Source organism: Trichormus sp. NMC-1, from assembly GCF_001858025.1.
Lineage (GTDB): Bacteria > Cyanobacteriota > Cyanobacteriia > Cyanobacteriales > Nostocaceae > Anabaena.
Map to the genome: position 1 here is coordinate 113,826 of NZ_LZQD01000001.1, position 197,388 is coordinate 311,213.

Annotated in this window: 172 protein-coding genes, 1 tRNA gene and 8 pseudogenes; 64 read left to right on the forward strand and 117 right to left on the reverse strand. The window is 39.2% G+C overall.

Annotated features, from left to right (window positions below; all coding sequences use genetic code 11):
* Positions 1-598 precede the first annotated feature (598 nt).
* From A9Y75_RS00560 to A9Y75_RS00610, 11 genes are all read right to left on the reverse strand, one after another.
* A complete protein-coding gene (locus A9Y75_RS00560) occupies positions 599-1,336 on the reverse strand; it encodes a biotin/lipoate A/B protein ligase family protein (RefSeq protein ID WP_071188774.1) in 738 nt (245 codons plus the stop codon).
* 47 nt (positions 1,337-1,383) lie between these two features.
* Positions 1,384-1,863 (reverse strand): YbjN domain-containing protein, encoded by a 480-nt coding sequence (locus A9Y75_RS00565; protein ID WP_071187238.1) that lies wholly within the window; start codon positions 1,861-1,863, stop codon positions 1,384-1,386.
* 105 nt (positions 1,864-1,968) lie between these two features.
* Positions 1,969-2,526 (reverse strand): recombination mediator RecR, encoded by a 558-nt coding sequence (gene recR / locus A9Y75_RS00570; protein ID WP_236721347.1) that lies wholly within the window; start codon positions 2,524-2,526, stop codon positions 1,969-1,971.
* Between the two features lie 252 nt (positions 2,527-2,778).
* The gene (locus A9Y75_RS00575) at positions 2,779-3,576 is read right to left on the reverse strand and encodes a hypothetical protein (protein ID WP_071187242.1); all 798 of its coding nucleotides are present in this window, start codon (positions 3,574-3,576) and stop codon (positions 2,779-2,781) included.
* 875 nt (positions 3,577-4,451) lie between these two features.
* Entirely contained in the window at positions 4,452-5,660 is a 1,209-nt protein-coding gene (locus tag A9Y75_RS00580) for a 4-hydroxy-3-methylbut-2-enyl diphosphate reductase (RefSeq protein WP_071187244.1), read from the reverse strand.
* A gap of 121 nt (positions 5,661-5,781) precedes the next feature.
* Positions 5,782-6,651, reverse strand: coding sequence for an SGNH/GDSL hydrolase family protein (locus A9Y75_RS00585; protein WP_083389458.1), 870 nt, complete (start codon positions 6,649-6,651; stop codon positions 5,782-5,784).
* 467 nt (positions 6,652-7,118) lie between these two features.
* Complete coding sequence (locus A9Y75_RS00590; protein ID WP_071187248.1) at positions 7,119-8,501, reverse strand: ammonium transporter; 1,383 nt, start codon at positions 8,499-8,501, stop codon at positions 7,119-7,121.
* A 310-nt stretch (positions 8,502-8,811) separates the two neighbouring features.
* Positions 8,812-11,067, reverse strand: a complete 2,256-nt coding sequence (locus A9Y75_RS00595; RefSeq protein WP_071188775.1) for a CHASE2 domain-containing serine/threonine-protein kinase — start codon at positions 11,065-11,067, stop codon at positions 8,812-8,814.
* A 316-nt stretch (positions 11,068-11,383) separates the two neighbouring features.
* Positions 11,384-11,674 (reverse strand): hypothetical protein, encoded by a 291-nt coding sequence (locus A9Y75_RS00600; RefSeq protein WP_071187249.1) that lies wholly within the window; start codon positions 11,672-11,674, stop codon positions 11,384-11,386.
* Between the two features lie 93 nt (positions 11,675-11,767).
* Positions 11,768-14,419 carry an EAL domain-containing protein gene (locus A9Y75_RS00605; protein ID WP_071187251.1) on the reverse strand — a complete coding sequence of 884 codons (2,652 nt, stop codon included), beginning with the start codon at positions 14,417-14,419 and terminating at the stop codon, positions 11,768-11,770.
* A gap of 1,265 nt (positions 14,420-15,684) precedes the next feature.
* Positions 15,685-16,200: a fatty acid hydroxylase gene (locus tag A9Y75_RS00610; protein ID WP_071187253.1), complete on the reverse strand. Its 516-nt coding sequence runs from the start codon at positions 16,198-16,200 to the stop codon at positions 15,685-15,687.
* A gap of 645 nt (positions 16,201-16,845) precedes the next feature.
* On the opposite strand from A9Y75_RS00610, the gene A9Y75_RS00615 reads away from it, so the two are divergent.
* Positions 16,846-17,238, forward strand: a complete 393-nt coding sequence (locus A9Y75_RS00615) for a 6-carboxytetrahydropterin synthase (RefSeq protein ID WP_071187255.1) — start codon at positions 16,846-16,848, stop codon at positions 17,236-17,238.
* 87 nt (positions 17,239-17,325) lie between these two features.
* The gene (locus A9Y75_RS00620; protein ID WP_071187257.1) at positions 17,326-18,522 is read left to right on the forward strand and encodes an MFS transporter; all 1,197 of its coding nucleotides are present in this window, start codon (positions 17,326-17,328) and stop codon (positions 18,520-18,522) included.
* A 207-nt stretch (positions 18,523-18,729) separates the two neighbouring features.
* On the opposite strand, the gene A9Y75_RS00625 is transcribed toward A9Y75_RS00620, so the two are convergent.
* Positions 18,730-19,857 carry an ATP-binding protein gene (locus A9Y75_RS00625; protein WP_071187259.1) on the reverse strand — a complete coding sequence of 376 codons (1,128 nt, stop codon included), beginning with the start codon at positions 19,855-19,857 and terminating at the stop codon, positions 18,730-18,732.
* 184 nt (positions 19,858-20,041) lie between these two features.
* Between A9Y75_RS00625 and A9Y75_RS00630 the strand changes: the two genes are divergently transcribed.
* The 7 genes from A9Y75_RS00630 to A9Y75_RS00660 are packed head-to-tail and all read left to right on the forward strand — an operon-like array spanning position 20,042 to position 23,941.
* Complete coding sequence (locus tag A9Y75_RS00630) at positions 20,042-20,377, forward strand: cation:proton antiporter subunit C (protein ID WP_071187261.1); 336 nt, start codon at positions 20,042-20,044, stop codon at positions 20,375-20,377.
* A complete protein-coding gene (locus tag A9Y75_RS00635; protein ID WP_071187263.1) occupies positions 20,374-21,807 on the forward strand; it encodes a cation:proton antiporter in 1,434 nt (477 codons plus the stop codon). Before A9Y75_RS00630 ends, A9Y75_RS00635 begins: the two co-directional genes overlap by 4 nt.
* Complete coding sequence (locus tag A9Y75_RS00640; RefSeq protein ID WP_071187265.1) at positions 21,804-22,184, forward strand: Na+/H+ antiporter subunit E; 381 nt, start codon at positions 21,804-21,806, stop codon at positions 22,182-22,184. The genes A9Y75_RS00635 and A9Y75_RS00640 overlap by 4 nt, the downstream gene beginning before the upstream one ends.
* A gap of 6 nt (positions 22,185-22,190) precedes the next feature.
* Positions 22,191-22,448, forward strand: coding sequence for a hypothetical protein (locus tag A9Y75_RS00645; protein WP_071187267.1), 258 nt, complete (start codon positions 22,191-22,193; stop codon positions 22,446-22,448).
* The gene (locus A9Y75_RS00650) at positions 22,445-22,723 is read left to right on the forward strand and encodes a monovalent cation/H(+) antiporter subunit G (protein ID WP_071187269.1); all 279 of its coding nucleotides are present in this window, start codon (positions 22,445-22,447) and stop codon (positions 22,721-22,723) included. The genes A9Y75_RS00645 and A9Y75_RS00650 overlap by 4 nt, the downstream gene beginning before the upstream one ends.
* Positions 22,716-23,282 (forward strand): DUF4040 domain-containing protein, encoded by a 567-nt coding sequence (locus A9Y75_RS00655; protein ID WP_071187271.1) that lies wholly within the window; start codon positions 22,716-22,718, stop codon positions 23,280-23,282. Before A9Y75_RS00650 ends, A9Y75_RS00655 begins: the two co-directional genes overlap by 8 nt.
* Positions 23,279-23,941, forward strand: a complete 663-nt coding sequence (locus A9Y75_RS00660; protein WP_071187273.1) for a Na(+)/H(+) antiporter subunit B — start codon at positions 23,279-23,281, stop codon at positions 23,939-23,941. The genes A9Y75_RS00655 and A9Y75_RS00660 overlap by 4 nt, the downstream gene beginning before the upstream one ends.
* Before the next feature lie 60 nt (positions 23,942-24,001).
* Here A9Y75_RS00660 and A9Y75_RS00665 read toward each other — a convergent pair whose 3' ends face one another.
* The 12 genes from A9Y75_RS00665 to A9Y75_RS00710 form a co-directional block, all read right to left on the reverse strand.
* A complete protein-coding gene (locus tag A9Y75_RS00665; RefSeq protein WP_071187275.1) occupies positions 24,002-24,274 on the reverse strand; it encodes a hypothetical protein in 273 nt (90 codons plus the stop codon).
* Between the two features lie 90 nt (positions 24,275-24,364).
* Positions 24,365-25,123 (reverse strand): SAM-dependent methyltransferase, encoded by a 759-nt coding sequence (locus A9Y75_RS00670; protein WP_083389459.1) that lies wholly within the window; start codon positions 25,121-25,123, stop codon positions 24,365-24,367.
* 14 nt (positions 25,124-25,137) lie between these two features.
* Positions 25,138-25,875 carry a DUF3891 family protein gene (locus tag A9Y75_RS00675; RefSeq protein ID WP_071187278.1) on the reverse strand — a complete coding sequence of 246 codons (738 nt, stop codon included), beginning with the start codon at positions 25,873-25,875 and terminating at the stop codon, positions 25,138-25,140.
* Positions 25,876-25,889: 14 nt separating this feature from the next.
* On the reverse strand, positions 25,890-26,972 hold the full coding sequence (locus A9Y75_RS00680) for an iron-containing redox enzyme family protein (protein WP_071187281.1): 1,083 nt from the start codon (positions 26,970-26,972) through the stop codon (positions 25,890-25,892).
* Positions 26,962-27,108: a hypothetical protein gene (locus A9Y75_RS28070; RefSeq protein ID WP_177176063.1), complete on the reverse strand. Its 147-nt coding sequence runs from the start codon at positions 27,106-27,108 to the stop codon at positions 26,962-26,964. The genes A9Y75_RS00680 and A9Y75_RS28070 overlap by 11 nt, the downstream gene beginning before the upstream one ends.
* A 98-nt stretch (positions 27,109-27,206) precedes the next feature.
* Positions 27,207-27,362: a lmo0937 family membrane protein gene (locus A9Y75_RS27080; protein WP_127053860.1), complete on the reverse strand. Its 156-nt coding sequence runs from the start codon at positions 27,360-27,362 to the stop codon at positions 27,207-27,209.
* A gap of 343 nt (positions 27,363-27,705) precedes the next feature.
* Entirely contained in the window at positions 27,706-28,797 is a 1,092-nt protein-coding gene (gene ychF, locus A9Y75_RS00685; RefSeq protein WP_071187283.1) for a redox-regulated ATPase YchF, read from the reverse strand.
* Positions 28,798-28,835: 38 nt separating this feature from the next.
* Positions 28,836-29,039: a hypothetical protein gene (locus tag A9Y75_RS00690; RefSeq protein WP_071187286.1), complete on the reverse strand. Its 204-nt coding sequence runs from the start codon at positions 29,037-29,039 to the stop codon at positions 28,836-28,838.
* Positions 29,040-29,292: 253 nt separating this feature from the next.
* Positions 29,293-32,442: an MFS transporter gene (locus A9Y75_RS00695; protein ID WP_236721288.1), complete on the reverse strand. Its 3,150-nt coding sequence runs from the start codon at positions 32,440-32,442 to the stop codon at positions 29,293-29,295.
* Positions 32,443-33,054: 612 nt separating this feature from the next.
* Positions 33,055-33,363, reverse strand: coding sequence for a hypothetical protein (locus A9Y75_RS00700; RefSeq protein ID WP_071187290.1), 309 nt, complete (start codon positions 33,361-33,363; stop codon positions 33,055-33,057).
* A gap of 38 nt (positions 33,364-33,401) precedes the next feature.
* The gene (locus tag A9Y75_RS00705) at positions 33,402-34,040 is read right to left on the reverse strand and encodes a HEPN domain-containing protein (protein WP_071187291.1); all 639 of its coding nucleotides are present in this window, start codon (positions 34,038-34,040) and stop codon (positions 33,402-33,404) included.
* Between the two features lie 14 nt (positions 34,041-34,054).
* Positions 34,055-35,278 (reverse strand): DUF262 domain-containing protein, encoded by a 1,224-nt coding sequence (locus tag A9Y75_RS00710; protein WP_236721289.1) that lies wholly within the window; start codon positions 35,276-35,278, stop codon positions 34,055-34,057.
* 114 nt (positions 35,279-35,392) lie between these two features.
* On the opposite strand from A9Y75_RS00710, the gene A9Y75_RS00715 reads away from it, so the two are divergent.
* Positions 35,393-36,853, forward strand: a complete 1,461-nt coding sequence (locus A9Y75_RS00715; protein WP_071187297.1) for an aminotransferase class I/II-fold pyridoxal phosphate-dependent enzyme — start codon at positions 35,393-35,395, stop codon at positions 36,851-36,853.
* A gap of 78 nt (positions 36,854-36,931) precedes the next feature.
* A complete protein-coding gene (locus A9Y75_RS00720; protein WP_071187299.1) occupies positions 36,932-37,390 on the forward strand; it encodes a DUF3598 family protein in 459 nt (152 codons plus the stop codon).
* A gap of 84 nt (positions 37,391-37,474) precedes the next feature.
* Here the strand turns inward: A9Y75_RS00720 and trpC are convergent, their stop codons facing one another.
* Both trpC and A9Y75_RS00730 read right to left on the reverse strand, forming a co-directional pair.
* Positions 37,475-38,350, reverse strand: a complete 876-nt coding sequence (gene trpC, locus A9Y75_RS00725) for an indole-3-glycerol phosphate synthase TrpC (RefSeq protein ID WP_071187301.1) — start codon at positions 38,348-38,350, stop codon at positions 37,475-37,477.
* Positions 38,351-38,463: 113 nt separating this feature from the next.
* Positions 38,464-38,742 (reverse strand): HetP family heterocyst commitment protein, encoded by a 279-nt coding sequence (locus A9Y75_RS00730; RefSeq protein ID WP_071187303.1) that lies wholly within the window; start codon positions 38,740-38,742, stop codon positions 38,464-38,466.
* A 1,571-nt stretch (positions 38,743-40,313) separates the two neighbouring features.
* On the opposite strand from A9Y75_RS00730, the gene A9Y75_RS00735 reads away from it, so the two are divergent.
* Positions 40,314-41,906, forward strand: a complete 1,593-nt coding sequence (locus A9Y75_RS00735) for a PAS domain-containing sensor histidine kinase (RefSeq protein ID WP_071187305.1) — start codon at positions 40,314-40,316, stop codon at positions 41,904-41,906.
* Positions 41,907-42,054: 148 nt separating this feature from the next.
* Positions 42,055-42,924 (forward strand): response regulator, encoded by an 870-nt coding sequence (locus A9Y75_RS00740; RefSeq protein WP_071187307.1) that lies wholly within the window; start codon positions 42,055-42,057, stop codon positions 42,922-42,924.
* Between the two features lie 204 nt (positions 42,925-43,128).
* On the opposite strand, the gene A9Y75_RS00745 is transcribed toward A9Y75_RS00740, so the two are convergent.
* Together A9Y75_RS00745 and ispE are read right to left on the reverse strand one after the other, a co-directional pair.
* Positions 43,129-43,452 carry a DUF3082 domain-containing protein gene (locus A9Y75_RS00745; protein ID WP_071187309.1) on the reverse strand — a complete coding sequence of 108 codons (324 nt, stop codon included), beginning with the start codon at positions 43,450-43,452 and terminating at the stop codon, positions 43,129-43,131.
* Entirely contained in the window at positions 43,449-44,396 is a 948-nt protein-coding gene (gene ispE, locus A9Y75_RS00750) for a 4-(cytidine 5'-diphospho)-2-C-methyl-D-erythritol kinase (RefSeq protein ID WP_071187312.1), read from the reverse strand. Before ispE ends, A9Y75_RS00745 begins: the two co-directional genes overlap by 4 nt.
* A 30-nt stretch (positions 44,397-44,426) precedes the next feature.
* On the opposite strand from ispE, the gene A9Y75_RS28075 reads away from it, so the two are divergent.
* The gene (locus A9Y75_RS28075) at positions 44,427-44,810 is read left to right on the forward strand and encodes a hypothetical protein (protein WP_071187315.1); all 384 of its coding nucleotides are present in this window, start codon (positions 44,427-44,429) and stop codon (positions 44,808-44,810) included.
* On the opposite strand, the gene rsmA is transcribed toward A9Y75_RS28075, so the two are convergent.
* The gene (rsmA, locus tag A9Y75_RS00760; protein ID WP_071187317.1) at positions 44,770-45,600 is read right to left on the reverse strand and encodes a 16S rRNA (adenine(1518)-N(6)/adenine(1519)-N(6))-dimethyltransferase RsmA; all 831 of its coding nucleotides are present in this window, start codon (positions 45,598-45,600) and stop codon (positions 44,770-44,772) included. The genes A9Y75_RS28075 and rsmA overlap by 41 nt on opposite strands.
* A gap of 235 nt (positions 45,601-45,835) precedes the next feature.
* Here rsmA and A9Y75_RS00765 point away from each other — a divergent pair, with 235 nt between their 5' ends.
* Complete coding sequence (locus A9Y75_RS00765; protein ID WP_071187319.1) at positions 45,836-46,018, forward strand: hypothetical protein; 183 nt, start codon at positions 45,836-45,838, stop codon at positions 46,016-46,018.
* 154 nt (positions 46,019-46,172) lie between these two features.
* Here A9Y75_RS00765 and A9Y75_RS00770 read toward each other — a convergent pair whose 3' ends face one another.
* From A9Y75_RS00770 to A9Y75_RS00780, 3 genes are all read right to left on the reverse strand, one after another.
* Positions 46,173-47,261 carry a hypothetical protein gene (locus A9Y75_RS00770; protein ID WP_071187321.1) on the reverse strand — a complete coding sequence of 363 codons (1,089 nt, stop codon included), beginning with the start codon at positions 47,259-47,261 and terminating at the stop codon, positions 46,173-46,175.
* A gap of 162 nt (positions 47,262-47,423) precedes the next feature.
* Positions 47,424-50,849, reverse strand: a complete 3,426-nt coding sequence (locus A9Y75_RS00775) for a virulence factor SrfB (protein WP_071187323.1) — start codon at positions 50,847-50,849, stop codon at positions 47,424-47,426.
* Between the two features lie 55 nt (positions 50,850-50,904).
* Positions 50,905-53,463 carry a dynamin family protein gene (locus A9Y75_RS00780; RefSeq protein WP_071187325.1) on the reverse strand — a complete coding sequence of 853 codons (2,559 nt, stop codon included), beginning with the start codon at positions 53,461-53,463 and terminating at the stop codon, positions 50,905-50,907.
* A gap of 131 nt (positions 53,464-53,594) precedes the next feature.
* Between A9Y75_RS00780 and A9Y75_RS29205 the strand changes: the two genes are divergently transcribed.
* Positions 53,595-53,879 (forward strand): hypothetical protein, encoded by a 285-nt coding sequence (locus tag A9Y75_RS29205; protein WP_143046335.1) that lies wholly within the window; start codon positions 53,595-53,597, stop codon positions 53,877-53,879.
* On the opposite strand, the gene A9Y75_RS00785 is transcribed toward A9Y75_RS29205, so the two are convergent.
* Complete coding sequence (locus A9Y75_RS00785) at positions 53,829-54,773, reverse strand: putative 2-dehydropantoate 2-reductase (protein ID WP_071187327.1); 945 nt, start codon at positions 54,771-54,773, stop codon at positions 53,829-53,831. The genes A9Y75_RS29205 and A9Y75_RS00785 overlap by 51 nt on opposite strands.
* Before the next feature lie 120 nt (positions 54,774-54,893).
* Between A9Y75_RS00785 and A9Y75_RS00790 the strand changes: the two genes are divergently transcribed.
* Together A9Y75_RS00790 and A9Y75_RS00795 are read left to right on the forward strand one after the other, a co-directional pair.
* Positions 54,894-55,295 (forward strand): fasciclin domain-containing protein, encoded by a 402-nt coding sequence (locus A9Y75_RS00790; RefSeq protein ID WP_071187329.1) that lies wholly within the window; start codon positions 54,894-54,896, stop codon positions 55,293-55,295.
* Between the two features lie 205 nt (positions 55,296-55,500).
* Complete coding sequence (locus A9Y75_RS00795) at positions 55,501-55,830, forward strand: hypothetical protein (RefSeq protein WP_071187331.1); 330 nt, start codon at positions 55,501-55,503, stop codon at positions 55,828-55,830.
* A 268-nt stretch (positions 55,831-56,098) separates the two neighbouring features.
* On the opposite strand, the gene A9Y75_RS00800 is transcribed toward A9Y75_RS00795, so the two are convergent.
* The 5 genes from A9Y75_RS00800 to A9Y75_RS00820 form a co-directional block, all read right to left on the reverse strand.
* Positions 56,099-56,305, reverse strand: coding sequence for a hypothetical protein (locus tag A9Y75_RS00800; protein WP_071187333.1), 207 nt, complete (start codon positions 56,303-56,305; stop codon positions 56,099-56,101).
* Positions 56,306-56,756: 451 nt separating this feature from the next.
* A complete protein-coding gene (locus A9Y75_RS00805) occupies positions 56,757-57,434 on the reverse strand; it encodes an HAD family hydrolase (RefSeq protein ID WP_071187335.1) in 678 nt (225 codons plus the stop codon).
* Between the two features lie 61 nt (positions 57,435-57,495).
* Complete coding sequence (gene hppD / locus A9Y75_RS00810; RefSeq protein WP_071187337.1) at positions 57,496-58,599, reverse strand: 4-hydroxyphenylpyruvate dioxygenase; 1,104 nt, start codon at positions 58,597-58,599, stop codon at positions 57,496-57,498.
* 92 nt (positions 58,600-58,691) lie between these two features.
* Positions 58,692-59,396 carry an SDR family oxidoreductase gene (locus A9Y75_RS00815; RefSeq protein WP_071187339.1) on the reverse strand — a complete coding sequence of 235 codons (705 nt, stop codon included), beginning with the start codon at positions 59,394-59,396 and terminating at the stop codon, positions 58,692-58,694.
* A 256-nt stretch (positions 59,397-59,652) separates the two neighbouring features.
* Positions 59,653-61,293: an NYN domain-containing protein gene (locus tag A9Y75_RS00820; protein ID WP_071187341.1), complete on the reverse strand. Its 1,641-nt coding sequence runs from the start codon at positions 61,291-61,293 to the stop codon at positions 59,653-59,655.
* A gap of 491 nt (positions 61,294-61,784) precedes the next feature.
* Here A9Y75_RS00820 and A9Y75_RS00825 point away from each other — a divergent pair, with 491 nt between their 5' ends.
* From A9Y75_RS00825 to A9Y75_RS00840, 4 genes are all read left to right on the forward strand, one after another.
* Positions 61,785-62,186: a DUF2809 domain-containing protein gene (locus tag A9Y75_RS00825; protein WP_071187343.1), complete on the forward strand. Its 402-nt coding sequence runs from the start codon at positions 61,785-61,787 to the stop codon at positions 62,184-62,186.
* 388 nt (positions 62,187-62,574) lie between these two features.
* A complete protein-coding gene (locus A9Y75_RS00830) occupies positions 62,575-62,790 on the forward strand; it encodes a DUF2997 domain-containing protein (protein ID WP_071187345.1) in 216 nt (71 codons plus the stop codon).
* Between the two features lie 39 nt (positions 62,791-62,829).
* A complete protein-coding gene (locus A9Y75_RS00835; protein WP_016949366.1) occupies positions 62,830-63,213 on the forward strand; it encodes a DUF1257 domain-containing protein in 384 nt (127 codons plus the stop codon).
* Between the two features lie 2 nt (positions 63,214-63,215).
* Positions 63,216-63,668 (forward strand): ferredoxin, encoded by a 453-nt coding sequence (locus A9Y75_RS00840; protein ID WP_071187347.1) that lies wholly within the window; start codon positions 63,216-63,218, stop codon positions 63,666-63,668.
* A gap of 241 nt (positions 63,669-63,909) precedes the next feature.
* Here A9Y75_RS00840 and A9Y75_RS00845 read toward each other — a convergent pair whose 3' ends face one another.
* The 5 genes from A9Y75_RS00845 to A9Y75_RS00860 form a co-directional block, all read right to left on the reverse strand.
* Positions 63,910-66,942: a pentapeptide repeat-containing protein gene (locus tag A9Y75_RS00845; protein ID WP_071187348.1), complete on the reverse strand. Its 3,033-nt coding sequence runs from the start codon at positions 66,940-66,942 to the stop codon at positions 63,910-63,912.
* A gap of 369 nt (positions 66,943-67,311) precedes the next feature.
* Positions 67,312-67,593, reverse strand: coding sequence for a YiaA/YiaB family inner membrane protein (locus A9Y75_RS00850; protein ID WP_071187350.1), 282 nt, complete (start codon positions 67,591-67,593; stop codon positions 67,312-67,314).
* Between the two features lie 118 nt (positions 67,594-67,711).
* Positions 67,712-68,218: a hypothetical protein gene (locus A9Y75_RS29210; protein ID WP_177176059.1), complete on the reverse strand. Its 507-nt coding sequence runs from the start codon at positions 68,216-68,218 to the stop codon at positions 67,712-67,714.
* A complete protein-coding gene (locus A9Y75_RS00855) occupies positions 68,215-69,816 on the reverse strand; it encodes a DUF4335 domain-containing protein (protein WP_071187352.1) in 1,602 nt (533 codons plus the stop codon). Before A9Y75_RS00855 ends, A9Y75_RS29210 begins: the two co-directional genes overlap by 4 nt.
* Positions 69,817-69,889: 73 nt before the next feature.
* Entirely contained in the window at positions 69,890-70,498 is a 609-nt protein-coding gene (locus A9Y75_RS00860) for a DUF3038 domain-containing protein (RefSeq protein ID WP_071187354.1), read from the reverse strand.
* Positions 70,499-70,659: 161 nt separating this feature from the next.
* On the opposite strand from A9Y75_RS00860, the gene A9Y75_RS28090 reads away from it, so the two are divergent.
* On the forward strand, positions 70,660-70,830 hold the full coding sequence (locus A9Y75_RS28090) for a hypothetical protein (protein WP_177176065.1): 171 nt from the start codon (positions 70,660-70,662) through the stop codon (positions 70,828-70,830).
* On the opposite strand, the gene A9Y75_RS00865 is transcribed toward A9Y75_RS28090, so the two are convergent.
* Positions 70,818-73,394 carry an endonuclease MutS2 gene (locus A9Y75_RS00865; RefSeq protein ID WP_071187356.1) on the reverse strand — a complete coding sequence of 859 codons (2,577 nt, stop codon included), beginning with the start codon at positions 73,392-73,394 and terminating at the stop codon, positions 70,818-70,820. The genes A9Y75_RS28090 and A9Y75_RS00865 overlap by 13 nt on opposite strands.
* A 291-nt stretch (positions 73,395-73,685) precedes the next feature.
* Between A9Y75_RS00865 and A9Y75_RS00870 the strand changes: the two genes are divergently transcribed.
* Positions 73,686-74,453 (forward strand): hypothetical protein, encoded by a 768-nt coding sequence (locus A9Y75_RS00870; protein WP_071187358.1) that lies wholly within the window; start codon positions 73,686-73,688, stop codon positions 74,451-74,453.
* A 302-nt stretch (positions 74,454-74,755) separates the two neighbouring features.
* On the opposite strand, the gene A9Y75_RS00875 is transcribed toward A9Y75_RS00870, so the two are convergent.
* The 10 genes from A9Y75_RS00875 to A9Y75_RS27105 form a co-directional block, all read right to left on the reverse strand.
* The gene (locus A9Y75_RS00875; protein ID WP_071187359.1) at positions 74,756-75,739 is read right to left on the reverse strand and encodes a PRC-barrel domain-containing protein; all 984 of its coding nucleotides are present in this window, start codon (positions 75,737-75,739) and stop codon (positions 74,756-74,758) included.
* A gap of 58 nt (positions 75,740-75,797) precedes the next feature.
* Positions 75,798-76,049, reverse strand: coding sequence for a hypothetical protein (locus A9Y75_RS00880; protein WP_343232365.1), 252 nt, complete (start codon positions 76,047-76,049; stop codon positions 75,798-75,800).
* 346 nt (positions 76,050-76,395) lie between these two features.
* Positions 76,396-76,749 carry a MarR family transcriptional regulator gene (locus A9Y75_RS00885; protein ID WP_071187363.1) on the reverse strand — a complete coding sequence of 118 codons (354 nt, stop codon included), beginning with the start codon at positions 76,747-76,749 and terminating at the stop codon, positions 76,396-76,398.
* The gene (locus A9Y75_RS29215) at positions 76,746-77,030 is read right to left on the reverse strand and encodes a DUF6516 family protein (protein ID WP_236721290.1); all 285 of its coding nucleotides are present in this window, start codon (positions 77,028-77,030) and stop codon (positions 76,746-76,748) included. Before A9Y75_RS29215 ends, A9Y75_RS00885 begins: the two co-directional genes overlap by 4 nt.
* A 364-nt stretch (positions 77,031-77,394) precedes the next feature.
* A complete protein-coding gene (locus A9Y75_RS00895; protein WP_071187370.1) occupies positions 77,395-78,612 on the reverse strand; it encodes an ISAs1 family transposase in 1,218 nt (405 codons plus the stop codon).
* Positions 78,613-78,724: 112 nt separating this feature from the next.
* Positions 78,725-78,946: a DUF5615 family PIN-like protein gene (locus A9Y75_RS00900; protein WP_083389460.1), complete on the reverse strand. Its 222-nt coding sequence runs from the start codon at positions 78,944-78,946 to the stop codon at positions 78,725-78,727.
* Positions 78,943-79,179, reverse strand: coding sequence for a DUF433 domain-containing protein (locus A9Y75_RS00905; RefSeq protein WP_015080100.1), 237 nt, complete (start codon positions 79,177-79,179; stop codon positions 78,943-78,945). The genes A9Y75_RS00900 and A9Y75_RS00905 overlap by 4 nt, the downstream gene beginning before the upstream one ends.
* Positions 79,180-79,342: 163 nt before the next feature.
* Positions 79,343-79,483, reverse strand: coding sequence for a hypothetical protein (locus A9Y75_RS29220; protein ID WP_177176066.1), 141 nt, complete (start codon positions 79,481-79,483; stop codon positions 79,343-79,345).
* Positions 79,484-79,545: 62 nt separating this feature from the next.
* Positions 79,546-80,307 (reverse strand): hypothetical protein, encoded by a 762-nt coding sequence (locus A9Y75_RS00910; protein ID WP_071187372.1) that lies wholly within the window; start codon positions 80,305-80,307, stop codon positions 79,546-79,548.
* Positions 80,304-80,504: a hypothetical protein gene (locus tag A9Y75_RS27105; protein WP_143046336.1), complete on the reverse strand. Its 201-nt coding sequence runs from the start codon at positions 80,502-80,504 to the stop codon at positions 80,304-80,306. The genes A9Y75_RS00910 and A9Y75_RS27105 overlap by 4 nt, the downstream gene beginning before the upstream one ends.
* Positions 80,505-81,006: 502 nt before the next feature.
* Here A9Y75_RS27105 and A9Y75_RS29985 point away from each other — a divergent pair.
* A pseudogene (locus tag A9Y75_RS29985) lies at positions 81,007-81,786 on the forward strand (Uma2 family endonuclease); the annotation flags it as partial.
* 307 nt (positions 81,787-82,093) lie between these two features.
* A pseudogene (locus A9Y75_RS29990) lies at positions 82,094-82,396 on the forward strand (hypothetical protein); the annotation flags it as partial.
* A gap of 14 nt (positions 82,397-82,410) precedes the next feature.
* On the opposite strand, the gene smc reads toward A9Y75_RS29990, so the two are convergent.
* Positions 82,411-86,082: a chromosome segregation protein SMC gene (gene smc / locus A9Y75_RS00925; RefSeq protein WP_071187374.1), complete on the reverse strand. Its 3,672-nt coding sequence runs from the start codon at positions 86,080-86,082 to the stop codon at positions 82,411-82,413.
* A 441-nt stretch (positions 86,083-86,523) separates the two neighbouring features.
* Between smc and A9Y75_RS00930 the strand changes: the two genes are divergently transcribed.
* Entirely contained in the window at positions 86,524-87,264 is a 741-nt protein-coding gene (locus A9Y75_RS00930) for an amino acid ABC transporter ATP-binding protein (RefSeq protein ID WP_071187376.1), read from the forward strand.
* 31 nt (positions 87,265-87,295) lie between these two features.
* On the opposite strand, the gene A9Y75_RS00935 is transcribed toward A9Y75_RS00930, so the two are convergent.
* The 5 genes from A9Y75_RS00935 to A9Y75_RS00955 all read right to left on the reverse strand — a co-directional run bounded on the left by A9Y75_RS00935 (position 87,296) and on the right by A9Y75_RS00955 (position 94,733).
* Positions 87,296-88,075 carry a sulfite exporter TauE/SafE family protein gene (locus A9Y75_RS00935; protein ID WP_071187378.1) on the reverse strand — a complete coding sequence of 260 codons (780 nt, stop codon included), beginning with the start codon at positions 88,073-88,075 and terminating at the stop codon, positions 87,296-87,298.
* A gap of 111 nt (positions 88,076-88,186) precedes the next feature.
* Positions 88,187-89,392 carry a serine/threonine-protein kinase gene (locus A9Y75_RS00940; RefSeq protein WP_071187380.1) on the reverse strand — a complete coding sequence of 402 codons (1,206 nt, stop codon included), beginning with the start codon at positions 89,390-89,392 and terminating at the stop codon, positions 88,187-88,189.
* Positions 89,393-89,876: 484 nt separating this feature from the next.
* Positions 89,877-92,621 carry a PAS domain S-box protein gene (locus A9Y75_RS00945; RefSeq protein WP_071187381.1) on the reverse strand — a complete coding sequence of 915 codons (2,745 nt, stop codon included), beginning with the start codon at positions 92,619-92,621 and terminating at the stop codon, positions 89,877-89,879.
* Between the two features lie 435 nt (positions 92,622-93,056).
* A complete protein-coding gene (locus A9Y75_RS25960; RefSeq protein ID WP_083389461.1) occupies positions 93,057-93,386 on the reverse strand; it encodes a hypothetical protein in 330 nt (109 codons plus the stop codon).
* 45 nt (positions 93,387-93,431) lie between these two features.
* Complete coding sequence (locus A9Y75_RS00955; RefSeq protein ID WP_071187383.1) at positions 93,432-94,733, reverse strand: adenylate/guanylate cyclase domain-containing protein; 1,302 nt, start codon at positions 94,731-94,733, stop codon at positions 93,432-93,434.
* A 53-nt stretch (positions 94,734-94,786) separates the two neighbouring features.
* Between A9Y75_RS00955 and A9Y75_RS00960 the strand changes: the two genes are divergently transcribed.
* From A9Y75_RS00960 to A9Y75_RS00970, 3 genes are all read left to right on the forward strand, one after another.
* On the forward strand, positions 94,787-96,484 hold the full coding sequence (locus A9Y75_RS00960; protein WP_071187385.1) for a DEAD/DEAH box helicase family protein: 1,698 nt from the start codon (positions 94,787-94,789) through the stop codon (positions 96,482-96,484).
* Complete coding sequence (locus tag A9Y75_RS00965; protein ID WP_071187387.1) at positions 96,414-97,634, forward strand: DUF790 family protein; 1,221 nt, start codon at positions 96,414-96,416, stop codon at positions 97,632-97,634. The genes A9Y75_RS00960 and A9Y75_RS00965 overlap by 71 nt, the downstream gene beginning before the upstream one ends.
* 392 nt (positions 97,635-98,026) lie before the next feature.
* Positions 98,027-98,386, forward strand: coding sequence for a hypothetical protein (locus A9Y75_RS00970; RefSeq protein ID WP_071187390.1), 360 nt, complete (start codon positions 98,027-98,029; stop codon positions 98,384-98,386).
* 28 nt (positions 98,387-98,414) lie between these two features.
* On the opposite strand, the gene A9Y75_RS29995 is transcribed toward A9Y75_RS00970, so the two are convergent.
* Complete coding sequence (locus A9Y75_RS29995; protein ID WP_269086254.1) at positions 98,415-98,549, reverse strand: hypothetical protein; 135 nt, start codon at positions 98,547-98,549, stop codon at positions 98,415-98,417.
* Between the two features lie 431 nt (positions 98,550-98,980).
* On the opposite strand from A9Y75_RS29995, the gene A9Y75_RS00975 reads away from it, so the two are divergent.
* The 3 genes and pseudogenes from A9Y75_RS00975 to A9Y75_RS00985 all read left to right on the forward strand — a co-directional run.
* Positions 98,981-100,324 (forward strand): histidine phosphatase family protein, encoded by a 1,344-nt coding sequence (locus tag A9Y75_RS00975; protein ID WP_071187391.1) that lies wholly within the window; start codon positions 98,981-98,983, stop codon positions 100,322-100,324.
* 231 nt (positions 100,325-100,555) lie between these two features.
* Positions 100,556-101,845 (forward strand): dihydroorotase, encoded by a 1,290-nt coding sequence (locus tag A9Y75_RS00980; protein WP_071187393.1) that lies wholly within the window; start codon positions 100,556-100,558, stop codon positions 101,843-101,845.
* Between the two features lie 126 nt (positions 101,846-101,971).
* Positions 101,972-102,958, forward strand: a pseudogene (locus A9Y75_RS00985) (histidine phosphatase family protein); the annotation flags it as partial.
* Positions 102,959-102,969: 11 nt separating this feature from the next.
* Here A9Y75_RS00985 and A9Y75_RS00990 read toward each other — a convergent pair.
* From A9Y75_RS00990 to A9Y75_RS01040, 12 genes are all read right to left on the reverse strand, one after another.
* Complete coding sequence (locus A9Y75_RS00990) at positions 102,970-103,593, reverse strand: 4Fe-4S single cluster domain-containing protein (RefSeq protein WP_071187395.1); 624 nt, start codon at positions 103,591-103,593, stop codon at positions 102,970-102,972.
* 141 nt (positions 103,594-103,734) lie between these two features.
* The gene (locus tag A9Y75_RS00995) at positions 103,735-104,550 is read right to left on the reverse strand and encodes a radical SAM protein (RefSeq protein ID WP_071188777.1); all 816 of its coding nucleotides are present in this window, start codon (positions 104,548-104,550) and stop codon (positions 103,735-103,737) included.
* Between the two features lie 468 nt (positions 104,551-105,018).
* Positions 105,019-105,219: a hypothetical protein gene (locus A9Y75_RS27110; protein WP_143046337.1), complete on the reverse strand. Its 201-nt coding sequence runs from the start codon at positions 105,217-105,219 to the stop codon at positions 105,019-105,021.
* An 84-nt stretch (positions 105,220-105,303) separates the two neighbouring features.
* Positions 105,304-106,116 (reverse strand): formylglycine-generating enzyme family protein, encoded by an 813-nt coding sequence (locus tag A9Y75_RS01000; RefSeq protein ID WP_071187398.1) that lies wholly within the window; start codon positions 106,114-106,116, stop codon positions 105,304-105,306.
* A 310-nt stretch (positions 106,117-106,426) separates the two neighbouring features.
* Positions 106,427-108,358, reverse strand: a complete 1,932-nt coding sequence (locus A9Y75_RS01005) for a formylglycine-generating enzyme family protein (RefSeq protein ID WP_071187400.1) — start codon at positions 108,356-108,358, stop codon at positions 106,427-106,429.
* A gap of 8 nt (positions 108,359-108,366) precedes the next feature.
* Positions 108,367-109,461: a VWA domain-containing protein gene (locus A9Y75_RS01010; RefSeq protein WP_071187402.1), complete on the reverse strand. Its 1,095-nt coding sequence runs from the start codon at positions 109,459-109,461 to the stop codon at positions 108,367-108,369.
* A complete protein-coding gene (locus tag A9Y75_RS01015; protein ID WP_071187404.1) occupies positions 109,458-110,405 on the reverse strand; it encodes a MoxR family ATPase in 948 nt (315 codons plus the stop codon). The genes A9Y75_RS01010 and A9Y75_RS01015 overlap by 4 nt, the downstream gene beginning before the upstream one ends.
* Complete coding sequence (locus A9Y75_RS01020; RefSeq protein ID WP_143046338.1) at positions 110,392-111,405, reverse strand: hypothetical protein; 1,014 nt, start codon at positions 111,403-111,405, stop codon at positions 110,392-110,394. Before A9Y75_RS01020 ends, A9Y75_RS01015 begins: the two co-directional genes overlap by 14 nt.
* Before the next feature lie 64 nt (positions 111,406-111,469).
* On the reverse strand, positions 111,470-112,408 hold the full coding sequence (locus A9Y75_RS01025; protein ID WP_071187408.1) for a trypsin-like peptidase domain-containing protein: 939 nt from the start codon (positions 112,406-112,408) through the stop codon (positions 111,470-111,472).
* 7 nt (positions 112,409-112,415) lie between these two features.
* The gene (locus A9Y75_RS01030) at positions 112,416-112,766 is read right to left on the reverse strand and encodes a CU044_2847 family protein (RefSeq protein WP_071187410.1); all 351 of its coding nucleotides are present in this window, start codon (positions 112,764-112,766) and stop codon (positions 112,416-112,418) included.
* Between the two features lie 222 nt (positions 112,767-112,988).
* A tRNA-Cys gene (locus A9Y75_RS01035) sits at positions 112,989-113,059 on the reverse strand.
* Between the two features lie 96 nt (positions 113,060-113,155).
* The gene (locus tag A9Y75_RS01040; RefSeq protein WP_071187412.1) at positions 113,156-113,758 is read right to left on the reverse strand and encodes a chromophore lyase CpcT/CpeT; all 603 of its coding nucleotides are present in this window, start codon (positions 113,756-113,758) and stop codon (positions 113,156-113,158) included.
* A gap of 427 nt (positions 113,759-114,185) precedes the next feature.
* Between A9Y75_RS01040 and A9Y75_RS01045 the strand changes: the two genes are divergently transcribed.
* On the forward strand, positions 114,186-115,199 hold the full coding sequence (locus A9Y75_RS01045) for a PstS family phosphate ABC transporter substrate-binding protein (protein ID WP_071187414.1): 1,014 nt from the start codon (positions 114,186-114,188) through the stop codon (positions 115,197-115,199).
* A gap of 124 nt (positions 115,200-115,323) precedes the next feature.
* Positions 115,324-116,238: a phosphate ABC transporter permease subunit PstC gene (gene pstC, locus A9Y75_RS01050; protein WP_071187415.1), complete on the forward strand. Its 915-nt coding sequence runs from the start codon at positions 115,324-115,326 to the stop codon at positions 116,236-116,238.
* 31 nt (positions 116,239-116,269) lie between these two features.
* On the opposite strand, the pseudogene A9Y75_RS01055 reads toward pstC, so the two are convergent.
* Positions 116,270-116,533 (reverse strand): annotated as a pseudogene (locus A9Y75_RS01055) (chromophore lyase CpcT/CpeT); the annotation flags it as partial.
* 303 nt (positions 116,534-116,836) lie between these two features.
* Here A9Y75_RS01055 and pstA point away from each other — a divergent pair.
* The 3 genes from pstA (at position 116,837) to A9Y75_RS01070 (ending at position 120,512) form a co-directional block, all read left to right on the forward strand.
* Positions 116,837-117,760, forward strand: a complete 924-nt coding sequence (gene pstA / locus A9Y75_RS01060; RefSeq protein WP_071187417.1) for a phosphate ABC transporter permease PstA — start codon at positions 116,837-116,839, stop codon at positions 117,758-117,760.
* Positions 117,754-118,548, forward strand: a complete 795-nt coding sequence (pstB, locus tag A9Y75_RS01065; protein WP_071187419.1) for a phosphate ABC transporter ATP-binding protein PstB — start codon at positions 117,754-117,756, stop codon at positions 118,546-118,548. Before pstA ends, pstB begins: the two co-directional genes overlap by 7 nt.
* A gap of 164 nt (positions 118,549-118,712) precedes the next feature.
* A complete protein-coding gene (locus A9Y75_RS01070; RefSeq protein ID WP_071187421.1) occupies positions 118,713-120,512 on the forward strand; it encodes an aspartate kinase in 1,800 nt (599 codons plus the stop codon).
* Positions 120,513-120,670: 158 nt separating this feature from the next.
* On the opposite strand, the gene msrA is transcribed toward A9Y75_RS01070, so the two are convergent.
* From msrA to A9Y75_RS01085, 3 genes and pseudogenes are all read right to left on the reverse strand, one after another.
* A complete protein-coding gene (gene msrA / locus A9Y75_RS01075; protein ID WP_071187423.1) occupies positions 120,671-121,336 on the reverse strand; it encodes a peptide-methionine (S)-S-oxide reductase MsrA in 666 nt (221 codons plus the stop codon).
* A gap of 132 nt (positions 121,337-121,468) precedes the next feature.
* Positions 121,469-122,144 (reverse strand): annotated as a pseudogene (locus A9Y75_RS01080) (ABC transporter permease); the annotation flags it as partial.
* Positions 122,145-122,209: 65 nt separating this feature from the next.
* Complete coding sequence (locus A9Y75_RS01085; protein ID WP_071187425.1) at positions 122,210-123,259, reverse strand: ABC transporter permease; 1,050 nt, start codon at positions 123,257-123,259, stop codon at positions 122,210-122,212.
* A gap of 106 nt (positions 123,260-123,365) precedes the next feature.
* Between A9Y75_RS01085 and A9Y75_RS01090 the strand changes: the two genes are divergently transcribed.
* Together A9Y75_RS01090 and A9Y75_RS01095 are read left to right on the forward strand one after the other, a co-directional pair.
* Positions 123,366-123,740 carry a hypothetical protein gene (locus A9Y75_RS01090; protein ID WP_236721293.1) on the forward strand — a complete coding sequence of 125 codons (375 nt, stop codon included), beginning with the start codon at positions 123,366-123,368 and terminating at the stop codon, positions 123,738-123,740.
* On the forward strand, positions 123,740-124,036 hold the full coding sequence (locus tag A9Y75_RS01095; RefSeq protein ID WP_071187429.1) for a hypothetical protein: 297 nt from the start codon (positions 123,740-123,742) through the stop codon (positions 124,034-124,036). Before A9Y75_RS01090 ends, A9Y75_RS01095 begins: the two co-directional genes overlap by 1 nt.
* Before the next feature lie 37 nt (positions 124,037-124,073).
* Here the strand turns inward: A9Y75_RS01095 and A9Y75_RS01100 are convergent.
* Both A9Y75_RS01100 and A9Y75_RS01105 read right to left on the reverse strand, forming a co-directional pair.
* Positions 124,074-125,123, reverse strand: a pseudogene (locus A9Y75_RS01100) (ATP-binding cassette domain-containing protein); the annotation flags it as partial.
* 256 nt (positions 125,124-125,379) lie between these two features.
* Positions 125,380-127,545, reverse strand: a complete 2,166-nt coding sequence (locus tag A9Y75_RS01105; RefSeq protein WP_071187431.1) for a hypothetical protein — start codon at positions 127,543-127,545, stop codon at positions 125,380-125,382.
* An 87-nt stretch (positions 127,546-127,632) separates the two neighbouring features.
* On the opposite strand from A9Y75_RS01105, the gene A9Y75_RS01110 reads away from it, so the two are divergent.
* Together A9Y75_RS01110 and A9Y75_RS01115 are read left to right on the forward strand one after the other, a co-directional pair.
* The gene (locus A9Y75_RS01110; protein WP_071187433.1) at positions 127,633-128,946 is read left to right on the forward strand and encodes a proton extrusion protein PcxA; all 1,314 of its coding nucleotides are present in this window, start codon (positions 127,633-127,635) and stop codon (positions 128,944-128,946) included.
* A 228-nt stretch (positions 128,947-129,174) separates the two neighbouring features.
* Complete coding sequence (locus A9Y75_RS01115; protein ID WP_071187435.1) at positions 129,175-129,519, forward strand: hypothetical protein; 345 nt, start codon at positions 129,175-129,177, stop codon at positions 129,517-129,519.
* A gap of 428 nt (positions 129,520-129,947) precedes the next feature.
* Here the strand turns inward: A9Y75_RS01115 and metH are convergent, their stop codons facing one another.
* Entirely contained in the window at positions 129,948-133,478 is a 3,531-nt protein-coding gene (gene metH / locus A9Y75_RS01120) for a methionine synthase (protein ID WP_071187437.1), read from the reverse strand.
* A 473-nt stretch (positions 133,479-133,951) separates the two neighbouring features.
* On the opposite strand from metH, the gene A9Y75_RS01125 reads away from it, so the two are divergent.
* From A9Y75_RS01125 to A9Y75_RS01135, 3 genes are all read left to right on the forward strand, one after another.
* Positions 133,952-134,827 carry a peptidoglycan recognition family protein gene (locus A9Y75_RS01125; RefSeq protein ID WP_071187439.1) on the forward strand — a complete coding sequence of 292 codons (876 nt, stop codon included), beginning with the start codon at positions 133,952-133,954 and terminating at the stop codon, positions 134,825-134,827.
* A 54-nt stretch (positions 134,828-134,881) separates the two neighbouring features.
* Positions 134,882-135,466, forward strand: coding sequence for a Uma2 family endonuclease (locus tag A9Y75_RS01130; RefSeq protein WP_071187441.1), 585 nt, complete (start codon positions 134,882-134,884; stop codon positions 135,464-135,466).
* Between the two features lie 264 nt (positions 135,467-135,730).
* Positions 135,731-135,874 carry an element excision factor XisI family protein gene (locus A9Y75_RS01135; RefSeq protein WP_236721294.1) on the forward strand — a complete coding sequence of 48 codons (144 nt, stop codon included), beginning with the start codon at positions 135,731-135,733 and terminating at the stop codon, positions 135,872-135,874.
* Here A9Y75_RS01135 and A9Y75_RS28100 read toward each other — a convergent pair.
* Together A9Y75_RS28100 and A9Y75_RS01140 are read right to left on the reverse strand one after the other, a co-directional pair.
* Positions 135,861-136,016: a hypothetical protein gene (locus A9Y75_RS28100; RefSeq protein ID WP_177176067.1), complete on the reverse strand. Its 156-nt coding sequence runs from the start codon at positions 136,014-136,016 to the stop codon at positions 135,861-135,863. The genes A9Y75_RS01135 and A9Y75_RS28100 overlap by 14 nt on opposite strands.
* A gap of 118 nt (positions 136,017-136,134) precedes the next feature.
* A complete protein-coding gene (locus A9Y75_RS01140) occupies positions 136,135-136,314 on the reverse strand; it encodes a hypothetical protein (RefSeq protein WP_071187443.1) in 180 nt (59 codons plus the stop codon).
* A gap of 206 nt (positions 136,315-136,520) precedes the next feature.
* On the opposite strand from A9Y75_RS01140, the gene eno reads away from it, so the two are divergent.
* Positions 136,521-137,810, forward strand: coding sequence for a phosphopyruvate hydratase (gene eno / locus A9Y75_RS01145; RefSeq protein ID WP_071187445.1), 1,290 nt, complete (start codon positions 136,521-136,523; stop codon positions 137,808-137,810).
* Here eno and A9Y75_RS30000 read toward each other — a convergent pair.
* Positions 137,803-137,934, reverse strand: a complete 132-nt coding sequence (locus A9Y75_RS30000; protein WP_269086255.1) for a hypothetical protein — start codon at positions 137,932-137,934, stop codon at positions 137,803-137,805. The two genes, eno and A9Y75_RS30000, sit on opposite strands and share 8 nt — an antisense overlap.
* Positions 137,918-138,976 carry an N-acetyl-gamma-glutamyl-phosphate reductase gene (gene argC, locus A9Y75_RS01150; protein ID WP_071187447.1) on the reverse strand — a complete coding sequence of 353 codons (1,059 nt, stop codon included), beginning with the start codon at positions 138,974-138,976 and terminating at the stop codon, positions 137,918-137,920. The genes A9Y75_RS30000 and argC overlap by 17 nt, the downstream gene beginning before the upstream one ends.
* A gap of 271 nt (positions 138,977-139,247) precedes the next feature.
* On the opposite strand from argC, the gene ribBA reads away from it, so the two are divergent.
* Positions 139,248-140,921, forward strand: coding sequence for a bifunctional 3,4-dihydroxy-2-butanone-4-phosphate synthase/GTP cyclohydrolase II (gene ribBA / locus A9Y75_RS01155; RefSeq protein ID WP_071187449.1), 1,674 nt, complete (start codon positions 139,248-139,250; stop codon positions 140,919-140,921).
* A gap of 422 nt (positions 140,922-141,343) precedes the next feature.
* Positions 141,344-142,537 carry a site-2 protease family protein gene (locus tag A9Y75_RS01160; protein ID WP_071187451.1) on the forward strand — a complete coding sequence of 398 codons (1,194 nt, stop codon included), beginning with the start codon at positions 141,344-141,346 and terminating at the stop codon, positions 142,535-142,537.
* Positions 142,538-143,065: 528 nt separating this feature from the next.
* On the opposite strand, the pseudogene A9Y75_RS27115 reads toward A9Y75_RS01160, so the two are convergent.
* The 6 genes and pseudogenes from A9Y75_RS27115 to A9Y75_RS01180 all read right to left on the reverse strand — a co-directional run.
* Positions 143,066-143,179, reverse strand: a pseudogene (locus A9Y75_RS27115) (DUF3891 family protein); the annotation flags it as partial.
* A 99-nt stretch (positions 143,180-143,278) separates the two neighbouring features.
* Positions 143,279-143,971, reverse strand: a complete 693-nt coding sequence (locus A9Y75_RS01165) for a manganese catalase family protein (protein WP_071187452.1) — start codon at positions 143,969-143,971, stop codon at positions 143,279-143,281.
* A 68-nt stretch (positions 143,972-144,039) separates the two neighbouring features.
* Positions 144,040-144,312: a GlsB/YeaQ/YmgE family stress response membrane protein gene (locus A9Y75_RS01170; RefSeq protein WP_071187454.1), complete on the reverse strand. Its 273-nt coding sequence runs from the start codon at positions 144,310-144,312 to the stop codon at positions 144,040-144,042.
* A 346-nt stretch (positions 144,313-144,658) separates the two neighbouring features.
* A complete protein-coding gene (locus tag A9Y75_RS30005; protein ID WP_269086256.1) occupies positions 144,659-144,790 on the reverse strand; it encodes a hypothetical protein in 132 nt (43 codons plus the stop codon).
* A 56-nt stretch (positions 144,791-144,846) separates the two neighbouring features.
* Complete coding sequence (hemN, locus tag A9Y75_RS01175) at positions 144,847-146,229, reverse strand: oxygen-independent coproporphyrinogen III oxidase (protein WP_071187456.1); 1,383 nt, start codon at positions 146,227-146,229, stop codon at positions 144,847-144,849.
* A 363-nt stretch (positions 146,230-146,592) separates the two neighbouring features.
* Positions 146,593-147,267 (reverse strand): heme oxygenase (biliverdin-producing), encoded by a 675-nt coding sequence (locus A9Y75_RS01180; RefSeq protein ID WP_071187458.1) that lies wholly within the window; start codon positions 147,265-147,267, stop codon positions 146,593-146,595.
* Between the two features lie 466 nt (positions 147,268-147,733).
* Between A9Y75_RS01180 and acsF the strand changes: the two genes are divergently transcribed.
* The 4 genes from acsF to A9Y75_RS01200 all read left to right on the forward strand — a co-directional run bounded on the left by acsF (position 147,734) and on the right by A9Y75_RS01200 (position 152,529).
* On the forward strand, positions 147,734-148,810 hold the full coding sequence (acsF, locus tag A9Y75_RS01185) for a magnesium-protoporphyrin IX monomethyl ester (oxidative) cyclase (RefSeq protein ID WP_071187462.1): 1,077 nt from the start codon (positions 147,734-147,736) through the stop codon (positions 148,808-148,810).
* Positions 148,811-149,028: 218 nt separating this feature from the next.
* Complete coding sequence (locus A9Y75_RS01190) at positions 149,029-149,463, forward strand: DUF29 domain-containing protein (RefSeq protein WP_071187464.1); 435 nt, start codon at positions 149,029-149,031, stop codon at positions 149,461-149,463.
* A 191-nt stretch (positions 149,464-149,654) separates the two neighbouring features.
* Positions 149,655-151,376 carry a DNA repair protein RecN gene (gene recN, locus A9Y75_RS01195; RefSeq protein WP_071187466.1) on the forward strand — a complete coding sequence of 574 codons (1,722 nt, stop codon included), beginning with the start codon at positions 149,655-149,657 and terminating at the stop codon, positions 151,374-151,376.
* Positions 151,377-151,716: 340 nt separating this feature from the next.
* Positions 151,717-152,529, forward strand: coding sequence for a hypothetical protein (locus tag A9Y75_RS01200; RefSeq protein ID WP_071187468.1), 813 nt, complete (start codon positions 151,717-151,719; stop codon positions 152,527-152,529).
* 107 nt (positions 152,530-152,636) lie between these two features.
* On the opposite strand, the gene A9Y75_RS01205 is transcribed toward A9Y75_RS01200, so the two are convergent.
* A complete protein-coding gene (locus tag A9Y75_RS01205; RefSeq protein ID WP_071187470.1) occupies positions 152,637-153,998 on the reverse strand; it encodes a cysteine desulfurase-like protein in 1,362 nt (453 codons plus the stop codon).
* Positions 153,999-154,184: 186 nt separating this feature from the next.
* Positions 154,185-155,066 carry a phosphorylase gene (locus A9Y75_RS01210; RefSeq protein WP_071187472.1) on the reverse strand — a complete coding sequence of 294 codons (882 nt, stop codon included), beginning with the start codon at positions 155,064-155,066 and terminating at the stop codon, positions 154,185-154,187.
* Between the two features lie 484 nt (positions 155,067-155,550).
* On the opposite strand from A9Y75_RS01210, the gene urtA reads away from it, so the two are divergent.
* The 4 genes from urtA to A9Y75_RS01230 all read left to right on the forward strand — a co-directional run bounded on the left by urtA (position 155,551) and on the right by A9Y75_RS01230 (position 160,159).
* Positions 155,551-156,849, forward strand: a complete 1,299-nt coding sequence (gene urtA, locus A9Y75_RS01215; protein ID WP_071187474.1) for an urea ABC transporter substrate-binding protein — start codon at positions 155,551-155,553, stop codon at positions 156,847-156,849.
* Between the two features lie 19 nt (positions 156,850-156,868).
* Complete coding sequence (locus A9Y75_RS01220) at positions 156,869-158,956, forward strand: ATP-binding protein (protein WP_071187476.1); 2,088 nt, start codon at positions 156,869-156,871, stop codon at positions 158,954-158,956.
* A gap of 289 nt (positions 158,957-159,245) precedes the next feature.
* Complete coding sequence (locus tag A9Y75_RS01225; protein WP_071187478.1) at positions 159,246-159,602, forward strand: Rieske (2Fe-2S) protein; 357 nt, start codon at positions 159,246-159,248, stop codon at positions 159,600-159,602.
* Positions 159,603-159,808: 206 nt separating this feature from the next.
* The gene (locus A9Y75_RS01230) at positions 159,809-160,159 is read left to right on the forward strand and encodes a hypothetical protein (RefSeq protein ID WP_071187481.1); all 351 of its coding nucleotides are present in this window, start codon (positions 159,809-159,811) and stop codon (positions 160,157-160,159) included.
* Between the two features lie 335 nt (positions 160,160-160,494).
* Here the strand turns inward: A9Y75_RS01230 and A9Y75_RS01235 are convergent, their stop codons facing one another.
* The 11 genes from A9Y75_RS01235 to sufB all read right to left on the reverse strand — a co-directional run bounded on the left by A9Y75_RS01235 (position 160,495) and on the right by sufB (position 174,400).
* Complete coding sequence (locus A9Y75_RS01235) at positions 160,495-160,995, reverse strand: FHA domain-containing protein (RefSeq protein ID WP_071187483.1); 501 nt, start codon at positions 160,993-160,995, stop codon at positions 160,495-160,497.
* 541 nt (positions 160,996-161,536) lie between these two features.
* Entirely contained in the window at positions 161,537-163,942 is a 2,406-nt protein-coding gene (locus A9Y75_RS01240; protein ID WP_071187485.1) for a heavy metal translocating P-type ATPase, read from the reverse strand.
* Between the two features lie 353 nt (positions 163,943-164,295).
* Positions 164,296-164,571: a hypothetical protein gene (locus tag A9Y75_RS01245; RefSeq protein ID WP_071187487.1), complete on the reverse strand. Its 276-nt coding sequence runs from the start codon at positions 164,569-164,571 to the stop codon at positions 164,296-164,298.
* Positions 164,572-165,910: 1,339 nt separating this feature from the next.
* Positions 165,911-167,470: a CPBP family glutamic-type intramembrane protease gene (locus A9Y75_RS01250; RefSeq protein WP_071187489.1), complete on the reverse strand. Its 1,560-nt coding sequence runs from the start codon at positions 167,468-167,470 to the stop codon at positions 165,911-165,913.
* Positions 167,471-167,721: 251 nt separating this feature from the next.
* Entirely contained in the window at positions 167,722-167,919 is a 198-nt protein-coding gene (locus A9Y75_RS01255) for a hypothetical protein (protein ID WP_071187491.1), read from the reverse strand.
* Positions 167,920-167,926: 7 nt separating this feature from the next.
* Complete coding sequence (locus A9Y75_RS01260; RefSeq protein WP_071187493.1) at positions 167,927-168,436, reverse strand: hypothetical protein; 510 nt, start codon at positions 168,434-168,436, stop codon at positions 167,927-167,929.
* A 30-nt stretch (positions 168,437-168,466) separates the two neighbouring features.
* Positions 168,467-169,099, reverse strand: a complete 633-nt coding sequence (locus tag A9Y75_RS01265; RefSeq protein ID WP_071187494.1) for a Uma2 family endonuclease — start codon at positions 169,097-169,099, stop codon at positions 168,467-168,469.
* Positions 169,100-169,233: 134 nt separating this feature from the next.
* Complete coding sequence (locus A9Y75_RS01270) at positions 169,234-170,499, reverse strand: cysteine desulfurase (RefSeq protein ID WP_071188778.1); 1,266 nt, start codon at positions 170,497-170,499, stop codon at positions 169,234-169,236.
* Between the two features lie 286 nt (positions 170,500-170,785).
* Entirely contained in the window at positions 170,786-172,111 is a 1,326-nt protein-coding gene (gene sufD / locus A9Y75_RS01275; RefSeq protein ID WP_071187496.1) for a Fe-S cluster assembly protein SufD, read from the reverse strand.
* Entirely contained in the window at positions 172,111-172,896 is a 786-nt protein-coding gene (sufC, locus tag A9Y75_RS01280) for a Fe-S cluster assembly ATPase SufC (RefSeq protein WP_071187498.1), read from the reverse strand. Before sufC ends, sufD begins: the two co-directional genes overlap by 1 nt.
* A gap of 64 nt (positions 172,897-172,960) precedes the next feature.
* Entirely contained in the window at positions 172,961-174,400 is a 1,440-nt protein-coding gene (gene sufB / locus A9Y75_RS01285; RefSeq protein WP_071187500.1) for a Fe-S cluster assembly protein SufB, read from the reverse strand.
* Positions 174,401-174,637: 237 nt separating this feature from the next.
* Between sufB and sufR the strand changes: the two genes are divergently transcribed.
* The gene (gene sufR / locus A9Y75_RS01290) at positions 174,638-175,327 is read left to right on the forward strand and encodes an iron-sulfur cluster biosynthesis transcriptional regulator SufR (protein ID WP_071187502.1); all 690 of its coding nucleotides are present in this window, start codon (positions 174,638-174,640) and stop codon (positions 175,325-175,327) included.
* Between the two features lie 32 nt (positions 175,328-175,359).
* A complete protein-coding gene (locus A9Y75_RS01295) occupies positions 175,360-175,620 on the forward strand; it encodes a hypothetical protein (protein WP_071187504.1) in 261 nt (86 codons plus the stop codon).
* A 347-nt stretch (positions 175,621-175,967) separates the two neighbouring features.
* On the opposite strand, the gene A9Y75_RS01300 is transcribed toward A9Y75_RS01295, so the two are convergent.
* On the reverse strand, positions 175,968-176,603 hold the full coding sequence (locus A9Y75_RS01300) for a hypothetical protein (protein WP_071187506.1): 636 nt from the start codon (positions 176,601-176,603) through the stop codon (positions 175,968-175,970).
* A gap of 445 nt (positions 176,604-177,048) precedes the next feature.
* The gene (locus A9Y75_RS01305; protein WP_071187508.1) at positions 177,049-177,375 is read right to left on the reverse strand and encodes a YbjQ family protein; all 327 of its coding nucleotides are present in this window, start codon (positions 177,373-177,375) and stop codon (positions 177,049-177,051) included.
* A gap of 56 nt (positions 177,376-177,431) precedes the next feature.
* On the opposite strand from A9Y75_RS01305, the gene A9Y75_RS01310 reads away from it, so the two are divergent.
* Both A9Y75_RS01310 and A9Y75_RS01315 read left to right on the forward strand, forming a co-directional pair.
* Positions 177,432-177,620: a hypothetical protein gene (locus tag A9Y75_RS01310; RefSeq protein ID WP_071187511.1), complete on the forward strand. Its 189-nt coding sequence runs from the start codon at positions 177,432-177,434 to the stop codon at positions 177,618-177,620.
* 222 nt (positions 177,621-177,842) lie between these two features.
* Positions 177,843-178,523, forward strand: a complete 681-nt coding sequence (locus A9Y75_RS01315; RefSeq protein ID WP_071188779.1) for a tetratricopeptide repeat protein — start codon at positions 177,843-177,845, stop codon at positions 178,521-178,523.
* Positions 178,524-178,626: 103 nt separating this feature from the next.
* Here A9Y75_RS01315 and A9Y75_RS01320 read toward each other — a convergent pair whose 3' ends face one another.
* From A9Y75_RS01320 to A9Y75_RS01345, 6 genes and pseudogenes are all read right to left on the reverse strand, one after another.
* Positions 178,627-179,535, reverse strand: coding sequence for a peptidoglycan-binding domain-containing protein (locus tag A9Y75_RS01320; RefSeq protein WP_071187517.1), 909 nt, complete (start codon positions 179,533-179,535; stop codon positions 178,627-178,629).
* Between the two features lie 204 nt (positions 179,536-179,739).
* Complete coding sequence (locus tag A9Y75_RS01325; RefSeq protein ID WP_236721296.1) at positions 179,740-181,722, reverse strand: NAD+ synthase; 1,983 nt, start codon at positions 181,720-181,722, stop codon at positions 179,740-179,742.
* A complete protein-coding gene (locus tag A9Y75_RS29235; protein ID WP_236721297.1) occupies positions 181,697-181,891 on the reverse strand; it encodes a four helix bundle protein in 195 nt (64 codons plus the stop codon). Before A9Y75_RS29235 ends, A9Y75_RS01325 begins: the two co-directional genes overlap by 26 nt.
* A 62-nt stretch (positions 181,892-181,953) precedes the next feature.
* Positions 181,954-182,700, reverse strand: a complete 747-nt coding sequence (locus tag A9Y75_RS01335; protein ID WP_071187519.1) for an NUDIX domain-containing protein — start codon at positions 182,698-182,700, stop codon at positions 181,954-181,956.
* Positions 182,625-183,267 (reverse strand): annotated as a pseudogene (locus A9Y75_RS01340) (nicotinate-nucleotide adenylyltransferase). Before A9Y75_RS01340 ends, A9Y75_RS01335 begins: the two are co-directional and overlap by 76 nt.
* Before the next feature lie 18 nt (positions 183,268-183,285).
* Positions 183,286-184,668, reverse strand: a complete 1,383-nt coding sequence (locus tag A9Y75_RS01345; protein WP_071188781.1) for a nicotinate phosphoribosyltransferase — start codon at positions 184,666-184,668, stop codon at positions 183,286-183,288.
* Between the two features lie 521 nt (positions 184,669-185,189).
* Between A9Y75_RS01345 and A9Y75_RS01350 the strand changes: the two genes are divergently transcribed.
* A complete protein-coding gene (locus A9Y75_RS01350; RefSeq protein WP_071187521.1) occupies positions 185,190-185,342 on the forward strand; it encodes a nicotinate phosphoribosyltransferase in 153 nt (50 codons plus the stop codon).
* Positions 185,343-185,473: 131 nt separating this feature from the next.
* Here the strand turns inward: A9Y75_RS01350 and A9Y75_RS01355 are convergent, their stop codons facing one another.
* Positions 185,474-186,889 carry an LCP family protein gene (locus A9Y75_RS01355; protein ID WP_071187523.1) on the reverse strand — a complete coding sequence of 472 codons (1,416 nt, stop codon included), beginning with the start codon at positions 186,887-186,889 and terminating at the stop codon, positions 185,474-185,476.
* A 287-nt stretch (positions 186,890-187,176) separates the two neighbouring features.
* Positions 187,177-187,563, reverse strand: coding sequence for a hypothetical protein (locus tag A9Y75_RS01360; protein ID WP_071187525.1), 387 nt, complete (start codon positions 187,561-187,563; stop codon positions 187,177-187,179).
* A 256-nt stretch (positions 187,564-187,819) separates the two neighbouring features.
* Between A9Y75_RS01360 and A9Y75_RS01365 the strand changes: the two genes are divergently transcribed.
* Positions 187,820-188,995, forward strand: coding sequence for an AI-2E family transporter (locus A9Y75_RS01365; RefSeq protein WP_071187527.1), 1,176 nt, complete (start codon positions 187,820-187,822; stop codon positions 188,993-188,995).
* Positions 188,996-189,029: 34 nt separating this feature from the next.
* Here A9Y75_RS01365 and A9Y75_RS01370 read toward each other — a convergent pair whose 3' ends face one another.
* On the reverse strand, positions 189,030-189,242 hold the full coding sequence (locus A9Y75_RS01370; protein WP_071187529.1) for a hypothetical protein: 213 nt from the start codon (positions 189,240-189,242) through the stop codon (positions 189,030-189,032).
* Between the two features lie 218 nt (positions 189,243-189,460).
* On the opposite strand from A9Y75_RS01370, the gene A9Y75_RS30010 reads away from it, so the two are divergent.
* Positions 189,461-189,583, forward strand: a complete 123-nt coding sequence (locus A9Y75_RS30010) for a hypothetical protein (RefSeq protein WP_269086257.1) — start codon at positions 189,461-189,463, stop codon at positions 189,581-189,583.
* 34 nt (positions 189,584-189,617) lie between these two features.
* Here A9Y75_RS30010 and A9Y75_RS01375 read toward each other — a convergent pair whose 3' ends face one another.
* The 3 genes from A9Y75_RS01375 to A9Y75_RS01385 form a co-directional block, all read right to left on the reverse strand.
* Positions 189,618-189,830: a hypothetical protein gene (locus A9Y75_RS01375; protein ID WP_071187529.1), complete on the reverse strand. Its 213-nt coding sequence runs from the start codon at positions 189,828-189,830 to the stop codon at positions 189,618-189,620.
* A 455-nt stretch (positions 189,831-190,285) separates the two neighbouring features.
* A complete protein-coding gene (locus tag A9Y75_RS01380; RefSeq protein WP_071187530.1) occupies positions 190,286-194,074 on the reverse strand; it encodes a DUF4347 domain-containing protein in 3,789 nt (1,262 codons plus the stop codon).
* 633 nt (positions 194,075-194,707) lie between these two features.
* Positions 194,708-196,306 carry a S8 family serine peptidase gene (locus A9Y75_RS01385; protein ID WP_071187533.1) on the reverse strand — a complete coding sequence of 533 codons (1,599 nt, stop codon included), beginning with the start codon at positions 196,304-196,306 and terminating at the stop codon, positions 194,708-194,710.
* Positions 196,307-196,419: 113 nt separating this feature from the next.
* On the opposite strand from A9Y75_RS01385, the gene rpe reads away from it, so the two are divergent.
* Positions 196,420-197,127, forward strand: coding sequence for a ribulose-phosphate 3-epimerase (gene rpe / locus A9Y75_RS01390; protein ID WP_071187535.1), 708 nt, complete (start codon positions 196,420-196,422; stop codon positions 197,125-197,127).
* Positions 197,128-197,388: the final 261 nt, after the last annotated feature.

The following is a 197,388-nucleotide window of genomic DNA, read 5'->3' on the forward strand; positions in this document are numbered from 1 at the left end:
GAGAAAGAGACGCGGTGACACCGGGAAGAAGAGATATGAGTCGAGGTCTTATATCAAGTCACTTAATTAAATCCACAAATGAATCTCCACCTCTCCACTTCACCGCGTCTCCCCCTCACCGCGTCCCCGTGTCTCTTCTTCCTCTCTTCACCGCGTCTCCCCCTCACCGTGTCCCCGTGTCTCTTCTTCCTCTCTTCACCGCGTCTCCTCCTCACCGCGTCCCCGCGTCCCAATCTCCCCGCGTCTGCTTTTTGTATTGTATGACAGACTAGTGCAGTTGTGAAAGTGGCACTTAAGATACTTATTCTTTAATTGAAAAGTGATAATTTGACCCTTGTGTGAGGAGTAAGTTGAAACGAAAAACGCTTGGGGTGGAAACACGGCAACACTCCCAGGCGTTTTTTATTTTCCCCATAAACGACATATTAAAATTACTAATATAAAAATGTTGATTAAAATACTTGCGGTTTTATTTAACTAGTGATATAGTCTATTTGTGTGAGGAGCAATGTTGAATATAAAAAGCGCTTGGGGTGGAAACACGGTAACACTCCCAGGCGCTTTTTATTTTGGCTAATTTTTATTTTGGCTAATAAATTCAATTCATCAAATTAGATTGTGCAGAAATTGCTTCCCACTCAGTTTCAGAAAGTGGTTGTATTTCTATTTGCATATTAAAACAATCACAGGCGGCGATAATTAAAGCTTCTATAATTGCTTTTCTATTGAGATTTTGGGGAAGTTGACTAGGGGTAAAAAACTCTTGAGAAAATACTTGACCAAATAAATCTAAATCTGGATTTAAGCAAATTGAACCATGTTGTAAAATTGCTTCACCTCGTCGGAGTTGGGCGCTACCAATGAGTTTAGAACCATCGGCTAAAACTAAATCTGCACCAGTTGCAGTGCCAAAACAGTTAGGATTGTGGATATAACCGCGCCCAGCTTGACCATAGTTTAACTCTACACCGAGCGATAGCCATCCTTGAATCAAAAACTCACAAATTTTTGTATAAGCTTGAAGACGACTGCCCATAATTCCAGATGTCACCACAGCATAGGTTAAATCGCCTTGGTGCAGCACTGCCCTTCCACCACTAGGACGGCGTACCAAATCAAGTTTTTCACCTTGCCAGATTAAATTTTGCCAAGATTCAGGATATTTTTTTTGATGATAGCCCAGGGAAATTGCAGGTGGCGACCAAGTATAAAACCGCAGCGTTGGAGGATGCTTTCCTGACTGGTGCTGTTCTAGTAACCAGTAATCAATTGCCATTTGCACATTACCAGCAGTTTCTAGTAACGGAATTAGTCGCCAAACCTGCTTATTTTGCAATGCTGTAGATTTCAATCTAAAATCCAAAATCCAAAATCTAAATTTGCCTAGGCTGCACCAAACTCAGCAACCAAAGCTTCATCATTATCATCAGCTATGGTGGCAACAATGGTAATTATGCGGGAAACTTCAGTAGGTGACAACTCTGCTAAAGTGCGTGTTGAGATGACAACTATCTGATTTTCAATAATGCCAAAACGAGCTTCAAAGGTACTTGTGCAATTCAACTCTAATAGATGGCGCATTAATTTGGGTTCATCTTTGGCGGGTAACTTCAGCACCGCAGACCACACTGTGATAGTATCTTCATCGGTTGAACCTGTGAGTTGTACGAATACTTCGACGCTGCCATATTTAAATTTCCACAGATAAGCACCGTTTTCGCTGTGGCTAACCATTGCACTGTTATCTTGTTCGAGAGTGCTAATGACGCTTTCAATTACTTCGACATGGGTGATATTAGTAGTTTCAGCAATGAGTTCATCAATTGATTCATCAGAAGTTAAGGTTTCTTGGTAAGTTGCCATACAGACTTATTCCTCAATATAGTTACTGCTTTAATCTACATCTACTTTATCTTTTGTAGGCAAGGTTAGTTTGAGTCACTATTCCCTATTCCCTATTCTCTATATCTAATCTAATTCTCGTCGTCCTTCCATTGCTCTAGCCAGAGTCACCTCATCAGCATATTCTAAATCACCACCCACAGGTAAACCAAAAGCAATACGTGTGACTTTAGTAAATGGTTTTAGTAGTTGTCCTATATATAATGTGGTTGTTTCCCCTTCTATACTGGGACTAATGGCCATAATCACTTCTTTGGGCTGTTGCTGACTGACGCGCCGTACTAAAGATTGGACTGTCAATTGTTCTGGGCCAATACCGTCCATTGGGGAAATTACCCCACCTAAAACATGATATTTACCTTTATACTCGCGGGTTTTTTCCAGCGCAATGACATCACGGGAATCTGCAACTACACAGATAGTTGTCTGATCTCGGTTGGGGTTGCGGCAGATTTCACATACAGGTTCAGCCGAGAGGTGATAGCAAACTTGACACAAGCCGATTTGTTTTTTTGCATCAATCAGGGCTTGTGCTAAGGCTTCTACTTCTGCTTCTGGGCGCTTCAAAATATGCAAAGCTAGACGCTGGGCGGATTTGGGACCGACTCCTGGTAGGCGTTGCAGTTGTTCAATTAACCGGGCTAAAGGGCGTGCGTAAACCGTAGTTTTGTCTCCTAGATGTTTTCACCTTTACTATGATGACATTTTTGGGAGGGTTTGGAGTATTTGTGGTGCGATAGCGCAAGCGCTGACTTGTCAGTTCGCAATGACAGTAGACATCGACCGAAGTTAAATATGCGTTTTCCAGAACCCTTGTAGAGACGTTGCATGCAACGTCTCTACATCCTTTTTCGGAAATATCTAATACATTGATGATTATTCAATTTCTTCACATCTAACTAACAACCGTTCCATATCCTCAGCTAAGGAAATCAAATCTTTCCAAGAGGAACCACTAACTAAACTTTGAGCGTGCGCTAAACGGTTTCGCAAGTGTTCAGATGATTTGAGGAACCTTTCCCCAAACCGCTTTGATTTCAGTTCTAGTTGCTGAAAAAGTTCTGGTTGATTCAATACCAATTCTCGTTTATCGCAAAATTGCAAATAATCTAATAAATCTGTAGCTTCATTTCTTTCCTGACTTTCACGCCATAATTTTTGAGCGGCTTCTAAACGGTCAGGTTTGAGGACTTTTTGCCAAGAATCTTGGGGATAATAAAGCCTTACCAGTCGTAATAAATTCATTTCTAGCAGCGTCACCAAGCCAAATAGTAACATTCTCACTGGTGCTTTTTGCAAGTCACCACAAGTAATAATACCAGTTACTTTATTACAGTCTAATACAAATAATCTTGGCGTTTGTTGCAGAATAGGAAACAACTTCATCAGTGGAGTGGAAATGGCGACTAGTTCTTGAGGATGAAACACCCGTTGATAGTCGCGGCATTTTCCAGATTTGCTTTGTAGTAATGTAGTAATTTCTACATAACCGCTGATAGTATTTCCTGTTTTTACCCCCACCACATCAAAATCCTGTAACTGCATCCAATCTAGTACTTCTGTTACATCTGCGTCAGCCGTTACAGCTTTTAATGGTTCGGCTACATATTCTATGGTGATACTGTTCTCAAATAAGCTTCGTAAATCTTGAGAACGAGACTTTAGCTGTTTCATCTGTCGTTAGCAATAAGACATCAGCAGGACTAGTATTTCATGAAAGTCTACATTTTTACTGTCCTCTAGATGTCATAAGCTGTCGGAAAGGGGTAGGCATCCTCATTTATCCCAAAGACAAATATTTACGTCGGACTACTTACACCCACAAAGATAGATTGTATGAATTTTTTTTAATCAAATGATATCCAAAACTTTATGCCAGGTCAGAATAAATATAAAAAAGGTTTGGTTAGCCACCAAACCTTCATACTAAATCCAGTGCATAACAACATCCCAAACTAATGTAACCTGTCTTGTTTTGCTGAAGCATCTTCCTATAGGATGTGTACAAATATCCTCAAAACTGATATGGTACTATGCTTTGATAGTTAAAAATATACCTGCGGTGAATCTAAAATCTAAAATCATTTGACACTTTTATTGGTGGCTATTTGGCATTTTGGCAGTTATCTATGACTGTAGGTTGATATATTCCAGAAATTACCAAGATGTTTTTAAGTTTTATACCACAGACGGACCTTATTCCGTCTTTTTTGTTTGGTTTTTTGGAATTTGGCACTTTGGCAGAAAATGGTAAAATATCTGTGTTACCTTCATAAAAAGAGTAAGGATTAATAATGGAAATAAACAATTAGTACGATCTAAATTGACGTTCTTGTTGTTGATTTCATTTGTGATCCTGACAACCTATTAAATTTTATGTGTGTTATTTTTGTTCCGTATTTACAAGGTGTATTACCACTTTCAAGCTATTAGTGTGGACGGGATAAATACCCGTCCTTTATTTTTGACAAATGTAGGGAATAAACAAATTGACTTCGCTATTATTGAACTAACTTTAGTTTAGAACAGAGCGAATTAAGAAACTAAAGTTAAACTAAACTGACTGTACCTTTCAGGGCAAAAATTTTCTCAATGATATCTTCTACGACTTTATCGGGTGTAGAAGCACCAGAAGTTATTCCCACAACTATTTCTCCTTTTGGTAACCAGTTTTCTGTGATCACCAACTCTCCGGTTAATTGACGATGTTCGATGGAATCAATTGATTTAATTCGCTCAACACTATCAATGTGATAGGAAGGAATATTCCAGTCAAAAGCAATTTGTTGCAATTGAGTAGTATTGGATGAATTAAACCCACCAATTACTACCATTAAATCGAGATTTTGTTCTACTAATTCCAACATGGCATCTTGACGTTCTTGCGTTGCGTCACAGATAGTATTGAAACTTTGAAAATGCTGATTTAATTCGGTGGGACTATATTTCTGCATCATAGTCCGCTCAAACAGTTTACCAATTTTTTCGGTGTCACCTTTGAGCATGGTAGTTTGGTTAGCAATACCCACTCGTTCTAAATCTTGATCAGGATCAAATCCAGCGGAACAAGCTTTAGCAAATTTCGCTAAAAATTCCTCACGGTTGCCACCATTAAGAATATAGTTAGTCACATATTCTGCTTCTTGCAAATTCAGCACAATCAGATATTTTCCTGCAAAGGAACTCGTGGCGACGGTTTCCTCATGCTTATATTTACCGTGAATAATGGAAGTGTATTCGCCTTTTTTGTGCTTTTCAACTGTATTCCAAACTTTGGAAACCCAAGGACAAGTAGTATCAACAATTTTGCAGCCTTTCTCATGCAAAATCTGCATTTCTTGAACGCTGGCACCAAAGGCGGGTAAAATGACCACATCACCTATATCAACAACAGAAAAATCCTTTATATTGGCTTCTACAGGGATAAATTGTACTTCCATTTCCTGCATTCGCTGATTCACAGAAGGATTATGAATAATTTCATTGGTAATCCAAATGCGTTCTGTGGGGAAGTGCTGACGAGTTTCATAGGCCATAGCAACAGCACGTTCTACACCCCAGCAAAAGCCAAAAGCTTGTGCTAGTCGGATAGTGACATCACCTCTTTGGAGAGTGTAGTTGCGATCGCGTATTTGCTGAATCAAGTTGCTTTGAAACTCAGACTGCAACTGGGTGGCGACTTCTGCTTGATGACCAAACCCTTTGCGATTGTAATTTTCTGAATGTTGGAGGCTACGTTTAAAAGCTTTGGTATCCATTTAGGTTTTGCCACTAAAATCACTTTTTCTTATTTTCTCGCGCGAAGGGGCGATTTAGATGGGTAAGTTCTAATCTATTACAAAAAACTCCCCATCTCCCCGTGTCTCCGCGTCTTCCCCATTAAATCCTCTCTCGAGCATTTCCTGACTGACTTTCTTGGGGCTGGGGTGCTAATGGCTTGTTGTTATAAATCTGCAATGCAGTCCGCCAGACTAGATAGCCTTGAGGATTGAGATGTAAGCCATCGGTAGTCAATTGCGGATTGAGATTACCTTGCTTATTGGTGAATAAGGGATGTAAATCCAGATATTTGATATCTTGTCTAGTTGCTATTTTTTGTAGTTCTTCATTCAACTGGCGGATGCGACTATTGGGAATAGCCAGCAATTTCTCCTTTCTTTCCCAAGTTGCTTCTTCTCCCCCATGAGGTAAAATCGACTGCACAAAGATTTGTGCTTGGGGATGTGTGTTTCGCAGATAACGGATAATTTGCCGCTGATTGGCTAAAATTTCTTCATCGCCTACTCCTCGAATCAGGTCATTAATACCAATCATGACTAAAATTGTTTCTGGCTGAGTGCGGTCAAATAAATCTAATCTTTTCAATAGTCCATCGCTAGTTTCACCGGATATGCCCTGATTTAGCCAAGTTCTGTCTTCAGGTAATAACTCAGGTGGAAACCACAAACTCAGAGAATCCCCAGCTAGTATGGTTAAATGCTGAGGAGGTTTGGATGCAGCTACCTTTGCTTCTTGTTTGAGGATATCTAACCATTGCCGATAACTGAGTTTATGGCGGGGGCCTAACTCTGGTGCTACCGATGGAGTTGTACTGTTGAGGTTGATTGGTGCTGCGGAAGTTGTGGTTGCAAAAGCAGTGGTCAATTTCTGCTGTCGCCAAATCAGCAGGATGACGGACAACATCAGGATGCCATTGGTTATCAGTAAGAAAAATCCCCAGACAGGAAATGTTTTTACAGGAGTGGACACGACTAAAAAATTAAAAATTAGAAATTCAAAGTAATTTCTGTGGTCAGTCTGATGGCGAGTAAGTTAAATGTACATCAGGCTTACAAACTTTAGCAATTTTGATTTATGGCAGATGCAATATAGCGGTTCTTGGTTGAGTGAGATACAAACACCCCACCCCCAACCCCCTCCCCCTTCGGGTGATGCCTCCGGCACACCTTCGGTGAACACCAGTCGCCTACGGTGGGAAACCCGCCTACAGCGCTGGTTCACCGCAAGCGATGAGGGGACTATGATGTATCTCATTCAAGTGCATACCGCTATAAGAGTTCCCTGCTATAGATTTTAGATCCCTAGACCTCAAAAATCTCAAGATTTATATAAAAAAGCAGCGGGAGTGAAAGCTGTCCCACTGCTGCTGGAGTTATCGCCCCGTCTTGAGCGTCTCTTTCTTATCCTTTACCTAACTCTGGCAAAAGGTCTAATGACTAAGAAACATTAATGCGATCGCCAAACTCGGAGTTGTAACCTTCTTCTCCATGTTCGTTGATATCTAGTCCTTGATTTTCAACTTCCCCTTTGACACGCAAACCGATGGTAGCATCAATAACTTTCAGAATTACCCAAGTACCAACCGCAGCAATTATATAAGCTATAGCGATCGCTCCTAGTTCTACGAATAATTCTCCAAAATTACCGCGCAATACTCCATCTTTACCGCCGGAGTTGACTTCGGTAGTGGCAAAAAAGGCGGTTAAAATTGCCCCTATTGTTCCACCTACACCATGTACAGGATAGGTATCTAAGGCATCGTCAACTTGTAATTTGTGTTTGAAACTCACAGCATAGAAGCAAACGACGGAGGTGATGAAACCTATTAAAATTGCTGCCACGGGTGTGACAAATCCGGCGGCTGGGGTGATACCCACTAAACCTGCTACCGCACCTGTAGCCGCTCCTACAGCGGTTGGTTTGCCGCGTAAACTGGCTTCTAAAATCAGCCACATTAAAGCACCAGCAGCGGCTGAAGTATTGGTAGCAACAAAGGCTACTGTGGCCACTTCACCAGCAGATAAGGCGCTACCAGCATTAAAGCCGAACCAGCCAAACCAAAGTAAGCCAGCACCCAGCAAAATAAAGGGGACGTTGTGGGGGGGACTCAAACGATCTGGGTGGTTTTTCCTGGGTCCGAGGACAAACGCTGCTACCAGTGCAGAAACCCCGGAACTAATATGCACGACTGTACCCCCAGCAAAGTCAAGAGCGCCTATACCACCGTATAAACCTAAAAATCCACCTTTTGCCCAAACCATGTGCGCTAGAGGTGTGTAAATGAAGGTTGACCATAACAGCACAAATAGGCAATAGGCGCGGAAACTCATCCGTTCTGCGATCGCTCCAGAAATTAAAGCTGGGGTGATAATTGCAAACATGGCTTGATAGATCATGAAGGCTTGATGAGGTATTGTCCCCGCATAGGAAACAACTTCCTCAGGAGTTGAACCTTCCAGATAACCGCTGGTTTCTAAACCGACACCGTTTAACCCTAACCACTCTAATCCACCAATGAACGGTAACCCAGGAGCAAAGGACAGACTATAACCCCAGAGAATCCAGGTTACTCCCACAATCGCCATCAACACAAAACTCATCATTAATGTGTTGAGGATATTGCGCGATCGCACAAACCCACCATAAAAGAAAGCCAATCCCGGTGTCATCAGCAATACTAGTGCAGACGAAATCAGCATAAATGCTGTATCTCCACCATCAGGAGCGGGGGCAGATTCTTGAGCAAAAGCATTGCCAGTTAGCACCCCGAACATGAGAACTAGGGTCAAAACCCCAACCATGAAAAATTTCTTCAGCACTTGTTTTTGTTCCTATGCACCAATTACTTGACATCACTTCAATAGCTTCCGTAATCTTGTTTACAACTTTTGTCTTAAAAGTTACTCAAGTTCAATTTTCGGTAAACCTTAACAAAAAAATAATCCTGATCATAGGTGTTAATGGAACAACTAATTATTGAGTTATGTATTAGTTACATATCTTAATCACGTAAATTACATCGCAGGAGACTGGGGACGCGGTGATGGGGTGATGGGGTGATGGGGAGAAATAATTACCTCCTGCTCCCTGCCTTCTATCACCTGTCACCTGTCACCTGTCACCTGTTCCCTATTCCCTGTTCCCTGTTCCCTGTTTACGAATTATCAATGATTTCAAATCTTGAAGAACAGCAGTAGCAGATTGATAGCGATCGCTAAAATGATAACAAACCATCTGATCTAAAATTGTCGCTAGTTCAGTACTGACTGTCACTGTTGACTGCCACATAATATTACCAGTGTCTGGATTTGGCTGAAGTTGCTGCGGTGGTATCCCAGTCAGAGCTTGAATTCCAATCATTCCTAAAGCATAAATATCACTACATAAACGAGGATGTCCTGCAAACTGTTCTGGGGGAGAATAACCCCGCGTCCCAATCGCTACCGTGGCTAATTCTGTTTCCTCGGCTTGACGTGGTTGAATCAATTTGACTGCACCAAAGTCTATTAATACCAGTCGATTATCTTCAGTACATCTAATAATATTAGTTGGTTTAATATCTCGATGAATTACACGGCGTTGATGTATAAATACTAAAATTTCTAAAATTTCTTTGAGCATCGCAATCACAAATGCTTCACTCTTTGCCCCTTGTTCTGGTGGTAATTCTGCATTTAAAGTATGACCAGGAATATATTCTTGCACCAAGTAAAATTCTTGATTATCTTCAAAGTAAGCAAATAGTTCAGGAATTTGACGATGTTTGCCCAAAACTTCTAAAATTTCTGCTTCAGTATTAAATAATCTCCGAGCAACTTGCAAAAATTTTGTATCATTACGGGCTGGCATTAACTGTTTAACTACACAGATAGGATTACCAGGTCGTTGAGTATCTTCTGCTAAATAAGTGCGACCAAATCCACCAGCACCAAGAGTTTTAGAAATTTTGTACCGTCCACCTAAAAGAAACCCACCAGTATTAACTGTGGAGATTTCAGATAACCAATTTAGTTGAGAGCCTAGGGATGGAACAAACGTTGTTTGATCAAATAGTAAGCTTAATTGTGCGATCGCTTCTTGTTGTTTTTCAACTTGCAGAATAATCGCTTGATTGTCTTGCTGAGTTTTGTAAGTAATGTAACCCATGACAGCAAAAACATTTATTACTAAAGCCAAGGAAGGTGAAAACAGTGGTATCCATATCGCTTGCAGATAAAAACCAGCAGCGATTCCCACCAAACCCAATAAGACAAAACCTGCCACTAATAGTAACAGCAAAGGATGTCGCCATTGCCATGCTAAAGCACCACCTACCAACGAACAACCCCAAATCCACAAAAATTCAGCCCAGTCAGGCCAATAGGAAATTAGAGGTCTTCCATCTAAAACTGTACTCAGAATTTGACTCGCTATTTGTGCATGAATAAAAACACGAGGCATTCTTGCAGACTGGTCAGATAAAGCACTATAGGGTGTATAGAAACCAGAATGTACAGAACTGGCTGTAGTACCAATTATGACCAGACGATCCTTAATCCAATTAGGGTTTACTTGACCTCTGAGAACCTGCGTCAAGGTGACTTGTTGGGCGAGGTGATGTGGGTGACGGTAATTTAATAGAATTTGATAACCATAGGCATCTGTATGCTGATAACTGCCCGCATTCGGGTCTAGACGGGGAAATAAAGTTTGACCTATTTTCAATTCTCCATCTTCAGTAAAATCATATTCGATACCTTGTTTGTGCAAATAAGTAAGAGCTAATAAAGCGGCAAAAGAAAATCGCGTTTGACATTTATTATCTGTATTTGTAACATCAGTAAATAATAAACTCCGGCGCAGAATTTGATCAGTGAAATTGTCAGTAACCACATCATCAAACCCGATATTATCCATAGGGAAATTGCTGGGTGGTGTAACTTCTAATCTACCAGTATTGCTTAACAAGCAAGTAAGAATGATGTTATCTCGATGTTGTCGATTAGTTGCTAAGTTGTTTTGATTTGGTAGGTAAATATTTAAACCAATAACACTGGGTTGATAAGATTCTAGTTTTTCTAATAATTTGTTGATAGTTTGATCTGACAATGGCCATTTCTCGTGTATCAGATCATCCTGAGTAATCGTAACTAATAAAATTCGTCGATCAGATTGTTCTTCAGGACGGGATTTCTGGGAGACAGTACGCGATCGCAACATTTGGTCATAAATGCTTAACTCTCCAGCTTGTAACCATTTCAGTTCACGCACTCCCCAGACTAAAGCAGTCACTCCCACACTACTGAGTAGAATGATTGACAACCAATTATGGATGGTAAAAGTTAGACGAGAACCTTGATCTTTGATGATAACTGCACGGAATTTTGCTAAAAGTCCATTAATCACGGTAATGCTGCGGTAGCCTGATGTGGTAGATGTGGCAGAACTGAAATCTACAGCGATTTGCAAATAAATAGACTTTTATCCTACTGACTTTCTCCTTATTAGAGAAGGAGATGAGGTTTCGTTTTTGCAGTCTATAGGAATCATAAATGATATTTGATAGCTTGCGTGGCGTAGCCATAAAATTTTAAGCATTCTGACTCCTGTAGGGGCGTATTGCAATACGCCCCTACTCCTGAATTCTTACTTTATTCACGTAGGGGCAATTCATGAATTACCCCCACAGCCTTGTAGTTTTGCGTAAGTTATATGTGGCAATTTATTCTGGTTGAGATTTTTGAACCTCTACAACAGGAGTGAGCATGGACAAGTCTATTGGAGTTAATTGGGTGGATGCCTCTAACTTAAGTAGTTCAGGGGGTAGTTCGGGTGATATTTCGCCCTTGACACTTCCTAGCTGAGAACCAACAATTTTATCGTAATTGGAAGCAACAGCTAAAAATGCTCCTCCTAAAATGTAGATAGGTAAGGGCAAAGACAATGCTGTCACCCAGTCCAAGAATTCCGCCAAAGCGAATAACACAAAAAAACAAGCAAGCCAAACCCTCATCTTTTCATCCCCTGTATGGAAATAACTATATTTATTTATAGGTTAAACAGCTGGCATGATAGTGGATGTACGCCACAATCACAAATTTTTAGCTCAAGCCTTGTGAGATGTTCCATTTACTGTCATCAGTTCTGTAGCTTGTTGAACAGAGAGCGGTCGATAGAAAAAATATCCTTGCACATCATCGCAGTTAATTGACTTTAAAAATTCCAGTTCCTCTGATTTTTCTACTCCCTCAGCAATTAGTCTTAAACCCAAACTGCGTCCCAAGGCAACTATCGCTGTGATGATATGGGCTACTTTGTTATTTGTGTTATCTGTGGTTAATTCTTTGATGAATGATCTATCAATTTTCAGATTGTGAAGTGGTAGCGCCTGTAAGCGAGAAAGGGCAGAATGACCTGTACCAAAATCATCAATAGACAAGAGTAAGCCCATTTGCTCCAAATCTCTCAGTACAGTTTTGGCAAAGTTGAGATCCTCAATAGCAGTTGTTTCTGTAATCTCTAATTCTAAAAATCGCGCTTCCAGTCCCGTGGCTTCTAAAATCCCGGCTACTGTTTCTACTAGCTTAGGTTGGCGGAATTGCTTGGGAGAAAGATTAACTGCAATAGTTACGGGTGAGAAGCCCGCTTCTTGCCAAACTTTATTTTGACTACAAGCTTTCCGGAGTACCCATTCGCCTAAAGGGATAATTAATCCACTGGCTTCAGCTAGGGGAATAAAGACGCTAGGGGCGACGATTCCCATGTCAGGATGATCCCAGCGCAACAGAGCCTCCATGCCAGTAATTTCTCCGGAAATGATGTTAACTCGCGGCTGGTAGTACAAGAGAAATTCTTCTCGTTCTAAAGCATGACGCAGACTCTTTTCTAAATTCAGAAGTTCAGGAGCTTTCGTATTCAAAGATACTTGGTAAAATTGGTAATTATTCCGGCCTTTGTCTTTGGCGTAATATAAAGCAGTATCTGCGTGCTGGATCAAAGTTTCAGGATCTGGACTGTGTTCATTTAGCAATGCAATGCCGATGCTGGAACTGATATAAAGTTCATGTTCTTGCAGATAAAAAGCATTTTCTAAGGCTTGTAAAATTCTTAATGCTATCTGAGTAACTTCCTCTACATCGCTGATTTGGGGCAGCAGGATAGTAAATTCATCACCTCCCCAACGGGCAATGGTGTCTCCTGGGCTGAGGGAATCTTTTAATCTTTGAGCTACGCTTTGTAATAATTCGTCTCCGAGTGTGTGTCCCAAAGTATCATTGATCATCTTGAAGCGATCTAAATCCAAGAACATGACAGCTAAACTGTCTGGGGTCTGAACTGCTGTTTGTATAGCTCTGGTCAGTAGATCGTTAAACTGTAAACGATTGGGCAAGCCAGTGAGCAGATCATGAAGGGCTTGATAGCGAATCTTATTTTCCACTTGCTGACGCTGACGAGCGCCACTAATAATAGCGGCCATAGTCAAAAGGCTAGATTCTTCATGTCTTGACCAATGCCGTGCGGAGCTACAGTCTACTAACCCAAGGTAGCCCCAAAAATCTTCCTCTAATCGCAAGGGTACAAGTAGGAGAGACTTAATGTTGTCTCGACTCAGGAGTTCTTTTTCTGTGGTGGGAAATTCTTGGGTGAGTCCATTAATGGGCTGTCCCCTGGAGAGAGTATTGTACCAGCGTTCCAACCCAGAAGTTTGATAAGACTGATTTTGCCAATGATGGTGAGATGCTTCCACACCAGATCGTATCCATTCAAATTGCAGACTTACGGCTATTTCTTCAGTAACTGGATGGGAATGGTTCTGGAAGAGGTAAACGCGATCGCCATTGACGGCTTCCCCAAAAGTAGCGAGTGCTTTTTCTATAGCTATTTCATAGTTCATTTCTGCCAATAAGTAATTGGCGGCTTCAGCCACGGCTTGAAGCAAGCGATCGCGTTGCCTTAGTTCTGCTTCGGCTTGCTTTTGTTCAGTAATTTCTCTAATAATAAAAGTTCTAATTAAATCACTTTCTGGTAAATAATGAACGGATTGTTCAAAAATCTCTCCGCTCACTTCTACCTCTCGCACAAAAGAATTTCCGGTTTGATTTTGAACTGCACTGAGCAAGTTTGCCAAAATCGGGTGGTTCTGGCCAATTTCCCTGATTCTAGGAAATTTATTAGCCGCAGCTGGATTGAAATATGTCACCTTTCCCGTAAAATCCATTTCGATAATAGGATTAGGAATCAGTTCTGGAAAAGAGGCAAGACGAGTTAAGGCAGCGTCACTAGCTCCTTCAACGCTAGGATCAGAGACAATTGTTTCAAAAGGATTAACGGGATTTCCCTGACCAGACAGAAAAATAGACAGGTCTGATGCTGTATAAGATTCTATAAATGCTGCTTCTGATAGATTGGAAATAGCATAGTATTGTGCTTGAGCTTGCGGATTACCAAAAGCAATCAAGTCTCCATTTTGGAGGTTATGAGAAAAACATTTAGTGCCATTAATAAATAAACCGTTAGTACTTCTTTTGCCTTTAAAGTTACCATCAACTATCCGAAAACCATATTGTTCAGTGTCAGGAATAATGACCCGTAATAAAATTGCGTGCTGCCTTGATACAGACTGAGAACGGAGAACAATAGCGTTTCTGGAATCCCGTCCCAAAGAGTAGGTAGTCTCGAGCAGGGGGATTGTTCGCTGTCCTTCCATGTCTTGGACGACCAATAAGTGGCGTATTTTTTCCCTGTCATTTCCTGGCATACCTCTTCCTTAAATTCTCATGTCTGTTGATCTGTCCTGCTAAAATACGGATCTTACTTATAAGTCCTGATTTTTAGAGGATGTTATCTCGAAAAGCTGATTCATGAACTTTTTCGCTATGTGTATGTATAAGATTTGAACCTAGATATATCGCAATCCTATTTTAGTAGTGATAGCTGGCGTGACGTAGTTATACTCACTCGTGGAAGCTCTTAACAGGTTTTCCATAAATGGTTTAGGATTGCTATATGTTTCCAGAAATTGACATTCTGGAATGAGTCGCCCTTAGCTTGAGTCTGGGTTGCGGTGGAAATTTCTAAATTGTTTTAATTCAGGAGCAGTTTTAACAAAATTAACAAAATGTATTTATTTAGTAACTTTAACCTAGTTTTCCCGGACTAAACACTGAGAATAAAATTAAACACCTAAGAAAAAATTATGATGTATTTACGCAATACCTTGTCCAAATTGGAAAAAGCCTTGATTTGTAGGTTGGGTTGTTCGCGTTAGGGTTGCGGAGCAATCAGCATGAAACCCAACAAATCCGTTGGGTTGCGCTGTCGCTTAACCCAATCTACAGAAAATGGACAAGGTATTGATTTACGGTTTTATGGAACAGAATTAATAGCCTATTCCTAGTCCCAACCTGATTGTATACAAGTTAAACCTCTATATGTATTTTTTGATATTTATTCCTCACCACTCATTTGCTCGGAAATTATCTACTTCAGAAACAACTGTATTGTAAATAAAAATATAATCTATTTTATTGTTATATTCTTTTATATGAGTCAAGATACAGCAGCAGTCAGCTAGATCCTCTCCGCTTCAAAACTTATAATTAGGGCTGATACGGATAAAGAATACGCTTTTACGCGGATATTTTTTTGATAAGTAATTAAGCGAACATGATATGAAGGGAAATTCTCAACTTTTCGCCCTGCCCTTTTTCCCGACTTCTACAATAAGTATTAATTATACGGAAAGTTTCGACGCATCTTTTGGCAAAATCACAAAAATGCGTCGAATCCTCAGTTATTTCTGAATCTGTGCCAAAAGTTTAAAACCTTACCCCTGCTGTCTTGATGATAAGAGTTTAAGCAGACACCTGATTATGTCTGTCCGATTGAATACTTTTCTTTTACAGTCTCAATTTACTAGTACATAACGGCGTAAATTAACCAACCATTAAAAATTCTCAAAAAGCTTGTGTCGTCTGCTTTTTTAATTTTTAATTATTAATTTTTAATTCCGAGAAAGCGGTACTAGCCAGAAACGCGAGTCACCGAAGATTCACGCACATGAAGTCTGAGTAAACGTAACCAACGCATCCAAATTTTAGCTGGTTGCTCAAAGAATGTGAAAATATCGCCGAAACCTAAGTTAGTTTTTTGATGATGTAGCCAGTGTTGTTCAGGAGTGGTGATAAATAGCAACTGACATACAAAAGTTACAGGTTTTGAAGTTTTCCATCCCAAAGATGTGATATGTCTCCACCATACATGAAACTGACCAAACAGCAAACCACAGATAACGCCAATGGGAGAAAAAGACCACAGAAAGACAGCTACAAGCAGGTACGGTAGAGCGCCTAAGATTCCATCTAAAAGCACTTGGGGATTAAATGTTAGAATAGCGTAGTGGCGGAAGTCCTTTTTCCAGGAGTGGTGTGTTGTCAGGTGGAGGCTACCAAAAACGTGTTCAGGGACATGGTAAAAAAAAGTCGAAAGGAAATCGCCAAAAAACAGTAATAACCAAGTAACAGCGATAGCCTTTAGCATTTGTACTCCTTAAGTTTGATGGAAAAATTTCACAAAAATTTCACAGAGAAAAAAATTCAAAATTCATGCTCAACAAGGTAATGGTGTAGTTAAGAATTTCTGAATTACTACACCCAAGTGGCTTTAATTGTTTCTGTTCAAAATCTATTTCGGTAGAGAAGTTGCAGTTTGGTGAATTTATATTTTTTCATTACACTGAAAACCAACTGTTGATGGACTACCATGTTGTCTTGGATAATAATGATGGGAAGGAAATTATACATCTACAACCCTATATATCTATTGTCTTTGATTCTTCTCCGGTCACAATCTTCTTACTAAGACATACAGCATGAGCAAAGATTGAGTTAACATTGGTACAAATTTAGGTTAAGCTTTTCCTACTCTTAGGTTGCCAAAACTATGGCTTTTCTGATAAAAGAGTTTCTCAAAGTTAAATCTTATGTTAGGTAAGTAGGTGGGCGTTAAAAATTGTCGTTGGGGCAAGGGAACAGGGAACTATTAACAGGGAACAGGAAGAGAGCTTTGGGCGATTTTACTTTTCTTCACATACCTTTAAATTTTTCTGTTAACCTACTTTAGCTGCTCTTTTATGATTAATAACTTTTGGTTAAAAAATTTGATTTGCTATGAGGTGATATCAAGATGCCCCAATGGAAACTATTAACAGAATTCACGTTTGATAGCGCCCACTACATAAAAGACTATAAAGGTCCTTGTGGGAGAATGCACGGACATACTTATAAAGTAAAAATAGAAGCAAAATCATCACAGTTGCATTCTTCAGAATACTGTCCGCACCCAGTTATGGTTGCTGATTTCCGAAGCTTACGTTGGGCTAAAAAAGATGTGACTCAGGGAGGATTAGATCATTGTATTCTAAATGAAGTTTTACCCCCTGAATATGAAACAACTGCTGAAATGATTGCTAAATATATTTATGATGAAACCAAAAAGCGATTACCAGCAGATGTAAAACTCAAGGTTGCAGTATCAGAAACGGCTAATTCTTGGGTAGAGTATGAGGATGATGAATAATTCGTACCTGAGAAAGCTCAAAGCTAACCATTTGCTGGTGGTATCCCGTGTTTTAATTGCTGAGGTAGTAATTAAAAGATAGGGGTTATGTCACAAAAAGCTGCTGCTTTAAAGTTTGTGATTTTGCTTGGCTTTGTTAGCCTTTGTGCCGATGCCACTTATGAAGGGGCGCGTAGTATTACAGGGGCTTATTTAGAGGTTTTGGGCGCTAACGGCACTGTAGTAGGTTTAGTAGCTGGCTTTGGAGAACTAATTGGTCATGGCTTCCGCTTAGTTATTGGTTATCTTAGTGACAAAACAGGTAAATACTGGAGAATCACAACTTTAGGTTACATTTTGAATACCGCAGTTGTGCCATTTTTAGCTTTAGCAGGGAGATGGGAAGTAGCCGCAGGTTTGATGATGGCTGAACGCACGGGGAAAGCGGTGCGTACTCCCCCACGAGATGCCCTACTTTCTCATGGTGTGAGTCAAATTGGCAGCGGTTTTGGCTTTGGTTTACATGAAGCAATGGATCAAACAGGTGCAGTTATGGGGCCTTTGGCTGTAGCGGCAATGGTTTATTTCCAGGGAGAATATCGTAATGCATTTACAGTTTTAATTGTGCCTGCGGTATTGGGATTAATTGTATTGTTAGTTTTACAATTTCTGTATCCAAATCCTAGTGATTTTGAAGTAGAAACTGTGGTAAATGAAGGAGAAAAATTACCGCGTATTTTTTGGATTTATTTAGGTGCTGTGGCCATTATTGCGGCTGGATATGCGGACTTTCCACTAATTGCTTTTCATTTTCAAAAAGGACATATTGCTTCTGGACAAACAATTCCTTTATTTTATGCTTGGGCAATGGGAGTAGATGCTGTAGCAGCACTAATATTTGGATATTTCTTTGATAAAATTGGTATTTATATTCTGATAATTGCGGCTTTTATTTCATCGTTGTTTGCGCCATTGGTATTTTTTGGAGATGCTCGTTTTGCTCTTTTAGGAATGGCATTTTGGGGCATTGGTATGGGGGCGCAAGAATCAATTCTCAAAGCGGCAATAGCTGGAATGGTTCCTAAAAACAAACGGGCTACAGCTTACGGTATTTTCAGCACAGGCTATGGCTTATCTTGGTTTTTGGGTAGTGCTTTAATGGGGATTTTATATGATCACTCTATTACTTTTTTAGTTGCTTTTTCTTCACTAACTCAACTGTTGGCAATTCCTTTCTTTGTTTGGGTGAAATTCCAGGCTGATAAATCTATCATCTCCTCACCAGATATTCAAGTAAGTGAATAAATTTTAATTTTTAAGCTTTTACCAACGTCAATCATCTAAAGTAAAAACATCGGTACGTTTGTATCCTGATTTAGACATCTTTCATCATCTGAATCAGGATTTATTTTTATATTCACCTTCACATCCTGAAAATTCTCAAATCCTAAAAATCACAAATTAAACAAACATCCTAAAAATCCTAAAATCCTCATAATCCTGATTCAGATATTAACTCAATCGTTGCCTTAACCACAAAGCCAATAAAGGCAAAGCTAACCGATAACCTTGTTCAGCACTATAAATTAAACCTTTATTTTGTAAACCTGTTAACGCACCTTGCAGACTTCCACCTCTTGAAAGTCCATGTTTTTGGATATATTCTTTACTCTGCGGTTTATCTGTTGGATCAACTGCTAAAGATTCTAAAAGATGAACTTGATTAGGTGGAAGTAACATCAATAAAGATTCATAAGTCATCGATAAATCTTTAAGCATTCCTTCAATTACTTGTTCTACTTCTTGTTCAGTAATTAATCCTTGAAAATGCTGCAAAGTTAACAAACGGGAAATTAATGCCATCGCATCCCCAATGTTTCCTTGAACCGCATCTAAGAATATTTGTAAGGCTCTAGAACGAGAATCAAATTTAAGATTTTCTTTATGTAAAATCTCTCTTGCCCACAATGCTAAAACATCTTTAGCTAAAGGAGTTAACTGGATTGTTTCTAAAATATAATTTTTATCATCTGGATGGTGACTTGTCTCGGCAATAGTAGCCAGCAAAACGTAACTAACATGAGGATGGGCTTTAACTTCTTGCCTAAATGTTGATTCCCATAAACTATGACGATCCCAAGAGCGAATATGGGGGAAACTCTGTAAAATGAAAACTACTCGCTGATCTATATCAGCAGCCATAATTTGTAACAAGTCTAGCAAGATTGTAAATGCTTGCCATAGCTGTTTTTGATTCAAAGAACGCAATAATTTGAGTCTGCTTTCTGTATTAAAAATAAAAAACTCACTTGCAGTTTGATTAACCCACTTTTCGATTTTTTTGGCTTCCCAGTTTTGGCTAATTGCTTCTGCTAGTAATTGCAAAAACCTCTCCCCATCTGTAGCACGAATGCAGTCTATTTCCAAGACAACAGCACCAACTTCCTGCGCTGCAACCCTGACTAAAGTCCGTCTTCCACTTCCCGGTACTCCAGTAATCAGCAAATCACCATCCTGGGCAAGTATATCTACAATGCGCTGAAATTCTAAGGAGCGTCCAATTAATTGTAAAGAAGTAGATAAATCGAAATTCACGGGTGTCTCGTCTTTGGTTGTAGTTGGCACTGTTAGGGACAACATAAATCATTAACTTTACTTATGATTATGATTAGATAAATTTAGTGCTTGTTTGATATTAGCACTAAAGATTCGTGCTAATAATAATTTAACACTTTAAATAAGTACAAAAAATTAATCCCCAGCCCCCGGCTGCTTAAACAAGTCCGGTATATATCCTATATCCCTTATTTAATAGGCAATTCCCGTGTTAGAAGCTTGCGTACTGGCAACTATATTGTGCGGATTTTTCGGCATCATTCTGAAAAAAAACCTGGTAATGAAGATCGTCTCAATGGATGTGATGAGTACGGGAGTAATTGCCTTTTATGTACTAATTGCATCACGAGAAGGCTTATTTACTCCCATTATATCCAAGGTAAAAAATATTGCTTATGCCGATCCCGTTCCCCAAGCGGTGATTTTAACAGCGATAGTCATCGGTTTTTCAATTCAGGCTTTGATGCTTGTTGGTGTCATGAAATTGGCAAAGGATAATCCCACATTAGAAAGCAACGAAATTGAGAAAAATAATACACCATGAATACTATTACCATCGCTTGGGTTGCTATCCCATTTTTTCTAGGGTTCGTCATTTTTTTAGTTCCCAAACTGAACCGACATTTGACACTTTGGGGGGCTGTTGCTTCTGCTGCTTATGCAGTGCAACTATTTCTAGAACCATCACCTCTAAACCTGAATTTACTTGATAGTTTTGGGGTGACTTTAGTAGCTGATCAATTAAGCGCCTACTTTATTTTAACTAATGCCTTAGTTACGGCTGCGGTAATTATCTATTGTTGGAATAGTGATAAAACAGCGTTTTTCTATGCCCAAACTATTATTGTGCATGGTAGTTTAAATGCTGCTTTTATCTGTGCAGATTTCATTAGTTTATACGTAGCTTTAGAAGTCAGCGGTATTGCAGCTTTTTTGTTGATTGCTTATCCTCGTAGCGATCGCTCGATTTGGGTAGGTTTACGCTATCTATTTATTAGCAACACTGCCATGTTGTTTTACCTGGTTGGTGCAGTGTTAGTTTATCAAACACATCATTCTTTTAGTTTTGCAGCGTTAAAGGGTTCACCACCAGAAGCATTAGCATTAATTTTTCTCGGACTATTAATTAAAGCGGGAATTTTTGTATCTGGTTTATGGCTACCTTTAACTCATTCAGAGTCAGAAACTCCGGTTTCTGCCTTGCTTTCAGGTATTGTTGTCAAAGCCAGTGTTTTACCTTTGTTACGTTGTGCTGCCATTTCTGAGGAAATTGACACTATAGTTAGAATTTTTGGGTTAGGAACAGTTTTCATGGGTGTATCCTACGCCATTTTTGAAAAAGATACCAAGCGTCTGTTAGCATTTAGCACTATTTCCCAGTTAGGTTGGATACTTGCTGCGCCAGCGGTAGGTGGTTTTTATGCCCTAACTCATGGACTGGCAAAATCATCTTTATTTTTGACTGCTGGTTCTTTACCCAGTCGCAATTTTAAAGAACTGGAAAATAAACCTATTAATACTAACATTTGGATTGTCTTAGTTATCGCTAGTTTATCAATTTCTGGTTTTCCTTTATTGTCAGGTTTTGAAGCTAAGGCGTTAACCATGAAAAATTTAGCATCTTGGCAGTTTATAGCCATGAATGTGGCAGCAGTTGGAACAGCAATAGCCTTTTCTAAATTCATCTTTATTCCTCATAAAAAAACAGCGGAACAGGAAATAAAACCAGGTTTTTGGCCAGTAGTAATATTTTTGATTACTGGTTTAGTTTTGGCAAATGTTGTCTATTTACAGGCTTATAACGTTGCTGATATTATCAAAGCGATCGCAATTATCGGCGTTGGTTGGTTAGCATATCATTTCATTTTCAAACGGTTAGCAATATATCTACCCCGCGTATTTGAAGAATTTGAGCATTTGGTTGGTGTCATGAGTCTAACTTTAATACTGATTTTTTGGATGGCATTATCATGATTGGACATCTGATATTAAGATTAACACTTTGGTTTTTATTGACCGCTGATTTTAGTACAACCAATATTATTATTGGGTTAATAATTGCTTTTGTTTTACCACGAGGTTACACATCACGGGCAAAATTTACAGAATGGGTAAAGGTTTTAGGTCAAGTATTGGTTGCCATTGTTGTAGCTTTTAAGGAAGCATTTGAAATTATTTTATATCCCCATCATCGGGAAGAAATAATCAGAGAAGAAGTTAAACACAAACATTCTTCGCTGTTGGTTTTCATGGATATATTTCTGATTACATTTACACCGAAAACCATAGTTGTCAATCACAATGAAGAAGGATTTTATGAAGTTCATAAAATTAGTCCAGAAGGTAAATAATTAATTATGAATTTAGAAATTGTTTTACTAGCTATGATTGCGGCTTTGTTAATTCCCATTTATGAAGCCTGGAAAACGGATAATACTTGGCAGTTAATGTTAGCATTAGGGAGTATTGCCAGCAAAGTATCTATCATAATTTTAGTCATTTCTGTAGTGCGAGAGGATTGGATGATTGGTGTAGTAGGAGCGATTATGTTGAGTGTGGGAAATGCGGGATTTATGTTATTAGCTCATATTTTGAGAAGGTTAAATGAAGCATGATTAATATTATTAGTTATACCTGTATAGGTATAGGGATATTTTTCTGGTTTTGGGGTACTTCTCATTTAGTTAGCAACAAATCAGTATTATTCAAATTACACGGTCTTTCTGTTGCTGATACTCTGGGTTCAATGATTATTATTTTAGGAATTTTAATGAAAATACCCAGCAAATGGCCATTACTAATTTTAGGCATTATTTCCTTAGCTATTTGGAATACTATGCTGGGTTATGTAATTGCATATTGTTCAACTCAAGAGGCGAAAAATGAATGATTCTTATCTCTATATAATTATTGCTTTGTTACCCTTAACTGCGGGTTTATTAGTAACTCAAGTTAACCCCTATCATGCGTTAATTCTGCGTGGGGTTTTGGGTGCAATAGCAGCAATGGTAGATGCTGTTTTGGGTGCAGCAGATGTGGCTTTAACAGAAGCATTAATGGGGACAGTTTTATCTATAGTTCTTTATGCGGTAGCGGTACGTTCATCTTTAGTTTTGCGTCTTGGTGTGATTGATGATCAATTAATAGAAAAAAATCAAGATAGCAATTTTCAAGAACTTATCAATGACTTTCGCAGTGTTTTTAGTAAACATTATATGCGTTTAGAACTCGTCCCTTACAACAGTAATCAATCTTTGCAAAAGGCGTTAATTGAAAAAGAAGTTCATGCTACTTGTGCGCCACTATTAGAGACTGAACAAGCACAAGAGACCTACAAAACTGCGATTCGAGTACAACGCATCTATAACATCATTGAAAGTGAACTTTCATCACCAAACACAACTTTAACTTATATCAATGTTTTAGATTCAGGAGATAAGCATTCATGAAATGGGTTTACATTTTAGCAGGCATAGCTTTGTTTGTGAAAATGCTGGTTATGCCTGATTCAGCACCTAACTTAGCAGATATTTCTATTGCGGAAACAGTGGTTAAGGAAAGTGGTGTTATCAATGCGGTATCAGGGATTATTTTCAGAAATCGTCTATATGATACTATCTTTGAAGTAATTGTATTTACAATTGCTATTCTCGGTTCTAATTATTTACTCGCTAATGAAAGTCCATCTTGTACAATTTATCAATTCAAAGATCAACCATCTATCATTTTAGCTCGTTTGGGGGCGACAATTGCGGCTTTAGTAGGGATTGAATTAGCAATTAGAGGACATTTAAGTCCTGGGGGTGGTTTTGCTGCGGGTGTAGCTGGTGGAACAGCAATAGGTTTAATAGCAATTACTTCATCATATCAATGGATGCAGGATATTTACCAACGTAATCATGCAGCTATGTGGGAGAAGGTGTCAGTATTGGTTTTTATTATTTTAGCGGTGATAACTTTGTCGGGAATCGAGTTACCTCATGGGGAGTTAGGAACGCTGTTTAGTGGGGGAATTTTGCCGATATTAAATATCTTAGTTGCTGTTAAGGTGGCGTTGGGTTCTTGGGCGGTGGTTTTGATTTTTATTCGTTATCGAGGTTTGTTGTAGTTTTGAGTGATTTTTCAGGTAAGGTCATCGTCGATAGAATTTATTTATCCTTACCTGCTTTTATTGAATTTTCCACGCAATCAGACCAACAAGTACAAGCAAACCTAATGCTCTGCGAAAGTAATTAACACCTTGAAATAATTCTTCCCAAGCCCAAGTAAACAAAGATCCAAAAGCTAATAGATCCAATCCTAGATTAATTTTACCTGTTGTAAAAAGTATCTTTAATAAACTAGCTACAATCCAGACAATGAGTGGTAGATTGGGCATCTGAGCTATAACAATTTGTCCTTCGTTGTCTCGGAACACTTGATCAAATAATGTATTTTGCATTGAATTACTCTCTTTTTCGGCGTTTATACAAGCACGGAGATGACGAGCAAACTCACCCCAGTGAAGAAAATGTGAATTTTAAAACTCGCTTTATAATGCGGTCATTGTCTTAATCAATTCTTTAGATAAATCTGCTTTCAATCTGTGGCGCTTTTTAAAGAGAATACCTGCAAGAATATAAATATTGCAGGAATAGAAAGCTTTGCGATACTTTCTTAATTCGGCTATTCTCTGTTTTACCTTGGGTTCGGAACTATAGTATCCAAAATTCATGGGTGAAATAATAAAGTCATCAACTTGATAACCTTGAGCGGTCGCATACTCAATTGTTCCCACTGGGTCAGAATAGGCGGAAATCATTAACATTGCGCTTTGGCAATTCATGGATAGGAGTCGCTTAGTTATAGATGATCCATCTATTCCACCATGCAAAGAAGGCATATACAAATCATTACTAATCGCTGGCAAATAAGGAGGGTTAGCGATTAAAAAGTTTGCCTGGGGTTGCCAATTTCTATTAAAAAAGCAAGAGTTATGGACAATGTATTTATGCCTAAGATCATAGCTTTCAATTCGTGAATTTGCAATTTCGCAAGCGTGAGAATTTAACTCATAGCCATTAATTAAGCCATTAAATTGACTCTTTAATAAGCTATTGATAACCGGACTACCATCCCCGGCTCCAAATTCCATAATAGAACTGAAATCGTCACAGCCGTTCAAAACCATTCTCTCTAGACATTGAGAATAAAACAGTGATTCTTCAGGACAAACAAATATTTTTTTGGGTATAAAATCTGCTGGATAGGTGTTAACTACTTGTTGAGAATGTAATAAAGACTTATTCATCTAAACCTCGTTTATTACTGTTTAGTAAATGTCCATTCCAGAATTGTGATCGGGGCTTGCTTGAGGGCAGTAGTTAGAGCATCATTGCTATCATATTTTAGTTCTGATAAGTGGCAAGACTCTACATTAACCGTAAATTCATCGTTCTCAAAAGGCCAAGGCTCTACGGTTAAATTTCCATTTTCCAAACGACGCAGATCGTAACGCTGCTGATCAATACCGTGGGTAATCTCCAAGGCTCGACCATCATCTGGTATTTGCTGTTGTGCTAAAATTAACGACAGGCGATCGCACCACTGCATAAACTGATAACTTCGCTCTGCGTCCTCTTTGGCTATTCCCAACTCTTTTGTCCATTGTTCCTGGTTATGCACTTGGGTTTCTAGAAAACTCCGCCAATCTTCCGATATTTCTCTTTGGTCTTGATTCAGAAAACAAACGTGCATAGAAGTTAATAATGTTACCCATCGACCACGATAAAGTGAATCTTCTAGGTGTTTTTTAAAGGTTTCTAAAGAGGCTTCTGGCGACCCTTCTCCTAGTGTAAAATCCATGGGAGCGCCACTTGAAGTTAAGTGATTGCCCTTCCACTCTCTTTCTAAATCATCATGATGGGAGATGGCGGCGATAGTTTCGTAAAGGCGAACAGGAGAATTATTCCGTTGCCATTGACCGCCTAATTGAGCGGCTAATAGTGCATGGGCGCGATGATAAATTACATCCCACCCGTCTTTAGTTAGATTGACAATCATAGATTACTTTATGTTTAAATTTGGATTGATTTGGCATTTTGAATTAAAACCATGACCGCAGATGCAGCGCGATCGCTAATCAGTTTCTCTTGGTCATAACCAAGTATTAATTCCCAAGCATCATGGGGATACTTGTCTGCTAAAGGTAGAGCAACATCAGTTAACATCCACTGGCCATGTCGTTCATCTTCACGAATGTGTAACTCCCAATAACCCATAGCTGCATCGGAAAGTTGCAATCGTTTCGCTGCTTGCATATAATCTGTATAAATTGCGGGTCCAGCTATTTCAAAATAGGTCAGACCGCCGTTATAGCGGAGAAAATGTCGTTTCCTTTCTGTCAGCAAAAAGTTGTGATTGATACTTGCTAAAACTTGCCAAGGTACAAGATTGAAATAAGCTTCTGGTTCAGTCTTTAGTCCTAATTCAGCCATCATTTGGGCAAAAAAAGTAGAGTGTTTTCGTGATAGACGACCATTGCCATATTCTTCTAAAAGTACCCGAATTAAGGTTGCCTGAATTTCGTTACTTGCACCTCCCAAAATACGGGAAAGACGACTAGCTTCTACTAATCCATCCAAGGAGGCGATCGCTAATAATAACCGATAGCCCTCTAAGTTCATGTCTTGTTGTAGATAATGTTTTGCTGCTGATAAGGGAGGATTTAAGTCTACATTTGCTCGTTCTTGTAAAGCTCGTTTAACGTTTAAGGATTGTATTTTTTCAACATCTAATTGGGTTAATTCCCATGTTTGCCAGACTGACTCGATGCGATCGCGCACCTTTTCCACATAACTAGATCGCTCATTTGTATACGACTGCAAATCATCATACCAAAATAATTTGAGGCGATTGATTTGATAAAGTAAGCGTTGTAAAAACCCATTTGCTAATTCGGCTTTCGAGTTTTCTGTGTATGCCTCTGTTAATGCTAAAGAGAAAAATTCTTCAAAGTTTTGAATTAGATCAGGTTGTCTTTTCACCTGTTCGTCTAAATTTTCCAGCATTAGAAGCCGATGAAAATGTTGCTCTGCCTCTTTATAACTACATATTTTGATTACGGGCGATAGCATATCTACTCTGGTCTTAATTAGCATTTTTGATGATCTCCAAGTCCTTGCCATCGCCTGCGATCACGACATCCACCGAAACACTATTTTTAAGGGACAGATAGGTTGTTGCCAGGGTGGAGTCAATCCGAAAGGAGACAGGTTTTATAGATAAATTTGTCATCGTGTTTGTTATTTGGTGTTTTGTATATTGCGATCGCTCTGACTGGTTTGCGAGTCAGAGTGTTTTAGCTTAGTTTGTCAGCCAACCTAAAACAGTTATTAAACAATACGTCTCCCTATAAATAAGTTGTAGACAATGCCAATCAGTGCCAAAATCAAAAGCAGGTGAATTAAGCTGCCACCAATGTGAATTGAGACTCCTAACAACCAGAGAATGAAAAGTACAACAACAGCAGTCCAGATAAGATTCAACATATTTTCCTTTTTTATGCAGATAAAATTAGTAAAAATTCAGTCAGAGTCGATATTTTTGGTCTTTGTTTTATCTATATCTATGAGCATTGTTATGTTTTGTAATTTTATTTTATAATTAAAATATTTAAATATCATCTATAGCGAGAAACAGTTTTGATGATAATGTTGTCTATAATTAGACACATATAGCAATCTTAAATTAGAGCAAGGGTGCGTTATGCTGTGGCTAACGCACCTGAACTACTAGACATATCCGAAAAATAAATAATGTAGAGACGTTCCATGGAACGTCTCTACAAGGGTTCTAGGATACGCATATTTCATTTCTGGAGATGTCTACTTGCTACACATTAAAACGGAATAACATCACATCACCTTCTTGGACAATATACTCTTTACCTTCACTTCTGACTAAGCCTTTTTCTTTGGCTGCATTCATCGAACCATGTGTTACTAAATCATTATAAGCAACAGTTTCAGCGCGAATAAATCCCCGTTCAAAATCAGAATGAATTACTCCTGCGGCTTGAGGTGCAGACATCCCGGCATTAATTGTCCAAGCGCGGGTTTCTTTAGGACCACAGGTAAAATATGTCCGCAAACCTAAAAGAGTGTAAGTTGCACGAATCAAAGATTTTAAACCACCTTCTTTTACACCCAAAGATTCCAGAAAGTCAGCTTTATCTGCTTCTGGTAATTCCACTAATTCTGCTTCTACTTGTGCGGAAACAATCACAACTTGAGCATTTTCTTGAGCAGCAACTTCTCGCACTCTTTCCACAAAATCATTACCAGTTGCTAAGTCATCTTCAGAAACATTAGCAGCGTAAATAATCGGTTTATTGGTAAGTAATCCTAAGCCTTTAATAATTTCAGCTTCTTCTGCATTCAAACTTACTTGACGGACAGATTTACCTTCATTTAAAGCAGCGGCTAATTTTTCCAGAATTGTAACTTCAAATTGTGCATCTTTGCTGGTGCGTGCTAGTTTGCGAGTTCTATCAATACGGCGTTCAATTTGGAATAAGTCTGATAAACCAAGTTCTAAATTAATGATTTCAATATCTCGCGCTGGGTCAACTGAACCGGCAACGTGAATGATATCATCATTTTCAAAACAACGGACGACATGAACGATCGCATCAACTTCCCGAATGTGGGATAAAAATTGATTACCCAGTCCTTCTCCTTGACTTGCACCTTTCACTAAACCGGCGATATCGACAAATTCGACACGGGCGGGTACGATTTGTACTGAAGTAGCAATTTTTGCCAAAACGTTTAACCGGTCGTCTGGTACTGAGACAATGCCAACATTCGGTTCGATGGTGCAAAATGGGAAATTAGCGGCTTCGGCTTTAGCGTTAGCCACTACAGCGTTAAATAAGGTTGATTTTCCGACGTTGGGAAGTCCGACAATTCCGGCTCTTAGCATTGTAAATTTTAGATTTGGGTTTCAATTATAAGGATAATTCAAACAGGTTGAGGAATGGTTTGGGGAATTGGCCCTGGTACGGTTTGGGGAATTGGTGCGGGGACTGTTTCTGGTACTGGTTCGGGGAAAGGTGGGGGAATGGTTGGCTCTTGTGGTGTAGGCTGAGGACGTGGTGGTAGGGGGTTAATTTCAGGAGTGGGAATTTGGGGTTCGGGGATGGAGATAGCAGCGGGATTAATCATGGTTAGTCTAAGTTGATAATGATGTAAAAAACTTTGTAGAGACGTTACATGGAACATCTCTACATTTAAAAAGATGACTCTTCTCACATCTTGCACCTGGCGACTGGAAGTCCCGGCTAGACAGACAAAACCCGCCTACGCGGGTTTGAAACCACTGATTTTCCGTGAGTCCGCGCAGGCGGACTTAGTTTGTGTAGCCACGAATTCTATTCGTTAGGGCTTGGTGCAAGATATGTGTCTTGGGGAATCGCCTTTAAACAAATAGATTGGGAGTAATTACGGCTAAAACTCCACCTATTGTTGATGCGACTAGGGAGACAAAAGCGGCGTTAAATAGCCACCAAGCCGCATCTGCGAGGGCTTTTTTACTATCAATTGCTTGTTGTTTGGCTTGCTCTCTAATAGCTTGTAGTCTTTTTTGGGTTTCTTGCTGGATGCGTTCGGCTCGGTGTAATACGCTATCCCGCGCTGATTCAACACGATTGATAATCTGATTAGCTTGCTCTGGAGAGATATCTGAACGAGAACTGAGGAGAGCAACTAGGGTATCATGGTCGAATTGAGAAAAGCGATCGCGCAATGCTTCAAATCCAGCTTGCGGATCATCGAAGATTTTAGCAACATCGTGCTGAATGCCTTCATAACTGAGTTCGGGACGGTCTAAGGCGTTGAGATAGTCGCGAACTCTGCCAAAAACACTGTCAACTAGCGATCGCATTCTTTGCTGAATTTGCTCGAATTGTTGAACTATCGAATCACGCACAGATTCAATTTGGTCTACAATTCGGTTTGCTTCTTCTTCAGAAATATCCTCACGTTGAGAAAGCAAAGCTACCAATGTAGAACGGTCAAATTTAGAAACACGCTCACCTAAACTACCAATACCTGCACCTGGTGAAGACAACAATAATTGCAAATCGCGTTTGATTCCTTCAGGACTCAATTCTTCTTTGTGGGTGTTACGGAGGTAATTTTCCAGATTGGCTTCAAAGTCTACCACCTGTTTAGTCGTGCGTTGCGCCAAACGTTGGGGTGCTTTAATAATATTAGCGATCGCTTGTTGTACAGAGTCGATGATTTGATTAACTTGCTCTTCATTCAAATCTTCGCGTCCAGCCAACAATTTAACTAATGTTTCCTGGTCAAATTGCGACAAGCGATTACGTAATGCTACAGCACCTTCTCTGGGGTCATTCAACAACTGTTGCAAATCTCGCTGAATACCTTCTGGATTAAGTTCTTCCAAGTTGGTATTTCGCAGATATTCTCTTATCGCTGTAGTCGTTTGTTCATACTGTTCTTGCGCTTTTTCGCCAACTTTCTGTGGTGCTTGCAGAATATTATCTTTTACTTTTTCCAAAGAGTCCAGAGTTTGGTTAATTTCTGACTCACTCAAATCTTGACGCTGACTCAATAATTGCACCAGCGTATCTCTATCGAATTGCGATAAGCGAGAACTTAAAAGACTTATTCCTGCTTGTGGGTCTTCTAACAAAACTTGAAAATCACGCTTAATCCCTTCTGGATTCAGTTCTTCTTTGTTAGTATTCCGCAGATAATCTTCTACCCTTTGACGCAATTCATCAGCTTTATTTCTGGCTTGTTCTTGCGATTCTCTAGCTTGATCAATGATATGATCACGGGTGCTTTCGAGTTGACCAATAATATTATTAGCTTCTTCTTCGCTAATATCATGACGTTGCTGGAGTAATGGGAAGAATGTATCCCGATTAAATTTGCTCAACCGTTCCTGTAAATCTTCAAAACCAGCTTCTGGATCTCCCAGTATCACTCCAAAGTTACGCTCAATTCCTTCTAGATTCAATTCTTCTTGATTCTCATTTCGCAAATAATCTTCTATCTGACTGCGAAGATTTTGTGATTTCTCTTGTTTTTCCGCCTGTTGAACAATTGGTAAAACTTCTTGCCGAATACTTTCTAATTGTTCAGAAATTTCTCGCATCCTATCTTCATTGATGTCACCACGTTGTTGCAGCAAATTAGAAAAGTAATCTTGATTGATTTCTTCTAAATTATGGCGGACAGTGCTGGGGTTGGCATTGGGGTCATAAATCACTTCTCTAAATTCATCTTGAATCGTCAGGTGATTAAAATGCCAAGGGAAAGAATTAAGGATATATTCTTCTACATCAGCCTTGATAGTATTTTGAGGTTGTGTGGATAATTTTCCACCTAATTGAGTACCTATTTTACTTGCTTGTTCACTGGTTTTGTTAATAACCTGTTTTAGTTGCTCAATAATTTTATTGATATCAACATCTTGAGCTTTACTGCCAATTTTTTTCAGTTCAGTTGTGATTTCTTGAACATTGATATCAGAAATGTTAGCTCTCTCTAACACTGCTGTTCCTGCTGCACCTAAGCCATATTGAATAGCTTGATTGAGAAAACCATTAGTTTGTTTACCGTTTCCACCACCAACAGTGATCAGTTGTTGCAGTCTTTCACCTAATTTTTCTGATTTTAATTCTTCTGGACTAGCAGACTTCAGTAAATCCAGCACTTTCTCTGTGGGATTTTGGCGATTTAAAACTTGCTTCCAAGCATCCTCTAGTTGGTCAGCAATTTTATTCACATCTTCTTGAGAAAAGTCTGTCCGACTGCTGATTAAATCAACAAAAGTTTGACGGTTGATATTTTTGAGAAATTCTCTATCGCCAATATCTCGCAAATCTACATCTTTTAACAACTGGTCAAATTGACTTCTAATTTCTTTGATATCTAGGCTTGGTAACTGTAGAGAACTCAAAGAAGTTTGCAAAGTATTTTTAATACTATCAGCATCAAAACCAGAAGTTAATTCTCGACGCACTGCGGCGGTTATTTCTTCAGCCGTAGAAACCATTTGTTTTTGAGCAACATTAGCACCAATAGCAGAAGTCGCTGTACCCAACAAACCTTGAATACCATTCGTTACAGTGCTAACAAAAGAACCAATTACAGAACCTACAGCATTAGAACCCAGCCACATGATGACTGTGAAGTAGGTTGACCAAATAACGACACCGATTATTGCACCCAAAAATGCACTTTGAATTAAGCTCAGTTTAACCGCTAAAAAACAAGCGATAAATAATGCCAGACTGGAAGAAAAAATTGCCCAAGTCCCAATCTTGGCTTCAACTTTGCGAATACTTCCACCTACTGTTTGTGTATCATCAACATCAGAATATGCACCAGTTCCTAAAGCTGAAATTCCCGCAGCTACAGAGAGATTAGTAAATAATAATTGAAAAGCAAATGCCATGACTACACCACATAGCAAAGCCAACAAAAATTTAGGACTAGAAAAAATCAATGGTGTTTGTACGGGAGTTAACACTTTAGCCGTTGCTTTTATCGGTGCTAATCCTAAATGTAAATAGCACGACTCAAAAGTCATGATCAAATTTGAAAAAATCATTCTTTTCTCCTTAAATCTGAAGTAAAAACTACATAAGTTTCGTTAGAATAGCACCTCCAAACTACTCAAATTTTAATAATCCTACTGTGGAAATAATTCTGCTCATTGTCAGTATCAAAAGACTAATTATTACCCATCTAAAAAGTCAATCTAGTTGTAGTAGAGGTTTGACTCTCTCTTCTGACAGATGAAATGAGCAAACAAGTTTTTAGTGCTTATAAAGTGGCTAAAATCTGGTTTTAGTTTAAGGGGAGCAAATGTTGTGATTGTATACAGCGATTTCCACATTCATGAGGTACAGCAAGAAAGAATTAACTGCATAGAGAAGAGGATGGACGCAGATAAGTTGCTACTTCAGTAGACTAGAAAACCCTATATACAGATTAGCTTCGTCTTGTCTCTAAAATCTTCTACCATTCGACACATAGGGTTCTATGCTGCAAGAGCGATATATTTAGCTAAGAACTCTGGTTGACTAAGAAAACTACAGAAATTACGCAGAAATGAAGTAAAAGTCTTGATTTTTTGTAGGGGTAATTTATTATATAATATATATGAAGGCTTCCCGTAAGTGCTACGGGCAAGCTATGTTTAGTTATCATTTTTGTTAAACAATTCTAATAACCCAATTGTACCGACAAAAAATGTATATGTTCCATATTTGATTGGTGTCTGATTTTGAGCGGGTGCATAATAAGCCGCAATTATTCCTTCTAGAAAATGAGCCGATAATGCAACATGAGCAATTATCAAAGCGGGAGTTAAGATACTTGGTATTTGACTGTTAGTTATTGATGTTTGGATATTCCATAATTCTAAGCCTATTGCACTGGTGATAAGTGTGATGGATATGACTTTGATGATTGGGAATAGTTTGAATTTGATATCTTTTAAGTTCATGTTGCTTGATTATTTAGGTAATAATAGGTTACATTTTATTACATCAAATTATTGATTAACTCATCTATTTTTAAAAGTTCCTCAGTAATTTGCTTAACCGTATTTAATTCAGTTGCAGGATCTGGAGGTTGAAAAGTTCTGTATGATGTAGCTGATTTATGAGCTACCTTACCACGGTTTTCGCCAAATGTATTCATGGTAGCAAGCCAAGCAGGATCTAAATCATCACTATCTATCCCTATTGGTAATAGTAATGCCAAAATATGATCTTCTTTGACTCCATGATTTTGACTAATAACCCTTTTAAAACTTTCCAAAGCTAAGTCTATTTTCTTAGATATCTTGATTTTTTCCTCTTTAACTGTTTTACTTCCCTTTTTTGGTGTAAGTGTATCTGGTGGTTCATCCATAGTTAAACCAGAGAACCCAAGTAGACATATTAAAGTGCGAGTAGTCTTACCTGTTGTATCCCAAAGACTCTTGGCATTTTGAACAATTTCCCAAGCTCTCTCTTCAAGATAATACTCAATTTCAGCATGAGCAAAAACTCTGTATGCAGCAGTTTTGGATAACTGACTCTCAGAATATGAACCTGTCGGGCTAATCTCAGGAATAAATTCCTCCTTTAACCTATTTAGCTCCCTGTTTAAAGTAAGAAATGTAGAAGATTCTGACATATTTCGATAACAACCTACCTCAAACCATTGAAAATAATCCGATTATCAACGAGTTCAGGTAGGTTAAACTCTACGTCTAAAACTTCTAATAGACTTTCACCCCACAATCTCAAACGATTGTAAGTTTCACGAATGTTCTTGGTTGTTCCTTCAACACCTTCTCTAAATTTGTTGTTTGATGAACATAATTTTTTTAAAGCTTCTTGAACTTTGTCTTTATGTCTTTCAGCAGATTGTCTTATGATTTCGTCTGAAAAATAAAAAACCATTACATCTAAAATTGCTCTATTAAAGCGTCTTCTATAGATTTTATCGTTGTTTAACCACATACGAGAAAAGTTTCTTTCTCCAAATATATTAATGGTTGTCTGTACTGCTTCTTCAAATTGGTTAACTACATTTTCAACATCATCATGTATGTTATCCCAATCTTTATTAAGTTCTTGACAAGTCATATCAAGAAATGCTTTCAGATTTCCCCGATATTCAGATAGGAAATAATGGAATCCTACATAACGTAATAGTAATTCGACATCTCGCATCCGAAAATCAGGATTTGGTGATTTGAATATTTTTTTAAGAGCCTGACTTTTAATTGATTGATCATCTAAGAAATTAATAAACAAACCAGGATGCAATGCTTGCCGAAGTTCTTGTGCAGATAAAGGTGTACTTTGTACATTCAAACGTAGAAAAATTTTATAAAGGAAATTTTCGCTATTTATATTCCGCAGAACTATAGTACGAATAGTTTGGTTATCAATATCATCAACCTCTCTACTCAAAAATAAATGACTTGTTAAATCCTCATATTTATACCCATTCATATCAGTCCTAAATTCTAAATTTTTTAATGCAAAGTTATTGTTTGTCGTTTCACTTCTACCATAAAATTGAAGAATAGTTAACAATCGTTGTTTACCATCAAGAACGATGAATTTACCTTTCTCCTGACGATTAACAGCTAATACTATTTGTGGTACTGGAAATCCAAGTATAAGTGATTCAATAAACCTACTTTTACGAGTTATATCCCAGGCATCTCTTCTTTGAAATCTTGGATTTAGCAATATATTCTCACGAATAAGTTGATCAAGTATTGTTGCTGTTGTCCAATCACTTCCCGAAACAACAATTTTTGATATTTCCTTTAGCTCGGATTTCAGGTTGATATTAGACTGAGACTCAATTTCTTGATCTTCATCTTCTTCAAAAAACTCTACTTCTTCGTTAGGCATAGTTTTAGTCTGCATAAAAATTTGAACTTGGATAGAATATACCTTATTAGTTAATTATATTCTATACTTGTTCAGTTTTACCTAAAGTCCTAAACGCTTCCTTTCCTCCCAAAAATGCTCAATCAAAACCTAACCCCCCTCATAGATGCCTTAAAAGCCTGTACAAGCCGTCCTCACGCACCCTTTTACACCCCAGGACATAAACGCGGTGCGGGCATTTCCCCAGTTTTAACTGATTTATTAGGTAAAGATGTTTTCCGTGCTGACTTAACAGAATTAGCAGAATTAGATAATTTATTCAAACCAGAAAATGCAATTCTCGCAGCCCAAGAACTCGCGGCGGAGGCTTTTGGTGCTGAAAAAACATGGTTTTTAGTTAATGGTTCTACCTGTGGAATTGAAGCTGCAATTCTCGCTACTTGCAGAATGGGAGAAAAAATAATTCTGCCACGAAATGTTCATTCTTCGGTTATTTCTGGTTTAATTCTTTCTGGTGCAATTCCTATTTTTATTCAACCTGAATATGATAAAGATTTAGATATTGCTCATAGCATTACACCGGAAGCAGTAAAAGCAGCATTAGCAAAACATCCAGATGCAAAAGCAGTGCTGACAGTTTATCCTACATATTACGGAGTTTGTGGAGATTTGCAAGCGATCGCACAACTCACCCACCAATACAATATTCCCCTTCTCGTAGACGAAGCACATGGCGCACATTTCCATTTTCACCCAGAATTACCGACTTCAGCATTAGCCGCAGGTGCAGATTTAACAGTGCAGTCTATTCATAAAACCCTCGGTGCAATGACACAGGCATCAATGTTACATATTCAAGGAAATAGAATTGATATTGATAGAGTCAATAAAGCTTTGCAATTAGTGCAATCTACAAGTCCTAGTTTTATACTCCTAGCTTCTCTAGATGCCGCACGTCAACAAATGGCTATTAATGGAGAAAAGTTGATGTTTGAGACTTTGCAATTAGCAGAAATAGCCAGAAGTCAAATTAATCAAATTCCCAGTTTATCTACTCCTCTTGCTGAGAAAGAAAAATCACCTGGATTTATAGATTTAGATAAAACACGATTAACAGTTAATGTTTCTAAATTAGATTTAACAGGTTTTGCGGCTGAAGAAATTCTTAATCAAATGGGTGTTACCCCAGAATTTTCCTCTCTTCAAAATCTGATATTTATCATTAGCTTGGGAAACACAAAGGAGGATATTAACGCCTTAGTTCAAGGAGTAAAAAGTCTAACTCGGATACCACACTTGACAGGTCAGTACAATATATGTAAATATAGGAACGATGATAAACTTGACTATATCTCTTGCCTTTCTCCTCGTGAGGCTTTTTTTGCTAATAGTGAAATCTTACCTTGGGAGAAAACAGAAGGAAGAATTTGTGCAGAAATTGTTTGTCCATATCCTCCAGGAATTCCTTTGTTAATGCCTGGAGAACTAATAACAAAAGCGAGTTTAGACGAGATCCAAAAAATTGCCGAATTGGGTGGTTTGATCACAGGTTGCGCGGATGAAACATTGAAAACTTTAAAAGTTGTCGCTGTTTGACGCTCCCTAACCTATAGATGGACTATTACGGCGTTTTATATAAAAATATGGATACAAACTTTGTTTCTAAATAGTAATATGTCAAAACAATTGAGTGATTTTCAGGTTTTCCCTAAACATATTGGCACTTGGTCAGGTTACTGGATCAGAATGGATGCTAATGCTCAAGAAACAGATCGTTTTGAAGCAGAAGTTACACAAAATATAGTTGATAATCAATGGTTGCAAACCAATACTTACCATTATGCTGATGGTAGAACTGTCACTAACAGTTTTGTTGGTAAGGTAATTAGTAATGATGAAATAGAAATAGAAGCCGTAGATGTTCCCACCTGGGCAAATTTTACCACTATCGCACGGGAACATGGAGATAGCATTATCATTTTTAATGTCTGGAATAAAGCTACTGGTAAATTATTTGCAACGGAAATGATTAATCTGGTGAATAACGATAATAAATATCGCACTAGCCAAAGCTTTACAGAAGATGGTCAATTGAAAGGCTTGATGTTGATAGTTGAAAAGCGTATTTCTTGAAAAGTTGATAGGTAAACAGTCAATAATACCGAGATACCCGAATTCTCAAAAAAAAAATCGGGTATCTATCTCATTTGATAACTGTTAAATTCCCTTTTTTACTAAGTCTTTATAGACAGGGGAATTGGGCTTAAGTAGATTCCGCACACTTTCTTCTAAATCCCCTTGTTGCAATAAAGAATCTCCCATCAAGACGGCATTAACACCAGCATCAGCAATCAGGGATAAATCAGCCGAAGTTTCGATTCCCGATTCGCTGATCACGATAATACCTAACTTTTGTAATTGCGATCGCCTCGCTGCCATTAATTGCTGAGTGGTGCTAACATTGACAGTAAAATCTTCCAAACTGCGGTTGTTAATTCCTACTATGCGTACGTCGTCTAACTTGAGTACCCGATCCAATTCAGTTAAGTTATGGACTTCCACTACAGCATTCATTCCCAAGTAGTGAATCACACGCAAAAAGTTATGTATCTCTCGATCTGAAAGAATAGCCGCAATCAATAATATCGCATCAGCACCCGCAGCCCTTGCTAAGTAAATTTGGCAGGGATCGAGGATAAAATCTTTGCACAGTAAAGGTAATGCTATTCGATGACGGATAGCACGCAGATACTCAAAACCTCCCTGAAAAAACTTTTGGTCAGTAACGACAGATAGACAAGTTGCTCCACCACGCTCATATGCCTTAGCGATCGCTACTGGATTAAACTCTGCTTTAATCAGACCTTGAGTAGGTAATACTGGTTTTACCTCTGCAATTAAACTAGGTTTATCAAGACTTTGCTGCACAGCTGTAAAAAAATCTCGTACAGTCGGAGCAGCTGTTAATTGACGTTGTAAAGAAGCTAAAGACATTTCTTGCTGCATTTGTGCGACTTCTAGCTTTTTTTGCCACACAATTTCTCTGAGGATAGGTTGCAGCCGACTATTAGAGATACTAACTGGGTAAATCATGGTGAGAATGAATTATGAATTATGAATTATGAATTATGCAATTTCATTATTCAATTTTTATCGTGAGGTGTGAGGAGAAATCTATCTAGGCATAACCTCAATTTTTAACATTCTCAGAAATGAATCCAATTTGACTTGAGATTAAACATTTCCACATCTTTTTTGGCAGGTTTATTTTGCTGGGAACCACCAAGTAGGCAATTATTTTTGAGCAATCTGATATAAGTGCGGTAAGGTATATATTCTATAGGGTTGTATCCTGAATAACGTAAAAGTAAAACACAAGCCCAGGAATATTTGCCAGATATAATGGCTTTGACTATTTGTTCAATTTGTTCGGTATTAATTTTCTTATTGATCTGTTTATTATAATCAGCAATATTTTGGCTCATAGTCATGCACTCCTTGATGTGTAAATAATGCCAGTCGATCAATTTGGGATTTTCCCTCTCAAGTCAGCAGCTTGAGGATTTAAATTGTAGATTGACAATTTGTGCCATCATTAAAACCATTGGCGCTGAAATCGTTTATCTTTAATCTAAAATCCCAAATCTAAAATCCCAAATCTAAAATCATATTGTCAATAGCTGCTCGGTTTTTTCCCATGTTTCAAATATTGCGGCGAAAATTACCCACCCTACATAGATGCTCTTGGTGGGTTTAGGAATCCCCGCAATCTGATTAGATAATAGTGGGAAAATTTTGCAAATTTATGGAGGGTTTGAGAAGTAATTACTGATTTTTTTGATTGAAAACCCAGTCTTTATTCTCCTCCACAATTTTCAGAACAAGTTAAATAAGACTAAACATGGCTGAGAGAAGCATCTGCTTACACAAAGACACATTTTAGAATCATCCAAAGTTGATGTTTGTTGAAAGTAGGAGCAGGTTTAACCAGCTAGTACAGCATTTTTGTTTGCCGAATAGATATTTAGCTAAACCCGCCCATACAGATTAACCGTATTGCAGAAGCTGCTTCTTTCTTAAGCCTACTCAAAGTTCAGCAATGGATACATGAACTATTTTTTGGTAAACCAGTCTATTTTTTCGCTCTTGAAATATTTTTGATTATTTTTAAGTCTGAGATTTAACTATCCTTCTCTCTGGTCATAGAGCAGAGCCTATCAGAAAACATAGTAGATTAAGTTTCTGTATTGGTAAACACATCCAGATTTAACAATTTCTATGCCTTTTGGTAGATATAAAGTCATCCAAAGGGAAGAAATCGAGAAAAATCTATTCCTTTTGATGGATGTATAAGCATAGTTGTATATAGTTGAATGCTGTAGAGGTAAAAATTAGACAAATTTTAGCTGAATAAGCCAAATTTCCTATCCACAGAGATTTTCGGGTATTCAGGTAAATGAACCACATTTTATATCTGCTGATTAGTTATTTTGGAAAACCAAAAATTGAGACATGAAATCATTCGATAAACATACTGGTATTTACAAAATGCTTACCTTCAGGCACTACTAAAAAGAGGATGTATTAGAAGTGTATCAAAATGTTAATATTTTTCCTATGAAACGGCAATTTACATAGTAGAATATCGGTTATGGATATCTGATTTCATGATTAACAGAATTTACGTAACTGGCATATTAGCAGGGTGTATCAGATGTCGAAAATATGTTGATAATACCAATTTATAGAGTTAGACGTACCCTCAAAGAGAAATTGAGTAGGATACTTGCGTCAGTCCTAATTAAGTTTTAATTTTCTCCAATAGAAAATGTATTTATCCTGAGTTTTTAGGGGTCTATAATAAAACAAGTAAATAATGGTAGTAATAAATTTTTACTATGCAACCAAAGCAATATATTTAGATTTTTATTGCTAAGATAGAAACCACTCTATTTTTTTTAATCACAACAGCATCATAATTTCTAAAGGTGGTGATTTTTAACCTAATTTAGGAAAAATCGATAATACCAATTAATTATCAGGAGCAAATACAGATATGAATTCAGGCGATTTGAGCTTAATTCAATCCAATTATCCATTAGCATCACAGTCAGAAGCAAAGTTGATATTTGCTGATTCTCTGCTCAATCAATCTGTAGATTGTGCATTTTGTTTAGGAGAAAACGCACAATTTCTTTATATCAATGATACACTCTGCCAACAGACAGATTATTCCCGCGAGGAATTACTGTCAATGTCACTGAGCGATTTAGATGTAGATTTTTCATTACATGATTGGTCAAAACAATGGCAATGGTTGAAAAGTCTAAAACGAATTTCCTTTAAATTTCGCTATCGCACCAAAAGAGGGCAAATATCTTCGACAGAAATCCATCTTACCTATATCAAAACTCCAGATAAAGAATTTAGCTGTGCTTTTCTGCGGGAAAATAATCATGACTTAGTAGAATTGAGTATCCAACAGTTTCTCGCCTCAGGTAAGCAAAGACAAGATTATCTCCAACCAAAAATAGCTAAATTTGAATCTAAACAGATTCATGAAGTATGGCGAGGGAAAAAGACTAGATTTGGTAATTTAATAGACGCTATTAAAGCTAGTATTTTTCTAATAAAAGGTACAAAAATTTGCTATGTTAATTCGGCAGTAGAGTTACTCACTGGCTATACAAAAAAGGAACTGTTAACGGATTTTGATCTGAGCCAATTGCTCAAAAGTAAAACATTAAAGCAATGTCAAAAAACCAATTGTGAATATCAGGAGATGAATATCCTGACAAAGAACGGTAAGCAGAAATGGATAGCTTGTGCTGTGACTCAGTTAGATGAGAAAATAGATGTTGATGGTAAACAACTTGAAGTGATTATAGGTATCGAGATCACCGATTACAAATATGCAGATTCAGAGTTACATCAGGCTTTAGAAAAAGCAAAACAACTCAGCGAATTAAGAGCGCATTTTGTTTCTATTATCTGCCACCAATTCCGTACACCACTAAACGTTGTCTACTTTTCTAATAGCTTAATCCAGCGACATATCCATCAATGGACAGGAGAAAAAATACAACCATTTCTAGAACACATTCAAATAGCAGTCGAACAAATAAACCAAATTCTGGACGATATTCTATCCTTAGCTAAAACAGAATCAGCAAAAATAAACTTGGAGCAGAAACCAATTGATTTACTTCAGTTCTGCGATGAGTTGCTGGCAAAAAGACTGCTGAGAAATAGCCATAACTCTATTAATTTTCACCGTCGAGGTAATTGCTCAAAAGCATGGATTGATAAAACATTACTCGATCTGATTTTGACTAATTTGCTTGATAATGCGATTAAATATTCTCCAATTGACAGCACAGTAGATTTAATGCTAAATTGTGAGGAGGGAAAAGTGGTTTTTCAGATTCAAGATCAAGGAATTGGCATTCCTGAAGAAGATCAAAAAAGGCTATTTGAGCCATTTTTTCGAGGTAGTAATATTGATAATATTCGCGGTACAGGACTAGGCTTATCGATTGTTAAAACTCTTGTTGACTTGTATAAAGGAGAAGTCACGTTTGCGACTAAGGTGGGGATAGGAACGACATTTACTGTGATGCTGCCTTCAATTCCCTATTTTGATGTTTGATTTTTAATTTACAACTGTGTTCTCTGTTCTCTATATGTTTCCGAAAACGACTGCTATATTTTCAAATCAACCTTAATTGTGTCTCGGCTTAATCATCAGCGAAGAGTTTAGTAATCATTCCCTTTGAAAATTTTATATTGGTTACAAAATGATACGCGAATCGTCGAAAAAAATTCTTGTGATTGAAGATGATGCATCTACCCGTAATATCTTCTTAATCGGTCTTGAGGCTGATGGTTTTGTGGCGATAGGAGCAGAAAATGGTCTGGTTGGTATCCAACAAGCACAAGAGCATTTACCAGATTTGGTGATTTGCGATCTGATGATGTCAGATATAGATGGTTACACCGTTGTTACTAAGCTGCGTCAAGATCATGTCACAGCTGTTATTCCGGTCATTTTTCTCACTGCTAGTAATACGATGGCATCTATGAGAAAAGCGATGGATTTGGGAGCAGATGACTATCTTACCAAGCCTTTGACAGTTAATCATTTGCTAAGAGCGATCGCAATCAGGCTAGAAAAGCTATCACTCCTTAGATACTCTTACGCTGCTAACTTTCATCAAGTCCCAGAATTGGCAGATAGTTCATTAAATTCTGAGTTCATCTTTCCGCCTGTTACCCACCTCAAAGAAGTTTTCGACTATATCGAAGCTAACTATGACAAAGGAATCACTTTGTCTGATGTGGCACAAGCTGTTGGTTATTCCTCGGCTTACTTAACTACCCAAGTAGGTAAAGAAACGGGAGAGACTGTGAATGTCTGGATTGTTAAGCGCCGCATGGCAGCTGCTTGTACCTTACTGAAAAATACTAATCAGACTATTGAAGAAATTGCTGCAAAACTCGGCTATCAAAATGCTTGTCATTTCTCCCGCCAGTTTCGTCAATATCACAAGTCATCTCCGACAATTTGGAGAAAACAAAATCAATTTGTGCAAATTCCCAAAACTGCAAAGCTACAAGTCATCAAAAACCGCTCGCCATTGGTGAATGATCTACCGTTAAGTAGTTGATCATATAATTAGGTGACAGGTGACAGGTGACAGGTGCTAGAAGCCTCTCATTGTCTAAGTTTTAGCATTCATTGATGTCCTAACCGCCTTGTTCATTGCTATATCAAAAAAACTCTCCGTGTGTCTGTGTCTCCGTGTGTCTGTGTCTCCGTGTGTCTGTGTCTCCCCATCTCCGCGTCAGCCTTAATAATCACGCCTACTTAATTAACTGTTTCTAGGCTTTGTTAATTGCTGTAATAATAGTTGTACCGCCAAGGCTAATAAACCAAGCGCCACGATTCCAAATATCCCAGTTCCTAAAGCGACTACACCCACAACTAAGGTACGGACAGCAGAACCAATATTTACTACCATCGGGTTATCGGAATGGATGGGTTTGCTCGCAAAAGTTGTAGCGATCGCTATCATCAAGGAATACATGGCAAATCCAAATCCGCCTGACATAGCCGCACCCATTATACAGCGTAGAGGAGTCGGTGGTACTTCGGCGTTAGTATCTGCGGAAGGGGTAACATTTGGTTCATTCATGGTGCGATTTTAATTCCATGTGTAATTGTCCGAGTGACAAATAATTCTAAATCTTGATCAGGAATTGCTTCTCGGATTTTTAATTTGACAATTTCTGCTTGTTCTGCCGATTCTACAATAGCAAATACTGAAGGGCCAGAACCAGACATCATTGTGCCTAAAACTCCTGGTTGAGTGGCAAATAATTCTCGCAGATGCAAAACTTGAGGATAAGCTGGCAATACTACCTTTTCTAAATCATTGTGCAGTTTTTGGGCGATTTCTACGGTATTTTTATTCACAATAGCTTTGACTATTTCTCCCGAATGGACTGCATTAGCACGATCTGCTAAATTTGCAGTATCTCTAATGTAAGTACCACCAAATTCTTGACGATAGGTGTTGTATGCCCAGGGAGTAGAAACTTCTAAACTCCGGTATTTGGCCAAGACTATGTGGATGTGATCTAAACTTGATAAAGGAGAGAGTTGTTCACCTCTGCCTGTAGCGATCGCAGTTCCCCCAGAAATACAAAATGGCACATCAGAACCCAGGGTAGCGCCTAATTCTTCTAATTCAGCAAAAGTTAGTCCCAGGTTCCAGAGTAAATTTATCCCCACCAACACCGCTGCTGCATTTGTGGAACCACCAGCCAAACCCGCTGCTACAGGAATTCGCTTTTTGATAGTAATGTCAATACCGCCAAAATTTCTAAATGCGTCGGCAAATTTTGTTGCCATTAGCGCGGCGGCTCGGTATGCTAAATTACTACTATCAGTCGGTACTTGTGGGTGGTTGCAGTGAACGCGAATCGTATCTGTGCTGGCAGCTTGGATATCAATTTGGTCTGCTAGGTCGATGCTTTGGAGTATCATTGCTAACTCATGATATCCATCAGAGCGATCGCCGATGATTTCCAAATATAAGTTGATTTTGGCAGGTGCAATTAAACTATAAGAACGCATATTAGTTAGGGTTTGCGGAAAAAGTTTTTCGTGAGGGATAGGAGTCAGGAGTCAGGAGTCAGGAGTCAGGAGTCAGGAGTCAGGAGTCAGGAGTCAGGAGTCAGGAGTCAGGAGTCAGGAGTCAGGAGTCAGGAGTCAGGAGTCAGGAGTCAGGAGTCAGGAGTCAGGAGTCAGGAGTCAGGAGTCAGGAGTCAGGAGTCAGGAGTCAGGAGTCAGGAGTCAGGAGTCAGGAGTCAGGAGTCAGGAGTCAGGAGTCAGGAGTCAGGAGTCAGGAGTCAGGAGTCAGGAGTCAGGAGTCAGGAGTCAGGAGTCAGGAGTCAGGAGTCAGGAGTCAGGAGTCAGGAGTCAGGAGTCAGGAGTCAGGAGTCAGGAGTCAGGAGTCAGAAGGAAGAGGGAAGAAGAACTGATTTGTGAGTGACACCCATTGTTCAACGCTGAGGTCTTCGGCGCGTACTTGGGGATTTATTCCTAATTGTTCCAGTAATTGAGTCAAGCGATCGCGGTCAATTACCGATTGCAAATTATTTCTTAACATTTTTCGCTTTGCCCCAAACCCCAATTTCAGCAGATTTTCCAACTTTTTAGGGTCATGGGCGGGAATTTCAATTTGACGAGGACGCAATCGCACCACTGCGGAATCGACTTTTGGTGGTGGTTCAAATGCAGCAGCGGGGACTGTGCAAATTAACTCACAACTAGCCAAATACTGCACCCTGACTGACAAAGCCCCAAAAGTCCTTGAGCCAGGTTTAGCATATAATCTTTCTGCGACTTCTTTTTGTACCAGTAGTACAATAGAATCAAAAGGTTCTGGGTTCGGGTGAGATATAGTACCGAGTAACTTTTCAATAATTGGCCCTGTAATATTGTAGGGAATATTGGCAACAACCTGATTCTGCTTTTGGAAATTGGGAAAAGCAGACAGTTGGGATGATAAATCTAGAGTCAGAAAATCCCCTTGCAACAGTAAAAAATTTTCCCTCTGACCTAGTTGTTTTACAAGTAATTTGCACAAATCGCGGTCAATTTCCACAGCCACTAGGGATTTAACTAGGGGTAACAACCGCCGAGTCAGAATCCCAGTACCGGGACCAATTTCCAAAATGCGATCGCTATTTTTACACTCTGCTGCCTTGACAATTGCGTCGAGTGCCTTTTCACTTTTTAACCAATGTTGAGCAAATTGCTTGCGCGGTTGAATCATCTATATTTTTTTCTCCTTCTGCCATTTGCTTTTTACCATTTTCTATCAACTCCGTATTTTTATCTTGACATTAATTAATTAATTAATTACATCTCACTTAAACATCAACTTTAGACATTTTTGTAAATGCATTTTTCTACTTATAGAAACATAAGTAAGCCTAACTATAGCGAGATAGCTAGGTTTTGAGTATGTATCAAAATAGAGTAACATAAGTCTTGAAAGGGATAAAAATATGAAATCCTTCACACAGTTGGCTATAGTTGCATTTTTGGGGACTGCTACCTTGGCCGCAATACCTCAAGATTCTCAAGCTATGAATAAACCACAAGCTCTATTTGCCTCGCCAACCCCCTCACCTTCTCCTTCACCGATTCCAACTCGTTCACCTAGTCCTACTCCTCCTCGTATGCAGTAAAGCAGGGGGCAGGGTGCAGGTAATTCTTACACCGGATTCCTTTGTTATAAGGTATATCATAGCCCCCTCATCGCTTGCGGGGAGGGGGTTGGGGGTGGGGTTCTTGTATCTCATGACACTGGGAAGTGCTGTAATTTTCCCCGCGTCTTCCTTTTTACCGTAAAGACCGAAATAGCACCCGCCCCGGATTTTCTTCCTGATTAATGCGTGCATACACTCGCAGACAAGTTAAAACTTCTCCTGGTGTACCTCCACAGTCTAATTGGATGTCATCTTTGGAAAAAGTACAATTATCAGCATACAGTCCTGATAATTGTTTAATGCGGATATCATGACCTGCTTTAATGGCTTTATCCGCAACTTTTTTGAGGATGCGTCGTGATTCTTGTTGTAACTTTCCCCACCAGGAATAACGCTCGGCTGGGGGAATAAATACTAAGGAATGGATAGCTTCATCCATGTCAATCCAAGCACGTAGATTGAAGATAGGGTCAGTATTTTCCTCAGTTTTTTCGGTACGTTGCAAGCGATCGCTCAATGCTTCAAGATAGAGATGGCGCTGTTCTGGGTTGGTGTGTAAAGAAACGACATCAAAACTAAACACGCTCTTTAAAGCATGATGTAAATTTGGTTCTATCTCAATACATTTAATATATAGAAGTAGAAACCCAGCTAATAACTGTAAATCACCAGTTGAATAAATCTGGGTTATCTCTGTTTTCAAAAGTGCTTTTTTAGATAAACATAGCCCTTTAGCTTGGACAGTTCCACTCAATCCAGGGTAAATTAACTCATCACGAATAAAGGGCAATTCATCAAGATTTTGATTGTCTTCAACCGCGCCAACTTCTTGCGCCATTACCCCAGCCAACTGTCTCCAATGTGTAGCTAAATCTTCAGGAACTCGCAGTAAACAGCGTTGAATTTCATTCCACAAATCAGCATCTGTTTGACTTTGTAAAGGAGAATTTCCTAGATAAGAATTTAGTTTTGAGTCAGCATTGAAAGCTTTTTGCAAATGAATTAATTTTAATTCACTACTATCCTCAACCTGTGCAAATGGTATCGGTCGTAAAAGTTCATAAAGTTCTTGCAAAACCTGATCACATAACTCAATTCCTGGGTCTTGTGGATATTCCTCCCGCACCTGATTTAGTGCCGCTTCTAGTCCGTATAAACCAAATCGTAGCACTTGGGCTAATTCTGAATTTTCTATTTCTATTAATTGACGTAAATGCTGCATAATGAAGCTGAGAAATAGTGAATTTGCAACGCATGAGTAGGAGAGACGCGGGGACACGGGGACGCAGGGACGCGGAGATTCATTTGTAGCTTTAATTAAGTGAATTGATATGACAGGGAACAGGTGACAGAGAACTCTTCTAATTACGAATTACGAATTACTTTAATGTATTCCACAAAAAGGATCGCGTTCTTTATCAACTTCATTGGGTTGTAATTCCAGTTCTGCACGATAAACACATCCTTCTTGTTGGAGACATTCTTGATGGTGTGATGTCCAGTAGGGAACTTCACCAGCGTGCATTCGCAATATACCTTTGTTGTCGAGAGTAATATGATATTGACAGGGATAATCTGTAGTAATATCTGGCTTACTCAGTGAACCAATGCGTATCCATTTTTTTGTATTAGTTTCGCTATCCGTTTGGTAAACATAGAAAGTGTGTTGTCCACTTTGGGGGAAAGGTGGTAAAGCATTACTAATTAAACCTTTTCCCGCTTCCGTTACACCATCTTGTAAATAATGAAATGTTTCTAGTCGTTTATTTTCATTATTATCAACTGCAAATACTAAATGATAGGCATTTGGTAGATCAACTGTTGCTGACTCTAAAACATTGATAGCAATATCACCATCATTTAAGTCTTTATAGTAACCTTCAACGGCAATATTCCACTTTAATTTACCATCAGCGAATAAATCTGATGATTCTAAATCTTCTGATATAGCGTAATTGACATCAATACCAGCAACATCTATTAAATAATGTGGATTTCCTTGACATAGCAAAACGCTAAATTGTAGAGTTTGATCAATTTCAAATTGAACTTTAATTTGTTTGAGAAACTGTGCTTCTTCCATTCCTAGTTTCTCCATTAAAGTTTTCCCATCAAAGCTACCCCAGAGACGTAAATCTCCATCTTCATAGTCTTGACGATAGATAATATTTGTTAATTGTATACCTTGCCAATGAGTACGAACTTTAGCGACGCTTTCCCCTGCTGCAAGTTGATAAAGTTCTTGTCCAGCGTTAAATATTCCTAAGAGTTCGTTACTTTGGGTTTTACGTTTGAAGTTACAAGGTAAATAATAAAATAGGTTTTTAACATCTATCTCTAGTTGGTTTGCACCTTTACGCAGTAGACTTTTTGATTCTTCAGGATCAAATCTTAATCGGCGTAACTTTTCGGCATAACAAGCACCCGCAGAAGTAGCAAGTTTGGTAAATTCTAAAACAAAAGTAATTCGTTCTGGGTTCCAAACAAAAAAGGGAGATTTGCTAAATTCTTGGTAAATTTGATTTTGTACCAAGTCAAGATTGCAAGTTTTGCCAGAGAGAATTAACCAATCTACTTTTTGACTATCTCCAGAATCTAAGCGACTTTCCATTAGTCCTTTTGCAATTCCAATTGCTTCTTTAATTGGTGAAACTGCACTGCGTTCAAATTGCTGACTATCTATTGTCAGAGAAATAGCATCAGGAATGATAACTTGAAATTTAATTCCACTTTGGGCGAGTAGTTCACTAATTTGTTGTTCAGAAAGAGTAAACACAAATAAAGAACCGTCACTGAGTGGTTTTTGTCCTAATTTGAGTTTAGCAGCTTCGGCATGATCCCAAAGTGTGTAAAATGTTTGTAAGCGTTGGGGTGCTTGTTGCCAGCGGGTTGGTAATACTTTTTCGGCTGTATCTAAAGCATCTTTGAAAGCAACGTCACCTTCGGGATTTTCTTTATCTACACATTTCAATAAACTGCCAGTTTTAAAGTTACCTTCTTCTAAAAAGCGTTCATTTAATTCAGAGTTAATTAAATCATCTAATTTATCGCTTTCGATGTCTCCATTAGTTAATGCTGTTAAAAGAAAATCAGCCAGGGCAATTTTTAAAAGCCGGAAAATTCGTAAAGTGATTAATTCACCACCTAATTGTAAATGCCCAGAAGAACCTAATAATTTAGGAGTGAGTTTATAGTAACGTCCGCCTAAACCTCGGTCTTCATTATCAGCAAAAAATGGAGTTTTATCTTCTAATGTTAGTTCAATTAAAGCTAAATCTGTAGTCCCACCGCCGATATCCAAAACTAAAACATTTTGTGACCATTTATTCCCATTTTGGCGACAGCGAGTTTTAAAAGATTCGATCCCAATATTTAAATTTCCCCCAAATTCTCGCCATAAAAAGAATATGGCCACAGATACAGCTTCATCATAGGCTGTTTGCACATCATCAATTCCCAATTGTTCCACCAGTTGTTTAACTTCTTTGCGAACTACTGGAGGTGCTACTGTCGGGTATGTGACAACTGCTGTTAATAAATCTCCTTCAGAAAATCTGCGTCTAGCGCGTTGGCGATAATCTTCAGTTAATTCGATTAAATGCGCCCAAGCTGCTTGAATTAGTTGATTAACTTGAATATTTTCTTCTTCCCCATCTATGATTACCGGAAAAGTGCGATTTTGACCAAAGTAGCGTTTGGGGGAGTGGTGAAATCGGCTAATAATTTCTTTAACAGAAGTAGTTGTACCTTGCGGGTTTGTCTTTGACGCACCGTATGCGATCGCTTTTTTTCGATTATCTCTTGCTTCTCTACCCATTCCCAACTTTAATGGCGCTAGTTGCAATACTTCCATTTCACTGGGAATTTCTGTATCTCGTCTGTCAATATCTAAAACTATAGGAATTAAATTCTGTGATTCTAAAGTCGGGACACGAAAGACTTCATGATAGATTTGATAAAGTTTTTTGCTGACAGCACGACGAAATCTGTCACTGTTTCCTAAACATAATTCGATTTGGCGAATAGCTTCTAAAAATTGCTCTTTGTTATCACTTTCAAAAACTTCACTTAACTGTTCTGGTTCAATTTCTAAATTTTTGCTAATATTAGCAATAAACTTTTCCCATTCACCCACACTTACATCAGGTAAAGCAGAAATGACAGGAGAATTTAACCATTCTGCTAAACGTTGACGTAATCGGAGTTCTTGTTCTCGTGGTAAAATTTCCGCAATTGGAACTTCAATAGGATCGAAAAGTGTAACTGTAGAGTTAGAAGTCCCAAAATCTAAAGCAAACCAACCTGGAAATCTTTTTTTAGATTTTTCGTTCAATTTTTCACTCAATTGCTGACTTAATTTATTCAGATAAGTATCTAATTCAAAAGGGTTCATGGGCGTATCCATTGCTATTGTTTGAAAATCTGGTGAAAACCAAAGATTACAGGAAACACTAAGATGCTTGCGGATAGATAAAATTGGATTTCCGGTAGCATTAGAATCAAAATACTCAACAATTACCTGTAAAGTACAGTTTACTACTTCTGTTATAGGTTCCTCTAACTGATAAGGATATTGACCTAGTTGACATAAGTTAGAGATTTTTTTAGGTGTAGACGAGTTAAAGTGTTTATATTTTTGTTGAATTTCTGCGGCTAGTTTCGTTGGTGTCCCTCTGACGGTGCAGATAATGCGAGAAATATGCGGAATATTGCTATTAGCTGCCACAATTTGAATAGCAGGTAAATCCAAACTTTGATTGTCTTTAACACGCAGTTGATAACGAGGTGGAAGGCTAATTTCCACAGGCATTATGTAGGTTCCTTATTAGTCATTGGGAAAATTATCTCTGGTGTAATTTTGTCTATTAAAGATACTCATAGGTATCACTTTCCTTAATTTCAGCAATACCTGAAAGAATCTGTAACCAAGTGGGAATTGCTAACTCAGGAGGCGCGTCTCCTGCTGCAATATATCGGAGTAATTCTTCTTTTTTAGATAGATTTTGTAAACTGGGAATAATTTGATCCAAAATCCCTTCTAATTCGGCATTAACTTGCTGATTTACTTCGCTGACATATTGGACAAGATGAAGACTGGCGCTGGCTGTGATTTCATCTCGCAGACGTAAAACAAACATTTGATGATTAGCAGCACGAGGTGAATTTTGGTTTTTATCTGGCGACCAATCAAAAATTTGCCCAATGTTGTGTTTCTCATCTCGTCGCGCTAGGGGAAACATCATCTCTGGTGAAATCGCTTTATCTTGGCTGTTGATTTCTAAGATAATTGCTTCTTTCCATTGATTAGGATCGCATCCTAAGAGGAGTTTATAAAATAAGTCTGCTGCTTCTACTCCAAACCTTTCTTCAATAAATTGTTCGATTTCTGGCTTGAGAATGTTCTGTAAATTTTCCCGTTCTAAAACTACTTGACTGGCTAATTTACCTAACAAGTCTACCACTGCCTGACGAATGCGATCGCGGGCAAAATCTTCCAGTTCTTTAATGGTCTTTTCAAACTCTGGATAAAAGTCATCACTTTTTGTAGGTAAGGAATTATTAATCCTATTTCCTCGGTCAAATAATTTCCCCGCCGCGCCTTTAGATTCTGCTAAAGCAATTGTCCCATTTTGGGATTTATTAAATAGTAAAGTCCACTGACTCCAATTGAGAATTCGATAAGTCAATTCGTCTTTAATTACATCACTGACAACAACTCCCCGCCGATCTTTGAGTGGTTCTTTACCCAAATCTTTTTGAAAGTTTCTATAAGCTTTATCTAAACTTTCAATTCCTAACCGCAATTCAACTAAAGCCGGATTATCAACTGTGGGGATACCTTGTTCGTGAATTTCTTCAATGATATCTTTTAGCTGTTCCTGTTGCTGACGGACTACATCAGCCGCCCTCCGAGTATCTTCATATAATTGCTTTAAACCATGTGTAGCTACATGATTTTGAATCAATTCTCGCAGTTTACTAATACCGCCATCTTGGGCAAAATAACCTAACTGTCTACCTAGAGTATTCCGCGTCTCAGTTATTAACAACCTTTCGCTTAATTTACCCCATTTTTGTTGTATTCGCTTCGACCGTTCTAGATAATCAGGATAATCTAAGTTAGCAATAAATTCTTCCGAACCAGCTTTAACTGTTGTCGAACGTTTTGCTAGTTCAGCTAATCCTAACAATGGGGATAATAAAACGATGCGGTCTTTTTGGCTAGTAAAAGCTTCCGCCCCATCAATAATAGTTTGTAAAACTTTCAATTTTTGGAAAACTATATCTGTCTGCAAAGGTTGAGAATTGAGATGATCTTCAATTAGAAAATCCAGTATTCTTTCGCCACCTTCACTATCTAGCGGTAATTGGTCAAAACGTCCCACACCAACAAGAATTAAATCTTTTAAATCTTGTCCTGGGCGTTGCTGCTGCATCATCGTGAAGATTTTATTAGCGCGATCGCTCCCCGGTGATTTACCATTGAGCAACACTAGAATCGTCTGTACCTGCGCCAATTCCCGCAGTGACAAAAAGGTATCCCTTGCACCGGAATTCGCCGCCCCCAAGCCGGGAAAATCTAACAGCACAAATTCTTCAGCACCATTTACATCCCAAATTTCCTGTGATATTTTCACCTCAATATCAACACGGCGAATCAGGAGAAAGCTATTTTGTAATAATTGCGTTTGTAGTCTTTGGGGCGCACTTGGTAACCGGATATGGGCTGGAGGTAAATCCTCAAATTTGAGAGTTTGGATAGCCATGGGCATTTCCGTTAGTTGTAATCCCTCATGGGCTGTAGCGGCATCAATGTGATAATGACTACTACATAGAGCCTCACCATAAGCTTGATAAGCCCGCAAAAATAACACCAACTCTCGCAGCAAATAGCGTAACTCTAGATTACTTGAGCTTTTCCAGGCTTCCTCACACCAGATAGAAATATCTTTGCCAGTTTTGATTTTGGAGACTTGTAACAGTGGAAGTCCGGCGGCAGTAGCGCGGCGGTTTGCTTCCCCCAACATGAAGTGTAAACACTCATTCACCCCTTCATGAGATAAATACTCCACCGTGTAATTATCTATTTTGGTGGTAACAAAGCCATCTTGGGGCTTAATATGAATAGCAGTAACGTTCCCAGTTGTGGGATTTTCGCTGACGGGTAAAGCATCTGCATAGCCAATCAGACTACCCAGCAGCAAACTTTTACCGCTACTGAATTCACCCATAACGCCGATTTTAACGGGTGAGGTAGCCAGTTCTATAGTTTTCTGTGCAGCCTCCCGCAGGCGCATTAAACAATCATCGAGGCTAGTAGGAACCCAATCTTCTTGTTGGGAAGGACGTTGGGGTACTGAGTCAATTTTCCTGAGGATAAATTCACCGTACTCTTTAAACCGGGCCAGCTTGTCTGGTTCCATAGAGTAGTCGTCTGCCTTAGTTCATTTTCTGTGAGGGTTATAACACAAAAAATGTAAATCTCCACTCTTCTTGCAACCAGATGAACTCATTTACCGGAAAAAAAGCAGGATTTACAGGAATTTTAATGTGAATGAACTACATTTTTTTCTCACGCAGAGGCGGGGAGATGGAGACACGGAGAGATGGAGAGATGGAGACACGGAGACGCGGGGAGATGGAGACACGGAGAGATGGAGACACGGAGACGCGGGGAGATGGAGAGATGGAGAGATGGAGAGATGGAGAGATGGAGAGATGGAGAGATGGAGACGCGGAGACGCGGGGAAAATTAAGAATTACCTGTTCCCTGTTCCCTGTTCCCTGTTTACGAATTACGAATTATTCTCGTATCCAAAAACTTCAACTGCTGATATAAAGAGCGAATTTGCGGTAAATTTACACCAGCAGTTTCGGCTTTTCGTAATGGGTTGCCAAAAATTGCTTCTACTTCTAAAGGACGACTTTCATCAAAATCAATTTTCATGCTGGTGCGGTAGGGTTTCATCTTGATAGTGTAAGAAAGCATTGTTTGAATAAAGCTTTCAGGAATTGAACGCCCTGTACTTTTCGCCCCTAATGCTACTTCATACATCAACTGTTCAACTAACTGACGAGTGTGAATATCTGCCATTAATTCATCGGTTCTGGCATTAAGAATTACAGATAATCCGTTGTAGGGAATATTCCAAACTAGTTTTTTCCAACGTCCTAACAGCAAATCTTCTGCTAGTTCTATTGATATGCCCGCATTTTGAAAATCCTCAGCAATTTGCTGCATTTTTTCTGTAATTCCTGTGGGATTATAGTTAGATGTATATTCACCCAAGGTAATTTGTCCGTAGTCTAAATGCCGAATATGTCCTGGGGCAACTTTGTTGGAACAAAGAAAACATAAACCACCAATAATTCTAACATTTCCGACAATTTGAGAAATTTCTTCTTCTATGCCCAGTCCATTCTGCAATACCAACACCACTCCATCATCCTTGATCACTGGTGGTAATATGTGCGGTAGGCAGTAGTTTTGTGTCGTTTTTAGCGCTACTATTACTACATCACAGCGAGGCATTTTTTCTACGTCACTGTAGGCGAAAACTTGGGGGAGGGTAAAGTCACCGTCTTTAGACTCTATGACTAAACCATGTTGACTCACCTCTAAGTAATCACTTTTGAGCAAAAAGTGGACTTCATTACCTGCTTTTTGCAGTTTAGCGCCATAAAAACCGCCTAATGCACCAGTTCCCAAAACGGCGTATGTACGATTACCCATTTCATCTATAAACAAATCTTAAGAAAATCATCAGAGGATATTGTACCAGGATTTTTTTTAATAAAAGTTAAACATGATTTACTATTCTTTAGAACCTTTGGCAGATACGAGGTGACATCAATGGCGGATATTGTTGATATTGCAGTTAGTAATGATTCGTTTAAAACTTTGGTGGCAGCTGTCCAAGCTGCTGGTTTAGTGGAAACATTAAAAAGTCCTGGTCCATTCACTGTGTTTGCACCAACTGATGATGCTTTTGCTAAGTTACCCCCTGGCACAATTACAACTTTATTACAAAATATTCCTCAGTTAGCACGGATTTTAACCTATCATGTTGTTCCCGGAAAGCTGACCAAGGCTGATTTAGCAAAATTGGGTACGGTTACTTCTGTGGAAGGTTCCCCGATTAAAATTAATTGTGATGATGGTTTTGAAGTGAAAAATGCCACAGTTTTAGCAGCCGATATTGCCGCTGATAATGGTGTAATTCACGTTATCGATACTGTAATTTTGATGGGTTAATTCAGCTATGGTGGGTGCTGCCCACCAGATATGTTACAAATTTTAGTCAGGTGAATTCTTATGAATTCTTTAAATTATGTAAAAAAATCATGTGATTAATCACTTTGCATGATACTCTAAGTATAGTTAAATAAATAAAATTTAGAATTAAATTTTAAATTAAATTTTAAATTAATAATAAGCTAATCTTACCTACCACAAATTAATGCTTGATTTCCAAACTTTAGCTGAATTCTCTCGTACAAACTGTGCAGGTATTTGTGCATTCCTTGTTCCTGCGAACGTACTCGCCACATTGTTAACACTTATCCTCACATTCATCAACCGCCCAATAGTTCAAGTATGGCAAGCTGTAGGATTTGCCAGTATATTTGCTTTCATCATGATTATGCACGTTTATACTTGGTTTATTATTGGTGTGGTGATGTTACCAACTTATATTTTACTGGGTCTGGCAGTTACTTGTTTGTTGACTAATGTAGCTGCAATTCTGTGGCGGATAAATTCTCAACAATTAATTTATCGCTGGAAGTAGGAATTTTACGAACAGACTTCCCAAAGTGCTTCGTAGAGAAGAACGACAAAAATACAATTTATTGAGTACAGGACTTACGCAAAACAGAACGGAAGTATGGGTAATTCATGAATTACCCCTACGCAATAATCAGGTTTTGAGTTCAATCTTGCGTAAGTCCTATAGTAAGTAGGACATAGAAAAAACTGGAAGAGTAATCAAAAATTACTCTCCCTATTGATATGATTAGCTGTTAACTAACGGCTATTCTTTGTAATTGATGAATTACTTACCACCAAGATTGAGATTTATAGTTGCTGTGGTTGTTGTATGAGTCATGGCGGGATTTGCGTTTGTGGTGATTATGGCAAGAATGATGACCACCTCCAACAACAGATTGCAATTCCTGAGTAGCTAGTTCATCCAAAAAGCCGGCAGCATCATTAAATAATTCATAACCAGCAGGAAGCAGTTTAGAAATTTGGATATTAGCCATGAGAATTCCTCCTTATATTTCTATGTGAGTTTTTTGCAACTCATTAGTAAGATTCGACTTGATTTCAAGTAATCTTATTTATCATGATTCCAAATAAAATCTCGTAAATCAAGACTTTGATATCAATCACATAGACATAATTAATAGAGTTTTTTCTAGAAATTATTCCTAATATTCAACCTAGTACAGCGTTCTGGGAATTAACAATTAATAATTAAAAAGCATATTTCACAAGCTTTTGAGTTGAATCTCTCTGGTTAGTTATTTTTGCCATGCTGCACTAGCAATTTATTTGATCAGCAATAAGTACAAAAGTGCAAATAATTTACAGACGGAACTGCTAGAATTCCGTCTAATATCATGTTCGGCTAAGTAAGACAGTGTACCGGGGACGCAAGCTACGCGTAGCGCGTCCTAGAATAAGGGCTAAAGCCCTTACTACAAGCTCATACTAAGAGAGAATTAAATCTACAGTGGCGCTCAAATTCTCAACGATTAAGTCTGGTTGGTAAAGTTCTAATTGGTTGCGATCGCGGATTCCACTTTCTACGCCCATTACTTTAATACCATGTCTTTTCGCAGCGGTGATGTCGGCTTCTGTATCCCCCACCATCCAAGTATCAGCAGCAGGGGGAAGTTCCGCTAATGCTTTGGCCATCAATAGGGGTTTATCTTCAATGTCACGGGTTTTTACATAGTCGTTACTGAGACAATAACGGCGATTGTCTGGAAAAAATCTACCTAAATTATATTTATTGAAAGCGTAGTCCAGTTCCCGCACGCGACGCATCGTCATCACTACCAAATCAATCCCAGCTTCTTGAACTTTGGTGAGGGCTGCTTCGGCTCCAGGAACAAGGGTATCATACTCAAAGTAAGGTTCTGTATGTACTGTTTGCTTGCGGAGAAGAGAAAATTGTTGTGCCTGTTCTGCATCTAAACCTGATTGTAAGGCAATTTGCTTTTCGGGGGTGTGCGATCGCTTGAGTTGCCAAAATTCCGGTTTAGAAAGTTCTGTCACTACTTGATCAGCATATCGGGTTTTGTCCAAGCACAATTGATAAACACGATAGTACCGCTCAGAAACATCCATAATCGGTCCGTCGAAATCAGTAATTAGTCTCAGCATTAGTAAATAATGGGAATTTTTATGAACATTATCTCAGTCATTGGTTGATACAAATTTGATATCAGGTATTTTTTGAAATCCTATGACTGACAAATCCGCGTTTAATTTGTTCGCTTTCAATGGCTTCAAATAAAGCGCGAAAGTTTCCTTCCCCAAAACCTTGGGCTTGGGAACGACGTTCAATGAACTCAAAGAAAAAAGTCGGCTCACAAAAAATCGGCTGGGTGAAAATTTGCAATAGTAAAGCCCCTAAAGGAGCATCTTTTTGACAATCTACCAAAATTTCCTGTTGTGCGATCGCTTGCAGTTCAGAAGGTGACAGAGGAACCTCTAAACGCTCTTGTAGCTGAGAGTAATAGGTTTGGGGGACAGAGAGAAAAGATAAACCAGCAGCCCGAAAACGAGCGATCGCACTCACAATATTAGGCGTGCGTAAAGCAATATGTTGAATTCCCGCCCCCCTGTTCACATCTAGAAACTCCTGAATTTGCGAATTAGGTGAAGCCGGCTCATTAATCGGTAACTGTACGCCACCATTGGCAGAAATCATCACCTGACTGGACAAAGCCGAGCGATTGGTTTGAATTTTAAAACTTTGTTGGGGTTGAAAATCGAGAATATTTTCATACCAACTCACAGCAGCTTGTAAATCACCGACTTTCACATTGAGAACCACATGATCTATACCCGAAAAAGTCTTGTGTAATTGAGAATTGGGGATTGGTGAAAGATTTTTCTCCCCATCCTTTGCTTTTACTTCCTGTCTTTCCATCAAAGTATGAGTCAACCCACCCCAAGCCGCAATTTTGGCGAATTTGATGGATATCTCATCTTGAACAGGTTGCAAGACTTTAGCACCGTTTGCAGAAGCTCTTGCTGTCACCGTTTCTACATCTGTCACCAGAAAAGCCACATCTGCCACACCTGGGGGGTGATGACGCAAAAACTCAGCTACCGGACTGGTGGGTAACAATGGTGAAGATAGTAAAAAATAGACATTGCCATTTTTGACAACTTCCGTGCAAGTATGAAACGATTTCCCCCGATCAACAAGAGTAGGGAAAATTGAACTCACTACCGATTGAAACCCCAGATACTTGACAAACCAATCTCGCCACCATTGGGCATCTTCTACATAAAAGTGAACGTGATCAATTTGGAGCATAATCTCTGAAAATCCAGCGCAACAGCTTATATACAGTCAATTGTGCCTTTTATACTAGATTTTCATCTATTCCCTCAGCAATAATCATGAACTTAGAAAAATAGGTGACTATCCGGTTGAATATTAATTTCCATTGGTACAGCTTGAGGTTCGGCAGATAACGCATAAAAAATGGCATTAGCAGCAGTTTCGCAACTGAGCATTTTTTTTCGGTCTACCTTTAAACTCACATTGTCCCAGAAAGAAGAATCTATGCCCCCAAAGTAGAACAGGGTGAACTTGACTCCAAAACGCTTAAGTTCTTCCGCCATACACTTGCTAAAACCAACAACGCCAAACTTAGAAGCAGAATAAGCCGCAGCCATTGACATCGAATGCTTTCCTAGAATTCCCACCACATTACAGATATGACCAGATTTACGTTTTTGCATCTCTTCAGCCGCAGCTTGAGTGGTGTAAAAACTGCCTTTTAAATTTAGATCCAGCATCCTATCTAAATCGCCTGGTTCTATACTGTTGTAAGGTTTAAGGACACCTGCACCAGCCGCATTTACCAAAACATCGATTTGACCAAACTGGTCCATAGTTGCTTGTATTAATGCCTTTACCTGTTGGGGTTGAGTAATGTCTGTGGGAACTGTCAACACTTCCCCTGATAACTCATCCGCCAATGTTGCGAAATTTACTGCGTCTCTAGCTGCTAGTACCAACTTAGCTCCTGTGGGCGCAAGTTTCCGAGTTAAGGCTGAACCAATACCGCCCGTAGCACCGACAATGACAACGACTTTATCCTGCATCACAATATTTACATTTCTTTACAAACCATTTTTAGTATAGCAACCGCCAAGGTACTTAGGATATTAACTGTAGTGCTAACGCACGGCGTAAGCCATTAATCAAACCTAGACACAACAAGACTTTCGATTCTGTCACCTGCTGTATATAAGCTAATAATCAAATCATTCAAGTTGCATCCCCGTGTCCCCGCGTCCCCGCGTCTCTCCTTCTCCGCGTCCCCGTGTCTCCATTTCTCCGCGTCTCCGCGTCTGGGATTTAACGTATAGCTACTTCCCATTTTCTGTCTGTTTGCTTTAGCTGCAAAGAACTGCAAGACTGTAAAAACTTCATATAAGTAGTATTGATTTTTAATTCTTTGATTTGCTCAGTGATGGTTTTACCATGTTCCTGATTAAATTTAGTGCCTAAAATGCTAATATCAATGTATTTCTGAGGATGGTTTTTTGTTAACTCTTCCAGTATTTTTTTAATTGCTGACTCCAAATCTGCTGAAGTATTTATACTAGATAAAAATCCCTGACTATTACTCCTCTTAGATGTACTTATTTCCCATTTTGCTCCTTTTTGCCTGAGTTGGAAACCACTGCAAAACTGCAAAAATTGTATATAACTACCACTAATCTGTAATTCTTTTAGTTGCTTAGTAATGGCTTTACCATATTCCTGATTAAATTTACTACCTAAAATGCTCACATCAACGTATTCATTAACAGATTGCTTAATTAATGTTTCTAGAATTCCATGAAGCGCTTTTTCTAAATCAGCTTGGGAATCAATACTCGTGATTATATCGTTGTGATTATTTAATGTATTGTCGGCTTCATCATCCCCAACCTCAATTAGATTTTTATCAAAAACTGTCACATAAAAATCAGATGAATCATCAACTTTATGAATTACAAAATCAGCAGGATAACGAGTAAAAATATCTTTGGGTTTTTTCCCAGGTAAATGAGTAGCAATCACTTGACTCATATTAATTTTGTGTTTGGTATTCAGTAACTGAAATACCTTAGAAACCTTCACCCATTGATTTCCAGTCGATTCTTTTTCATCGTTAATTAAGACTTTGAGGATCTGAAGTAACGAAGGTATTTCTGGTAAAGGTTTAACGCAATGGGTTTTAGTTTCTCCTGTAAAGCTATTGAATAAATTGATATTTTCTCCATGCTGACTAACTTGATATACTATTAATCCATGTTGCTGTAAATTGTTGCATAAATTAGTCATCACCTTATCTGATGAGCAAACCAAAACTTCTTTCGCATTGGGATAGCGTTCATGAATTGAGGAGCCAAAAGCAATCATTTTCCCATCTGCATTGTCTCTACCAGCAGGAACATGAATCAAATCATAACCGCGTTCATGTAATTCTACATCTAGCTTGCCGCGATTACTCCAATTAGCAAAGGCAATTTTTACTTGAATTGGACAATTACAAATTGTTGTGAAAAACTTTTCTGTATTGCTATTAATTTGTAAATTTTCGGCATCTAAAAGTAAAACGGCTATTCCTACTTGCTGTAAAGATGGGACAAATGTAGGATGTAATGACCCGTTGAATGCAGATGTTACAGGATTGAGTTGCCGAATCTTGGTGATTAGTTCTAATAAGATTGGTGAATGAAAAGCTTCAGTAACAACAATGGCTTTTAGGTATAATTGCAGCTTGTGCAACAACTCTTCCCAACCTTGAGTTTGGCTGAGTAATGCGGTAAACTTTGCGCTCAAAGCCGATTGATTAGAATTACTTTGCCATTGAACTTTTCTATACTTTTCCAATAATAATTCTGGCTGCTGTTGTTGAATAGCAATGATTGCTTGGCAGACATGAGCGGCAATTTGGGTTAACAAGGCAGAATTATAGGTAGTCAGCGATCGCTCATTATTTGGCATGGCTCATACATTAGAGTAAGGCATCCTGGCGGAAATCACTATTAAAGCTGGTAATTTATATCGTGTCGGCTTGAATACTTATACTATCGATCAAACTGGTAATAGGTGATGGGCAACTGATCATGGAAATATAATTATTACCAATTACATATTACCAATTACCCATAAATATGTTATGAGTGATTGACCAGACAAGATATTACTCATTTTAGATCGAGTGCAGAAACTAACTGAAGATCAGTAAAATTCCTTAACCAATACTTAACTGTGCATATTTTCGCCCCAGATAACTTTTACCACAATAAAGGTATCTAATTCACCAAATTCGGGAATATAGGATTGGATGAAAATTAAAGTAAACTTATTTGGTTGTATTAAATACAGGAGACTGAGGCATAGCACAGAGGAAGCAGAGGACAAGACGGAAATATCCCCAATTACCAAGACCTAGAACTTAGAACTTTAATGTTCGCTAGTACCCACCAGAAATAATGCCACTACTTACAAATATTCGCAGGCGTTCTATTCTTTCTCTGGCTATTATTCTCCCCATTGGACTTTTATACAGCCACTATCGCTATTCTATTTGGTGGTTGAACCAAGAGGTAGGAGGGATTTTCTATGAGATATTTTGGTGCTTGTTCGCCTTTGTGTTTATTCCCACTCGCCGAGCAGTTTGGCAAATCCCTATATGGGTATTTATAATTACTTGCTCGTTGGAGTTTATACAATTGTGGCATCCACCATTTTTAAATTGGGTACGTTCATTTTGGTGGGGAAAAATGTTAATCGGTACTGCTTTCACTTGGGCAGATTTTCCCTATTATTTTATTGGTAGTGGGTTAGGATGGCTGTGGTTGCGGCTGATAGTTCGGGGAGCAAAGCTAAAATAAGTCGTTTTACCGATAACTTTGCTTCTTAGCGATAGTTTTAGTCCAATGGTAATGATAAATTATTTCAATAAGCTTTACTATTTTTTTTATATTCTCCTTTATCTCTCTATAGGCTGCAATCCTGATTTTTAAGAGTTTTTACAGATAGTTCTCTTCAGCGATATTGACCTTGACTAATTCATCAGGTTAAGGGAAACTTACTAATAACAGACGTACCTGCTTATAAAAATAATAATTTTTGTAAAGATTCTGAAATATATATTGCGAAAGATGGAACATTAGTTAACAAATGGCAAGTTTGTATCTGATTTGTTCCTGCGGCTAGATTTTCAGCAACTCTACTAAAGCAGTAAAGTTCAAGAGTACTATCGAGGTTGGCTTTCAGAGCATGGAGACATTAGAATTCATAATTTATCCAGACGGTCGGGTACAAGAGAAAGTCACGGGTATTATAGGGACTTCTTGTGCTGAAGTAACGGCAGCCATAGAGGCGCAGCTGGGACAAGTACTGAATCAGGAGCCAACCTCAGAATTTTTCGCCACCAATAATAATGTGCAGGAATCTGGTGTAGCGAATACGCAAACCGCGTTTAGCGAATGGTAAGTTTTCCAACTAGTTTATTGTCATTCATTCACAACCACCATGTCACACTTTAGCCAAATCAAAACTCAAATCCGTAACCTTGAATCCTTGAAAGACGCGCTCACTGACTTGGGTATAGACTGGAAGCCAGGCCCACAAGAAGTACGCGGTTATCGTGGCCAAACCCATCCTGCTGAAGTTTCCATTGAGCAGGAAAATGGTTATGATATCGGTTTTAGATGGAATGGCAAAGAATACGAATTGGTAGCTGATTTGCAATATTGGCAGCAAAATTTGTCTGTAGATGGATTTTTGCGCCAAGTAACCCAACGTTATGCTTACCAAGCAGTGGTGAAAGAAACTGCGCGGGTCGGTTTTCAAGTGACCGAACAACAAAAAAATGAAGATGGTTCGATTCGTCTAGTTGTACAGCGCTGGAGTTAATCATGTCTGATTTGCCGCAGTCACCAGAAGCAGAAAATAATCGTTCCGGTTTAGAGCCAGAATTAGGGGGTTTTTTACGAGACGAGCTTGAACGTTCTGGTTTAGAGCCGGAACTAGGGGGTGTGCTGCGGCAAAAGGGCGTTTATGTAGATGAAATTACCTGCATTGGTTGTAAGCATTGCGCCCATGTTGCCCGTAATACCTTTTATATTGAACCAGATTATGGGCGATCGCGCGTAGTTCGCCAAGATGGAGATGTAGAAGAGGTAGTTCAAGAGGCGATAGATACCTGTCCAGTTGATTGTATTCACTGGGTTGATTACACGGAACTGAAAAATCTAGAAGAAGACCGCAAGTTTCAAGTCATTCCTGTAGTTGGTTATCCAGTGGAACACGCTGTAGCTGCTACTGAAAAACGCCGGAAGAAGCAAAAGTTAAAAAAGAAACAATCTTAAAATTAAAATATCAAGCAATTAACATTTTATCGGGCTGGTGTTGTTACCAGCCTTTTTTTTCTCGTTCCCTCTGTATGGGAATGAATTCCAGGAAGACTCAGGCTTCCGTTTTAGTCGAGTCAGAGACTCTATCAAAGCATTCCCAGTCTGGAGACTGGGAACGAGATAAACAATCTTAAAATTTAAATATCAAGCAATTAACATTTTATGGGGCTGGTGATATTACCAGCCTTTTTTGCATTTAGTCAACTGAAGTTAAACCCAACTGAACACGAAAATCATCATCATAATTTGCTTCTTCCCAGTTTTTAGCTAATTTCACTTGGTCTGGAAGTAGATTTCTTGTACCACTGAGGTTTGCGCCACTGAGGTTTGCGCGTGAATGAAAAGCTTCAGTAACAACAATGGCTTTTAGGTATAATTGCAGCTTGTGCAACAACTCTTCCCAACCTTGAGTTTGGCTGAGTAATGCGGTACTGAGGTTTGCGCCTCTGAGGTCTGCGCTAAAGAGGTCTGTGCCTCTGAGGTCTGCGCCACTGAGGTCTGCGTCACTGAGATTTGCGCGATTGAGGTTTGCGTTCAAGAGCTTTGTGCGACTGAGGTCTGCGCCACTGAGGTTTGTGCCTCTGAGGTCTGCGCTAAAGAGTTCTGCGTGACTGAGGTCTGCGTGACTGAGGTTTGCGTCACTGAGGTTTGCGCTAGAGAGGTATGCGCGACTAAGGTCTGCCTTACTGAGATATGCGCGAATGAGGTATGCGCAAATGAGGTTTGCGCCACTGAGGTTTGCGCTACTGAGGTCTGCGCTACTGAGGTGTTTACCTACTATGTTGACGAAATCACCAATCTTACTTGTGTTGCTATAACTAATGATGCGATAAAATAAATGCTTGTCAAATTCATTTAAATTCTGACAGGGATGAAATGAGATTTCGTCTTTTAACTCATCTTTGTCGCGAGCATAATCATGTAATTTAAACAGGAGAATTAAAACATTTAGCCCAGTATAAATATCAACTTCTCGTAGTCCTATTGTTACACCATATTTGTGTAACTGCATCATTTTATTTTGGGGCAAATTTTCTTGATATTCTTCATCAATTAAGTTATTTCTGTAAGCATTGATGAATTTACCAGCACACCAGTCATAATAAAAATCTTGCAACCTAGTAAATAATCGTTGCAACTCCTCTGATGTCAATTGCTCACCGCTATCAGGCAGAATTAACCCTATTAAATACTGGACAATTTCCCCTGTCAGTCCACCATAACCTAATAAGTCATAAATTTCTTCTTCTAGTTGTTTTTTAGCAAGCTTAAACCGCCAGCGTTGATTTTTTTCTTCTCCTGCAATCCATTGTTTACAACTATTTCGTAAACGTTGAGCAAATAAAAATTCACTAAAACTTTTATGAACAAATTCTACTGCTCCTTCTTTAACTCCATTAGCAGAAGCTGACTTTAAATAAAATGCTGCGAGAGCATTTCTTAGTGGGTTATCACCTAATTTTATTTGTGCATCTTCGAGGATTTCTTTTGCATCTTCATCACTTCTTAGCCTTTCCTCAATATGTTTAATTAAAGTATATTCTCCCCCAGTTTGAGTTACACATAACCCAACTTCAGCTAAAATCCTTTTTAAAGCTTCTGTTTCTAAAGCAGTAATGTCTCGATTCAATACTTCAGAACGCTGTGTTGTTAATACCCAATCTACAGTCTTTTGATAAATCGTTATTTTTGCTTGATTACTACTAACTCCAGCAAACATGGAATCTGTTATTTCTCCATCTCGGTGCATTGCTGCTAACAGATACAGTAATAAGGGTTCTTGTGCTAAGGTTTTTACCTGTTCGGGACAGTTATTGGATTTCAGAAAATTCCTAAAAGCTAGAGATTTATCTTCACCAAATTTATTTCCCCACTTCTTTAACCATTCTTCTTGATCGTCTTCTTTCATCAAACATATTTCTACCCTAGCTAAATTATGGGGAATAAATCTTTCAATTCCTTGTAAAGCTGATTCTCTCCCCGTAATTAAAAACCGATGTCCCATTTGGGAATTACTATCACAACTTTCTTGTAAACCACCGATTTGTTTGAGAAATTCTTCTATACCTTTGGTAGAACTTCTCTGCATTCTTAACTCATCAAACCCATCCAACAAAAATAAAAATCTAGTATTAGCATCTGTTAACCAACTATCATCACCCTGAGCAAAATCTGCATTCACTGCTGTGCGGAGAGTCTGTTTAATATCGTTTTCAAAAGTGCTGATATCTCGTAATCTAATTAAAATCGGTGTCCAAACAGGATGTAAGTTTTGGTGTACCCATTCTGCAAACACCCGACAAAATACACTTTTACCTCTACCTGGACCCCCTTGGATAAACATCACCTGCTTTTGTTGCTGAGAATCAGGATTAATTAATAAATCTCTAACCCATTTTTCTAAAATCACTGGACTTTGTTTAGGATTGGCATTTTCTATCACTTTCCCGTTACTATCTAGCAGTTTAGCTTGCAGAGGTACATAGAGATCGGGAATAGTCAAGTCTTTTTCACCTAAGATTTGCCAACGTTTTTTAATTTTATCATTGCTAGACTCAGGTGAAATTTGATCCTGGAGATAAGAGTTAATTTTACTATATTTAGTATTTTTGATTTTTTCTTGTGCTGCAATAAGATTCTGGTTTAAAATCTCAGACAAACTTGATTTACTTTTGATTTCTTGGCTGATTAGTTCTGCGATACATTCTAGAGTTCCCCAACCCACCCAACCTGTAATAATTTCTGCTGTGTATTTATCAATTCCAGCTTTTTCTAAATAAATAGATAACTGCCGTTTTAAAATTAAGCCTAAATGTGATTCGGTAAAATCAGTTAATGCCTGTTTTGCTAATTCTGCATCTAATTGTAGTTTTCCTAATTCAGTAATTTCTTGTTGTATCTCTACACCTGATGCAGCATTATTAAATCTTTTCTCTAACCAATAATTCTCTCTCACTAAATTATCAAAACTGCTAATATAAGCAATAGGAACAGCAAGATCTACCCATTCTTCTAACTTGCTCTTTCTATTATTTGATATTGACTGTAACCATTTTCCTGCTAGTACAATAAATGGTAGACCAGCGGTTGCTGCTGGTACAAAAGGAACAGTAGAAAACAAACCAAATGCTGTGGCTAAACCCGCAACGGCTCCAGTAATTTCTCCACCTAATTCAATTTTCTCTCCAGTTAGTTTTTGCCAAGTCTGCTTAATGTTAAGAACTTCCATTTAGTTATACAAATTTGCTGTAGTAAAAATATTTAGTAATTAATTTTACTACTAATTCGCTGCACCAAATTATAAAAATAAGTTTAAAAAACTAAGCAAATTTTTAGGGTGCGTTACGTTGTCGTTAACACACCCTAATATACTCGAATCTAAGAGGATGTTTAAAAAGTTTTGGGCGAATATAATATTGCTCCGCAACGCCAAGGGCGAACGCTACTACACAGGCAAAGTTCACCTCCGTGGACTAATGAAAAAATGGGATTTTTAACCCGCGCAGGCGGGTTTAGTTTGTATAGCCGCGACTTCTAGTCGCCAGGGCTGTAATAATTTAGACTTTTCAAACAACCTCTAAAATTAGTATTTTTTGATTTATTTGAGTAAGGTATCATGCTGTGAAAGTAACTTCTCAACTTTAGCCTCATCAATTCTAGAAGTTAGCCTTCTGGATTCGTGTAAGTCTCTAGTGGTTTTTGCCAAGGTGAAAGTTGAACCTACAGAAAAAGCTAAACCCATACCCATAAAGCCTTTTACCCAATTATCTACAGGTAAATTGACAATGCCAAAACCTGTCATAGAAATAGACATAATAAAAGCTGCCCAGGTTTGAATAATCCAAGCATTACTATCTTTTTGTGGGCCAATTGTTTGCATAACTCACCCCTAACTAAGTACTATAAGCACAATTTTATGAAGTGGTCGAAACAAGTGGCAATAGTAACTGACCAGTTCCGCAACTGTACTTAATAACTGGAGTTAAAAATTCATCAAATTAAGCAAATGCTGCTGAAAATTTTGTACCAGTTCGGCAAGTGGCATAAAAATTATGAATTCGTAATTCGTAATTCGTAATTCGTAATTCGTAATTCGTAATTCGTAATTCGTAATTCGTAATTCGTAATTCGTAATTCGTAATTCGTAATTCGTAATTCGTAATTCGTAATTCGTAATTCGTAATTCGTAATTCGTAATTCGTAATTCGTAATTCGTAATTCGTAATTCGTAATTCGTAATTCGTAATTCGTAATTCGTAATTCGTAATTCGTAATTCGTAATTCGTAATTCGTAATTCGTAATTCGTAATTCGTAATTCGTAATTCGTAATTCGTAATTCGTAATTCGTAATTCGTAATTCGTAATTCGTAAACAGGGAATAAATAGGCAGGGGGCAGGTGCAGGGTGCAGGGAACAGGGAATTCTTAATTTTCCCCGCGTCTCCGCGTCTCCGCGTCCCACTGTCTCCGCGTCTTCCCCTCCCCGCGTCCCCGCGTCTCCTCATGGTGTTTCTGGAAAAGTTTGCACCTTACCATCGGGACTGAGAACTACTCGCAGTCTGATATTTTGCCCTGATTTATTAGTAGAAACAAAAGCTTTACCAATTTCTGGAATACCTGTGGTGTTTACGTATTCTCTCGCGGCTCGATTTAATGGCAGAATGCGTTCAACAGAGCCGTCAACACCCAACATCAAACTATACTCTAGTGTTTGCGAAAATCCATTAGGTGGCTGCCAAGTCTTTTGTAGAAATTCCCTGGCTTCTGCCACTTGAGGGATATCAAACAATGTGGTGTTGGAAGTTCCTTGTGTAGGTAAAGGAGTTTTGGTTGCATTTCGCAATTTGGCGACCACATTAGCCTCACTGGTGACAGCAGGATTGGTCTCAGGGGAATTAATGCCGCTATTTACCTGCGGTGTGTCTAGTGGAGAAGATATTTGGGGAGAAGTTTGACTCTGAGAGTCATTGGGTATGGAAGTCAGAGACTGAGGAATTGTGGAGATACTATTGCTATTACTAGAAGGCAAAATTTCACGGGTGGGGAGAGTAATTCCACTTTGGTTAATCACCCCTGTAGCGTTTGGTTGAAAATTGGGTGTTGTTGGTAATGGAATCTGGAGATTGGAAGAAAGGGCTGGTGTTGTAGTTTGCTCTCTTGTGAGTGCATTTTTCGGTAATGTTTTAGCTGTGGACTGAACAGTTGAATTGGGGAAAGAGAGAGGCGGTGGGTCTACAGTGGAATTAGGAAGTGGCGGGATAGAATCTAAACTGGGTATTTGTGACGAAGCACTAGTAGGAAGAGGAGAAGGCAAATTACCAGGAGGAGTTAGTGCTGGTTGGGAAAAGGTTGAGTTCAGAGTGGGTGAAGGTTCAATAGCTACTTTTTCAGATGCTGAAGTTGTTGTTTTCGCGGTTTGCTGTTGCTGTTGCCTATTGCTGTTGGCATATTGCCAAGTTAAAGGAGTTAAACCCACAGCTAGTACCATCATTGCCGCCACAGGTGTCCAAGTGGGTAAAACCAAACTGGGAACAGAACTCTCACTATTAAGATTTGGTAGTGCTATGACATCAGCTGAGTATTCATCTAAAGCTGTTGCCAAATCAAATAGTTGCAATAGAGAGAGTTGAATTACAGGGCCTGATGTTGAGTTAGCAAGGGAACCGAGAAATAGTTTATGAGTTAAATTGCCACTAGATTCTAGGTAAATTGTTGCTTCTAGAATCCCCATACTAGATGAGTTTACGGTCTTGGGTGACGATGATGAAGTGGGGGGAACATCGTCTAATTGGGGCTGGTCAGATGTGGTGTTAGAGTTTTGCGGTTCTAAGAAAGTCAGACAAAAGCTATCTGCTGATTTTTGCAGGAGTTGTTGAACGTAGGTTGTGACTACATTACACAAAACTTCTAGTTGATCGCGATCGCCCTGAATTGGCACTTTGAGTTCTTCTGGTAGTCCTGGATCATCAAAGTGGAGTTCAAAACGTATTTGTTTGAGAACAGTTTGACCCATCCAACGAGATAAAGGTGAGCTTTGCGCCCAGATTTCTAATGTGCAAGTAGGGGGCGTGTAGCGACGAATTACAGAATTTGAGCGAGGCATAGCAAAAATTGCAATGGGGACAAAGGGGAATTTTGGATTTTGGATTAGTATTTGAAAATCTAAAATCTAAAATCTAAAATTGTTTTGTGGAACGGTCTATGAGTGATAACCACAGGCGGCGGTGTCCATTAGGAGCGCTATAAAAAAGTAAATCTACGAGCAGTTTTAATGCTAAGTGGGTCAGCGAATCGGTAGAGATTTTTTCATCTTCTTCCATGCGTTCTTGATAGGTGTTGCAGAAAGTATCAATATAATCGCCCAGTAAAGCAATCTGATGAGGTTTCTGGTTTTTTGCGGCTATTTGTTCTAATAGACCCACACCACGACGAATTAATTCCTGGTGCTGTTTGGCGAGGTAACAGCTAATCAAAACTAGCGATCGCGCTTCTTCTACATCTAGATTTTTTCGACCTCCTTGACCTTTGCGTAAGGGATTCGACTGACGCAATCGCCATAAAGCTACGCGATCTGGAACTTTTGACTCTAAATTGAGATTAATTGCCGCCGAAAGCATAGCCTCAGAACCAATGCCAGTTAAAGTTTCTAGAGATAACAGCACCAAGTCTAACTGGGTTTTGATATTGTCCCATTGAACTGAGTTGGCGGCTGGAAAGTGGTTTAGATCTTCCCAGTGGGAGTTTGGTGTGGCTGATTTGGCGGCCAAGTGCATAACTTTTAGCATAGGTGATCAGGCGAATAGAGGCTGTTGCTGTTACCCTTTTGGAAACAGACCCTTCAGCATAAAAGTTGGTTTCCCATAGTTAGCTTTGAATCAGTTTGGTAAACAGCAGTTTTCTTTGTTTTACTCTAAATGAAAATTTCTTTTCTCAATATGAGAAGTTAATGAGGATTGGTCATTGGTCATTGGTCATTGGTCATTGGTCATTGGTCATTGGTCAGGGAATACATAATTCTTCTTTTTCCCCGCGTCTCCGCGTCTCCGCGTCTCCGCGTCTTCCCATCTCCCTGTTCCCTGTTACCCGTTCCCTATTCCCTGTTCCCTATTTGACATGAGCAATAGTGACACCACTGCCCCCATCAGCTTGTTCGGCTGGTTCATAGTGGCTAACTCTGGGATGCTGTTGTAGAAAAGCGTGAACGCCTTGCTTGAGCTTACCAGTACCGTGTCCGTGAATAATCCAGAGAGGTCCATCAGCTTCAGAAATGGCTTTGTCTAAAATATATTCGCTATCAGCTACCCGTTTTCCGCGCAAATCTACGGTATTTTTGGAAGTGCGAATGGCTGGGACTGGTGCTGGTGGTGGAGTGACTACGGCTGGGGCTGGTTTGGCTTTAATGATGGGTTCTGGTTTTTGCCCATCTAGAGATTCTACGTCTGGTAATTGCACCGTCATTTTCATGATTCCAAAGCGGACAGTTAACTCACCATCTGTATTAGGGGCGGTGATTACTTCGGCGGTTTGTCCTAATTTGGGAATACGGATGCGATCGCCTATTTTAGGCATAAACCCAGGTTTGGGTTTGGGTGGTGGTGCTGGTTGATATTTTTCGGTGATTTGATTTAACGCACTGGTTGCTTGCTGGGCATCTTGGGCTGTGGGTGTGCCTTTTTGCAAACGGCGAATTACTTGGGCAATTTCTCCTTTAGCTTGGGTAATTGCTTGTTGTACTGCTACTTCCTGAGAAGCACGCAAATCTTTTTCTCTCTCTTCTAAAGCTGTGGCTTTTTGAGAAACTTCTTTATATAACTTTTCTGCTTGGCGTAACAATTCTTGGGCTTCAGCGGCTTTGGTTTCTTGACGACGGCGTTGGGCTTCTAAACCGGCAATCACCTGATTCACTTCATCGCTGGCTTCTCCCACTTGGGTTTTAGCCTCTGCGACTACTTCCGGTTTTAGCCCTAAGCGTAAGGCAATAGTTAAAGCGTTAGAGCGTCCAGGAATGCCCCACAACAGCCGATAAGTTGGCGAGAGAGTACTTTCGTCAAATTCTACGGAAGCGTTCTCAAATCGCTCATCTTCGTATTTCAGGGCTTTGAGTTCACCGAAGTGGGTGGTGGCAATTGTGAGTTGGGCATGATTGGCGAGATATTGCAAGAGAGCGATCGCTAATGCACTACCTTCTGCCGGATCTGTACCTGCCCCAACTTCATCCAGTAAAACGAGGGATTGGTAATTGGTGATTGGTGATTGGTGATTGGTAATTGGTGTTGGCGGTAGCCTGCCGTTAGGCATATGGTAATTGGTGATTGGTAGTTTTATTCCTTCTTCTTCCTCTTCCTCCTGACTCCTGACTCCTGACTCCTGTACGGGCGAAGCATTCGGGCGATCAATTATCGGTTTTTGGCAAAGGCTATTTTCCGAATGCTTCGCCCCTACCTCTAATGCTTCTAAAATCCGACTAATGCGGCGAATATGTCCTGAGAATGTGGATAAACTTTGTTGTAAAGATTGTTCATCACCAATATCAGCTAAGACTTTGTCAAACCAAGGCATTTCTACTGGTTCGCGGGCGGGGACAAATAAACCCACTTTCGCCATCAAAGCCGCTAATCCCAAGGTTTTTAACGTTACTGTTTTCCCGCCAGTATTGGGGCCTGTAATTGTCACTACCCGAATATTGGGACTGATGAGTAAATCGACGGGAACGACTGGGTTTCCTTGTTCATGCTGCTGTTGCCAAACTAACAACGGGTGACGCAGTTGCCGCAAGGTGATAATTTCTTGTTCTTCCCGATTAATGAAGCGAGGAGGATTAGCACCTATCCAGAAACTATAACGAGATTTAGCTGTTGCCAAATCTAAGGTGGTGACAATGGCTAATAACCTTTCTAAATCTGGTTTAACTGCGGCGACTTGTTCGGTTAAGGCGCGGCGAATTGATTCTGCTTCTGTTTGTTCTTTTCTGATGGTTTGGCGCAGTTGGTTCCCTATAGGGACGACGCTGTGAGGTTCAATATATAAAGTCGCGCCACTGGTGGAAGTGTCGTGAACAATACCGGGAATTGCGTCTTTTTGCGGTGCTTTGACTGGGATCACAAAGCGATCGCCCCTTTGAGTAATCAGTTGTTCCTGAACTGCACCTGATTTGGCTTGAATGATGTTTTGCAGTTTTTGGGTAATTTGGCTGCGTATGCGCCGTAAATCAATGCGAATTTCCCCCATTTTTTGACTGGCGCGATCAGTGACTTGAGCGCGTTCATCAATACAGCGGTGAATTTCCTGTTCTAGTTCTGGGTAAGTCCGTAATTCGGAAACTAACTCAGTCAGGATTGGTAAATTGTCCTGGTTATCAATTACACGCCGTAAATTTCTCGTACCCGCGAGGGTAGTTGCGATCGCTAACAGTTCCTCACCTGATAAAATTCCTTGCAGTTCGGCTCGTTCTAGGGAATCGCCAATATCTTGAATTCCCTCAAAAGACAAACCTGGGGAAAGGTGACTTTCCAGTTGGTAGACTTCTTTTGTTTGAGCCAACAACTTTTGGCTTTCTGTCTGGGTTTCCGGGATTGGCAAGTTACGCGCAACTATTGCCCCTAACTTGGTTGCCGCAAAGGTGGAAAGGTGCTGGCAGAGGCGTTGCCATTCTAGTAGTTCTAAGGTTTCAGATTGGATCAAGGTTTCAACGTCTAATCTGAAGATATGGTAACAATTCTCGCCCCCAGAAAGCGAAATTTTCAGGAATAAATCAGCAATAAATTTTTTGCGTGTGTCTGTGAAGCAAAAAGTTATCAGTATAGGTAAGAAACAGGCGTTTTTGTAGGGTGTGCCGTATGGAATTGGCTTAAAAGCGGGAAAGCAGGCTGATTTGCTAAAAATGGCAAACCCAGTAATTACACTCTAGTTAAAAAAGCAATTTGTATACAAAATAGGAGTTGCCACATACATAATGACGGTGATTGTAATCCGATGAATAACTCAATGATTTCTAGCCGCCAAGTCAGAAAGTATCTGCAATTTCCAGCCTTATCAGTAATATTGGCTGCTAATTTAGGAATCACTGCCATAGATGCACCAGCTTTAGCCCAAACTACCACAGTTTCATCTGTCAAAAACAGTGTAACCTTTACTTGCAACGACTCTGAAGCGAAAATCAAAGCTAAAAATGGAGCGAGGGTAACCGTTGGCACATCAACAATCTACATTGGTTATCAGCAAGTATCATCTCTTAACAAAGACCCCCGCATCATCCGTTTTGATAAAGGTGTGAAAAAATGGTGTCGCAGCGACTACGAAACCACTGGTGATGATGGTAGTGGCTATGGACTGATTTGGAATGGAGGAAGTGTTTTATACGGTGTTTTCTCCTCCACTGGTAGCCAAACTGGTAATGATTTCCGGCGCTTTGCTACTGGCCGTTGGCTACCCAGCTATGGTAGTGGTGGCGGTGCAAAAGTAGCAGTTATAGCCCGGATTGACCCCGGCAATGGAAAGGTAAATTATGCCACATTTCTCAGTGCCAGAAAGCCTAGTGATGGAAAAAGTAACTCTTTAATTGTTAAGGGACTGTCATGGAATGGCACCACTTTGACTGTACAGTCAGATTCTTGGTGGAGTCCCCGTCGTGCGAATAAAAGTTCCATGACTTGTTCTGGTTCGTCACCTTTTTCATATAGAACAGTATTCTCTGGTGACTTAAAAACAGTTAATTCAGCTTCAGCAACTGGATGTAAGTAGGTTAGCGAAGCTAAAAACCGAACTCAGGTTAATATCATGTCCGCCTAATCACTTATCAAAAAAATTCTCCGCGTCAGTTTATAGCAACGAACAAGGCTGTTAGGACATCATCCAATGCTAAAACTTAGACACCAAAAGACTTTTAGCTCTGTCACCTGTCACCTGTCACCTGTTACCTGCTATAAATGATAAGTATTCAACCGGACATGATATAACCCCTCCTCGGTGTTTGGGAGAAGGGGTTGGTAAGTCAGTTAATTGTGGGGCTTTGCCTCGTTGTCGTAACAGGCGTATTAGGGTTGTTAATATCCGCCTTCTTCTTCGTACTCCGGTTGTCTTTCCTTCACCTTCTTGGGAATATTCACTGGTTTGGGTGCATCATCCCAAGCATCACCTTCGACATCATCATAATCGTCATAATCGTCGGTGTATGGCTTTTTGTAGGGTTGAGCTTTGAGCGGTTCTTGATATTTATCTTGACCACTCGCTTCACTCCAATTATCTTCTTCGTCTTCTTCGTATTGAATTGATTCGTACTGCCGCGCTTGCATTACTCGCCGCTGCGGTCTTTCTTCTTCTATATAGTCTTCAGTCCATTCTTCTTCTTCCCGCGCTATAGGTTCAGGAGTGCGGACTTTTGGTCTAGGTGGCTGTAATGGTACTCCACTAGGCAGTTGATTGGCTGGTGAAACTGTACGTGGCGCAGAATAGCCATATTCTTCTTCTGCATCTCTCTCCCAAGGTGCCTTACCAATTCCCAGCCGTTCTAGGATACCGACTGTCAATTGGTTAACTCGTTCTTCAGCACCTTCAAAGACAATCAAGCGACTGGGGCCAGTACTAACAATTTCGTCTATTGATATTTCGTAGGTACTCAAAAATTGGTCAGGTATTTGGGGAACTCCCAAAGAAGCGATGACTATTGAGTAAATTTTACCAGTTTCTCCATTAAACTTAAAGCCTCGCACCTTACCCAGGACTTCGCCTGTTTCGGTAATGACTTCCCAGTTCATCAAGTTGCTGAGGGCTTCAACTTCAATATCTTCGATGACATCTTCGTTATCAACGAGGATGACATCACCGATTTGGTTGATACTGTTGAGATACATTTGACGAGGCAGTCCAGAGATAGAGATCAGGCTGTCTCGTAAACCAAGCGCCACAACCTCTCTTTGATCAATGTCAACCCAGACTTGACTCACGATACCCAGCCGTTTGCCGTTGTCGCGGGTGATTACCTGGGTGTTTAATATATCGGAACGTCTAATAACTTGTTCAGAGGTCATTCTATACCGAGTCCTGATCTCGAATCCGGTTTGTGTATACACTATTTTTAACAGAAACTCAAGGGGATGTATGGGAAGATTGTAATTTAATACCCAAAATACCCAAAACTTGAGTATTTGCTCCCCTGGCTTGAGTTACGCCAATTGTGCGTTCGGCTGATTCTATCATCGGACGACGCAAACTTACAACAATAAATTGGGCTTGTTCTGCCTGTTGTTTAATCATTCTAGCTAATCGTTCGACATTTGCCTCATCTAAAAACATATCTACTTCATCAAAAGGCGTACAATCTAGTAAAATTTTATTCAGCCCTAGCGATTCCTAGGTCGCGCTTTCCTGCGGAACACTACGTGAACGCTATCGCACTTTGGTCAATCTAACCTACAAGCGATTCCTGCGGAGCGCTACGCTATCGCACTTTATTAATCCAACCTACGAGCGATTCCTAGGTCGCGCTAGTTCCCTCCGGGACGCTTTGCGAACGCTATCGCACTTTATTAATCCAACCTACGAGCGATTCCTAGGTCGCGCTAGTTCCCTCCGGGACGCTTTGCGAACGCTATCGCACTTTATTAATCCAACCTACGAGCGATTCCTAGGTCGCGCTAGTTCCCTCCGGGACGCTTTGCGAACGCTATCGCACTTTATCAATTTCTCACACTGCTTTCGCTAGTGGCATGAATATTTCAACGGCTTCAAACGGTACAGATATTTTGTCTTCTTCTGTCCGTTCAATTAATCCCAGTTCTTCCAGGCGATTTACGTCTGTGTGTACGTTTGAATAGTTTCTTCCGGCTGTTTTTGCCAGCGCGTAAATACTGCATGGCTCTATTTTGCTTAAAGTATCAAGCAAATCAAGTCGAGCAGGCGTTAGCTCGCTAAAAAGTGATTTTGCAGATTCAAATGAAAGTCTAAAATTTACTGGCTTTCCAATTTCGGAGTCTTTAATTTGTTGACGAGCGGCTCGGATTGCAGAACCACCTTTGGCTACTTCAACAATTGCTTTCATGATTCACTCCAGGTTTCAATGTCTTTTTCAAAATCGTCAAGCAATTTATCAATGCTTGTGAATTTGTAATCTATTTCGTGCGAATTTATATGTTTATGATCTCCTTTTCCGCGTTCGTTGTCATATCGAATTCTACATTTTCCATTCTGCCCGTAAAATAATCTGTATTTGTATTTATGTGTGCTTGGTGGTGTTGGTTCTGGTAATTCCCATATAACAACCTCGACGATTGATCCGTCGTCATGAACTTCTTTTGCTTTGGCGATTAGAGTGGCCTTCATATATTGCATTGTAGCAATATATTTAACTTCTGTCGAGTAGCAATATTATGATCCGAACGGCACAGTTGAGCGATAGCGTTCGCAAAGCGTCCCGGAGGGAACTAGCGCGACCTAGGAATCGCGCAAGCGCTGACTTGTCAGTTCGCCGATTACACTTAACACCAATAGGTGAACTCGCACTAATGAATAATCAAACTATCTCTGGTCATTTCTAAAAAATCATACGTCAAAAACAATTCGATTATTTGAGTAATATTTTGTAGAAAAAGTTGTTCAATTTGTTTGTTACTAATATTACCTGTCGTTATTAGTAGTAGTTTATAAGGCCAGGGTTAGCGCGTCTCAAATCCTGTTGACAGGGGAATTACAGTAGAGGAGAATAGTTTGCTATGGATGCTGCTAACACAGAAACCATGTATTGATCATTCATAGCAGCTCGCCGTGATTTTTGTCGAATACTACGACGAAAAGTTGGTTCTCGGTCTAAGGCATTGAGAGCAATGCGACGTAATAAAGCAAAGTTTTGTGGACTGTGCATGGAATGAATCCGACATTCATCTTCATGGAAAGTGACATCTAATGTCCAATGAACAGAGTTTTCAATCCCCCAATGCTGTCGAATCGCACTACCAATTTTGTTAGCATCACTATCAAGACTAGTAAGATAAAATTGCACTTCATGGGTAGTTTTATTCCAATGCTGAACCTTGCGAACTACCATGACTACTGTTGTTAATCCTGCCCATTGGTTTTGTTCATGAAGTGCGGGTAGTTGTGATACGGGAACAGTATAACAGGTGCGATTTTCGATGCGGTGATGTCCTTTTTCGACCCGTTGACTAATACTGACATCAACACCTTTAAAGTCTAGAGATTGTGCTATTTCAAACCAATTTTTCACTTGTTGATGTAGCGTCGGATGATTATCTTTTAGGCTGAAAATATAATCAGCATTTCCAGCTATGATTTGTTCGGCAATTGATTTTTGCGTACCCATTGCATCAATAGTGATAATACAGCCAGACAAGTCCAGAGTCTCTAACAGTGCTGGAATCGCGGTGATTTCATTTGATTTACAATTGACCTTTGTTTGTCCTAGAATCAACCTATTCTCACAAGCCCATGCACTCACTGTATGTAAAGCTTTTAGTTTCGATTCTCGGTCATATGACCCGCGATGAGTTTTACCATCTATAGCAACTACTTCTACACCCAATTTCTCCACTAATGATTGCACCCAATTCCGAAAACATTGCTCAAATTCTTTGGGGTTTATCCTCTCAAATACTCTTCTAAATGTATCTGGACTGGGTATTCCTGCTGGTAATTCTAAAAATGTTTCTAGCCACTCTTTTTTACTTAGTCCATATTCTTCAATATCTTCCCAACCCTCTGCACCTGCTATTACTGCTAACAAGGAAATAGTGATAATATCGGTGAGTAAATGCCATCGGGTCCTTTTCGCTCTAGGGTCTTTTATTCCCGTAAAGTGTTGCAGAAAGTTACTTGTAATCTCTTTACTGTCTACACTGGGTGTAACAGATTTTCTGGTTTTGCACTTCTTCTTAAATCCTGTTGACATTACTTAGATACAGCAGCTAGATGGGTTATCTATTAACTTACCTTGAGTTGTGCCACTTGATCATCCTCCCACATATCAACTAGATTCCCTTGTCAATAGGATTTGAGATGCGCTAACCCTGTTTATAAGGCTCTTGTTTGATTAAAAAAGAATCTAAAAAATCTTTATCTTTGGTAATAACAATTCTCTGTTCTAGGATTGATAGTTTGTTGATTTCCGAATCTGAAGTTGCATTTTTTAAAGGAAGATTTTTGGTATGTATAACATCACAACCTAAGTTCTCTAATAAACTGGCAATTCGCATTGGTAATTGAGCATCAATCAAGAATTTCATGAAACTAATTGGAGGATACTCTTAACTTGAGTGAGTCGAGTAGCAAAGCTGAGAACTGCTAAAATATCTTCGTATTCTAAATCATCATAATCTTCTAAAATATCATCAATATTCATGCCTGAACTCAAAAGTTCTAAGATCATTTCCACCGGATAGCGCAATCCACGAATACATGGTTTACCATGACAAATATCATGGTTAATTGTTATTCTATTTAATAGAAGGTTATTCATGATATTAGATGTTATGTTGGCACTAAATTAATTGTACTTGATTTTTCGAGTTCTATGACAATAGAGAAAAGCGAACTGAAAATCAGCGTTGCGCGATTCCTACGGAGCGCAACGCTATCGCACTTTATCAATCTAACCTACGAGCTATCATACTTTGGTCAACTCAACCTACGAGCGATCGCACTGATTGGGGCATAACGAAAGTCCCCACAATTCCAGAGAATATTGGCGATGAGTAATCTTTTTCGTAGGATGTGTTAGCGCAGCGTAACGCATCATCTTTATAAGTAAGTATCATATTCATAAATATAAAAGGTGCGTTAAGTAACACACCCTACAAGATATGTTATTTCTTCAAAGAAACTATTAAGATGGACCGACTGCCTCCTCTGATAATTTGTTTAGGTAATCCAAACTATATTCCCTGAACCCACCATCTTTAGAATCACACTCAAACTCATAAAAAACATCTTGGCTTTGTAGAACCAACCCAGGTATTCGATGCGGGTCTCTTTCAGAAAGTTCAATTACAGCACTCTGTGGTGATTTACATTTTTCTTGGATCTTTTTCTCTAAATGATCTAATTCCTCCTTCTGTTGTACAAACTGCCAAGTCAGTTCCTTCTCAAATTCTTCAATTTTATATCCGTCGCTCACCTTAACAATATCCATCTCAATCAGTAATTTCTTATTAGATGTCCTATCAGTTAGGAGAACTTCATAAGACTTATCTTCTTTTTCTTGTTGTACTCCACTTATACACAGACCTAATCGAATTACATAACCTTCAGCCAAAAACTTTGCTTCTGCAGGTAGTGTAGAGAAATCAACAGGAACAAGCCCAGATTGAGATTTTAGGAGCTGTTGATCCGGACAATAAATGTGACTTTCTACTTCAGTTTTGAAATATTGCAGTTTTTTAGATTCAGGTATAATATATTCCTTTACTACTACTGGTGTTAAAAAAAAATTAAAACAAAGACTTATTGCAGAAATAATTAACGTACCTTTGGGATGAGATTTGACCTTGTTGACTAGGGAGTTAAGAACGTGGTTAAGAGCAGCGCGTAACTCTTTACTTTCTTCAGAAGATGGATCTCTTTCTGGAGGAGTATTATTACCAGTCATAAAAACATCCTTCCTAAATTGTCTCCATAACCCAAAGATTCTCCGGCTCGAAACACAGCGATACTAAGATCCCCAAATGTGGTAACATTAGCCAGATTATAACTATCGTTCAAAGACAAATATAGAGCTTTTTGTATGCTCTCCTGATTACTTACTCCCATCGATAGTTCTCCAAAATGTGTTGTAACTAACTTCACAGATTATAACTAGGATTCCTGAAATAGAAGAGGGAAATTTTACTTCTATAGTACCCAGATTTTATGGTGGTTATATTTAAATAATTCAGGTAGTGAGAGAATTACAACCTATTCAAAATGCAATCACTCTCTTAGGTTATTTTCAATTACTCAGATGATTTCAATTTAATACCCAAAACTTGAGTATAAGCGCCTCTGGCTTGAGTTACGCCGATTGTGCGCTGTGCTGACTCTATCATCGGGCGACGCAAGCTCACAACTATAAACTGTGCCTGTTATCTCATGATTTTAGTGCAAGATGTGAGCTTTGGTCACGTCTATGTTAAGCTAGGTGCTTATAATAAGTTTAAATGCACAAACTGTGGACATTTTATTCTTAGAGATAGAAACGGCACACTACATCTGAGCATATCCACATATATTCAAGTTTCACGTATCTGAAGATAATTCTTAAATTACAATATCTTCAATCAGCGACGCTAAGGCAAGGAGCTAATCAATCATGTATCAAATAGATCCACCATTATCTCCTCAAGAAGTATTGCCAACTATGTATGATTTACCTAGTGAAAATCAGGAGGAACCAGGATTGCCAGATGAATTTCACCTATTACAACCAGAATTACTACGCAGTACATTTCGTCCGCCCAACTATACTGAAGATAATGTATTTACAGGTAGTGATTTAAACTTATATTATGATTCCCGCCATACCCAATGGTATAAACGCCCAGATTGGTTTGCAGTATTGGGGGTATCTCGATTTTATCAAGAAACAGAACTCCGATTAAGTTACGTTACTTGGCAGGAGGGAGTAAATCCTTTTGTCGCTATAGAATTGGTATCACCAGGTACAGAAGCGGAAGATTTAGGGAGAAGTTTAAGGGAAGTTAATCAACCTCCTAATAAATGGTCTGTTTATGAACAAATCCTGAGAATCCCTTATTATTTTGTTTATAACCGTTATAGAGATGAGTTTAATTGTTTCGGGTTGGTAATGAGTCGTTATCAACCTTTGCCCATCAATGGACTAGGAGTATGGTTAGAAGAAGCAGAATTGGGTTTAGGATTATGGCATGGAGAATATCAAGGATTAACCAGATTGTGGCTACGTTGGTATGATCGAGATAATAACTGGTTGCCTACACCAGTAGAACAAGAAAAACAACTTGCAGAACAAGAAAAACACCGCGCAGAACAGGAAAAACACCGCGCAGAACAGGAAAAACACCGCGCAGAACAGGAAAAACACCGCGCAGAACAGGAAAAACACCGCGCAGAACAGGAAAAACACCGCGCAGAACAGGAAAAACACCGCGCAGAACAGGAAAAACACCGCGCAGAACAGGAAAAACACCGCGCAGAACAGGAAAAACACCGCGCAGAACAGGAAAAACACCGCGCAGAACAGGAAAAACACCGCGCAGAACAGGAAAAACACCGCGCAGAACAGGAAAAACACCGCGCAGAACAGGAAAAACACCGCGCAGAACAGGAAAAACACCGCGCAGAACAGGAAAAACACCGCGCAGAACAGGAAAAACACCGCGCAGAACAGGAAAAACACCGCGCAGAACAGGAAAAACACCAATTGTTTCGGGTTGGTAATGAGTCGTTATCAACCTTTGCCCATCAATGGACTAGGAGTATGGTTAGAAGAAGCAGAATTGGGTTTAGGATTATGGCATGGAGAATATCAAGGATTAACCAGATTGTGGCTACGTTGGTATGATCGAGATAATAACTGGTTGCCTACACCAGTAGAACAAGAAAAACAACTTGCAGAACAAGAAAAACACCGCGCAGAACAGGAAAAACACCGTGCAGATTTAGCAGAAGCAGAATTAGCTAAATTAAGACAGTTACTAGCAGAAAAAGGGGTTAATTTATAGCATTTTTAGCCATATCATCTGTCACTTAACTTAATCCCCAAAACTTGAGTATATGCGCCTCTAGCTTGAGTTACACCGATTGTGCGTTGCGCTGATTCTATCATCGGACGGCGCAAACTCACAACAATGAATTGGGCTTGTTCCGCCTGTTGTTTAATCATTCTTGCTAATCGTTCCACATTTGCACCATCTAAAAACATATCAACTTCGTCAAAGGCGTAAAATGGGGATGGACGATAACGTTGCAGGGAAAAGATAAAACTTAATGCAGTTAAGGATTTCTCTCCCCCTGACATGGAAGCAAGACGTTGTACAGGTTTACCTTTGGGGTGTGCGACTAAGTTCAAACCACTGTTAAAAGGATCTTCTGTATTATCAAGTTGTAGATAGCCGTCACCGTCGGAAAGGGTGGCAAAAATAGTTTGAAAGTTTTCGTTTACTGCGTCGAAAGCTTCTTTAAAAGCCATTTGTCGCAAGGTAGTAAAGTTTTCAATTCTTAAAAGCAATTCTGTCCGTTCTGCTTCTAATGTCGTTAATTTATCGGTAAGTTCTTGGAGACGACTTTGGACTTTATCATGGTCTTCTAACGCTAACATATTCACAGGTTCCATTGCCTGTAAGCGCTTGCCTAGACTCCGCAATTCTTTCTGCAATTCATCCAAATCGACTTGATTAGGAACTTCTGGGAGGGGATTTGGTAATTCTGCACCTAATTCTCGCAATTGGGTTTGCAAAGCTGCTAATTCTTCCCGTCGCTTTTGCTGGATTTCTTGCAGTTTTTCAATTTCCCATTGTAATTGTTGTTGACGCAATAAGAGCGATCGCACTTCTGTTTCTGTGCTATCCCGTTTGCGCTTCTCTTCCCCTAAATTCTCCTCCATTTTCCGCAAGGAAGCCTGAGTTGCAGTAATTTGGTTATTCAGTTCTACTAGTTGATTGTTGACTGTTGCCTGTTCCCTGTTCCCCGTTCCCTGTTCTTGTTGATATTGTAAAACCCGCGTTTGCGCTTCTTGGATTTTTTCTTGTAAACGCTGTTGTTGATTTTCGAGATTTTTCAATCTTTGTTCGGCTTCTCTTAAATCATTTTCTTTTTGTCGTAATTGTTGCTCTTGAGTTTTAATGATTGCTTGGATTTGTTGCCATTCACTAGGCGTTTGCGAAGCTTCCAACTCTGATAAAGTATGTCTTAATTGTTGCAGTTGAGCTTCTTGTCCTGGTAATTCCCGATCTAAAACTTCCAGACGAGATTGTGCAGTGGTGAATTTTTCGGTATTTTGGGAAAGTTGAGTGCTGGTAGTTGTCAATTGCGCTGTTAAACTCTTAATATCTTTTTGCAACTGTTCCAACTGTAACTGCTGTTCCCGTCGTCCTTGTCGCGCTTCCGTCAGTTCTTGAGTTAGAGTTTTGGTGCGAATTGCTAAAGTAGAAATTGCTTCTGCACAACGTTCTAAAACACGTTCAATATCTACTAAGCGAGTTCTTAAATTTGTAACTTCGTCAGATTCGGCTGCTTCCCCGGTTCCAAAGCGTAACGCTGAACGCTGAGTATTACTGCCACCAGTCATTGCTCCGCTAGTTTCTAATAATTCCCCTTGTAAAGTGACAATACGATAAAGTCCTATATTTTTTCGCGCTTGTGCAAGACTAGCAAAAACTACAGTATTCCCAAAAACATAGTTAAACACATCTCGATAACGGCGATCGCACTCCACCAAATTAGAGGCATAATTCACAAAACCATCCGCAAAACGCAAAGTTGCATCTTGGACAGATTTAGGTGCTTGAATCTTATTCAAAGGTAAAAAAGTTGCTCTGCCGGCGCGTTTTTGTTTCAGCAGTTCGATTCCCGCCGAGGCAATACTATCATCTTCTACCACAATATGTCCCAAACGTCCACCAGCAGAGATTTCTAACGCCAACTGATAACGGGGATCTACTGTTCCCAACTGCACTACCAAACCACATAAACCCGGCATTCCCGACTGTAAAATTACTTTACTGGCTTGTGTTCCTTGTACTTCTTGCTGTGCTTGAGTTTGTGCTTCTAATTTATCTAACTGACGTTGCTTTTCTCGCTGTTCTTGCAAAAGACGCTTTTGGGTTTCTTGTTGGATTTGCAATTCTTGTTCAGTTGCAGCAAAATTTTCAGCTAAATTTTGGATAGGTTGACTAGAAGCATTAAATTCCGTTTCTACCCGTAAACCTTCAGCTTGCTTTGCTGTTAATTCAGGTTCTAAAGTGGCAATTAGCTGAGATTGTTCAGAAAGCAGTTGCTGTAATTGAGTATTTCGTTCTTGTAATTGCGCTTGTTCAGTGCGTTGGGGTTCCAGAGTTTGCAGCAAAACTTCAATTTGGCGATTTAAAGCCGTTTGTTGCTGAACCCAAGCCTCCGAAGCAGTTGCAATTTCCGCTGCTGCTGCACGAGAAGACTCTAAAGCTTGTTGTGCTAAATTTCTTTCTTCCTGTAGAGACGTTCCATGGAACGTCTCTACACGATATTTTTCTATGGCTTCTTCTAAAGAAAGCTGATATTGTTGAATATCTTGATGAGATTGATGTAAACGCCTTGCAGATTCTTGTATCGATGTTTCCAAATCCTTTTGCTGACGTTGGAGTTGCTTGCGTTCAGCTTCTTGAGTAGCCAGAGAAGCTTGTACCGCCAAAAGTTCCTCCTCACCCAAAGCTTTAACACGGAGATTGAGTTCCTCAAGTTCAGCAGTTTTTTGAGTAATTTCTGCATTAACCGTTGTCAGTTGGGTAGTGAAATCGGTAAAATTGCGATCGCCCGTTTGAATTTGCGCCGTTAACTTTTCCTGCTGTGCTTGGAGAGAACGCCAAGATAGAACCGCTTCCCAAGACTGCTTATGTAGAAATTCCGTTTTTAGCTTTTGATATCTTTCAGCCTTAGCTTTATCTTGTGCCAAGCGATCGCGCTGTACAGTTAATTCAGTCTCAATAATCCGACAACTGTCTTCCTTTTCCTTCACCTCATCCAAAGTAGCCTTAGCTTGACGAATCTTCCTATCAAAAGTTGCCACCCCAGCCAACTCATCAATAATTTCCCGACGTTCCCGCGCATTCATCGAAATAATGCTAGTCACATCACCCTGCAACACCACATTATACCCCTCAGGATAAACCCGCAGGTCACTCAGTTGCTCATGTAACTCCGTTAAAGTACAAGCAACACCATTAATATAATAATTCGACGTATAAGTTCCTTGATGAGTAACCCGTAACCGACGAGTCACACTCCACTCAGACGATTTTGGATTTCGGATTTCGGATTTCGGATTTTCTTCCCCTGCTTCCTCTACTTCCCCTACTCCCCCTGCTTCCCCTGCTTCCCCTACTTCCCCTACTCCCCCTGCTTCCCCTACTTCCTCCCTCTGCGCCTCTGCGCCTCTGCGTGAGACATCAGAAATATCAAAAGTCACAGTCACACTAGCTTCCAGCGCCGAACGTCCCTTATGCTTTTGAGCATTATTTACCAAATCCGGTAAACGTTCAGCCCGCATACCCTTAGAACTAGCGAGTCCCAAACAAAACAGCAAAGCATCGAGAATATTAGATTTACCCGAACCATTAGGTCCAGATATGACAGTACACCCCGGCAGCAAAGGGACAGAAGTAGTACCGCCGAAGGATTTGAAATTCGTAAGTTCAACGCGCTTGACGTGGACCATAGGCGCTGGTTAACCGATGCTCAAAGAACAAGTGTATCAATTATTTTAATAATCGCAACTATGAATCACAAAGAATTTTATTTCTGGAGTCAGGAGTCAGGAGGAGATAAGACTGGGTAAATATAGGAAAGGCTCCCTTCTTCCGCTTTTATAATCTGGGCAACCTTAAATATGCCGTATCTAATTGATCAGGACTTACGCAACTGGCACATTGGTAAGGTGTGGTTCGGCAAGCTCACCAACCACGTCAGATATTAAAAATCTGTTTATTTACTAGATTTATGAAGTCTGACGCACCCTACAATAGATTTTTGGTGTGACACTTGCGTAAGTCCTATGATGTAAAAAGATATCCAAAGCAAATTTTTTAATTATCTAAAATCTGATACATTTAAATAAATAATTCCCGCCCTGACATTAATGATTAGGTAGAACAACAATATGTTAGAAGAAGTACCAATAATTATTGCTGAAGATGTTCATAAATGGTATGGTAAATTTCACGTTCTCCAGGGTGCGAGTTTAACTGTCAATCGTGGCGAAGTTGTTGTTTTAATGGGACCATCAGGTTCCGGCAAATCTACTTTTATTCGCACTTTTAACGCTTTAGAAGTATATCAACAAGGGAAAATTACTATTGATGGAATTACCATCAGCAAGGATTTAAAAAATATTGATACCATTCGCCAAGAAGTAGGCATGGTATTTCAACAATTCAATTTATTTCCTCATTTAACAGTTCTACAAAATATTACTTTAGCACCGATTTGGGTACGTCGTTTGTCGAAGTCAAAAGCTGAAGAATTGGCAATGCAACTATTAGAAAGAGTTGGCATTTTAGAACAAGCACAAAAATATCCAGGACAGTTATCTGGTGGACAACAACAACGAGTAGCCATAGCCCGTGCTTTAGCTATGCAACCCAAAATTATGCTATTTGATGAACCTACTTCAGCTTTAGATCCAGAAATGGTCAGAGAAGTATTAGATGTGATGCGAAATCTTGCCGGTGAAGGGATGACAATGGTAGTCGTTACCCATGAAGTCGGATTTGCTCGTGAAGTCGCAGATCGAGTTATTCTCATGGATAGCGGTTCTCTTGTTGAATCAGCTGCTCCGGAAACCTTTTTTACCAATCCTCAAGAAGAAAGAACACGCAAGTTTTTATCACAGATTCTTTAATAAATATTCTAAATATTCGGCGAAGAATTCATTAATTCTGATGAAGAAAAAAGTAGGTAGTCATGCTAAAAGCTACTACCATCACAAATTTTCGCACTAAGCCAGGATCTAGTCTTCGGGAATAATGAGCGCATAAGTAACCACCCAGGGAACCTCCAACTGCCATTAAAATAGCTTGATGCCAAACAATCAAACCCGCAACCATAAAGGGAATAATGGCGATACCATTGATGCAACTGCCGAGAAAGGATTTAAAGGCATTCATGGCGTGAATATTTTTGATACCTAAAAAGGTGAGGGTGGCCAACATTAAGATTCCTAAACCGGCACCAAAGAAACCGCCATAAATTGCGATCGCTAGTTGAGCAAGTGCGAGAATCAACAAAGGTGGAGATTCTGATGATGAATTTTTGCTCTGAAGTTGAAGCCATTTCTTCAGTGGTTCGCTAAATGTAAATATCAGCGTTGCTGACAGTAACAAGTATGGAATCAACTTTTTAAACACATCTGGTGATGTATATAACAAAGCCACAGAACCAATCACCCCACCTACTAAACTTATAGCCGCTAGTACCAACAATTCTCGCTTTTCGATGTTCAAATCCCGACGATAGGCTCCCGCACTGGCTACAGCTGCTATCCAAAGAGCAGTATTATTTGTGGCATTGGCGGTAATTGGTGCCATACCTGTAAATATCAAGGTAGGAAATGTAATAAAACTTCCACCTCCTGCTACAGCATTGAGTCCACCTGCAATAAATGCAGTACTGAAGAGAAGCAAGCTATGGATAATTGTTAAATTATGCGGCATTTTTTCTAAGTAAAAACAGCAGATTGCAAGCTTTCACTGTAGATACGTTCTGGCGGAATGTCTCTACTAGCTCCTGAATTTTGCTGTATGATTTGTGAAGTAAGATTGAACTCAAAATCTAATCATTGATTTGATAACAGTGTAAGCAAGTCCCCAAAACATAATACTTAACGGTACACCAATCATCATCCCAGCGATAGCCCAGCCTCTCTGATGATCTTTAAATTGTTGAATACTTCGCCAGTGCCTACTTTTCCAAGCCCATTCATTACCTTTTGCGCCTAAAGCAATTGTCATTATCCACCCAATTTGTGGTATGAAACACACCAATCCATATAGCCATACATAATTAGGCCAAATCCATAACCAAGGCATCAAAAATGCGCCCCAATTCCAACCCAGAATTTCTTCTGGAACCTTCTCGGAGCTATTAAAAATACCACAGCCAGAATTATTGATAAATTCTTTTGTGCTTAAAGATTGATTTTCTTTAGCTGCTTTTTTAACAAGTTGACCAGATTTGAGAACATCCAGGGCTTGACGGGCGCTAGAGAAACGCTGTTCTGGTGCAGGTTCTGTCAATTTTTCCAGCCAATTTACAAAATACTGGCTGAGGCTAACTTGGTCTGAAAATTGCAACCGTAAATCTTTCTGGGGTAAATCTGCTGGAGCAAGACCTGTTAACAAATGAATTAAAGATGCTCCTAAAGCATATAAATCTGATGATGGAACTGCCCGACCACCAAATTGTTCTATAGGTGCATAACCATAAGTACCCACAACGGTAAAAGTCACACCTTCTTTAGCAGCTTTATCTTGAACTGCGCCAAAATCGACTAAATAAATTTGATTATCTTCACCCCAAATTAAATTACTCGGTTTAATATCCCGGTGCAAAACACCCGGATTTAATTCATGTAGATAGATGAGAATTTTTAACACCTGAACTGCAATTTTCCGAGTTTGGTTTTCAGTAAATCTTCCTCCAGCAACTAGTTTTTCCTTAAGTGATTCACCAGGAATATATTCTTGGACTAAGCCAAACCAGAGACTGCGGTCATCCATGCAAAAATAGTCAATATACTGGGGAATGCGGGGATGATTTAGCTGTTTGAGAATCTGGGCTTCTCGTTCAAAGAGTTTCAGGTCATCCCACTGGACAGCACCACCAAAAGCCAAGAGTTTAACTACAACCAACGCATTTTCTTTGTCAGCGGCTTGTAAATCCTTAGCTAACCAAGTTTGGCGAATTCCATTATTACCAAGTTGGCGTTCGATTTGATAACGTTCTTGTAAAATTTGTTCTGTTTGCAGCATCTAGCACCTGCTGGCAATTTACATTCAGAGTATTCCGATACTATTCCAGGATAGTCAAAAAATATGAAAAGAGGCAGGGGGCAGATGGGGAGATGGGGAGACACGGAGATGGGGTGATGGGGAGACACGGGGACGCGGAGATGGGGAGACACGGGGATGCGGAGACGCGGAGATTCATTTGTAGCTTTAATTAAGTGAATTGATATCAGGACTCATTACTCATTACTCATTACTCATTACTCATTACTCATTACTCATTACTCATTACTCATTACTCATTACTCATTACTCATTACTCATTACTCATTACTCATTACTCATTACTCATTACTCATTACTCATTACTCATTACTCATTACTCATTACTCATTACTCATTACTCATTACTCATTACTCATTACTCATTACTCATTACTCATTACTCATTACTCATTACTCATTACTCATTACTCGGTACTCGGTACTCGTTACTCAGTACTCAAATTTAGGTTCTTCCGGCTAAATTAGCAACTACAACTGCTAACTCAGCTGGATTTATAGGCTTGGGAATATGTAACTGAAACCCAGCTAATAAAGCTTGAGTGCGATCTTCTGTCCTCGCGTAGGCTGTCAGCGCTACTGCGGGTATCCGTCCTCCTTGTTCAATGGAAAGGGTTCTAATTTTACGAATTAGTGTATAGCCGTCTTCTTCGGGCATCCCAATATCACTGACTAATATATCTGGATGGAATTTTCGTAACGCACTCATGGCTTCCATAGCAGAAGCAACTGCCATAACTTGAGCGCCATATTCTCCCAAAATAGTTGTGAGCAAGTGACGAGCGTCTGCTTCATCATCGACTAGCAGCACCCGTAAACCTTCCAGTATAGACAATTGCTGATTCGCATAGGTATCCGGAACAATCGATGGCTCTGGCTGTGGTGTATCGTAGTTGATGGCGACGACTTTCATGGGTAGATTAACAATAAATGTCGCCCCTTGTTGAATGCCTTTGCTGATCACGGAAACTGTGCCACCGTGCAGTTCTACCAAGTGACGGACGATCGCTAAACCTAATCCTAATCCACCATAGGATCGCGTAGTTGAGCTATCTGCTTGACGAAAACGCTCAAATACATGAGGCAGAAACTCAGGATCAATGCCGTTGCCAGTATCACTAACTCGAATTTGCACGCGGGAATTAATGCGCTCTAGTTGTATCTCCACTCTGCCTCTTTTGGGTGTGAACTTGACAGCGTTGGAGAGCAAATTCCATACTATTTGTTGCAAGCGGTTGGCATCGCCTATGACTATCCCTACGGCTGAGTCGGATTGAAAATCGAGGCTAATTTCTTTTGCGTCCGCAGCTGGACGCACGGTGTCAATAGCGGCTTCCACCAAGGGTACAAGCTCCACGGGACGGAGATTGAGCCGGAGTTTGCCACGAATAATTCGTGAGACATCCAAAACATCTTCTATTAACTGTGCTAGGGTGCGGCTATTGCGATCGATGGTTTCCAATGCCCTAACCGTTGTACTCTCGTCAAATGTGCGGCTCCTGAGTAGCTGAGTCCAGCCCAGCATGGCATTAAGAGGGGTGCGGAGTTCATGGGAAAGTGTGGCTAAAAACTCATCTTTGATTCGGTTTACGGCTTCGGCTTCAGCCCTTGCTGCTTGTTCTCGTTCTAGTAATTTTTCCCGTTCTTGCTCTGCCAGCTTGCGCTCAGTAATATCAATCATGAATCCATGCAGTAGCTGAGGTCTGTTTTCATCCCGCAAAACATTAACAATGTCATATAACCACACTATTCTGCCATCAGCAGCAAACATTCTATATTCAAATTCGTAATTATCCAGTGTCAGCGAAGAGTTCCGGCAATATTGGACTGCCCACTCCTGATCTTCTGGGTGGATGTGTTCTGGCCAAAAGTTGTTTTGATACCAATCAGATAAAGGATAGCCGAGAATCTCTTCTGTTTGGGGGCCAACATAGGTAAAATTCCCCGTATTTGGATCTGCTTCCCAAGGAATTACACGCGCTTTTTCGGTGAGTTGGCGAAACCGTTCTTCGCTTTGCTTGATAGCTACTTCTGCTTGCTTTTCTTGTGTAATGTCTCTAATGAGGGCGACAAATCCTTCTACGTCACCCTGCTGATTGAATTGAGGCACGTAAGTAACGCTTGTATGATATTTCCTACCATCTTTTTTGTGTAGTTGAGTTTCGTAGGTTACTTGCTCTCCTGACAATACTGTTTCTATATAAGGATAGATGGATTGATACATAGACTCACCTAGGATTTCTTTGAGGTGCTTGCCATACATTTGCGTGGTGGAAATATCAAACCATTCTTCATATCTTTTATTATTAAAGCGATAACGCTGTTGAGCATCAACGTAAGAAATTTGCACGGGTAAAGCATTTGTAATCAGGCGTAGTTGTTCTTCCCGTTGGCGCAGAGACTCTTCTATTTGTTTGCGTTCGCTTAAATCTACAACAAAACCAATTACTTGTTCTGAATTATTTCCTAATGCAGCTAAACCTAATAAAATGCTAACGCGACTACCATTTTTGCGGATATATTGTTTCTCAAAAGGCTGACATACCCCTGTGGTCTTGATTTGTAGCGCCATGCGATCGCTTTGTTCCCAATATTCTGGAGGTGTCATTTCTTTCCACAGTAATTTTCCTGTTAGTAAATCCTCTTGTGTATAACCCACTATATTTAAAAAGGCTTCATTTGCTTCTAAAATCCTGCCGTTCATATCGGCTAAAATTACCCCAATGATGTTAGAAGTTTTCAAGCGTCTGAACTTAGACTCACTCTCTGCTAACTGTTTTACAGTTATTTCTAGACGCTTTTTAGCCTGAAGTAGCTCAGAGTTTATCCAGGAGATAGATATTGCTACTGAAATAAATAAAATTAAGCGAATTCTGCTGTCCGTATCATTAATATAGAGGGAAAATACTGGAGTCAAAAAAAAGTAGCTAACAGCTAAACTAGACAAAGTAGTAGTCAATAACCCTGAGTTGATTCCCCCATACCAGCTACTAAATGCTACGGCAGCAAAAAATAGCATAAAAATAGTTGGCGTTAACAATGGCTGTAGCATGAGTGTTAGTACAGAAGCAATAACAACAGATGCCAATGGCACAGCATAGTTTGATAAAAGGAAAGATATTCCTTTCAATGTCTCTTCTCCTTTGGTGCAGAAAGCTACTGAGATTTTTCTCCAAAGTTGGCTAGTCATCGTCATAGCTCAAACCCTATTATGCAACCGATAAATACAAGAACAACATTTGCTGACTATGAATCTATCTAAAGTAGTAAAACCTTGTGCAAGAGTCTGTTCTAAAATATATAAGAATATATCCTTCAAGAGTTGGTAGCAAAGCCAATGAGGCTTCGCCTTGGGTCATAATACTGATCAGAACTAGAATCTATGAAAATACTGAGCGAGGGTTTGTGCCTTAAAATTGTAACTTGCTTTGGGAAAAGTTTAAAGGCTAAATGTTAAAGGTTGTTTCTTTCTCTTTCTCCCTTACCCCTGAAGAGCAAAATCCGACAAGTATTGGCATCTATTGAGAATAGGAATTAGTAATTATTCCGTCATCTACCTGAATTATGCTGTAATAAGTAGGTGGACGGGGAAAAACAGAAATATGTAACGAAAAGTAAAATTGGCTCAAAACCTCTTCCCTGTTCCCTGTTCCCTGTTCCCTGTTCCCTGTTCCCTGTTCCCTGTTCCCTGTTCCCTGTTCCCTGTTCCCTGTTCCCTGTTCCCTGTTCCCTGTTCCCTGTTCCCTGTTCCCTGTTCCCTGTTCCCTGTTCCCTGTTCCCTGTTCCCTGTTCCCTGTTCCCTGTTCCCTGTTCCCTGTTCCCTGTTCCCTGTTCCCTGTTCCCTGTTCCCTGTTCCCTGTTCCCTGTTCCCTGTTCCCTGTTCCCTGTTCCCTGTTCCCTGTTCCCTGTTCCCTGTTCCCTGTTCCCTGTTCCCTGTTCCCTGTTCCCTTGTCATAACGACAATTTTTAACGCCAACCTACTTATGTTGCATACATATTATTAATTTTCAACTTTTATTCCTTTTAGTAAATAAGTAATCATTTCCCCTTTCCCTTTAACTTTAATTAAACCGCGTTTTTCCAATACATACTGTTCTTTTAAGAGATGATAAGTAGCTTCACAAACCTGGATAGTACCTGCTATACCATGTGATTCCATTCTACTTGCAGTATTGACAGTATCTCCCCAGAGGTCATAAGCAAATTTCTTTAAACCAATCACCCCTGCTACTACTGGCCCTGTACTAATTCCTATGCGAATCCGAAATGATTGATTTTGTTCTTGGTTAAATTGAGTTACGGACTTTTGCATATCTAGCGCCATATTAGCTATGGCTATGGCATGATCGCTACGATGATTTGGTAAACCCGCAACTGCCATATAAGCATCACCAATTGTCTTGATTTTTTCTACTCCATGCAGTTCTGCTAACTCATCAAATAAACAGAATATTGTGTTTAATAATTCAACTAATTGTGGCGGTGGGGTGTGACTGGAAAGCTCGGTAAATCCCACAATATCAGCAAATAAAACCGTCACTTCCAGAAAACTATCAGCAATAGTAGTATGTTCCTGTTTTAATTGTTCCGCAATCACCCGTGGTAAGATATTTAAAATTAGTTTTTCTGACTGTTGTTGCGCTATTTCTAGTTCTTGCCTAGCTCGAAATTCTTTTTTGCGGAGATTTTCATATAAATAAACAGAAAATACACAAATTAACCCTGTCCAAAATAAATATAATCCCTGCTCAATATAAAAATTTAAAGGTTGCTTGAATTGAGGATGGTAAAAAAAATATAATGTCAAATAGCAGATAGTTGTGCCGATTTGGGAAATTAAATGTATCCTCCACATCACGGGAACTATAGTCGCTTGGGTGAGAAACATCAGATTCCAAATATTGGTGAACGGCTCTACATAATTCAATAATAAAGCCGTATCAATTTGTATGGCGCAAGTTACAGACCAGCATAAACTCAAAAGAATTAAGTGTGGGTAACGACGACCCAGAGATGTTCGGCATAAAAACCAACAAATCAAAATAAAAAATTCAGTTAATAACCCAATTTTCAAAGCCAGTATTTTCTCTCCTGGTTGGTTATTTACCCAGAAAAAATATGCCATTAGGGTTAAGCCGACAATTAACATGATTTTTGTTTGCAATTGCAGGCGTTTGATCATGAAGCGCTGTCGCTGTTCTCTGTAAGATTCAACAAAGCTTACATCTATCCGCCAGTCGGATATCTCTGGGGTAAAGAGTGCGTCTAGGTGGGTTTTGCCAAAATCTCTTTTGGGAATCATGCGCTTTTTGGGTTATTAGTAGTTAAATGTCAACGAGTAGGGAGAAAACCTAAATGGGTCGCAACCCCACTTTAACTTTTGATCGTGGCACGTTAATTTTACACCCACCGCCACGCAGCAAAGCTTGGATAGATTATGCTACATGGGATGATAGAATTGAAAAATTTCGCATTCCGGCAATCAGATATCGCTGTGTAGTCGAAGCGTTGCAAGCGGATGAAACCAACTTTATCGATGAAGCTAAGGGATTTTATCCCCTAGAGTTGGTTCCCAGTTTAGAAATGACACCCTATCCCCATCAGAGTGAGGCTTTAGCCGCTTGGAAACTAGCGGGAAGACAGGGAGTGGTGGTACTGCCCACGGCGGCAGGTAAGACTTATTTAGCACAAATGGCGATGCAAGCAACACCGCGCACGACGTTGATTGTGGTGCCGACTTTGGATTTGATGCATCAGTGGTATGCACATCTAACGGCGGCCTTTCCTGATGCTGAATTGGGTTTGCTGGGAGGTGGTTCACGGGATAAAACACCGATTTTGGTTGCTACTTATGATAGTGCTGCTATTCATGCGGAAAGTTTGGGTAATAAATATGCTTTGATTATTTTTGATGAATGTCACCATTTACCAACAGATTTTAATCGGGTAATTGCTGAATATGCGATCGCACCTTATCGGCTAGGACTTTCTGCGACACCAGAACGCACCGATGGCAAACACGCTGATTTAAACATTCTCATTGGCAAAGAAGTTTATCGTAAACGCGCTGAAGAATTGGCGGGTAAGGCTTTAGCAGAACATCAAATTGTGCAAATTAAGGTGAAGTTATCTCAACTAGAGCGGGAAAGATATAATCAATTAATTCAAACCCGCAATGATTTTTTGAAACAATCGCGGATTTCTTTGGGAAGTTTGCAAGGTTGGCAGACTTTTGTCCAAATGAGTGCGCGATCGCAAATCGGCCGCAGGGCGATGTTAGCACATCGTCAAGCAAAAGAAATCGCTCTGGGGACTGATGGTAAATTAAGAATTCTGTCTGATTTATTAGCTGAACATTTCCCCGCCCGCATTTTGATTTTTACTGCTGATAATGCTACGGTTTATCGCATTTCTCAAGATTTGTTAATTCCGGCTATTACTCATCAAACTCCTGTTAAAGAAAGGCATGAAATTTTAACTAAGTTTAAGCAGGGTGAATACAATACTTTGGTGGCTTCTCATGTGTTAAATGAAGGGGTTGATGTTCCGGCGGCTTCGATAGCAATTATTTTGTCGGGAACCGGTTCTGCTAGGGAATATATTCAGCGTTTGGGCAGGGTTTTACGTAAGGGAAATATTGAAAATAAGCAGGCGATTTTATATGAAGTCGTGGCTGAAGATACTAGTGAGGAGGGAACTTCTGCGAGAAGGCGAGGGGAAAGAGGTAATGAACCGCGTTCGCGTAGCGTCCCGCAGGGAAGACGCGAAGAGCGCGAAGAGAAGAATGAGAAGGAAGAAATGAAGGGACGCGGGGACACGAGGACGCGGGGACGCGGAGAGGAAAAAATGAAGAAAGATAAGAAAGAGAAGGAAGATAAGAAGGAGAGGAAAGGGAATTTAAAGGTTGTTTATGGTGGTGGGATGGAAAGGGATTTAAAGGCGGCTGAACAGTTAGAAATTAATTATTCAACACAGAAGAAAGATGTTACCAACGGAGTTATTGATTCATCGTCAAAACGGGGAGGAAATTATCCCGAAAAGACTGAAACTTGATCACAAGCATTTGCAGTTGGGGAATGATTTAATTAATTTTTTTCAGGAGGCTGTTGGGAAAACTCAAGGGTTGCTTGAGCGTCAATTGACGGATTTTGAAGGTGATACTACTGATTATCGAATTAAGCGTGGTTTGGCTTATATTCTCAAAAGCAGTTTTTGCACTTTTGAAGTTGTTAGTCCTCTGGAACCACCTATGTTAAGGGAACGGGTTTTTTCTTTGGCTGCAAAATCTTTTCCTAGTCGAGAAGCAACGGAAGTTACTTTGAGTAAAGTTGCTGATGAATTAAGTCAGGAATTACAGCAAGAAGTTTTACCTATTCAGATAAGTGATGGACTTTATGCTGATTTGTCTGAAAATAAAATCTTAACTGCTTTTGATGCGCCAAAACCAGAGGATATATTACATAGATATAATTTATCTCAGGTGCAAGGTGTTTTTTATAAAGCCAGTCAGTTGATATTAAATGCTCATCGCAATGTCCCAGGTGAATATAAGTTGTTATTTCGTTATTTGAAGTTGTTTCAATTAATGGCTTATATTGAAGGTGATGCTGATCATGGGTTTACAATTAGCATTGATGGTCCAACAAGTTTATTTACTCCTAGTACTCGTTATGGTTTATCAATAGCTAAAATGATTCCGGCTTTACTTCATGTGACTAAATGGAGTTTAGCTGCAACTTTACAAACACGAGATTTTTATACAAATGAATGGAAAATCGGCAGGTTTACTCTCAATTCTGAATGCGGTTTAGTCTCTCACTATCCACCTGGTAAGCCTTATGATAGTATGTTGGAACAGTCTTTTGCTGATAAATGGGATGGGTTAAAAAGTGGTTGGATTTTAGAGCGAGAAGTTGATTTAATTCCCATTCCTGGAAGTGTGATGATTCCCGATTTCCGTCTAGTACATCCTGATGGTCGTAGCTTTTTATTAGAAATTGTCGGTTATTGGCGACCAGAATATTTACAAAAAAAGTTTTCTCAGGTGCGACGGGCAAATTGTGATAATTTGATTTTGGCAATTTCCGAAAGATTAAATTTAGAAAAAGTCGGTGTTAAATTAGATGATGTACCTGCGAAAATTATTTGGTTTAAAGAAAAGTTATTACCAAAATCTGTATTAGCTGTGATTAATGAAGAATAAATTACAGATGGGAATAGGGAATAGAGTTGAAACTCTTTTTTTATATGGCCTTGTTCTTGAATTTTGTACTTCACTTAAGTAGGTTGGCGTTGAAAATTGTCGTTATAACAAGGGAACAGGGAACAGGGAACAGGGAAGAGGTTTTGAGCCAATTTTACTTTTCGTTACATATTTCTGTTTTTCCCCGTCCACCTACTTACCTGAAATCTGCTGTATGTAAATGAAAATAGGAATAGTATTTCTTAATAAAATTAATAATAGTTAATAATTCTCTGTGTATGTAAATACAAATCTATCTAGAGTATGATTTATAATCATCAGCAGTAAGAATATCTTTCTAATCAGAGAAATTTACATAATCTTAAACATAATTGGATAATTGGATAAAATATATGCCAGCAAAAATTACTATTACATTAGGAATTATATCGGCTCTTTTGAGCATAGATAATGCGGTATATGCACAGTCAAATGTAGCACAACCTCAACAGGGAAGTTTTACTTTACGTGGTGAGTCTCTAGTTAATATTGATTATCGCAACGCTCAAAATGACTTTGGTAGATTTTTTAACCAACAAAATCCAGGAAATACATCTAAAAATCCCAGTCGGCAAAATCTCATTTACGAAGAATTACCGCTGAGTGAGTCAATATCAATACCTAATAATGCGATTTTTTTGCAACCAGCAAATCAAACTATTAACGGTAATGATGGTTTACAAGTGCATTTAGATTTGGGTAGTGATCAATAATTTCCAAGATTGGGTGCATATCAACTAATCATCTAGTTATTAGCTTACCCTGGTTATTAGCTGCTGCGATCGCTCTAGGATTAGCAGTAAATACCTGAATATCTGGTACTGTCACAAAATCACCATCATCTGTAATGATTTTATTAATTGATTCCTGACGCATAGACTCAAGAATAAACAAGTCATAGCCATCTAAACACTGATTACTAAACAGGGTGAAAGCAGCATTTACAGTTGCTTGATCTAAGAGGATGTTTTAAAAGTATTTTTGGTAACATCAAAAGTCTCAGAACCTAACCCCCAACCCCTTCCCTACCAGGGAAGGGGAGTAAGAATCAAAGCCTCTCTCCCTGTGGGGGAGAGGTTTGGAGAGGGGTTTAGAGTATAATTTGCAACTTTTCAAACATCCTCTAACATTAAGTTAATCATGAGCTTCACGCTGCTTTGCAATCTGGTCTATACTAAAACCTTCATAAAAATCAGAGTGTCAACACAACGACATGATTCTTAAATCCAAAGCTCAATTCATTTAAATGATTATTCTGCGAACATTATGGAGTAAGATTAGTCCTTTAGATAGAGGAGGGGAAAAAGATGACTCGTGTCATCATTGTGCGTCATGGTCAGAGTACCTACAATACTGAGAAACGCATCCAAGGACGAACTGATGCGTCACGACTAACCGAAAAAGGTCGTAACGACGCTAATCAAGCGGGTAAAGCCCTCAGTAAGATTTCATTTCAGGCGATTTATTGCAGTCCCCTCAACCGCGCCAAAACTACAGCAGAGATTATTCGCAGTGAATTGGTTGAACAGTCTGCTCAAATCCAAGTTTCTGAAGAACTACTAGAAGTAGATTTGCCTTTGTGGGCAGAAATGCTGAGTAGTGATGTTAAAGAAAAGTTTCCTGAAGATTATAGCATTTGGAAAAAACGCCCCCACGAACTGCGGATGATGATCCATGACGCACAGGGGAGTAGAGAACATTTTCCCGTTCTGGCTTTGTACGAGCAAGCACAGCAGTTTTGGCAAGAAATTTTATCTCGTCATCAAGGGAAAAATATTCTCATTGTTGGACATAATGGTATTAATCGCGCGCTGATTAGTACCGCTTTGGGAATTCCCCCCAGTTGCTATCATGGAATACAGCAATCTAACTGCGGCATTAGTGTCTTGAATTTTAGTGGCGGTTTGGGTGAACCAGTGCAACTAGAATCAATGAATCAGACGCAGCATTTGGGAGATACTCTACCCACTTTGCGACCGAATCATCAAGGATTCCGATTATTATTAGTACGTCATGGCGAAACTGAATGGAATCGTCAAGGCCAGTTTCAAGGTCAAATTGATGTTCCGCTCAACGATAATGGGAGACAACAAGCTGCAAAAGCTGGGGAATTTCTCAAAGATGTAAAAATTGATTTTGCTTTTAGCAGCACAATGGCGCGTCCAAAAGAAACAGCTGAAATAATTCTTAAGCAGCATCCTGGTATAAATTTGGAACTACTTGAAGGTTTGAGGGAAATTAGTCACGGACTCTGGGAAGGAAAATTTGAAAAAGAAATAGAGCAAGAGTTTCCCGGAGAGTTAGAACGCTGGCGCACATTACCAGCAGAGGTACAAATGCCAGAAGGAGAAAATTTACAACAGGTACGGGAACGTAGTGTTGCTGCTTGGCAGTTAATATTAGCAGCTGCTGAGGTAAATCAACTCAAAATCGGTTTAGTAGTGGCTCATGATGCGACTAATAAAACCCTGCTTTGTCATATTCTGGGTTTATCACCAGAAAATTTCTGGAATTTCCGCCAGGGAAATGGCGCAGTTAGCGTGATTGACTACCCCGAAGGAGCAAATGGTTTACCAGTTTTGGAAGCCATGAATATCACCAGTCACTTAAGTGGCGGTGTGCTGGATAAAACGGCGGCTGGAGCATTGTAGGGATTCATTGTAGGGCTTACGCTACGCTAAGTCGGCTGTCGTTTATTGAATTTTAGATTTTAGATTTTTTCCATTAATCCGAAATCTAAAAACTGTCTGAAATGGCTTACGCCTCCCGTCAGGGATACAGGATTTCCAGGATTTAAGGATGAACAGGATGAAGTCGGGGATTTTATCACCAATTATCAATTACCAATTACCAATTACCAATTACCAGCCTCAACTTAGCACATGACAACTGAACTGTTGCAACAAGTAAGGGTAATCGACCCAGTTTCGGAAACTGACCAAATAGCTGATGTTTTGATTGTTGATGGTTATATTCAAGCAATAGCACCGCAAATTTCTGATATCAGTTCCGATACTTCTATTAGAGATTGTCGGGGCTTAGTTCTGGGTACTGGTTTAGTAGATTTATATAGCCATTCCGGTGAACCAGGGTTTGAAGAGAGAGAAACTCTAGTTTCTTTTTTGCAAGCAGCATCTGTTGGTGGTTTTACTAGAGTGAGTGTTTTACCGGATACATCTCCAGCTATTGATAACCCGGCTCTCGTTGCACAGTTGCAGCAAAAGAGAAATGAGGAAATTAGGGAAAAGGGAAAAATAGATTCTGCTTCTCCTCTCCCCCATCTTCATGTCTGGGGTGCAATAACTCTCGATTTAGCTGGTAAGCAATTGACGGAATTTGCTGATTTAGCTACTGCGGGTGTTGTGGGTTTTACGGATAGTAAAGCTTGGGAAAATTTGGGACTGGTGCGGAGAGTGTTGGAATATCTCCAACCTTTTGGTAAACCTGTGGCGTTTTGGCCATGCGATCGCTATCTATCCGCAAATGGAATGATGCGGGAAGGTGCAGAGGCTTTCCGTGTGGGTTTACCTCCTATTCCAGCCAGTGCGGAAACAACTGCGATCGCAGCTTTGTTAGAGTTAGTCGCCGCTATTCGCACACCTGTACACATTATGCGGGTTTCCACAGCCCGGAGTGTGGAACTGATTGCTACTGCAAAATTTCAAGGTCTACCTGTGACAGCCAGCACCACTTGGATGCACCTGTTACTTGATACTAGAGATGTTAAGAGTTATCACACATCCTTGCATTTAGATCCACCTTTAGGAAATCCCAGTGATGTAGCAGCGTTGCGTGGGGGAGTGCGTGGAGGAGTAATAGATGCGATCGCAATTGATCATGCAGCTTACACCTATGAAGAAAAAGTCCAAGCCTTTGCGGAATCACCACCAGGGGCAATTGGTTTAGAATTAGCATTGCCTTTACTGTGGCAAAATCTCGTTGAAACTGGGGAATTTACAGCTTTAGAATTATGGCGGGTTTTGAGTAACAAGCCAGCGGCCTGTTTACAGCAAGAACTTAAAGCTATTAAATCTGGTGAAAAAGCCGAATTAACATTATTCGACCCTCAACAAACCTGGAAAGTCAACAGAGAAAATCTGCATACACTTTCTCAAAATACACCTTGGTTTGGGGAAGAAATCAAAGGCCGCGTTTTACAGACTTGGTGCTGAGGTAATTCGTAATTCGTAAACAGGGAACAGGGAACAGGGAACAGGGAAAAGCTCAATTCATTTAAATGATTATTCTGCGAACATTATGGAGTAAGATTAGTCCTTTAGATAGAGGAGGGGAAAAAGATGACTCGTGTCATCATTGTGCGTCATGGTCAGAGTACCTACAATACTGAGAAACGCATCCAAGGACGAACTGATGCGTCACGACTAACCGAAAAAGGTCGTAACGACGCTAATCAAGCGGGTAAAGCCCTCAGTAAGATTTCATTTCAGGCGATTTATTGCAGTCCCCTCAACCGCGCCAAAACTACAGCAGAGATTATTCGCAGTGAATTGGTTGAACAGTCTGCTCAAATCCAAGTTTCTGAAGAACTACTAGAAGTAGATTTGCCTTTGTGGGCAGAAATGCTGAGTAGTGATGTTAAAGAAAAGTTTCCTGAAGATTATAGCATTTGGAAAAAACGCCCCCACGAACTGCGGATGATGATCCATGACGCACAGGGGAGTAGAGAACATTTTCCCGTTCTGGCTTTGTACGAGCAAGCACAGCAGTTTTGGCAAGAAATTTTATCTCGTCATCAAGGGAAAAATATTCTCATTGTTGGACATAATGGTATTAATCGCGCGCTGATTAGTACCGCTTTGGGAATTCCCCCCAGTTGCTATCATGGAATACAGCAATCTAACTGCGGCATTAGTGTCTTGAATTTTAGTGGCGGTTTGGGTGAACCAGTGCAACTAGAATCAATGAATCAGACGCAGCATTTGGGAGATACTCTACCCACTTTGCGACCGAATCATCAAGGATTCCGATTATTATTAGTACGTCATGGCGAAACTGAATGGAATCGTCAAGGCCAGTTTCAAGGTCAAATTGATGTTCCGCTCAACGATAATGGGAGACAACAAGCTGCAAAAGCTGGGGAATTTCTCAAAGATGTAAAAATTGATTTTGCTTTTAGCAGCACAATGGCGCGTCCAAAAGAAACAGCTGAAATAATTCTTAAGCAGCATCCTGGTATAAATTTGGAACTACTTGAAGGTTTGAGGGAAATTAGTCACGGACTCTGGGAAGGAAAATTTGAAAAAGAAATAGAGCAAGAGTTTCCCCAATCACCAGTTTAAGTCAGTTCTAACCAACCTTGATAACCGGTGACAATGCGATCGCCATCTTTGAGGACGTGAACTTCTATTTGGTCACTGGCCCAGCTAATTTGGTCTTTGAATTCAGGGTTAAATACATGAACCTGTTGATTTCTAGAAGAAACAGGGGACGTGGGAGAATTAATTGCTTGAGATTGGATAAAAGGCCCGTCAATTAAAATATCTAATTCTGCTAACAATTCTTGGGAACCGGGAGGTGCAGATTCAGATTGTAGTTGCTTGAGGGTAAACCCAGTAAAAGACATCACATTTAATCCAGCGGCTTTCACCTGACGCGCTAAATTAGCTAATGCAGATGCTTGCCAAAATGGTTCACCACCGGAAAAAGTTACACCTGTGTTATGGGGATTTGTGATAATATCTGCTGCCAGGGTATCAATAGCAACTAATTGATTAATCTCAAATGTCCAAGAGTCGGGATTAAAGCAACCATCACATTCACGAGGACAACCTTGCACCCAAACCACAGCCCGACAACCAGGGCCGTTGACTTCTGATTTATCAACATAACCCATAATGTTGAGATAGCCAGCGGGAATTTCATTGAGTGCTAATAATGGTTCGGTTGACTTTGTTTCCATATCTTTAGCTCCTTAATTGCAAAATATTAAGTAGTACAACGTGACGAAAATATAGCAAAGAACAGGTGACAGGATGCAGGGAAGACGCGGAGAGGGGAAGACGCGGAGATGTGAGGAAAATTACGAATTATGAATTACGAATTACGCAATTGGGGCATAACGCACAGGCTTTTTAGTAACATTATAAATTTTTTGAGCCATAGCACTGAGTTCTTCAGCGCTGATAGATTGGAGATTTTGACAGCTATAACAGCGAGATTCGACAATCTCATCATCTCTGGATTCTAACTGATCAACTAAGACGCGGAAACGGGAAGGAATGTCAAGTTTAATTTCATCAGGTTGGAGAGACTTGATCAAGTGTATGTAATGTGCTTGCATTTCTGCTGTCCAAGAAGACAAAACCATGGTTTGTATGACCATACATCCCTGATATTCCTGTCTAAACTGTTCAATTCCTCTGAGGATATCTGGTAAATCAATTGTCTCTGATGGCTGATTAATCTGCCGTAGTTGATTTGACGAAACAGCATCCAATTTAACGGCGACTATATCTGCTAGTGCTAAAGCGTCCCGAACTGATTGATCACCTAGCAAACTGCTATTGGTTAATACTAGTTTTGGTTGTTTGATAATTTCTTTTGTCGCTGCCAGAATTTCCCCTAAATTCAGCGCTAGGGTAGGTTCACCACTTCCACTAATAGTGACTACATCTATTGGTACTTCCCGGCGTACAAACCTTTGCAAATCAGAGATAATTTGGCTAGTAGGGACAAAAATTTGCCGTTGAGTTGTCTTTTGCTGAATATTCCCTAATTGACAATAGACACAGTTAAAAGAACAGGTAGATATTATCCCAATCGGATCGATACCGAGCGATCGCCCAAATCGCCAAGAATTTACCAGCCCATATACTGAAGAATATTGTAGTTTTTCCGGTGTTGGCGATGAACTCATAACTACCTCATAACTTAAGCCTAGTCTGCAATCTTTCGGGATCGGTCCAATAGCTGAATCCATATAAAATTTAGAGCTAGTTTGTGAGGAAGTCGTGAGGTAGGGAACTTGCATATAAAACAAAATTTGGGGATTTCTCCCGTCAAAACTGCATAAGCCACGCAAGCTATCGGCTGACGCTCACGGCGAAGCCTCATTGATCTGCAATCTGCTGTATTATATTTACTACTCAAATTAGATCATTTTTTGTCTGAATCAGGATTTCCAGGATTAAAGGATTAACAGGATAATTTACTTTATGTTTACTCCTTAACACATATCTTGCACCAAGCCCTAACGAATAGAATTCGTGGCTACACAAACTAAGTCCGCCTGCGCGGACTCACGGAAAATCAGTGGTTTCAAACCCGCGTAGGCGGGTTTTGTCTGTCTAGCCGGGACTTCCAGTCGCCAGGTGCAAGATGTGAGTTAAATTACACTCATCAAGCCAATCATTATTACGGCGTTGCTGATTTGATGTATGAAAATGATTTTTGATGATATCCAAACTCTTGTAGAGACGTTCCGCCGGAACGTCTCTACGCCTAAATTCATACCTGGTTTCAGCAACGCCAAAATTACCAAACCATCCTGTAAATCCTTAAATCCTGGACATCCTGATTCAGACAAAAAAATTTAGCTCGCTCCGTTTCACTACGCTTGCAAGGGTAAAGGAAAGAAGGGAAAAGGGCAAAAGAGCAAGAGTATAAAGGGCTACTGAGTCCACGCAGCAACACACACAACACGAAAACCGCGGTTGTCGTCGTCGAAGCCCGCATCGAAATTGCTGCGATAAGCCGAACGGCAATTCTCAGGATTACTGAGCCAAGAACCGCCACGCAGCATCTTGTCACTACTCTCTTTATTACTTATCCATGCACTACCATCTGTAGGCGCACCTTCATAGCTGTCATGCCAATCGTCTTGACACCATTCCCAGACATTCCCGTGCATATCATACAATCCAAATTCATTCGCTATTTTAAAACTTCCTACTTCTGTTGTTTCTCCTCTATCAATTCCTTTAACTCCATCTCCATAAGTATAGTTACCATCATAATTAGCTAAATCTGTGGTAATTGTCTCGCCAAAATGAAATGGTGTAGTAGTTCCGGCACGACAAGCATATTCCCATTCTGCTTCACTGGGCAGCCTATAGGGTCTTTGACTATAATTTGATAGTCTGGCACAAAACTCCACCGCATCATGCCAAGAAACCGATTCTACAGGGCGATTTGCTCCTTTAAACCTAGATGGGTCTAATTTTAGTTCTTGGTTCACCTGAGGTAAAGCGGCTACTGCTTGCCATTGTGCTTGGGTTACTGGATATTTACCAAAGCAAAAGGGTTTAATGGTAACTTCATGTTGAGGTTTTTCATCGTTTTCACTTTCTAGTTCCTCTTTCGGTGAACCCATGATAAAACTACCACCAGAAATTAGCACCATTTCTAATTCAATGCCATTTCCTAAATCTTCGGTAAAGTATTGAGCCGTTTTTTTATAACGATTAATAATAGTTTTTGGCATAATTTTTTGTCTGAATCAGGATTTATAAGATTAAAGGATTAACAGGATATTTCATTTTATATTTACTACTCAAATTACATCATTTTTTGTCTGAATCAGGATTTACAAGATTAAAGGATTAACAGGATATTTCATTTTATATTTTTAGTCATAGCTCAATAAAACAATCAATGACAATCAGTATCAGAAAACCTATAAACACAACGACCAAACCATCCTGTAAATCCCTAAATCCTGGATATCCTGATTCAGACAATCGCAAGGGTAAAGGAAAGAAGGGAAAAGGGCAAAAGGGTAAGAGTATAAAGGGCTACAGAGTCCACGCAGCAACACACACAACACGAAAACCGTAGCTGTTGTAGACGAAGCCCGCATCGACATTGAAGCGATAAGCCGAACGGCAATTTTCAGGAAGATAGAGCCAAGAACCGCCACGCAGCATTTTGCCACTTTTAGTTTCATTGCTTATCCATGCGCTTCCATCCGTAGGTGCATCTTTATAATTACTATGCCAATCATCTTGACACCACTCCCACACATTGCCGTGCATATCATATAATCCAAATTCATTCGCTATTTTAAAACTTCCTACTTCTGTTGTTTCTCCTCTATCAATTCCTTTAACTCCATCTCCATAAGTATAGTTACCATCATAATTAGCTAAATCTGTGGTAATTGTCTCGCCAAAATGAAATGGTGTAGTAGTTCCGGCACGACAAGCATATTCCCATTCTGCTTCACTGGGCAGTCTATAGGGTCTTTGGGTAGATTTTGATAGTCTGGCACAAAACTCAACAGCATCATGCCAAGAAACCGATTCTACAGGGCGATTTGCTCCTTTAAACCTAGATGGGTCTAATTTTAGTTCTTGGTTCACCTGAGGTAAAGCGGCTACTGCTTGCCATTGTGCTTGGGTTACTGGATATTTACCCAATAAAAACGGTTGCACTGTGACTTGATGCTGGGGACTCTCATTTTCTCTGCGTTTTGGTTCGTTCTCTGGTGAACCCATCATAAAACTGCCACCAGAAATTGCTACCATTTCTAATTGAACACCATTAACTAAGTCTTCTATAAACTGCTGTGTTTGGCGAGAATGACGGTTAATAATTAGTTGAGAACCATCAATCCATTGATTAATTGCGGTTTTGAAATTTGTTTTTGTAACTTTTTTACCAAATACTTCTGTTAACAATTTCCATAATTTTGAAGCAATCCACTTTATAGTTCCCTCATTATGATTACCTAAAGCAGCAATGTCTTTATAATTTAGATTTTCTAATGTTCCTTCTAAGATGATTTTCTGAATTTCATCCAAGTGATTTCCAGTTTTATTAAATACTGCTTCATCAACTTCAATCAGATTATTACTATTTAATTGATTAGATTGATTAATTTCTATAAGTGCAACTTCAAAATTAAAAGGTTTTAGGTTAATAGATGTCTCACCTTCATCTGCAATCGTGATAGTAGCAAATTCAAATTCAAAGGTTTTTATTTCTGGTAAACCATTAATTTCAAGAGGTTTAGAAGGTTTAATAGCCGATTCTAATTTCTGCCTAATATCATATAATTCTTTTAAACCTCCACTTCTGGAATTTCTTATATATTCCTGTACATACTTGGCATAATTTAATAAATCTGTTTCCTTTTCTAACTGGGGTGATAATTCCTCCGTTAATCTTGCTAACCTTGCTAATTCTACTCTCACACCTGAATTACCAGAAATTTGACTATTTAAACCACTGCTAGTTTCTAAAAATCTTTGGATAATTTCCCTTGCTGCTTGTTTACATTCTTTGTCACCCAAATACACCATTGCTGCCCAGCGTTGTGCCTCTAATTCCTGTTGTCTTCTCCCAGGATTCAGCCTACTTAAATAATTGACATAATTAATTAAAACTTGTGCGACTTGCTGCATTTGCTTATCGCTCTTATCACCATAATGTTGCTTCATTTCCTCCAGCAAATATGCTCTAACATGAGTATCCATTGCATAAAGTTCATAACCCACTTGACTGCACAAATCAGATAATAATAAATCAACCTCTGCTACCCAAGGAACTTGTTCACTGCGTAAAAATTGATTGCGTAAATAATTGACTAATTCAGGAGTCAATACCAAAGGTAAAGCCGCATGATAAGCTAATAACCTATAAGATTCATCAAACCGCCAAACAAACCTATCTACAGCTTGTTTTGCCTGTTCTCGTAATTGTTGTTTTTCAAATTCATCTGTCATGAGCAAGTTTAATGGAGGTGTTGTAAGGTTTTTCCACGCACAATATCAATAGCATTGCTTAAACCATTATTATCCATCTGATACATAGGAATCAAATTAGCAATTATTTCGGCTGAACTGCCAAACCAGCGTTTTTCAGGCATAGGATTTAACCAAGCTATTAAAGAAGTGTGTCGCTGTAACTTAAATAAAAAACTGCTAGTTGCTCTAATTCGGTTTAATGTCCGATAACCTCTCGCTGCACCAGCATCACTGACAATTAAAATGCTAGTTTTATTATCGCAGGTTGCTAATACTTTATTTAAAGCAATTGGTTCTGTTAAATAAATATCTTTGTAAACACTATTAACTGGTACATTCTGAAAGTAAAATACATTGACATTTTCCGGTTGTAAAGAACTTTCATAAAGTGCTGTTTCTACAAAATCACGACTGAAGCGATGAAAAGGTGTCATTGAGCCATTTTGATCAACCAGCAGCAATAAATGGGCATGATTCCGTTCTCGTCGTCGGTAAACTGGTGCTAAATAAAATCCCTGGTGTGTGGCTTTTTCAATAGTCGCTTTGATATCTAAAACATCTAATTGTCCGTCAGCAACAGGAAGCCGGAGATATCGCCAACCATAAATCATTGAACGCCGAGAAAGGGGATAATATGCCTGTAATGTCCCATTATCCTCCATTTCTGTGAGTGTAAAAGGAGCGCGAATTGGTAGAAATTCTAGTTCTGTTTCAGGCTTTAACTCAGCAACAATTTCTTCCGGTGGTAGCGATGAAATTTCTGGGATTTCTTCTACCCGTTGAAAATGAGATTTATATTTTGGTTCTTTGTTTAGAGGCTTTTTTTCATCCTGTTTCGGTTTTGAAATCACCTCTAGAGAATCCCAGATAGAATCAAATAAGTTTTGTTGAGATAGAGAATGACACCATAAAATTTGCAATGTCTCTGCTAATGCTTCTGGATTTTCACAAAATCCCCCCTCAACAGCTTTTCTTGCTGCTAAAAATTCGCCTACACCAAGCTGGTAAATATTTTTATAATCATTTTGGCGTAAACGAATAAAAGCGCGAATTATCACTTCTTGGGGGTTAAAATCACTCATGATACTTGAGTTTTTTTAGTATATTTTTTCCAGTCCTGTTGTAGTTTGAATAATAATTCTGGATAGGGAAGTAAATCATCGTCCTTGAGTTTGGTTGCATTGTAAGGTTCAGACTCAAAGGTATGGAGTGCTTTTAACCAATCAAGAAATTCACTAGTTCCTGGTTTTTTAAAGAGTCCACCTTCATTCCACACTTGTAAAAACCTTTCAATGGCATTATCTACTAAATTCTTAGCTGTAGATTTTCCCTCAACAATTTGATCACTGTGCTTTTCAACAATTTGCTGTAACAGTTTAGAATCATTAGGAAATTCTACATAATGATATAAACAACGGCGCAGAAATGGTGCAGGTAAATTACCTTTTTCTTTATTACTGGTAATAATCACAATTGGTTTATGGGTAGCTGTAATTGTTTCCCCTGTTTCTTTAATTTTAAATTGCCAAGGTTCATCTAAAACCGTCAGTAAATCATTTGGAAAGTCTAAATCAGCTTTATCAATTTCATCAATTAAAACCACTGCTGGACATTCTTTCAGGTCAAAGGCTTTGCCTAATGCTCCAAATGTCCGATAATCTTTAGCATTAGCAGGATTACGTTTATCATTTATTAATTCATTAAATTTCTCTGTTTGCACATCATGAAGTCGTAAAATTGCATCATATTCATAAAGTCCATCTTGCGCTTTTGTGGTAGAACGAATATCCCACCGGTAAAGAGGTAATTCTAACTCATAAGCAACAGCGGAAGCGAGACGAGTTTTACCACAGCCAGCATCTCCTTCTAATAGTAATGGTCGTTTGAGATAGAGGGCTAAATTAACAGCTTTTTTTAAAGGTTCAGAAACTACATAAGGTTCTCGGTTTTTTGGTGAATCTTCGTGGGGATTTTGAGGGCGAAGTTCGGGGTTGTTGGTGAATGTAAGACGGTTAGTTTTTTCCATAAAAATATTCCTGTAATTTTGAACAAACGCTTTCTGGAGTTCCTTCACTTTCTTCATGAATATTCTTGGCTTCTTTGTGAATTTCATCACAATCTTGAATATTGGCAAAGCGAGGAAATAATTTATGATGCGATATTAACCAATTACTAATATCTTCAACAGTCCAATCAAGTAAAGGAATTTCAATCATTTTATCATGATTTAAAGTCACTTCTTGACAAAAGTTAGATGAATTTATAGGAAATGGACTTTCTGCAATCAGAGCAAATATCAACCTATTTCTTTTTTGGTTGAATAAAGACTTATTTTTGTTGATCAAAGGTTGCCAAAATATTTTTATAAACCAATCAATAAACTCCTCTTTGTCTTCTAATCTATTAATACTTTTAATTTCAAAAAATATAGTATCTCCTAGTGATAAAGATGAAACTATTTTTTCATGAATTTCATTTATTATACTAAATAATCTATTTTCATCATCTTCTAAACAAGAGGATATTTCAATACCCAAATAACCTGAAATTGCGTTGATAAAACCATATTTATTAGATTTATAAGTATTAGATTCAAAATTTATTGTCCGTCGTGGACAAGTTTCTATTTGATTACTGATAATTACATCTATAAATTCTTCAATACAGTATTTACCTAACTGTTTTTTGCTTTTCTGAAGAAACAAAAGAATAGCTCCACCTTCTGTTTCATACTGCTTTTTGAGTGATTCAGCAATTTCTCTCGATTTGGAAAAGTCTATTTTTTGAAAGCTCTTTTCTAAATTTAAATGGCGTGTATCTGGATTAGAACTATTTTTATCTAATTCTGATAGTTTACCATATAGTTCTTGAATTTCTTTCAAAAGCCTTTCTGCCTTTCTAGAAAGTTTTAATTCAACATCTCCAGTCATGACTTCATCTAAATCAGCCTCTACCTTGGCAAGTTCTTCTCCCTTGGATGCTATACGTCTATTTAAAAAAATTCTATTATTCTCCTCCATTGTCATAATCATTTCTTTTTGTTGGTAAATCTTATTAAATAAATAATAGTAGAATTGATATAATTCATTCTCAATTCAGCTTGGCTTTTAGATCCTGAATTTCTTTCAAAAGTCTTTCTGCTTTTCTAGAAAGTTTTAATTCAATATCTTGAGGAACAACTTCATCTAAATCAGCCTGTACTTTAGCAAGTTCTTCTTCCTTTGCAGCTATACGTTTTTTATAAAACTCACTGCTTGAATTTGAAGATGGTTCTTCTTGAGAGGTTTCTGGAGAATTATTGATTTTTGTTGATTTCTCTTGAACAGCTTGATTTAAAAAACTCCAAGTCTCAACTAAGACTTTTGCAGGAATCATGTACGCAACCTTAAGATCCTTTCGCAATTCATCAGAAGGTTTTCCGACTGTATTATCTGAGTATTTAGAAAGTTCTGAAGAAACAACTATTCCTACAAAACTAGCTAATTCTTCATCCCAAACAGGCGTACCACTAAAACCTGGTTCAATATAGAATGAAGACTGCTTTTCTACTTCCATCTGTACCAATCCCAATCTATCACCGACTGCACCTAACAGTTTTCCTTTTGTAATTACACCCTGATCACGTCCTTCAGGAAATCCTAAAACAGAAAATTGATGATTATTAGTATCTGCCAAACTTAGTTGGAAAGTTATATTGTTTGTTGGTAATTTCTCCAAAAATTCCAGAACAGCAATATCTTCCCCATAGGAATAATTAGGATTAGATTGAGGTTTCCAGCACTTGACATTTGCTTCAAACTTTTTCTTGTTGTCTCCAGCACAAAAAGGGAAATCTAACTTGATTAAACTTTGAGGTTTTTCTTGAGTAGTATGATTAATTCCTAAAGCATCTGCAACTACATGAGCGCAAGTGACAATGTATTGATCAGATATCAGAAAACCACCACCTACTACATTGATTACATTCTCATCAGCAGAAGTGTAAATTCTAGCAATTCTGGTTTTATAGGATTCATTTGTATATGTCATAAATTAACTATGCTGTTGTTTTATTCTCTGTTTCCTTATTCCATTTGACTGTGATTTCAAAAGTTAACTCGCTTCCCAGAGAACTAAACACAATTCCAGCATTAGCAGTAAGTTTGATACCAAACTTTATCTCTGTTTCATCAGGAGTAATATCCTTCAACTTAGAAACAACAGTAGCAATAACAGGTTTAATCTCATTGAGTGCGTCGTCAAACGTTTTTGTTACGGTACTTACATCAACCCCACTAACCCGCGATACAGGTAGTTGTTCACCAGATTTTACTGGTTGTCTATCTACTTCTACTAAAAAGTTTGTTCCATCTGCTAAGGTAAACGCTACTAATTGCTTATCTGCCATATTGTTTAAATTAGTGTTAATTAGGCTATGCAACGTCAAATATACAACATTACCTGCATATTTTAAAAGTAAAAAACCGCACTAGAAATAATTTGTAAATTGGTGTATTTTCCGTATTTTTACCCCAAAATTGCACCAAACAATAAGGGACGAGTATCACACCCGTCCCTGTACTCATTGCTAAAAGCCTTGAATTTCTCGGCTTTAGATGCTTTTTCCTAAAGGCGACACCCGGATTTGAACCGGGGGTGAAGGTTTTGCAGACCCTTGCCTTACCACTTGGCTATGTCGCCAGACTCGCCACTATTGATAGTATCACTATTTTTGCCCAATTGCATCATCTGGCGGAAAAATTTTCTGGACAGGCCAGAAGCCTGTCCTACAGTGATTCAAAAATCAGAACTTAATTTCACTTCATCAGCAAAGTTGCCCCAGCGGACAAAGTAAAATGGCCCAGCGACAGAACCCCAAACGTGTTCATCTGTATCGGGATTTCGTCCTCTATCGCGGCTGATGAACTTTTCACCATCAATTTCAAAATCACTATCCAAATAGGTTCTTTGCCCGTCACGCATGACAATACAACCCTTTCCGGGTTCGACTGTGCCTTTGAAGTGGCTACCAGTCCAGTCTACAATCATATTGCAACCAGAAAGCCTTTCCAAGCGATCGCTCGTTAAAGTCTGCAACCTTGGTAAATCACGGGAAGCACCATAAAAGTCTTTTTCTTCTTTGACAGTATAGTTTTCAATATGGATTTTATCCCCTACTGTCTGCAAATTTAACACCCGCACCCGATAGGGTTTATTCAGCATATAGTCATAAGCTTGTTCCACAAACAAACTCACCCCTGACAATACCCCAAAATCAAGCGGACGCATACATACACGAATATGGGCAAAAAAAGCCGGATTCTCAAAAACTTGGGCTTGATTGCTAAAATCAGCCGCCATCCAACGGGCTAAAGTGGCTATATCTGTAGAATGAGTCATATCAATTTTAAATTTTGGATTTTGGATTTTAGGACACAGGCTGAAAACCGCCTGTTATACATTGGCTAATTTTAAACCTTGGCGTGTCACTAGAACAGTGCTGAGTCCTTCCCCTATTCCCTATTCCCTAATAAATCAGGACTTACGCAAAACCTGACTCTTGCGTAAGTTCTATAAATGTAGAGAGTAGAGACGTTCCATGGAACGTCTCTACATTCTTTTTCGGAGATGTCTAATAGACTTTGCAGAATATTCACTAAAAATTAACCTCTGTCTAACCAAAAGTTAATTGCTAGATTACCTTGCCGTGCAATTTTATACTGTGTACGTATTATTTTCACAAGTTTTTAACTGAATACAACCATTGCTCTTTTAGAGCAATTGAGCGGAAATATTACGTCCAATAAACTAGGAGAGGAGTATTTTTGTGAACAAAGTTAATATTAAGCTTAACAGCTTGAAAGCATTAGGTGTAATTTCATTGATGACCGCCACCTTGGGCGTATCAATGTCTGCGGTTTTCTCCCAAAGTGTCAGAACAATCAAGATAGATGGTTCCAGCACTGTTTTCCCCGTGACTGAAGCAGTAGCAGAAGAATTCCAAAAATCTCAAAGAGGTAAAATTAGAGTTACCGTTGGTGTGTCTGGTACTGGTGGTGGCTTCAAAAAATTCTGTCGCGGTGAAACAGATATCTCCAATGCTTCCCGTCCCATTCTCCAAAAAGAAATTGATGAATGTAAAAAAGCTGGTACTCGCTACATTGAATTACCTGTAGCTTATGATGCTTTAACAGTAGTGGTTAATCCCGGCAACACTTGGGCTAAAAACCTGACAGTTGCTGAACTCAAGAAAATTTGGGAACCAGGAGCGCAAGGTAAGATTAATAACTGGAATCAAGTCCGTGCTGGATTTCCTAATGCACCTTTGAAGTTGTTTGGTGCTGGTACTAACTCTGGTACTTTTGACTATTTCACTGAAGCAATTGTTGGTAAATCTAAATCTAGCCGTGGTGATTTTACCGCTAGTGAAGACGACAATGTACTTGTACAAGGTGTTTCCCGCGATAAAAACGCCATTGGCTACTTTGGTTTTGCTTATTACGCAGAAAACAAAAATAAATTAAAGTCAGTGGCTGTTAATGGTGTAGCACCGTCGGAAACAACGGTAAAAAATGGTACTTATAATCCCTTGTCTCGCCCCATATTTATCTATGTCAGTGAGAAGGCTGCTAATAAGCCAGAGGTAAAACAGTTTATCCAATTTTACCTGCGGAATGCACCTAAGTTAGTGAAAGAAGTTAAATATGTACCTTTACCCGGTTCAGCTTACACCATTGCTCAAAGCCACTTCAACAAAAAGAGATTTGGTAGCATCTTTGGTGGTAAAGAAGCTGTTGGACTGAAGATTGACGAATTAATGCGTCGTGACGCTAAAGAATAAGCCTAGTATCGAATAAGACCCGTAGAGACGTTCCATGGAATGTCTCTACAGCTAAGGATAAAGCACTGATGTTGCGCCTATTTTCATCCATTTAACGTCATTATAAAGCGATCCCATCTCTAGCATGAACAATGCCAAACAAAATCAGTTTTCACCCAAGCTAACGCGAGATTTACAAGAACGGGCAATTGAGTCTATCTTGTTTCTAGCTGCACTTTCCTCAGTCGCAACTACAGTAGCAATTATCGGTATCTTACTTTACGAATCCATACTATTTTTCCAGAAAGTATCTTTATGGGAATTTCTAACAGATACTCAGTGGACACCATTATTTGATGACAAACATTATGGTATTTGGCCACTAGTTTCAGGAACTTTTGTCACTACAGTAGTAGCCTTATTCGTCGCCATACCACTGGGTACAATTATTGCTATTTATCTTAGTGAATTTGCTCCCCCCATAGTCCGAGAAATCGTGAAACCAGCCTTAGAACTACTAGCGGGGATTCCTACAGTAGTTTATGGTTATTTTGCTTTGTTATTCGTCACACCATTGTTGCAAAAAATTCTGCCAAATCTGCCTGGTTTTAGTATGTTGAGTGCAGGTTTAGTCATCGGTGTGATGATCATTCCTTACGTTAGTTCCCTGAGTGAAGATGCCATGCGGGCAGTACCCACACATCTGCGTGAGGGTTCTTATGCTACTGGGGCTACCCGCTTACAGACCGCATTAAGAGTAGTGTTACCAGCAGCGATTTCTGGAATAATAGCAGCTTACATTTTGGGGATATCTCGTGCAGCTGGTGAAACTATGGTAGTAGCGATCGCAGCAGGTGGACAACCTAACCTCACCCTCAACCCATTAGAACCAGCCGCGACAATGACAGCCTATATTGTCTCCGTCAGTCTTGGTGACTTACCTCATGGCAGCCTAGAATACGAAACTATCTTTGCAGTCGGACTCACTCTAGTACTGATGACTTTGTGTTTCAACGTCATTGGTCATTTTCTCACCAAGCGTTACCGAGAAATTTATTAAATTAGGTGACAGGTGACAGGTGACAGGTGACTTCTTTGACAGTATAGTTTTCAATATGGATTTTATCCCCTACTGTCTGCAAATTTAACACCCGCACCCGATAGGGTTTATTCAGCATATAGTCATAAGCTTGTTCCACAAACAAACTCACCCCTGACAATACCCCAAAATCAAGCGGACGCATACATACACGAATATGGGCAAAAAAAGCCGGATTCTCAAAAACTTGGGCTTGATTGCTAAAATCAGCCGCCATCCAACGGGCTAAAGTGGCTATATCTGTAGAATGAGTCATATCAATTTTAAATTTTGGATTTTGGATTTTAGGACACAGGCTGAAAACCGCCTGTTATACATTGGCTAATTTTAAACCTTGGCGTGTCACTAGAACAGTGCTGAGTCCTTCCCCTATTCCCTATTCCCTAATAAATCAGGACTTACGCAAAACCTGACTCTTGCGTAAGTTCTATAAATGTAGAGAGTAGAGACGTTCCATGGAACGTCTCTACATTCTTTTTCGGAGATGTCTAATAGACTTTGCAGAAGGCAGGAGGCAGGGGGAGAAGATTTTACGAATTACGAATTACGAATTATCAACATGACAACTCTGAATATTCAACAAGTCCGCAAGACTATTGCCCGTAATAAGCGGTCAGAATATATTTTCAACATCATTGGCTTTTTGTCAATGCTGGTTGGTATTGCCACACTAGTTGCGCTGTTATTTGACTTGGCTAGTGATGGCTTACCGCGTCTTTCCTGGCAATTTTTGACTTCCTTTCCTAGTCGCAAGTCGGAAGAGGCAGGTATTCTCTCTGCTTGGGTAGGAACATTATTAGTAATGTCAGTAACAGCATTCATAGCGATTCCCATAGGTATAGCATCGGGGATTTACTTAGAAGAATACGCCCGAAAAAACTGGATTTCTGATTTAATTGAAATTAACGTCACCAACCTAGCCGGAGTTCCCTCAATTATTTACGGACTTCTAGCTTTGGGAGTATTTGTCTACGGATTAAATCTTGGTCAAAGTGTTATTACTGCTGGGTTAACCTTGGCATTATTAGTTTTACCCGTAGTAATTGTTTCCACCCGTGAGGCTTTGCGGGCTATCCCCAATAGTATCCGCGAAGCTGCTTATGCAGCAGGTGCTTCCAAGTGGCAAATGATTTGGGATCATATTCTCCCTTACTCAACAGGTACAATTATTACTGGGATTATTGTGGCTATGGCGCGGGCTATTGGTGAAACTGCACCTCTAATTACCATTGGGGCGCTGACATTCATTGCTTTTTTACCAGAACCGCCATTTACAGGGCAGTTTCCTTATATTTCCTTTTCTTGGTTACTTGCCCCATTCACAGTCATGCCCATACAGATGTTCGATTGGATATCTCGCCCCCAGGCTGACTTTCAAGTAAATGCAGCTACCGCAGGTGTTGTCCTGATTGTCATTACTTTGGCTATGAACTCTGTAGCTATGTATATCCGTTATCGTTTACGCAAAACAATCAAATGGTAGAAACTAAATCTTCAACTGTAAACAGACCTATCAAAGCTTCTGTTAATTACCTGAATTTCTACTACGGTGGCACTGTTCATGCTCTGAAAGACATTAATATGTCCGTAGGTGAGAAACAAGTAACAGCGATGATTGGCCCTTCTGGATGTGGCAAAACCACTTTGTTACGTTGTTTCAATCGAATGCACGATCTTTATCCGGGAAATCGCTATCAAGGGGAAATTGCTTTAGAACCAGATGGGATTAATTTGCTCGGTAAGAAAATTGACCCCATTGAGGTACGGATGCGGATTAGTATGGTATTTCAAAGACCTAATCCTTTTCCGAAGTCTATTTATGAAAATGTGGCTTATGGTTTGCGGGTAAGAGGTGAATCTAGACGTGCAGTTATTGATGAGAAGGTAGAGAAAGCTTTACGTAGTGCGGCTTTGTGGAATGAAGTAAAAGATCGCTTGCATGATTTAGCTTTTAATCTTTCTGGGGGTCAACAACAGCGGTTGTGTATTGCTCGTGCTTTGGCTACTGACCCGGAAATTATTCTATTTGATGAGCCAACATCTGCCCTAGACCCCATAGCTACCGCTAGTATTGAAGAATTGATTGCTGAACTCAAACAAACAGTAACGATTTTGATTGTTACTCACAATATGCAACAGGCAAGTCGTGTGTCTGACTATACGGCTTTTATGTATTTAGGGGAATTGGTAGAGTTTAATAGAACTGAGATCATTTTTAATCAACCAGTGCAGCAAAAGACCGCTGACTACGTAAATGGTCGTTTTGGTTGAGATGTGGATTAATTACAAAGTAATCAGGAAATTTAAATTTTCTGGTTTGTGCGATCGCTGTTTCTGTTAATTTAATCTAAATATCTGGTCATACTTCAAGGCTTCCCGACGGGAGTGTTGATTATAGCCAGCACAATTGATTGAATATTAAAAGATTTACAGTTATGGCGCTCATAGTTCAGAAATACGGTGGTTCATCTGTTGGTTCAGTCGAACGCATTCAAGCTGTTGCACAGCGAGTTAACAAAACTGTAAAAGCAGGAAACTCGGTGGTGGTAGTTGTTTCAGCAATGGGGAAAACCACCGATGGACTTGTGAAACTTGCTAACGAAATCTCTAAAAGTCCTAACCGTCGGGAAATGGATATGCTGCTTTCCACTGGGGAGCAAGTTACCATTGCTTTACTAAGTATGGCTTTGCAGGAAATTGGACAAGCTGCAATTTCTATGACTGGCGCTCAGGTAGGAATTGTTACTGAAGCTGAACATACTCGCGCTCGGATTTTACATATTGAAACTGAACGCTTGATGCGGCAAATCAAGGCAGGTAAGGTTGTTGTCGTGGCTGGATTTCAAGGTATCAGCAGCACAGAAGAATTAGAAATTACCACTTTGGGACGTGGTGGTTCTGACACTTCCGCAGTGGCTTTGGCAGCAGCAATCGGAGCGGATTTTTGTGAAATTTATACCGATGTCCCAGGGATTTTAACTACAGATCCGCGTCTTGTCCCAGAAGCTCAGTTGATGACCGAAATCACCTGTGATGAAATGCTGGAATTGGCAAGTTTAGGCGCAAAAGTGCTGCATCCCCGCGCTGTGGAAATTGCTCGGAATTATGGTGTGCCTTTGGTGGTACGCTCAAGTTGGACGGAGCAGCCAGGGACTTGGGTAACAACGCCTCATAGTCCAGAGCGATCCCTTGTCAATTTAGAATTAGCTCGTCCTGTTGATGCTGTAGAATTTGATAGCGACCAAGCAAAAGTATCTTTGTTGCGTGTTCCCGATAAGCCAGGTGTAGCATCGCGGTTATTTGGAGAAATTTCTCGGCAAAATGTAGACGTTGACTTGATTATTCAGTCAATTCATGAAGGTAATAGTAATGACATTGCTTTTACTGTAAATACACCAATATTAAAAAGAGCAGAAGCCGTAGCCGCCGCCATAGCACCAGCATTAAGAAATCAACCGAACTCTGATGAAGCTGAGGTAATAATAGAAAAAGATACGGCAAAAGTGAGTATTGCTGGTGCAGGAATGATTGGTCGTCCTGGGGTTGCCGCTAAGATGTTTGCTACCTTAGCTGAAGCGGGGGTGAATATTCAGATGATTTCTACCAGTGAAGTGAAAGTTAGTTGTTTGGTAGATGCAGTTGATTGCGATCGCGCAATTGTAGCACTTTGTAGAGGCTTTGAAATCACCGCTTCCTCTACTTCCCTGACTCCCCCTGCTGTCAATTCTCCCGCAGTGCGTGGTGTGGCTTTAGACATGAATCAAGCTCGTTTGGCTATTCGTCAATTACCAGATATTCCCGGCATGGCAGGGCGGTTATTTGGGCTACTGGCAGAGTATAACATCAGCATTGATATGATTATTCAATCCCAGCGTTGTCGGGTGGTTGATGGCATTCCTCGGCGGGATATAGCCTTTACCGTGGCGAGGATGGATGCAGAAAACGCCCAAGCTAAATTACAACAAGTTGCGGCACAGATCGGATGGGGTGAAGTAGTCTTAGATAGTGCGATCGCTAAAGTTAGTATCGTCGGTTCTGGTATGGTAGGACAACCAGGTATTGCAGCCAAAATGTTTGAGGCTTTAGCAGAACACCAAATCAACATTCAAATGATTGCCACATCGGAGATTAAAATTAGCTGTGTTGTGGCACAAGAAGAAGGGGTGAAAGCTTTGCAAGTCATTCACGCTGCTTTTGATTTAGCTGGCAGCGAGAAATTTGTAGTTCCAGTTTAAACTACAGATACAGACTTGCGGTACTAGTCTGTATCCATTTCCTGAAAACTGCTTTTATAGCAACGGACAAGGCGTTTAGGACATCACCCAATGCTAAAACTGAGACAATAAAAGGCTTCTAGCACTGTCACCTGTCACCTGTTCCCTGTCACCTGCTTTTAATTCACAGTCGCTTCAGCAATACCCACTGGACAAGCAACATTAGTACCACCTAAACCACAATAACCACCTGGGTTTTTAGCTAGATACTGTTGATGGTAGTCTTCAGCATAGTAAAATTCAGGTGCATCTAAGATTTCTGTGGTAATCTGTCCATAGCCTGCACCGTTGAGTGCCTTTTGATAAGCGTCCCGCGATGCTTCTGCTAGTTGCTTTTGCGTTTCTGAATAAACATAAATTCCCGAACGGTATTGAGTACCAGAATCATTACCTTGACGCATTCCTTGGGTGGGGTTGTGGCTTTCCCAAAAAACTTTTAGCAGTTGAGTATAACTAATTACTTTGGGGTCAAATACAACTAACACTACTTCATTATGACCAGTCTGCCCGCTGCATACTTCATTATAGCTGGGGTTGGGTGTGTAACCGGCAGCATAACCAACCGCAGTAGTATAAACTCCGTTTTGTTGCCAAAATTTACGTTCTGCACCCCAAAAACAGCCTAATCCAAACATGGCTGTTTCTAAGCCTTCAGGAAAAGGTGCTTTGAGGGGATTTTTGTTAACGTAATGATGTGCAGGTACTCGCATTACTTCTTTGCGTCCGGGTAAAGCTTGCTCAGGTGAAGGCATTCCCGACTTTTTACCAAATCCGAATATTCCCATGATTTTTGATGTGTATGATGAATGATTGCTATTCTTCTTTATTGTAAATATTCTCAGGTCTAAAGACACCCTGGATTCTTTAATCTAAGATATGAGCGAGCGGACAGTGTTATTCTTGAAGGATAGAAGTATTTATTGGCTATCACCTTTAAGATAGGGAATACCTAATGCTTTTGGGGGTGTGGATTTGCCGGCTAATCCTACTAATGCCAAAATAGCGATAATATAGGGCAACATCAGCAAAAATTGATAGGGAATATTCGCACCTAAAGCTTGAATTCGCAGTTGTAAAGCTTCTGTAGCACCAAATAATAAAGAAGCCAAAAGGATGCCATTTACCAAATATTAACGCTGCGATCGCAATAAATCCTTTTCCTGCACTCATCCCTTCGGCAAAAAATCTAATCTGCACTAATGTAAGATAAGCACCCCCCAAACTCGCAAGACAGCCACCAATAATCACAGCACAGTAACGCACTGATGACACAGATAAACCGGCGGTATCTACTGCTGGGGGATATTCACCCACTGCTCGCAAGGTTAAACCAAAGTTAGTATAATACAAAATATATGTAGTTAAGATAATTAGCAATAATAGTAAATAAACAAAAATATCTTGTTGAAATAGTAATTTTCCTATAATCGGAATTTTTGAGAAACCGGGAATTATGCTCGCTTCAATTCCTGGTAATCTTTGGGTACTACCATTAAATATTAATCGGGCTAAAAATGATGTTATTCCCGATGCTACTAAATTAATAGCTAAACCCGACACTAATTGATCAACTCGTAAACTAGCGACTAAATAATCTGAAAAAAAGTTATTCATAATTCCTAATTCATAATTCCTAATTCGTAATTCGTAATTCGTAATTAATTTTTAATTTCTTTTACTCGATATTCTAAAGCTAAAGCGATCGCAATAAATAATATTGTTAAACCTTGAATAGCATAAACTATAGTCGAGGGTACACCGGCGCTGCGTTGCATGACATTTGCACCACTACGCAAAGCAGCAAAAAACAGGGAAGTTAGCACTATACCAAAGATATTACCACGACTTAAAAATGCGATCGCGATCGCGATCGCATCAAATCCATAACCAGGTGATACTTGTTCAAATAGCCGATATTTCAAACCCATCACCTCACAAGCACCTGCTAAACCTGCTAAACCACCAGCTAAACCCATGACTAACATAATAGTTTGTTCTACGGAAATTTTGGCGTAACGGGCGGCTACAGGGTTAAATCCGACGGCATTAATTTGGTATCCTAAAGGCGATTTTGTTAATAAAATCCATAAAATTATCGCCGTAATTAATGCTAATAAAATTCCTGCATGAGCAAGACTTCCGGGTAAAATAATTGGTAATTGGGCAGTTTTGGCAATTAATTCTGAATAAGGACTAGGTGCGGCTGGTGCTTTTAAAGGATTTTGGACTAAATAGCTAATTAAATTTACAGCAATGTAATTTAACAGCAAAGTTGTAATTACTTCATTTACTCCTTTTATCGCTTTGAGATAACCAGGAATTAAACCCCAAAATGCACCAAAAATAAATCCCAAAAATAAGGCTAAAGGAATATGAATAAATGCAGGTATGCCTTGAATATATAAACCGATTAAACTACTTCCTAAAGCCCCTAAATAAATTTGTCCTTCCCCACCAATATTAAATTGACCAGCACGTAAAGCTACTAAAACTCCTAAACTGGTAAATAATAAAGGAGTCATTTTGGTAAGTGTGTTACCAAAACCAAAATAACTAGAAAGGGATTCTTGAAATAATGCGGTATATGCAATAATGGGATTAGCACCAGCAAGTAAGATGAGAATTGCACCAGCAAAAAGAGCAAAACCAATGGCAATTAATGGTGATATTATTAGTAATGTTCGTTTAAGTCTATTAGCTGTAAACATGATATTATTATCAACTAGCTATTAAGAATAACATAGGATTAAACTCCATTAATTAATTACCCTTAAAAAAGTGACAGACGAAACCAGGCAAGAAATAGCTAAAATCTTGGAAAAAGAGCTATCATTAAGAACAGTTATTCCTCCTAGAAGGCCAGGACAAGGTTTTCACTCATTTAGCGAATTTAAAAGAATTATAGGCTCTGCTGGTACTGGATATGCTTGGCATCATATTGTCGGACAAACAACTTCTAATTTACAGAAATTTGGAGCGCAAAGTATCCATAATACAGGTAATCTTGTTAAACTAGAACATGGGAGGGATACCATCCATCAAGAAATTACAAATTTTTACAATTCTATTCAATCTAATTTAACGGGTTTAGATAGTATTACAGTTAGACAATGGGTAGGAAATCAAAGTTTTGAAGAACAACAGGACTTTGGGATTAGGGTTATTAAAGCTTTTGGAGGTACAGTTTAATGTTAACTTTAGATGTGCAATCAATTTTAACCTCAATTACCAATGAAGTAGATTGGGAAAATATCATACAATTTGAAAAGCTAGATGAACGGGTAGAAATAGGTAATATGTTATGTCCTAATCTGATTGGTGTTAATGAAGGTTATATTGAATGGTGTCCTAATTCTGAACCACCTAGTCAGTTAGAAACTTTAACTTGGTGGTGGGTTATTCGTCCAGATTTAGGTGCAGCTATAGCTATTGAAGCCCCTGATGAATTGAAAAAAGTTATTGGCAAATATATTTTAGAAAATTAGGATATTGTGTGTATTAAGTTGCAATTTTTTTATCTGTTTAATTGACATTTTTTCCTCCACCCATCAATAAACCAATTTCCTCAATAGTAGTTTTTTGTGCATCCAAAATATCAATAAACTCACCTTTATACATTACCGCAATGCGATCGCTAATCGCCATCACTTCCTCTAACTCTGTGGAAATATACAAAATAGCCGCCCCTCGTTCCCTTGCTGCTAACAATTTAGTATGTACTACTTCTGTCGCACCCACATCTAAACCCCTAGTAGGCTGCATAGCAATAATTAAACTCGGTTCTCCTGCTAATTCTCGCGCTAAAACTACCTTTTGTTGATTTCCTCCTGATAGTTGACTTACCTGAACATCTTCAGAATTAATTCTAATATCAAACGCTTGCATTGCTAATTCAGCATTATTTTTAATTGCTTGTTTTTGTAATAAAAACCGCCGACAAAATGGTAACTTTTTAAAATTATTTAAAATCAAGTTTTGTCCAATATTAAATTGTAAGATTAATCCCATTTTTTGCCTATCTTCGGGGATATAACCAATTTTTATATCTTTATTAATTTCGGAATTATATTCAATTTTACCTTGTTTAATAGTTCGCAAACCTGCAATTGCATCTGCTAATTCTCGCTGTCCATTTCCATCTACTCCCGCAATTCCTAAAATTTCCCCTTCCCGCAACTGAAATGAGACATTTTTAACAGCATTCACACCTCTATCATCTGTAACTTGTAAATTTTCTGCCGATAACAATAACTTTCCTAAAGATGCTGGAGATTTCTGCAAATTTACAACTACTTCTCGTCCTACCATTAATTCTGCTAATTACTGAGATGTGGTATTTTGAGTATTTATTGTGGCTACAGCTTTTCCTCGACGTAAAACGGTGACATTATCACATAAATTTATCACTTCTTCTAATTTATGACTAATAAAAATAATTGTATTTCCGTTATTAGCAAGTTGGCGTAAAATGGTAATTAATGATAGTATCTGGGAAGGTGTTAAAACTGCTGTAGGTTCATCAAGAATTAATAATTTTGCTCCTCGGTAAAGGACTTTGAGAATTTCTACCCGAATATTTTAACATTGCTATGTAAAAGTGTTGATTTTTTAAAGCCTTAGAGAAATGTATTTATACTCAGCACGTAAGTATTCAGGATAGAGAATACTCCAAGCCAGGAGAATAAAGGCTTTTTTAGTCAACTTTGATGATTTTGATAAAATCTCACTTCTCTCTATTCTTAATTTCATAAGCATTCTGAACCGATAGCGCAGCGTGGCGTAAGCCATAGATCTGCGTAGCGTCTCCTGACTCCTGACTCCTGAATTCTTACCTCAGCACTTTGCTACTACAGGAATGAACTAAAGGTAACAGAGGCCCTAACTGTTCCTGTCCATTTACAGCTAAATCACTGTGACACAAATAAATTTTCTCTGAAACACGAGCTAGTAAATCTGCTATAATTCTTTTTAATCTTTGCTCTTCTGCTAATTGTTCATCTGCTGCTGTCCAAGGTTCTCCCAACCTGTCGCGGAGGAATAAGGTAGCACCAAACAAAGTAGCTGCACCACCTTTAGCCCACAGCGGTGAACCAGCATCTAGCCAAAAATGCCATCTGTGAAATTTTCGACTAGCACGGTATTGAAATATAGTCGCTAAGGTGACGGCTTTTCTCGCACTACCAATGGGACGCACGGGGTAGGGATTGGCTGTGATTGTACCACGCCGCAGCAGTTGGATAAATTCGGTGATGGTGGTGGTGAGGGTTTGTTGAGTATGGAGTGAAAGTAAGATTTTACCGGTTTGTCTTAATCTATTGTCTACTTCCCAGTAGTGTTGAGCAGTTTCTAGTAGTTCTCGTAATGCTGCTAGTGTTTCATAGGGAGGATTGTTATTTTTACACACAAAGTCTTGAATGGCTTTGTAGATCAGAAAAATAGGTGTCAAGGGAAGATGCGGTTGATGTTGCGATCGCTGTTGTTCTATCCACTGTAATATCTGATCATAGGCTTTACTCGCCCCATAGCCGATTCTATCCCAGCGTTCAAAACTCTTAATTGGTAGCAAATGCGGTGTGTCGGGGTGGGGAACAAAGCAAGCGTCTGCTATTAACCCAGCGCGTACAGGATCAATAAATTCTTGTTTCTCTCCATGATCGGTGTTACTTTGACTCAAGACAACCAACATCTCTGCAACTGCATCCCGGTCTACCAGTCTGCCCAAACCAGGATAAACTAAAGTCAGTAAGGTGAGTAATGCTCTGACAACTGGTGAACTAATTAAAGGACGTTGGTCATTAAGGCATTCTACCTGGATATTCTGCTTAGTTAATATTTCTATGAGAGTATAACGTGCGATCGCATCTAACCCTGGTGCAATTATGGCAATTTCTTCTGGTTCGACTTTCCCAGATTTAATCCCATCAATAATTACTTCTGCTGTTTGACGCAATAGTTGAGCGCGAGAAGCGGTTTGAATGGGTTGCACAGATGCACTTAAACTGAACATCGCCATCGGTTCTGTGACTAATTCTACCATCGGTTTCACCAATGTAGCTGCCAAACTATCTGTTGGAGAACCAATTAAATTTTCTACCCGACAACGCTGTGCTAGTCTTTGCAAATATTGAGGATCTGCACCCAATAAATAGCGTATCGCACCATCTGGATTATAGCTAAAAGCGCCAACTGCACCGCCATCTAAAAGTAATTCAAACAGGTTGTGAGCGATCGCTGGATAATCATCTACATCATCTGCTATGATTGCCTGATAGCGATGTCTTAGGCGCTGCTGATAATCGCTATTAGTTAACAAATGCTGGTTGTAAAGTTCCGTTATCAGCCCATAAGTCAGCAATCCTCTTTCTAAACACCGATTACGCCAATTTAGCAGCAAAGCTCCTAACAATTCTGGCTCTAAATTACTAGTATTTTCCTGTAAACCACTTTCTAAAATCTGGGTAATATCTTCACAACCTATACCACTGTAAGCCCCCAATTGCCATAAATCCAAAATCCGTCTCACCAAACGATTCTCATTTAATCCCGCACGTCGCAAAGTTTCTGCGTCTAACTGAGAGCGCCAAAGTTTTGTTGCTAATTCCTGCTCAGTTTCTGGACGCAATCTCACTGGAAATTGTGCTTTAATTTGTAATGATTCAATTAATAACGGCCAAAATAAAATTACTTCATCCTGAAAAAAACCCAAAGTTGTTTTAGCGCGAATTGGATATTTTCCTGAAGTTAACGTAATAATTTTATCAGCTAATTCTCGGCGATTATCATCATTAGCAGCTAAAACTAAAACTCCCGGCTCTGCTTGTCGGAGGGTTGAAGTTTTTTTTGTACTTTTAGCTTTTTTCTCGTTTGGAGTTTTCGTATCAAATGATTCTATATCTTGGTTGTCAATTTGTAGCCAATGACAAAACATCTCGGCTATACGAGTAGTTTTACCGCTGCGACTAGTACCAACAATCCAAACAGATTCAGAAACCACCAATAGACTCCTTATAAATTTGTTATTATACTTCCTGCGTTAACTTAAAGTTACGAATCAGCAAACAATACTAGATGATCATCTACGATGAGAAACTCTGTGTTTAGTCAAAAAATATACTCTTCATTGCTAGTTGCTTACAGATGGTATTTACAGACACCAGAACGTTCTTTAGAGGAAGCGTATCAAACAGCATTAAAGATTAAGGACATCGAAGACAAGCATTTTAATGGTAATAAAATAAGCTCTGACTCTGCTATGTACAGTAGTAGTGTCATGGATTATTTGGAAATAGAGTTAAAAAAATTATTAAAAAATGCGCGAATGCGGCTGACAGAGTTTAAAGCCAGTCGTTGGTTTTCCAACGAATCTAAGCAAAAAGCAGCCTTAAAAGTAGGTATTGAATATCCCAGTTCTACTTCAGTTTTAGAAAAGCTAGAATTCATTGATCTAGTCATTGCCAAGTACACAATCGATTATCTAGAAACAAGCACTCCCAATTTATCATCTTCATCTATAATAGTAGCAGATGATGCAGCTATTAATCAATCAATCAAGCCAAAATCCTCAGTTCCAAATAGCGAACAAAAACCCAAACGCAAAGCTGATACAACAGGGGTTTTACCGCGTTCAATTTTAAGTACCATTACTCGTCTCCAGGTTGAATTAGATCCAAATTCAGAAAGAGACGTAGTTAACAATTTCCGTCAGACGCAAAAAAGAACTATTATTTCGATTCGATTTATATTACTACTAATCATCATACCGCTTTTAACCCACCAATTAACAAAAGCTTTAATAGTTGGACCATTAGTAGATAAATTTAGAACTTCACCAACAGTGCAAGTATTCCTCAATTCAGAAATGGAAGAAGAAGCACTAGAGAAAATCCAAAGATTTGAAGAAAGAATCAAGTTTGAAAATTTAATTAGTAATGCACCACCTATATCTTTGGAAGAGATAGAAAATCAGATGAGAGAGAAAGCCCAAGAGGTAGCAGAGGAATTTAGTACTGAAAGTTCCAATGCAATTAAAAATGTATTTGCCGATATTTTTTCTGTAGGTGCTTTTATCTGGCTGTTAATTATTAGTAAGTCTTCTATTTCCGTCCTCAAAGATTTCTTTGATCATATAGTATATGGATTGAGTGACAGCGCGAAGGCATTTATTATAATTTTGTTTACTGATGTATTTGTCGGATTCCACTCTCCGCACGGTTGGGAAGTACTTCTAGAAGGAATATCACGCCATTGGGGATTACCTGCAAATCGTGATTTTATCTTTTTATTCATTGCTACATTTCCAGTAATTTTAGATACTATTTTCAAATACTGGATTTTCCGTTACTTGAATCGAATCTCACCTTCCGCAGTTGCTACATATCACAATATGAATGAATAAAATTAATTAGGAACTGGTGATTGTCAATTCAATAAATATGTATTAATAAAAAATTGCATTTCATGAAAAAAATCCTGAACACTACTATCAGCTTACCTATTTTTTTTAGGCACTTTTCTGATTCCTCTAGAACCGATTAAATATCAACAACAACAAATTAACCAAATTACAAATCAACAAATCATTTCACCAGAATGTCTGGTCAAAAAGTGGGAATTACCAGATGAGTTGAAAAGCAAAAATGCCAAAAAATTACCAGTACTTATCCCCAGAGTTCCAGTTACCTGTTGTGAAAATGATGGTACTTGTTTAGATGAGAGGATTTATGGTGGAGATAATGAAAAAATAGCAGATAAAAAAGCTTTGTTAACAGCCATTGATCAAAGTTTAAAATATTTGCAAACTCGTGGTGCTGAAGTTGCTTATAAAAAGTATAAAATCCCGGAAATTACCAGAGAACGTGTTGAAAAAAGTTTGCGAAGATTCCGGGAATTGCTATTATCAACTAATTCCCCTCAAGAACTGCACAAAGCTATCAAATTCGTCAGGCGTGAGCATTTTTTTTCCCCCTGAAATTTGAGTTGAAGACGCAACTCACAACATATGTCTTGTTTTTATAGCAGTGGTAGAGTGCTGTCACCCGATTCATTGCTCTCGACACTGGTCTGAGTGCTTCCAGTTCATTGTATTTGTTACTAGCGATTTGAAATCTTAAGAAAGTACATTTTTGGCAAGCTTATGGTGATAATTTTGCTTGGCGGCAATGTTATGGTTCCAATTGTTGAAAAATGACTAAAAGTGTCTAACGGACACATCAGCATTTCAGCCACTGTGGCGGCAATATTATGGTTCCAGGCGTGGCAATCTTATCCTTCCACCGACAAATCTCACCCTACATGGCAATCACAAAATAAACACTTATTAATAGTTTTATTCCCCCAACGAGCTATGTTACTCAAAAAGTAGTAAATTAGCCCTAATTAGGGGAATATAGGGATAGATTAAGCCGTGAAATACTTCGCTACAGGGTGATAAGTAATAATCGCCGTTGTAGACTGTTCAGGATATAATTGCTCACTTTCATCCATGTGCATCTTCATCCTATCAACTCCTAACAACTCCAACTGCTTAAACTGATCTTGGATATTCGGACAAGCCGGATAGCCGAAACTATACCGAGAACCCTGATAACGCTGCGCCAACATATCCCGAATATTATCCGGTTCAGAATCACCAAAACCTAACTCCTGGCGGATTCTGGCGTGTGTCCATTCTGCCAACGCTTCCGCAACCTGTACAGCCATACCATGAAAATACAGATAATCAGTGTATTGATTATCAGCAAATAGCTTTTGTGCAAACTCCGTTGCCACTTCCCCCACAGTCACCGCTTGCATAGGGAAAACATCAATTATTCCCAATTCTTTTGGTGCAAAGAAATCGGCAATACATAACCTATTAGAAGACTTCTGACGGGGAAACTCAAAACTTGCCACCTGTTTTGATTGATTCTCCACATCATATATATGTAAAGTATTCCCCTCAGACTGACAAGGGAAATAGCCATAAATTACTTGAGGATGTAATAAATTCTCCTCAATAATTCTCTGTTTCCAATCTTCTAAAACTGGATAAACCTTATCAGCTAAAAACGCCTGATATTCTTCCTTAGATTGTTCCTTCGGCTTGCGAAATTGCCATTGTCCAGCCACCAAAGCTTGCAAATCTAAATACCAGAATAATTCCTCCAAAGAAATATCATCATGTTGTAAAAATTGCGTTCCCCAAAAAGGTGGTTTTGGACGTTCAATATCTATTGCTACAGCCTCCGAACGTCTGGTATCTATTTCTTTTGGTTCAGCAGGTACTTTATCTTGAACAGCATTATCTACTGTTTCTTTGTGTCCATTTGTTGACTCTTCAGATTCTCCTAATTCATCCAAAAATCCCTGCAAATCATCCCAATTACCCGCAACTTTTGCAGGCATTAACTTATCCATGAAATGCAAATCGGAAAACGCATCTTTGCCATAAACAACTTTACCTTTGTAAGCATTTTGGCAATCTTGATTTACAAACTTAGGCGTTAAAGCTGCACCACCTAAAATTACCGGCACAGTAATTCCCTTTTCATTAAAAGCCTGTAAATTCTCCTTCATAAAAGCAGTAGATTTTACTAACAATCCACTCATGGCAATACAATCAGGTTTATGCTGTTCGTAAGCTTGAATGATGTTTTCCACAGATTGCTTAATGCCCAGGTTAATCACCTTATAACCATTGTTAGATAAGATGATATCTACCAGGTTTTTACCAATATCGTGAACATCACCTTTTACAGTAGCAATTACAAAAGTTCCCTTAGCATTATTACCAGATTCCGACTTTTCCATAAACGGTTCAAGATACGCAACCGCAGCTTTCATGGTTTCGGCTGATTGTAATACAAAAGGTAATTGCATTTGTCCAGAACCGAACAATTCACCCACAACTTTCATCCCATCTAATAAGAAAGTATTGATGATTTCTAAAGGTGGATATTGTTCTAAAGCCTTGGTTAATTGTGTTTCTAAACCAATGCGTTCACCGTCAATAATATGCCGTTTCAAACGTTCGGGAATAGGAAGATTTTCATCAATTCCCGTATTTCGTTTGGTTTTGACTCCCGCAAAAATTGTTGTCAATTCTCCCAAAGGATCATAAACGCAGACATTACCATCAAATTTGCGTTCATCATAAATTAACTGCCGACAAACTTCTTGATGCTGGGGATCAATTTTCGCCAGTGGTAAAATTTTACTCGCGCTGACAATTGCTGCATCCATGCCCGCGTTCATCGCTTCATGTAAAAACATCGAGTTTAACACCATCCGCGATGCTGGATTTAGCCCGAAAGATATATTAGAAACACCAAGAATTACATGACATCCCGGCAATTCTTGCCGAATACGGCGAATTGATTCAATGGTAGCTTTACCATTTTCCCGATCTTCTTCAATCCCAGTAGAAATCGGTAGAGCTAAAGTATCGAAAAATATTTCCGTAGGAGCAATACCATACTCTACCGCTTGACGGTAAGCACGTTGGGCAATTTGAAACTTTTTCTCAGCTGTCCGTGCCATGCCATCTTCATCAATTGTCCCAATAATTACACCAGCCCCGTATTTTTTCGCTAATTCTAGCACTTTCAAAAATCGTGGTTCGCCGTCTTCATAGTTGGTAGAATTGAGTAAACACTTACCACCAGCAACTTTTAAGCCCGCTTCCATTTTTTCCCATTCGGTGGAATCGAGCATTAAAGGTAATGTAACATTATTAACAATTCGGGAAACTAACTCGTGCATATCACGCACGCCGTCACGTCCCACATAATCAACGTTAACATCAAGGATGTGTGCGCCTTCTTTTACCTGACTCCGCGCCATTGATACTAAACCATCCCAGTCTTCGGCGTTCAGTAAATCACGGCATTTTTTAGAACCACTGGCGTTAAGACGTTCACCAACAATCAAGAAAGAATTTTCTTGTTCATAAGGCTGAGTAGAATAAATTGAAGCGGCTGCTGGTTCTAAACTCGGCTGTCTAACTTTCGGTTTTAACTCTTTAGCAATTTCTGCTAATTGTTGAATGTGTTCTGGCCTTGTCCCACAGCAACCCCCAATCACTTGGACACCTAAATCTTCGATAAAGTGCATTAAAGACATCCGTAATTCAACGGGTGTCAGTTTGTAATGCGCTTGACCTCCGACGTTTTCTGGTAAACCCGCATTGGGAATACAGGAAACTACGAACGGCGAATGTTCTGATAAATACTTGATGTGTGGTTTCATCAAGTCTGGACCAGTGGCGCAATTTAAACCGAGAATATCAATGGGATAAGGTTCTAAAATCGTCAGAACAGCATTGATTTCTGTACCTACCAGCATTGTTCCCATGCTTTCCATCGTTACAGACACCATTAAGGGTCTTCTTTCCCCTTTTTTGGCAAAAACTTCCTCAATTCCATTTAATGCGGCTTTAATTTGCAGCACATCTTGGCAAGTTTCTACGAGAAATAAATCAACACCACCATCAAACAGTGCTTCTGCTTGTTCAGCAAAAGAATCTTTCATGGTGTCAAAATCAATATGTCCCAAGGTGGGGAGTTTGGTTGTTGGACCAATAGAACCGGCGACAAAGCGGGGTTTTTCTGGTGTAGAAAATTCCACAGCCACACTTTTGGCGAGTTCGGCGGCGGTTTTGGTGAGGTAGTAAGCCTGGTCTGCTAGGTCATATTCTGCTAAAACTATGGACATAGATCCAAAGGTGTCGGTTTCAATGACATCAGCACCCGCAGTCAGAAAGTCACGGTGAACTTTAATTATGGCTTCTGGTTTACTGTGGACTAGATATTCGTTACAACCTTCATACTGTGCGCCTCCAAAGTCCTCAGCGGTGAGGTTTTGGGTTTGTAGGTTTGTTCCCATTGCGCCGTCAAAGACGATAACGGGGCGTTCTGGACTGTGTAGGTATTCTAGGAAAGGATGGGTCATATTGTCTGAAAAAATAGAGTTTGTTTTGTGATACTAGTGCAGCACGACGGAAGGAAGGTTTTTGCATACTCCCTTCCTACTAAAAGAATACGGATTAAATGAACCGCAAAGACGCGAAGGAAGAAGGAAGAAGGAAGAAAGAAGATAGATAATTTTACTTTGGTCGGGGAGTCGGCTTTTTTAACTGGTATAGTTATTTCTTCAGTGCAGCACTAGATTTAGTTTATTTTTTTCCAAAATTTAGATGTGTTTTGACAGGTTTTAAAGAAAATAAGTATTTTAATTCTATAGTGTACTTATAACCAGCCGTTTTTGAGTGGCTGTGTTTTGTATCTACAATATTGTGAATGCTAAAATGATCCTCAAGACAGGTTGAAAAAGTTATTGGAACTACATTTAGTATACCAGTATCCTTTTTTCCTGAGCAGTAAAATCATAATATCAATGTTAACCATAATACTAGTATTACATATATGAGATTTAGGGATTGGGCGACTAGAGTAATGTTAATCTTTTTCATGTTTGCGGCGCTGATTTTGGCAGTGTTGATCGGTGGTGCAAGACAGATGAAAAATCATAACGCTGCTTCAAATCCAGCAGTTACAACTTGGAGTCAATATCCACAGGCACAACTACAATCAACAATAACTCCTGAAGAAAACAAAGTAAATTTACCTAAATCCCCAGTCAAAACCAATAAAACCAATAAAATTAATAAAATTAATCTTAAATATGCAACTACGGCGGCTTTTGCCAAATATAGACCTAATTTTGCTAAAGCTGAAGTGCATTCTAGCAATTATGGCGATCGCTTTGCTAGAGATGTCAACGGTGTAGTTTTCAACAACCAACCGATTATTGTCATTCACGAAACTAGCAATTCTGCTTCTAGCGCGATTAATTTTTTTCAAACACCCCATGATGATGAAAATGTGCAAGCGAGTTATCACGCTTTAATTACCCTAGATGGAACGGTGGTTTATCTTGTTCCACCGGAAAAACGCGCTTTTGGTGCAGGTAATTCTGTTTTTGAGGGTGTTAATGGTTTGGAAACTGTGCAAACTAACCCGGATTTACCCCCATCTGTGAATAATTTTGCTTATCATGTATCTTTAGAAACCCCTGCCGATGCTTGGGGTCAAAATCAGATAGAAGGTCATAGTGGTTATACGAAGACTCAATATAATTCTTTAGCTTGGTTAATTGCTCAAAGTCAAGTTCCAGATGATAGAATTACCACTCATCGGGCTGTTGACCGTTCTGGACAAAGAGCAGATCCCAAGAGTTTTGATTTTGATAAATTTTTTAATTTACTTCATAGCTATCGTCAGCTAAGAACTGTTAACTAAGTTCAATAACAGCTTGTGTTAAAATTAATTTAATTTCAGATGGAGGAAATAATTATGATTTCATCACCTTTGATATTACATTTTCCCTCATCAATGCCAATGACAGATGATCAATTCTTTGAATTCTGTCAAGAAAACCGTGATTTACGCATTGAGAGAAATAAATTTGGAGATATATCAATCATGTCACCAGCAGGTTCAGAAACAGGAAATCGAGAAGTTAACATCCTTGGACAGTTGTGGGTATGGGCAGAAAAGGATGGTACAGGGATAACATTTTCTTCCAGTACAGGTTTTAAACTCTCCACAGGTGCGGAACGTTCTCCTGATGCTGCTTGGATAAAGTTAGAAAGATGGAATAAACTCACACCAAAACAACAAAAAAAGTTTGCACCTATTTGTCCTGATTTTGTCATTGAATTAAGGTCAGCTTCTGATAATTTGCAGCCTTTAAAAGATAAAATGCAGGAATATATGCAGGAACCAGAAATACAATTAGGTTTATTAATTGACCGCAAAAATCGCCGAGTCTATATTTATCGTCCTGAACAAACAGAGGAATGTTTAGAAAATCCTGATAGTGTTAGTTGTGATCCTGTTTTACCTGGGTTTGTTTTGCAGATGGGTAAAATTTGGTAATTATTGAATTGATAATAATAATTCATCTTTGATTTAGTGTAAGTATTCAGGATAGAGAATACTCCAAGTCAAGAGAATAAAGACTTTTCGAGTCAGATTTAATGATTTTGATAAAATCTTACTTCTCTCTATTCTTCATTTCCTAAGCATTCTGACTCCTGACTCCTGACTCCTACCACTGGCGTTAAGACGTTCACCAACAATCAAGAAAGAATTTTCTTTTTAGTAATGCCACAGTACGATTTATTTCATAATCAAGTTAAAATGGATAAGTTAGAAAAATACAGACAAATTATAGTTAATATTGTCAAAAAACACGCTCAATATAAACCTAGTCATGGAAAAATTGAGGCTTTATGTATTTGTGATCAAGAATCTGATAATTATTTGTTAATTAAAATACTATAGGGATAAGTCTTGATTCCTCTTTACTTCCTAACAGTCCATTTACTGCTTTGTTCTCTCCTGAATGTGGTAATGATATAACAGCAATGAAAATAAAATCTACACCAGAATCATCAACTAATTTAGGTTTATTAGTTTTTGGCACTGTTGGCAGCTTGATAATCAAGAATCGTAAAAAATTATCTGTAGTTAGCTAAAAGTGTAATTGACTTTGTTTCTAAGTAATCATAACTAATTGAATATTGACCTATAGCGATCGCACTCTAGTCTCTAGCCACGTTGACTTCATAAGTGCGATCGCTTTCCTTATTCATATTAGTAGTCTGAATCAGGATTTTGAGGATTTGAGGATTTTCAGGATTGTGTACATAAATATTGAAAATAGCCATTGATGTATTCAAAATAAGTAAAGTATCAATAAATAATCCTGTACATCCTTTCATCCTGGATATCCTGATTCAGACAAATTCAGTGTTTTGTTTCTTACCCAGTAAGGGTTTAGCATTGCTAAACCCCTACACCCACTATTGGAAATCTTCTTTAATGTCAGCCGATTTCGCTCCAGAAACGCCTATGCTAACGATTGGGTTAGGACTAAACTGTAAAGTCTTAAACCTTAAACACCATAGAAACGAAGGACAAAACACGAATGACTAAATTTCTAGATACCGCTATTGAAGCAATTGTCGCCCGCGAAATCCTCGACTCACGGGGAAAACCAACCGTTGAAGCTGAAGTACATTTGGCCAATGGTGTTGTGGGAATAGCACAGGTTCCCAGTGGTGCATCTACTGGCACATTTGAGGCTCATGAACTGCGAGATGACGATAAAAGCCGTTATGGAGGTAAAGGGGTACTCAAGGCGGTAAAAAACGTCAATGAGGTGTTAGCACCAAAATTGTTAGGTTTGGATGCTCTCAACCAAGAAGCCTTAGACAGAACCATGATTGCTTTGGATGGTTCACCTAACAAAGCCAATTTGGGTGCAAATGCGATTTTGGCGGTTTCCTTGGCTGCTGCAAAAGCCAGTGGTGAGTCTTTGGATATTCCCCTCTATCGCTATTTAGGCAGTCCTTTGTCGAATTTGCTACCCGTCCCTTTGATGAATGTGATCAATGGTGGGGCCCACGCTTCCAATAACGTTGATTTTCAAGAGTTTATGATTGTACCTATTGGCGCTCCTTCCTTCAAGGAAGCTTTGCGCTGGGGTGCGGAAGTATTTGCAACTCTCAGCAAGGTATTGGATGAAAAAGGTTTGCTGACTGGTGTAGGAGATGAAGGTGGTTTTGCACCTAATCTGGAATCTAACCAAGTAGCTTTAGAATTGCTGGTAGCGGCGATTAAAAAAGCTGGTTATAAGCCTGGGGAAGAAGTGGCTTTGGCTTTGGATGTGGCTGCAAGTGAGTTTTACAAAAATGGGCAGTATGTCTATGATGGCAAACCTCATGCACCAAGCGAGTTTGTTGATTATTTAGGACAATTGGTGAACGAATATCCGATTGTGTCAATTGAAGACGGTTTGCATGAGGAAGATTGGCAAAATTGGCAATTACTAACTCAGAAGATAGGCTCAAAAGTGCAGTTGGTAGGCGATGATTTATTTGTTACAAATGCTACCCGCTTACAAAAAGGCATTGAGCAAAAAGCCGCTAACTCGATTTTGATTAAGTTGAATCAAATTGGTTCACTGACTGAGACTTTGGAAACTATCGATTTGGCAAATCGCAACGGTTTCCGGTCAGTAATTAGCCATCGTTCTGGTGAAACTGAGGATACCACTATTGCTGATTTGGCTGTGGCTACTCGTGCCGGTCAAATTAAAACCGGTTCTCTCTGTCGTAGTGAACGGGTAGCAAAATACAACCGCTTACTCCGTATTGAGCATGAATTAGGCGATCGCGCTGTTTATGCTGGTACAGTCGGTTTGGGACCTAAATAGCTGACAGGTGATAGGTGACAGGTGACAGGTGACAGGTGACAGGAAAAAGAAGGTAGAAAAACAATAAATATTTCCCCTGTTCCCTGTTCCCTGTTCCCTGTTCCCTCTTACGGATAAAATCCAACTTTTGGCAACCCCAAGGTTTCATCCCAGCCCAGCATCAGGTTCATACACTGGATTGCTTGTCCAGCTTGACCTTTAATTAAGTTATCAATGGCTGACATGACAATCACCCGGCCTGTGCGGGGGTCAACTTCTATGCCAATGTAACAATTGTTGCTACCACAAGCCCATTTTGTTTGGGGGTATGTGCCGCTATTACAGATTTTTATCCAAGGGGAATTACGATAAAAGGCTGTAAAAATTGTGATTAAGTCGTCACGGACTAAACCAGGGTCGCGTAGTGTGGCGTATACAGTTGCCAAAATCCCCCGCACCATAGGGATAAGATGGGGTGTAAATTGGATTGTGACTTCGTGTCCTGCTAAATCGCTGCAAATTTGCTCAATTTCTGGTGTGTGGCGATGTCTGCCGACGTTATAAGCACCGAGGGAGTTATCTGCTTCGGCTAATAAGAGGTTAACTTTAGCTTGTCGTCCACCGCCAGATGTTCCAGATTTAGCATCAATGATGGCTGTTTCTGGAACTATTAAACCCTGTTTTAAAAGTGGGGAAAGTGCCAGTAAGCTGGCTGTGGGATAGCAACCGGGACAACCGATAAGTTGAGATTCGGCGATGCGATCGCGGTACAATTCCGGTAAACCATAAATCGCTGTGGCGGCAACTGTGCGATCGCTTCTTTGTGTACCATACCAATTTGTATAAGTTGTCAAGTCACTGAATCTATAATCTGCACTCAGATCCAGTACTTTGCATCCTTTTTCTAGTAGTTGAGGTGTGATTTGGCAGGCTAGTCCGTTGGGTAAAGAAAGAAACACTACTTCACAACGACTGGCAATAATTTCTGGATCTACAGCCTCAATTGGTAAGTTAACTATATTACCTAAATGTGGGTAAATATCAGCAAAGGATTTACCAGCGCTGCTTTCACCACCTAAATACACCAGTTCAACTTCTGGATGATCCATCAGTAGTCTAACTAGTTGGACTCCGCCATAGCCTGACGCGCCAACAATCCCAACTGGTACGCGTCTTAAATTACCCATGTTATGAAATCCTTATCTACTTTTGTTAATTTGTTCTCAGCTATCCACAATATCAGCGACTAGATGGTAAACACACAAAACAGGTGATTGAGAAAATTATTTGCCCAACTCCCCATAGCCTCAGTCTCCATTTCGTTGCTGCATTTTCAGTAGGAGAAATTTTTGTCATTTTATCGAATGATTGCTAGTCTACTTCTGTATCCGATAAAGAAGCTACAATTTAAAATAAGAAATTGTTAAAAAAATTTACGTTGGTAGCTGGAAATTTTCTGTGTTACAGCCTAAGACTAGCCAAGCCTTTGAATTTGATTCGATAGATGCCGCTTTGGCAGACCTCAAAGCAGGTCGCTCCATTGTGGTAGTGGATGATGAAAATAGAGAAAATGAAGGCGATTTAATTTGTGCCGCCCAATTTGCCACCCCGGATATGATCAATTTTATGGCGGTGGAAGCCAGAGGACTGATTTGTCTGGCGATGACTGGCGATCGCTTGGATGAATTAAATTTACCATTGATGGTTAGTACTCTGACAGATACTAACCAAACTGCCTTCACTGTCAGCATTGACGCAGGACCCCATTTAGGTGTCTCTACGGGCATTTCCGCAGAAGACCGCGCCCGTACTATCCAAGTTACTCTCAACCCAGCCACAAAACCTGAAGAGTTACGCCGTCCTGGTCATATTTTCCCACTTCGGGCTAGGGCTGGAGGTGTACTTAAACGGGCTGGACATACGGAAGCAGCGGTAGATTTAGCTCGATTAGCTGGATTGTACCCAGCTGGGGTCATTTGTGAAATTCAAAACCCTGATGGTTCTATGGCGCGGTTAACGCAGTTAGTACAATATGCTCAAAATCATCAGCTAAAAATTATTAGCATTGCCGATTTAATCAGTTATCGTCTCCAAAATGATCGCTTGGTATATCGAGAAATTGTTACTAGGCTACCCAGCCAATTTGGTCAATTTGATATTTATGGCTATCGTCACACCCTAGATAATACAGAACACGTAGCAATTGTCAAGGGCGATCCCGCAAATTTTCAAGATGAGCCTGTGATGGTGCGAATGCACTCAGAATGTTTAACAGGTGATGCTTTGGGTTCTTTGCGCTGCGACTGTCGAATGCAGTTGGAAGCCGCATTGAAAATGATTGAGTCTGTCGGTCAAGGTGTCGTTGTTTACCTACGGCAAGAAGGTCGGGGTATTGGCTTGATTAATAAACTCAAAGCCTACTCTTTGCAGGATATGGGACTAGATACGGTGGAAGCAAATGAGCGTTTGGGATTCCCCGCTGACTTGCGAGACTACGGTATGGGGGCGCAAATGCTAATGGATTTGGGCATTAAAAAGATTCGCCTTGTTACCAATAATCCCCGGAAAATTGCTGGTGTTAAAGGCTATGGATTGGAAGTAGTTGATCGCGTGCCTTTGTTAATTGAGGCTAATGATTACAATTCCTATTACCTGGAAACAAAGGCGAAAAAGCTAGGGCATATGCTGTTACAAAGTTATCTTGTCACTGTGGCAATTCACTGGCAAGATGACCCGCAATTGGTGACACAACGCTATGAACGCTTAGAAAAATTACGGTATTTAGTCAATAACCATGATTTGTTGTTACAGGAAGAAGCACGTCCGGTAGGAATTGCTCTGTTTGATAAGCCATCTTTAACTGTACATTTGGGTTTTGACCAAGCGAATGTTGCTGAATCTGATTGGTATCGACAAAAAGGTCATCCTTATCTGCAAGCAATCTGTAAAATTCTGGATGAATTAGTAAATTTACCTTATATCCAGAAGTTAGAATTTCTAATTTCTTCAGGCAGTGATCCGCTAAGTAATTTGCAAGTGCAGTTAGATCGACAAGTATTTACTGCCGATGTCCTACCTTCGTCATTAAAAGACAACTTAGAAACACAGCAAATTTACAGTTTTAGTAAGTAACGTTTTTTTTACCAATTTTTAATCTATTTCTAGGGACACGGCAATGCTGTGTCTCTCTTACCAGACGGGGTGATGGGGTGATGGGGTGATGGGGTGACGCGGGGAAAATTAAGAATTCCCTGTTAAGAGTTCCCTAAAACTAGAAAACTTTGTACCTCACGAGCATGGGAACTACTATAAATTATCGTTACTTAATATAGTTTGATTGTAAGTATTCAGGATAGAGAATACTCCAAGTCAAGAGAATAAAGACTTTTCGAGTCAGATTTAATGATTTTGATAAAATCTTACTTCTCTCTATTCTTCATTTCCTAAGCATTCTGACTCCTGACTCCTGACTCCTGACTCCTGACTCCTGAATTCTTACGTTTGATTTATTTTCGCCTACCTACTTAAAAATATCTAAAATCAGGAAAAAAATAATGCAAACTCATTGGAAAATTGGCTCTTTGTTTGGTATTCCTCTATTTTTAGACCCGTTGTGGTTTGTAATCTTGGGGTTAGCAACCTTAAATTTTGGAGTGGCTTATCAACAATGGGGTACTGTCACAGGTTGGAGTGCTGGACTAGTAATGGCACTGCTATTATTTAGTTCTGTGTTATTACATGAATTGGGACACAGCTTAGTAGCACAGTCTCAAGGAATTAAAGTTAATTCAATTACGTTGTTTTTTTTCGGTGGGATTGCCGCAATAGAGGAAGAATCGAAAACTCCAGGGAAAGCATTTCAAGTAGCGATCGCAGGGCCTGCGGTAAGTATAGTCCTGTTTTTGTTGCTACGTCTAGCTTCTAACGTGATTCCTGATACCACACCGCTGAATGTAATGGTGAGAGATTTAGCGAGAATTAACTTAGTTGTCGCTTTATTTAACTTAATTCCCGGTTTACCGTTGGATGGTGGACAGGTGTTAAAAGCAGCGCTATGGAAAATAACAGGCGATCGCTTTCAAGCTGTACATTGGGCAGCCAGGTGCGGACAGATTTTAGGTTATAGTGCGATCGCTTTAGGATTTGCCATAGATTTCTTCAGCAGAGAATTACTCACAGGTTTATGGATTGTACTCTTGGGTTGGTTTGCAATTCGTAACGCTAACAGTTATGACCGTGTAACCATATTACAAGAAACCTTGGTCAAACTAGTAGCTGCTGATGCCATGACCCGTGATTTTCGGGTAGTAGACGCTGACCAAACCTTAAGAGAGTTCGCTGATTTGTACCTTCTAGAAACAGCCTCCTCACAAGTTTATTTTGCTGCTGCTGATGGACGTTACCGGGGTTTGGTGACAGTTGATGATTTGCGGACAACGGAAAGAAGTCAATGGGAAACCGAAACTTTGCAAAGCATTGTTCATCCCCTGACAACAATACCCACCGTTACAGAATCTACTTCTTTAGCCCAAGTAATTAACAAGCTAGAAAATGAACAGCTACCCCGAATCACGGTACTTTCTCCCGCAGGTGCTGTAGCTGGAATCATTGACCGAGGAGATGTAGTCAAGTGTGCCGCACAAAAGTTAAATTTGCCAATCACCGAAGCTGAAATCAAGCGGATTAAAGAAGAAGGTAGTTTTCCACCAGGATTACAATTGGGAATAATAGCAAAGTCAGTAGGTTAAATGTGAAAAGGGCATAAGCTGCCTCTACTCACATCTTGCACCTGGCGACTGGAAGTCGCGGCTAGACAGACAAAACCCGCCTACGCGGGTTTGAAACCACTGATTTTCCGTGAGTCCGCGCAGGCGGACTTAGTTTGTGTAGCCACGAATTCTATTCGTTAGGGCTTGGTGCAAGATATGTATCTACCTGATCCTGGGCTATTCCTAATTCTGACTGCAAACGCTTTTGGTTGTTGATTTGCTCATCTAGAAAGATATCCAGTTCTTTCAGCTAACCACGACTGGGTTCATTTATACGGCTAATATGCTTAGAAATTAATAAAGCTACCCACCTACCTCGGTAAAGAGCATTTTCAGCCAAAGTAACTACTTTTGAGATAAGTAGGTTAACAGAAAAATTTAAAGGTATGTGAAGAAAAGTAAAATCGCCCACAGATCTCTTCCTGTTCCCTGTTAAGAGTTCCCTGTTCCCTTGCCCCAACGACAATTTTTAACGCCCACCTACTTATCTGTATTTTTTGTATTTGTCTTAAGCGTAAAATCTATTGGCGCACCTGCGGCTGTGAGATTGTCTTCCTCCCACTCTTTTTCTAAATCATCATGATGGGAAATTGCCGCTAAAGTTTCATACAATCTGGCGGGATTTGTAATTAATAAATTCAGAGGGTGGACACAAGCCCACCCTAACTAATGCACACCTAACAAATGCACAGTTGCAGCTAAATTCCAATCTGCCAATTATTAAGAGCGAGTTTCTAGGGGATTAGCGATGTAATTAAAGGTTGGTTCAGAATTCCAAGGACCGCGCTCATTCTGATCTTTGCCATTTGTCGATAAGTTGTAGTAAAGAGAAACGGTTTCATCAGGTTGAATATTCCCAAAGAAAGGATCAGTCAACTTACCCAAAGAATCCAAAGCCTTCATAAACATCTGGGTATGAGAAACTTCTCTTGTTAACAGATGCACTAAAGTTTTTTTAGTACCTTCATCTGTTGCCAGGTTAATTAATGCTTCATAGGTTTGACGAGCGCCAGCTTCGGCCGCAATATTAGCACGTAAATCACGCACTACATCGCCACCTTCATTCAAATATTTCGCACTCCAAGCATTACCTTGACTATCAAGAAAATGCGGGCCCACTCCTCGGACAGCAAAAAGAGTACTTTTGTAAGCTTCTGTTTGATCGGTATTTTTGGTATGAGCTTCGATGAGTTTACCCACCATCTCTAAATGCCCAAATTCTTCAATTGCAATATCTTGGAGCATATCGCGGATACCAGAATTTTCTACATGAAAAGATTGTACCCAATATTGCAAAGCTGCTGAAAGTTCCCCAGTTGCTCCTCCAAATTGTTCTAGAAGTAATTGTGCAAAACGAGGATTTGCGTCATCAACATTGACTGCATGAATCGGTTCTTTTTTGTGGAAAAACATACAACTATTTCAAAATTTACATCAATTTACATCAAATTACAATCAACCAAGTCAGAATTGAATCTCGACTAAGCTCTACTACTTCTTTGGAATAATCCCCACAAATAAATGGCAATTATGGCTCCAATTATTGCCACTAAAAGCCCAGGAATACTTAAACTTGCAGATGTTAATTGTAGGGTTCCTGTGCGGAGAAGCGTAAATAAAGTTCCACCGATAAAAGCACCAACAATACCTAAAATCATTGTTGAGAGAATCCCGCCACCTTGATAACCAGGATAAACAGCTTTAGCAAGAGCGCCAGCTAATAGTCCTAAAATTATCCAAGCAATAATATTCATTATTTTTTCCTGAATTGTCTATGTTTGTTTAAGCCGAACCAATATTAAATTTATCAATTTTTAATTAGCTTTATTTCTACCAAATGAGATAAATCTCTAAATCAAAAGATGGACTTATTAAAAATAAACTTGTTGTTTGTATTTTCAATTGGGCTACTACAATACAGCAAATTGCAGGTAAATAAAGTACAATATTTCTTGACAAAGCTATGCAGTAAAAAGGTTTTATTGCTGATCGCTGACTGCTGCTGTATGAATATCTAAACGTCGTAATCTCACTTTTGGACGATGCATAAAAATGCATTTTTTGAAGAAGACACGCGGAAAGGGTGAAAATCTCTCCGCGTCACCGCGTCTCCCCCTCACCGCGTCCTCTTCTAGCGCGTCGCCGCGTCTCCCACTCCTCTGCCTCCTCTTCAATCACATTAGGGACTGGTAACAGGTAAAGATAATACTCAAGTGAAAATTCAGGAGTCAAAACCAATAAATTTCTACTTACTTAATTACCAATTACCCATTACCAATTACCCATACTTAAATGGCGCGGGAGAATTTTGTCTCTCTGGTTCTTGTATGAGTATCGAAAATAACAGCAATATTTCTTACCAATAATCTACCAATATCAGTAATTTGGATTTCATCAGCTAATAAATTGACTAATCCATCAGCTTGTAAGGGTTTTAGCTCTTCTAATTCCGGAGAGAAATATTGATCAAAACTGATGTGGTATTTGGCTTCAATGTCTGACTTATGTAGCTGGAAGTGAGACATGATAGACATAATTACATCCCGTCGGATGATATCATTATGACTTAGTTTGACACCTTTACTGGTTGGGATTATCCCTGCTGTAACCGCTTGGTAATAATCTTTTAATCCTTTGTGATTTTGAGCATAAGCATCTTCTAGCATACTGATAGATGTAGAACCAAAACCAAAAAGTTCCGTTTCCGCGTGGGTGGTATAACCTTGGAAGTTCCGTTTTAGAGTGCCATGACGTTGAGCGATCGCTAATTCGTCATTAGTTTTTGCAAAATGATCCATCCCAATAAACAGATATTCATTATCTGTTAACTCCTCGATAGTCATTTTCAACATATCTAACTTTTCCTGTGCTGCGGGTAATGCATCTTGGGGAATCCTTTTCTGCACAGGTTTCATCCACGGTACATAAGCAAAATTAAACACCACAATTCTATCAGGATCTAAAGCAATAGTTTTGTGTATAGTTTCTCGGAAAGTCTGAAGATTTTGGTAGGGTAAACCATAAATTAAATCCACATTCACACTGTCAAATTTAGCTTCTTTAATCCAACCCATAGCATCAAACAGCATTGCTTCTGGTTGAATACGGTTCACCGCGACTTGCACTTGTGGGTTAAAATCCTGGATACCAAAACTAATGCGATTAAAGCCAATATCTTTCAGAAAATGGATGTACTCTCTAGTCACATAGCGGGGGTTAATTTCAATTGAAACTTCAGCTTGCGAATCAATGTTGAAATAACGATTAATCTTGTTCCACAAAAATTCAACTTGATCAAGTTCCAAATAATTAGGAGTACCACCACCCCAATGAACTTGAAGTACCTTTCTACTTGTGTCAATCAAAGCTGTGGTGTTTTGGATTTCTTGCACCAAATGTTCTAGATATGGTATGGCAATATTCTTATTGTTAGAAATTACCGTATTACAGCCACAAAAATAACAAGCACTCTGACAAAAGGGAATGTGGAAGTACAAAGATAGGGGAGTTTGTCGTTGATTAGAAGCGGTAATTGCAGCTTGAAAATCCTTTGTAGTGAATGTCTCACTTAATTCTGTAGCGGGTGGGTAGCTGGTGTATCTGGGAGCGCGAGTATCATACTTTTTAATCAGATCCAGATCAAATTTTACACCAGGTAATAGAAAGACCATCAAAACCTCCGAGTATCTGTGAGTTTACTGCCTAGTGGTCGTAGCAATTTTTTGGGAATACTCACGGTTAGTTTTCCCAATTTGGTATTGTAAGATTGACAATTTTTTGATTACTAATTGCCAATATATTTGTATGCTTCAGTTGCAAAGACTGAAACGAACTAGGACTTACGTCAAGAAACCCGGTTTTGATCAAAAATACTATAAACCAGTTGTAGTAAATAGAATTCACGACTACACAAACTAGTTTAGTTGTGAATTCTACTATTTTTAATAAACCGTAAAAGACGCAAAATAACAAGAGGTTGAGAGATATTTTGCGTAATTTAATTTATAAACTAACCAATTTGCAGAGTTACCTAATCAAATTAAGTCATTATACGTAGCTCGACCAAGAGCTAGTATTAAAATACTTTCTAACTCCTTAATTATCTGCGTATTCAAGTAAAAAGCATGGTTAGCTTCTGCTACAATTTTCTCAGCATTTGTATCATCAACCAGTACTGTATCTAATGCTTGACGATACTTATTTTTGAATGCTTGCTTATCTGGAATTTGCTCAAAGTTATAAAAGGAAGTTCCTTCATATCCAGACAGTTTTAAAGCTGACTGAGCAATTTTTTGTAGCATTTGTCCCCCAGAAAGATCACCCATATAACGAGTATATGAATGACCTAACAATAATGCAGGATCATGAGCAGATATTTCTTGAATACGAGCAATGTAATTTTGAGCAGCAATTGAAGGTGAGATTCGCTTGTACCATTGACTTCCATAATAAAACTCCATGTCTTTTTCTAGGGAAGCTTGGCGATTTAGTTCAGGAAAATAAACTACACTAATAACAGGATGTTGTTTATGTTTCTCAATTGCTGCTTCTAGTTCACTGTAAACAAAATACAAGTTCCTCAACAACTGAATAAAGCAGTCTCTATCTATAACACCTTGAACAAAACATTTCATGAAGCCGACATTTTCTGCGTCTGTATGAGCTTGTTGAGTACCAGAACGCAGTTTGATTGCTAAATTATTACTCATTATTGCTTCCTTCGTGTTCAAGCGCCAAATTTCCCGAATGTCACCGACTTGTTTATCAGTTCACCGTCGATGTCACAGAGAGAAGATTGTTATTGTAGAGATATGCACTTTCGGCACTAATCTATCCAGCAAATATCACGGCTGAATGTATCCTGGCTATTTTGATCTCTTACAAAATATTTAACTATTAATCTTCTTAATAAATATAAAGATATTCATATTTCTTTAGACTTTACTGAGCAAATTTGCTCTATATGTTGCTTTCATAGGCAAAATTACCTTATATCTGGACAATACCTTTGCCAAAAAAAGCCTTGATTCGTAGGTTGGGTTTCGTACCATAACCCAACGCATTTGTTGGGTTTAGCAAATATTATTCCTATAGTTTCAATAATTTAACTGATGACTACTAATAACTATTTATGCTTAGATAATTTTAAAAGCATAAAATAGCAAAAGGAGTATCATGGTTAAGTCTTTGGAAACTCCCCCGGTTGAGTTATTGAAACCAGGTGTCAAAGCCCCGGTTCAAGAAACATTATTAACTCCCCGTTTTTATACCACAGATTTTGATGCTGTGGCCAAAATGGATATTTCTGCTCATGAGGAGGAAATCAGGGCAATAGTTGAAGAACTCAAGGCTGATTATAACCGCCATCACTTTGTTCGTGATGATGAATTTAAACAGTCTTGGGATCACATTGAGGGAGAGAAAAGACTAGCTTTTATTGACTTTTTAGAACGTTCCTGTACTTCGGAATTTTCCGGGTTTTTACTGTTTAAAGAATTATCTCGTCGCATCAAAGATAGTAACCCTTTGCTATCAGAAGCTTTTGGTTATTTAGCACGAGATGAAGCCCGTCATGCAGGGTTTTTAAATAAGTCAATGGCAGATTTTAATCTTTCCCTGGACTTAAGTTATTTAACTAAAAATCGCACTTATACATTCTTTCCTCCAGAATGGGTAATTTACACAGTTTACCTATCAGAGAAAATTGGCTATTGGCGATATATTTTAGTGTATCGCCACATGGCACAAAATCCCGAATTCCAGTTTTATCCACTGTTTCGGAAGTTTGAAAGCTGGTGTCAAGATGAAAATAGACACGGGGATTTCTTCAAAGCTTTGTTACGTTCTCAACCCCAGTTATGGAATAATTGGAAAGCTCGGTTATGGGTGCGTTTCTTCTTATTAACTGTGTTTGTTACCCACACAATGACTGTATTTGAACGGACTAATTTCTATGAAATTTTAGGAGTTCATCCTCGTAAATACAATAATCAGGTAATTGAAGAAACCAACAAAACCGCAGCGAGAGCATTTCCCCTGATCTTGAATACAAATCACCCTTACTTTTTCTGGTATTTGGAACAATGTGCAATCAATAACCAGAAAATTATCGAACTCAATAACAGTAAGCTTGGGCTAATTGTCAAGTTCTTCAAAAAAATACCGTTGATGAAAAACATCGTTTGGTATATGTTGAAACTTTACCTGATTAAACCTATCAACACCGAAAAGACTCGTCAGGCTGTTTGTTAATTTTGGTTGCATTTTTGGCAGTTTGTATTATTATTAATTTCTAATCTCGCGTAAGTCCTGATTTTTTGTGGTCATTTCTCCGGCTTCTTTAAGAAATCGGATATGAAATTACATATAACAATTAATACGGATATTGACAGCATATGAACTAATGGAATGTTGATTTTATCCTGTTCATGCTTTCATCTTGAAAATCTTGTATCATAAAAATAAACACTATGACTAAATCACCAGTTCAAAATCTTTATCAAACAGACTTTGCACTGTGGGTTCAAAACACAGTCAGTAAATTAAAATCTCAAGATTATAGTCATGTAGACTGGGAAAATTTAATTGAGGAGATAGAAGCGTTGGGAGGTAGAGATAGAAGAGAATTAGAAAGCCGCTTAACTACTTTATTTGAACATTTATTAAAACGTCATTATGTAAATTTACCAGAATGTTATCGCGGTTGGGAAGTAACTATTAGCCGTACCCAACAGGAACTAAAACGGATTTTTAGAGATTCCCCTAGCTTGCATAATTATTATTTAATTGTTAACGATGAATGTTATCAAGATGCAGTGAAAAACATGAGTAAGGAATATGATACTAATTTACCTGAAGATTGTCCTTTCCCAAAAGATATAGATAGTTTATTAACTACTAACTAAACTACTGAGGGAGGAGTTCGACGCATCCTCGTTCCTTCTCCAATCTTAATAAAACCACAACTTGAATAAAGTCGGTCAAGTCTTTTCTGTTCGACAGTGGGTTCTTGTGGAACTGCATCAACATAAATGTTTACAAGGTATTATAAAATTGATAAGTATCCGGCATTTGCCCTCACGGAGATTTTGGCCTGATGTTGCTATGCCTCAGAATTGAGAATTTTGCCCTCATTGACCAACTGGAATTAGAGTTTGGCGTTGGTTTGAACGTGTTAACAGGGGAAACTGGCGCGGGAAAGTCGATTATTTTGGATGCAATCGATGCGGTTTTAGGTGGTAAAGTCTCTAGTCGTGTGATTCGCACGGGGACTAGTCGCGCATTGGTTGAAGGTACTTTCAGTATAAATCCTTTCCTAGCGGCTTGGTTGAGTGAACAGGAAATTGATTTAATTGATGATAACTCTGTAATAATTAGTCGAGAAATTAGCACAACTACAAGTAATATCCGCAGTCGTTCCCGTATAAATGGGGTGTTAGTAAATCGGCAAATAATGAGCAGTTTGCGCGATCGCTTGGTGGAAATTACCGCCCAAGGACAAACTGTACAAGTGGGACAATCTGCCCAAGTCCGAGATTGGTTAGATTTATATGGTGGTGATTCTTTAATACAACAACGCCAAAAAGTTGCTGTTGCTTTTATTGCATATCAACAAGCACACCAAACTTTAGAAAAACGCCGCACTTCCGAACGGGAACGTTTACAACAACTGGATTTACTCACATATCAAGTGCAAGAATTAGGTGCAGCCAATCTCAGTGATGTTCAGGAAATGGAACAATTGGCGCAGGAAAGAGAACGCCTCAATCACGTTGTTGATTTGCAACAAATGAGTTACAAAGTTTATCAGGCTTTGTATCAAAATGAAGATGAAACTCCTACCGCTGCGGATTTATTGGGAGACAGTGAAACGATATTAAATCACATGGTGGAGTTCGATTCTCAATTACAATCTTTGCTGGAATTGGTGCGAGATGCAGTAGCAGCAGTGATGGAAGTGGGAAGACAAATTAGTGCTTATGGGGAAGGATTAGAAGCAGATCCGCAACGGTTAGAAGAGGTGGAAGAAAGGATTCGGGAATTAAAACATATTTGTCGCAAATATGGACCGACTCTCACGGAAGCGATCGCCTATTATGAACGCATTCAAATCGAATTAGCTGAACTCAATAATCATGAACAATCTATAGAAACTTTAGAACAACAAGAACAAGTTTGTTTACAATATCTCAACCAAGTTAGTCAGCAATTAACCCAGCTACGTCTTCAAACTGCGGATCATTTAGAATCTCATTTATTAGCTGAACTCAAACCTTTAGCAATGGAAAAGGTAAAATTTCAAGTGGAAATTGCCCCCAGTTTACCAACATCTATGGGAGCAGATAAAATTACTTTTATGTTTAGTCCTAACCCTGGTGAACCGATTCAACCGTTAACAGAAATTGCTTCTGGTGGAGAAATGAGCAGATTTTTACTAGCTTTAAAAGCTTGTTTTAATCAAGATGATGGTGCGGAAACAATGATTTTTGATGAAATTGATGTCGGTGTTTCTGGTAGAGTTGCTCAATCTATTGCAGAGAAATTACACCAGCTTAGTCAAAATCAACAGGTATTATGTGTGACTCATCAGCCCTTAATTGCAGCTATGGCAGATCGACATTTTCGAGTTGATAAACAAGTAATTAATAAAAATGGTAATGCGGAACAGCGCACTGTTGTGAGAGTTACTAGCTTAGATAATTTAAGTACCAGACGTGAAGAATTAGCACAGTTAGCTGGTGGTAAATCGGGTAATGAGGCGATCGCCTTTGCCGAATCATTATTGCGACAGGCTACAAATCATCGTCAACAAGAATAGTAAACGGCATATCTATACTACTTAGTTGTTTACTATCAGTGTAATGTTCAGCATTTGTGAAATTTATGTGTAGATGATTGACAAAAGAGATAGGACTAATTAATACTTAGTTAGTCTCACTGAGATAACCTAGCAAAATCACTCAAAAAAATCACTAAATCGGTTCATGGTTCATGTTCTCTTCCTTGAAAAATACTTTTGCAACCATGACCTAAAAATCAGGTTTTCTTATGGTGTTTTTCCCGGAATCAAACAAACTCTAGTTAGTTAAAACATTTAAGTGTCTGATTTAGATTAGAGTTCCAGTGCTATACCAAATCCATAAGGATCATAACGAATAATGTACAAGATTAAATCCGCTTTTCAAAAGTTCGCCAATACTGCAATAACGCTGACTGGGGTTGTTACTGCTTCCTGTATTACTCTCTCAGCACAATCTGCCCAAGCACTTGTTTTCTCATTTGCTCCTACAGACTTTAGTATTTCTCCTGGTACAGGTAACACAAATGCTGCTCCTACCATCCTCATTAACACACAAACTGCACCGAACGGTTTTACAATTGGATCTACTACTCCATTCACAACCACGTTTCTACTTCTAGGTGCGTCAGCAGGTCTCAATGGTGATGGTGTAGGTGGTGACTCAAACATACCCAATGATTCACTGAGAAACAACAATACCGCGGCTACGTCAACTACTACTGTTAATCTTGACTCAACTCAAGTTGCTCAACCTATCGCGCTTAACTTTAATTGGGCATTTAATGGCGACTCACTAGGAGGATTTAATGACAAGGATAACTTCAATATCGCGCTTGTGAAAATTGACAATTTAGATGGCGCACAACTTTTTGAAAGAACCGTCGATCCGGCTGACTCCATACCTGGTTATGGTTTGGGAATAAATGAAATAAGTAATATTCCTGCCAACTCTTTATCAGCCGGGGCTTACAGACTAGTTATCTCATTGAATGAAAATGGTAGTAGCAACAGTTCCGCAGCAGGTTTCAACAACATTTCTCTTACCGTCTCTGATCCAGAACCTGTTCCCTTTGGATTTTCCACAAATGCTAGTTTGTTAGTATTTGGTGGTGTGTTTTATGGTTTCAACAAACTCAAAAAAAACATGGCGGTAAAAAAGTCTCAGGCATAAGTAGTATCCTTGACAATAGACATCAAAAACATTTAGATAAGCGGTTTCTACAATCCTTGTAGAGACGTTCCATGGAACTTCTCTACATTTTTTATTACAACGTCACTTCAAGAAACAACCTCAAAGACAACTTGCAAAAGTTGATTAATTTCTTCCCCAGTATTATAGTGTGCTAATCCTATTCTTAATAAACCTCCAGATGTTTCTACGCCTAACTTTTCTGTGAGTTCAATAGCATAGAAATTACCGTGCCAGGTAAAGATTCCCTTTTCTCCTAAAATCTTCGCTACATCTGCCGATTTTTTACCCTCAATTGTGATAGAAACTGTGGGAGTTCTCCAGCTAAATTGACTAGGTTCAGTGATACCATAAACCTTTAAACCGGGAATTGCTAACAACCCAGAAATCAGCTTTTTACTTAATTCTCTTTCATATTGCTGAATGGCTGACATTGCAGCTAACAAAGCCGCACGACGACTGTGATAAGCAGATGTTAACTCATAATTTGGTTGTTCAGGGGAAGTGAGAAACCGGGGACAATGAAAAGTAGTTAAACCTTCTCTATCTGCTTCTATTAAAGAATCAAGTAATTCATTATCTAAAGTCGGGGAAACGTGACAACCTAATTTTGCTAAATAATTAATTGTTGCTACTAACCCCGCTAAACCTTCATGATTTAAAGTTCCGGTTTCCCATTTTGATGGAACTTCATTAGATGCAGGTCTGACTTTATAGGGAGTTAAACGAGTTAAATGCTCTTTTTTTCCATATAAAATCCCAACATGGGGAGCGAAGAATTTGTAAGCTGAACAAACGAGAAAATCACAATCTAAATGATGGACATTGATCGGTGCATGGGGAGCATAATGAACAGCATCGACAAAAACCAAAGCACCCACAGCATGAGCTAATTTGATTATTTTGCCAATATCATTAATTGTTCCCACAGCATTAGAAGCATAAGTCACAGCTACTAATTTTGTTTTTTCATTAATTTTGGTTTCTAAATCATTTAAATCTAGAGTACAATCTTCGACATTAATATCTACAACTTGAATAATTGCACCCTTTTCTTCTAAAGCATACCAAGGGGAAATATTCGCTGCATGATCAAGTTTGGTAACAATAATTTCATCACCTGCTTGTAATTCTCGACCAATAGCGCGACTGACAGCAAAAGTGAGAGTAGTCATATTTGCGCCAAATACGACTTCATCATGATCGCATCCTAAAAAATCTGCGATCGCAGCCCGTGCAGAATTAATCACCGCATCAGTTCGCACACTAGTAGCAAAATAACCGTGAGCATTAGCATTAGAACGTACTAGATAATCACTCATTGCATCCAGCACCGCACCAGGTATCTGAGTTCCACCGGGACCATCAAAGAAAATCGCTGGGTATCCGTTGATAGTTTGTGTTAATGCTGGAAATTGAGAACGAATCCATTTTAAATCAAGAGATTCCATAAATAAATTTCCTTATTTTTTCATAACTACAGAGAGCAAAAATAAATTATATCTCCATCTCAAAAATAACCTCCTCCTTGTCCCTCTGCGCTTAACTCTGAGTTCCTCTGTCTTGAAAAGTTTCCTACGCCGGGAAACCCGGCTTTCCTGCGGAACGCTGACGCGAACGAGGAACTTTTCGCTGCGTTAAAACTCCACTACAGCCACATTTTTTAAAATATTCATTGGACCTATATCTTTAAGCAGTTGCAATTGTTCAGCATTCCGCACCAACAAAGCACCAGCAAACCCCAAAGAATTCACAGAAATTGACTCAAATTCCTCCTGCGATCGCGGTACAATTAACATCCATTCTCGCGTAGCCAAAAGATTATATGCAATAGATTGTATATTATTAATCGGTTCAATACCCACTGCCCGCAGTAAATCGTGATATTTAGCTAAAGTTACCTCAGCACCTGCTTGAATATCTAGAGTTGTGAACGAGTGTAAAAAAGGAAGTCCAGGTATAGTTGCCACAGAATCTTGAAATTTAGCGGCTGTTAAAAGCGGTGTAATAGGAATATCTTTCCCCGAAAAAGGGACAATTTGCAAATGTTTATGTCGCTGACTAGCACCAGCAAGTTTGCCACTATTATAAAACACTAAACCATTGAAATCAGCAATAATTGCCCACATCGCGGCCAAATCTTCTAAAGTTAGTAAGCTTTCTTGTTCTTCAAAAGCACGGGTAATAATCAGCAAGTGATAATCAACGACATTGAATTTATTTAAAATGCAAACGTGACTATCAGAAATATCCGCCACAAATAAATCTTCTTCGTAAGGTAAGAAAGGATTAAACTCTTTATCAGTTGATATGGTTTGTTTTTCTTGTTTTTCCTTAGCTGCTTTTTTGAGGTTGAGGTTAGATAAAATTCTGACTAAAAATTTAATTCCATCTTCTTCAATAAATTCAAACTCTGTGGGGATAGATTTAAGCGCCCCGCATTTTAAAGCTTGTGCTGTGGTTTGTTTGACTTTTGTCCATAATGTGCCTGGTTCGAGTAATATTTTTGCTTGTTTCATCTGTTTTTATTTATATATTAGGAATTTTCCCTAGGTAAATTTTTTTTTAATAATTGCCATCGAAATTAGCGCTACATCCCTGATCTTTAGAATTATCCTACTGTTTGAGAGCGATCGCAACTAATCCCCTAACGGTTAAACCCATATGGGCATACCTCCGTAATAACTAAATATCAGGAGTAACTATACCAGTTTAATAACATAATTACAGTGTAGATATCTTTAATAATACTCTTCATCATGTTAGGGGAAATAGTTAAGATATCTTGAAAGAAAGTGTTGTTAAAGTGTTGTAAATTTCACCTATACTGAGTTCATTCATAGGAAAAACTTTGGATACTAGCTTTTTCAACTTGAGATTAATCAGTAAAACTTATTTGTATGCATTTTCTTAAAATCCTAAAAAATATTATAGTTAGTAACACCTAATTTTTTCTTTTTACTCCTTTTTTTATTCACATTGTCTGGCTGCTTTTTTAAATCTATGTTTCAGAAAAATTCCACATATCAATCCCATTTATTAAAACATAAATATAAAAAAAATATTTTTATAATCCTAGCTTTTATATTGGGAATCACACTATTTTATTTAACTCATTCCCAGATTAAAGCCTCTCACCAACCTATTAAAGTTGGGATTCTTCATTCCCTCAGTGGCACAATGGCAATTAGTGAAAAATCCGTTGTTGATGCTACCTTATTGGCCATTGAAGAAATTAACAAAAAAGATGGGATTCTGGGCAGAAAAATTCAGCCAATTATCGTTGATGGTAAATCAGATGATCATACATTTGCTAAACAAGCTGAAAAACTAATTACTCAAGAAAAAGTCGTTACAGTCTTTGGTTGCTGGACTTCTTCTAGTCGAAAAACCGTTAAGCCGATATTTGAAAAATATAATCATTTACTGATTTATCCAGTCCAGTATGAAGGTTTAGAAGAGTCACCAAATATAGTTTACACAGGTGCTGCACCAAATCAACAAATTATTCCTGCCGTCAAATGGTCTTTTGATAATTTAGGTAAACGGTTTTTTCTAGTGGGTTCAGATTATATTTTTCCCCGCACAGCCAATGCTATTATTAAAGACCAAGTAACCGCATTAAGAGGAGAAATTTTAGGGGAAGACTACATCCTCTTGGGTAGTAATAATGTGGAACTAGCGATAAAAGATATTTTGATAACCAAGCCAGATGTAATTTTAAACACGATTAATGGTGATAGTAATCTGGCATTTTTTAAAGCTTTAAGAAAAGCTGGAATTACCTCCGATAAAATCCCCACTATTTCTTTTAGTATTGCTGAAGAAGAATTGAGTTATTTGCCGAGAGAATATGTAGTTGGTGATTATGCAGTTTGGAATTATTTTCAGAGTATTAATGACAATGTTAATAATAATTTTATCGATAATTTTCAAACAAAATATGGTAAACATAGAGTTACATCTGATCCCATTGAAGCTGGCTATTTTGGAGTTTATTTATGGGCGCAAGCTGTTGCAGATGCAGGGAAAGATGAAGTCAATCTTATTAAAGAAAATATTAAAGACCAAAGTTTTAAAGCACCGGAAGGTATTGTATATATAGATTCAGATAACCAACATACCTGGAAAACGGTCAGAGTTGGTAAAATAAAAGCAGATGGACAATTTGAAATTGTGTGGAACTCAGATAAACCAATTCGTCCTGTACCCTATCCTCTTTCTCGCTCCAAAGCAGACTGGGAAATGTTCCTAAATTCTCTCTATAAGAATTGGAATAACAACTGGGCTAATCCCGGTTGAAAATAATTGAAAAAAGGAGATGCTAAAATTGAAAAAAAACAAAATTGTCAATAAACTCTTATTATGGTTTTTATTAATTGCCTTAGTACCGCTGACAACTGTTACCTTTTTAACATATTATATTGTCGGAAAAGCCCAAGAAAAACAAGTCAATAATAATCTTATTTATATTGCTGAAACCAAGGCAAAAAGATTAGATAATTATATCAATGAACGTAAAAAAAATGCGGCTGCTATTGCCCAAATACCAAATATAGTTGATGCTATAGAACAATATCAAAAAATCTTTAAACAATCAGGAATTAACTCACTAGCATCTTGGCAATTAGATGCAAAATATCGACCGTTTATAGCTAAATATTTAGAAATATTTGATTATTCTGATATTGTGTTGATATCACAATCTGGCGATCATATTTTTTCAGTAAAACGGGGTAAAGAATATGGTCAAAATTATTATAATCTGAATTTAAAAAATTTAGAATTAGCCAAAGTTTTTGATCGAGCTAAAACCTTGATGCAAGTAGAAGTTTCTAATTTTGCATATTATGAAACTATCAATGAACCTACTGCTTTTATTGCTGCTCCAGTCTTTAAAAAAGATTTAATTATTGGTGTGGTAGTCTTGCAATTGAATAATCAAGAATTTAATAAAGTAGTAAACGATTATACGGGTTTAGGTAATACTGGCGAAACAATTCTCGGTTCCGTAGTAGGAGAACAAATAATCTTTACTTCTCCAACCAGACATGATCGCAACGCCGCTTTTCAAAGAACTGTCAAGATTAGTCAACAAAAATTAAACCCATTAGATCAAGCTGCACATGGGATTAAAGGAACAGGGATTACGATTGACTATCGCGGTCAAAAAACTATTGCGGCCTGGAGATATTTACCTTCTTTAAATAGTGGGTTGTTGGTGAAAATGGATACATCAGAAGCCTTTGAAACTTTAACAACTCTCAGAAATATTGTGATATTTTTAGGAATAATTACAGTTTGTTGCGTGATTTGTGCTGCTCTTGTAGTTGCCAAATCAATTTCTAAACCAGTTGTGCAACTCACTAAAATTGTTCACGAATTGGCACAAGGAAATCTAGATAAAAAAGTACCAGTTCTTAGCCATGACGAAATCGGTCAATTAGCGCAATCATTTAACCGCATGACTGAACAGCTAGAAGCATCTTTTAAAACTATTCAAGAACGAGAGCAAGAATTAGCTATTGCTAAGGAAAAACTAGAAGTAGTTTTAGCACAATTACAGCAGGAGGCACAACAACTAGCTTCTCAATTGGTGCAAAGTGAAAAGATGTCTGGTTTAGGGCAGTTAGTGGCAGGTGTAGCACATGAAATTAACAACCCAGTTAACTTTATTTATGGGAATATTAATCCTGCTCATGAATACATTGAAGATTTGCTGAGACTGATACAACTTTATCAAGTCTACTATCCCCAACCAGTCCCGGAAATTAAAGCTGAAATGGAAGCAATTGATTTCAATTTCTTAATTACAGATTTGCCTAAATTACTGAATTCTATGAAAATTGGTACTCAAAGAATTAAAGAAATTGTTCTATCTCTGCGAAACTTTTCTCGCTTGGATGAAGCAGAGATGAAAGCAGTAAATATCCATGAAGGTCTAGATAGTACTTTGATGATTTTGCAAAATCGTTTCAAAGCTACATCTAATCGTCCTGCTATTGAACTGATCAAAGAGTATGATAATTTACCTTTAGTCGAATGCTACGCTGGACAACTCAATCAGGTATTTATGAATATTCTGGTAAATGCACTTGATGCTTTGGAAGAGTCTATTCTCAGTGAAGAATTTGCATTGAGCAAACCAGAGATTCGCATTCAGACTGGACTCACGGAAGATAAAAAAGTAATGATTTGCATAGCCGATAATGGAACTGGAATTCCCGGAAATATCTACAAGCGAGTCTTTGACCCCTTTTTCACTACTAAACCAGTAGGTAAAGGTACAGGTTTAGGTTTATCTATTAGTTATCAAATTATCACTGAGAAACATCTGGGAAAATTGGAGTGTATTTCCTCTCCTGGACAAGGTACAGAGTTTATAATTGCAATTCCCCTACATCAGTAAGCTATCTAAAGCATAAGTTCTGATCTAGTGGAAAGCTTACTTATCAAAAAAACTCTCCGCGTCCCCGCCTCTCCCTATCTGGAGCGCGGTTCCTTAATTATAAGTCTTTAAGCGAACACGATATTAATAGACATCTCCAGAAAAGAATGTAGACGTTGCATGGAACGTCTCTACAAGGGTTCTAGGAAAGGCATATTTAATTTTCACTTCTATGTCTAATTATTAATTTAATCATACCGCGCCCAATTGCGGGAAACTGAGAACAGATTTGTCAACAAAGGAAAACTGTATGGCCTGGATTAAGGTTCTATCAGCTAATGCACTGGCTCCCGGTGCGAGAGAAGTTGTGAAAGTGGGACAGCGGAATATCTTGCTGTTAAACCACGAAAATAAGCTTTATGCTGTAGAGAATAGTTGCCCTCACTTAAAATTACCGATGAAATCCGGGAAAATTAAAGACGGGGCGATTGTCTGCTCTTTCCATCGTAGCGCTTTTGACCTGAGTAGTGGTGAAGTAAAAACTTGGTGTCCCTGGCCACCTGGAGTGGGTAAGTTGCTTTCAATGGTTTCCCAAGCAAAAACCTTGCCTGTATTTCCTCTGCGTGTGGAAGAAGGCAATATTTTGGTTGATGTCCCAGAGAACTAATAGCTAATATCCTGTTCGGTTGAACAGAAGAAGCACGGGGGAAAGGGGGAATTGCCCCCATATCCCCATTTTCCCCTATCTATTTTTCAACTGTAGAGCGATCGCTTGCGAAAAAAACGGCTTCTGGTAATAAATTTATAACAACTTGCCTTTTATTTACTTCAGTATTATAGGATGGACGGAGTGTTGCAAGGCGTGGGGCTATTATGGCTCGCTATACCTGTTCATTTATTGTTTCTGTTCCCATTGAGCATCTCCAAGCATTACTTATAGAACTGCTACAAGACTGTGACTTGGATGTTCAATACTACACGGCCGACTACATTATGGCTCGTGAAATTCCTGGTAATGTATCTTTCTCTAAGTTAGTTAGCATTGAAGTACTGATTGATAAATCAACTGCTACGGCAACGGAAACCCGGTTAAGTATTGTGATCAAAAATGAGGAACTGCCACTGCAATTGAATAATCATTGCCGGCAAATATTTGATTTTGTCAAGCAGGCAATTGAACATAGCCGACATTGGCATCTAATTCAAAGTCTCACCGGATCATAACGTAAGTCGCTAGTATCCTAAGTTACTAGCAACTTGAGTTCTTGACTTGTCATATCAATTCACTTAATTAAGGCTACAAATGAATCTCCGCGTCACTCGATTTTGGATTTACAATTTTGGATTTTGGATTGACTCCACCCTCAAGTGTAGAGCTTGAAAATTTTGGATTTGGGATTTACGTTAGCGAAGCGTACGCAGCGCAGCGAGTATTTTGCCGTCAGTAGAGGACGGGGAACCCATACCAAATTTTTTTGAATCTAAAATCTAAAATCTAAAATCTAAAATTCCTGGTCAGAGCGTCTGTCCATTTGTATCAATCTGCAAGTGAAACGGTATCAGTCTTCCATCTCCTCTGTTGTACCTGGGTTTATTAATGTAATATCATACTCACAAGCATCAGTATCTCCTGAAATACGAGTATTTTTCAAAACATAATAAATTGCTCGTACTTGAGGTCCAAAGACAATTTCATCTTCATTTTTGAGGTTATGGGTTGGTATTTTGCGTCCGTTAATCACTAAACCGTTAGCACTGGGCTTCCCTTTGGAATCACCATCGATAATCCGGTAATAATAGCTATTATTCTGATTTTTGCGTGGGAATCGGACTAACGTAGCATGGTGACGAGAGACAAACTGCGATATCAACCGGATATTGCAATTACGGTCTCTACCAATAGAATAGACGGAATTTTCTAGAGGAAATTCTTTACGTCCTTGATCATCTTCTATAATCAGTAGATGGTTTTCATTAAGTTCTGCTGCCATTGACAGATGGTTACTAAAATTTGTTGAACTTGGATACACAAGAGTCAAATGAGTATCTTTTTCTACCATGCTTTTAGACGGAATTATCTCATATTAAATCCAATCAACATTGAAATTACACATGACGTGAGTAGAGAATAGTATATTGTTTTTGTCCATAAGAGAATATCGTCTCTGGAAGGAGTTTAGGCTTTGTTAACCAGGTAAATTATTGACATAGACTGATCATAAAACCCAAACACCAAAAAACTTTCACGCCTGTTAAAATTTCCCGAATACCTGCCATAACACCTGATATCGCTTTCGGTTCAAGACTTATAATTAAGTCTGACCGAAGAGGACGCTCCAGAGTCGCCTGTGTATGACGTTCGACGCAAATGGTTTCAAGCCCCCGACTTGAGTCGTGGAGAAGAAAAAAGACATTCCTTGCTGGAATCCCCTGGCTTTAGACATAGGGTGTCGCCGTTTCCCCGTGTCCCCGTGTCTTCTTCAAGCTCCAAATAGGGGAACGGGTCGAGTTTTTTTGATCAGTAATTAAGCGAACTCGAGATGACTCAAGGGGTATGAGCCAAGATAGAACCTATTTAGGTTTTACCTCCCAGTGATAATTTTAAGGTAGATGTGCAAAGCGGCGTAATAAAACTGAGTTAGTTACGACACTAACTGAGCTAAAAGCCATGAGTGCTGCTGCGCTAGATGGGCTGAGAACAAAACCCAAACTGGGTAGCAAAAGACCCGCTGCTAAAGGAATACCAATTGTATTATATGCAAAAGCCCAGAATAAATTTTGACGTATTTTGTTGAAAGTGGCACGACTAAGTTGAATTGATTGCACAACGTCGCTCAAACAATCCCGCATCAGGATAATTTCTGCTGTTTCCATAGCCACATCAGTCCCAGAGTGTAAAGCAATTCCTACATCTGCTTGAGATAAAGCCGGAGCATCATTGATTCCATCTCCAACCATAGCGACAACGGATTGATGTTCCCCAGTTTGAAGAGTCTGTATTGCTTCTGCTTTCTTCCCTGGGAGGATACCTGCCATGACATCAGTGCTATCTAGTCCTAGTTGCCCTGCGATCGCACTGGCTGCTTCTAATCTATCACCGCTGAGAAGGATGACCCGTAAACCCATTTGACGCAACTTGTCTACTGTTGCTTTTGCATCTGGTCTGAGGGTATCACTGACAGCAATTAATCCAGCTAAAGTGCCATCAACTGCCACACCAATCACTGTTTTACCCGCTATTGCCAATTTTTGCCCTTGCTGTTGTGCAGTTTCACTAATCGCAATTCCGTGGTTATTCAACCAATCCCAATTACCTAAAAGTACTTTTTTACCTTCGACTACAGCAGACACTCCTAATCCTGGTTGCGTATGAAAATCTACAGCATGGGGAATTGATAACTTTTGTTGCTGTGCTGCTTGGTGAATTGCTCTCGCCAGAGGATGGTAAGTGCCGCTTTCTACTGCTGCTGCTAGTTGGAGAAGGGACTGAGGGGAATTTTCCTCTCCATTTTCTGCAAATACCAAGTAATCTGTCACAGTGGGATGACCTGTAGTTAGAGTTCCTGTTTTATCAAAAACCACAGTATCTAGTTGGTGGACTCTTTCTAAAACGTCACCACCTTTGATTAATAAACCCCGTTCTGCACCCAAACCTGTACCAACCAGAATGGCTGTGGGGGTTGCTAGTCCTAAAGCACAGGGACAAGCGACTACCATCAAAGCGATCGCTAATTTTAAACTAATTAACAGTGAGGAGTAATGTGTGTTGGGGGCTGGGTGTTGTGCCGAGTGACTCATCATTTCCATCCCACTGGCAACGGTAACTTCCGTCCAAATGTGAGTTCCGAAAAAATACCAAAATAGAAAAGTCACCAAAGAAGCAGTTAACACCCCATAGGTAAAATAACCAGAAACCGTATCTGCTAATTTTTGTACCGGCGCTTTCCGAGTTTGGGCTGCTTCTACCAAAGCCACGATTTGCGCCAAAGTAGTATCATTACCTGTGCGAGTAGCTTGAATAGCGATCGCACCCGACTGATTGAGAGTTCCTGCTGCGACTGCATCTCCAGCTTGCTTCATAACTGGTACAGCTTCCCCAGTCAGCATCGATTCATCCACCGTAGTTTGTCCAAAGCGAACTTCACCATCAACGGGGATTTTATCTCCTGGTAACACCTGCAACCATTCACCAATCCGCACTTGTTCAGCAGGTATCTCGACAATATTTGCCCCTACTATTAATTTCTCTGCTTCTGGGTTAGCAATCAATCGGGCTATCTGCGGCTGGAGTGCTAGTAATTGCCTAAATGCGGCGGCAGCACGACCTCTAGCTTGTTGTTCTAATGTCCTTCCTAGGAGGATAAAGCCCAGCATCATCACCGGTTCATCAAAAAAGCATTCCCAACCCATTTGGGGAAACAAAAGCGCCACCAAACTAGCAGTGTAGGCTGTCAGAGTTCCTAGACTGACCAAAGTATTCATGTTGGGCGCACCCCGTCGCCAACCGCGCCAGCCATCGATTAAAATTGGGCGGCCGGGAATTAGCAGCGATACGGTGGCTAGTCCGCAGTGGAACCAGATGTTATTGAATATGGGTAAAACTGTACTACCAAAATGTCCAATTCCTGATAATAGCAGTAGCATCCCAGCGATCGCTAATTGCCCTATAGCCCCCACCATTTCTTGGCGTTGTCTGATTGCGGGGTCTTGTCTAGCTGATGTCTCACTTGCTATTTTGCTATTAGCTGTGCGGGTTTGCGTGGGGAATCCCGTGGCTGTCAATCCCTTTGCTAGTGTATCTGCATCTGCTACACCTGCCTCTGCTTCTACTACGGCTACTTCTGTCGCTAGGTTGACGCAAACGCTTCTGATTCCTGGATGTTGCTTTAGCTGTTTTTCTACTGCTGTTACACACCCAGCACATTTCATGCCCCCAACATCTAAAATAATTTTTTCTGTCATTGGGGTAGATTCTGGGGCAAGCTTAGTTTCTGGGAGAAGTTGCATGGCAAGTTTTTAGATTCGCTAGAAAAATTCTATCCCTGACAAAATGTGTCTCTACTTCGAGGATAGGCGAAATCTGTAACTATGACCAAATGTCAATAATATTTAAATTGTCAACTACCATCAACGACTCCAGCGCCTATAAGTCAGATAGATCACAGTTACCATTTGTATAGGCATCATGAAAATCAGGCTTTTGTAAAAATTGTTTATTTCTAAATTAGACATAGTGCTGAAGTAAGCGATACCAATCAGCAATAAAATGATTAAGTTAACCTGCTTAGGTTTAAGGATTGGCATATTTCACCCAATTGAGATTTGAGATTTCAAATTCGGAATGCTGTTGAGCCAAAATTTTAGAACCAGCCTTGTTTATTCACGAAATAGGTATTCACAAATTCTTCATGGTTCTTATTTAAGTAAATCATGCCTTCAATTAGACCAACCAATTGCATAATCAGCAATGTAAAACCAAAAGTAATAGAACCCCCAACAACAGAAATTACTAGCATGATAAAACCTTCCGGGGCATAACCAAGAATAAATTTATGCAGTCCAAATCCTCCAAAAATAATACCCCCATAACCAGCTAGAAGTTGTTTGGTAGAGTGAGAAAGATTAAGATTTGCCATATTGAATTAATGCTCCTTAATGTGTGTTGTATAGAATATAAATTCCTGATTGTCTTAAGAATAAGAAAATATATTTAGTCATTAAATATAGTTTCATTCTAATAGTAAAAGCAATTCTTAATATCAATAGCCAAAGCCAAGATGCCACAATTCCAGAAATAACTTGAAAGTATGGTAATGATACCAATATTAGATTTTAGATTTGGCAGTGACAGTAGAGAATGGTTGAACCAAGATATCTATAGTAGATATGATTGGTAAACTCGACCTATGCTGATAGGCTGTTAAAGAGATATAGAACAATAATAACTATCCCAAGCTGATATGAGGAGATAGTCTGATAACACTTGAAAATATCACGGTTTTCAATGACTTTTGGTCAATTTGCTGACAAATTTCCATGCAGCAGGTTTGTAGATTTTTAGGCTTAACATTTCTCTTGAGGATAATCAACCCTAATCATCTATAAAAACTACCACACCCTACTATTTCCTACAAGTATACTGCTAGTAGATCCGGACTTTTTTGAGTTGGCTGTAAATATTAAAGATACAGTTTTATAGTAATTTTGTCAGTGCATATGCACACAGATTTTTTTTGTTTTTGAAACCCTTGGCAGTTAATGATCCCCATACATATAGTTATAAAAAAGAGTCTTCAATCAATTCTATGTAAGGCTGTGCCAAGTAAATTATGTAGAAACATTATATATAACGCCTCTAAATCCAACAATAAAGCGAATATACATAAATAAATGCTACTTACAGCTATTTTCAGGTAAACAGACCACAAACCGACCTCTCTCCAAACCTCTCCACATATCTTGCACCAAGCCCTAACGAATAGAATTCGTGGCTACACAAACTAAGTCCGCCTGCGCGGACTCACGGAAAATCAGTGGTTTCAAACCCGCGTAGGCGGGTTTTGTCTGTCTAGCCGCGACTTCCAGTCGCCAGGTGCAAGATGTGAGTCTCTCCTGCAAGGAGAGAGGCTTTGATTTACCCCCCTGCCCTTGAAGGGAAGTGGCTGGGGGTTAGGTTTAATAATAGTGGTTCAAATACATGAAAACTGCTCTAATGTAATACAGCAGATTTTAGGAGGTACAAAATTGCAACTCAAAATCAGGTAACTAGGTCAAAATTGTTATAGGAATAATATTTGATTTTGGAAATATACCTAGTACAGCACGGCGTAAATAAACCAACCATTCTAAATCTCCAACAATCTTATGCTGTCTTCGTTTTGACTTTTGACTTTTGACTTCCGCCCTGCGGTACTAGGGTGGGCATTGCCCACCAAATCCTTGCTAAGGTGGGCATTTTGGCATCTGCTAATGAGCTTAATTATTTCCACTACCCAAAAGAAATAAACTGAGTAATGTACCGCTATTCCAAAGGCTGTGGAGGAGCATAGGGGCAAACAGGTTGCGCGATCGCGTGTACACTACTCCTAATACCATGCCTAATGCTGTCAGCGGTAGAATTTCCGACAAACTCAAATGAGCAGCGGCAAATAACAAACTACTAAGTAAAATTGACCCCCAAACTGGAATGTAACGAGTTAGAGAAGGTAACAAAAAGCCGCGAAATAGAAGTTCTTCAAAAAGTGGTGCAGCTATACCAGCTGTAAAGAAAAATATTCCCAATGCTATGTTATCTCTACTTTCCAGCGCTAGTTGTAAGAGCGGATTACTACCGCCTTGTCCTTGCCATAATTTTTGATTAATTAAAGACACTATCACTACAATGGGTAAAGCGGTGCAATAGCCACCCAGTCCCCACAAAAACCAATTACCTTTCAACCTGAAACGGAACCATTCTTCTGGGAGGGGAAAATAGCGTTTGATAGAGAAATACAGCACTGACAACGCACCCAAGGCAACTAGCAAGTAACTTATCAAAACGGAGAAAGCCTGAACTCGCGCATTACCTGTAGAACGGGGAATAGGAAGAAGAGTTAATAATTCAGGTATAAATAATTGTCCCATCAAGAAAAATCCCAGGACAAAAACCTGTAAAATTGTTTCCACGCCCCAAGGTGTTGACCAAGGCTTTTCACCATTTTCAGCCAATATAGATTCTCTTCCCTTCAGTAAACGCTGAATAACTAAAACTACCAGCAGTACTACGCCAATTAACGCCGTTAAACTGGGGATAGTCGCAATTATTGCTAATTTCCAAACTGCGTCCGTGGCAGATGCTTGTTGAGCAACTTGAATGGCTGATAGAGCATCTTGACGTTGCTGAAGTTTATATAACTGAATCAAGGCAATAGACCGAAACCAACCGTCTAAATTCTTTTGAATCAGTTGTTGGGCATTTGGGAGTAAACGAGGGGGGTTGCTCCAAATTCCGCTTAATATGTTAGCTGTTTCGCTAAATTCTGGATTGATATCTGAGCGTTGCTGTAATTGACTCCAAGTGCTGAGGGCGCTATCGGTTTGTCCTTGCTTTGCTTGTAAGATTCCTAGCCGCAAATCTAATTCATGCCGCAATTTTTGCAGCTGGTTGACAGACTTCTCTAACTGTTGCTGTTCTTGGGAAGAGGTACTGGTATCAAGAGCTTCATTTGGTAGAGGTTTAGGAGGTGTGACACGCAGTTTTGCGAGTTTGTTTTCGGCTTTGTCCAAATTAGTTTGGACAGAATCACGCGCTTCTTGATATTGCTTGGTAGCACTTTCTAAAGGTTTATCCCCCAGTATGGCTTCCCGAATGGCTGGGAAATTCCCGTCGTTGCTATCTTCTGGTTGCCATGCTTGAGCTTGTAGCACAATATTAGTTTGATACAGTTCCAGACGACTTTGGAACTGAGGTTTTTGCCAACTAGCAAATAAAGACAACCCCGACAACATCATTGCTAACAGTGTCAGCCCAATTAACAGCAACCGCTTAAGTGTCATCTATCCCCCTTTGACTTACCTGTGGAGAGCGTGCGCCCCTTGGAAATTATAAGCTAGTCTGGGAGATTGGGGAGAATTGGTTAAGAGGGTGTGTGCGATAGCGCTCCGTAGGAATCGCTCTAAATCCTACTCCCGTTCATTGAGTGTCACTTCACAATCTACGCAAATTAGCAATGCGGTTTGATAATGCTTGATATTGAGTACCAAATAATTGGGGATGAAAATAAATTTCCCAGTTATTACGAACAAACTTACTCATCGTCTAATTGTACACCTTCAATTAGTTGATGAGCAGTTTCAGACATTTGTGTTGTATAAGGTTGCAGTGTATTATTTTTCAATGCTTCTGTACTAGCAAAATCAAGAAACAGCCGCATTAATAGAGAGTCTTCATTGCTTTCAAAGTCTCTTTGTATTTCAATTCCTGCTGGTAATTCGTAAGGATTCATAGTTTAATTATGCAGTAACTAAAGATTCATCTTCTTCCCAAGAAAACAAAGGTTCAAGTTCACCTGATTCAGCAAAAGTGATGGCAGCTATTAAGCATTGAGGTAAATTAACACAAATTTTATCAGAATAATTTCCAGCTTGTCCACCAACAATTAATTTTTGCTCATTAGGAGAATTTACATTATTGTTATTTGCATTTATTAATGATTGATAAAAAATAGATAAATTATTATTTTTAGCATCAACATCTGATTTAGCTATTTCATAATCAACCGGATACAAAAGATAATAAAACACCTCATTATCTAAAGTTGCAGTAACAATATATTTACCAGCATTACCACCACCAATCATCATATAACTCTCGTCGTCTACTTCTAAACTGACTAAAGTTTTAGTATTGCTATATAAATCACAAATAGCCGTTTTAATTTGTTGCCAATTTGGATTTTCAATGAAGTTTTCTTCATTTCTGTTTCCCGTCCAGTTGTCTGTATATAACTTTGATACAAACATTATTTCCTCTTTAACTTTGCGGTAAGTAAACTACCCTATCTTTCCCCGTACCCAAGCGCGGAAAGATTTCAACAAAGCAATTTCACCCATAGTTTTACTTTGCTGGATAAATCTATTCATATCCCCAACAGAAACTAAAGAAAAAGTCATACTAAACTTAATCTCAATATATTGATTTTCCACCAATTGATAAAACTTCAAAACTTCACCGTCATATTTCCACAGTTCAGCCACACATAAGGCCGCATAAATATTAAACTTATTCACAGAACTGCTAGTAATATCAATTTCAACTGCTAAATCTGGAGGAGGATCTATTTCTAGATTTAAAGTTTCCCTACCTCTCATAGCTGCTTCATTTTGGATATAATAGCAACTATCTGGTTCTATTCCCTTTGCAAAAGATTTACGTTTTAATGTTGTAGAACCAGCACTTCTAACTTCAATATCTAATTCTTCAGCTAAAGAAAATATCAATCTGTCAAATTGAATTTTCGGGTTTTCGTGTTCAAAAAGTGGAGTCATAATTTCTAAAGTACCGCAGTCATAAGCAAACCGAGAACCCCTATCTTCACCTGTATCTCTCAATAAGGCTTCAAAGGTATCCCAGCTAACGTTATATAAAACCGTTCTTTGTTCAGCAATAATTGACTGGAGAAGCATATATAATACATTCCATCACGATACTAGATAAAATAACTAAAATCTTACCTATTTCTATAATATTCTCTTTGCGCCTTTGCGTCTTTGCGTGAAACATTCTTTAATTAAAAAGGTGGGAAATACCCACCCTACATTTACTCAGCAAACACACCAGCAAAAAAGTCCAAAGTCTCCTTCAAAGCCTTAATGAAAACATCAATTTCTTCGCGGGTATTGTAAAAAGATAAACTTGCTCGTGCAGTTCCTGATAAACTTAAATGACGGTGTAATGGTTGTGTACAATGATGTCCAGAACGAATCGCCACACCTTCTTGATCTAACAAAGTTGCTAAATCATTAGCGTGAACACCCTCTGCCGTAAAAGCTGCTAATGCGGCTCTCCCTTCCCCTTCAGCATTGGGTTTTGGTCCGTAGATTCTAATTTGGGGTATTTGCGCTAATTGCGCGAACAAATAAGCAGTTAATTCGGCTTCATAAGCATGGATTTTATCCATACCAATATTAGTAAGATAATCTATCGCTGCACCAAGAGCGATCGCTTCCCCAATAGCCGGAGTACCAGCTTCAAATTTATGGGGTAATTCCGCATAGGTGGAATGGTCTAAAAATACCTCTGCAATCATCTCACCACCACCGAAAAAAGGCGGCATTGCTTCTAGTAATTCCAACTTACCATATAAAAAGCCAATACCAGTGGGAGCGCACATTTTATGTCCAGAAGCTACCAACCAATCACAGTCCAGTTCTTGGACATCAATAGGCATATGGGGGACACTTTGGCAAGCATCCAGTAAGAATTTCGCACCGTATCTGTGAGCAATTTCAGCTATTTCTTTGGCTGGATTTATACAGCCCAAAGTATTAGAAACATGAACGATAGACACCAGTTTTGTTTTTTCAGAAATCAGTGTTTTAAACTGTTCCAAATCAAAAGTTTCTTCCGGTGTTAATTCAACAAATTTTAAGACTGCACCTGTTTTTTGAGCAACAAATTGCCAAGGAACAATATTACTATGGTGTTCCATAACTGAGAGAATAATTTCATCTCCTGGTTGTAGATTGCCCATTCCCCAACTGTAAGCAACTAAGTTAATTGCTTCACTAGCATTGCGGGTGTAAACAATTTCTTGGCGTGATTTCGCATGAATAAATTTAGCAATTTTATCCCGTGCGGCTTCATAAGCATCAGTCGCTTTTGCACTGAGAGAATGTGCGCCACGGTGGACATTAGAATTATATTGTTCGTAATAATCACGCCAAGCATTTAATACAACTAAAGGCTTTTGAGAAGTAGCCGCATTATCGAGATAAACCAATGGTTTACCGTGAACTTCCTGATGTAAAATTGGGAAGTCAGAACGAACTTTATCAGCGAGAGATTTGGTAGAAGTGATGACCATTTTTAATAAAGAGTTCAGGGGAATTTTAAACCGCCAAGGAATAAATTCCCTGGCTAATAACACAAGTCGGTTAAAACCGACTATTAATTATTCAGAAATTTAGTTCGTTTTAACGAACTTTAGCTATTAGCCTTGTACTTTAGTGCAAGACTTCTCATTTAACCCGCCAAGGAATAAATTCCCTGGCTAATAGCAGAAGTCGGTTAAAACCGACTATTAATCATTCAGAAATTTAGTTCGTTTTAACGAACTTTAGCTATTAGCCTTGTACTTTAGTGCAAGGCATTTATTTATTCGTGAGACTTGTGACAGTTCTCAACAAACTTTCTCGCAAAGAAGCAACAGGAATAAAGTTAATAATTTCCGTTGCGAAAGCATTAACTAATAACTTGCGGGCATCATTTTCATCAATACCGCGACTTTGCAGATAGAATATTTCATTATCCTCCAACTGACTGACAGTAGCACCATGAGCGCATTTAACATTATCAGCAGTGATTTCTAATTGAGGTTTGGTATCAATTCTCGACTTAGATGATAACAGCAAATTGCGATTTAATTGAGATGCGTCAGTTAACTGCGCCAGTTTAGGAACAAAAACCTTACCATTAAACACACCATGAGCGCGATCGCCTATAATGCACTTATGTAACTGTTTACTCACACCATGAGGATGATTCAAAGACAAAGCACTGTGAGTATCAGCCAATTGATTATCAGCAATCACAGTTAAACCATTCAGAGTCGTTTCCGTTTGTTCACCAGTTTGCAAAATCTCCAAATTGTGACGTGATATTTTTCCACCCACAGTCACCGCATTACAATTATAACGACTATATCGCGCCTGAGTAACAGCAGTTTTCCCAACATGAAAAGCCGCCGCACCTTCCCGCACAATTCTATTGTGACTCACCTGAGCATTTTCATTTACCCAGATTTCCGTCACACCATTATTAAAATAAACACCCTCATTTTGTGAAGATGAAATATACTCTTCAATTAAAGTTACTTGAGAGTTACTTTCAGCTACTACCAAACAACGAGGTTGAGAAATAATTGCAGACTCACCCGACACAGAAACAAATAGTAAATGAATGGGATTTTCAACCACCACATTTTTACCAACCCATACCACCGCGACATCATTTAAAGCCGCAGTATTCAGAGCAGTAAAAACTTCCTTTGCTCCCTCAGCTTGCGCTAAATATTCCCGAATAACTTCACCAGGTAAAACATCCAAATTACCGATTATTAACCCAGTAGGTAAATCTGTAATGTTAGATAAATGAGGTGCATAAACACCATTTACAAATACTAAACGTTGAGAAACTTCAGGTAAAATCATGGATTGTAGAGACGTTCCATGGAACGTCTCTACATTATTGAATGTAACCTGTTTTAGTGCTGATAAATCAGTAAATCGCCATTCTTCCTCACGGGTATTAGGAATAACAGAATGACGCACCCAATTAACAGCACCGTCGCGTAAATCTTGTAACCAACCATCTGATTTTGTGGTAGTTACCCGACTTAACAAATCAGTTAAATAAGCATCCCTATCTAATAATAAAGCAGCTTCATTTAACACATCAACATTAATTGGAATAGACATTACACACCCACTCCCAAAGCTTCTTCTAAAACCCAATCATAACCGCGAGATTCTAACTCAAGCGCTAACTCCTTACCACCACTTCTAATAATTTGTCCCTGCGCCATAACATGAACAAAATCAGGAACAATATAATCGAGAAGACGTTGATAATGAGTAATCATAATTGTGGCATTTTCAGCATTAGTTAACTGATTAACACCATTAGCGACAATTTTCAGAGCATCAATATCTAAACCAGAATCAGTTTCATCCAAAATCGCCAACTTTGGTTCTAAAATAGCCATTTGCAGAATTTCATTCCGCTTCTTTTCACCACCAGAAAAACCCTCATTCACACTGCGGTTAAGAAAAGAAGAATTCATCTTCACAATATCCAGCTTTTCCTCAACCAAATCATCAAAATCGAAAGCATCAACCTCTTCCAAACCTTGAGCTTTGCGACGAGAATTATAAGCCACCCGCAGAAAATCCAAATTACTCACACCGGGAATTTCTAGAGGATATTGAAAAGCTAAAAACACACCACTTCTAGCTCTTTCTGCTGCTTCCATTTCCAAAAGATTTTGTCCTTGAAAAACCACCTCACCACCAGTAACAGTATAAGCTGGATGTCCCGCCAACACCTTAGAAAACGTACTCTTACCAGAACCATTTGGTCCCATAATCGCGTGAACTTCCCCAGCGCGAACCTCCAAATTCAAACCCTTTAAAATCGGAGTTTCATCAACATTAGCCGTCAAACCCTTAACCGACAAAATCAAACCACTATTCTCAATAATCATCTTCTCTGCCTTCTTCTCTTCTTATTTTCTTTCTTTGCGCCTTTGCGCCTTTGCGTGAGACTTCTTAACCTACACTACCTTCCAACTTCAGACTCAACAACTTATCAGCCTCAACAGCAAACTCCATAGGAAGCTGATTAAAAACATCTTTACAGAAACCGCTAATCATCATCGAAATAGCATCTTCCGAAGAAATACCACGTTGAGCAAAAAAGAACAATTGATCTTCACCAATTTTAGAAGTAGAAGCCTCATGCTCAACCTTCCCAGTATTATTCTGAACCTGAATATAAGGAAAAGTATTAGCTTGAGCATTATCACCAATTAACATCGAATCACATTGAGAATAATTTCTCGCACCCTTAGCAGTAGGATTAATCTTAACCAAACCCCGGTAACTATTACTAGATTTACCAGCAGAAATTCCCTTAGAAATAATTGTACTGCGGGTATTTTTGCCAACGTGAATCATCTTACTACCAGTATCAGCTTGCTGCATATTATTTGTTAATGCAACTGAGTAAAATTCACCCACAGAATTATCACCAACTAACACACAACTAGGATACTTCCAAGTAATAGCAGAACCCGTTTCTACTTGAGTCCAAGAAATCTTAGAATTGACACCTTGACACAAACCACGTTTAGTCACAAAGTTGTAAATTCCGCCTTTACCATTAACATCACCAGCGTACCAGTTTTGAACGGTAGAATATTTAATTTCCGCATTATCTAAAGCCACCAATTCCACAACCGCAGCGTGTAATTGGTTGCTGTCGTACATTGGTGCTGTACAACCTTCTAAATAAGAAACATAACTCCCTTCGTCGGCGACAATTAAAGTCCGTTCAAACTGTCCTGTATCACCGGAATTAATACGGAAATATGTAGACAATTCCATTGGACATTTTAAGCCCTTGGGAATATAAACGAAAGAACCATCACTAAATACAGCCGCATTTAAAGCTGCAAAATAATTATCAGCAATGGGAACAACGCTACCCAAATATTTTTTAATTAGTTCTGGGTGTTCTTGCAGAGCTTCCGAAAAAGAACAGAAGATTACGCCTTCTTTAGCCAGTTTTTCTTTATATGTAGTGGCGACAGAAACACTATCAAAAATCGCATCAACAGCAACGTTGGTTAATCGCTTTTGTTCATTTAAAGGAATACCTAATTTTGCAAAGGTTTCCAATAAAGTGGGATCAACTTCATCTAAACTATTGAGTTTTGCTTTCTTTTGTTTCGGTGCAGAATAATAAATAATATCCTGATAATTAATAGGCGGATATTGGACATGAGACCAAGTTGGTTCTGTCATTTTCAGCCATTGGTGGTAAGCGCGGAGGCGATATTCCAACATGAATTCCGGCTCATTCTTTTTGGCGGAAATCAGGCGAACAACATCTTCGCTTAATCCACGGGGGATAGTATCGGCTTCAATATCGGTAACAAAGCCGTACTTGTAAGGTTGGTTGACTAAGGTGGTGACGGATGCGCTCATCTTTTCTTCTGTGTTCTCTTTAAAGGACGGCGGACGGGTTGCATAACGCTGACTCCCGTTTTGTGTTACCGATTGCTAACAGGACTGCTAGAATAGGTTTAACGACTAAAACAACTCGGCTGTTGTTTAATCTATTTTCATTGTACGATAGATTAACAACAACAATGTTGTTTAAGTCAAATTTTCAGAAAAAAAGTTTTTTATTTTGGGACGTTTGCGAAGCGTCTAATAAAGAAGATGACGACTACCCAGCAGACCTCAACGAAGCAGGATATCCTAAAGTATCTATTGAAACACTCACAAGCAACGGCTGTTGAGTTGGCTAACTCTTTTGATGTCAGTCCCCAAGCGATTCGCCGCCATTTAAAGGATTTGGAGACGGATGAATTAGTTATATACTCGGTATCAGAACAACCGAGTATGGGCAGACCACAGCACGTTTATCACTTGAGTAGGCGAGGAAGACAACACTTACAAAAAAGCGTCAATAGCTTAAATGATAGTTATGGCGATTTTGCTGTTTCTCTCCTTGACACCTTAGCGGAAACTGTAGGACGTGATCAAGTAAAATCTATTTTACGGAAACAGTGGGAACGCAAAGCCCAGGAATATCGGGAACGGGTGGGTAATGGTTCTTTGCAGGAACGAGTCGCAAATTTGATAGAATTGCGAAAGGCAGAAGGTTTTATGGCGGAGTTTCACGCTGTGGAATCAGATGCTACTGGTGCGGAGAGATTCATTTTTATGGAACATACCTGCGCCATTTCTAACGTTGCTGAATCTTTTCCTAGTGTCTGTGGTAATGAATTAGAAATGTTTGCGGCTATTTTACCAGATTGTACTGTAGAACGTACCCATTCGCTGATTCATGGTGAACATCGTTGTGGTTATTTGGTACAAGCGCAAAAGCACCAGATTAAAGAATAAGTTTATTTTTGTAAGTTTGAAAATATCATTTTATGGATGTATCCCCAAACCAATCAACAACTCAATTTTTAACCCTGGAAGAATCAGCAAAAATAGATGCTGCTTTGTTATCTTCTCCAGAAAAGTTTTTAACTAGACTGACAATTTCTTCCTTGAGGATTTTACAACATATCGCTCAAGAGTATGAGGTAAAAATTGAAGATTTAACCACACAACAAGTTATTAACTGGTTTGAAAAAGATGCCAAGATTAGAAGAGAGGAAGGCGTTGAAACTGCATACCTAAAGTGGTAGAAATAATCAATAATATATGACTAAAAGGCGAGTTTTTAGTAGTTAAAGCTTCGCTATATTTTGATGACTATGACTATATCTAAATAGTTGTAGCTCTGCTGGTAATCGCAGTCAAGTCGCTTCTCTACGAGACGCTGCGCGAACGCTCCAATTAAAAATTAAAAATTAAAAATTATTAATTAAAAATTACAAATTGTGTTCAGTTTAAGACTTATAATTAGGGAACCGCGCGGAGAGTTTTTTTGATAAGTAATTAAGCGAACATAACATTAAATAATCAAATAAAAAGCACCCTTTCCAGGTGCTTAACAAATTAATTAAGTATTTTTAGTTGTTCAAAGGATTCGTTAATGATTGTAATTATTAGTACGAGGTGTACGAGCGCCGGCAACCGCACCTATGAGCGCAGTAGCTAAACCTAACAAAGAACCAAAGACATACCACCACAAAGTTCTAGAAGTTGCTGCTGCAATTTCACGAGCTTGTGCAGCAGTTAACTGAGGCACATTTTGCGGTATGGTAGAACCCGACTGCTGTACTTGATTTATCACGTCTCCGGCGTTAGCAGCAATAACACCGAAAGCACCGGTTACTCCAGTTGCTAATAGCCATGAGCTAAGAGCTAATGTCGTTGCCCAAAGAATAGCACCATTAAGAAGCGCTGTGTTGCGATTCATTGGTCCACAACCACGGGTTGTTACCCAACCACCAACAAATAGGGAAATCAACAAAGCAATAGTCGACCAAAGCCCTACATTATTGGAAACACCCGCTGTAATCGATCTAGGTGCTAATGAGTCAGCTATTCTACCTGCCCCAAGAGCGCCAAAAAATGCACTTAAAACCAATTGTGTAGCTAAACCAACCAAGACACCGGAAATTATCGGACCCCAGCGAACACGATCATGATATTCAGCTACTCGACTCGCAATACCTGTCTCTGTGGGTATCATATCATCATTTACCCGATTTACGTATGACATAGTGTATTTTCTCCCTTGCTAGTTCAGGAAATTTTCTCAGGTATATTTATGCTTGTATATTCAAAATTAAATTACTTTTTGTAAGTTTTTATATCTATCACTAGAAAGACTTGATCACTATGTCGTTAGTAGGAATAATAACTTTTAAATTCACTCATTCACTCATTTAAGTTTGATTGTCAATACCTTGTCCAAATTGGAAAAAGCCTTGATTTGTAGGTTGGGTTGTTCGCGTGAGCGTTGCGGAGCAATAGCATGAAACCCAACAAATGCGTTGGGTTGCGCTGTCGCTTAACCCAACCTACAGAAGATGGACAAGGTATTGATTGTATAACTACATATTGCAGATATTTGATATGGAAATTATCAAAATATATATCTTTGAAACGGCATTTTAGGTACTCAAATATCCCCGCTTTTACTTAATGAGAAAATCAGGAAAATTTTAACGAATCTTAACAGCTGTACCTGTGGCAGTAATTAGTAATAAAACTCCCGATTGGTCAACGTTGATGGTTCCTGTATCCATTTCAATGCCAATTACAGCATCTGCTCCTAAACGTTGCGCTCTTTGTTCTAGCTCTTCTAATGCTTTTCGTTGTCCTTGCTCAAAGAGACGTTCATAGCTGCCTGTACGTCCACCAACGATATCACGAATGCTGGCCAAAAAATCCCGCAGGAAATTGCTACCATAGACAACTTGTGCTGTCACAATACCCAAATATGAATCAATTACAGCGCCTTGAATTACGTCAGTGGTACTTAACAGCATAAATTTACTTCCAAAATAGCAAATAACTTGATATATTCTAATTTTGCATTTTTCTGATGCAGATTGCCAGAATTGGTGGAACTTTTTGGATGTTATGGGAATCAGGTTTGATTATTGATAGTTGGCGTGGCGTAGCCATAGTTACTCATGGAGGATATTACAGCACTTGCCGATGTTATGAGGTACAGAATCAAAATTTAAACCTAGACACCAAGGCAGTTTTACTCCTGACTCCTGACTTCTGAATTCTGCTGTATCACAACTTTAACTGGAATTGTTAGGTCTTTTTGATTTGAATTTTAGTATAAAATATCGCCTAATTTTATGGCATCAATAGATAAATTGACTAAATTATTAATCCTAAATTATTAATATTAAACAAATGTGAATAAAGACACTTTCCAAAATTAACTATTTTTGTTTTAATGTACAAACAAAAACTTTACGAAACTTTAAGGAAATTTACTGTGTTCAAACAAACATCATTTTTAGTAACTTTTCTATTATTAGGATGTGTCATGACTACTACACCCTTAATAGCTCAAGCTGAGGTATTAGTGGCACAAGCCAGAAATCCGCAGTTAAAGCAACTGTTAGAAGAAGGGAGGAGACTAGTAGATACAGGGGATTATAATGGGGCGATCGCAATTTATCAGCAAGCTGCAAATATAGACCCCAGAAATGCCAAGATACATTCTGGGATTGGCTACTTATATGCTCAACAAGGGAATTTTCAATTGGCGTTAGCTGCGTACCGTCGAGCGATCGCTATTGACTCCAATAATAGTGATTTTTACTACGCTGTCGGTTATATCAAAGGTAACTTAGGAGACACCGCTGGAGCAAAAGAAGCTTATCGTCGTGCTATTCAGCTGAATCGTGGCAATCTTAATGCCTATTTAGGTTTGGGCGTAACTCAAGCCTTGCTAGGAGACTATGAATCAGCTAAGTGGGCGTATGAACAAGCAATTAATTTAAATAGGAATAATCCCCGCACTTATGAGTTGATGGGTTCAATGTTCAAACAGCGACGACAAACCCAACAAGCCAGCAGCGTGTTACAAAAAGCCCGGGATTTATATCGACGTAGTAATGATCCAGAAGGATTAGACAGGGTAGAAGCCATGCTGCGAGAGATTGGTGGCTAATCCAATTTGGGATTTGAGATTTTGCTTTGGGAATGAAACACATCAATATCAAAAGCAACGGGTAATGAATTCTACTCATTACCCACTAGTTTAAACTTGCTTTTTATCCAGGAAACTGTTTTAGTAAATCATCCCCTGGAATAATTGTTGTGTAAAAGACATAATTCTTATTAGCTACATAACGACGGTCTTTTTTAACAATCGCCATAAACTCTTTATGTCCTTCTATTCTTCTTCCCACTAAACAACCTGCGCTGGCACCTTTAATATCATTGACAGGATAATCATAGCCCCAGTGTTGATTGATATAAAAATCATCACCTGTATCAAGTTTATCGCCAGTTCTTTTAAAGTCTTTGTTGAAATCTCTGCAAACAGTGAGATTTCCAACTTGTCTTAATGCTTCATGAGGCTGTGCCGTACCATGCAGTCCTACAGACCAAGCTTTGTATTGCCCAAACTGAATTCTAGCTGCACCTTTATCATTCATTGGATTATAAGTGTAGTGCTTTCCTGGTTCAGTAGTTGCTTGCCAGTTGTTGACAATTTTGGGAATACCATCTATTACTTCGATCACAATCCGTTGGTCATTAAATTCATTGGGGGCATCATTATTAAGAGTCCAATCCCCATTCATTCCTTCTATATAAACTATGTTGTATTCTTGAGGGTTTGTGAATACTTCATATTTTTTTGCCTGCATATATTTAATAATTCTGCTGGCAATATCGTTTCCAAGTTTTAGGGCTGGTTGGGGTATTTCTTCTTTTTTTGTTTCAATCAGTTCTTTGGCTGTGATTGCTCCTAAAAATTCAGCCTCTCCAATTTTCATTAACTCTTGAAATTTTTTGAGGGCTGCTGTAGAAACAGGGCCAAATTTTCCATCGGCTGGGGGTTCAAGTAAACCCAAATCAATTAACCGTAGTTGAATCTGACGTGGTAATTCTGCGTCAAGAGCGATCGCTTCGTAGCCCCATTTTTCATCTGTACCTAAAAAATCTTGTAGTTTCATTCTGCACCTTATCGTTATTTACCTAATTTTTCTGCTCATGTCCGAATATATACGCTGAACTAGAAAATGGGTGCAAATTTTTACTTATTTTAAAGATTAAAAAAATCCCCATAAATAATGCTGCTTCCTTATATTGATGGGAAACAGCAAAATCTGAAAATTGGCTTTTTGTATAATCAAAGACTTATTTTTCGACTGCCACTGTCATTTTTGAGTTGAAATACCAGTAGAGACGTTAGTTATATGGTGAGAATTGTTCACAGTCAGCCAATTAATTTTACTAGCAATAGGCATTCGCCAACCAGTACCGAAGGCGCGGTCAGTGATTTTCAGTCCGGGGGGTGCTTGTCGTCGTTTAAATTCAGACCTTGCTACCATTTGCAACACTCGGTTGACAATTTCTGGATCATGACCTGCTGCAACTATTTGTACTGCTGATTGGTGGTTGTGAATTAAACGTTCTAAGATATCATCCAAAATATCATAGGCTGGTAAAGAATCTTGGTCAACTTGACCTGGTTTCAGTTCCGCGCTGGGTGCTTTGGTGAGAATATTTTGGGGAATAATTTCCGTTTGGTTATGAGAATTTAACCAATGACAAAGAGAATAAACACGGGTTTTAGGGACATCTGCAATCACTGCTAAACCGCCATTCATATCACCGTAAAGAGTGCAGTAACCAACAGCCATTTCCGACTTGTTCCCAGTAGAGAGAAGGAGATGTCCAAATTTATTAGCGATCGCCATTAATAAATTACCACGAATTCGAGATTGAATATTTTCCTCCGCAATACCAAACTCAGTTCCTGCAAATAAATCAGCCAAAGTGTGATCAAACCCCTGCATTAATTCGCCAATCGGTAGAATATGAGTTTTAATTCCCAAATTCTCGCCTAAAGCCAAAGCATCACTAATAGAATGTTGGGAACTATAAAGAGAAGGCATCAAAACACCAAAGACATTTTCCTTACCCAATGCCGCAGTGGCAATTGCCGCTACTAATGCCGAATCAACCCCACCACTTAAACCTAATATTACTTGATAAAAATGACATTTCTGGATATAGTCTTTCACACCCAAAACCAAAGCCTGCCAAATTTCCTCATCTTCAGATTCATCAGCAGGGGAAACAGAACCTAACTGTAAATCGCGCTGTATTTCATCAAACTTAACTACTACTAAATCAGCTTTAAAACCCTTAGCGCGACAGATAATTTCACCTTGACGATTTAAAGCAAAACTGCGTCCGTCAAAAATCAAATCATCATTGCCACCAACTTGATTAGTATAAATTACTGGTTGTTTAAAATTGACTGCACTATGTTGCAGCATAGCTTCTCGTAACTTTCGCTTACCGACAGTATAGGGTGAGGCAGATAAATTCACAATTAAATCTACACCTAAAATTGATAAATCAGCAATAGGATTAACTGCATAACTACGTTTACCCCAAAATTCCTCATCATTCCACAAATCTTCGCAAATAGTTACGCCAATATTTATATCATCTAAAGTGAAATAATTAGCTTGTAATCCAGCTTCAAAATAACGTTTTTCGTCAAAAACATCATAGGTTGGTAAAAGTCGTTTGTGGAAATATTGTTTAACTTTCCCTGCTTCTAATAAAGCAATACTATTAAATAAATTTTTTCCCCCAGTAATGTGTGCTTCTTTATTTTGAACAACAGTTCCTACTAACACAGCTAAATTGGCAGGTAAATCTTTAGCTAATTGTTGCAATGTCAGATTCATTGCCTCTATAAAACTAGGATTTAATAATAAATCCCTAGGTGGATAACCACATAAAGAAAGTTCTGGTGTTAATAATAAACGCACACCTGAAGAAGCTGCCTTTTCAGCAACTTCGAGAATTTTTTGGGAGTTACCGAGTAAGTCACCAATGATAGGATTAAGTTGAGCGATAGCTATTTTCATATAACAAGGGAATAGGGAATAGGGAATAGGGAATAGGGAATAGGTATAATGATTATTATGGGTATATTTTTTTATTAAAGCAATAATCATTCTAGTTTCTTCCTGAAGATTTTGAAAAATTAACTCTATATCCTTAACATCACATAATCCCACTCTCACTGATATAAGAAGATGTGTTTGTAATTCATTAATCGAGCCTTGAGCTATATTTAAAAATCTTATATATTCACCAGATGTTCTTTCTTCTTCCATAACCTTCTGCTATATTGGCTGGAATAGAAACGGATGAGCGTCTAATTTGTTGAACCATACCATAAAGCTCTTCTTTGGGAAAAGTTTTGGTTAGGAGATAGCATTTTTCAGCTATATCCATACCTTTCTGCCAAATTTGTAAATCCTTAAAATCTTTAATGTCTGACATTTCTAATTTCTTCCCTCCATTCAAATAAAATACTATTCCCTATTCCCTATTCCCTATTCTCATTAAATAAACACCAAAGGCTTATCCTTAAAAGGTGCAAAAGCCTCAGCATCAAACTTATATAAACTAGCAGGACGGCCAGCACCTCGTGATACCTTAATTCCCGTATCGCATAAAAAACCTAACTTAAGTAAACGCGCTCGAAAATTAGAATAATCAGAGAAATTTTCTCCTAAAACAGTAGTGTATAACTGATATAAATCATTCAAAGTAAATGTGTCTGGCAAAACATCAAAAGCTACAGGACTATATTCCAATTTATTTTTAAGTCGTCTGTGTCCATAGGTAATAATTTCATTATGATCAAATGCTAATTTGGGTAATTGTTTAACAGGATACCAAGCAATACCAGCAACTTTATCAGCGATTAATTCTGCTTCTTCAAACCGGACTAAAGCAAAGTAACTAACTGATAAATAACGCACACCATAACTATCAATCTTTTCCCTTGGGTCACGATTTGGTCCACCAAAAGTATAAAGTTGTTCTAGATAGAGATTATGGACTTTAATTTTTTCTGCCATAATGCGATAAGCTGCATCTTCTAAAGATTCTCCTTGACGCACCAAAGTACCAGGAAGACTCCAAGAATTTAAAAATGGTTCTTGCTGCCGCATTACTAACAGCACTAATAGCCGATTTTGGGCAGTATCTACAGAAAAAATGACATTATCTACACCGACTTTGAAATCAGCCAAAGGTTGTTGATTGATCGGATTTGAAATCTTTTTATGATTACGTCCTGACATTTAAACGTACAAATGCTCACGATGAATATAGGCAAAGACATGAGGTGTCAGAGTTTCGGGATCTTTTTGTTCACGAAAAGCGGTTGAGGAGACATCTAAACCGGTTAAACTAGCGATCGCTATTTTCCCTCCTAGCTGTTTAACTCTCTCTAAACTAGGATAATCTATTACATAACCTGGTCGGGGAATCACCAATAGCTGCACTTGTTTTAACAAATTTTCCACATGATACCAACGTGGTAATTGATCCAATAAATCTGAACCAATTACCAAAGTATATTCGGCATCATCACCCCAAAGTATCTTAGCTTTTTCTAAAGTTTCCAATGTTCTCCAACTACTTAAATCTTGTTCTAAAGTAATATTTTGTTTTGGGGCATCTATATCTGTAATTAGCAATTGTAACATTGCTGCCCGATGAGATAAAGGAGTTTGTTGAGACTTGAAAGGATTATCCGCAGCCCAAACTGCCACCCAATCATAACCCTCAGACAACCATTTGAGAATTTTCTGATGTCCAGCAGTTGGTGGATCTGCACTTGTACCAAATAAAGCAATTCTCTTCATTTTACTTTGCCTTCTTTGCTATTTTTTTTTAGTTTCTTCCGTCAACTTCTGCAAAGGTTCAGAAATCTCCACTGTCACAGAAACAGAATTTTCTAATCTTCGTGTTTCCTCCGGTAAACTAGCTACAGAAGCGGCAGTGCGTTGACGAATTGTAGCTAAACTTTCCTGTGGTTGTAATTGTTTACCCTCCTTCATTACCAACTTTAATAGAGGTTGTTCTGTAACTGAATTTTCAGAAACTAATCCCAATCTATCTGCTTGTAACTTACTTCCTACAAATGAGCGAAAAATTTGCTTTCTTCCTGGATAAGTAAATTTACCACTAGACTGTTTCATAACTGGAATGCCATCAATATCTACAAGTTTATAAACTCCATTCACTGGTGTACCTGTAACTAGTTTGGTTCCTATGCCATAACTATCAATTTCTGCCCCTTTGGCTTTTAATCTGGCAATTTCCCATTCATCTAAGTCACCACTAGCGAAGATTGACACATTTGGTAAGAGCGATCGCACTTCTTTTGATAAAGTTACTAAATCTCCAGAATCTAACCTCACCCCGCTTAATGTCATTTCCCCTGCTTTCACCTTTTCTGCCAATCTTTGAGCAGCAGCAACCGTATCATATGTATCAATTAACAAAGGCGCACCAGGAAAATATTGATGAAATGCAGTAAAAGCCTGTTCTTCACTGCCTTCTAAAGCTGACAAAGCCATAACTAAAGCGTGTGCCATCGTACCACTTGGTTTTTCGCCTAGCTGTATCGCTGCTAACACATTGGAGGTGGAATCTAAACCACCTGCTAAAGCCGCCCTTGCTGCCCATAAAGAAGCTTGGGGACTAAAAGCTCTTCTTGTACCGAATTCTAAAAGTTTTGCTTTCTCTCCCGCAATATCACGCAATCTTGCTGCCCTAGTAGCAATTAAAGTTTGATAATTCAGAGTATTTAATAGATAGGTTTCTACTAACTGCGCTTGCCACAGTGGTGCTTCTACTCGTAATAATGGTTCCTTAGCAAATACCGCTGTGCCTTCTGGTACTGCCCACACATCTCCAGTAAAACCGCCCTCTGTTAATAATGACCAAAAACGCTCAGGTGCATGAGTAAAAATTTCCGTAGCTTGCAAAGCCGCAATTTGCGAGGAATTAAAGCGGAATTTAGCCAAATATTCCAAAGCTTGCGCCAACCCCATAGCAATTAAATAGCTAAACCCTTCCGGTAAGCGCCTGACAAACAATTCAAAGCTGGCACGTTTTTGTTCTATACCTTCACCTGTGTAGCAAGCAGCCATTGTTAGCTGGTAAAGATCAGTCAGTAAGCTGTAATCCTCAGTACTGAAATTTAGTTCTGGATGATGGTAGCTTTGCTGTACATAGTCCACATTGGGAAAGGTTGTCATGAGAGAGCGTCCTACAAAGAGTGCTTCTTTTGTTATGGTAGAACTTACCATAATTAATGTCAAGCATTAGGGTAATTAATAGTCAAAAATGCCATGAAGCCCTATGTTTACAGGAAAAGTAATCTGTAACTAGCTATTAATTTACATTTATTAATAGTGATTAAAAATAATTTAGAGCAATCTTCAAGGTGCTGAGGACAGCAAATATATGCCAGAGGGGAGCCGTAGGTATTGATAAAACCTAGATACCAAAAGACTTTTCACATCGTTACCCATGCCATAACTGAAGTTTTTGTACTTTTATGGCTTCATTTTGCTTTAAAAAAGTTCCTCAAACTTGGTTAAAGCTAGTTATGTTTATCTGCGTACTCTTCAATCTCCATAAAATAAAGTATTGCAAAGACATCTAAAAAAATATTGCGGATATTATCAATATATTGCAAATATGAGCAATTAGAAAATAACAGAACTACAGTTATAGACATCGCCACTCAAGCGAATAAAAAAGGAGTTTCAATAATATGGCTATTTTCAGAATTGTTGCTAGTATAACTCAGTTTATTTCTGAAGCGGTAATTCGGATTTTTGGACCTAATGATGATGCCTATCCTATAATTGGTTTTCAACCTTTTACAGGTGATCCTTACAAGAGAGGTAGAGCAGAATCTTGGTAGATATTTACTTAGGGATAATTTACATTTCTAAAAGCGATAAAAATAAAGGCGTAGGATTTTTCCTCACGCCTTTTTGTTGTTATAGATAATTGGTTTAGTTGGGTTGATTCCCATTAGCTATTAGTCATGAATTACCTATTACCAGTTTCAAAAAGACCTTTGTTCTGCAACCAATCTTTACCGATTTGAATACTAATATCTGAACCGATATTACCGGTGCTTTCTACCCGCACTTCTCCAAATCCCAAGGTGTTACGAATTGATTCAGCGCTATCACTGTCTCCTTGTTGGGCGACAATATGAGTCGTTTCTAACGGTTCACCCCAGGGTTTAGAAATGAATATATTGCGATATCCAGCTTTTTCCAAGGCTCGGATTAAAGGACGAATCTGAGAGCGCTCGCCACCAGTACTATCCTGAATTGCTACACGCAAACTAGCAAGCTCAGTGGTTTGTGATTCGAGTGATGCCGATTCTAAACCAAAGTTTTTAGTCATTACTTTGGTAATAGCATTTTTATTTGGTAACCAATAACTAGCGTCATACTCACCATTCTCGCTAAAACGACCAGGCAGCATTAACATTTGCATATTAGAGCGATTGGTTCGCGCTCCAAAGCCGACTAACGCCACCAGTTCCTCAACAGTTAAATTTGTATCAATATGCTCTTTGACAGTATTAAGAATTTGGGGTAATTGGGTGAGTGTTGTCGGGTTGAGACTCTGTTCAATTAAAGCACGCAATACTATTTGCTGACGCTGAATCCGGCCAATATCGCCCAGTTCATCATGACGAAAACGAAGTAATTGTAATGCTTGATCGCCTTGGAGATGCTGTTTACCTGCCTTTAAATTAATATATAAATGCTGAGAATCATCCTGATATTTCATATCTTTGGGAACATAGACACTCACCCCACCCAACGCATCAATCAGCTTACCAACTCCCAAAACATTAATGCGGACATAACGATCAATCCCTACTCCACCCAGGAGATTACTTGCAGTTTTAGCAGTTAAAGCAGGACCACCATCCACATTAGCGGCGTTAATTTTTTTCACTCCATACCCTTCTATTTCTGTACGGGTATCCCTGGGAATAGAAAGCATGACGATTTTTTTTGTCTCTGGATCAAATTTGATCAACAGCATGACATCAGCAAGACCGTCAAAGGAATTGATTTGGGGTAAATACCTGAGTCCTTTGCTATCAGATGGGGGGTTCTGCACATCTGGAGGCAGTACACTCATACCCATAACTAAGATATTCACAGGACGAGTTAATTGAGAAAATTGGAATCCATTACCAGAAATGCGATCGCCATCAAATACTGCCGCCTCCTTTGCACTCAACTGGGCTTGCTGCAAAGGCGTACTGTCCCAAGAAACTGCTAACAATGCCCCCGCCATTCCTGATACCATTGCAATCCCGCTCATCCCCACCGCAAACCATAGCCAACGCCCAGATTTTGACTTACGAAAGTTTTTGCCTCTGGATTTGGTTTTCGCTGATTTATTATTTTCTGCTGATGTTCTTTGACTAGTCACAAACTTCCTCACGCTGACTGAATAAAATACCCTAAATGTGCAGACTCTATATAATATGTGGACAAATCAAACCATAATAGCTAACTCTGAATTCACAATGTTGATTTTTTTGCGAGGATAGAAACTACAAGACCTATAGCGGTCTTTCTGGATATTTGTTGCTAATCCGGAGATGTTTATTGAAGTATGGCAATAATAAACCACATTTGCCCAAAGCGGGTGGCAAATTAACTGTAAAGTCGTGTATCATGAGTAAAAATAATCACAAGCTTCTCACTAATCAAAATTTAGTACTTACGTAGCATTCGCTCGGCCAAATTGCTAAATCCTGGTAATCTGTAAGACTTTCCTTGGATGAGACGAAAAATTAACCAAATACTTACCAAAAAGTAACCAGATGTGAAAAAGCTGTTAAGGATTAACAACCTCAGTGTAAAAAAATCTGAAGTTGCTGCCCCAGTCGTTAAAAATAAGTACCCTAACATCCATGTAAAACTTAAAGTAATGGACAGGCGGCTCACTGTCAGTTGTTCCCTGCTACCCTGGCGACGATAGAGCGTCCATAGAGAGGGAAAAAAGCCGAGAATTGGAATCAAATATAAAAACAGCAGCCTTTTAGAAGTGGCGGTGTCTTCAGAATTTGAGTAATTTTCAATTGGTGGTAGATTGTCCATATTGCTTAGTCTAAGCTTAAAGAAGCAGTTGAGAATGCCTTGGGGTTTTGGTTTTAACCTCTTGTTTGAGTTCGTTACCATAACGTTAGATTGTCCCAGATCCCAGAAAATGCTGTACGGGGAACTTCCACGAAGTAGCACTCCCGAATTTCTGTATTCTCTAGATAAACTAGAGAAATGAATCATATTCATATAGTTAGAGATAATAGTTTGTAAAGAAGAATTCAATTTAGTTCTATCCCGCAATCAGCTGAAAATGCAGACACGCAAGCTACTCGACTGGTGGCAAACACTTACACCAATAGCGCGAATCGGGGCGATCGCGCTATTCACTCCGCTATTATTTCTCAATGGTTGGGCTATATCGGCAATTTTCAATTATTTCCATTCTTTGATAGTCATTTTAGTCGGAGCCTCAGTTCTAGCATTTCTGCTCAACTACCCCGTGAGTTGGATGGAACGCCACGGTGCTAGACGAGAACAAGTTGCTATCTTAGTATTTTTATTAGCTTTATCCATTTTATTAGCGCTGGGTGTCACCCTCTTTCCTCTAGCACTTACCCAAGCCCAACAACTGGTAGCCCGCTTACCAGAATTGATTGACTCGGGGCGATCGCAGTTAATGATTCTCAACGAAAAAGCCGAAAGCATGGGCTTACCGATTAACCTTGATGCGATCGTCGTCCAAATTAACGATCGCGTCAAGGGTCAATTGCAAGCCATCGCCGGACAAGTTTTAAATCTGGCTGTAGTCACCTTTACCAGCTTGTTAGACTTCCTGCTGACAATGGTTTTGACTTTCTATCTATTACAGCACGGCGGAGAACTCTGGCAAAGCTTAGTTGAATGGCTACCTTCTAAATTTCGTGATCCTTTTTCTAGAACAGTACGCCTGAGCTTTCAAAACTTCTTTATCACCCAATTAATTTTATCTACCTGTATGGCCACTGCTCTCATTCCCACATTTTTGTGGCTGAAGGTACCATTTGGGCTATTATTTGGCTTGACTATTGGCCTGATGGCTCTTGTTCCTTTTGGCGGTTCTGTGGGTATCGCCCTGACAACTTTGTTGGTTTCTTTACAAGATTTTGGGATGGGTACAAAAGTCTTATTAGCCGCAGTTATCGTACAGCAAATTCTCGAAAATATCATTGCACCCCGCATTTTAGGGAGTTTTACAGGTTTAAATCCTGTTTGGATACTAATTTCGGTGTTGACAGGTGCGAGAATTGGCGGACTTTTGGGCGTAATTGTGGCGGTTCCTTGTGCTGTCGTCATTAAGACAGTTATTAGCGCCATCCGTCCGCCAGTGATTGGTATCGATACAGAAGATTCCTCTTCAGGGGAAATAGTTGCACCCATGACATCAGAAGCATCTACCCAAACTCAAGCTCCAAATTCTCTCAGTGTTTCGGAAGCAACTTTACCTTAAGCAATTAAAAATTCAAAATTCAAGCCGGAGAAAACTATTGTTGAGTGTTTTCGTGTGATAATTTAGGCTCGGAACTAGGTAGACGAGATTTAGTAATTAAATTGTTAGCAGTATCAACTTGGGAACAACCCAATACACCCAACAGCACAACGCTGGCTGCGGCTAAAACGTAGCGTCTACCTAGACTAACACCGTAACGTCTTTGTAAGAAATTTTCTTGCACATCTTTAAACTTCTGCCCGGTCATCTGCTACCTCATTTGTGGTTTCATCTGTCTATCAAGTTAGACGTTCATAATATGTCAGATGTTCACTATCGCATTTGCCGGCAGATAAACAGTTGCTGGTTACAGTTTTGGTAACAACTAAAAAACGCCCAATACATCTGTCTGAAATGGCTTACGCCTCCCGTCAGGGATACAGGATTGACAGGATTTAAGGATTTGCAGGATGAATCCGTCCGCCAGTGATTGGTATCGATACAGAAGATTCCTCTTCAGGGGAAATAGTTGCACCCATGACATCAGAAGCATCTACCCAAACTCAAGCTCCAAATTCTCTCAGTGTTTCGGAAGCAACTTTACCTTAAGCAATTAAAAATTCAAAATTCAAGCCGGAGAAAACTATTGTTGAGTGTTTTCGTGTGATAATTTAGGCTCGGAACTAGGTAGACGAGATTTAGTAATTAAATTGTTAGCAGTATCAACTTGGGAACAACCCAATACACCCAACAGCACAACGCTGGCTGCGGCTAAAACGTAGCGTCTACCTAGACTAACACCGTAACGTCTTTGTAAGAAATTTTCTTGCACATCTTTAAACTTCTGCCCGGTCATCTGCTACCTCATTTGTGGTTTCATCTGTCTATCAAGTTAGACGTTCATAATATGTCAGATGTTCACTATCGCATTTGCCGGCAGATAAACAGTTGCTGGTTACAGTTTTGGTAACAACTAAAAAACGCCCAATACATCTGTCTGAAATGGCTTACGCCTCCCGTCAGGGATACAGGATTGACAGGATTTAAGGATTTGCAGGATGAAAATTCTATCAACAAAATTCATATCCCCGATTTCGTGAAGAAGTCGGGGATTTTATTGTTGCTAATTAATTAATTATAAAATAGTTCTTCCTTATCAAGTTCACTATAACACATTGAAAACTCCATGTCAATATACTTCCTTCTCTCTTTGCGTCAGGTCAACCGTAGGGTGGGTTAGCGAAAGCGTAACTATTTAGATCCCCGACTTCTTAAAGAAGTCGGGGATCTTGTTATTCTTGTTTTTACCAATTAACTAAACAAGAAATTACCACCAAACAGGTTGACATTCACGCTCGCACTATTAAAGCCAGATGTACCTGATAAAGTAGCTAATAACTGACCAGTGCCAAAACCCGAATTACCAATTGTACCATCACCAATCCGTAAAATAGTATTACTACCTGATGTCACCACATCAAAATTAGCAATGCCTGTAAATTGGATTTTATCACCACCAACACCACGCACAAACTGATAAATAGTATCTGCACCATCATTCAAAGCATACTTAACGATATCCACAGCACCATCATTTAAACCCAAATAGAGTTTATCGTTACCAACACCACCCGTCAGAGTATCTGCACCTGCACCACCTGTTAGAGTATTAGCTGCGGCATTACCTATGAGCATATTATTGAGAGTATTCCCAGTAGCATTAATCGCAGCAGTACCTTGTAAAGTCAGATTTTCTACATTATTAGCTAAAGTGTAGGTTACAGTGCTGAAAACATTATCAGTTCCAGCATTAGCAGCTTCGGTAACGATGTCTCCGACATGATCAACATAGTAAGAATCGTTACCAGCACCACCAATCATGGTATCAGCACCAGCACCACCTGTTAGAGTATTAGCTGCGGCATTACCTGTGATTCTATTATTCAGCGCGTTACCAGTAGCATTAATCGCAGCAGTACCTTGTAAAGTCAGGTTTTCTACGTTATTGGCTAAGGTGTAAGTTACAGTACTCAACACAGTCTCAGTTCCAGCATTAGCAGCTTCAGTGATGATGTCTCCGATATTATCCACATAGTAGGTGTCATTACCCAAACCACCAATCATGGTATCTGCACCCGTACCACCATTGAAGACGTTATTAGCACTGTTGCCTGTGAGGGTATTATTTAAAGTGTTACCAATACCATTAATCGCTGCTGTGCCGGTTAAGGTTAACTTTTCTAAGTTGGCTTTTAATGTCCAAGCGATAGAAGATTCAACAGTATCAATACCTTGATTTAAAACTTCGGCGATGACATCTCCAGCATTATCTACCACATAAGTGTCATTGCCAATACCACCAACTAATAAATCTGCACCTGTTCCTCCGTTCAGGTAATCATTACCACTTCCACCACCTAAATCATCATCTCCTGCACCACCTTTAATCCAATCGTTTGCAGCAGTACCGGAAAAGCTGACTGTACCTGCAAAGCTGCTTAAATCAAAGCGTTCAAAGCCGGTGATGGTTGTACCGGGGATGTTTAATTGATTGGTGGTGTTATTGGTATCAATGGAAATGATATCGGCTGTAGTTCCCCCGGTAATTATCAGGGTATCTGTGCCTGTACTGCCTTTGAGGGTGTCATTTTGTTGTAGGTTGGCAAAGGTGCTGGTAATGGTGTCGTTGCCACCTTGAGCGTCTATGATGTCTTGTTGGGGTGTGGTGGTGAAGTTTTCGTTAGCTGCTGTACCTGTGATGGTGTTGTTAGCAGTAAATTCACTGACATCAATAATCTTTAAACCACCAATACCATCAGCAACATAAGCGTAGTTGCCTACCACTTGTACATCCCTAGCATAGTCACTAGTATCATAATTGCCCTTGAGGACGGGGTTTGTAGGATTGCTGATGTCGATGATTTGCAATCCTGAAACATCATCAGCAACATAAGCGTAGTTGCCTACTATTTGTACATCCCTAGCATAGCCAGAAGTATCATAACTGCCCTTGAGGATGGGGTTTGTGGGATTGCTAATATCGATGATTTGCAGTCCTGAATAAAAATCAGCAACATAAGCGTAGTTGCCTACTACTTGTACACCATTAGCATCGCCACTAGTATCATAACTGCCCTTGAAGATGGGCTTTATGGGATTGCTGATGTCGATAATTTGCAGTCCTGAATTACCATCAGCAACATAAGCGTAGTTGCCTACTATTTCTACACCAAAAGCAAAGCCGCTAGTATCATAACCGCCCTTGAAGATGGGGTTTATGGGATTGCTGATGTCGATAATTTCCAGTCCTTTATCCCCGTCAGCAACATAAGCGTAGTTGCCTACTATTTCTACACCAAAAGCAAAGCCGCTAGTATCATAACCGCCCTTGAAGATGGGGTTTATGGGATTGCTGATGTCGATAATTTCCAGTCCTTTATCCCCGTCAGCAACATAAGCGTAGTTGCCTACTATTTGTACATCCCAAGCATAGTCATCATTAGTATCATAACTACCCTTGAGGATGGGGTTAGTGGGATTGCTGATGTCGATGATTTGCAGTCCTGAATAATCAGCCACGTAAGCGTAGTTGCCTACTATTTGTACATCCCAAGCATAGTCATCATTAGTATCATAACTACCCTTGAGGATGGGGTTAGTGGGATTGCTGATGTCGATGATTTGCAGTCCTTTATCCCCGTCAGCAACATAAGCGTAGTTGCCTACTATTTGTACATCTCTAGCATAGCCACTAGTGTTATAATTGCCTTTGAGGATGGGGTTAGTGGGATTGCTGATGTCGATGATTTGCAGTCCTGAAACATCATCAGCCACATAAGCGTAGTTGCCTACTATTTGTACACCTGTAGCACCCCCACTAGTATCATAGCTGCCCTTGAGGATGGGGTTAGTGGGATTGCTGATGTCGATGATTTGCAGTCCTGAATAATTATCAGCCACATAAGCGTAGTTGCTTACTATTTGTACACCATAAGCAGAGCCACTGGTGTTATAATTACCTTTGAGGATGGGGTTAGTCGGGTTGCTAATGTCGATGATTTGCAGTCCTGAATAATAATCAGCAACATAAGCGTAGTTGCCTACTACTTGTACATCCAAAGCAACACCAGAAGTATCATAACTGCCCTTGAGGATGGGGTTAGTCGGGTTGCTAATGTCGATGATTTGCAGTCCTGAATAATAATCAGCAACATAAGCGTAGTTGCCTACTACTTGTACACTCCTTCCAGAAGAAATATCATAATTACCCTTAAAAACTGGGTTGTTGGGGTTGCTAATATCAATAATCTCCAGCGTATCCCCCACCGCGTAGGCATAGTTACCCACGACCGTCACATCACTGGCACCACTTAAACGATCCCACACTCCAACTAACGTAGGTGCAAATACTCCTTGATAGGTGTTGAGGGTGTCTGCACGAAAAACAGAACCTAACCCCCTAACCCCCTTCCCTACAAGGGAATGGGGAATATTGAAACTCTTTGTTATCATCACATCTGTTCCTGTTCCCTCTCCTTGTAGGAGAGGGTTAGGGAGAGGTAAGATTTGATTTGTAACGGGAATATTAACTTCTAATTCCCAATTTCCCCCTAAAGCTACATTTCCGGTTTTTGTTGCGGTTGCGCTAATGGTTGCGTTAGTAATCTCATGTAATTTTCTAATAAATTCTTCTCCAGCATCCCCCGCAGCGACGTTACAACCATAGAGTAAAATACTCTGGCTTTGCCAACGCTGCAATAAACCAGCATATTTACTGATGCTGTCTAAATTCAGTTGACTATTCCCTAAATACAAACATCCCGGAGAACCGTGGGAAACGATATGTACTGTGATAATTTGGCGATGTTGTTGTAAAAATTCGGTAATTTCCTCAATCCCGTCTCGATTTGGGGAAAGGATAAATGATTTTACTCCTTCCACAACTCCTATCTGTAGGGTTTGGTAGTCGGAAACGGAGGAATCAATAAAGACAACTGTAGTGGTTTGATTGATTAAAGAGTTGTTTAACATAGTTTTTCGCTGTTTACCTGATAACAGAGTGTGATTTCCTGTTGCATCATGGATTGTAGGGTTTAGCATTGCTAAACCCCTACCATTTCTAATACAGACAGGTTTAGATATAGTTATAATCGTAATGAATTTTATTTATAGATAGAACCGTAATCTTACTGGTATTATATATTGTTGTGATGAATTTTTCATTCACAGATATGACTTTTATGAAGAATAGTCCTTTTAGAGATGATTTTTAAACGCAAAGACTCGCTGAGGTAAACGCAAAGTACGCAGAGTCTTTGTTCAAGTTTTTGCTCTGAATTTATCTAATACTGTAAAGTCCAGATATTAGACGTTTTTGGTATAACGGGAAATTGGGAAAAAGGTAATACATTTCTAATCTTCTAGGACTTACGCATTCACAAAAAATATTAACTATGTATTGCTGCAAAAGCCACATTTACCGTAGGGGTTTAGCAATGCTAAACCCCTACCCCACGGTTGATTTATCGGCAAAAATAGAATTAGTTGCAGCCTGAAATAAGGTATTTTGGTGAAGGCATATCATGATTGATTTGTACAATGCGTAAGTACTATCTTCATCCTGCAAATCCTTAAATCCTGTCAATCCTGTATCCCTTACGGGAGGCGTATGGCTAACGCCACGCAAGCTAGAGCCATTTCAGACAACAAATAATGCAGATCAAAGCTGCTGTATCAATTTGCGGGTACAGTCCACCAAGCTAAAGCATAGGGTTGACTGGCTTCATTTACTTGTTGCCGAAACTGCACCCGAATTTTATAATTCCCAGTAGCAGGAACTGGGCAAAAAATATGTTCTGTACTATCAATTTCGCTAATTGATGAACAAATATTCCCAGAGTCTGAATTTTTTGCATCAGCTTTTACTAAATAGAGATCAAGGTTATTTAATCCCCTATCTTGAAAATTTTCATCGATATCATACTGTTGATTATTATTTTTATCTTCTAATTCAACTAATCGATCCCAATTTAAGGTAATAGCGACAAAACTATTCTGTTTTAAAGGTTTTGCTAACGCATATTCTTTAGACGAATTAGCATTAATTGTGCTATAATTCCAACCAATGGCGGGGATAGATTCTGAAGATTGCCATTGACCAGAGCTAAACTGTTGATAAGCGCGAAAAGCATTTAAATGTCCTGCTCCCATTTGAGCATCTAAAGGAATTTTGGGATCTTTGTTAGCATCGGAAGCTAACCAATCTTGATTTTGTTTATCAATCAATGTCCGGGTCATTCCTAAGCGCAAACCATCACCGTTATCTTGGATTTTGTCTGCGGAATTCATTAATACAGCCTTCATGACTTGATGATGCCGGGAATTAATGCTCCAATGAGGTTGTTTAGTTCGTAACTGGCGGTCAGCAAATTCCTGTAATAAAGCCACAGTAGCTGTAACGTGAGGCGCTGCAAAACTTGTACCTGTAGATTTATTCAACTTGCCATCAGGATTAAGTAAAGGAATATTACTACCAGGTGCAACCAAACCTATAGCCGTGCGTCCATCAATATTAAACTCCTTCCCTACTAGACGACTAGCAAGTTCTGGGTTATTACCCGCCAGATTAGAAACATCTACTTTATTGAAAATTCCATCTCTCCGGGATGAAAAAGCGACGTTGACTCCGTTAAAATTATCTGTAGGAATGGGAATCCCGCCTTTGCCTTGATTGCCTGCGATCGCATACAGGACATCATGAACACGGCTAGACCAGTCAATACATAAAGTGAGTAAAGCTTTACCATCCAAAATAGCTTCTGGTCTGGGGTCACGGTTGAGAGGTTCGCCAAAACTGAAGTTAATAGCGCGAACATCCCCACCGTTTTGTAGTGCTATATGTTGCGCTGATAAACACTCTTCTGGTTGACCCATATTTTTGGTAGAACCGACAGCAGAAGAATATAATCGCGCTTCTGGAGCCACTCCCGGCCAGGCTTTATCCTTACTCACCATCACAGCAGCAACATTGTAAGCGTGGGGGTCAACACCGCTATTTGACTTAGCTGGTGTATTACGTAAAAACACAGCCACTGGAGTTAAAGCCCGGTTTTTAGATACCGCTTTATCCCAGCCAAACATTCCTGGCCGCCCAATTTCAACTTGACCAATGGCAATTTTTCGACCAGCTAAATTGTAGGGAGATTGATGTAGTTTCAGGGCATCAATACCATTAATTCCCAAAGAACTACCAAATTTGATAGCAGCCAAGACCGGCAAACTCAAACAGGAAACACCCAATCCCCAAATTACCCAAGTTTGTTTTTTGTTCATAAGTAGTCAGTTGTCACTTGTTCCCCAATTAGTAATTGGCAATTACCAATTAGCAAAAAGTCCATATTTTGTTACAATGCTTACAGACAAGGACGCTTAAAAACCCACCAGCCATGAACCAAAACTCATCTCAAAAGCCTATAGTTATCGCTCCATCTATCCTATCAGCCGATTTTAGTCGGTTAGGTGACGACATTCGCGCCGTAGACAAAGCCGGAGCAGATTGGATTCACGTTGATGTAATGGATGGTCGTTTTGTCCCTAATATTACGATAGGTCCCCTGATTGTGGAGGCGATTCGTCCAGTTACAACCAAACCTCTGGATGTCCACTTGATGATTGTGGAACCAGAAAAGTATGTAGAAGGTTTTGCTAAGGCTGGTGCTGATATTATTTCCGTACACGCAGAACACAACGCTTCCCCTCACCTGCACCGCACCCTGGGACAAATCAGAGAACTTGGTAAGAAAGCTGGAGTTGTACTCAATCCGGGTACACCTTTAGAGTTAATTGAATATGTCCTAGAATTGTGCGATTTAGTGCTAATTATGAGCGTTAACCCCGGTTTCGGTGGTCAAAGTTTCATTCCTAGCGTAGTTCCTAAAATCCGCAAGTTGCGTCAAATGTGCGATGAACGAGGTTTAGATCCTTGGATTGAAGTTGACGGGGGACTCAAGGCTAATAATACTTGGCAAGTTTTGGAAGCAGGAGCTAATGCTATTGTAGCGGGTTCGGCTGTTTTCAACGCTCCTGATTATGCTGAGGCGATTACCAATATCCGTAACAGTAAGCGTCCGACTCCAGAATTAGCTGCTGTTTAATTCACAGCAGAATTCAGGAGTCAGGAGTCAGGAGTCAGGAGGGGCGAACGGCCGTTCGCCCGTACAGGAGGAGGCAGTGCGTTGGGCGGGTTCCCCGACTTGTAGCAACTGCCGTCAACTGCCGTTCAGGAGTAAAACTGGCGAATGTGTCTAGGTTTCAATTTTGATTCTGTACCTCATTGATCTGCAATCTGCTGTAGTTTCAATTAGATACAGTCACAAAAAAAGTAGGGTGATGAATATTTGGGCGGGTTCCCCGAC

What these genes read in the sequence shown, in the direction of transcription:
- A9Y75_RS00565 (WP_071187238.1), bottom strand. Translation starts at nt 1,863, where the DNA reads ATGGCAACTTACCAAGAAACCTTAACTTCTGATGAATCAATTGATGAA.
- A9Y75_RS00575 (WP_071187242.1), bottom strand. Translation starts at nt 3,576, where the DNA reads ATGAAACAGCTAAAGTCTCGTTCTCAAGATTTACGAAGCTTATTTGAG.
- A9Y75_RS00580 (WP_071187244.1), bottom strand. Translation starts at nt 5,660, where the DNA reads ATGGATACCAAAGCTTTTAAACGTAGCCTCCAACATTCAGAAAATTAC.
- A9Y75_RS00600 (WP_071187249.1), bottom strand. Translation starts at nt 11,674, where the DNA reads ATGAGGGTTTGGCTTGCTTGTTTTTTTGTGTTATTCGCTTTGGCGGAA.
- A9Y75_RS00605 (WP_071187251.1), bottom strand. Translation starts at nt 14,419, where the DNA reads ATGCCAGGAAATGACAGGGAAAAAATACGCCACTTATTGGTCGTCCAA.
- A9Y75_RS00610 (WP_071187253.1), bottom strand. Translation starts at nt 16,200, where the DNA reads ATGCTAAAGGCTATCGCTGTTACTTGGTTATTACTGTTTTTTGGCGAT.
- A9Y75_RS00615 (WP_071187255.1), top strand. Translation starts at nt 16,846, where the DNA reads ATGCCCCAATGGAAACTATTAACAGAATTCACGTTTGATAGCGCCCAC.
- A9Y75_RS00620 (WP_071187257.1), top strand. Translation starts at nt 17,326, where the DNA reads ATGTCACAAAAAGCTGCTGCTTTAAAGTTTGTGATTTTGCTTGGCTTT.
- A9Y75_RS00625 (WP_071187259.1), bottom strand. Translation starts at nt 19,857, where the DNA reads ATGTTGTCCCTAACAGTGCCAACTACAACCAAAGACGAGACACCCGTG.
- A9Y75_RS00635 (WP_071187263.1), top strand. Translation starts at nt 20,374, where the DNA reads ATGAATACTATTACCATCGCTTGGGTTGCTATCCCATTTTTTCTAGGG.
- A9Y75_RS00640 (WP_071187265.1), top strand. Translation starts at nt 21,804, where the DNA reads ATGATTGGACATCTGATATTAAGATTAACACTTTGGTTTTTATTGACC.
- A9Y75_RS00645 (WP_071187267.1), top strand. Translation starts at nt 22,191, where the DNA reads ATGAATTTAGAAATTGTTTTACTAGCTATGATTGCGGCTTTGTTAATT.
- A9Y75_RS00650 (WP_071187269.1), top strand. Translation starts at nt 22,445, where the DNA reads ATGATTAATATTATTAGTTATACCTGTATAGGTATAGGGATATTTTTC.
- A9Y75_RS00655 (WP_071187271.1), top strand. Translation starts at nt 22,716, where the DNA reads ATGAATGATTCTTATCTCTATATAATTATTGCTTTGTTACCCTTAACT.
- A9Y75_RS00660 (WP_071187273.1), top strand. Translation starts at nt 23,279, where the DNA reads ATGAAATGGGTTTACATTTTAGCAGGCATAGCTTTGTTTGTGAAAATG.
- A9Y75_RS00665 (WP_071187275.1), bottom strand. Translation starts at nt 24,274, where the DNA reads ATGCAAAATACATTATTTGATCAAGTGTTCCGAGACAACGAAGGACAA.
- A9Y75_RS00670 (WP_083389459.1), bottom strand. Translation starts at nt 25,123, where the DNA reads ATGAATAAGTCTTTATTACATTCTCAACAAGTAGTTAACACCTATCCA.
- A9Y75_RS00675 (WP_071187278.1), bottom strand. Translation starts at nt 25,875, where the DNA reads ATGATTGTCAATCTAACTAAAGACGGGTGGGATGTAATTTATCATCGC.
- A9Y75_RS00680 (WP_071187281.1), bottom strand. Translation starts at nt 26,972, where the DNA reads ATGCTAATTAAGACCAGAGTAGATATGCTATCGCCCGTAATCAAAATA.
- A9Y75_RS28070 (WP_177176063.1), bottom strand. Translation starts at nt 27,108, where the DNA reads ATGACAAATTTATCTATAAAACCTGTCTCCTTTCGGATTGACTCCACC.
- A9Y75_RS27080 (WP_127053860.1), bottom strand. Translation starts at nt 27,362, where the DNA reads ATGTTGAATCTTATCTGGACTGCTGTTGTTGTACTTTTCATTCTCTGG.
- ychF (WP_071187283.1), bottom strand. Translation starts at nt 28,797, where the DNA reads ATGCTAAGAGCCGGAATTGTCGGACTTCCCAACGTCGGAAAATCAACC.
- A9Y75_RS00690 (WP_071187286.1), bottom strand. Translation starts at nt 29,039, where the DNA reads ATGATTAATCCCGCTGCTATCTCCATCCCCGAACCCCAAATTCCCACT.
- A9Y75_RS00695 (WP_236721288.1), bottom strand. Translation starts at nt 32,442, where the DNA reads ATGACTTTTGAGTCGTGCTATTTACATTTAGGATTAGCACCGATAAAA.
- A9Y75_RS00700 (WP_071187290.1), bottom strand. Translation starts at nt 33,363, where the DNA reads ATGAACTTAAAAGATATCAAATTCAAACTATTCCCAATCATCAAAGTC.
- A9Y75_RS00705 (WP_071187291.1), bottom strand. Translation starts at nt 34,040, where the DNA reads ATGTCAGAATCTTCTACATTTCTTACTTTAAACAGGGAGCTAAATAGG.
- A9Y75_RS00710 (WP_236721289.1), bottom strand. Translation starts at nt 35,278, where the DNA reads ATGCCTAACGAAGAAGTAGAGTTTTTTGAAGAAGATGAAGATCAAGAA.
- A9Y75_RS00715 (WP_071187297.1), top strand. Translation starts at nt 35,393, where the DNA reads ATGCTCAATCAAAACCTAACCCCCCTCATAGATGCCTTAAAAGCCTGT.
- A9Y75_RS00720 (WP_071187299.1), top strand. Translation starts at nt 36,932, where the DNA reads ATGTCAAAACAATTGAGTGATTTTCAGGTTTTCCCTAAACATATTGGC.
- trpC (WP_071187301.1), bottom strand. Translation starts at nt 38,350, where the DNA reads ATGATTTACCCAGTTAGTATCTCTAATAGTCGGCTGCAACCTATCCTC.
- A9Y75_RS00730 (WP_071187303.1), bottom strand. Translation starts at nt 38,742, where the DNA reads ATGAGCCAAAATATTGCTGATTATAATAAACAGATCAATAAGAAAATT.
- A9Y75_RS00735 (WP_071187305.1), top strand. Translation starts at nt 40,314, where the DNA reads ATGAATTCAGGCGATTTGAGCTTAATTCAATCCAATTATCCATTAGCA.
- A9Y75_RS00740 (WP_071187307.1), top strand. Translation starts at nt 42,055, where the DNA reads ATGATACGCGAATCGTCGAAAAAAATTCTTGTGATTGAAGATGATGCA.
- A9Y75_RS00745 (WP_071187309.1), bottom strand. Translation starts at nt 43,452, where the DNA reads ATGAATGAACCAAATGTTACCCCTTCCGCAGATACTAACGCCGAAGTA.
- ispE (WP_071187312.1), bottom strand. Translation starts at nt 44,396, where the DNA reads ATGCGTTCTTATAGTTTAATTGCACCTGCCAAAATCAACTTATATTTG.
- rsmA (WP_071187317.1), bottom strand. Translation starts at nt 45,600, where the DNA reads ATGATTCAACCGCGCAAGCAATTTGCTCAACATTGGTTAAAAAGTGAA.
- A9Y75_RS00765 (WP_071187319.1), top strand. Translation starts at nt 45,836, where the DNA reads ATGAAATCCTTCACACAGTTGGCTATAGTTGCATTTTTGGGGACTGCT.
- A9Y75_RS00770 (WP_071187321.1), bottom strand. Translation starts at nt 47,261, where the DNA reads ATGCAGCATTTACGTCAATTAATAGAAATAGAAAATTCAGAATTAGCC.
- A9Y75_RS00775 (WP_071187323.1), bottom strand. Translation starts at nt 50,849, where the DNA reads ATGCCTGTGGAAATTAGCCTTCCACCTCGTTATCAACTGCGTGTTAAA.
- A9Y75_RS00780 (WP_071187325.1), bottom strand. Translation starts at nt 53,463, where the DNA reads ATGGAACCAGACAAGCTGGCCCGGTTTAAAGAGTACGGTGAATTTATC.
- A9Y75_RS29205 (WP_143046335.1), top strand. Translation starts at nt 53,595, where the DNA reads ATGAACTACATTTTTTTCTCACGCAGAGGCGGGGAGATGGAGACACGG.
- A9Y75_RS00785 (WP_071187327.1), bottom strand. Translation starts at nt 54,773, where the DNA reads ATGGGTAATCGTACATACGCCGTTTTGGGAACTGGTGCATTAGGCGGT.
- A9Y75_RS00790 (WP_071187329.1), top strand. Translation starts at nt 54,894, where the DNA reads ATGGCGGATATTGTTGATATTGCAGTTAGTAATGATTCGTTTAAAACT.
- A9Y75_RS00795 (WP_071187331.1), top strand. Translation starts at nt 55,501, where the DNA reads ATGCTTGATTTCCAAACTTTAGCTGAATTCTCTCGTACAAACTGTGCA.
- A9Y75_RS00800 (WP_071187333.1), bottom strand. Translation starts at nt 56,305, where the DNA reads ATGGCTAATATCCAAATTTCTAAACTGCTTCCTGCTGGTTATGAATTA.
- A9Y75_RS00805 (WP_071187335.1), bottom strand. Translation starts at nt 57,434, where the DNA reads ATGCTGAGACTAATTACTGATTTCGACGGACCGATTATGGATGTTTCT.
- hppD (WP_071187337.1), bottom strand. Translation starts at nt 58,599, where the DNA reads ATGCTCCAAATTGATCACGTTCACTTTTATGTAGAAGATGCCCAATGG.
- A9Y75_RS00815 (WP_071187339.1), bottom strand. Translation starts at nt 59,396, where the DNA reads ATGCAGGATAAAGTCGTTGTCATTGTCGGTGCTACGGGCGGTATTGGT.
- A9Y75_RS00820 (WP_071187341.1), bottom strand. Translation starts at nt 61,293, where the DNA reads ATGCCAAATAATGAGCGATCGCTGACTACCTATAATTCTGCCTTGTTA.
- A9Y75_RS00825 (WP_071187343.1), top strand. Translation starts at nt 61,785, where the DNA reads ATGCCACTACTTACAAATATTCGCAGGCGTTCTATTCTTTCTCTGGCT.
- A9Y75_RS00830 (WP_071187345.1), top strand. Translation starts at nt 62,575, where the DNA reads ATGGAGACATTAGAATTCATAATTTATCCAGACGGTCGGGTACAAGAG.
- A9Y75_RS00835 (WP_016949366.1), top strand. Translation starts at nt 62,830, where the DNA reads ATGTCACACTTTAGCCAAATCAAAACTCAAATCCGTAACCTTGAATCC.
- A9Y75_RS00840 (WP_071187347.1), top strand. Translation starts at nt 63,216, where the DNA reads ATGTCTGATTTGCCGCAGTCACCAGAAGCAGAAAATAATCGTTCCGGT.
- A9Y75_RS00845 (WP_071187348.1), bottom strand. Translation starts at nt 66,942, where the DNA reads ATGGAAGTTCTTAACATTAAGCAGACTTGGCAAAAACTAACTGGAGAG.
- A9Y75_RS00850 (WP_071187350.1), bottom strand. Translation starts at nt 67,593, where the DNA reads ATGCAAACAATTGGCCCACAAAAAGATAGTAATGCTTGGATTATTCAA.
- A9Y75_RS29210 (WP_177176059.1), bottom strand. Translation starts at nt 68,218, where the DNA reads ATGAGGAGACGCGGGGACGCGGGGAGGGGAAGACGCGGAGACAGTGGG.
- A9Y75_RS00855 (WP_071187352.1), bottom strand. Translation starts at nt 69,816, where the DNA reads ATGCCTCGCTCAAATTCTGTAATTCGTCGCTACACGCCCCCTACTTGC.
- A9Y75_RS00860 (WP_071187354.1), bottom strand. Translation starts at nt 70,498, where the DNA reads ATGCTAAAAGTTATGCACTTGGCCGCCAAATCAGCCACACCAAACTCC.
- A9Y75_RS28090 (WP_177176065.1), top strand. Translation starts at nt 70,660, where the DNA reads ATGAGGATTGGTCATTGGTCATTGGTCATTGGTCATTGGTCATTGGTC.
- A9Y75_RS00870 (WP_071187358.1), top strand. Translation starts at nt 73,686, where the DNA reads ATGAATAACTCAATGATTTCTAGCCGCCAAGTCAGAAAGTATCTGCAA.
- A9Y75_RS00875 (WP_071187359.1), bottom strand. Translation starts at nt 75,739, where the DNA reads ATGACCTCTGAACAAGTTATTAGACGTTCCGATATATTAAACACCCAG.
- A9Y75_RS00885 (WP_071187363.1), bottom strand. Translation starts at nt 76,749, where the DNA reads ATGAAAGCAATTGTTGAAGTAGCCAAAGGTGGTTCTGCAATCCGAGCC.
- A9Y75_RS29215 (WP_236721290.1), bottom strand. Translation starts at nt 77,030, where the DNA reads ATGAAGGCCACTCTAATCGCCAAAGCAAAAGAAGTTCATGACGACGGA.
- A9Y75_RS00895 (WP_071187370.1), bottom strand. Translation starts at nt 78,612, where the DNA reads ATGTCAACAGGATTTAAGAAGAAGTGCAAAACCAGAAAATCTGTTACA.
- A9Y75_RS00900 (WP_083389460.1), bottom strand. Translation starts at nt 78,946, where the DNA reads ATGAAATTCTTGATTGATGCTCAATTACCAATGCGAATTGCCAGTTTA.
- A9Y75_RS00905 (WP_015080100.1), bottom strand. Translation starts at nt 79,179, where the DNA reads ATGAATAACCTTCTATTAAATAGAATAACAATTAACCATGATATTTGT.
- A9Y75_RS29220 (WP_177176066.1), bottom strand. Translation starts at nt 79,483, where the DNA reads ATGAATATGATACTTACTTATAAAGATGATGCGTTACGCTGCGCTAAC.
- A9Y75_RS00910 (WP_071187372.1), bottom strand. Translation starts at nt 80,307, where the DNA reads ATGACTGGTAATAATACTCCTCCAGAAAGAGATCCATCTTCTGAAGAA.
- smc (WP_071187374.1), bottom strand. Translation starts at nt 86,082, where the DNA reads ATGGTCCACGTCAAGCGCGTTGAACTTACGAATTTCAAATCCTTCGGC.
- A9Y75_RS00930 (WP_071187376.1), top strand. Translation starts at nt 86,524, where the DNA reads ATGTTAGAAGAAGTACCAATAATTATTGCTGAAGATGTTCATAAATGG.
- A9Y75_RS00935 (WP_071187378.1), bottom strand. Translation starts at nt 88,075, where the DNA reads ATGCCGCATAATTTAACAATTATCCATAGCTTGCTTCTCTTCAGTACT.
- A9Y75_RS00940 (WP_071187380.1), bottom strand. Translation starts at nt 89,392, where the DNA reads ATGCTGCAAACAGAACAAATTTTACAAGAACGTTATCAAATCGAACGC.
- A9Y75_RS00945 (WP_071187381.1), bottom strand. Translation starts at nt 92,621, where the DNA reads ATGACTAGCCAACTTTGGAGAAAAATCTCAGTAGCTTTCTGCACCAAA.
- A9Y75_RS25960 (WP_083389461.1), bottom strand. Translation starts at nt 93,386, where the DNA reads ATGACAAGGGAACAGGGAACAGGGAACAGGGAACAGGGAACAGGGAAC.
- A9Y75_RS00955 (WP_071187383.1), bottom strand. Translation starts at nt 94,733, where the DNA reads ATGATTCCCAAAAGAGATTTTGGCAAAACCCACCTAGACGCACTCTTT.
- A9Y75_RS00960 (WP_071187385.1), top strand. Translation starts at nt 94,787, where the DNA reads ATGGGTCGCAACCCCACTTTAACTTTTGATCGTGGCACGTTAATTTTA.
- A9Y75_RS00965 (WP_071187387.1), top strand. Translation starts at nt 96,414, where the DNA reads ATGTTACCAACGGAGTTATTGATTCATCGTCAAAACGGGGAGGAAATT.
- A9Y75_RS00970 (WP_071187390.1), top strand. Translation starts at nt 98,027, where the DNA reads ATGCCAGCAAAAATTACTATTACATTAGGAATTATATCGGCTCTTTTG.
- A9Y75_RS29995 (WP_269086254.1), bottom strand. Translation starts at nt 98,549, where the DNA reads ATGCGTCAGGAATCAATTAATAAAATCATTACAGATGATGGTGATTTT.
- A9Y75_RS00975 (WP_071187391.1), top strand. Translation starts at nt 98,981, where the DNA reads ATGACTCGTGTCATCATTGTGCGTCATGGTCAGAGTACCTACAATACT.
- A9Y75_RS00980 (WP_071187393.1), top strand. Translation starts at nt 100,556, where the DNA reads ATGACAACTGAACTGTTGCAACAAGTAAGGGTAATCGACCCAGTTTCG.
- A9Y75_RS00990 (WP_071187395.1), bottom strand. Translation starts at nt 103,593, where the DNA reads ATGGAAACAAAGTCAACCGAACCATTATTAGCACTCAATGAAATTCCC.
- A9Y75_RS00995 (WP_071188777.1), bottom strand. Translation starts at nt 104,550, where the DNA reads ATGAGTTCATCGCCAACACCGGAAAAACTACAATATTCTTCAGTATAT.
- A9Y75_RS01000 (WP_071187398.1), bottom strand. Translation starts at nt 106,116, where the DNA reads ATGCCAAAAACTATTATTAATCGTTATAAAAAAACGGCTCAATACTTT.
- A9Y75_RS01005 (WP_071187400.1), bottom strand. Translation starts at nt 108,358, where the DNA reads ATGACAGATGAATTTGAAAAACAACAATTACGAGAACAGGCAAAACAA.
- A9Y75_RS01010 (WP_071187402.1), bottom strand. Translation starts at nt 109,461, where the DNA reads ATGAGTGATTTTAACCCCCAAGAAGTGATAATTCGCGCTTTTATTCGT.
- A9Y75_RS01015 (WP_071187404.1), bottom strand. Translation starts at nt 110,405, where the DNA reads ATGGAAAAAACTAACCGTCTTACATTCACCAACAACCCCGAACTTCGC.
- A9Y75_RS01020 (WP_143046338.1), bottom strand. Translation starts at nt 111,405, where the DNA reads ATGACAATGGAGGAGAATAATAGAATTTTTTTAAATAGACGTATAGCA.
- A9Y75_RS01025 (WP_071187408.1), bottom strand. Translation starts at nt 112,408, where the DNA reads ATGACATATACAAATGAATCCTATAAAACCAGAATTGCTAGAATTTAC.
- A9Y75_RS01030 (WP_071187410.1), bottom strand. Translation starts at nt 112,766, where the DNA reads ATGGCAGATAAGCAATTAGTAGCGTTTACCTTAGCAGATGGAACAAAC.
- A9Y75_RS01040 (WP_071187412.1), bottom strand. Translation starts at nt 113,758, where the DNA reads ATGACTCATTCTACAGATATAGCCACTTTAGCCCGTTGGATGGCGGCT.
- pstC (WP_071187415.1), top strand. Translation starts at nt 115,324, where the DNA reads ATGAACAATGCCAAACAAAATCAGTTTTCACCCAAGCTAACGCGAGAT.
- pstA (WP_071187417.1), top strand. Translation starts at nt 116,837, where the DNA reads ATGACAACTCTGAATATTCAACAAGTCCGCAAGACTATTGCCCGTAAT.
- pstB (WP_071187419.1), top strand. Translation starts at nt 117,754, where the DNA reads ATGGTAGAAACTAAATCTTCAACTGTAAACAGACCTATCAAAGCTTCT.
- A9Y75_RS01070 (WP_071187421.1), top strand. Translation starts at nt 118,713, where the DNA reads ATGGCGCTCATAGTTCAGAAATACGGTGGTTCATCTGTTGGTTCAGTC.
- msrA (WP_071187423.1), bottom strand. Translation starts at nt 121,336, where the DNA reads ATGGGAATATTCGGATTTGGTAAAAAGTCGGGAATGCCTTCACCTGAG.
- A9Y75_RS01085 (WP_071187425.1), bottom strand. Translation starts at nt 123,259, where the DNA reads ATGTTTACAGCTAATAGACTTAAACGAACATTACTAATAATATCACCA.
- A9Y75_RS01095 (WP_071187429.1), top strand. Translation starts at nt 123,740, where the DNA reads ATGTTAACTTTAGATGTGCAATCAATTTTAACCTCAATTACCAATGAA.
- A9Y75_RS01110 (WP_071187433.1), top strand. Translation starts at nt 127,633, where the DNA reads ATGAGAAACTCTGTGTTTAGTCAAAAAATATACTCTTCATTGCTAGTT.
- metH (WP_071187437.1), bottom strand. Translation starts at nt 133,478, where the DNA reads ATGACCCATCCTTTCCTAGAATACCTACACAGTCCAGAACGCCCCGTT.
- A9Y75_RS01125 (WP_071187439.1), top strand. Translation starts at nt 133,952, where the DNA reads ATGAGATTTAGGGATTGGGCGACTAGAGTAATGTTAATCTTTTTCATG.
- A9Y75_RS01130 (WP_071187441.1), top strand. Translation starts at nt 134,882, where the DNA reads ATGATTTCATCACCTTTGATATTACATTTTCCCTCATCAATGCCAATG.
- A9Y75_RS01135 (WP_236721294.1), top strand. Translation starts at nt 135,731, where the DNA reads ATGGATAAGTTAGAAAAATACAGACAAATTATAGTTAATATTGTCAAA.
- A9Y75_RS01140 (WP_071187443.1), bottom strand. Translation starts at nt 136,314, where the DNA reads ATGAAAGGATGTACAGGATTATTTATTGATACTTTACTTATTTTGAAT.
- eno (WP_071187445.1), top strand. Translation starts at nt 136,521, where the DNA reads ATGACTAAATTTCTAGATACCGCTATTGAAGCAATTGTCGCCCGCGAA.
- argC (WP_071187447.1), bottom strand. Translation starts at nt 138,976, where the DNA reads ATGGGTAATTTAAGACGCGTACCAGTTGGGATTGTTGGCGCGTCAGGC.
- A9Y75_RS01160 (WP_071187451.1), top strand. Translation starts at nt 141,344, where the DNA reads ATGCAAACTCATTGGAAAATTGGCTCTTTGTTTGGTATTCCTCTATTT.
- A9Y75_RS01165 (WP_071187452.1), bottom strand. Translation starts at nt 143,971, where the DNA reads ATGTTTTTCCACAAAAAAGAACCGATTCATGCAGTCAATGTTGATGAC.
- A9Y75_RS01170 (WP_071187454.1), bottom strand. Translation starts at nt 144,312, where the DNA reads ATGAATATTATTGCTTGGATAATTTTAGGACTATTAGCTGGCGCTCTT.
- hemN (WP_071187456.1), bottom strand. Translation starts at nt 146,229, where the DNA reads ATGGTCTTTCTATTACCTGGTGTAAAATTTGATCTGGATCTGATTAAA.
- A9Y75_RS01180 (WP_071187458.1), bottom strand. Translation starts at nt 147,267, where the DNA reads ATGAGTAATAATTTAGCAATCAAACTGCGTTCTGGTACTCAACAAGCT.
- acsF (WP_071187462.1), top strand. Translation starts at nt 147,734, where the DNA reads ATGGTTAAGTCTTTGGAAACTCCCCCGGTTGAGTTATTGAAACCAGGT.
- A9Y75_RS01190 (WP_071187464.1), top strand. Translation starts at nt 149,029, where the DNA reads ATGACTAAATCACCAGTTCAAAATCTTTATCAAACAGACTTTGCACTG.
- recN (WP_071187466.1), top strand. Translation starts at nt 149,655, where the DNA reads ATGTTGCTATGCCTCAGAATTGAGAATTTTGCCCTCATTGACCAACTG.
- A9Y75_RS01200 (WP_071187468.1), top strand. Translation starts at nt 151,717, where the DNA reads ATGTACAAGATTAAATCCGCTTTTCAAAAGTTCGCCAATACTGCAATA.
- A9Y75_RS01205 (WP_071187470.1), bottom strand. Translation starts at nt 153,998, where the DNA reads ATGGAATCTCTTGATTTAAAATGGATTCGTTCTCAATTTCCAGCATTA.
- A9Y75_RS01210 (WP_071187472.1), bottom strand. Translation starts at nt 155,066, where the DNA reads ATGAAACAAGCAAAAATATTACTCGAACCAGGCACATTATGGACAAAA.
- urtA (WP_071187474.1), top strand. Translation starts at nt 155,551, where the DNA reads ATGTTTCAGAAAAATTCCACATATCAATCCCATTTATTAAAACATAAA.
- A9Y75_RS01220 (WP_071187476.1), top strand. Translation starts at nt 156,869, where the DNA reads ATGCTAAAATTGAAAAAAAACAAAATTGTCAATAAACTCTTATTATGG.
- A9Y75_RS01225 (WP_071187478.1), top strand. Translation starts at nt 159,246, where the DNA reads ATGGCCTGGATTAAGGTTCTATCAGCTAATGCACTGGCTCCCGGTGCG.
- A9Y75_RS01230 (WP_071187481.1), top strand. Translation starts at nt 159,809, where the DNA reads ATGGCTCGCTATACCTGTTCATTTATTGTTTCTGTTCCCATTGAGCAT.
- A9Y75_RS01235 (WP_071187483.1), bottom strand. Translation starts at nt 160,995, where the DNA reads ATGGTAGAAAAAGATACTCATTTGACTCTTGTGTATCCAAGTTCAACA.
- A9Y75_RS01240 (WP_071187485.1), bottom strand. Translation starts at nt 163,942, where the DNA reads ATGCAACTTCTCCCAGAAACTAAGCTTGCCCCAGAATCTACCCCAATG.
- A9Y75_RS01245 (WP_071187487.1), bottom strand. Translation starts at nt 164,571, where the DNA reads ATGGCAAATCTTAATCTTTCTCACTCTACCAAACAACTTCTAGCTGGT.
- A9Y75_RS01250 (WP_071187489.1), bottom strand. Translation starts at nt 167,470, where the DNA reads ATGACACTTAAGCGGTTGCTGTTAATTGGGCTGACACTGTTAGCAATG.
- A9Y75_RS01255 (WP_071187491.1), bottom strand. Translation starts at nt 167,919, where the DNA reads ATGAATCCTTACGAATTACCAGCAGGAATTGAAATACAAAGAGACTTT.
- A9Y75_RS01260 (WP_071187493.1), bottom strand. Translation starts at nt 168,436, where the DNA reads ATGTTTGTATCAAAGTTATATACAGACAACTGGACGGGAAACAGAAAT.
- A9Y75_RS01265 (WP_071187494.1), bottom strand. Translation starts at nt 169,099, where the DNA reads ATGCTTCTCCAGTCAATTATTGCTGAACAAAGAACGGTTTTATATAAC.
- A9Y75_RS01270 (WP_071188778.1), bottom strand. Translation starts at nt 170,499, where the DNA reads ATGGTCATCACTTCTACCAAATCTCTCGCTGATAAAGTTCGTTCTGAC.
- sufD (WP_071187496.1), bottom strand. Translation starts at nt 172,111, where the DNA reads ATGTCTATTCCAATTAATGTTGATGTGTTAAATGAAGCTGCTTTATTA.
- sufC (WP_071187498.1), bottom strand. Translation starts at nt 172,896, where the DNA reads ATGATTATTGAGAATAGTGGTTTGATTTTGTCGGTTAAGGGTTTGACG.
- sufB (WP_071187500.1), bottom strand. Translation starts at nt 174,400, where the DNA reads ATGAGCGCATCCGTCACCACCTTAGTCAACCAACCTTACAAGTACGGC.
- sufR (WP_071187502.1), top strand. Translation starts at nt 174,638, where the DNA reads ATGACGACTACCCAGCAGACCTCAACGAAGCAGGATATCCTAAAGTAT.
- A9Y75_RS01295 (WP_071187504.1), top strand. Translation starts at nt 175,360, where the DNA reads ATGGATGTATCCCCAAACCAATCAACAACTCAATTTTTAACCCTGGAA.
- A9Y75_RS01300 (WP_071187506.1), bottom strand. Translation starts at nt 176,603, where the DNA reads ATGTCATACGTAAATCGGGTAAATGATGATATGATACCCACAGAGACA.
- A9Y75_RS01305 (WP_071187508.1), bottom strand. Translation starts at nt 177,375, where the DNA reads ATGCTGTTAAGTACCACTGACGTAATTCAAGGCGCTGTAATTGATTCA.
- A9Y75_RS01310 (WP_071187511.1), top strand. Translation starts at nt 177,432, where the DNA reads ATGCAGATTGCCAGAATTGGTGGAACTTTTTGGATGTTATGGGAATCA.
- A9Y75_RS01320 (WP_071187517.1), bottom strand. Translation starts at nt 179,535, where the DNA reads ATGAAACTACAAGATTTTTTAGGTACAGATGAAAAATGGGGCTACGAA.
- A9Y75_RS01325 (WP_236721296.1), bottom strand. Translation starts at nt 181,722, where the DNA reads ATGGAAGAAGAAAGAACATCTGGTGAATATATAAGATTTTTAAATATA.
- A9Y75_RS29235 (WP_236721297.1), bottom strand. Translation starts at nt 181,891, where the DNA reads ATGTCAGACATTAAAGATTTTAAGGATTTACAAATTTGGCAGAAAGGT.
- A9Y75_RS01335 (WP_071187519.1), bottom strand. Translation starts at nt 182,700, where the DNA reads ATGTCAGGACGTAATCATAAAAAGATTTCAAATCCGATCAATCAACAA.
- A9Y75_RS01345 (WP_071188781.1), bottom strand. Translation starts at nt 184,668, where the DNA reads ATGACAACCTTTCCCAATGTGGACTATGTACAGCAAAGCTACCATCAT.
- A9Y75_RS01350 (WP_071187521.1), top strand. Translation starts at nt 185,190, where the DNA reads ATGGCTATTTTCAGAATTGTTGCTAGTATAACTCAGTTTATTTCTGAA.
- A9Y75_RS01360 (WP_071187525.1), bottom strand. Translation starts at nt 187,563, where the DNA reads ATGGACAATCTACCACCAATTGAAAATTACTCAAATTCTGAAGACACC.
- A9Y75_RS01365 (WP_071187527.1), top strand. Translation starts at nt 187,820, where the DNA reads ATGCAGACACGCAAGCTACTCGACTGGTGGCAAACACTTACACCAATA.
- A9Y75_RS01370 (WP_071187529.1), bottom strand. Translation starts at nt 189,242, where the DNA reads ATGACCGGGCAGAAGTTTAAAGATGTGCAAGAAAATTTCTTACAAAGA.
- A9Y75_RS01375 (WP_071187529.1), bottom strand. Translation starts at nt 189,830, where the DNA reads ATGACCGGGCAGAAGTTTAAAGATGTGCAAGAAAATTTCTTACAAAGA.
- A9Y75_RS01380 (WP_071187530.1), bottom strand. Translation starts at nt 194,074, where the DNA reads ATGCTAAACCCTACAATCCATGATGCAACAGGAAATCACACTCTGTTA.
- A9Y75_RS01385 (WP_071187533.1), bottom strand. Translation starts at nt 196,306, where the DNA reads ATGAACAAAAAACAAACTTGGGTAATTTGGGGATTGGGTGTTTCCTGT.
- rpe (WP_071187535.1), top strand. Translation starts at nt 196,420, where the DNA reads ATGAACCAAAACTCATCTCAAAAGCCTATAGTTATCGCTCCATCTATC.